The organism is Sphingopyxis sp. JAI108 (assembly GCF_013410105.1).
Lineage (GTDB): Bacteria > Pseudomonadota > Alphaproteobacteria > Sphingomonadales > Sphingomonadaceae > Sphingopyxis > Sphingopyxis chilensis.
The window spans coordinates 676,533-899,979 of the sequence record NZ_JACCCJ010000001.1; the positions used below are offsets into that span (position 1 = coordinate 676,533).

The following is a 223,447-nucleotide window of genomic DNA, read 5'->3' on the forward strand; positions in this document are numbered from 1 at the left end:
TCGCGCGCGGCGGCCGACCGCAGGCAAAGGGCCAGCCCGAATGGCCCGCCTATTCCGACGACGCCGGCTTCCTGCATATCGCCGAGGCGCCGAAGGCCGGGCACCGGCTGCTCCCCGGCACCGCGGCGCTCCACGAAGCGGTGATGTGCCGTCGCCGCGCGGCGGGCGATACGCCGTGGAACTGGAATATCGGCGTCATTTCGCCGCCGTTGCCGCCGAAAGCCGCGGGGTGCCAATGATCGACGGTTCGATGCAGTCCTATGCCCTGACGCTCGACAAATTCCTCTCCCACGCCGCCAAATGGCACCCCGACGCTGAAACCGTGTCGGCCGGGGCGGACGGAAAGGTCGCGCGCATCGGCTATGCCGCGCTTTACGAGCGCGCGCGTGCGGTGTCGGGGGCGCTCCATGCGATGGGCGTGCGCGCGGGGCACCGCGTCGCGACGCTCGCGTGGAATACGCAGGGGCATCTCGAAAGCTGGTACGGGATCATCGGGATGGGCGCGGTGTGTCACACGCTGAACCCGCGGCTGACCGCGGCGCAGATCGGCGCGATGCTGGTGCAGTCCGAAGCGGGCATCCTGCTCGTCAGCGCCGACCTGCTGCCGCTTGCCGAAGCGGCGACGCGCAACGTCGGGACCGTGCGGCAGATCTTGCTGCTCGACGCCGCCGATACCGACGCGGGCGGAGGGGAAGGCCGCATCGCGGTGGGCGCGCTTGATGCCGTGCTCGCTGCGGCGTCGGCCGATGTCGCATGGGGTGCCTTCGACGAGAACAGCCCCTCGGGGCTTTGCTTCACCTCGGGCACCACCGGCGCGCCAAAGGGTGTCACCTATACGCATCGCGGTTGCTACCTCCACACGATGCGCCAGTTGCAGGCCGACGTGATGGGCGTGCGCGCGCGCGACGCGGTGCTCGCGGTGGTGCCGATGTTCCACGCCAATGCCTGGGGGCTGCCCTTTTCTGTGCCCGCCGTCGGCGGCAAGCTCGTGCTGCCCGGACGCCACAGCGACGGCGCGCATCTGGCGGCGCTGATCCGTGGCGAGGGCGTGACCGCCGGCGTCGGTGTGCCGACCGTGTGGCTGGGGCTGGTCGAGCATCTCGAGCGCGAGGGCGGCAAGGTGCCGACGCTCGAGCGCATCCTCGTCGGCGGCGCGCCGATGCCGCCGGCGCTGATGGAGCGGATCGAGCGGCGGCTGGGCGCCGAGGTGCAGACGAGTTGGGGCATGACCGAATTGTCGCCGCTCGGCACCGCCGCGGTCCCCGGCGATCCGGACCGCACCGCCGGCGTGTCGGGAAAGCCCGCGATCGGCGTCGACCTGCTGCTGACCAACGCCGAGGGACGCGCGCTCGCCGAGCAGCGCGGCGCCGAGGGGCATTTGCGCGTCCGCGGGCCGAGCGTCGTCGAACGCTATTTCGGGCAGGATGCGCCCGCGACCGACGCCGATGGCTGGTTCGACACCGGCGATCTCGCGCGGCTCGACCGCGCCGGCAATCTGACGATCACCGGGCGGTCGAAGGATCTGATCAAGTCGGGCGGCGAGTGGATCAACCCCGCCGAGATCGAGGCGCTGGTCGGCGCGCTGCCGCAGGTGAGCCTCGCCGCGGTGATCGGCCGCAGCGATCCCAAATGGGGCGAGCGGCCGATCCTGCTGGTCGAAACCAACGACGCGTCGGTCAGCGACGACGACCTGCTCGCGCCGCTGCGCGAACGCGTGGCGTCTTGGTGGATCCCCGACGCGATCGTGCGGCTCGACGCGATGCCGCTCGCGCCGACGGGCAAGATCGACAAAATGCAATTGCGGGCCGATTACGGACAGGTGTAGGCCCGTTGGGCCACGGCGGCGCGACGAGTGCGGATGATGTGCGGAAGGACAAGGATTTGGCGTCGAAGGCAAAGAGTGCGGTGAAGCGCCCGTCGAAGGCGGAACAGCGCGCCGAAATGATGGAGCAGATCCTCGACACCGCCGAACTCCTGTTTTCGAAACATGGTTTTCACGGCGTGACGTTGAAGGATGTCGCGAAGCAGGTCGGGGTCCACCACACGCTGCTCAACTATTATTTCGACGACAAGCGGACGCTGTTCGACGCGGTGTTCGCGCGGCGCGCGGTGGTGACGATCGACAAAAGGATGCAGGCGCTCGACGATTATGACCGCGCGGCGGGCGGCAAGCCGACGGTTGAGGGCGCGCTCCATGCCTTCCTCGACACCGACCTCGACCTCTACATCCAGGGCGGCGAGGGCTGGAAGAATTATGGCGCCTTCGGCGCGCAGGCGTCGAACAGCCCCGAGGGCGCCGAGTTCATGGACAAATATTTCGACCCCGTCGTGCTCCGCCTGATCGAGATACTGAAAAAGGCGCTGCCCGACGCGGCCGAGGAAGATATTTTCTGGGGCTATCATTTCGTCACCGGCGCGCTGATGCTGACGCTCGCGCGCACCGGGCGCATCGACAAATTGTCGCACGGCCTTTGCCACTCGGACGATTATGAAGCGGTCAAGGCGCGCATGGCGCGCTTCATGGCCGCGGGTTTCCGCGAAATCTGCGACCAGCGCAAGCAGGACAGGGGCTAGACGACCTGGCGACGACGACGCGCATCCCGCCGTCCGCGCGACAATAATATTCACTCACAAGTGAGTTATGATAAGACAAGAGGAAATGGAATGACGAACGAGCTGAAGGACAGGGTGGCGATCGTGACCGGCGCGGGCGGCGGACTCGGCCGGTCGCATGCGCTGATGCTCGCGCGGCACGGCGCGCGCGTTATGGTCAATGATCGCGACGGCGATGCCGCCGCGCGCGTCGCCGCAGAGATTGCCGGGGCCGGCGGCGTCGCGATGGCCGCCGTCGCCTCGGTGACCGACGAAGCCGAGGTCGCGGCGATGGTTGCCACGGCGACCGAGGCGTGGGGCGGGATCGACATTTTGATCAACAACGCCGGCATCCTGCGCGACAAAAGCTTCGCGAAGATGGATCTCGCCGATTTCCGGCTGGTGGTCGACGTCCACCTGATGGGCGCCGCGATCTGTTCGAAGGCGGTGTGGGACCAGATGCGCGAACGTCGTTTCGGTCGCATCGTGATGACGACCTCCTCGTCGGGGCTCTACGGCAATTTCGGGCAGGCCAATTATGGCGCGGCGAAGATGGCGCTCGTCGGGCTGATGCAGACGCTCGGCATCGAGGGCGATAAATATAATGTCCGCGTCAACTGCCTCGCGCCGACCGCGGCGACGGCAATGACCGATGGCGTGCTCGCGGCGGACGCGCTCGCGCGTCTGGCGCCCGAGGCGGTGAGCCCCGGGCTGCTTGCGCTGGTCGGCGACGATGCGCCGACGCGCGCGATCCTGTGCGCCGGCGCCGGGCATTTCGCGGCGGCGCATGTGACGCTGACCGGCGGTATCTATGTGGGGCAGGGCGACGGCGCGGCCGAGCGCGTCGCCGCCGAGTGGGACCGCGTCGCCGACCGCTGCGGCGAGATCGTCCCCGCCTATGGCTTCACGCAGGCCGAACGCGAGCTGGCGAGCGCAGGTTTCGACGCGCCGGCGGTTGCCGCTGCGCACGGATAATCCCCGGCGGCGCACGCGGACGGGCCGATAAGCCCGCCGCGGCTGCCGGGATAAATGGGAGAGGAAATATGGCTACCGACGCGGAAGCCTTGCCCGCCGGCGAGGACAAGAAACAGAATGAAGCACTCGTCATCACCGCCTCTTCGTTGGGGACGGTGTTCGAATGGTATGATTTCTACCTCTATGGCCTGCTCGCCACCGCGCTGTCGCACCATTTCTTTGCGGGGGTGAACGAGACGACGGGCTTCATCCTCGCGCTTATGGCCTTTGCCGCGGGTTTTGCGGTGCGGCCGTTCGGGGCGCTGGTGTTCGGGCGTGTCGGTGACATCGTCGGGCGGAAGAACACTTTCCTCGTCACCATGGCGATCATGGGGCTGTCGACCTTTGCGGTCGGCTTCCTGCCCGGTTACGACACGATCGGGATCGCCGCGCCAATCATCCTGATGATCCTGCGCTTGCTCCAGGGGCTCGCGATCGGCGGCGAATATGGCGGCGCTGCCGTCTATATCGCCGAACATGCCCCGCCCGGAAAGCGCGGCTTCCATACCAGCTTCATCCAGACCACCGCGATGCTCGGGCTCATCCTCGCCTCGTCCTTCGTCGTCGGCTTGCGCACCTTCATGGATGCCGAGACCTTCAACGCGTGGGGTTGGCGCCTGCCCTTCATCTTCTCGATCCTGCTGCTGGGGGTGACATTGTGGATCCGGCTGCAGCTCGAGGAAAGTCCCGTGTTCCGGCGGATGAAGGCGGCGGGTGCGACCTCGAAGGCGCCGCTCAAGGAAGCTTTCGGCGAATGGCGGAATTTGAAGATCGTGCTGATCGCCCTGTTCGGCGCGGTCGCGGGGCAGGCGGTGATCGGCTTCGCCGCGCATCTCTATCCGCTCTTCTATCTCGAACGCGTCGCCAAGGTCGACGGCGCGACCGCCAATTTCCTCGTCGCCACCGCGCTCCTGCTCATCATCCCCTGCTTCGTCTTCTTCGGCTGGCTGAGCGACAGGATCGGCCGCAAACCGATCATGATGACCGCCTGCGTCGTCGCGATCTTCGTCTATTTCCCGGCGTACAAGGCGCTCGTCGCGGCGGCGAACCCGGCGATGGCGACGGCGGTCGAACGGTCGCCGGTGCAGGTCGTCGCGCACGGCGGCGAATGCTCGTTCCAGTTCGATCCGATCGGGAAAAACACGTTCGACCGGACGAGCTGCGACATCGCCAAATCCTACCTCGCCAAGAACGGCGTCAATTACGCCAATGTCGAGGCGCCGGCGGGGACGGTCGCCTCCGTGCGTATCGGCGATCGGACGGTCGCGGTGCCCGATCCGGCGGGGCTGGGCGATGCGGAGCGCGCCGCGGCGGTCGCCGCCTTCGGCGCCGCGGCAAAGGCGGGGCTCGACGCGGCGGGCTATCCCGACAAGGCCGACCCGGCAGCGGTGAACAAGCTCAAGGTCATCGGCATCCTCTGCCTCTTCGGGGTGCTCGCGACGATGGTTTACGGCCCGCTCGCGGCGCTGCTCGTCGAATTGTTCCCGGCGCGGATCCGATACAGCTCGCTGTCGCTGCCCTATCATATCGGCAATGGCTGGATCGGCGGCTTCATGCCGACGATCGGCTTCGCGATGGTCGCGGCGACGGGCAATATCTATCAGGGGCTGTGGTATGCGGTGGTGATCGCCGCGATCACCGCGGTTGTCGGCATCCTGTTCCTGCCCGAAACCTACAAGCGCGATATCGAAGCCTGACGGAAGGATCAGACGGCGGCGACAAGCAAGCGCCGGAACGCCGCCGTCGTCGCCGCCACCGCGGCGGCATCGACGCAGCGCGCGTCGTCGTCGGCCACATGATGAAAGCGGTGGACGCCGAAGATGCCGGCAACCGACGGATAGCCCGCGGCGATGATCGCGGTGAGCTCGCCGGCCGACAGTTTTTCGCTGGAATAAGGCGATTCGAGCCCCGCCAGCCCGGCGAACAATCGCCGGGCGGCGGGCAACAGCGGCGGGCTGACGACGAGGTAACGCTGCGAATCACTGCCCGCGAGCGGGGCGAGTCCGAACAATCCCTCGTGCCAGTCGCGCGCGGCGAGATTGGCGCCGAGGTGGAGCCAGAAATGCGTCTCGGCGGGCTTGGGCGCCGCGGCCTTCAGCGCCTCTTCGGCGCCCAGATTTTCATATTCATGGCCGCTGTTGCACAGGAAGGCGAGATCATGATCGGGCAGCAGCGCCGGCGCGGCGCGCGCGAAATCGAGCCAGGCGGCGATGCCGCCGCCGCGTTCGCCCGCGCAGCCGAACCAGCCCGACCGCGGGGTCGACACCACGATCCAGCGCCCCTTGCCGCGGTCGAGCCGGCCGATCACGTTGAACGCCGCCCGGCGCCCGCCGTGGCCTGCCAACGCCACCCGCGCCGGCTGGTGCCGCATCGCGGCGTCCAGGAAAGGCGCCGCCCCGGCGGGCGCGAGCAGGCCGACCGGTCCCGCGAACATCGGCGCGCGGCCATCGGCGTTGAGCGCGATGACCTGCCCGGTGGGTCCGTTGGTCACGATCACCGCCGCCTTCGCGCCGCCCGCGAAGGCGGCATCGACCGGCGCGCGCACCGGTTTGGCGAGTGTCGACGACCAGCGGCCATAGGCCAGGTCGATCAGCGCGATCGCGCCCGCGAGAGGCGCGTCGGTCATGCCATGCGCGTCGACGCGGACGAGCGGCCCTGTCACGCCGTTGCCCGGCGTCGGCGTGACGATCGGCTGCGGGTGGAGCGGTGCGCGTGCATCGCCCGCGACGATCTCGCACCGCTCCCCCTCGAACCAGGGGACGCTGATCGGCGGCTTTTCGACCGTGAAGCCTGCGCGCTCGAGCTCGGTCGCGAGCCAATGACCACAGGCGGTGTCGCCCGCGCCCCCCGACTGCTTGTTGCCGAAGCCGATATAGGTCGCAAGATCGGCGGCGATCGCGTCCGGCGCGGCCGCCGCATCGGCGTTCGCTGCGGTCGCGAGCGGAAGCACCGCTGCGCCCGCCAGAAAGCCCCGCCGCGTGGGTTCCGTCATCTTGCCCTCCCCATCCGTTCGTTCGCGCACTCTCGGCGCTTGATATTCACTCGCGTGTGAGCGTAAGTCGAGCGCAGGACGATGGCAAGCATCGCCAAAGGGAGAGATGGTGATGACGGGCATCGCGGCACTTCGCCGGCTATTCGCCCTGGCTCTTTGTCTGGTCGCCGTTGCGGCGGGCGGTCCATTATTGGCCGCCGATCCGCCGGCCGCGACGATCTCCGAAGGCCGCGTCGCGGGCGCTCGGGAGGACGGGCTGCGCGTCTTTCGCGGCATCCCCTATGCGGCGCCCCCGGTCGGCGAACGCCGCTGGCGCCCACCCGCGCCTCCCGCGAAGTGGACGGGGGTGCGCGACGCGCGCGCCTTCGGCGCCGACTGCGTCCAGCCCGCCTTTCCCGCCGCGAGCGTGTATTTCGAGCCGCCGCGGCCAATGAGCGAGGATTGCCTGACGCTCAACATCTGGGCGCCCGAACGCGCCGGTCGCGCGCCGGTGATCGTCTGGATCCACGGCGGCGCGCTGCAATATGGATCGAGCGCCAGCCCGATGTACGATGGCGCCGGATTTGCGAGGCGCGGCATCGTCTTCGTGTCGATCAACTATCGGCTGGGCGTCCTTGGCTGGCTTGCGCATCCGGCGCTCAGCGGCGAATCGGCCGAAGGCGTATCGGGCAATTACGGCCTGCTCGACCAGATCGCGGCGCTGGAATGGGTGCGACGCAATATCGGTGCGTTCGGCGGCGATCCCGCGAACGTCACCGTCATGGGAGAGTCGGCAGGCGCGCTCAGCGCAACCTATCTGCTCGCCAGCCCGCGCGCGAAGGGCCTGTTCGCGAAAGCGATCGTCCAGAGCACCAATATGCGCGCGGTGCCGCATCTCCGCGACCCCGCCTTCGGCATGAACTCCGCCGAGGCGACGGGAACCGCGCTGGCGCAAAGCTTGGGCGCCTCCGACCTTGCGGCGCTACGCCGCGTCGATGCGAAGGCGCTCGTCGCCGCCGGGATGCGCGCGCGCTTCATCGCGCAGCCCGTGATCGACGGAGCGGTCGTGCCCGGCCAGCTCGTCGATATTTTCGACCGCGGCGAACAGGCAAAAGTCCCGGTTCTCGCGGGGTTCAACAGCGGCGAAGTCCGCACCCAACGCGCGCTGGTCCCTCCGGCGCCCGCCGATGCGGCGGCTTATCAGGCCGAAATCGTGCAGCGCTACGGCGACCTCGCGCCCGCCTTCCTGCGGATCTATCCCGCGTCGGACCTGGAGGAGAGTCTGCTCGCGGCGACGCGCGACGCCGTCTATGGCTGGGCGACCGAGCGGCTTGTGCGGCAACAGGCGCGCGCCGGGCAGCCCGCCTATCTCTACCTTTTCGATCATTGCTATTCCGCCGCGCGCGCCCGCGGCCTCTGCGCTTTCCACGCGAGCGAACTGCCCTTTGCTTTCGGGATTGCGGGGCGCCCGCTTGGCGGCATGCCCAACTGGCCGATGCCGGCGGGCGAAGCCGATCGCGCGCTGGCGCGGCAAATGATCGATTATTGGGCGTCCTTCGCCGCGCGCGGCACCCCTTCGTCGGAGGGCGCGCCGGCGTGGCTGGCCTATGGTGATGCGGAAAATTTCATGGTGTTCGGCGCCGGGCCGGTGGCGAGGCGGGGCCTGTTTCCTGGCATGTTCGAATTTCAGGAGGAGGTCATGCAGCGCCGGCGCGAGGCGGGCGAGCAATGGTTCACCAATATGAGCCCCCTCCGACACCAAAGACTCGTGGATTAGCGCCTGGAGCTATGCTTTAGTTCGGGGCGATGGCCGACCGGAAACCCCGCTACAAGACATATGATAGCCCGGCAGGCGGCTGGGGCGCGGCGGCGGCGACCGCAAAGGTGCTGCTCGAACAAAGTGTCGTCACCAAGGGATCGCGCGCGCTGCTGTCGATGAACCAGCCGGGCGGGTTCAAATGCCCGAGCTGCGCCTTTCCCGACGCCAGCTGCACCAAGAAGCTCGAGTTCTGCGAAAATGGCGCGAAGGCGCTGGCGCACGAGGCGACGAAATTCCGCGTCACGCGCGAATTTTTTGCGCAGCACAGCGTGACCGACCTGATGGCGCAGTCGGACTATTGGCTGGAGATGCAGGGCCGCCTGACCGAGCCGATGCGCTACGACGCCGCGACCGACCATTATGTGCCGGTCAGCTGGGACGATGCCTTCGCGCTGATCGGCAAGCACCTCCGCGCGCTGGAAAGCCCGCATCAGGCCGAATTCTACACCTCGGGGCGCACCGCGAACGAGACGGCGTTCCTCTATTCGATCTTCGTGCGCGAATTCGGCACGAACAATTTCCCCGACTGTTCAAACATGTGCCACGAACCGACGAGCCGCGGGCTGCCGCATTCGATCGGGGTCGGCAAGGGCACGGTGATCCTCGAGGATTTCGACCATGCGGAGGCGATTTTCCTGATCGGCCACAATGCGGGGACCAACGCGCCGCGGATGATGACGCCGCTGGTCGAGGCGCGAAAGCGCGGCGTCCCGATCGTCGCGGTCAACCCGATGCCCGAACGCGCGCTCGTCCGCTTCACCGAGCCGCAGGATATCGTTCAGATGGCGACCTTCGGGTCGACCGAGATCAGCAGCGAATTCGTCCATATCAGGATCGGCGGCGACCTCGCGCTGCTCAAGGGTATGATGAAGGTGATGTTCGAGCGCGAGGCGGCGGGCGAGAGCGTGCTCGACCATGATTTCATCGCCGCGCATACTTCGGGCTTCGCGGCGCTGAAGGCCGATGTCGAGGCGCAGGAATGGCCGGCGCTGGTCGCCGCGGCGGGGATCGACGAGGCGCAGATCCGCCGCTGCGCCGAAATCTACATCCGCTCGAACGCGACCCTCATCTGCTACGGCATGGGCATCACCCAGCACCAGCGGGGGTCCGAACTCGTCCAGCAGATCGCGAACCTGCTGCTTCTCAAGGGCAATTACGGCAAGCCCGGCGCGGGCATCTCGCCGATCCGCGGCCATTCGAACGTGCAGGGCGACCGCACCGTCGGCATCGACGAGAAACCGACGCAGGCCTATCTCGATCGGGTGCGCGACGTTTTCGGCTTTGAACCGCCGCGCGAAGACGGTCATCACACCGTCGAGTCGGTCGAGGCGATGCTGGCGGGCACCGCCAAGGTCTTCATCGGCCTCGGCGGCAATTTCATCCGCGCGGTGCCCGACACCGACCGCTCCTATGATGCGATGCGCAAACTCGACCTTACCGTCGGGATCGCGACCAAGCTCAACCGCGGGCATCTGGTGCACGGCAAGGACGCGCTGATCCTGCCCGTCGTCGCGCGCTCCGAACGCATCGAGACGGTGAAGGGCGAGCAGTTCGTGACGATCGAGGATTCGATGTCGAACGTCACCGCCTCGCGCGGCGTGCTCGAACCCGCGAGCGAGCATCTGCTGCCCGAAACCGAGATCGTCTGCCGCATGGCGATGGCGACGCTGCCCGACAGCAAGACCGGCTGGGCCAGCTATATCGACGATTACAGCCTGATCCGCGACAAGATCGCTGCCGTCTATCCCGCGCTCTACGAGGGGTTTTCGGAGCGTCTCAAGGCGCCGATGGGCTTCCACCTCGACATCCCGCCGCGCCGCCGGGTGTGGGCGACGCCGAACGGCAAGGCCAATTTCCTCGTGCTGCCGGGGCTTGCGGTCAACGCGCCGGTCGACGATCCCGACATGCTGCGCCTTGCCACCGTCCGCTCGCACGACCAGTTCAACACGACGATCTACAGCTACAACGACCGCTATCGCGGCGTGTATAACGACCGCATGGTCCTGTTCATGAACGCCGACGATATTGCGGCGCACGGGCTGGAGGCGGGCGCGAAGGTCGCGCTCGAAACCATCGGCGTCGACGGCATCGCGCGCCGCGTCGAGGGGCTGACGATCCTCGACTATCCGATGTCGCGCGGCTCGGTCGCGGGCTATTATCCCGAACTCAACCCGCTGCTCCCCCTCGGCCATTATGACAAGACGAGCGGCTGTCCCGCGGCGAAGTCGATCCCGGTGCGCGTCGTCGCCGCATGACGGCCGCCGTCGGCCACCGCATTGCCCCGGCGCGCTTCCTGATCTTTGCCGCCGCGCTGGTCGTCGTCGGCGGCGGGGCATCGGCGCTCGGCGGCGATTCGCGCGCGGCGCTGTTGATCGGCTTCGATGTCGCCGCCTTCATCTTCCTCTGCTCGCTCGCGCCGCTTCTCAAGGCCGACCCCGAACAGATGCGCTGCACCGCCGAACAGAATGATGCCAACCGCGCGGGCCTGCTCGCGATCACCGTGCTGCTCTCGCTTGTCATATTGTTCGCGGTCGGGACGCTGATCGCCAGCCCCGGTGCGCTCGACCGCGCGGATATCGTGCTGATCGTCGCGACGCTCGCGCTTGCGTGGCTGTTCGCGAACATGGTGTTCACGCTCCATTATGCGCATCTCTATTATCTGCAGAAGGACGGCCGCGACCAGCGCGGCGTCGAGGTGCCGGGGGCCAGGGAGCCCGGTTACTGGGACTTTCTCTATTTCGCCTTCACGCTCGGCATGACCTTCCAGACCTCGGACGTTACGATATCGGGCGCGCATATGCGCCGCGTCGTGCTCGGCCACTGCATGGCGGCGTTCGTCTTCAACATGGGAATATTGGCGTTCACCGTGAACGCGATCGGCGGGTCATGACGCCGCGAGCCGGTCGAGATCGGCGGTGCTGTTGACGTTCGGCGGCACGAAATCGCTCTGCACCGCCCGCGCCCCGATCCGCCGCGCATAGGCCCGGACCGCAAGGTCGCCTTCATTCTCCAGCATCGCCTTGAGGTCGCTGAGCGCCGCGACGGGCCACAGTCCGATCACCGGCTGCGTGTCGAGAAAGGCCGGCGCGGGTTCGAGCAGCGCGCGCAGGTCGCCGGGCAGCTTCACGCAATCGACCGGCGCGGTCAGCACCCGGTCGAAACCCGCGCCCGCCGCATGGATCAGCGCCCCCGCCATCCCGCCAAGCGGCCCCATGTCGACGCGCGGCCAATCGGCGATCTCGCCCCGGCCGACGATGATCATCGCATCGCAATGCGGGGCCAGCGCCGCCAACGCATGGTCGAGCAAGCTCCGCCCATCGAGCATCGCCAGCGCCTTGTCCGACCCGAAGCGGCTCGACCGCCCGCCGGCGAGCACCGCGCCGAGCGTCTTCACGCGATCATTCCGTGCGGATCGCTCACGATCAGCGCCGAGTCCGTCCGCGCCAGCGCGACGAGCGTCAGCCCCGCCTTCACGGCGCGTTCGGCCGCAAGGCTGGTAGGCGCCGATATGGTGACGAGCATCGGACAGCCCGCGCGGACGGTCTTTTCGACCAGTTCGTAACTGCACCGCGCCGAGAGCAGGATGAAGCCGGTCGCCGCATCGATGCTCGCCCGCGCCAAGGCGCCGACCAGCTTGTCCAGAGCGTTGTGCCGTCCGACATCCTCGCGCGCGCACAAAATGTCGCCGCCGGGCGAGCAAAAGGCCGCGGCATGGACTGCGCCGGTCGCGCGCCCGAGCGGTTGATGATCGCGCAGCGCCGCGAGCGCCGCTGCAATGGCGTTGCGATCGGTCGCGATCCGCGCGGCCACGGGGGGGAGCGGGCGCAGCACCTCCTCGATATTCTCGATCCCGCAGAGGCCGCAGCTGCTCTCGCTCACCCGCTTGCGCGCGCGTTCGAGCGCGATGTCGCTCCGATTGGGCGGCAGCCAGATGCGCAGCGCCCAGCCGCCCTCAATCGGGTGCGCGTCGATGCGCTTTATCTGATCGGCCGTCTCGACGAGGCCTTCGCCGAGCGCGAAGCCGACGGCATAATCTTCAAGGTCGGCGGGCGTCGCCATCATCACCGCATAACCGATGCCGCCGACCTCGACCGACACCGGCGCCTCGACGGCGGTGCTGCGCGTCAGGATCGTGTCGCCGGGTTCGGCAAGGCCGAGGCGGCGGACGGGAAGCTCGATCATCTCGTTAGTCATCGCGGCACGATAGCCCATCGGCATCGGCTTGTCTCAACCCGGCGGCTTCCGTCTGCTTTGGGTGGGAGGCGGACGTTCCCTTATCCGTCATCCCGGACTTCGCCGGGATGACGAGTTTGTTGATGGCAGCTTCCGGTCGGATTGCGGTCTTTGGCGTCAAATCTGCAGCTAACGGCCGATATGGGGCGCGCAGCGGAAGTTCCTACTTGCGCGCATCCAGCGAAAGCGGACCCTAGCGGGCTGGCTTAGGGTCCTTTAGGTTGACCGAATGGCCTTTAGTTATCGTGTCTCGCTGCAAGTCAGACATCCCTACGCTGATCCACAGCGTATCATAAAGGGAATAGGGTTGCCGTTTGTTCGTTCCTGGGCAGCAGGGGAGCGGCGTGCGACACCAAATGGCAAATTGCTGCCGGGGGCTTACACAGAAAGCTACTGCGCGTTCGATATCGGCAAGGGCGATGATGGCGAGCTTGCTGATTTTCTACGCCAGACCCTGAAACGGATTGCACCGTCGGCTGCATTCATTGCCGAACTTCGCCAGACTGGCGGGACACTCAATTTCTTCATCACATGGACGCCGGGTGAAAGGGGAGAGGTTTTCGACGTGACCTTGCTCACGGACATGGCCCGCCTCGGTATCGCTCTCGGTATTGAACCACTAGCTTTCATCTAGTCCGCTTGCGGTCGCTTCCCCGTTGCTCGCAACCTCCGCAATCGGTCGCTAGCTGCCGTCTCCGATTTTCGTCATCCCCGCGAAAGCGGGGACCCAGAGCGTCCGTTGGCTGGCCCATCGCCGGGTTCCCGCTTTCGCGGGAATGACAAAGGGAGAGAAAGCGGCTGCTCCCCGCCTCACCCACCCCGGCCCAGCCGTTCGGCGAGGAAATCGACAAACACGCGCACCCGCGCCGGGGTGTTTGCGCCGCCGGCGAACACCGCGTGGATCGCCTCGACATCGCCCGGATTATAATCCTCCAATATCGGCACGAGCGCGCCGCTCGCGATCTCTTCGGCGATGCTGAACGCGCCGACGCGCGCGATGCCGACCCCCGCAGCGGCAAGCTGCCCCAGCGTCTCGCCATTGTTCGCTTCGATATTTCCCTGAACTGCCAGCGCATATTCGCGGTCGCCGTCGCGGAACGGCCAGGTCGGCTCGGCGCGGCGGAAATTGAAGTTCAGGCAATTATGGCCGTGCAGATCCTCGGGCACGCGCGGCGTGCCGTGCGCGGCAAGATAAGCGGGGGAGGCGATGATGACACGGCGGCTCTCGCCCAGCTTGCGCGCGGTGAGCAGGCTGTCGGCGAGCGGGCCGAAACGGATCGCGACATCGGCCTGTCCCGCGGCCAGGTCGACGAGCCGGTCGGCGAGGCTGATGTCGACAAGGATGTGCGGATAAAGGCGCACAAACTCGCCGAGCAAGGGCACGATGGTCATCCGCCCGTGCGCCTGCGCGGCGCTGACGCGCAGGCGGCCGCGCGGCGCGCCCTGATCGGCGATCGCCTGCTCGGCGTCGCCCAGGTCGGCGAGGATGCGCCGCGCGGCGCGCAGATAGGCCTCGCCCTCGGCGGTCAGCGCGAGCGCGCGCGTCGAGCGCAACAACAGGCGCACCCCCAGCCGCCCCTCGATCCGGTCGATCGTGCGGCTGACCGCCGATGGCGTGAGGCCAAGGCAGCGGCCGGCGGCGGAAAAACTGCCCTCTGCAACCGTTGCGGCAAAGACTTCCATCGATCGCGCGCGATCGCCCCCATTTTCTATCTTTGCGTTCATTTCAAAAATCCTTCGCCTGTATCGGCGCTACTCCGTGCGAGGTGCCGAGTCCATCTATGCATTCTATACGCAAGCGAAAGGGCTGGATCATGGAATATCGTCAATTGGGATCATCGGGGCTGCGCGTTCCCGCGCTGAGCTTCGGAACCGGGACGTTCGGAGGCCAGGGGCCGCTGTTCAGCGCGTGGGGCACCAGCGACGCCGCCGAGGCGCGGCGGCTGATCGACGTCAGCCTCGACGCCGGGGTCACGCTGTTCGACACCGCCGACGTCTATTCGAACGGCGCGTCCGAAGCGATTTTGGGCGAGGCGATCAAGGGACGCCGCGACGCGGTGCTGATCTCGACCAAGACCGGGCTGCCGATGGGCGACGGGCCGCAAGACTGGGGCGCCTCGCGCAGCCGGTTGATCCGCGCGGTCGAGGATGCGCTTCGGCGGCTCGGCACCGACCATATCGACCTGCTGCAACTCCACGCCTTCGACGCATCGACCCCGGTCGACGAATTGATGGACACGCTCGGCGCGCTGATCGCCGCGGGCAAGCTGCGCTACGCCGGCGTCTCCAACTATCCGGGCTGGCAACTGATGAAGGCGCAGGCCACCGCCGACCGGCTCGGCAAACCGCGCTTCGTCGCGCATCAGGTCTATTATTCGCTGATCGGCCGCGCCTATGAAGCCGACCTGATGCCGCTCGCCGCCGATCAGGGTGTCGGCGCGATGGTGTGGAGCCCGCTCGGCTGGGGTCGCCTCACCGGCAAGATCGGGCGGGGCCGTCCGGTCCCCGCGGGCAGCCGCCTGCACGAAACCGAACAGTTTGCGCCGCCCGTTGAGGAAGAACTGCTCTATCGCGTGATCGATGCGCTCGAAGCCGTCGCGGCCGAAACCGGCAAGACGGTGCCGCAGGTCGCGATCAACTGGTTGCTCCAGCGCCCCACCGTGTCGTCGGTGATTATCGGCGCGCGCAACGAGGAGCAGCTGCGGCAGAATCTCGGTGCGGTCGGTTGGGCGCTCACCGCGGAGCAAGTGGCCGCGCTCGACGCCGCGAGCGACGTCCTGCCGCCCTATCCGCACACGCCCTACCGGCAGCAGGCGGGGTTCGCGCGGCTGAACCCGCCGCTCGTCTAACAGGAACCTCTCCCATGAAAATCAACTTCCCGCTGCTGGCCCTCGCGACCGGCGCCTTCGGCATCGGCATCACCGAATTCGCCCCGATGGGCCTGCTGCCCGACATGGCCGAGGGGCTGGGGGTGTCGATCCCCGCCGCCGGACTGCTCGTTTCTGCTTATGCGCTCGGCGTGATGCTCGGCGCCCCGCTGATGACGCTCACCACCGCGCGGATGAACCGGCGGACCTTGCTCATCGGCCTGATGGCGATCTTCACGCTCGGCAATTTCCTCTCCGCCATCGCGGGCGATTACACGACGCTGATGGTCGCGCGCGTCATTACCTCGCTCAACCATGGCGCCTTCTTCGGCGTCGGCTCGGTCGTCGCCGCCAGCCTCGTCGCGCCCGAAAAGCGCGCGAGCGCGGTCGCGGCGATGTTCATGGGGCTGACGCTCGCCAATGTCATCGGCGTGCCGCTCGCGCCGTGGGTCGGCGAAACCTTCGGCTGGCGCACCGCGTTCGGCGCGATCGCGATCTGGGGCCTCATCACCATGGCCGCGCTGCGTTTCGCGCTGCCCGACATCCCGCGCGCCGAGGGCGGCAACATGCTCGCCGAACTCGGTGTGCTGAAGCGCCGCGAAGTGCTCGTCGCGCTCGCGCTCACCGCGATCGGTTCGGCGGCGATGTTCACCGTGTTCACCTATATCGCGCCGATCCTGACCGAAGCGACGGGGGCAGGGACCTTGTTCGTGACCGCGATGCTGGTGATCTACGGCCTCGGCCTCACCGCCGGCAACTGGCTCGGCGGGGTGTTTGCCGACCGCTCGATCGACCGCACGCTGATCGTCTCGCTCGCCGGGCTGGCGGCGATGCTGATCCTGTTTGCTATCACGATGTACTCGCCGCTTGCGGCGGCGGTCACGATCTTCCTGTGGGGCGTCGCGACCTTCGCCATCGTCCCGCCGCTCCAGATGCGGGTTATGGAGGCGGCGTCGGATGCGCCCAACCTCGCCTCGGCGGTCAATATCGGGGCGTTCAACCTCGGCAATGCGATCGGGGCCGCGGTCGGCGGCGGGGTGATCGGCCTCGGCCTCGGTTTCCCGGCGGTATCGATTGCGGGCGCGGTGATGGCGGTGGCCGGACTCGCGATCGTGCTCGCATCGCGCACGCAAAAATCTGTAGCACTCGCCGGGGCCTGACGATTGCCATTCCGGCGGCGGGGTCTATGCAATCGGCGGCATGGAAACGCCGATTCTCGCTGTCCTCCTTGGCAAGTCGCAGCCCTTCCGCGGCGATGAACCGAGCGCCATCGGCAAGCTGCCGGTGGCGCATCGGGTTGCCGTCGGCCCCATGGGGCTTGCCGGCGACGAGCAGGCCGACCGGACGGTGCATGGCGGCATCGACAAGGCGATCCACCATTATCCCGCCGACCATTATGACTGGTGGCGCGGGTATCTGGGCGATGCGTCCTTGCTCGATGCGCCGGGTGCGTTCGGGGAAAATATCTCCACATCCGGCCTCGACGAGCAGAATGTCTTCCTCGGCGACCGCTTCCGCCTCGGCAGCGCGCTCGTCGAAGTGACGCAGGCGCGCCAGCCGTGCTGGAAGCTCGATCACCGTTTCGGGGCGAAGGGGGTGATGGCGCAGGTGGTCAAGACGCGGCGGACGGGCTGGTATTACCGCGTGCTCGAATCGGGGCAGGTGCGCGCGGGCGACACGCTCGACCTCGTCGAGCGACCCTGGCCCGACTGGCCGCTGTCCTCGCTGTTTGGCCTGTTGGTCGGCGGCGAGGCGAAGGACCGCCCAGCCGACCTCCGCGCCTTGCGCGACGTGCCGGTGCTCGCCGAAACCTGGAAGGTGCGGCGCGCCAAGCTCGCTGAGCAGTTCGGCACCGATTAGGCGGTCATCGCAAAGCGCTTCGGCGGCAGCCCGACGTGGCGGGTGAAGGCGGTGCTGAAGGCGCTCGCCGACCCATAGCCGACTTGGCTTGCAATCTCCTCGATCTTGCCCGCGCGGCGGCGCAGCAAATCCCTGGCGATGCTCATGCGCCAGCCTTGCAGATATTCCATCGGCGGCACACCGAGGGTTCGCGCGAAGCGCTCGAAAAAGGCCGAACGCGACAGCGCCGCTTCCTTCGCGAGCGCGGCGACCGTCCATGCCCGCGCCGGTGCGCCGTGGATCTGCCGGATGGCCGCCGCGAGTCGCGGATCGCTCAAGCCCCGCAGCAGTCCCGGCGGGGCGTTGTCTCCCTCGACCGAGCGCAGCGCTTCGACGATCAGCACCTCGACCAGCCGCGACAGGATCAGGTCGCATCCGGGCCGCTCCTCGCCCGCTTCTTCGCGCACCAGCCGTACGAGTGTTGCGAGCCGCTCGGCGCCGCGCAGGTGAATGAGCGCGGGAAGCTGCGACACGAGCAGCCCGGCGTCGGGCGATTCGAAAACGAAATAGCCGCCAAGCATCCGCACGTCGGCGTCGCCCTCCTGCCGCCCGTGGCGGACCTCTCCTGCAAGACCCGCTGTGGCATGGGGATCAACGACGACGGGTTCGGCGGGTTCGAAGCCCGACATGGTGAAGCCGGGGGTTGCGGGCAGGAAGATGAAATCGCCCGCCTCGATCGTTACCGCCTCCGCACCATCGACGGCCAGCCGGCAGCGTCCGTCGATCACCGTGCAAAACCCCGGATGACCGAAATCGCCATAGCGCACCGCCCAGTCGCCCGCGCCGCTGATCGCCTTGGCAAAAACGGTGCGCGGGCGGAGTAGCCCGATTAGGTCGGAAAGCGGATCGGACATATGGACTATCGCTAATTAAATGTGGATTTCTAATTATAGATGGTCCGTCGTCTGTCGTCTAGTTTCCTTTCATCGAACTAAGAAAGGAAAACCTATGAAGACGATCCTCATTACCGGCTGCTCCTCCGGCTATGGCCTCGAAACCGCGCGTCATTTCCATGCACTGGGCTGGAACGTCGTCGCGACGATGCGCCGGCCGAAGCCAGATCTGTTCGCATCGTCGGATCGCCTGCGCGTCCTCGCGCTCGACGTCACCGACCCGGACAGCATCGCGCTCGCGCTCGATCGGGCCGGCCCGATCGACGCGCTCGTCAACAATGCCGGTATTGGCCTCTTCGGCGCGCTCGAACATTCGCCACCGCAGAAGATCCGCGACGTCTATGCCACCAACACGCTCGGTACCATCGCGATGACGCAGGCGGTGATCCCGCAGATGCGCGAACGCGGATCGGGCGTCATCGTCAACATCACCTCGTCGGCGACGCTCGCCTCCTTCCCGCTCGCCGCCGCTTACACGGGAAGCAAGGCCGCGATCCAGGGCTTCACCGGATCGCTCGCGCACGAACTGGCGCCGCTTGGCATCGCGGTAAAGCTGGTCGAGCCGGGCTATGGCCCGACGACCGCCTTCGCGCAGAATACCGAAATCCGCCTCGAAGACGTGCTGCCCGAACCTTATGGCAGCTATGCCGCACCGATCCTTGCCGGCATGGCCGAACCCGCGCTGTTCACCACCGAGGCCGATGTCGCCGAGGCGGTGTGGCAGGTGGTGCACGACCAGAGCGGGTGTCCCCATTTTCCCGCGGGTGCCGACGCGCTCGCGCTGGTCGCATGAGAGGGGTCAGCCCGTCACGCGCTCTTCGAAATATCCGGAGTCAGCCATCCGGGCGTCGGCGACGAGGCGCTCGGCATGTTCGGCAAGGCGCGCGACCTCGCCGGGCGTGAAATGCAGCCCCAGCTTGCTCCGCCGCCAGAGGATGTCGTCGGTCGTTCGCGCCCATTCGCGCGTCACCATCCAGCGGATCTCGGCTACGCTCAGCCCATGCGCAATCTCGCCGCCGAGGTCGTCCCAGTCCGCCGCTCCCGCCAGCCACTCGCGCGCGTCGGTGCCATAGGCCTTGGCGATGCGGTCGACCGTTGCAGTGGAAAGGAAGGGATAAGCGAGCTTGTAATCCGCCTTCAGCGCGCCGGCGCCGTTCGTCGGGAAATTGCCGCCGGGTAGCGGCGCCTTCGCTGTCCAGCGCTTGCGCGAAAGCGCCGTGACATGATCGACCAGGTCGTCGACAACCTCCTCGGCGACATGGCGATAGCTGGTGATCTTGCCGCCATAGATGGTGAGCAAGGGTGCACCTTCCGCCATGTCGAGGTCGATCCGATAACCGCGGGTCGCGGCTTCGGGGCGCCCCGAGCCGTCCTCGATCAGCGGCCGGACACCCGAATAGGTCCACACGACATCGGCGGGGGTGACGGGGATGCGGAAATAGAGGCTCGCCCCTTCGCAAAGATAGGCGATTTCATCGGCGCTCGCCTGCGCCTCGCTCGCCGGTCCGTCATGGTCCTGGTCGGTGGTGCCGATCAGCGTGAAGTCGCGCTCGTAAGGGATGGCGAAGAAGATGCGTCCGTCGGGCAGCTGGAAAAAATAGGCATAGTCATGCTCGAACAGCTTGCGCACGACGATATGCGACCCCCGCACGAGCCGCATCTGGTGATCGGGCTCGGCATCGGCGCGTTTGAGCAGGTCGAGCACCGCGGGCCCCGCAGCGTTGACGACGCTGCGTCCGGTAAAACGATATTGATGGCCCTGGTCATCGCGTGCGTCGACGATCCACAGCCCGTCCTCGCAGCGGAGCATTTCCACGCGCGTCCGGGTGCGCACCCGTGCGCCGTGGTCGACGGCATCGCGCGCGTTGAGCGTGACGAGCCGCGCATCGTCGACCCAGCCGTCCGAATATTCGAAGCCCTTCACATATTGCGGCTGGAGCGGCCCGCCTGCGGCATGGCGGCGCAAATCGACTGACCGCGTCGCGGGCAGTTTCTTGCGCCCGCCGATATGGTCATACAGAAACAGGCCGAGCCGCAGCAGCCAGCGCGGGCGCAGCCCGTCGCGATAGGGCAGGACGAAGCGCAGCGGATGGATGATGTGCGGCGCGATGCCCCACAGAAGCTCGCGTTCCTTCAGCGCCTCGCGCACCAGGCCGAATTCATAATGTTCGAGATAGCGCAGCCCGCCGTGGATCAGCTTGGTCGATTTCGATGAGGTGCCTTGCGCGAGATCGCCTGCCTCCAGCAGCAGCACCCGCCCGCCGCGCCCCGCGGCATCGCGCGCGACACCCGCGCCATTGACGCCGCCGCCAACGACGATGACATCATAGGGTGAGGCGCTGTCGGGCATGGGGCCGGGTCTTAGAATCGTTCAGCCGGGATTGCCATATGCCTGAGCGCCCCTGCGAAGGCAGGGACCCATCACCCGTGGCATCGTCCTTTCCAGAGCAGTCCTTTCGTGTCGCAACGGCCGGTGATGGGCCCCTACCTTCGCAGGGGCACGGCTGCCGCACGAACGCATGCGTAGCGGCTTACGTATGCGCGTTGCATTCGGGGGGCGCATCCTCCAATTCTGCACATGTTATCCAAGGGGACGAATGTGAGCGTGAAAGTCGAAACATTGGTGCTGTTCGGCGCGACGGGCGACCTCGCGCAGCGCATGCTCTTTCCCTCGCTCTATAACCTCCACCTCGACGGGCTGCTCGCCGACGCGCTGACGATCGTCGGGTCGGGGCGGTCGAAGATGGACCGCGCGGCGTTTCAGGGACAGGTTCGCGAGGCGCTTGTCGAACATCTGCCCGCCGACCGCATCGACGATGGCGGGGTCGAAAGCTTCCTCGGCCGTATCGACTATTGCGCGATCGATGCCGGGGCGGGAACCGGCTATGACGAGCTCGCGGCATTGCTCGGCGACCGCATGACGCGCCCGATCGGCGTCTATCTCTCGACCCCGCCGTCGATGTTCGGCCCGATCGCGCAGGGCCTCAAGGCCGCGAACATTGCCTGCGCCGAATGCCGCATCGCGATGGAAAAGCCGATCGGGCACGATCTGGCCTCGTCGCGCGACGTGAATGCCGAGGTCGGTGACGCCTTCGCCGAGGATCGCGTCTTCCGCATCGACCATTATCTCGGCAAGGAAACCGTCCAGAACCTGCTTGCGCTGCGCTTTGCCAATATGCTGTTCGAGCCACTGTGGAACGCGCAGGCGATCGACCATGTCCAGATCACCGTCGCCGAAACCGTCGGGCTCGAAGGCCGCGTTTCCTATTATGACGGGGTCGGCGCGCTGAAGGACATGGTGCAGAACCATATGCTCCAGCTGCTCGCGATCATCGCGATGGAGCCGCCGTCGAGCGTCTCGTCGACCGCGGTGCGCGACGAAAAGGTCAAGCTGCTGCGATCCTTGCGCAAGCTGACCGCCGCCGATGTGAAGGCGCACAGTGTCAAGGGGCAGTATAACAGCGGCGCGGTCAATGGCGGTGCGGTCGCGGGTTATGCCGACGAACTCGGCAACCCGTCGAACACCGAAACCTTTGTCGCAATCAAGGCCTATATCGACAATTGGCGCTGGAAGGGCGTGCCCTTTTACCTCCGCACCGGCAAGCGCATGCCGCAGCGCAAGTCGGAGGTGCTGATCCAGTTCAAGCCGGTGCCGCACAATATCTTCGCGCGCGTCGGCGCGGGCAAGCTCGATGCGAACAGCATGATCATCAACCTGCAGCCCGAAGAGAATATCCGGGTCAAGGTGATGGCGAAACAGCCCGGCCTCGACCGCGACGGTGTGAAGCTGAAAGAGGTGACGATGGACGTCTCGCTTTCGCACAGCTTTGCGGGCGAGCGGCGGCGCATCGCTTACGAGCGCCTGCTGCTTGATTTCATCGAGGGCGATCAGACCTTGTTCGTGCGCCGCGACGAGGTGGAGGCGCAGTGGCAATGGATCGATTCGATCCGCGATGCTTGGGCCGCGGTGGATATGGCGCCGCAGAATTACACCGCCGGAAGCTGGGGTCCGTCGAGCGCAATCGCGCTGATCGAACGCGACGGGGCGAGCTGGCATGATTGAGCGCACCCCAAACTTTCTCCCCTTGGCGAAGAAGGACACGAAGCCTTGTCGCGCAGCGACTAGGCGCAGTTGGATTAGGGTCTCTACCGCTACCTTCGCACGCCACGTCCAATGCCCTCACCCAGCTTCGACTAGGCAGCAAGCTGCCAAGTCTGCGCATCCCTCTCCCCCAAGGGGAGAGGGTTTTGGAATGCACCATGACTGATATCCACCCCACCATCGCCGCGGTCACCGACCGCATCATCGCGCGCAGCAAGCCCCGCCGCGCCGCTTATCTCGACCTGATGGACCGCCAGCGCGAGGCCGGCACCAATCGCGGCAATCTGTCGTGCGGCAACCTCGCGCATGGCTTCGCCGCGTCGGGCGAGGACAAGCCCGCGATCCGCTCGGGCGCCGAAATGAATATCGGCATCGTCACCAGCTATAACGACATGCTCTCGGCGCATCAGCCGTACGGCCGCTATCCCGAACAGATCAAAGTCTTCGCGCGCGAAGTCGGCGCGACCGCACAGGTCGCGGGCGGGGTTCCGGCGATGTGCGACGGGGTGACGCAGGGGCAGGCGGGCATGGACCTGTCGCTGTTCAGCCGCGACAATATCGCGCAGGGCACCGCGATTGCGCTCAGCCATGCGATGTTCGAGAGCGCGCTGCTGCTCGGCATCTGCGACAAGATCGTCCCCGGGTTGCTCATCGGCGCGCTGCGTTTCGGCCATCTGCCGCAAATCCTGATTCCCGCCGGACCGATGCCCTCGGGCCTCGCGAACAAGGAAAAGCAGCGCGTCCGCCAGCTCTATGCCGAGGGCAAGGCCACCCGCGACGAACTGCTCGAGGCCGAGGCGGCGAGTTACCATGGCGCGGGCACCTGCACCTTCTATGGCACCGCGAACTCCAACCAGATGATGATGGAGCTGATGGGGCTGCACATCCCTGGCAGCGCCTTCACCAACCCCGGCACCAAGCTGCGCCAGTTACTGACGCGCGCCGCGACGCATCGGATCGCCGAGATCGGCTGGGACGGTGACGATTACCGCCCGCTGGCGCGCTGCATTGACGAAAAGGCGATCGTCAACGCCGCGATCGGCCTGCTCGCGACCGGCGGGTCGACCAATCATGCGATCCACCTGCCCGCGATCGCGCGCGCCGCGGGGATCATCATCGACTGGCAGGATTTCGACGAGCTCAGCCACGCGGTGCCGCTGCTCGCGCGTGTCTATCCCAACGGCGCGGGCGACGTGAACAACTTCCATGCGGCGGGCGGCATCGGCTATGTCGTGCGCGAGCTGCTTGGCGCGGGATTGCTCCACGGCGACGTGCTGACCGTCGGCGGCACGATGGCCGATTATGCGGCCGAGCCCGTGCTGGTGAACGACGAACTCCACTGGCAGGCGGCACCCGCGACAAGCCGCGACGACAATATGCTGCGCCCGGTTGCGGCGCCTTTCTCGGCCGATGGCGGGATGCGCCTGCTCGCGGGCAATCTCGGCCGCGCGATCATCAAGACGAGCGCGGTCGCCGAGGATCGCTGGACGATCGAGGCGCCGTGCCGGATCTTCGACGACCAGAATCAGGTGCTCACCGCGTTCAAGGCGGGCGAGCTGGAGCGCGACGTCGTCGTCGTCGTCCGCTTCCAGGGGCCGCGCGCCAACGGCATGCCCGAACTGCACAAGCTGACCCCGGCCCTCGGGGTGTTGCAGGACAAGGGCTATCGCGTCGCCCTGCTCACCGACGGGCGAATGTCGGGCGCGAGCGGCAAGGTGCCCGCGGTGATCCATCTCTCGCCCGAAGCCTTGCCCGGCACCGACGGGGTGAGTGGTCCGCTCGCCTATCTTCAGGACGGCGACATCGTGCGCGTGTGTGCGGTGAACGGCGAAGTCGTGGCGCTCGTCGACGAGGCCGAATGGGCCTCGCGCGCACCCGCTGCCGCGCCGCCCCCGGCGGTCGGCGTGGGGCGCGAGCTGTTCGCGCTGTTCCGCCACCACGCCGACGAGGCGGAGAAGGGCGGATCGGCGGTATTGGCGGCGATGGAGACCGTCATTTGATTTGCCGGCAGTTTAAGACGCAACAATAAGATCCCGGCCTTCGCTGGGATGACGATGAAAGAGAGATAGAATGTCCGACAGCGGTATCGAACAGATCATGCGTTTGGCGCCCGTCATCCCGGTGATCGTCATCGACCGCGCCGAAGATGCGGTGCCGATGGCGGAGGCGCTTGTCGCCGGCGGGCTCAAGGTGCTCGAAGTGACGATGCGCACCCCCGCGGCGCTCGACGCGATCAGGGCGATGAAGGCTGTGTCCGGCGCGGTCGTCGGCGCGGGCACGGTGCTCAACCCGCGGATGCTGAAGGACGCGCTCGATGCGGGCTCCGAATTCATCGTCTCGCCCGGCCTCACCGACAGCCTTGGCGAGGCCGCGGTGGCGAGCGGCATTCCTTTCCTGCCCGGCGTCGCCAATGCGTCGAATATCATGGCGGGGCTCGACCTTGGCCTCGACAGCTTCAAATTCTTCCCCGCGGCGACGAGCGGCGGCATCCCGGCGCTGAAGGCGCTCGCCGGCCCGTTCGGCGGGATCAACTTCTGCCCGACCGGCGGGATCAGCGCCGCGACCGCGCCCGAGTGGCTCGCGCTGGATCCCGTGCGCTGCGTGGGCGGCAGCTGGGTCGTACCGGCGGGGCCACTCGATCCCGCCCGGATAGAGGAACTCGCGCGCGAGGCCTCCGCGCTTTCGCGCCATTGATTAACCCCATCTTACCTGTCATCGTGCAGGGATAAGGCGGCAAACAAGCCGTTGGTGGGGAGATGCGCGTGCCGAGGCCGCAGCCGCATTTGGAAGAAGTTCTGGCGTCCGAACCCGGATCGCATATCGCCGCGCTCTTCGATTTCGACGGGACGATCATCTCGGGCTACTCTGCGACCGCGATGCTGCGCGAGAAATTCCAGCGCCGCGAAATGTCGGTCGAGGAAATCGCCGAGACCGCGCAGGTCATCGCGCAGCACAGCCTTGGCACGATCGGCTTTTCGGGGCTGATGTCGGGCGCCGCCAAATTCATGAAGGGCGTCGACGAGCAAAGCTTCATCGAGTTCGGCGAGGAGCTCTACAAAAAGCATATCGCGCGCAAAATCTATCCCGAAACGCGCGCGATCATCGAGGCGCACCAGGCGAAGGGTCACCGCGTTGCGATCATCTCGTCGGCGACGATCTACCAGATCGAACCCACCGCGCGCGACCTGGGCATCACCGACATCAAATGCTCGGCCTATGAGATCGAGGATGGCGTCTTCACCGGCGACATCATCCGCCCGCTCTGCTTCGGCGAGGGTAAGGTGCTCGCTGCCGAGGAGCTCGCCGAGGAATATGGCCTCGATCTCGACCAGAGCTTTTTCTATTCGGACAGCGACGACGATATCGAATTGCTCGAACGCGTCGGCAAACCGCGCCCGCTCAACCCGAACCTCAAGCTGAAGGCCATCGCCGACGAACGGAACTGGCCTGTCCAGCGCTTCGGCAGCCGCGGCACGCCGAGCTGGGTCGATTACACGCGCACCATCTATGCGACCGGATCGCTCGTCGGCGCCTTCGCTGCCGGCCTTCCGATCTGGGCGCTCACCCGCTCGCAGCGCGAGGCGGCGAATTTCTCGATCGGCCTGTTCGGCGATTTCGCGACCGCGATCACCGGCGTCGAGCTGGAGGTCGAGGACGAAAAGAATCTCTGGTCGTCGCGGCCGTGCATCTTCATTTTCAACCATCAGAGCAAGGCGGACGTGATGATCCTCGCCAAGCTCATCCGCCGCGACATGGGCGGGGTGGGCAAGAAGGAAATCAAGGACATCCCCATCCTCGGCAAGCTGATGGAATGGGGCGGCACCGTCTTCGTCGACCGCGCCGACGGCAAGAGCGCGATCAAGGCGATGGAACCGCTCGTCGATGCGATCCGCGTTGAAGGCAAGTCGATCTGCATCTCGCCCGAGGGCACGCGCAGCCTCACGCCCAAACTCGAACCGTTCAAAAAGGGCGCGTTCCACCTCGCGATGCAGGCCGGCGTCCCCATTGTGCCGATTGTCATTCATAACGCCACCGACGTCGCGCCGAAGAATGAGTTCGTGATGCGCCCCGCGACGGTGCGCGTCACCGTGCTGCCGCCGGTCGATACCTCGAAATGGAGCCCACGGACAATCAACACGCATGTTCGCGACGTCCGCAATATGTTCCTCCGCACGCTGGGCCAGCCCGAGGAGAGTGTCGCCGAATCCGTGGTGAAGGAGCCGGCGCCCGAGGCTGCTCCGCCTAAGGCCAAGGTCGAAAAGGCAAAGAAGACGGCCGAAAAGAAGCCTTCAGCCAAGAAGAAAGCTCCGGCAAAGAAAGCGGCCGCGCTAAAGCGGAGGACGGCCTAGGCCATGTTTCACCCCGTCATTGCGAGCGGAGCGAAGCAATCCACAGCGGTTTACGCCACTCTGGATTGCCGCGTCGCTTCGCTCCTCGCAATGACGGGGAGAGCATAAGGCGGTGGCCGACGGAACGCCCCGCACCCCGATCGTGACGGAGGACGCGGCCGACCGGCTCTATATCATCGATGCGCGGGGCGGGGTGGAGCGAAGGCTGCTGCTCGACTGGATCCATGCAACTTCAGGCGACAATGAGCCGCAATGGGCCAGCCTTGCGATCGAAGACGACGATCATGCGCTGCCGCTCGACATGCTGCGCGCGCGGCTCGACGGATCGCCGTCGCGGCAGGTCGTGCCGCTGCGCGTCGCGTGGCGCATTCCGGGATTCGACCGCGACCGCGCGCTCAAATTCCGCCACATCCTGTTCGGAGACCCGCGTCATCCCGGCCCGCTCCGCTCGCGGCTGATCCTGCTCCGCGACCGCCGCCGCGCGCAGATACTGGTCGGCGAGGCGGCAACGCTCGAGGCGCTGCGCGACCGTTTCTGTAAGCAGACTGGCGGCGGCGACGGCGAGGGGGCCGACAGCCCCGAATTCGCAGGCTTTGTCGCGCGGCAGGCGGGGCTCGCGCTCGACGTCGCCGAACGCGGCATCCGGGGAACAAGATATAAGGTGCCGCGCTTCGTCGCCGATGGCCTGCGCACCAGTCCCAAATTCCGCGCTGCGTTGGTCGAACTGGCCGAGACGACGGGCCGCCCCGTTGCCGAGCTCTTTCGCGAGGCGCGGCCGCTCATGAAAGAGGTCATCGCGCGGCCGTCGGCGCTCTTCCTCGATCTGCGCGCGCGGCTCGACCGCATGATGTTCGGCGGCTACGCGCCCGAGATGGAGGTCGATGCCGCCGAACTCGCAAGGCTCCGCTCGATCCTGCGCGAGCATCCGACCGCGATCCTCTTCACCCACAAAACCTATATCGACGGCGCGACCCCCAGTCGCCTGACCTATGAAAACGACATGCCGATGCTGCACAGCTTCGGCGGCGCCAATCTCGATTTCGCGGTGATGGGCGAATTCTTCCGCCGCTCGGGGATGATCTTCATCCGGCGGAGTTTTCAGGACCAGCCCGTCTACAAGCTCGTGCTGCGCCATTATATCGCCTGGCTGCTCGCCAAGCGTTTCCCGCTGAGCTGGGCGTTCGAGGGGACACGCTCGCGCCTCGGCAAGCTGATGCCGCCCAAATATGGCCTGATGAAATATGTCCTCGACGCCGCGCACGCGACGGGGACGCGCGATGTCCATTTCGTGCCTTTCGTCACCAGCTTCGACCTGATCCGCGACGTCGAGGAATATACCGCCGAACAGACGGGGCGCAGCAAGAAGCCCGAATCGCTGTCGTGGTTCATCGGATATATGAAGAGCCTGAAGGCGCCGTCGGGCCGCATCCGGCTCGACATCGGCGAACCCGTCGTGATCGAGGCGGCGCCGGCCCCCGACGACAGGCGCGCGCTCGAACAGATCGCCTTCGCGGTCGCGGTCGAGGCGAACCGCGTCACGCCGCTCACGGTGACGTCGGTGATGTGCCTGATCCTGCTCGGCATGGCGCCGCGCGGCGCGACGTCGGCCGAATTGCTCGGCGCGATCGGCGCGGTGACCGACTGGGCGCGGGCGCGCGGCATCCGGCTCAGCAACGAACTGGAAAGCGGCGACGACAAGGCTCTTTCGGCGACGGTCGACACGCTCGTCGAGAGCGGCCTGCTGACCCGCTACGAGGCGGGCAGCGAGAATGTCTATTCGATCGACCCCGCCAAGCATCCGATGGCGAGCTATTACCGCAACATCATCGCGCATCATTTCCTCGACCGCGCGATGATCGAACTCGCGCTGTTCGAACTGCGCGATGCCGACAGCGGCGACGCGACCGCCGCTTTCTGGACGAAGATCGATCGCCTGCGCGACCTGTTCAAATTCGAATTCTTCTACCCGCCGCGGGGCGAGCATCTTGCGGCGATCGAGGCCGAGCTCGAACGCATCGATCCGGTGTGGGACCGCCGCCTCGCCAGCGGCGATCGCGGCATCGCGCAGCTCCTTCGCCGTTGCCAGCCCGTCGTCGGTCACGCGATCCTGCTGCCCTTTGCCGAGGCCTATTCGGTCGTCGCCGAACAGCTTGCGCGTGCGCGGCCCGGCGATGTCGTCGATGAGAAGGCGCTGCTCGATGCGGCTCTCACCGAAGGCAGGCAGGCCTATTTGCTGCGCCGGATCAGCAGCGAGGCGGCGATCGGCAAATTGCTGTTTGCCAACGGCCTGTCGCTGATGCGCCACATGGGGCTCGCCGAGGAGGCGACCCCCGTCAATCTCGTCGCGCGCCGCGCACTGCTGATGGAACTGCGCGGCCTGGCCAACGTCATGGAAACGATGCGGCTGTCGACGGTGGCGCTCGCGGACCGCTTGCCGGGGGTGGGGGAATGACGGCGCCCCCACACGCTTCGCTCCCAATGACGATATGAATGGAGCAGGGAAAGGAACCAAACATGCTCAAACAGCTCAGCGCGCAGGACGCCCAGTTCCTTTACACCCAGACCGCGAACAATCTGACGCACATCATGGGGGTTTATATCTACGACCCCTCGACCGCACCGGGCGGCTTCGTGCGCTTCAAGGACATCATCGCCCACGTCGAAAGCCGCGTCGACACCTCGCCGCTGTTCAAGCGCCGCCTCCACCGCCTGCCGTTCGACATGGACCATCCCTATTGGGTCGAGGACGAGCATTTCGACATCGAGGCGCATATGAGCCACGCGCGGTTGCCCGAGCCCGGCGACTGGCGGCAATTCTGCATCGCCGTCGCGCGCTGGTTTTCGAAGCCGATGGATATGAATCGGCCGCTGTGGGACATTTATATCATCGAGGGGCTCGATCGGATTCCGGGTATCCCGAAGGGCAGCTTCGCGATGCTCCACCGCGTCCATCATGCCGCGGTGGACGGCGCGTCGGGCGCGCACGCCTTCATCGCGATGAGCGACATCGACGCGCACGGTACACCCGCGATTGCCGAACCGCCGCCGGTCGAGGAATTGGGCAAGGCGCCATCGAGCGCCGAAACCCTCTCGCGCGCCTGGTCGGCGTCGCTCCAGTCGCCGGTCAAGTTCATGAACGCGCTGATGAAGATGTCGCCGGCGATCGTCGCCTCGGCGCGCAAGTCGATCGCCGAGGGCGGCATGACCGCCGGCGTTCCCGAAACGCGCTTCAATGTGCCGGTCGGCCCGCACAAGATGTTCGAAGCGACCACGGTGGCGCTCGCCGATGTCGCGGAGATCCGCAAGAAGGTGCCCGGCGCGACGGTCAATGATGTGGTGCTCACCACCGTCGGCGGCGCGCTTCGCAAATATCTCGCGAAACACAAGGAGCTGCCCAAGGAAAGTCTCGTTGCGGTCGCGCCGGTCAATCTGCGCGGCAAGGGCGGCAAGGCCAGTACGCCCGGCAATCAGGTGTCGGCGATGAGCGTGCCGATCCGCACCGACATCGCCGATCCGCTCGAACGGCTCGCCGCGGTGCGCGACTATACGGTCGAGGCGAAGGAAGCGAAGGCGGGGGTCAGCGCGCGGATCATGACCGACCTGTCGCAGCATATTCCGGGCGCGACGATGGCGGCGGTCGCACGGCTTGTCACCAGCGAGCGCTTCGCGGTGCGCGGCACCAACCTTTTCATCTCGAACGTCCCCGGCGCGCAGGTGCCGCTTTATCTCGCGGGTGCGCAGCTTGTGCAGCAGCATGGCATGGCGCCGCTCGCGAACAATATGGGGCTGTTCGTAGCGACCCCCAGCTACAATGGCCGGATCGCTTTCTCGCTCATCTCCGAACGCGCGGTGATGCCCGACATCGCCTTTTTCCGCGAATGTATCGACGAAAGTTTCGCCGACCTGATGGCGGCGGCGCCTAAGCCCGAGAAGCCCAAAGCCGCTACGGCAACGCCGCAACCAGCCGCGAAGCCCAAGCCGAAACCGAAAGCGGCGACGAAACCTGCGACGAAGAGCAGGGTGAAACCGGTTGCTAAACCGAACGGAACCCGCAAGAATCCGAAAAAATAGACCATGCTCTCGCAGGATTACCGAATGCTTTTCACCCCGACGCTCAGCGCCGACCGCGATCTTGTGACCGCGCCCGATTATGCCGCCTGGTCCAAAGCGGCCCGCGACCATGACAGGAAATCGGGGCTGCAAGCGTGGCGCGACGCCGACGAGAGCAAGCATTTCGATTACAAGGCGATCCGCGCCCGCCTCGAAAAGCTCCGCAAGCTGTCGGCGGCGGGGGACGTCAAGGGGCTGCTCTTCGTCCTCAACGAAGGCATCCACGGCAATATCGACGGCATGGGGCACGAGCGCCTCTATCAAAAGGCGCGCTTCGGCACGAAGAAACTGGTCGAGGATTATGTCGCCGAGGTCGTCGACTCATTGGGCAAGATCGCCGCCGCGCGCAGCATCGGCCGCGAGGAAAAGCGCGACTTCTTCCGCCGCGCGCAGCATTGCTACGGCCGTTCGGCGCTGCTGCTCTCGGGTTCGGGCAGTTTCCTCTTCTTCCATATCGGCGTCGTGAAGGCGCTCTGGGAAGAGGGCGTGCTGCCCGCCATCATGTCGGGCGCGAGCGGCGGGTCGATCGTCGCCGCGGTCGTCTGCACGCGCAAGAACGCCGATATCGGCACCTTCCTCGAAAGCCGTCGCCTCGCCAACCCTGGCCGCAATCCGGATCAAAAGCGGCTCGCGCCCGACGAGGTGCGCGACCGCCTCGCCGACCTGATCCCCGATCTCACCTTTCAGGAAGCCTATGAGATCAGCGGCCGCCACCTCAACGTCTCGGTCGCGCCCGCCGAGAAGCATCAGAACGGTCGCCTGCTCAACGCGATTACCGCGCCCAATGTGCTGATCCGCGAGGCCGTGCTCGCGTCGTGCGCGGTGCCCGGCGTCTTCCCGCCCGTGATGCTGATGGCGCGCGACGACAATGGCGCGCGCATCCCCTATCAGCCCGACCGGCGCTGGGTCGACGGGTCGGTGACGCACGACATCCCGACCAAGCGCCTCGAACGCCTTTACGGCGTCAACCATCATATCGTCAGCCAGGCGAACCCGATCGCGCTGCCCTTCGCGACCGACACGCGCAAACAGATGGCGCCGATCGAGGCCATTCAACATGCGTCGATGACGACCTTCAAGGCGTGGCTCAACGCCAATATGGTGATCTTCCAGAAGCCGCTCGAGCTGATCCCGCCGCTCAACAGCATCGCCAATATGGCGCGTTCGGTGATCAACCAGGAATATACCGGCGACATCAACATCATCCGTCCGCCCAAATTCTGGTCGCCCGCGAAGATTCTCTCGGATCTCGGGCAGGACGACATCGACGAGCTGATCGACACCGGCATGCGCACCGCCTGGCCCAAGGTCGAGATGGTCCGCACCCAGACCGCGATCAGCCGCGCGCTCGAAGCGATCCTCGCCAGGATCGACAAGGCGGGCGACGACGGTCCCGGACACCGCAGCGCCGCGCTCAAAAAGGCGGTGCGGTGAGCGCCGACAACGAACCGCTGACGCTGCCGCCGTGGCAGGGCGGCGACGGATCGAACCTCAATGTCACGCGCTGGCTGCCGCAGGGCGACCCGAAGGCGGTGGTGCTGCTCGCACACGGCTATGCCGAACATGCCGGGCGCTATGGCTATGTCGCGGCGCGGCTGACCGCTGCGGGCTATGCCGTTTACGCAATCGACCATTGGGGGCATGGCAAGTCGAGCGGAACGATGGGGTTCGTCCCCGCCTTTTCATTCTATATCGACGGAATGGCGGCGCTGATCGCGCGGGTGCGCGAGGCGTGGCCGGGCAAGCCGCGGCTGCTGCTCGGACACAGCATGGGCGGACTGATCGCGGCCTTGCTGCTGCTCGCGCATCAGCGCGACTTCGCCGCCGCGGCGCTGTCGGGGCCGGCGATCCTGACCGCGAAACCGCCATCAAGACTGACCGTCTGGATCAGCCGTTTCCTCTCGCGATATTTCCCGCGTGCCGGGGTCATGGCGCTCGATCCCACCGGGGTCAGCCGCGACCCGGCGGTGGTTGCCGCCTATCTCGCCGACCCCTTCGTCCATAGCGGCAAGATGAGCGCGCGGCTCGCGGCGGAGATGTTCGACGCGATGGCGACGGCGCGCGACCGGGCGCGGGAGATCGGCCTGCCGCTGCTGCTCCAGCACGGCGCCGAGGACCGGCTTACCGCGCCCGAAGGATCGCGCTTCCTGTTCGATCATGTCGCCTCGGCCGACAAGCGGCTCGAAATCTATCCCGGCCTGTTCCACGAAATCTACAACGAGCCCGAACGCGATGCGGTGCTGGGCGACCTGATCGACTGGTTCGACGCGCATGTGAAGGAACAGGGTGCAGCATGAAAATCCTCCTTGTCCTGATTTTCGCGCCGCTCATTTCGCTCGCTCTGCTCTATTTCCTCTTCCCCGAACAGCTAGTGCAATTGATGCGCTGGCTGATGCGCCGCCGTGCGCGGGTTGTGCGCAGGACGGTGGTCGTCGACGGCCGAAAATGGCCCTATCTGGAGGGCGGCGACCCGTCGAAGCCGACGCTCGTGATGGTCCACGGCTTCGGCGCCGACAAGGATCACTGGACTTTCTACGCGCCCTGGTTGACGCGCGACTATCACCTGATCGCGCCCGACCTGCCGGGGTTCGGCGAGAATGACCGCGACGGCGAGTTGCCCTTCGACGTGAGCAGCCAGGCGGCACGGCTCAAGGCGTTTCTGGGTGCGCTCGGCATCGACCGACCGCACCTCGGCGGCAACAGCATGGGCGGCTGGATCGCGCTGCGCTTTGCGATCGATTATCCCGACGCGCTGCGCACGCTGACGCTCATGAACAATGCCGGCATCCTCGGCGCGAATGAAAGCGAGCTGCAAAGGCTCGCGGCCGACCGCGACTATAATCCGCTGGTGCTCGCCAATCTTGAGGACGCTGACCGGCTGATCGCCTTCGTCGTGCACAAGCCGACGCGCGTTCCCGCGCGGCTCAAGCCCGTGATCTATGCCGATGCGCTGCGGCATCGCGACCTGCTCGACAAGATTTTCTGGGTCATCGCCGACGAGATGGAGGAAAAGCCGCTCAACGACGAACTCGGCCAGGTGACGGTGTCGACGCTGATTATCTGGGGCCGCCACGACAAGCTGATCGACGTCAGCTGCGTCGCGGTGCTCGAAAACGGTATCGCGAACAGCCGCAGCCATATCTTCGAACATGTCGCGCACGTGCCGATGATGGAGGACCCGAAAGCCACGGCAGAAATCCAGCGCGCGTTCCTGGCGGAGCATCCCTGAGGATTCGCCAGCCCGGACTTGATCCGGCATCCATGACGCCGATGCGGTGGTGGATCTCGTATCAAGCGTGTCCTGAGCCTGTCGAAGGGTCCGGGCTGACGATGGATGGCTTGCCAACCCCCCAATCCCGCGTCACTCTCCCGCAAAACAGGGGAGAGATATATGCGCCTCAAAGTGGGCCTGCTCGGCGGGGGGAGCTGGGGCACGACGGTCGCGGCGCTGGTGTCGCGCAACGCGCCGATCACGCTGTGGGCGCGCGACGCCGGGACCGTCGGCGACATCAATACGCATAACGAGAACCGCAAATATCTGCCCGGCATCAAGCTGCCGCCCGCGCTCCGCGCGACCCATGATATGGCCGACGTCGTCGCGGGCGCCGATGTTCTCGTCATGGGGGTCCCTTCGCACAGCTTTCGCTCGGTGCTCGAAGAGGCGCGGGGCCACATTCGCCCGTGGGTCCCGGTCATCAGCCTGACCAAGGGGCTTGAGCTCGCCTCGGGCAAACGCATGACCGAATTGATCGAGGAAGTGCTGCCGGGCCATCCCGTCGGGGTCCTCACCGGCCCGAACCTCGCGCGCGAGATCATGACGGGGCAAGCGGCGGCGAGCGTCCTGTCGATGGAGGACGAGATCGTCGTCCGCGCGCTCCAGCCCGTTTTCCACTCGGGGCTTTTCCGCGTTTATACCAACACCGACCTCCTGGGCTGCGAACTCGGCGGGGTGCTCAAGAATATCATCGCGATCGCGGTCGGCATGGGCGACGGGCTGGGCGCCGGCGACAACACTCGCGCCGGGCTGATGACGCGCGGGCTCGCCGAGATCACGCGGCTCGGGGTGGCGATGGGCGGACGGCCAGAAACTTTCGCAGGGTTGACCGGGATGGGCGACCTCATCGCGACGTGCACCAGCCCCTTGTCGCGCAACCGCCATGTCGGGGTCGAGCTGGGCAAGGGGCGCCCGATCGATCAGGTCATCGCGGGGATGAACATGGTCGCCGAAGGCGTGAAGAGCGCACCGACGGTGATGGCGCTCGCCGACAAATATCGTCTCGACATGCCGATTGCGCGCGACGTGTTCGATGTGACGCAGGGCCGGCGCAGCGCGATGGAGGTGTTCCGCGGCCTCCTCAAATCCAGCGTCGGCGACGAGGCGCATCCCGGCTGAAATCCGTCTGTTTGGGCGATTTTCACCACGAAACGTGCCGAATCATCGTCGAATTGGGAATAAAAGGCGCCGCTCCTTCGTTTCTTCTCCTGTCCAACAGGATCCAGAAGGAGACGAAAAATGAAAAAATGGACGACGCTGGCGATGCTTGCTGCTCTCCCCGCCACGGCCGCGGTAGCCGCCGTTCCCTATCATTCCATGCCCCCGGGCTTCGAAGCCCCGCGCATCCGCACCGCCCCGATCGCGGGCGTCGTGAACCAATATTGGTATAATTACAAAGCCGACATCCTTGAGGCCGAGAAGGAATTGAGAAGCGACCTTCATCGCGCGACCGACCGCGAAGACCGCTGGGACGCGTGGGATGAATGGACGGTCGAAGTCGTCGATGCCGACAAGGATTATGTGAAGGAAATGCGCGAGAAGGGCTATCGCAGCGGCCGCGTGACGGTCGGCGGTTAAGCCAAAACCTTTTCCCGAGCCCTGCTCGGGTCGCAGGGAAGGGCGGGTGTCATGGGGCACCCGCCCTTCTTTTATCGTCCAGAAATTTGCTGGCGGGTCAGACGCCACCCTCGGCCAGCAGCGTGGTGGCTTCCTTGCCCTGCCAGTCGATCGCGCCGACGACGCGCCACAATTCGCGCCCTTCGGCGTCATAGAAGATGCTTGTCGGCAGCGCGCTGTTCGCGGCATCCAGCAGGCCGTTCTCGGGATCGAGATAGGGCTGCAGCGCCTTCAGCCCCGCCTTCTGGAACCAGGGGTCGACCACCGCGGCGCCCTGCAGGTCCTGCGCGACCGCGATAACCGTCATCTTGCCGCCGCTCTTCGCCGCGAGCGCGTCGAGCGTCGGCATCTCGGCGACGCACGGCGCGCACCATGTCGCCCACAGATTGACGAGCAGGGGACGCCCACGAAACGCCGCCAGCGTCACCGCCGCGTCGTCGGGGCCGCGAAACGCCGCTGCGGGCGCCGCCGCGCCCTTGTGGCTGCGGTCGACTATATATTCGAATGCGCCGACGCCCTTCGCTTGGCCTGCCGAAACATTTGCTTGGCCTTGCCCCGCTTGCTCACCGCCGGGCTTTTCCCTATCGCAGCCCGCGATTGATCCGGCCAGCAACAGGCCAAGGATCGCAAGCGATGGGTTCGGGACGCGACGGATGGCGAATACTCCTGACAGCAACAGCATGTGGGGCGGCCGCTTCGGTGGCGGACCCGCTGCGATCATGCAAGAGATTAACGCATCGATTCCCGTCGACAAGCGCCTGTGGGAAGAAGATATCGCCGCCAGCCGCGCGCACGCCGCGATGCTGGGCGCGACCGGAATCATCGCCGCGGAGGACGCGGTCGTCATCGATCGCGGGCTGGCGCAAATCGTCGAGGAATTCGCGCGTGACGGCGTTCCGGTCGACCTCGCGCTCGAAGATATCCACATGACGGTAGAGGCACGGCTGAAGGAACTGGTCGGCGAGCCCGCCGGCCGTCTCCACACCGCGCGCTCGCGCAACGACCAGGTCGCGACCGACTTCCGCCTGTGGACCCGCACCGCATGCGAGCGCATCGACGCCGGGCTGGCGGCGATCCAGTCGGCGCTCCTCGCGCGCGCCGACGAGCATGCCGACAGCATCATGCCGGGTTTCACGCATTTGCAGGTCGCACAGCCGGTCACCCTCGGCCATCACCTGCTCGCCTATGTCGAGATGTTCGCCCGCGACCGGTCGCGCTTCGCCGATGCGCGCCGCCGCCTCAACGAATCGCCGCTCGGCGCCGCTGCACTCGCGGGGACCAGCTTCCCGCTCGATCGCGATGCGACGGCGTCGGCGCTCGGCTTCGACCGCCCGATGGCGAACAGCATCGATGCGGTCTCCGACCGGGACTTTGCGCTGGAATTCTGTGCGTCGGCGTCGATCGCCGCGATCCACCTGTCGCGCCTCGCCGAGGAAGTGGTGATCTGGGCGAGCCAGCCCTTCGGCTTCATCAGCCTGCCCGACGCCTGGTCGACCGGCAGCTCGATCATGCCGCAAAAGCGCAACCCCGACGCCGCCGAACTGGTGCGCGGGCGCGCGGGGATGCTGCTCGGCGCATTCCAGCGGCTGGCGGTGATCGTGAAGGGGCTGCCGCTCACCTATTCCAAGGATCTGCAGGACGACAAGGAGACGGTGTTCGGCGCTTTCGACGCACTCGCGCTGTCGCTCGCCGCGATGACGGGAATGGTCGAAACGCTGACTTTCCGGACCGACCGGATGCGCGCGCTCGCCGCGTCGGGCTATTCGACCGCGACCGATCTTGCCGACTGGCTGGTGCGCGAAAATGGCTTGCCGTTCCGCGAGGCGCATCATGTCGTCGGCGCCTGTGTGAAGCGCGCCGAGGAACTCGACGTCGAGCTGTCGGCGCTGCCCGCGGCCGACGCCGCCGCGATCCACGCGGCGGTCACGCCCGACGTGCTTGCCGCGCTCACGGTCGAAGCTTCGGTCGCCAGTCGCGTGAGCTATGGCGGCACGGCGCCCGAACGGGTAAGGCAGGCCGTCGCCACGGCTCGCGCGGCGCTCGAAGGGACGAATTGATGGCGAAGCACCACCTCGTCATGGCAACATTCGCTGCAACCGCGCTGCTCGGCGCGTGCGGCAGCAAGGAAGATCTGAAGCCCGTGGCGGGCCAGCCCGCCCCGGTCATTCCCGTCGGCGCGACCCGCGCCCCGACCACGGAGGAGCTTACGACGCCTGACGCGCAGGCCCGGCCCGCGCGCAGCGACGAACTTCTCAAACGATCCGAACAACGCGAAACCGACGATTTCGACTTGCCGCCTCCGGGCTGACTTTCGAATTTTCGGGCCGCTTCCCTTTTCCGTTCGTGCTGAGCTTGTCGAAGCACTGTCCTTCCTGGACCCCGGAAAAAGGAAGAACGGCCCTTCGACAAGCTCAGGGCGAGCGGTCTTTGAAGATTAGGATCTGATGCATGGACCATTTTGAACTTCGTGACGGCGTGATGCACGCCGAAGACATTCCGTTGCCGCGTATCGCCGAGGAAATCGGCACCCCCGTCTATGTCTATTCGCGCGCGACGCTCGAACGCCATGCGCGGGTGTTTCGCGACGCGCTGAAGGATATTCCGCGCAAGCACATCGCCTTCGCGATCAAGTGCAATCCCAATCTCGGCGTGCTGCGCGTCCTTGCGCGGCAGGGCTATGGCGCCGACGTCGTCTCGGGCGGTGAACTCGAACGCGCGCTCGCCGCGGGCATGGCCCCCGAGGACATCGTCTTTTCGGGCGTCGGCAAGACGCGCGCCGAGCTGGCGCAGGGGCTCGACCGCGGCATCGGCCAGTTCAACATCGAGCATGAGCCCGAGAGCGTCGCGCTCGCCGAAATCGCCGCGCGCAAGGACATGACGGCGCCCGCGGTGCTGCGCGTCAATCCCGATGTCGATGCGGGCACCCACGCGAAGATCTCGACCGGCAAGGCCGAAAACAAGTTCGGCGTCGGCATCGACGCCGCGCCCGAAATCTTCGGCCGCCTGTCGGCGCTGCCGGGGCTCAACCTGCGCGGCATCGCGGTTCATATCGGCAGCCAGCTTACCAGCCTCGCTCCGTTCGAGGCGGCGTTCAAGCGCGTCGGCCAACTCGTCGCCGACCTCCGCGCCGCCGGACACAGCATCACCCATGTCGACCTGGGCGGCGGGCTCGGCGTGCCGTATCGGGCGGGTGACAATATCCTTCCGCCGTCGCCGGCCGATTATGGCGCGATGGTCGCGCGGGTCACGCGCGACTGGGACGTCACGCTGATGTTCGAGCCCGGCCGGGTTATCGCGGGTAATTCGGGGATTTTGCTGACCGAGGTGTTGTGGGTCAAGCCCGGCGCAATCCACCCCTTTGTGATCGTCGACGCCGCGATGAACGATCTCGCGCGGCCTGCGCTTTATGATGCCTGGCACGATTTCGCCGCGGTGAAGCCGTCGGGCGAGACGATGACCGCCTCGATCGTCGGCCCGGTCTGCGAAACCGGCGACACTTTTGCGCGCGACCGGCTGGTCGACAAGGTCGAGTCGGGCGACCTCGCGGTCTTCCGCAGTGCGGGGGCCTATGGCGCGACGATGGCGTCGACGTACAATAGCCGCAGCCTCGTTCCCGAGGTGCTCGTCGACGGCGACCGCTATGTCGTCGTCGCCGACCGCATCGCCGCCGGCACGATCATGGCCGCCGAACGCGTGCCCGACTGGATCGACTGACGATGGAGCAGCTTCCCATCTTCCTGAACGTCGCCGGCCGCACGGTCGTGCTGGTCGGGAAGGGGGAGGCTGCCGATGCGAAGGCGCGGCTGATCAGCCGCGCCGGCGGGCGGATCGTTCCCGAGTGGGAGAGCGGCGCGACGATCGCGTTCGTCGCGCTCGACGACGAAGCCGAAGCGCGCGCTGCCGCCGAAGGGCTGCGCGCGCGCGGACTGCTCGTCAACGTCGTCGATCGCCCCGATCTTTGCGATTTCACCACCCCCGCGATCGTCGACCGCGCGCCAGTGACGATCGCGATCGGCACCGGCGGTGCATCGGCGGGGCTCGCGAAAGCGATCCGGCAACGCATCGAAGCCTTGCTGCCCGCGCGGCTCGGCGCGCTCGCCTCGGTGCTACAGGCCGCGCGGCTCCCGATGAAGGCGCGCTGGCCCGACGCCGCCGATCGTCGCCGCGCGATCGACGCCGCGCTCGCGGCTGGCGGCGCGCTCGATCCGCTCGGCACCGATGCGGCCGACCGAGTCGACATCTGGCTTGCGGGGATGCTGCCCGACCGGCCCTCGCGCGTCGAGGTGATCGTGCTGGCCAGCGCCAGCCCCGACGACCTCACCCTTCGCGCCGCGCGCCTGCTTGGCGAGGCCGATCATGTCTTTCACGCCGCGGCGGTTCCCCCGGCCATCCTCGACCGCGCCCGTGCCGATGCCGCGCATCACATCGCGGCCGCGCCGCCCGTCGATCCGCCCCCCGGACTGACGCTCTGGATCGATATGCCGATGATCCCGTCCGGCGGGTAGGGCTGAGGCCGACGCGGTTCCCGACCTATTCGACGCCCAGCTCGATCGCCCGATCCACCCCGATCGCGTCCAGAAATGCGCTGTCATGGCTGACCACGAGCAGCGCGCCATCATAGGCGGCAAGGCCTGTTTCGACGGCGTTGAGCGATTCGACGTCGAGATGGTTGCCGGGCTCGTCGAGGATCAGCAGTTGCGGCGGCTGCGGCGCGCCGAGGACGCAGGCGAGGCCGGCGCGGAGCATCTGGCCACCGCTGAGCGTGCCGGCGATGCGGTCGGCGGCGTCGGCGCGAAAACGGAAGCGCGCGAGCGCGGCGCGACACTGGTTGTTCGTCGTCCCGGGATTGCGCGCGAGAAAATTGTCCGCGATCGAGCGCGCGGGGTCGAGCAAGGTGACCCGCTGGTCGAACAGCGCGAACGGCACGCCGACGCGCACCGTCCCCGACCAGGGCACGAGCGTCCCGGCGATGAGCGCGAGCAGCGTCGATTTTCCCGAGCCGTTGGGGCCGGTGATCGCGACGCGCTCGGGGCCGGCAAGAGTGAGCGACAGATCCTTGATGACCGGCCGGTTCGGGACGTAGCCGGCGCTCACGCGGTCGAGTTCGAGAACCGTGCGCGATGCGGGCAGGCCGGTCGAAGGCAGGCCGACCGACAGCGGATCGACGACCTCGATCTTGCCGCGCGCGGCTTCGCGCGCCTGCTCCGCGTCGGTGCGCTGGCGTTCGGCGAGGCGCCGGTTGGCGCCGACGCTTTCCTCGGCGCGGCGCTTGAGCGTCCCGAGCAGGATCGCGGGCTCGTCACCGCGCGCTGCCTTGCGGCGGCCGCCGGCGTCGCGGCGCGCCTGCCGCTCGGCAGTGACCTGCGCCTGACGCCGCACACGGCCGAGTTCCTTTTCGGCGTCCGCGAGTTCGACCTCGATCGCCGCCTGCTCGATGTCCTTGCGCGCACGATAGGCGCTCCAGCCGCCGCCATAGCGTGTGGCGCCGAGCGGGGTGAGTTCGACGATCGCGTCCATTTCCTCGAGCAGTTCGCGGTCGTGGCTGACCACGATCGCGCCGCCGCGCCAGCCGGCGAGAAGATCGCGCACCGCCCGGCGTCCTTCGCGGTCGAGATTGTTCGTCGGCTCATCGAGCAGAAGGAAGTCGGGCGCGGCGAACATCGCGCCGGCGAGCGCGGCGCGGGTGCGCTGGCCTCCCGAAAGCGCCGCGAGCGGGGTGTCGGCGGGAAGCGGCAGGCCGACGGCGGCGAGTGCCGCGTCGATTCGCGCTTCGAGCGTCCAGTCGGCATCGCCGATCTCCTCGACGCTGGCCTCGCCCGCTTCGGCCCTGCGCAGCAAGGCGAGGGCGCCGCGCGCGCCGAACAGGTCGGCAATGCTTTCGCCCGCCGCGACCTGCACCGTTTGGCGCAGCATCGCGATGCCGCCATTCGCCGATATGCTGCCCGTCGTGGGCGAAAGCTCGCCGGTCAGCAGGCGCAACAGTGTCGATTTGCCGACGCCGTTGCGCCCGACGAGGCCGGTGCGTTCGCGCTGGAAATGGAGATCGAGGCCCGAAAGGACGGCGCGGCCGTCAGGCGTGGACCAGCCGAGGTTGGCGAGAGTGATCGATGGAGAGAGGGGAGACATGGACATGGACTTTCCTGGCGGCAAGGCGGGGCGGCGTTGCGGTCAGATTGTTGTCCATGGCGAAAGTCTCCGTTGATTGAACGGCCAATGTAGGACGGCGGGCGCTCCGGTGCAAATTTTTGACGTCCGGCCATTCGCGACGGCGTTGAGGCGATGGATTTGGTGTCGAGTCCGGAATGACGAAGTTGGGATAGGCGATCGTCCGCTCACCACCTCAAAATCGACGATTACACCGGCCCCGGCGCGCGGGCGCGGATGAAGTTTTCGAGGGCCACGAACAACATCTCGCGGGCGTCGCTGCCGAGCATCTCGGCGGTCAGCCAGTCGAAATGGACGCGGTCGCGGCGCGCGGCGGCGCCGACGATCGCGGCGAGTAGCGCTTCGTCGAAGCTGATGCGCGGGCAGCAGGGCGGGGCGACCGCGAAGGGTTCGGGCCAGACATGGCCGATTGCCTCGACCACCAGGCGGTAGCGCCGCGCCGCGAGGATATTGCCCCAGCGGCGTTCGAGCTCGGGCATCGGGTCGCGCTCGCCCCGGCGGCAGAGGATGCAGTAGCGCAGCGCCAGGACGGCCTGCGCGGCTTCGACCGACAAATCGCGCACGAGCGGCTGTTCGGATAATTGGCGGATCAGCTCGCTGCTTTGCATGAGGTTCGTTTCTCCCGTCCCATGCAGTTCCCCCGTCCGCTTTGCCTCGTCGGGAAAAAGATGCCGGCCGCTTATGACGCAGCTTGAAGTTGCAGCGGCCGGCAGGAGGGGACTGCTCTACCTTGCTATTGAGAATTAGTCGCAAATACAAGCAAAAAAAGAGGCGCCCGAAAGCGCCCCTGAAAACTGCGGTTTATCCTGTTATGCCATCCCACCGAAGGCCGGAATCTCAACCCGCGATCATGTCGCGAGGTCAAAATCCCGCTGCGAAGGGATGACAGATTCGGTTCAATCGTCGCCGGCGGGCTTCGACTGAAGCTGGATGTAATTTTCGATGCCCATGCGCTCGATCATCTCGAACTGCTTTTCGAGCTCGTCGACATGATGTTCCTCGCTTTCGAGGATGTCGGCGAACAGGTCGCGGCTGACATAGTCGCGCACGCTTTCGCAATGGGCGATCGCGTCCTTGAGCAGCGGGATCGCTTCTTCCTCGACCGCGAGATCGGCCTTCAGGATTTCCTCGACCGTTTCGCCGACGCGCAGGCGGCCGAGCAGCTGGAAATTGGGGAGGCCGCCAAGAAAGAGGATGCGATCGGCGAGCTTGTCGGCGTGCTTCATCTCGTCGATCGACTCTTCGCGCTCGAACGCGGCGAGGCGCGCGACGCCCCAATTGTCGAGCATGCGATAGTGCAGCCAGTATTGGTTGATCGCGGTCAGCTCGTTCTTGAGCGCCTCGTTGAGGAAATCGATGACTTTTTCGTCGCCCTTCATGGTGTCTGTCCTGTCATTTCGTCTTGGGAATGGAGTGGGCGCATTATAGGCGTCCCGGCCCCATCAGGCCAAGGTCAAAAATGGCGGAAAACCAAGAAAAATCAGGCGGTCGCGGCGGCGTCGCTGATGATATTGCGAGCGAATGACAGGCACTGTCCGCACTTGGGTTTGCGACCCAATTGCGCATAGGCCGCCTTGGCGCACCGCAATTGGCCGCTCCGCGCGACATCGCGCAGCTGGCTTTCCCTTATTGCGTTGCAGACACAAACGACCATGTGCGAATCCTTCTCAACAAGTTTGATTTAGGGATAGTGCGAGAGATTCGCAACAGGAAAGATGCGAGTGGTTCGCAGTCCGAACAGGCCTGTTTTTCGCGCGCGCGGCGCTTGCCCGTCGCGCCCGCTCCCCCTTGCCCCCGAAGTGATTCGCGGGCATAGGCGCGCCCATCTTCCCGCCCTTCCAGCAAAAGGTCCCTCCCCATGAAAGTGAATGTCTATGTGACGCTCAAGCCGGGGGTGCTCGACCCGCAGGGCAAGGCGATCCATCATGCGCTCGAAGGGCTGGGCTTTGGCGGCGTCGCCGACGTGCGCGCGGGGCGCTTCATCGAACTCGACGTCGCCGACGGCACGAGCGACGCCGATCTCGACGCGATGTGCGCCAAGCTGCTCGCCAACACGGTGATCGAAAACTACCGCATCGAACGCCCGTAAGAAGGAACGCCATCATGAAGACCGCCGTCATCGTCTTTCCGGGTTCCAACTGCGATCGCGACATGGCGGTCGCGCTGGAGCAGGTGACCGGCGCCAAGCCCGCAATGGTGTGGCACCGCGAGAGCGACCTGCCCGAGGGTGTCGACTTCATCGCGCTGCCCGGCGGCTTCTCCTATGGCGATTACCTGCGTTCGGGGGCGATGGCGGCGCGCTCGCCGATCCTGCGCGCGGTCTCCGACGCCGCGGCGCGCGGCGTGCCGGTGCTCGGCGTGTGCAACGGTTTCCAGGTGCTGACCGAGGCGCAACTGCTGCCCGGCGCGCTGATGCGCAACGCGGGGCTCAACTTCGTGTGCCGCACCGTGGCGCTGACCGTCGAGAACAGCCAATCGCTGTTCACCGCGGGCTATCAGGCGGGTGAGACGATCGACATTCCCGTTGCGCACCATGACGGCAATTATTTCGCCGATGACGAAACGCTCAAGCGGGTCGAGGGCGAGGGGCGCATCGCGTTCCGCTATGCCGACGCGGTTAACGGATCGGCGCGCAACATCGCGGGGGTGCTCAATGGAGCGGGCAATGTGCTCGGCATGATGCCGCACCCCGAACGCGCGATCGACCGCGCGCACGGCGGCACCGACGGGCTACGCCTGTTCGAGGCGGCGCTCGGCGTTATCGCCTAGTCCGGCCGTGCCGGGCCGCGGCTGCAGCCAGCGTCCGACGATCAGCAGGACCGTCGGCCAGAACATCGTGTTCCAGATATCGTGCCAGTGCGCGGCGTCGGGCTGGATCGTGGAATTGCTATGTTCGGCGGTCAGGTCGAGCCATTCGCCGCCGCAGGCCATCGCCAGCACGGCAAGCCACGCCGCGATCCAGCCGCCGCGACCGCGCCAAGCGAGCCGCACCGCGAGAAATAGCGTCATGCCGAAATAGATGTGCAGCGCATCCTTATCGAGACCGGTCGCCTCGATAACCGACAGCTTTCGCGCCTCGAAGAGCGAGGCGATTTCGATCAGGGTCATGCGGGATCAGACTTTGGCGCCAAAGGGGTTGAAGTCGGTGCCTTCGTCGAACACGTCGACACCTTCGCGCCGTTTCAACGCGCCGACGACGACATAGGTTACGGGCGTCAGCGCGGCTTCCCACAAAGTCTTGATCAGCCATTGCGAGAGCACGACCTGATAAAGCTGTTCGGGCGGCCAACCGGCCAGGCCGTAAAAGGCGAGCGGATAGAAAATGAGGCTGTCGAGACCCTGGCCGACCACCGTCGAGCCGATCGTTCGCATCCAGAGGAAGCGCCCGCGCGTCCACAATTTCATCCGCGCAAGGACATAGCTGTTGGCGAACTCGCCCGCCCAGAAGGCGATCATCGAGGCGAGGACGATGCGCCAGCTGTTGCCGAAGACGAACTCGTAGCTTGCCTGCCCGGGCCAGCCGTCGGCGGGCGGCAGCGCGACGACGACCCACGCCATGAACGCCATGAAGGCCAGCGCTGCGAAGCCCGTCCAGATCACCCGGCGCGCGCGGGCGTAGCCATAGACCTCGGTCAGCACGTCGCCGATGATGTAGCTGATCGGGAAAAAGAGGACACCCGCGCCGAACGCCCATTCGCTCCCGTCCGGCAGGACGACATAGCTCGGCTTCGATGCCCCGATGATGTTCGACAGCAGCAGGATGGCGACGAACGCCGCCATCACGAGGTCATAATAGCGGAAATGCCGCACCGTGGCGGCATTGACGGCGGCGGGCGGGACAGACTCGGTCATCGCGTCGTTGCTTAACCCGCTTTGCGGCGGGCGCAAACCGCGCTATTCGCCGCGACGCACAGCCGTGCCGCGCGCCCGTAGCTCAGCTGGATAGAGCACCCGCCTTCTAAGCGGGTGGTCGCAGGTTCGAATCCTGCCGGGCGCGCCATTCCCATGCCGGGCTTCAAGTCCGAAGGCGGTAGCCCACCGCAAGTTCGTTGATGATCAGCCTGGGTTGTGAAGGGTCGGCTTCCAGCTTTTGGCGTAAACCGCGTATCGCGATCCGAAGATATTCGACGCGATCGGTTTGGGCCGGCCCCCAAACCGATTTCAACAGCTGCGAATGGCTCAGCACGCGGTCCGGACGACGTGCAAGCTCGGCAAGGACGGCATATTCCTTGGGTGTCAGATGGATTTCCGCCCCATCGCGCAGAACCCGGCGGTACTCGAGATCGATGCGCACGGATCCGGCGTCGATGATAGCCGACGCTTCGTCTGCGGTCCCGGTGCGCTGGTGACGCAGCGCGGTTCGAATGCGCGCGAGCAGCTCTTCGGTATCGAAGGGCTTGGTGACGTAATCGTCGGCGCCGAGGTCGAGCGCTGCGACCTTTTCCGCGCTGTCTTCGCGTGCCGAAACCACGATCAGCGTCGCGGCGGAGCGAAGCCGCATCGGTTCGATCAGTTCGAGCCCGTCGCGATCGGGCAAGCCCAGGTCGAGCAGCACGACGTCGGGGTGTTCGATGTCGAGCAGCGCGAGTGCCTGCCGCGCATCGGCCGCCTCGACCGCTTCGTGGCCGGCGCGCTGCAGTGTCGCCTTCAGCAGGCGGCGGATATGCGCATCGTCCTCGACGATCAGGATTTTGGCGGCCGGTGACACGCCAGCGTCTTACGGCTGCCGAAGCCCGCCGTCGAGCGCGCGATTGAGCAGCAGGACGTTGACGCGCGGTTCGCCGAGGACGCCGAGCAGCGGTTTCTCGATCGCCTGTTCGACGCGGTCGCGGACGGCCGCTTCGGGCACCCCGCGCGCCGCGGCGACCCGGCCGACCTGCGAAAAAGCCGCCTCGGGGCTGATGTGGGGGTCCAGCCCCGAGGCGGAGGTCGTCACCAGGTCGGGCGGGACAGGGCGGCCCGGTGCCGTTTGGGAAAGGGTGGCGACGTCGGCGGCGACGCGGTCGGCGAGCGCCTGGCTGGCGGGACCGAGGTTCGAGCCCGACGAGGCGCTGGCGTCATAGCCGTCGGCGCCGGCTGCCGAGGGACGGCCGTGGAAATAGGCGGCGCTCGCGAATTTCTGGCCGATCAGTTCCGAGCCGACGACGCGGCCCTCGTCGCGGATGAGGCTGCCGTTCGCCTGCGCCGGGAACAGCGCCTGACCGACGCCGGTGAGCGCGAGCGGATAGGCGATGCCGAGCAGCAGCGCGAAGAGCAGGGTCAGCACCAGCGCGGGGCGGACGGCGGATTTGAGGTCGGAAAGCATGGGCTTGTCCTTAAGCGAGGTGGAGGGAGGAGACGGCGAGGTCGATCAGCTTGATGCCCACGAAGGGCGCGACGAGCCCGCCGAGGCCATAGACCGACAGGTTGCGCGCGAGCAGCGGTCCCGCGGGCATCGGCCTGTAGCGCACGCCCTTGAGCGCGAGCGGGACGAGGCAGGGGATGATCAGCGCGTTGAAGATGATCGCCGACAGTACCGCGCTTTCGGGCGTCGCGAGCCCCATGACGTTGAGCACGCCGAGCCCGGGATAGAGGACGACGAAGATCGCCGGGATGATCGCGAAATATTTGGCGACGTCGTTGGCGACCGAAAAAGTGGTAAGCGCGCCGCGCGTCATCAGGAGCTGCTTGCCGAGCCCGACAACCTCGATCAGTTTCGTCGGGTCGCTGTCGAGGTCGACCATATTGCCCGCCTCGCGCGCCGCCTGCGTCCCCGTGTTCATCGCCACGCCGACATCGGCCTGCGCGAGCGCAGGCGCGTCGTTGGTGCCGTCGCCGCACATCGCGACGAGGCGGCCTTCACCCTGTTCGCGGCGGATCAGGGCGAGCTTGTCCTCGGGAGTCGCTTCGGCGAGAAAATCATCGACCCCGGCCTCGGCGGCGATCGCGGCGGCGGTGAGCGGGTTGTCGCCGGTGATCATCACCGTGCGGATGCCCATCTTGCGAAGCTCGCCGAACCGTTCGCGCACCCCGGCCTTGACGATGTCCTTGAGGTGGATGGCGCCGAGCAGCCGGCCGCCGCGGATCACCGCGAGCGGGGTGCCCCCGGCGCGCGCGATCTCGTCGGTGATGCGGCGTAGTTCCTGCACCGCGGGCGCGCTTTCGTCCTGCGGATGCGCCTTCAGCACCGAATCGACCGCGCCCTTGTGGATCGTCACGCCGGCGACGGTGACGCCCGACAGCCGCGTCTGCGCCGTGAACGGGATGACGTCCGACCCGGCGGGGAGCGCCGCGACGCGGATCGCATAGCGTTCGCGCGCGAGAGCCACGATCGAGCGCCCCTCGGGGGTTTCGTCGGCGAGGCTCGCGAGCAGCGCCGCTTCGGCGAGCGCGTCGATCTCGATGCCCGAGAGCGCGCGGAATTCGCTCGCCTGGCGGTCGCCGATGGTGATCGTGCCGGTCTTGTCGAGCAGCAGCACATCGACGTCGCCCGCCGCCTCGACCGCGCGGCCCGACTTGGCGAGCACGTTGAAGCGCACGAGCCGGTCCATGCCCGCGATGCCGATCGCCGACAGCAGCGCCGCGATGGTGGTCGGGATCAGCGTGATGAGCAATGCGGCGAGCAAAGCGATGGGGATCGCGCCGCCCGCATAGGAAGCGAAGGCGGGGATGGTCGATACGGCGATGAGGAAGATGATCGTCAGCCCGACGAGAAGGATGGTGAGTGCGATCTCGTTCGGGGTCTTGCGGCGTTCGGCGCCCTCGACGAGCGCGATCATGCGATCGAGGAAGCCCTGGCCGGGTTCAGCGGTGACGCGCACCTTGATGCGGTCCGAAATGACGCGCGTGCCCGCGGTCACCGCCGATCGGTCGCCGCCCGCCTCGCGGATCACCGGCGCGCTTTCGCCGGTGATCGCGGCCTCGTTGACCGAGGCTACCCCCTCGATCACCTCGCCGTCGGCGGGGATCAGGTCGCCGGTTTCGACGAGGACGATCTCGTCCTTTTCGATCTGGCTGGCGGGGACGATCTCGTAAGTGTCGCCGACGCCGAGCATCAGCTTGGCCTTGAGTTCGGCCTTGGTGGCGCGCAGCGACGCTGCCTGCGCCCGCCCGCGCCCTTCGGCCAGCGCCTCGGCGAAGGTGCCGAAGAGCACCGTGAGCCAGAGCCACAGGACGAGCTGGACCTGGAACCCCGTCGACAGGCCGGGCTCGCCGAGGAGGAGGAGCAGGGTGAGCAACGCCGCGACGGTCGCGGTGACGAACATCACCGGATTGCGCGCGAGGTCGCGGGGTTTGAGCTTCTTCACCGCGTCGCGCATCGCGGGGACGAGGAGCGCGGCGCTGAACATCGAGGTTGGTGCGGTCATGATCGTGATCCGTCAGAAGAGCTGGCCGCCGGTCACCGCGAGATGATCGGCGATCGGGCCAAGCGCGAGGCTGGGAAGGAAGGTGAGGCCGCCGAGGATCAGGATGATCCCGACGAGCAGGCCGATCCACAGGCCCCCGGTGGTGGGGAACGAGCCGCTCGACGCCGGGACATGGCGCTTGGCGGCGAGGCTGCCGGCGATGGCGAGCGCGGGAACGATCACGAAGAAGCGCCCGAGCCACATCGCGATACCGAGCAGGCCGTTGTAGAAGGGGGTGCCCGCGCTCAGCCCCGCGAAGGCCGAGCCATTGTTGCCGGCGGCCGAACTGAATCCGTAGAGGATTTCCGAAAAGCCGTGCGGGCCCTTGTTGAGCGGCCCCGCCAGACCGGCGGGCATCACGCTGGCCAGGGCAGTGAAGCCGAGGATGACGAGCGGCAGCACCGCGATCGCGAGCACCGCGAGCTTGACCTCGCGCGCCTCGATCTTCTTGCCGACATATTCGGGGGTCCGCCCGACCATGAGGCCCGCGACGAACACCGCGAGGATCGCGAAGAGCAGGAAGCCATAGATGCCCGCGCCGACCCCGCCGACGACGACCTCGCCAAGCTGGATGTTGAACAGCGGGACGAGCCCGCCCAGAGCGGTGAAGCTGTCATGCATCGCGTTGACCGCGCCGCACGAGGCGGCGGTGGTGACCGTGGCGAACAGCGCCGAGGCGGCGATGCCGAAGCGCACCTCCTTGCCCTCCATATTGCCGCCGAGGGCGCCGAGCTGGTGGAGGACAGGATTGCCCGCGGCTTCCTGCCAATAGGCGACCGAGACGCCGGCGACGAACAATATGCCCATCGCGGCGAGGATCGCCCAGCCTTGGCGCGTGTCCCCGACGGCCTTGCCGAAGCACCAGGTCAGCCCGACGCCGATCGAAAAGATCGACAGCATCTGGACGAAATTGGTGAGCGCGGTGGGGTTCTCGAACGGATGCGCGCTGTTGGCGTTGAAGAAGCCGCCGCCGTTGGTGCCGAGCATCTTGATCGCTTCCTGGCTCGCGACGGGGCCGAGCGCGATCGTCTGCCGGACCCCTTCGAGCGTCGTCGCATCGACCGACCCGGCGAGCGTCTGCGGAACGCCGCTGGCGATGAGGAAGATCGCATAGACGATGCAGATGGGGAGCAGGAGATAAAGAGTGACGCGCGTCGTATCGGCCCAGAAATTGCCGATCGTCTTCGTCTCGCGCCGCGCAAAACCGCGGAACAGCGCGAAGGCGATCGCGATGCCGGTCGCCGCGGAGAGGAAATTCTGGATGGTGAGGCCCAGCATTTGCGACAGGTTCGACAGCGCCGCCTCGCCCGAATACCATTGCCAGTTGGTGTTGGTGGTAAAGCTGACCGCGGTGTTGAACGCGCCGTCGGCGGCGATTGCGCCATATTCCTGCGGATTGCCTGGGAGCACGCCCTGGAGGCGGAGCACCGCATAGGTGAAGAGCAGCAGCGCGAGGTTGAAGAGCAGCATGTGGAGCGCGTAGCGCCGCCAGCCCTGTTCCTCCTCGGGGTCGATCCCCGCGAGGCGATAGAAGCCGCGCTCGACTGGACCGAGCAGGCGGTGGAGCGGCGTCGAGCGCCCTTCATAGAGCGCGAACAGCCATTGCCCCATCGGCTTGGCGAGCGCGGCGGTGAGGGTGACGAAGAGCAGGATCAGTGCCCAGCCGGAATAGGTCATGGCGTTTCTCCCGTCAGAACCGCTCGGGGCGCAGCAGCGCGACGAGCAGATAGGCGAGCAGGGCGGCGGCGGTGAGGCCGGCGAGGAGCATCGGCGTGGTCATCGGCGTCACGCCCGCTCGCACAGGCGTGCATAGCCGAGCGTCAGCGCGAACAGCGCGCCGAGCAGGGCAAGCCACAAAAGGTCGGACATAGGAGTCTCCGGCGAAATCCCGCCAAGGTTGCGGGCTGGTTGGGATGTGGCGCCGGCTACGCCCCTTCGCCGTAAAGTTTCGCGGGCGAATTTTCCGGTTCGCATAAAGTTTCCATAAAGTCGGAGGCTATGGCGTGGCGCGGCGTCGCACGCTCGGCTAAGCAGCGGCGATGCCGCCCGCCGCCCCGCCCACCGACAAAAGACCGTCGCCCGACGCGCTGCTGCGTCAGGCGAAGCTGGAGGAACGCGGCCGGCTCAAGATTTTCCTCGGCGCCGCGCCCGGCGTCGGCAAAACCTATGCAATGCTCACCGAAGGCGCTGCGCTCGCGCGCGAGGGCGCCGACGTCGTCGTCGCCGTCGTCGAAACGCACGGCCGCGCCGAAACCGAAGCCTTGCTGGACGGCATGGAGGTGCTCCCGCGGCGCGAGATCGACTATCGCGGCCACCGCCTCGGCGAAATGGATCTCGACGCGGTGCTGCGCCGCAGGCCCGCGCTCGCGCTCGTCGACGAATATGCGCACAGCAATGTCGAGGGCGGCCGCCACCCCAAGCGCTGGCAGGATATCGACGAACTGCTCGCCGCCGGCATCGACGTCTATACGACGCTCAACATCCAGCATGTCGAAAGCCTCAACGACGTGGTCGCCAGCTTCACGCGCGTTCGCGTGCGTGAAACGGTGCCCGACAGCGTGTTCGAGGGCGCCGAGATCAAGATCGTCGACCTGCCGCCCGACGAACTCATCGAGCGGCTGAAGGACGGCAAGGTTTATGTGCCGCAGGAGGCGAGCCGTGCGCTCGGCCACTTCTTCTCGAAGCCAAACCTGTCGGCGCTGCGCGAAATGGCGCTGCGCCGCGCCGCGCTGAGCGTCGATCGACAGATGCTGCACGACCTCGACGCGACGGGGCTTGCCGGCACCTATGCCGCGGGCGAGCGCATCCTCGTCGCGATCAGCGAACAGCCGGGCGCCGACGCGCTGGTCCGCACCGCCAAGCGGCTCGCCGACGGGCTCAATGCCCCGTGGACGGTCGTCCATATCGAAACCCCGCGCAGCGAGACATTCGGCGACGAGGCGCGGCGTCGTATCGCCGCCTCGCTCGCGCTCGCCGCGACCCTCGGTGCGACGATCGCAACCGTGCCGTCCGAAAACGTCATCGCCGGGCTCCGCGGGCAGATCGAGGCGCTGCGCGCGACGCAGCTCGTCATCGGTCGCTCGCAGCGCAGCTGGTGGTTCGAACTGCGCCACGGGTCGGTGGTCGAGGCGCTGATCCGCGAGGCGAGCGGGCTGGCGGTGCATGTCATCCCGTCGCCCGAAGCCGCAACCGCCCGCCACGGCCGCGAAGGATGGGCGCGCGGGTGGGGGCGGCCGGGGCATTATGCCGCCGCGCTGCTGCTGATCGCCGCAACGACTGGGGCTGCAAAGCTCAGCGAGCGCTGGATCGGGACCGGAGCGGTCGACCTGCTCTATCTGGTTCCGGTCATCATCGCGGCAACGCTCTATGGGCTCCGCCCCGCGCTGTTCGCCAGCATCGTCGCGGCGCTGGCGTTCAACTTCTTCTTCCTCGAGCCGCGCCATACCTTCACCATCGCCGACCCGCAGAGCGTGCTCACGATGCTGCTCCTCACCGGGGTCGCGGCGGTGACCAGCAATCTTGCCGGGCGCCTTAGGACGCGGGCGCGGATCGGCGTGCGCAGCGCGCAGGAAAACGCGTCGCTCGCGGCCTTCGCGCAGATTCTCGCGCGCGCCTCCGACCGCGAAACCACCGCCGCGGTCACTTGCGACGAAGTCTCACGCCTGCTTGGCGTGCGCAGCGTCCTCCTCGCCGATCGGGATGGCCTGCTCCGCCCGCTCGTGGCGCGGCCGGCCGATGCGGCCATGTCGCCCGTCGATCAGGCGGCGGCCGAATGGGCGTGGACAAGCGGCGAGCCCGCGGGGCGCGGTACTAGCACGCTCGTCGCGTCCGACTGGCAGTTCCATCCCCTGAAAACCGGGCTCGGGGTGCTCGCCGTGCTCGGCGTCGCGAGCGAGGACGGCGGCGATCCCGTTTCGCCGGGCCAGGCGGCGCTGCTGTCGACGCTGGTCGGCCAAGCCGCGCTAGCGCACGAAAGGCTGCATCTCGAGGACGAAATGCGCAGCCTCTCGGTCCTCGAAGAACGCGACCGATTGCGTGCCGCGCTGCTCTCGTCGATCGGCCACGACCTCCGAACGCCGCTAACGGGCGTCACCGCGGCGATCGAGGCGCTGGCGGGCGAGCATCCCGATGCCGCCGCGCTCCCCGTCGCGCGGGCCGAAGTGTCGCGCCTGCGCCGCTTTCTCGACAATCTTGTCGAACTGGTGCGGCTTGACGCGGGGGGCGTCCGTCTCGACCTGACCCCGGTCGACCTGACCGACGTCGTCGCGGCGGTGGTCCACGACCTCAAAGACCCGCTGCGCGGGCATCATATCGACTTCCAGGTTCCCGCCGGCCTGCCGCTGGTCCGTGTCGACGAACGGCTGCTCCATCATATCCTTCTCAACCTCCTCGCCAACGCGATCCAGCATGGCGGAAATGACGGGCCCATCGGCATCATCGGACGCCGAACCCCCGATGCCGTCACCTTGACGATCCGTGATCGGGGGCCGGGGCTGGAGCCGGGAACGGAACGGTCGATTTTCGACACCTTCGCGCAGGGCAAGGGCGGCGACCGACACGGCGGCAGCGGTCTGGGGCTCGCGATCGCAAAGGGATTTGCAGACGCGTTGAACGTCGGCATCGCCGCGGCCAATCATCCCGAAGGCGGCGGTGCCTTCACCCTCACTTTTCCCAATGAATTGATCGCTGCCGCGACCGACTCATCCTGAGCGTTCCTCCTTCGGTCTGCTCCTGGCCAGGGGCTGCGACCCGCAACCGGCCAGACGTCGCGGGCGGGTCGCCGGGAACGGCTTTGCAACCGATGTCGGAAAATGCCACCTCGTTCGTCTGAAGGAAGAGAAGGTAATTCGGGAGCGCCATGTCGAGCCTCGCTGATATGTTGGCAAAAGCCCGGCGGGCGGTGATGCGGCGTGGCGTTCCCGCAGAGGACGCGGATGAACTGGTGCACGACGCTTTCGTCAAGGTCGAGCAATATGAACAAGCCCATAGGGCGGAATCGAAGGAGGCCCTGCTGGTGACGGCGGCGGTGAATCTTTCGATCGATCGCGCGCGCAAAAAGCGCCGGTCGCCCTTTGCCGAGCACGACAATATCGAGTCGATCGCCGACGGCACACCCGACCCGCAGCAGATTGTCGAGGAGCGCGCGCGTCTGGCGCATGCCGCCCGCGGCCTCGATCAACTGCCCGAACGAACGCGGCGTATCTTGCTGAAACGCCGGCTTGAGAACCTGCCCTTCGCCGAAATCGCCCGGTCGGAAGATATGTCCGTCGCGGCGGTCGAAAAGCAGGTCGCGCGTGCAACACTGCAGCTCATGAAGTGGATGGAGCAATGGTGAGCCGGCCGGGCCCATCCGAGCGGACGGCGGCCGAAGCGGCGGCCTGGCTCGCGCGTCTCGAATCGACCGGTCGGACGGAGGCCACCGAGGCGGGGCTGCGCGCCTGGCTCGATGCCGATGCCAGCCATCGCGGAGCGTTCGAGAAGGCGATGGACCTTTGGGCGATCCTGCCCGGCGCCGCTGCGCTGCGCGACGGCCGCGACATTGGCGCCGAGCCGCTGCCCGATAATCGCGGCATGACGCGCGGGCGCGCCCGATCGCTGGCGCTCGCCCTGTCTTTCCTCATCGTGGCACTGGTGTCGGGATGGTGGTTCACGGGGCAGCCGACCGGATATGCGACGGCTGTCGGTGAGCAAAAGGTGGCGACGCTGGAGGACGGCACGCGGATTGCGCTCAACACCGATACGCACCTGAGCGTCCGCTATGAGGAGCGGGCGCGCAATGTGGTCATGGAAGACGGCGAGGCGATGTTCGAGGTCGCGCGCAATCCGGCGCGGCCCTTCGTCGTCAAGGCGGGGAACAAGAGCGTCACCGCCATCGGCACGAGCTTCATCGTAAGGAAGACGGGAAATGCCGTCACCGTGACGCTGATTTCCGGAAAGGTCAGGGTCGACACCTATTCCTCTCCGGTCGGCGCCCGCCCCGTTCAATCGACGCTGCTGGCGCCCGGCGAACGCTTCGCAGCCGCGGTCGACGCCGCCGCGATGGTGACGCCGGTATCGTCCGAGGCGGCGACGGCGTGGCGGCGCGGGCAGGTGATGTTCAACGACACGCCGCTGTCGGCGGCGGTCGCCGAGCTTAACCGCTATGGCGGACCGCAGGTCGACATCGCCGATCCCCGGCTTGGCGCGCTGACGGTGTCGGGGGTCTTCGCAACCAACGATACGGCGGAGTTTGCCGATGCGGTGGCCGCGCTCCATGGCCTCAACGTCGATCGCGATGCGGGCCGCATCAGCCTTGAACGCCAAGGGGCTGCCCCTCGCGAATGAACGTTTCGCTTAAATCGATGAAATCCGTAACAATATTTCGCTCGGCGGATCGCGCAAAAATTTTATTTCATCGCGATGTCGGTTTTGCGGCAATCGCGCGTCTGCTTGGATGAGGCGGGTCGCAAGCAACACCCCGCCCATCAGGGGGCCATTGATGATTTCGAAAGCCACGCTCGCGGCTTGCGCCGCTACGATTGCCATCGTCTCCAATACCGCCGCGGCCCAGACGCAGGCCGAATATGATCTCGACCTGTCGGAACAGCCGCTCGCGCGTTCGCTTCGCGATGTCGCGTCGAAAACCGGAACCAATATCGTTTTCGTGAGCTCGGTGGTGCGCGGCAAGACGGCGCCGTCGCTCCGCGGCCGCTTCACCGCCGGCGGCGCCTATCGCGCGCTGCTTCAGGGGTCGGGGCTGGTCCTCCGGGAAACCGCGGGCGGCTCCTATGTCGTGACCCGCCCGTCGGGCGGCGCGCCTTCCACTCCCTCCGATCGCCCGGCGGCCGAAGGCGCGGGTTCGATATCGGGCCGCGTTGCCCAATCCGACGGCAATCGCAATATTTCCGGCGCGCTCGTGCGGGTCGAGGAAACGGGTCAGGTCGCGACCGCCGACGACCTCGGCAACTTTCGTTTCGCGCGCGTACCCACGGGCACCTACACGCTCACCGTGTCCTTCCTCGGCTTCATCGAGCAATCGACGCGGGTCGAGGTCGTCCGGGGCGAGCAGACCAACGCCGAATTCTGGATGGACGAGGGGAGCAACGCGGCGGGCGAGATCGTCGTCTATGGCTCGCGCAGCGCGCGCGCCAACGCGCTAAACCTCCAGCGCACGGCCGAGAATAGTTCCGACGTCGTATCGGTCGACGATCTCGGCAATTTCACCGGTACGACGATTTCGGAAGCGCTACGCCGCGTGCCGGGCGTCTCTTTCCAGCGCGACGGGCTGACCGGTGACGGCACCAATATCATGATCCGCGGGCTCGACCCCGACATGAATGCGGTCAAGCTCAACGGCCTGAATCTGCCGGTCGGCAACGGTGTCGGCCGGTCGCCCGACCTGTCGAACCTGCTCGCCGATTCGGTCAGCAAGATCACGATCAGCAAGAGCCTGCTGCCGAGCCAGGACAGTGCGGGCACCGGGGGGCTGGTCGAGATCGAGACGCTGTCGCCACTCAACCGGCCGCGGCGTTATGCCAACCTGCTGATCGAAGGCGGCAAGAGCGGCAAGGGTTTCAGCGACGATGTGCTGGTGTCGGGAACGATCGCCGGCAAGTTCGGCGCCGAGGAGAATTTCGGGCTCAGCGCGTCGGTGCAGTATCGCAAGTCGAGCAATCGTTCGATCAGCTATGGCCATAATCTGCGTTATGGCGAGTTCCTGCCGCCCAACGCCGACGGCAATCCGACGCTCGAACAATATGACGCGGTCGATCCGCTTGCCACCTTTCCGTTCCTGCCCGATGCGACGCGCGCCTTTCCGCTCAGCCTCGGCACCAGCTTCAACCATGTCGAGACCGAAAATGTCGCCGCGACGCTGTCGGCGGAATGGAAGGTCGGCGACCACAGCAACCTGAAATTCGACTATCAGCACAGCGAGGCGCGCCGCACGACGGTCCAGCTCAACGAAAGCTTTGGCGTCGACCTCGATTATGTCGCGACGCCGACCAGCGGCAATCGCACCGCGCTGATGGTCGATCTGACGCCCGGCAACGAGACGCTCGAGCATACGCAAAATTATGTTTACGACCGTAATGCCCGCAACATCACCGACACCTACAGCCTTGGCGGCAGCACCAAGACGGGGCGGTTCGAATTCGAATATCTGCTGGGTTATGCGCGTGGCAGCGAGCGCCATCCGTCGAATTTCGGGCTACAGCTTCGTATGCCCGCGGCCGATGCGCGCGCCGAATATTTTCTGGCCCAGGCGACCGACCCGACACTCGGCTATATCGTGACGCCTTTCGGCCCACGCGGCGGCAAGGGGCTGCAACTTCCGCTGTTGACCGAGGCGGGATGGGATTTCGTCAACGATACCTCCAATTTCACGATCGATGCGGCGAGCGGCCAGATCGACGTCACGCGCGGCAAGAATGATCGCTACACCGCCGAATATAGCGCGAAATTCAACGCCGGTTGGGGGCCGCTGACCTATGTCGAGGCGGGCGTCCAGTTCGAGCGCGTCGAATTTCAGAGCCGCCTCGCGCGCTCGCAATTCGGCGGCAATGTTCCGATCAGCGCGCTGCCGCTGACGCTCGTTCCCAACGATCTGTCGCGCATCGGCGTCACCGGCTCGCGCTTCGTCGTGATCAGCGAGGAATCGCTCACAGATTTCGTCGACAATGTGAACGACTATGTCGGCGGTGCCGGCGGGCTGCAGCTCACACCGATCGTGTTGCCCGACGATATCAACCGCGAACGCACGCTCGAACAGAATCTCGCCGGCTATGTCCAGTCGCGCCTCGACATCGGCAAGCTGGAAATCATTGGCGGGGTGCGCTTCAACCGCACGCGGCTCGAAGCCGATAATCTGATTTTCCCGACCTATATCGGGCCGATCGATCCGTCGAACGGCGGCGGGTTCGGCGTCGATCTCAAATTCCAGAACGACTTCACCCGCCTCGCGAGCCAGAAGGCGACGGCCACCGACTGGCTGCCGCGCATCCTGTTCAATTATCGCCAAAGCGACAATCTGATCTTTCGCGGCGGTTATTTCCTGTCGGTCGCGCGGCCGCAGATCGGCCAGCTTTCTGCGCAGACGCGGATCAGCTTCATCAACATCCCGATTCCGGGGCCGGAGGGGTTGAAGCCGATCCTGACGATCAACACCGGCAACCCCGACCTCAAGCCCGCGACAACGCACAATTTCGACCTCAGCGTCGAATATTATGACCAGGACATCGGGGTGCTGAAGCTGTCGGGATTCTACAAGCGGATCAAGAATCTGCTGCAAGCCAATGCGACGAACGGGCCTGCGCAGCTCGCCGCAGTGCCGCTGCCCGACCATATCTATTTCCAGGGTGCGCCCTATTTCGATCCGGCGAACCCGGATGATTATTTCATCACCGGATCGACGCCGTCGAACAGCGACAAGATGGCGACGATCTGGGGGATCGAGGCGCAGGCCGAGCGGCGCTTCAACTTCCTGCCCGGCGCGCTGGCGGGGCTCGGCATCTATGCCAATTATACCTTCACCAAGAGCAAGCGCTGGCAGATCTACAATTGGCCTTATGCCGACGCGGGCGAGGAGGTCTATGAATTCTCGGGCATTCCGTTCAACAACCAGCCCAAGCATTCGGGAACGGTCGCGCTGACCTATAACAAATATGGGATCGACGCGACGCTGGCTTATGGTTTCCAGTCGCGCACGCTCGACAATTTCTATCCGCGCGGCCTGTCGGTCTATCGCGAAGGCGTCCGCACGCTCGACTTCCGCTTCGAATATTGGATGCAGCCGAGCTTCGGCAAGCTGCGCCTCTATGTCGAGGGCGAGGATCTGCTGAAGGGCACGAGCAGCCCCGATCTGCTCGGCTCGGTCGGCGGCGTCGGCGACACGCCGCGTTTCTACAGCGGCGCGACCTATCTCGGCGGCCGCCGCGTCAAGGCAGGCGTCGCCGTCACTTTCTGACGCGCATTTCCCCTTCCGGTCGGCGGCTCTCCTCTCGGATCAGCCGGCCGGATTTCTATCAAAGATGTGACAGGAGCTTCTCCTCATGATCCGTACCAGCCTTCTGCTGTCGGCCGCGGCCACCGCGTTTTCGCTCGTCCAGCCGGCGCATGCCGACGAAGTGCTGCCCTTTGAGCAGTTCACCCTGTCCAACGGGCTGCGCGTCGTCGTCCATGAGGATCGCAGCACGCCGAAGGTCGCGGTTGCCGTCTGGTATCATGTCGGTTCGGCGAACGAACCGGCGGGCAAGTCGGGCTTTGCGCACCTGTACGAGCATCTGATGTTCAACGGGTCCGAACATCGCGACGACGAATGGTTCCCGCCGCTGCAGGAAATCGGCGCTTCGGCCGTCAACGGCGCGACCTCGTTCGACCAGACCTATTATTATGAGGTGGTGCCGACCGGCGGGCTCGAGCGCGCGCTGTGGATGGAATCGGACCGCATGGGCCATCTGCTCGGCGCGATCACGCAGGCCAAGCTCGACGAGCAGCGCGGTGTCGTCCAGAACGAGAAAAGGCAGCGCGAAAGCCAGCCCTATTCGGGGATGGACGATATCACCGCACGGGCGCTGTTCCCGGTGGGGCATCCCTATCATCATCCGATCATCGGTTCGATGGAAGACCTGGGTGCCGCGTCGCTGACCGACGTGAAGGACTGGTTCGGCCAATATTATGGCGCCGCCAATGCGGTGCTGTCGCTGTCGGGCGATGTGAATGCGCAGCAGGCGAAGGCGCTCGCCGAGAAATATTTCGGAAGCGTGGCCGCCGGTCCGCCGGTCAGCCGCACGGCCGCCTGGGTGCCGAGCCTGTCCGAAGACAAGCGCGACACGATGCTCGACAATGTGCCGCAGGCGGCGGTGTCGTGGAGCTGGGCGGTTCCCGGACGCGGCACGCCGCAATCCTCGACGCTGCGCGCCGCCGCCAGCGCGCTCGGCAGCGGCAAGACGTCGCGGCTTTACAAGGCGCTGGTCCTCGACCAGCCGCTCGCGACATCGGTGTCGGTCAATTACCAGCCGATGGCGGTCGCCGGCATCTTCTCGGTCGATGCGCGACTGAAGCCCGGCGTCGAACCGAAGGATGCCGAGGCCGCGATCCAGCGAACGATCGACAGCTTCCTTGCGACCGGCCCGACCGCGGATGAGTTGAAGCGCGCGAAGGTGACCAATTACGGCAACAATATCCGCGCGCTCGAATCGGTTTATGTCCGCGCGATGGCGCTCGCCGACGGGCTGATCTTTGCGAACAATCCGGCCGAATATGCCGAGGATAATAAACGTTTCGACGCCGTCACCACCCCCGCCGTGCTCGCCGATGCCAAGGATTGGCTGACCCGCGGCGCACACAAGCTGACGGTGCTTCCCTATGCGGCACACGGGGTGATCGCCGACGGCGCCGACCGCAGCAAGCTGCCGGACCTCGCCGCCTCGCCCGGCCTGACCTTGCCCGTTGCGCAGGAGGCGCGGCTTTCGAATGGCATTCGCGTCGTCTTTTCGCCGCGCCGGAACGTGCCGACGGTCGACATGGCGATCGTGTTCGATGCGGGGACGGCGGCCGACGCGCCCGAAAAAAAAGGTCTCGGAGGCTTCGCACTGCAGATGATGGGCGATGGCCCGGTCGGGCTGACCGCGCAGGCGTTCGAAGAGAAGCAGGCGTCGCTGGGCGCGCGCCTCTTTGCGAGCGCGGGCAGCGACACGACGAGCTTCATGCTCTCATCGCTCAGCCGCGAACTACCCGCGACGATCGCGCTGTGGGCGAGCTATATCCGCACGCCGGGCTTCCGCGCCGACGATCTGGAGCGCGACCGCGCGCTCAGCCTGTCGGGCATTTCGCAGTCGCTCGCCGAACCGACCGCGATCGCGCAGCGCACCTTTACCAATCTGCTCTATGGCGCGGCGCATCCCTATGGCGCGCAGCTTGCGGGGCGGGCGGACACGCTGAAGTCCTTCACCCGCGCCGATGTTGCAGGCTGGCACGCGAGCTGGGTGCGCCCCGACAATGCCGTGATCTACGCTAGCGGCGACACGACGCTCGAGGCGCTGACCGCGCTGCTCGAGAAGCGCTTCGGCAGCTGGTCGTCTCCGGCGGAGGCCAAGGGCAGCAAGACCGTGCCGACGATTTCCTTTGCCACGGCGAGCCGGGTGGTGCTGATCGACAAGCCCGGCGCGATCCAGTCGGTGATCCGCGTCGGCCAGTTGTTGCCCGACGGCCTCGATCCGCGAAACTTCGGCTATGATGCCGCGAACGGCGTGCTCGGCGGCAGCTTCACCGCGCGACTCAACATGAACCTGCGCGAGGCGAAGGGCTGGACCTATGGCGCGAGCAGTTTTATCAACGAGCAGCGCGGGCCGCAGAATTTCGGCGTGGCGACGAGCGTGCAGACCGACAGGACGTCGGAGGCGCTGGCCGAGATCGACAAGGAAATCCGCGCGATCCGCCAGGAGCGGCCCGCAACGCAGGCCGAGCTCGACATGATGGTGAAGGGCAATGTGCTGGCGCTGCCCGGCCAGTTCGAAACGAACCAGGCGTTCGTGAACTACCTCCAATATGTGTCGCTCTTTGACAAACCCTATGACTATCTTGCGACGCTTCCCGCCAGATACGGCGCACTGACGCCTGCGGCGATCACCAGGGCCGCGGACGAGATGCTGCGCCCCGACGCGATGAGCTGGGTGATCGTCGGCGATTTGTCGAAGATCGAGGCGAAGATACGCGCCCTCGCTCTCGGCACGGTCGAGGTGTGGGACGCGGAAGGGCGAAAATTGCGTTAGCCTTCGACCCGCGGTTCAGCGTTCCGCTGCCGTTTCCTCCGTTCGGGGAGCGCCGGCTGACCGCGACGCCGTGGGGGCGACCTCCGGGGGAACGAAGGTCCAGATGACGTCCTCGGCGTCGACATGGGGACGGCGTTCGGTCGAGAAAATGAGAAGCTCCCCCGAAGCTTTCGCAACGGCGAGGCTGTCGCCGCCGTTGGCCTTCATCCGCGCGACAAATTCATCATAGGTGAATTTCTCCGTGATGCGGGTGCGTCCGAAGGTCCAGCCGGCCTGCAGGCGATCAAGCAGCTCCTCGATCGGCGTACCGGCGAGGGTGAAGGCGCGGCCGCGGCGCAGACCCTTGAGCCGCGACTGGCCGCCGGTCCGGCTGACGCGCTCGGGCCCGATCTCCGGCGCAAGCTCGCTGCATACGAGCGCGTTGTAGCTGTCGCTGCCGGTCGCGGCGATCAGCTGCCTGAACTGGGCAAGCTCGATTTCGTCGTCGTGCGCCTCGTCGAGAATGTTGCCGTGATAGACCGGGATTTCGGCGCGGCGGGCACGACGGAGCGCGAGCTTGTCCTCGTCCGCGATCAGTACCTGACGACCCTGGGACTTCACGAATTGGGCGAAGGCGATCGTCCAGCTGTTCGCGCCGACGAGCAGGACCCCGTCGCCCTTGCCGCGATCGAGGCCGAGCAGACGCGCGAGTGCCCCCGCGGTGAAGCCGTGCGCGAAAATGGTGACGATGACGACACCGAAGCCTAATGGGACGAGCGCCTCGGCACCCGGCACGCCATAGTCGGTCAGCCGCAACGCGAAGAGGCCCGTCACGGCCACCGCCACGATACCGCGCGGCGCGACCCACGCCACGAAGAGCCGCTCGCGGAACGGTATCCGCGTGAAAAGCAGCGCGGTCATGATGGTGAGCGGCCGCACGACGAAGAGGAGCAGGAGCAGGAAGAGCAGGAAACGCAGCTGGAAATTCTGCACGACCTGCCAGTCGAGCGTCGCCGACAGGATGATGAACACGCCCGAAACCAGGAGGATCGTGAGGTCTTCCTTGAAGCGCCGCAGCATGTGACTGGAATAGGTTTCGCGGTTCGCCATCACGACGCCCATGACAGTCACCGTGATAAGTCCCGTCTCGTGCATGATGATGTCGGACAGAACGAAGACCGCGATCACCGAGGTCAGGAGGATCGGGGCTTTCAGATATTCGGGAATCCAGCCGCGAAGATAGGCGGTGGTGAGGGCAAAGCCCGCCGCGACACCGATCAGGATGGCGAGCAGGCTCGCGGCGACGACGTCGATGACGATGTTGCTCGCGGTGGCCCCGCCGCCGTGGGTCATATAGCTGAAGACGCCGACGGCGATCAGCGCCCCGATCGGATCGTTCACGATCGCTTCCCATTTGAGCATATGCTTGACGCGCGGCGGCACGTTCAGCGATCGCAGCAGCGGCGCGATGACCGTCGGCCCCGTCACGACCATCACGCCGCCGAACAGGGCGGCGAGTTCGAGCGGGAGGCCCGCGCCATAATAAGCGGCGGCGGTGCCGAGCGCCCACCCCAGCGGCACGCCGATGAACACGAGCATGAGGACCGCGGTGCCCGCCTGGCGAAGTTCGCGGAATTTGAGACTGAGCCCGCCCTCGAAAAGGATCACGGCGACCGCGAGCTTGATGATCGGTTCGCGCAGGGCGCCGAAGTCCCGCTCGGGATCGATGAGACCGAGCATCGGGCCGGCGACGATGCCGGCGATCAGCATCAGTGCGATCGCGGGCCGGCCGGTGCGCCAGGCGATCCACTGCGCGCTTAAGCCAATCACGCCGATGAGGGCGATTTTTACGAGCAGCGAGTCGATTGCGAACATATCGGGGACATTATGCGGAGCGCCTTTCAAAGTTCCCGCGATAGGCAAATCCGTCTCGTCGGTCGCCCCGCGATCGCGCAGCCAGGAAAGCCCGGTGCGCCATGAACTCGCTCAACGCCTCCGACCTGCCGCGGGCTCCTGACGCTAGCGCCGGACGGTGTCGCAGTCGATCCCATCCTGTCTCGGCGCCGTCGATCATCTTTCGGCTCGCGACAATATTTTGCCTCTATTGCGTCGCAATTGCAATTAGTTTAGGGGCTGCTCGTTGTTGCAGGGATAGTGGGGGCACCATGTTTCGTTCGTATCGTCTGGTCTTCAAATTCGCGCTGCTCGCCGCCAGCGCCCTTTCGGTTCCGGCCTTTGCCCAGGAAGCGGCTTTGGAGCAGAAGAAGGGTGAGGCGAGCGGCCGCAAGGACGACATGATCGTCGTCTATGGCAGCGGCATCGACCGCAATAGGGCGGCCACAGGCCTCGACCTGACCCCGCGCGAGACGCCGCAGTCGATCACGATCATCACGCGCGAACAGATCGACGACCAGGCGGCATCGACGGTGGCCGACGTGCTGGAATATACCACCGGCCTTTCGGTGAAGCGGGTCGATCGCGGGCGCAACCTGCTTTCGGCGCGCGGTTTCGACATCACCGCCTTCCAGCTCGACGGCCTGCCGTTCGCGACGGGCAATGTCGGGCTCGAGGAAACCAGCACCGCCATCTATGACCGGGTCGAGGTCATCCGCGGCGCGACCGGCCTGCTGCAGGGCGCGGGCGAGCCTTCGGCGTCGATCAATATGGTTCGCAAGCGCGCCGACGCGCGCGAACTGACCGGCGAGGTGAATCTCGAAGCGGGTTCGTGGAACCATTTTTCGGGGATGATCGACATCGGCGCGCCGCTGACCGTCGACGGCTCGGTGCGCGCCCGCCTTGTAGCCGAAGTCTATTCGCAGGATGCTTTCGTCGACCTCGAAAGCAGCAAAGGCTTCACCCTCTATGGCACGATCGCCGCCGACCTCGGCCCCGACACCCGGCTGAGCGCCGGGGCGAGCTATCAAAGGGACGAGCGCGACGGGGTGATGTGGGCGCAGCTGCCCTATTGGTATGCCGACGGCTCGCGGCCCGACTGGGCGCGCTCGCGGACGACCGGCGCCGACTGGAACGCATGGGACACCACCGAAAAGGCGGCGTTCGTTTCGATCGAGCAGGATCTGGGCGGTAGCTGGCAATTGCGCGGCGATGTCTCCTATTTCGAGCAGACCGAGGATTCGAAGCTGATCTGGCTGTGGGGCAATCCCGACCGCGCGACGGGGCTGGACATGGAGGTGTGGCCCTATTGGTATCTCTCCAAGCCGAAGCAGTGGAGCGCCAACCTGCAGGCCAAGGGCGATTACCAGCTCTTCGGGCGGCGGCATGAGCTGGTGTTCGGCGCAATGTACAGCCGCCAGAAGGGCGGCTGGACCAACCGCGATCCGGATCCCGCGAGCGTCGCGCCGGTCGGCGACTTCAATGCGTGGGATGGCAGTTATCCGGAACCCATATGGGGCGAACGCTATCGCATGAGCGGTTTCGGTACGACCGAGCAGACCGCGGTCTATGGCGCGACGCGCTTCCAGATCCTCGACCGGCTCAAGCTGATCGCCGGCGGGCGCCTGAGTTCGTGGACGCGCGACGAGGAGGAAGCGCTTTACACGCCTGCACCCTATCGGATCGAGCACAAGAATATATTCACCCCCTATGCGGGGCTGGTCCTCGACTTCAACGACGTCCTCTCCGCCTATGCGAGCTATACGAGCATCTTCAATCCGCAGACCGCGCGCGATCGCACCGGACGCTATCTCGCCCCGCTCGAAGGCGACAATTACGAAGCGGGGCTGAAGGCCGACCTGATGGGCGGGCGGCTGCGCGCATCGGCCGCGGTCTTCCGCATCGAGCAGAGTAATTTCGCGGTTCCCGACATCGACCCCGAAACGGGCGATCCCTATTTCGTGCCCGGCACCACCGACATCGCCTCGCGTCCGGCGCAGGGCGTCGTGTCGAAGGGATACGAGCTCGAAATGCAGGGCGAGCCGTTTCGGGGCTGGGACATCAGCGCCGGGTGGAGCCATTTCAAGGCGAAGGATCCCGACGGCATCAATGTGCAGGCGCACCAGCCGCGGCGCGTGTTCCGCATGGCAACGAAATATGAATTCGGCGGCGCGCTGGGCGGCTTCAGCCTCGGGGGCTCGCTCCGTTGGGAAAGCCGGCCGCCGCAGACGGCCGAAAATCCCGCAACGGGCGTGATCGAACCGGTCGGGCAAAAAGCCTATGCACTGGTGAACCTGATGGGCGCCTATGACGTGACCGAGGCGCTGTCGCTCCAGGTCAATGTCAACAATGTCTTCGACAAGGCCTATTACAACACCAATAGCTGGTTCGGGGGCTTCATCTATGGCGAACCGCGCAACGTGCGCGTGACGCTGCGCTACGGGTTCTGATCGCGGAACGCGCGATACTCTGGGCCGATGCCGCCGCCGGCGCGGGGCGCGGAGTCGATCCCGCGCCGGTGCGCCTAGCCTCTCCCGTGCTTACGGATGGTTGCGATATCGTCCGCGCAAAATGTCGCGCTGTCGCGCTCGTTCGCGCCTGAACCGGGCGATGAGATAGACTGCGGTGCCGACCATCAGGAAGATGATGGCGTAAGCGGCAAGGGTTCGGGGTTCGATGATGGTTACTCCAGCCTGAAAATGGCGAGACCCCACCCTGATACGCCGGCGGTCGAATAAGGTTCCGCCGCGAATTGCAAAATTGGCATTCTGTCGCCTGATCCAGATAAAAACCATATGGGTTAAAATACCTTGACATCGTAACGCTGATATGGCACAAGTGTCGCGATTATGTAGTTTACAAACCCAACCGATTGCGCTAGATAATGCTCATCAACGGAGCATATCACCATGTCGGTTCTTTCTTCCCCCTACTTCCACGACGAAGCCAAGGCTTTCGAGCATCTGGAAAGCATCGTTTGGGCTGACGGCGTCGTCTGCCCGCATTGCGGTGTGGTGGGCGGTCGGGTCTATGACCTGTCGGGCGTTCGCGGCAAGCCGACCCTGAAAACGCCGGAAGGCGCGCTCCGTCACGGCCTGAAAAAGTGTGGCGAGTGCCGCAAGCAGTTCACCGTCAAGGTTGGCACCGTGTTCGAGCATGCCCGTATGCCGCTTCACAAGATGCTGCAGGCCGTCCACCTGATCGCGTCGAGCAAGAAGGGCATTTCGGCCCACCAGCTTGGCCGCATCCTTGAGGTGCAGTATAAGACGGCTTGGTTCCTCGCCCACCGTATCCGCGAAGCCATGCGTTCGGGCGACCTTGCCGCGCCGTTCGGTTCGGGCGGCGGCGCTGTGGAGGTCGATGAAACCTATTTCGGCACCAAGGAAGGCCGTCGCGGCGCCAAGGCTGGCACGGCTCACAAGTTCGGCGTTATCGCCCTTGTGGACCGCGAGAGCGGCACCATGCGCTCGTTCACGTTCGACAAGTTCCGCGCCGATGAGGTCCACCCCATCGTTCTCAACAACATTGCCCGCGAAGCCCGTTTGATGACGGACGAAGCGAAGATGTATAAGAAGATCGGCCGCGAGTTTGCCGAGCATGGCACGACGCTGCACGGCGCGCGCCAGTATGTCGATTACAAGGATCGCACGATCCACACCAACACCGTCGAAGGCGCGTTCTCGATTTTCAAGCGGGGTATGAAGGGCGTCTATCAGCATTGTGGCGAACAGCATCTGCACCGCTACCTCGCCGAATTTGAGTTCCGGTATAACACCCGTCAGGCGAACGGCATTGATGATCGCGGACGGGCCGTCGCTGCCGTGCGGGGCATCGTTGGCAAGCGCCTGACCTATACAGCAGCTAACTAGCTGTAAGCCGCGAAAAACCTAGATAAATTAACCGATTCACAATGGCATTGGGCCATGCTACCCTTTCGTCGGAGTTGGGTTAATGGCAAGCGAACGCGTCACTGTTCAGGTCGAATCGAACCTCGGTGAGGATGGCCCCCTCTCCGTTGCCGATACCTTGCACCAGTTTCTCGACGCCTTCGAATTTCTGGCAGCTGCTGTAGAGCAGGAAGAGGGTGGCGGCACCATCCGGTGGCGGCTGGTGTCGATGTCCAAGAATAGCCCGGCGACTGCCACAGCAGAGGCATATTCGACCGATCCCACGGTAGCCGTTGCACCCATCCTGTTTCAGGGGAAGCGCCGCTTCTATTCTGGCGTCGCCGACTTGGACAAGGGTATCGTTGCCCCTTGGATCGAGAGCCATTTCAACGTCGCGAAAGATTTGCTCCGCCGAAACCTCAATGGAGTGGGACGCACGGTTTTTGATCTGGATGGTGAGCTACCTCAAACTGTGGTTGTCGAGCGGGTGGCGCGTCAATGGCTCAAGTCGATTGAGCGCTTCGAGAGCGACAAAGAAGCGGAAGTTGTGGACCGCACTCATTCGGAATTTGGCAGCATTGATGCCAATGTCGCCCAAGCGGCGACGTACAAGGGCAGTCCGGCGCTTTACGTGAGAGAGCGCCTTACCGGCAAAACGATTCCCGCTGTATTGACGGAGCAAGCGGCTAAGGAAGCTGGCAAGTCTCATAGCTGGGCCGATGCCTGGGACGGTAAACGGGTCCGGGTTCAGGGCGAGATATTTTATAATGCGCAGGGCGAAATTTGCCGCGTTCGCGCGACCAAGGTTACGGATGTAGTTTCGCCAGAAGTCGATCTGCCCGCCCTGCGCTCCATGAACATAACCAACGGGAAGTCTCCGCAAGACCACCTCAACGATCTGTGGGGCTACGATGGCTGAAAAAAAACGGGTCTATTGGGATGCCTGCGCATGGCTAGGCCTGCTCAACGGCGAAACTGAAAAGATGCAAGCTCTCCAGCATGTATGGGAAAGCGCGCGCCTCGGGCATGTCGAAATTTGGACAAGCGCCTTTTGCATCGCCGAGGTCTATAAGGTGAAGTGCGATGGCCAATGGGCGAACGGCGCAGCCGACAGCGACGCGCGCATTGACGGCTTATTCGACGCCGATTTCGTCAAGGTCGTTCAGGTCGATATCGAAATTGCGCGATTGGCACGATCCTTACTGCGCTCTCACGATAAGATGAAAAAGCCGAGCGACGGGATACACTTGGCGACAGCCGTTCATTGGAACCTCGACCAATTGCACACCTACGACGGGAACGATCTCCTTGGCTTGATCGGCGTGAAGCGAGCTGACGGCGGGGAACTAGACATTTGCCGGCCGAACAAGCTGGACGGCGATAATCTGTTCACTGTCGCTGACGAGAGCCAGCATGACCCAGCCTGACAAATCCCAACTCGACAAGTTCAAACAGGCCGCGCGCGACCTCGAAACCGACGACGACCCCAAGCGCTTCGACGAGCGCCTAGGGAAGCTGGTGAAGCATAAGCCGGTGGAGAAACCGAAATGAGTGCGGAGTTTTGGGCCATCATTGGCGTGGGGACGATCATTTTTTTCACGCTCTTGAAAACAAACGATCACCTTGCAGAGACTAACCGCCGCCTGCAAACTTTCTGGGAGCACTTGCTAGACCAGCGGCGATAACAAAAGTGGTGGAGGTATCATGATACCTGTGGTATCTAGATGCCTGTCATGCAGATTAGCCCCGGCCCAGATCGCTTTTCCTTAAACTTGGGTCCAGACGGCGTTTATCGCGTCGATGGGCGGGTTATCCCAAGTGCTGACCACCCCTCCTACCGCATCAATGACGACGAGCTTGTCGTTGGAATCCATTGCAGCGTGAACGAGAGCAAAAGCTGCGCCGGGATCGTGGGGCGTGTTCACGTAAAAAAGTGAATATTGAAACTGGTGCCATTTGCCGAGGTCTTTGATAGCGTCGCGAACGGCGTCATAGTTTTGACCGGGCGCATCTAGATCATAAGCAATAAATAGATTGTAGGTCACTGTGTCCCTCCCGACTCGAAGCGGGAAGGCTAGGACTAAACCAGCACCACGATAAGTCTTTCCTACATAATCCCGGCCTGTCACACCGACCGGATGAACCACGAACCAGATTGGAAAGAGCGAGCGGAAGCGGCTAATTACTGGCTGCTTACCGCTGTTGTCGCTGGCGCATTCGTTGCGGGGCTGATTTCCGCCATCCCGTATCTGCGGGGCGGGTGAGTGGGTTTGCAAACTACATAAACGCCACAAGTGTCACATCATGAAGAATTGCGATTCGGGCCGGCGCCCTTCCGTTTTCGGGAGAGCGTTCCGGCCCGAATCTTTTCGGGAGGCGAGTGATGGGACAGGCCGGAAAGACGGCGGGCGGCACCGGCGATGCACGGCCTGGCCGGCGGCAGCAGGATCTATTCCTGGAAGCCCTCGCCGAATCGTCGAACGTTGCCGCCTCGGCCCGCACAGCGGGGGTTTCCGCGAACGCGATGTACCGCGAGCGCCGGCGCAACAGCGCCTTCGCGGCGCGCTGGCATGAAGCGTTGTGCGAAGGCTTTGCCCGGCTTGAGGCCGAATTATTGTCCGAGGCGCTGATCGCGCCCACGGGCAATGTGAAGGATGCGACGCTGAAGTCGCGCGCGCAGAAATACCGGCTCGGGCTTTCGTTGCTCGCGGCACACCGGGCGGCGGTGCGCGGGGCGAAACTTCCGGGTACGAACGGCGCACCGAGGGGCAGCGCCAAAGCCAGATTGATCGCCAAGCTGGAAGCGATGCGCGCCCGGATGGCGGCGGAAGGCGATGGCGAGGATGGTCGGGTTTGAAGGGGCTTTCCGAACTGCTGAGGTTGGCGCCTGAAGAGTTCGCGGCGTGGGCGCGCAGGGTAAACGACACATCGGCCGAAAGGCTGCTCGGCGACTGGAGCTGGTGGCGGCGCGCCGACCAATGCCCGCCGCAAGGCGACTGGCACGTCTGGATGCTGCTCGCGGGACGCGGCTTCGGCAAGACGCGCGCGGGGGCCGAATGGGTGCGCGGTTATGCCGAAGCCCATCCCGGCGCGCGGATCGCGCTCGTCGCGGCGTCGTTGCACGAGGCGCGGCAGGTGATGGTCGAGGGGGAGAGCGGCTTGCTGTCCATTGCGCCCGATGATGTGCGACCCGAGTATGAAAGCAGCCTCCGCCGGCTGAGTTGGGCAAACGGCGCGGTGGCGACGCTTTATTCAGCAGCGGAGCCCGAGAGTCTGCGCGGCCCCGAACATTCGGCGGCCTGGTGCGACGAAATCGCCAAATGGCCGCAGGGCGAAGCGGCGTGGGACAATCTGATGCTGACGATGCGGATCGGCGACAACCCGCGTGTGGTTGCGACGACGACGCCGCGCGGGGTGCCGCTGGTAAGGCGGTTGATGAAGGAAAAGGGTGTCGAAACGACCGGCGGGAGCACAGGGGACAATTGCCTCAACCTGTCGCCGCAATGGCTGGCGACGATGGACGCGATCTATGGCGGGACGCGGCTGGGGCGGCAGGAACTGCGTGGCGAGTTGCTCGAGGATGTCGAGGGCGCGCTGTGGACGCGGGCGCTGGTCGAGCGGTGCCGCGTCGAGGCGGCGAGCGTCGGCAAGCCGATGCGCGTCGTGATCGGTGTCGACCCGCCGGCGACGGCAAACGGCGATGCGTGCGGGATCGTGGTCGCGGCGCAGTTGCGCGACGAGCGGCTGGCGGTGGTCGAGGACGCGAGCGTCGAAAATCCGCCGCCGCATGTCTGGGCGCAGGCGGTCGCGGCGGCGGCGGCGCGCTGGGGCGCCGACCGCGTCGTGGCCGAGAGCAATATGGGGGGCGAGATGGTCGAGGGCACGCTGCGCCAGGCCGATGTCGCGCTGCCCGTCGTGCCGGTGCATGCGAGCATCGGCAAGGCGCGGCGCGCGGAGCCGGTGGCGCTGGCCTATGAGCGTGGCGATGTGGTGCATGCGGGGGTATTCGAGAGCCTTGAGGACCAGCTTTGCGGATTGCAGGTTGGCGGCGGCTATGCGGGGCCGGGGCGGTCGCCGGATCGGGCGGATGCTTGCGTCTGGGCGCTGGCGGCGTTGCAGGAGGGGCTGCGGAAGGGGCGAGGGCCGGGGGTGCGGCGGGTTTGAACCAAGACGAGCCGGATAGGACCGCCTGATCCTCCCTATGGCGAAGCCATGGGGAGGTGGCAGGGAGGATCGAAAGACAGCCACGACAGCCCTCATTTTGCGATTGCAGGAGATGATCATGAACTGGTTTGGCCGCAAGGCCGCGCAGCATGCTGCGCGGCCCGCTTTGTCGCGTGTGTATGAGACGTGGTCGGCGCCCGCGCCGCTCAGCTGGGAGGTGCAGGTCCGCGAGGGCTATTTGTCCAATGCGATCGTGCAGCGGGCGGTGCGGCTCGTTGCCGAGGCGGCGGGCAGTGCGCCGATCGTCGCGAGCGATCCGGCGCTGGCGTCGCTGGTGGCGGCGTCGTCGGGCGGGCAGGGACTGGTCGAGACTTTGGCAGCGCAGCTGCTGCTGCACGGCAATGGATATGTGCAGATATTGGCAGATGGCGCGGGGGCGCCGGCGGAGCTGTTTGCGCTGCGGCCCGAGCGGGTGACGGTCGAGGCGGACGCGCGCGGATGGCCGGTCGCCTATCGGTATAAAGCGGGCGGGAGCGCGGTGGTGCTGCCCGCCGAAGATGGCGCGGGACGCATCGCGGTCGTGCATGTGAAGGCGCTGCATCCGCTCGACGATCATTATGGCGCAGGGTGTCTGGGCGCCGCGTCTGGCGCGATCGCATCGCACAACGCCGCCGCGAAGTGGAATTCGGCTTTGCTCGACAATGCGGCGCGGCCTTCGGGGGCGCTGGTGCACGATCCGGGCGACAAGTTCATGCCGCTGTCGGCGGAACAGGTCGACCGGCTGCGCGAGGAGCTGGCCGAGAGCTTTGCGGGCGGTGCGAATGCGGGGCGGCCGTTGCTACTCGAAGGCGGGCTCAAGTGGCAGGCGCTATCATTGTCGCCGGCGGAGATGGATTTCCTCGCGCTCAAGGATTCGAGTGCGCGCGAGATCGCGATGGCGTTCGGGGTGCCGCCGATGCTGCTCGGGCTGCCGGGCGATGCGACCTACGCCAATTATCGCGAGGCAAATCGCGCGCTGTGGCGGCTGACGGTGCTGCCTTTGTGCGCGAAGATTTTGGGGGCGGTGGCACAGGGGCTGGCCGGGTGGTTCGATGGCGCCGAGCTGCGCGTCGATCTGGATAAGGTGCCGGCGCTGGCCGAGGACCGGATGGCGCTGTGGCGCGAGGTGTCGGCGGCGGACTGGCTGACGGCGGAGGAGAAGAAGGCGCTGTTGGGATTGGGGTAGGTTTCGCCGGCAGCGGGCCACCCCCACCCAGCTTCGCCTGGGCAGCGAGCTGCCAAGGCTGCGCAACCCTCCCCCATCCAAGGGGGAGGGATTTTCATGAGGATTTCGACATGGACGAGGACGAGGCGCTGGCGCGGTTGATCGCGCTGGCGGGAACGAGTGCGGCCGGAGCGCCCGATGCCGCGCTGCTGCGCGCGGTCGTGGAGGAAGCGAGCGAGTTGGGCGCGCGGCGGGCGCTGGCGCGGCTCGGGCTCGCGGATGAGGCGGCGCGCGACGATGTGAGCGATCTGCGCCAGCTGCTCGGCGCGTGGCGCGATGCGAAGAAGAGCGTGTGGGCGGCGGTCGTCGATTGGGCGGTGCGTTGCGTGCTGGCGCTGGTGGTCGTCGGGCTGGCGGTGAAGCTGGGGCTGCCGGGGCTGTTGAAGTGAGCGCTGGCGCGAGGGCACGGGCCGCCACCCCTGGCCGCTCCCCTGAACGGGAGGGCGGAGTCCGGTTCGCGGGCTATGCTTCGGTGTTCGACCGGGTCGATCGAGGGGGCGATGTCGTGCGGGCGGGGGCGTTTGCGGCGAGCCTGAGGGCAGGACGCGCCGTGCCCTTGCTTTGGCAGCATCGGCCGGGGGCGAGCATCGGCACGATCGAGACATTGGGCGAGGACAAGCGCGGGCTGCGCGTCGTGGCGCGGGTAACGCATCCAACTGCGGCGGCGCTGGTCGCGCGCGGGGCGTTGACGGGATTGTCTTTCGGATACCGGGTGACGGCGTCGCGCGGGAAGGAACCGCGCGAATTGCTGGGGCTCGACCTGGCCGAGGTGAGCCTGGTGGCGATGCCGATGCAGCCTTTGGCGCGGGTGATTGCGGTGGATTTGGTGAAGGAGTGACAAGCATGGACAATATGGAAGTGAAGGCGGATGCGCTCGACGGAGCGTTCGATGCGGTGCTGGCGGCGGAGGCGGTCGATGAACTGAAGGCGTCGGTGGCGGCGCTGAAGGCACAGGTCGATGCGCAGACGGTGGCGGCGGCGCGGCTGCCGCTCGACGGGGCGAAGGCGGCCGATCCGGCGCTGGGTGCCTTTGTCGAGCGGTATCTGCGGCGCGGGATCGATGCCGGGGTCGAGATGAAGAGCCTGTCGGGGGCCAGCGGCGGCGAGGGCGGCTATGCGGTGCCGCGCGAGATTGACGGGACGATCGCCGCGACGCTGAAGTCGCTGTCGCCGATCCGCAGCATCGCGACCGTCGTGCAGACGGGGACGAGCGGATACCGCAAGCTGGTCGCGACGGGATCGATGGGCACGGGCTGGGTCGGCGAGACGGCGGCGCGTCCCGAAACCGCGACGCGCAGCTTTGCCGAGATCGCGCCGCCGTCGGGCGAGCTTTACGCCAATCCGGCGGCGAGCCAGGCGATGCTCGACGATGCGATGTTCAACGTCGAGGACTGGCTCGCCGAACAGCTGGGGCGCGAGTTCGCGGTGGCGGAGGGCAGCGCCTTCGTGAACGGCAATGGCACGAACCGGCCGAAAGGGTTCCTGACCTATTCGACGACGAACGAGTTCGACAGCGTGCGCGCCTTCGGGACGCTGCAACACCTCGCGACGGGGGCTGCGGGCGCTTTCCCGGCGTCGAACCCGCAGGACAAGCTGGTCGAGCTGGTCCACTCGCTGAAGGCACCGTACCGGCAGGGCGCGTGCTGGGTGATGAATTCGGACACGCTGAGCCGCATCCGCAAGTTCAAGACGAGCGACGGCGCCTTCATCTGGCAGCCGGGAATGGTCGAGGGGCAGGCGGCGACCTTGCTCGGCTATCCGGTGGTCGAGGCCGAGGACATGCCCGATGTGGGTGCGAACAGCCTGTCGATCGCCTTCGGCAATTTCCGCGCGGGCTACCTGATCGCCGACCGCGGCGAGACGCGTATCCTGCGCGATCCGTTCAGCAACAAGCCCTTCGTGCATTTCTATGCAACCAAAAGGGTAGGCGGAGCGATCATCGATTCGCAGGCCATCAAGCTGATGAAATTCGCTGCCAGCTAACGCGCTGGTGCGCGAGGGCGCCCGGCCCGTCCAACCCTTTCGGGGCGGAGCCGGGCGCCAAATGCCGACCACCCTTCCGCCCGGTCCGGCCTTCGCCTCGGACTGAATGAAATGGCGGCCCGCATTTTCTCCCATTGAAAAATTCGTTCCTGAAAGGATGGCCCTGCCATGCCGACCCCATTTTTCGCCGACCTGGTGCGCGAACTTGCGCAAGAGGGCGGGACCGGGCCGCTGACGCCGACCGGCGCGGTGCCCGGTCATCGCCGCTTTGCCGACGCCGTGCCGCCCGGCGTTTCGTTTGACTATGCCGTCGCGGGGATCGCCCGCCCCGAACAATGGGAGGTCGGGACCGGCCGAATCGGCGCTGACGGCCGCCTGCTTCGCGACGTGGTGGCCGCATCGTCGAACGATGGCGCGGCGGTGGATTTCACGGCCGGGCTGAAAACGATCGCGCTGACCGTCGGCGCGGGCTGGTTCGCGGCCGCCGACACGCGCGCGGCGACGCTGGCAGCAGACATGGCGGCGTTCGATGGCGAGCTGGCCGGGCTGGCGGATGCGCTCGACGCGAAGCAGCCGCTGTCGACGACGCATGGAAGCGTGGTCGCGGGCGAAGCGACGGACGCGGTGACGGTTCGCCGCGGCGCCGGATGGATCAACATCCCGCTGTCGGCACTCGCGTTTCGCGGCCCCGACGGCCGCTATATGCTGAACGGTCCGCTGGGTGCCGCGGCCGGCGGCGCGATCGAGATACAGCGCCCGACCGATGGCGACGTGCTCGACATCGGCAAGGATGGCGGCCAGCGGCTGCGCGTCTTTGCCGATGGCGGCGCGATCGGTCTGTTCAACGTCGCGGGAGCCGGGGCGGGCCGCGACGGGCTTCGCATGCTCGACGGCGCGGTGGCCTTCGACATTGCGGCGAGCGAGGTCGCACGGCTCGACGCGAGCGGGCTGAAGCTGAATAGCGGACAGATGGCAGCGCCCGATGGCACTTCGGCCGCGCCGACCTATAGTTTCGCGGCCGCGCCGAATATGGGGATGCGAGCGTCGGGGGCCAATCTGGGGCTTGTAACGAGCGGAGCGATCCGGTTGCTCGTCAACGCATCGGGCGGTACCGCGCCCGGCACTGACAATGCTCAAACACTCGGCACGTCCGGCTTGCGCTGGTCGGTCGTCTATGCCGCGACCGGCACGATCAACACCTCCGACACGCGCGAAAAAACTTGGCGCGGCACGGCGACCGAGGCTGAATTGCGCGCGGCGCGGCGCATCATCGGCGAACTCGGCTTTTTCCAGTGGAATGCCGCCATCGCCGTGAAGGGCGAAGCGGGCGCGCGGCTGCATTTTGGCGCGCGCGCGCAGGCGGTGTGGGCGATCATGGCCGACGAAGGGCTGATCGAGCCGATCGCCGACGGCGCGGCGCCGAGCAGCCGCTATGCCTTTCTGTGTCATGACCAATGGGACGAGGCAGCGGCGGGCGAGGGCGGATCCGCCGGCGACCGCTTCGGCTTACGCACCGACCAGCTGGCGATGTTCCTCATCGCGGCGCAGGACGCGCGCCTTGCGGCGCTGGAGACCATGGCATGACGGACGGATCGGCATTGGCCGCGCGCGCGATCGGCGATGTCGCGCGGCGCGATCTGCCAAGCGAATGGGCCGGACCCGAACCGGCGGCGCCGCAGACGGTCCTGCCGCGGGTGCGCGAAGCGGCGCGGCGCGTGACCTTGCGCAAGCCCTGACGGGAAGGGGGAGATGATGACGATGATGGTGAAGGATCCGGGCACGCGGATCGACTTCGAGTTCGATTGGTCGGCGGCGTATCCGGCGGGCCAGGCGGTCGTTGCCAGCGACTGGTCGGTGATGCCGGTGGAGGAGGGCGGCGTGACCGTAGCCGGCGGCGCACACGATCTGATGGAGGTCACCGTCACGCTGGCGGGCGGGATCGCGGGGCGCGTCTATCGCGTCACCAATCGCGTGACGATGAGCGACGGACAGATCGATGAGCGGTCGATGACCGTGCGGGTGGAGGAGCGATGATGGTGGAAAGCCTGTCGCCGGGCGAGACCCCGGTTAGCCTGAACGAGGCGCGCGGCTGGCTGCGGCTGGGCACGACGATCGACGACGCCGTGATCGCAGGACTGGTGCGCGCGGCGACCAATATCTGCGAGGCGTTCATAGGCCAGTGGCTGATGGTGCGCATGGGGGAGGAGGTGGGGCCGCTGCCGGCGGACCGCATCCTGCTCGGCGCGCGGCCCGTCGTCGCGGTCGACAGCGTGATATTGCTCTCGCCGGACGGCAGCGAACAGCCGCTGGGCGAGCAGGCGTATCGCGTGACGATCGCTCGCGACGGCAGCGCGTGCGTCGCCGTGGCCGATTCGGCCGACGCGGTGGGTGCGCGCATTATCTATCGCGCCGGCATGGCCGAGGGCGCCAACGGCGTTCCCGAGGCGATCCGCCAGGGCATCATCCGGATGACGCAGCATTTGCACGACGCGCGCGACGGCGCGGGCGCGGCCCCGCCGGCAGCGATCGCCGCACTATGGCAGCCGTGGCGGCGGGTGACGCTGGGAAGCGTGCGATGAGCGGCGCCGAGCAGGCGGTGCGCGCGAAGGCGATCGCTCTGCTGGCGGGCGATGCTGAACTCGCGGGGCTGGTGCACGGCGTGTTCGATGGCGTCCCGCCGCGGGCGAGCGCGCCTTATGTCTCGGTAGGCGGGGCCGAAGGCCGCGACTGGGGTACCAAGGACCGGGCGGGGCGGGAAGTGCAATTGGCGTTGGTGCTGAACGGCGTCGGCGAGAGCGCCGACCGCGGCGCCGTCGCGCGGATCGAGGCGACTGCCGCAGCGTTGCGCGGTGCGGCGGGCGACTGGACGGTCGTGGGCGCGCGGGTCGTGCGGACGCGCTTCACCTTTGCGCGCGACGGCGGCTGGCGCCATGAAACGACGGTGCGATGCCGTTGTCTGGCGGAATAGGGGGTGGCCAATCGGGCTTTGCGAAGGCGGTGATCGCCGCTTTCGCGAGCGGCGTTTTCGCTACTCGCCGGGCATCGTGTTGGTCGACTTATAGTCCTTGAACTTTTCGGTGAAATTGGCGTGATAATCCTCGATCTGCAGGTCGGCGTCCTCGGCCGCGACCGCTTCGGAATCGCCACCCGATCGGCCGAGCGCGATTACCGCCTTGCGGAACGCCTCGCGTTCGGTCCCGCAGTTCGATTTTACCTGCATTTCATATTGGACGTCTTCGACCTTGGCCTCGAGCGCCTTCTTCATGTCGTCGCGCAAGCATTTGGTGAAGGCAACGCGCGTCGTGTCCACCATCGCCGAGGGCGACTGCGCCATGACGGCCAAAAGCAATGTCGTGATCAGCATCCTGCGACTCCCCATTCCGCATGATTATATTTTGAGGAGGTTAGACGATGGCTATCGAAAATGGGAGCGATTTTCTGCTCAAGGTCGGCGACGGCGAAGCGCCGCCGACGTACCGCACCGTGGCGGGGCTTCGTACGACCCAATTGTCGGTGAACGGCGAGGCGGTGAACGTGACGACGAAGGATTCGGGCGGGTGGCGCGAGCTGCTGTCGGGCGCGGGAGTGCGATCGGTCTCGGTGAGTGCGGCGGGAATTTTTACGGGTTCGGACGCCGAGGTGCGGCTGCGTGGTCATGCTTTGTCCGGGACCATCGACGATTATGAGCTGAGCTTCGAAAGCGGCGAGCGGATGCGCGGGCGTTTCCTCGTCACGCGGCTCGACTATGCCGGCGATTATAATGGCGAGCGCAACTACACGCTGAACCTTGAGTCGAGCGGCGCGGTGGTGAGCCTGTGAGCAGGGCCAACATGCTCCGCGGCGAGGCGGAGCTGACGGTCGGCGGGCGGCGGCTGATTTTGCGGCCGAGCTTTGCGGCGCTGGTCGCCGCCGAGGCCGAGTTGGGGCCGATCTTCGGCCTGGTCGAACGCGCTGCCGACGGGCGGCTGGGGCTGGGCGAGCTTGCCGGCCTGTTCTGGCACTGTGTCAGGGAACGACCCGAGACGTTGACGCGCGAAGAGATCGGCGAGGCGGTGGTCGCGCAGGGACTGGCGGCCGTGACCCCGGCGCTGCGCGCGCTGCTGGGGCAGATATTGCAAGGGCGATGATGTGGCGGAGGATCGGCTTGGGCCCGCGGCGATCGCGCTCGCGGGGGTGATGGCGCGCGTCGCGGGGTGGCGGCCCGACGAATTCTGGGCGGCGACGCCGGCCGATGTTCGCGCGGTGCTGGCCGGGTGGCTCGATAGTGCGGCGGAGCCCTGTTTCGACGGGTCGGCGCTGGCGGCGATGATGGAGAGATTTCCCGATGGATGAGATCGACGAAATGGTCGTCGCGGTGCGCGCCGATACCGGGGCGTTCCGGCGCGACATAGCAGCGCTGCGCGCCGAGCTTGGCGGGCCGCTGGTTGTCGAAGCCGATCGGACGGGGCGCGCGATCGAGCGGGCACTGTCGCGCGCGATCGTCAGCGGCAAGATGGGGTTCGAGGATCTGAAGCGGCTCGCGCTTTCGGTCATGGCCGATATTGCGCGGGCGGCGATTTCGAATGGCGTCGGTGCGGCGGGCGGTGGATCGGGCGGCGAGGGATTGCTGTCGCTCGGCACCTCGATCGCGATGGCGCTGTTCGGCGCACCGGGTCGCGCGACCGGCGGGCCGGTGAGTGCGGGGCGCGCCTATCGCGTCGGCGAGCGTGGCCCCGAACTGTTCGTTCCGACGACGAGCGGGCGGATCGAGGCGGCGGGCGGCAGCGTACGAAATATCGCGATCACGGTGAATGTGCGGGGTGAGCCGGGCAGCGAACCACAGCGGTTGGCACAGACGGGGCGGCAGCTGGCGCGCGCGGTACGGCGCGCGGTGGCGGCGGGCGAAGACTGATGGGTTGGGCGTTGGTGGCGACCGCCGAGCCGCATCACAGGAAAGGCTGGCTCAAGCGGTTCGATCCGCGCTTCTGGACGATCGATTTCGCGCGGCCGATGATGGCGAGCGTGACGAGCGACGTCCCGGGCGCGCTGCGCGTCGAGGCGGTCTTTTATCAAAAGCAGGATCTGGCGGGGCTCATATGGGAGAGTGAAGATCGCTGGGATCACCCGCTGCTCGCTTATGAGACGAAGCGCGATTTCCGGAATACGCAGCTGAGCTTCCGCTGGCGGTCGGGCGGCGTGAAGGCGCTCGACGCACTGCACGGGCCGACGCTGACGATCGAGGGGCGCGATGCCGCAGGGGAAGCGCGTGCCTGGTATGTGCGGCTGTGGAATTATGCGGTGGGAACGGCGGAGGATGCCGTCGTCACGCTCGATTTCAACGCGCTCGACGGCGGGTTCCTGCTTCCGGACGAGGCCGATCCGGTGTGGGCGGGCGACATCGACCGGATGTTCATTTCGCTGGTTCCGCCGGGCTATGACGGCGACGACGCTGTGCTTCCGGCGCCCGTGCAGGGCTGGGCGGAGATGAGCGACATCGCCTGCTGGGGTTCGGGATCGGTGCTTGCGATCGGCGATGTCGTGATGCCCGAACTGGACCCGGCTAAAGGGGGGCTGGGCATCGCGAACGGCTATGACGACAGCTACCATCTGTCCCCGGCGCGGCTGGTGCGGCAGGTCGTGCAACTCGGCTATCGCGGCGACGTCGTCCACTATGTCGGGATGAGCCATTATATGCGGCTTGCGCCGGATGGTGCCGTATTTCGTGCCACTTTGGCGGGTGGCGCACTCAATGCGCCGTGCGCGGCCTGGCACGCGGGGTTCGCTGCGGCGTGCGAGGCGGCGGGGCTCGGCGTGATCTGGTCGCTCTCCTATGAGCTTTTCGACGCCTATTGCCCGGAGGAGTGGAAGCAGCGCGCGAGCGACGGGTCCCCCGCGCTGACCGGTTGGGAGCCGCCATCGACGCTGTTGTCGCCCGTGCATGTCGAGGCGATGGGATATTTGCAGGCGGTCGCGCGTGCGTTCGTCGCTGTCGGTGCGGCGGCGGGGCTCGCGCTGAAATTCCAGGTCGGCGAGCCGTGGTGGTGGATTGCCGGCGAGGGGCGGATCTGTGCCTATGATGCGGCGACGACGGCTGCGCTCGGGAGCGCGAGCGTGCCGATCGCCGACTTGCGGGAGGCGCTGGACGCGCCGCAGTTGGCGATGCTCGACGCGCTGGGGGCGCTGCTCGCCGCATCGACCGCGGCGTTGGTCGCGGCGGCGCGCGACGAGGCGGGGGCGGCAGGGCTGGTGAGCCATTTGCTCGTCTATCTGCCAACGGTGCTCGACCCGGCGGCGCCCGAAGTGCGGCGCGCCAATGTGCCGCCGGGATGGGCGGCGCCGGCGTTCGATGTGCTGCAGCTCGAAGATTATGACTGGGTAACCGGGGGACGCGGGGCGGAGACGGCGCGCGCCCGGGCGGCGACGGCGGTGCGGCTGGGCTATCCCATAGGGGAACAGCATTATTTTTCCGGGTTCGTGTTGCTGCCCGAGGATCGTGCACAGTGGGCGCTGATTGCCGAGGCTGCCGCTGCGGCGCGGCGCGCGGGCGTGGCTCGAGCCTTTGTCTGGGCGCTGCCGCAGGTCGCGCGCGACGGTTTCGTGACCTTTGACGGGGAGGATGAGGTGCAGGCTTTCGATGCGGTGGATTTTCCGATCGCGATCGGGCGCGAGGCGGTGGTCGCGACCGAATTTTCGACCCAGATCGTGAGCTCGCCGTCGGGGCATGAGCAGCGCGCGAGTGAATGGGCCGAACCGCGGATGCGCTATGATGCGGGGCCGGGAATCCGGTCAGAGGCCAATGTGCGCTTGCTGGGCGATTTCTTTCGCGCACGGCGCGGGGCGGCGCGCGCGTTTCGTTTTCGCGACCCCTTCGATGGCAGTTCGGCGGCCGATAACGGCCTGCCGGGACCGGACGACCAGTTCCTCGGGGTTGGCGACGGGGACCGTCGGCAGTTCGCGTTGGTGAAGCGTTATGGCGCGGGCGACGCCGAGCAGGTCCGCCCGATCCGGCTGCCGGTCGAGGGAAGCGTGCGCGTCTCGGTCGACGGAATCGAGACGGCGGCGTTCCTGACGACGGACGATGGCGAGATATTGCTCGACGCTGCGCCGGGGGCGGGGATTGCGGTGCGCGCAGGTTTTTTGTTCGACGTGCCGGTGCGTTTTGCCGAGGACCGGCTGGAGGCAAGTCGCGCGACCTTCCTCGCCGGCGAGCTGGCGAGCGTGCCGCTGGTCGAGGTGCGGGCACCCCAAGGGAGCTCGACATGACGCTGATGGCGGCGCCCGACTGGCTGCGCGAAGAAGTGGTGACGCTCGCATGGTGCTGGCGGCTGGCGCGACGCGACGGGGTCGCGATCGGATTCACGTCGCACGACCGCGACCTGATGGTCGGCGGGTTGGCATATCGCGCGGCGCCGGGGATGAAGCCCTCGGCGATCGAGACGAGCGACAGCCTCGATGCCGCGACGATGGACCTGGAGGGCGCGATCGCGAGCGATGCGATTGCCGCGCGCGACCTGGAGGCCGGGCGCTGGGACGGGGCGGAGCTGGAGTTGTTCGTGACCGACTGGACCGCGCCGGATGCGGCGCCCGTGACGGTCGCGCGCGGATCGCTGGGCTCGGTCGAACAGCGTGGGTCGGCCTTTGCCGCCGAGCTGCAGGGCGTGACGCGGCTGCTCGACCGGCCCGTATGCCCGGCGACCTCGCCCTCGTGCCGCGCGATGCTGGGGGATCGCGCGTGCCGGATCGATCTGGCGCCGCGCACGCATGTCCGCCGCGTCGTGGCCGTCGAAGGGCGCGCCGTGACGCTCGACGCAGCGGTCGGCGGCATGGCGTTCGGCAACCTGTCGTGGATCGAGGGCGCCAATTGCGGATTGGAAAGTCCGGTGATCGATGTCGACGGAGCGAGCCTCCATCTCGCCGAGGCGCCGGCGTTCGAGCCGCCGGGTCCGGTGCGCGTACGGCTGGTCGAGGGATGCGACAAGCAGCTTGCGACCTGCCGCGACCGTTTTGCCAATGCGATCAATTTCCGCGGCGAGGCGCACCTGCCGGGCAATGACCTTCTGACCCGCTATCCAGGTGGTTGATTGCGCGGAGGCCGCCGTTCGCGCGGCGTGCGCGATGGTGGGCGTCCGTTTCCGTCCGCAGGGAACAGATCCGGCAACGGGGCTGGATTGTGTCGGGCTGGTGTGGGCGGCCTATGCGGCGGCTGGTCGGCGGCTGGCGCGGCCGGCGGATTATCCGCTGCGCGGCTGGACACTGGAGAAGGTCGAGGCCGCGTTTGCGGCCGCGGGCTTTATCCGCGTCAGCGATCCGATGCGCATCGGCGATGTTCTGCTGATCGTCTATCCGGCGCGGCAATATCATCTCGGTCTGATCGGACCCGAGGCATTCATCCATGCTCATGCAGGGCTGCGCCGGGTGGTCGCGACGCCGCTCGACACGAGCCTGCAAGGTGCCGCGCGATGGCGGCTTTCATAAGAGGGGACGGCAATGGCGACCTTGGTGTTGACGGTGGTAGGCGGGATCGTCGGAGGCCCGGTCGGCGCTGCGATCGGCGCGGCGGTCGGGCAGCAAGTCGATGCGGAGATTTTCAAACCCAAGGGACGCGAGGGGCCGCGGCTCGCCGATCTGAAGGTTCAGGCATCGACCTATGGCCAGCAGATCCCGCAATTGTTCGGGACGATGCGCGTCGCGGGCAGCGTCATCTGGGCGACCGACCTGATCGAGCGGCGGGCCAAGCGGGGGGGGCGGCAAGGGCCGGCCGTCAACGACCGAATATAGCTATGCCGTGTCGCTGGCGATCGCGCTTTCGTCGCGCCCCGTCCGTGCGATCGGGCGCATCTGGGCCGACGGCAACCTGCTGCGCGGGACGAGCGGCACCTTCCAGGAGCGCTGCACTTTCCGCTGGTATGACGGGAGCGAGGATCAGGCGGCCGATCCGCTGATCGCATCCGCGCTGGGCATCGGGTCGGCGAGTGCCTTTCGGGGCCTGTCCTATGTGGTTTTTGAAGAACTCGAACTGGGCGCGTTCGGCAATCGGATTCCCTCACTTACCTTCGAGGTCGAAGCCGATGCGGGGAGCATCGATGCCGGACTGATCGGCGACAAGCTGCTCGCCGACGCGGGGCGCTGTCAGGGCGCATGGCCCTATTCGGGCTATGCGGCATCGGGCGACCGTGCGCGCGATGCGCTGGCGCCGCTGTTCGATGCCGACGGCGTGCTGTTGGCGAGCGGACCTGGCGGTTGGCGCTTGGCGCCGGCGTCGAGCGCGGGCGATCCGCTGGCGCTGAGCGATTTTTGCGAGCTGCGGCGGGGCGATGCTCCGAGCGATCGGGCCGAACGGCGGCGAGCGCCTTTGTCGTCGCTGCCGGGAACGATCCGCCTGCGCCACTATGAGCCGGGGCGCGATTTTCAGCTCGGCCAGCAGGCAAGCCAGGTTGCAGGCGGTGGTGTGCGCGAAGAGCGGATCGACCTGCCGGCGGTCTTGCCGGCAACGTCGGCGCGGGCGCTGGCGCAGCGTCTTGCCTCTCGCGCCGCGGACGAGCGCGAGACGTCGATCTGGCACGCCGACCTGGCCGCGCTGGCGCTGACCGTCGGGCAGGTCGTGACCGATGCCGATGGGAGACGCTGGCGCCTGGCGGGACGGACCGTTCGCGGCAGCGAAATCTTGCTTGAACTGCGACGCTACCAGCCGCTGCCCGCGACCGAACTGCCCGCGGCGCCCGGGGTTCCGGTCGGCGCTCCCGACTGGCCCGACGCGGTCGGCATGGTCTGCCTGTTCGATTTGCCCAATCTGGGGAGTCCGGCAGCCTCCGCACCGCGAATATTGATCGCCGGAGCGGGCAGCAACGACGGCTGGCGCGGCGCCGATTGCTGGTTCGTCTCGCCAGCCGGTGCCGAGCCGGTCCCGGTGGGAACCGTGCGTCCGGCGGTGGCGCTCGGCCTGCTCGCCGAGCCGCTGGCAGCGGGAAGCGACTGTCTGTTCGACCTTTCTGACACGATCGTAGTCGAACTGGCCAATCCTTCGATGACGCTCGAATCGATCGACGATGCCGCGCTGCTCGGCGGCGCGAACCGCGCGATGGTGGGCAGGGAATTGCTGCAATTCGGCGAAGCCGAGATTGTGGGGCCGCGGAAATGGCGTCTGTCGCGCCTGCTTCGCGGGCGGGTCGGGACCGCGAGCGAGATGATTCATCCGGCGGGCGAGCCGTTCGTGCTGCTCGACGATCCAGCGTTGCTGACGCTGCCCGACGACCTGGCCGTGATGGCGGGCGCAGGCGGATCGACGCTGCAATGGGCGCCACGAAACGGCACCGCGCTGACCGAGATCGGCATCGCGGCCGCCGAACAATCGTTGCGACCACTTTCGCCCGTGCACGGACAGATCCGCCCGGACGGTGCGGGCGGCGTGACGATCGGATGGACAAGACGAAGCCGCCTCGACGCCGGCTGGCGCGACCATGTCGACCAGCCGCTTGGCGAAACCCGCGAAATGTGGCGCGTTTCGCTGGTACCGCCGGTTCCGGGCGTCGGGCCATGGGAGCCGGAGTTACCGACCCTGAATATCGGCGCCAGCGAGATCGCCGGGCTGGAGCCGGGGCATAAGATAGAAATCCGCCAAACGGGTGATTTTTCGCAGTCGCCGCCGCTTTCCCTGGCTTTGACATAAGGATGGATCATGACCGACACGCCAACCACGTCGCGCTTTGCATTACCGCTACTTGCCGTCGCGCAGGCCCAGAAGGAGGTGACGCACAATGAAGCGCTGACCCTGCTCGACGCGCTCGTCCACGCTGCGATCGAGGCGGGACCGCTGGCGGAGCCGCCTTCCAGCTCCGCGCCGGGCCAATGCTGGATCGTCGGCTCCGCGCCGACCGGCGCCTGGGCCGGACATGGCGATGCAATTGCAGTACAAACGTCGGGCGGCTGGCGATTTGCGGTACCCCGCGAAGGGACCCATGTCATGCGCCTGGCCGATGGAGCGCGGCTTCGCTTCGAGGGTGGGACGTGGGTCGAGCCGTCGACGATCGCCCCGCCTGCAGGAGGGGCTGTGATCGATTCCGAAGCGCGCGGCGCGATTGCGGCGCTGATCGCGCAACTCGCCGCGCAGGGTATTCTGATTTCAGGCTGAATTTCTGTGCGTTGACAAAAAAAGTGCGACTTTTTGGCAACAGATTGACGATTTGTTCACTTGCACGGAACCAAAGCGGCGAGTAGGACGTCTGCCGAGACGTATATCTCAAATTGAAAGGGGAATTACTATGAGGAAGCTTGCCGTCGCTGTGGCGTTGGCCTCCACCACCCTGGCGTCGCCGGTTCTGGCGCGCGACAACTCTTGGTACGTTGGTGTTGGTGCCGGCGCAATGCTCGTCGAGGACCTGGACCTCGATATCGGCACCTTCAACAACGCCGGTACGCTCGATCATCGTGCTGGCTACGATGTCGAAGGCACCGTCGGTTACGATTTCGGCGGTTTCCGCGCGGAAGTCGAAGTCGGTTTCCGTGAAGCCGACATCAAGTCCGGCCGCTTCACGACCCCGGGCATTCCCAGCCTGCCGGGTGGTGCGGGTAGCTTCACCGGTTCGACCGCCCTGAATGGCGATTCGAACGCGCTGAGCTTCATGGTCAACGGCCTGCTCGACTTCGGCGACGACGACGGCCTTCAGGGCTTTGTCGGCGGTGGTGCCGGTGTCGCACGCGTTTCGGTCGAACCCGTTTTCGCGGGTCCGTTCCTCGACGATTCGGACACGGGCTTTGCGTGGCAGGCGATTGCGGGCGTTCGCGCTCCGCTCAGCGACAACATCGACGTTGGCCTGAAGTATCGTTTCTTCAACGCCGACAATCTCGATCTGGTCGACCAGGCCGGTCGCGACGTTTCGACGCGCTTCCGTTCGCACTCGATCCTCGGGACGCTGACGTTCAACTTCGGTGGCGCTCCGGAACCGGTCGAACCGGCTCCCCCGCCGCCGCCCCCGCCGCCTCCGCCGCCCCCGCCGCCTCCGCCGCCGCCGCCGGTCGTGGAATGCGCACCTGGGCCGTACATCGTGTATTTCGACTGGGATCAGTCGAACATCACGCCGGAAGCGGCTTCGACGCTCGACAACGCGATCAGCGCCTACAACCGTGGTTGCACGGGCACGCAGGTCATGCTCGCAGGTCACGCAGACCGTTCGGGCTCGGCGACGTACAACGTTGGCCTGTCGAATCGCCGCAACGACGCGGTTCGCAGCTACCTGACCGCTCGTGGCATCTCGGATGGCTCGATCAGCGCGCAGGGCTTCGGCGAAACCCGCCCGGCCGTTGCGACCGCCGACGGCGTCCGCAACGACCAGAACCGTCGCGTGGAAATCACTTACGGTCCGAACTCGGGCATGTAAGACCGGTTTCCATCCCCGACGGGGACTGGAAGACAAAGAGGGGCGGTACCGAAAGGTGCCGCCCTTTCTTTGTGCGCGATTTGTGCGGACGCAGTCGTCCGGTGCCTTTTCCCCGAATCTTCTTGTCTGATCTTCATTATGATATACCATTACGCTATGGGCGCGAGATGATCTCGCGTTCCTGATACGGGGGCGGGGCGTCCGTTGATTGCGGCGCTCATTCCCCAAGCGGGAGAGAGACAATGCGCAAACGTCGTAGCATGTTTCATCGCAGCATTTTTCGCGCCGATCCCAATGGCGATCCCGACATCAACACCACGCCGCTGATCGACGTGATGTTGGTGATGCTGGTGATGTTCATCATCACCATTCCGCCGCCGACGCACAGCGTCGATGTGACGCTTCCGATCGGCGAGGTCCGCGGAAAGATACTCGACCAAAATCGCGTGACGATCGATACGAGCGACGTGATCCGCTGGAACGACGAAGCAATCGACCTCGCCGAGTTGGGTGTCCTCGTTAAGCAGGCGTCAGAGCGCGTCGAGCCGGCGGCGATCCTGCTCGAGCCCGATGCGCGGGCGCGTTATCTTCGTGTCGACGAGGCGATCGGCGCGATCCGGCGCAATGGCGGCTCCAAGCTCGCCTTTCCGGGCATCCAGAATTACGCCGGACTGATATGAGGTCCGGCGGCCCCGTCGCCGCTCAGGCGGGTGCCGTTCCTGGGCGGAGATGGCGCATCATATAGGCGACATAATCGGCCTTGCCGAGCGGGACGCCCATATGGCGCAACACGGCATAGGCGGCGACGCGGTGGAAGTAGAATTGCGGCTGTGCCCAGTCGCGGACATAGTCTGCGGCGCTGAGGTCGAAGATCATGCCGTTCGGTAAGTCAAAGCTGACCGCCCGCTCCATGTCGTCGCCGAGCGCGGCGCAATCGACGTCTTCAAGGACGGCCAGCGTGGCGGCGATCTGCTCCTGCATTCCGGCGAAGTCGGTCGCATCCTCGGGAAGCTCCGGGATCGCGATGCCCCCGAGCCGGCTTAGGGGCTGCAATGCCTGGAGGCATGTGAAGCGGACCTGCGAGGCGAGCGGGAACATGTCGGGGGCTAGCCGCGCGACCGCGAACTGGAGCTCGCCGATGCCATTATCCGCGCCCCATGCGCTTGCTTTCGCCAACTCGCCCGACAGAGCCTTCAGGGCATTTTGGTAGGCCGGTACGGTCAAGTCGTAGAGCATCGTCATTTTCCTTCAGCTTTGTCAGGCCGCGGCGAGATTGTCCTGGAACTGGAGTCGCGCGAGGCGGGCATAGAGGCCGTCGGCGACGACGAGCTCGTCGTGGCGACCCTCTTCGACGATGCGTCCGTCGTCCATCACGATGATGCGATCGGCGGCGCGCACGGTCGCAAGGCGGTGTGCGATCACGATCGTCGTTCGGTCTGTCATCAACGTTTCGAGGGCATCCTGCACGAGCTTTTCGGATTCAGCGTCGAGCGCGGAGGTTGCTTCGTCGAGCAGTAGCAGCGGTGCGCAGCGCAGGAGTGCGCGCGCGATCGCGACGCGCTGGCGCTGGCCGCCCGAGAGGCGCGCGCCGCCTTCGCCCATGAAGGTGTCGAGGCCCTGCGGCAATTTACGGAGAAATTCTTCGGCATTGGCGGCGCGCGCAGCGTCCCAAAGCTGCTCGTCGCTCGCCTCCCAATTGCCGTAGCGCAGATTGTCGCGCGCCGAGGCCGCAAAAATCACCGTTTCCTGTGGCACCATCGCGATACGCGCGCGGATGTCGGCGGGATCGGCTTCGGTGAGCGGCACGCCGTCGAGCAGGATCTGCCCCGCCTGCGGATCGTAGAAGCGCTCGGCGAGCTGGAATAGCGTCGACTTGCCGGCGCCCGAGGGGCCGACGATGGCGACCGTCTCGCGCGGGCGGATCGCGAGGCTGAAATCATGGAGGGCCGGGGCGTCGGGACGCGTCGGGTAGTGAAATTCGACCTTTGCGAATTCGAGCGTGCCGCTCGGCGGCGAGGGGAAAGGCTGCGGGTGCGTGGGCGGAGCGATCGTCGCTTCGGCGTTCAGCAACTCGCTGAGCCGCTCGGCGGCGCCCGCGGCGCGGAGCAGATCGCCATAGACTTCGGTGAGCGCTCCGAACGCTCCCGCGACAAGCCCGCCGGTAAGGACGAAGGCGGCGATCGTGCCGCCGGTGATCGTGCCCTGCGCGACGCCTTCGGCGCCGTACCAGAGCAGGGTGGTGATCGCGCCGAACAGGAGGCCGATCACCGTGGCGGTGATGATCGCGCGCAGACGAATGCGTCGCTTCGCGGTCGCGAAATTGGCCTCGACAGCCGCGGCGAAGCGGTCGGCTTCGCGCGCTTCCTGGCCGAACGCCTGGACTATTTTCATCGCGCTCATCTGCTCGGCCGTGGTCGCGCCGATATCGGCGACGCGGTCCTGGCTGGTCCTCGAGACATTCTGAAGCCGCCGGCCGAGCAGCACGATCGGGAGGATGATGACCGGGATGCCGAGGAGGATGCCGGCAGTGAGCTTTGGCGACAGGCTGAAGAGATAGATGATGCCGCCGATTCCCATCACCATGTTGCGCAGCGCGACGGAAACGGTGGTGCCGACCACCTGTTCGATAATCGCGGTATCCGATGTCATGCGCGAAGCGATTTCTGAAGGGCGGTTTTCCTCGAAGAAGCCGGGTGCGAGGCGGAGCAGGTTGCGTTGCACCGCCTGACGGATGTCAGCGACGGTGCGCTCGCCGAGCCAGCTGACGAAATAGAATCGCAGTGCGGTGGCCAAAGCGAGCGCGACGACGATCGCGTAAAAGAGCCTGAAATGCGGCGCGACATCGCCGCCGCCGGCGATGAAGCCGCTGTCGATCATTGCCTTGAATTGATACGGAATCGCCAGCGTGGCGAGTGCAGCGATCCCGAGCGCGATCGCGGCGACGATCAATTGCAGCGGATAGCGGCTGGCGTGATGCCACACCATCCGGAGGCTGCCGAGCTTGCGGCGAGGTTCGGCGGAAGCTTTCGCGGCGGAAAGATCGGGTTGGCTGGCCATTGCACTGCCCCTAGCAGCGGCGCGGACGGTGCTCAACGACGCAGAATGGCGCTTTTGCTTCAAAGGGTATGAAGAATCGCGAAAATGATGCGTTGCACAACGGCAGTGATTGCCTAGACTGCGAAGCGTCAGGGCGCCGCAAGAGCGCCCATATGGACGCAAGGAATGTTGATCGATGCTGTACCACGCCTTTGACCTACATAAAAACTGGCTCGCGGGCGCAAGCGCGCTTGCGACCGCTGGCGCGCAGGTGATGCAGCATCCGGCGAATCCGCTCGGCTATTTCAGCGGTAGCCCGATGTTCGCCTCGGCGCTCGAAGTCTTCGCGCATGCGGCCGCGCCGCGTGGCAAGCCGGGGTTCGAGCTTTACGACACGATGGTCGATGGCGAGACGGTGCGTGTGACCGAGGCCATCGAGGCGCGCAAGCCTTTCGGGCAGCTCAAGCATTTCAAGCATAAGGGCGCGCAAGACGCACCCAAGCTGTTGATCGTTGCGCCGATGTCGGGCCACTATGCAACATTGCTCCGCGGGACCGTCGAGCGGATGCTGCCCGGGCACGACGTGTGGATCACCGACTGGCGCGATGCGCGGAATGTGCCGCTAGAGGCCGGGAAGTTCGATCTCGACGATTATATCGACTATCTGATTGCCTGGCTCGAGCATATCGGGCCGGGCGCGCATGTGCTGGCCGTGTGCCAGCCCTCGGTGCCGAGTCTCGCCGCCGCGGCGATCATGGCGGCAAACAAGCATAAATGCCGACCGAAGACGCTGACGATGATGGGTGGGCCGATCGATACGCGCAAGGCACCGACCGCGGTCAACGAACATGCGACCACCCGGCCCTATGCGTGGTTCCAGGAAAATGTGATCGCGACGGTGCCGGCCTATTATCCGGGCGCCGGCCGCCGCGTCTATCCGGGCTTCCTGCAACTGGCCGGATTCATGTCGATGAACCTCGGCAATCACATGATGAGCCATTGGGAGATGTTCAGGCACCTGGTCGACGGCGACGGGGAGAGCGCGGACAAGACCAAGGAATTTTACGACGAATATCGCGCAGTGTGCGACATGAGCGCCGAATTTTACCTGCAGACCGTCGACGTCGTGTTCCAGCGTCACCTGCTGCCCAAGGGCGAAATGACGCATCGCGGCCAGCCGGTCGACGTCGGCGCGATCGAGGATATCGCGATTCTCGCGATCGAGGGCGAGCGCGACGATATTTCAGGAATCGGCCAGACGAAGGCGGCGCTGACGATCGCCAGAGCCTTGCCTGCGGACAAGAAAAAATATCTGATGGCGAAAGGCGTCGGCCACTACGGCATCTTCAACGGTCGCAAATGGCGCGAGGAGATCGCGCCAGTGGTCGAGAAGTGGATACGCAGCAACGGCGCCTAGTGCCACGGCGAGGTCCGAACGCTCCAGTAAACGATATAGAGAAGCCCCGCCCACAGCAGCAGTATGAAGGCCATCCCGACCCGGCTCGACGGGCGTTCGCTTGCGGTTTCGGCGGCGGCGTGGAGTTCGGTCCATAGCGGCGCCGGGATCGACCGCCGGACTACGAGCAGGCCGAGCGGGACGATGACAAGGTCGTCGATCCAGCCAAGCACCGGAATGAAGTCGGGGATCAGGTCGATCGGCGACAGCGCATAGGCGGCGACCGCGACCGCGAGGATGCGCGCGAACCATGGCACGCGCGGATCGCGCGCGGCGAGCCACGCGGCGTGGGCCTCGACCGCAAGGCGGTGGCCGAAGTCGCCGATGCGTTCGGAAAGGGATTTGCCGGTCATAGTGATCTACACTAGCCTTCCTGCATGGCTATCCAACTGAAAAGCGCGCGTGTCGAACGCTGGCCGGTCGCAGGCGAGTTCGTCATCAGTCGCGGCGCCAAGACGCATATCGATGTCGTCGTCGCCGAAATCGAGGGACAAGGCGCGATCGGGCGCGGCGAGGGTACGCCTGTCTATTATCTCGGCGAGGATGCGGCGCGGTGCCGCGACCAGATACTGCTCGCCGCGCCGCATATCGGGGAGATGGACACCGCCGAGGCGCGCGCCGCTGTGCAGGAGTTGATGGCGCCGGGCGCGGCGCGCAACGCCCTCGATTGCGCGCTATGGGATCTCGAAGCACGCCAACGTGGCCTCCGGCTCTGGCAGGTTGTCGGCTGCGACGGCGCCCCGACATCGCGGGTCACAGCCTATACGGTCTCGCTCGGTACGCCCGGCGCGATGGCGGAGCAGGCGGCTACCGCGGCGGCTGACGGATACCGCCTGCTGAAGATCAAGCTAACCGGCGAGGATGATCGCTTGCGCGTCGCCGGGGTCCGCAAGGGCGCGCCCGATGCGCGGCTGATCGTCGATGCCAATGAAAGTTGGGGTGAGATCGACATATTGAGCGAGGCCGAGGCGCTCGCCGACATGGGGGTCGAGATGATCGAGCAGCCGGTGCCGGTGGGCGCCGACGCGCTGCTCGATCCCATCTATGCGCCGATCCCCTTTATCGCCGACGAAAGCTGCCAGACGGCGGCCGATGTCGCGCGCATCGGCCCCTTTTACGACGGGGTGAATATCAAGCTCGACAAGGCGGGCGGGCTTACCGAGGCGCTCAAGATCGCCGACGCCGCCGACGCGGCGGGGCTGTCGATCATGATAGGCTGCATGCTCTCGACCAGCCTTGCCATCGCGCCCGCCTTCATATTGGCTCAGCGCGCGCGCTGGGTCGATCTCGACGGTCCCGCATTATTGGCGCGCGACCGCGAGGACGGTTTCGAATTTCGCGAGGGGCGGATCGGGATCTAGAGCGCCACTTCGGCATGTTTGCCGAGGTCGCCCTCCTTCATCGTCAGGCCCGTCGCCAGCTTGAACATGCCCTTGATGCCAGGATCGGCGGTCCAGATCTCGGCATCATCCAGGTCGAAACGCAACAAGACAAGCTTCGGATCGTCCTTGCCGCCCGGATACCAGGCGGCGATGCCGTTATTCCATAGCTTGTCGAGCACGGCGCGGTCGCTTTCATGCACCAGCGTGCCGGAAATGCAGGCAAAGAGGTCGTGGCCCTTCGACGCGAATTGCGCCATTGCGGGTCCGCCAGCCGCCAACCGGTTATCCGTCGCGGTGAAGAACCAGAAGGCGCCGTTCGCATCCTTGTCGAGCTGCGCGTTCATCGGGATATGATGTTCGCGCTCGCCGGTCGCGCCCAGCATGACATAGGGGCTGTCGGCAAGCGCCTTCCAGAACTGCTTTTTGATGTCGTCGCTCATCGGAGACTCCTTTGATTGCGGTGATGATCCACCAACGCACCAGCCCCTCGCATGTTGCCCGGTTCAGCCCAGCCTTGGCTCCGCATAGCTGACGACTTCATATTCGATGCCGTCGGGATCGAAAAAATAGAAGCGGCGGCCGGGTTCGTAAGCGCCGTGGTTGAATGGTGTGAGTCCGACCGCCTTCACGCGCATCTCGATCGTGTCGAGATCGTCGACCTGCACACCGACATGGTTGAGCGGCTCGCCCTTCGGATAGCGTGTATCGGCGTGCTCGCCCTCGGGACCGGTGTAAAGAGCGATATAGGCGGCATCGCTGCCGAGGTGGATCGTCCGGCCACCATCGCGTGCAGGGCCGCGCCAGCGTTCGTGCCAGCCGAAGATCGCCGAGAGGATTCCGGCAGTGCGGTCAGGATCGCTGACGGTGAGATTCACATGTTCGATGAAAGGGTGCGTCACGTGCAGGCTCCTGATTCGGGTTGACGCGACACTTTATAGAAGCTCAAGTGAGGTTTAGATCAAGCTCAAAGACGAAGGAGTCCCGATGCACCGGACCGACCTGATCGCGATCGGCGAACTGGCCGCCCGCACCGGTGTCGCGGTGTCGGCGATCCGGTTTTACGAAGCGAAGGGGCTGATCGAGGCGTTGCGTACCGCCGGCGGGCAGCGTCGCTTCCTGCGTGCCGATATCCGTCGCGTTTCCTTTATCTTGATCGCACAGCAGATGGGGCTGAGCCTTGAGGAGATCGGCGATGAACTGGCGCAGCTGCCTGCGGGGCGGACTCCCAATGGCGCCGACTGGACGCGGATCAGCACCGGTCTGCGCGCGCGGATCGACGCGCAGCTCGCGGCGCTCACGCGCACCCGCGAACTGCTCGACCAGTGCATCGGCTGCGGTTGCCTGTCGCTCAAGAAATGCGGGCTCTACAACCGCGAGGACAAGGCGGCGCAACGCGGAGCAGGGCCGCGGTACCTGATCGGCGACAGGGCAGGCGAGATTGCCGAGATCGGTTGACGGGCATCGGCTTTGGGGTGGTGAGCTGACCCTTATGCACCTCGGCGAAAGCCGGGGCCCAGTGCGGAAATATGCCGGGTTAGCGTCATCTTTCTGGACCCCGGCTTTCGCCGGGGCACAGATCTCTATCGGCAACCTCCGGTCGAAACCAGCCGCTCAGGCCGCGCTTAGCGTCTCGATCTCGGGGGCTCCCGCGAGGCAAGGGCCGAGGCGCGCGCCGATCGAGCGGAAATGGTCCGACGCGCGATGCGCGTCGAGCGCCGCCTGATTGTCATAGCATTCGAGGACCTTGTAGATGCCGGTTTCGCCCGTCCGGAACAGGCGGTAATAGCTGTTGCCCGTTTCGTTCGCGTTCACCGCAGCGGCGAGTTCGGCAAACACACCCTCGAACTCGTCTTCCTTGCCCGACTGCACGCGCAGCGTGGCGATCACACCGATGGCACTCATGTCATTCTCCCTGTTCAGGCCTTCAGATCGGGGTCGACGTCCCAGCCGTCCTCGACCTGGATGCCGAAGCTGTTCAATATCATCGAGACTTGCGTGTACTGGCCGACGGTCATCACGAGGTCCATGCGACCCTTGTCGCCGAGCGGCGCGAGCGCGGCCCATGTGGCGTCGGTCACGAAATGGTCGGTGGCCAGCTCGTCGGTCGCGCGGAGCATGGCGCGGTCGAGGTCGCTCCAGCCCTCCGCATCGGGACCGGCCTTGATGCGCGCGATATCGTCTTCGGAGAGGCCACAGTCGAGCCCGATGCGCTTGTGCTGCGTCCACTCATAACCCGAGCGGCAGTTGTAACCCGTGCGCAGGATGACGAGTTCGCGGTCGCGCGGGCTCAGCGCGTTGCGTCGCGACAGGATATAATTGCCCCAGCCGAGGAAGGCGGTCAGCGCCTTGGGCGCATGAGCAAGGGTGCGGAAGATGTTGAGGATCTTGCCGCCCCCGACCTTGCCCCCATCGGAAGCAAGGAAGGGTTCGAGCGCGGCGCGCTGGTCGGCATCGAGCCGGCCCAAATCGACCGGCTCGATACGCGGAGCACTCAGGCGCAAATCAGAAGACCTCGAACAGGCCCGCTGCGCCCTGGCCGCCGCCGATGCACATGGTGACGACGGCATATTTGACGCCGCGGCGCTTGCCTTCGATCAGCGCGTGGCCGACGCAGCGCGCGCCGGTCATGCCGAAGGGGTGGCCGATCGAGATCGAGCCGCCGTTGACGTTGAGCAATTCGTTCGGGATGCCGAGCTTGTCGCGGCAGTAGAGAACCTGCACCGCAAAGGCCTCGTTGAGTTCCCACAGGCCGATGTCGTCCATCTTGAGCTCGAAGCGTTCGAGCAGCTTGGGGATCGCAAAGACGGGACCGATGCCCATTTCGTCGGGTTCGGTGCCCGCGACTGCCATGCCGACATAACGGCCAAGCGGTTGGAGGCCCTTCTTCTCGGCGACCTTGGCTTCCATCACGACGCATGCCGACGCGCCGTCGGCGAGCTGGCTGGCGTTGCCCGCGGTGATCGTGTGGCCTTCGCCCATTACCGGCTTCAGGCTGGCGAGCCCTTCGAGCGTCGTGTCGGGACGGTTGCATTCGTCCTTGTCGGCGACGACCTCCTTGAAGCTGACTTCCTTGGTTTCCTTGTCCATCACCGCCATCGTCGCCTTGCAGGCCACGATCTCGTCGTCATATTTGCCCGCTGCCTGCGCGGCGGCGGTGCGCTGCTGCGACTGGAGCGAATATTCGTCCTGAACTTCGCGGCTGATGTTATAGCGCTTCGCGACGACCTCGGCAGTGCCGATCATCGGCATATAGGTGTCCTTGTGCATCGCGATCAGCTCGGCGTCGGTCTCGATGAACACCTTGCCGCTGCCGCTGACCTTCGAGATCGACTCGATGCCGCCGGCGACCGCGATGTCCTGGCGGTCGACGATGATCTGCTTCGCGGCGGTCGCGATCGTCATCAGGCCCGACGAGCATTGGCGGTCGATCGACATGCCGGGGACGGTGACGGGCAGGCCGGAGCGCAGCGCGATCAGGCGCGCGACGTTCATCGTTTGCGAGCCCTGCTGCATCGCGGCGCCGAAGACGACGTCGTCAATTTCGCCGCCTTCGATGCCGGCGCGCTCGACCGCGGCGCGGACCGCATGGGCGCCCAGCGTCGGGGCCAGCGTGTTGTTGAACGAGCCGCGTGCCGCCTTGGTCAGCGGGGTGCGGGCGGTGGAAACGATGACGGCGTCACGCATGATAGGGGTCCTTCTTTCTGATTCCGGTTATCTTAACGGGGGAGGGCGGCCAGAAATACCTGTGCTTTAAACGAAAAACTGGCTGATCCATTCGGTGATCAACGCGGGCTTTTCCTCGCCTTCGATCTCGATCGTCACTTCGTTGGTCTGTTGCCACTGGCCGGGGCGCTTTTCTTCGAGTTCGAGGAGCTTCACATGGCTGCGCACGCGCTTGCCCGAGCGGACAGGGGCGAGGAACCGGACCTTGTTGCCGCCATAGTTCACGCCCATCTTGACGCCTTCGATCTTTGGCCCGTCGGTGCGAGCCCCCAGCATCGGGATCAGCGACAGCGTCAGGAAGCCGTGCGCGATCGTGCCGCCGAAGGGCGTGAGCTTCGCCTTTTCCTCGTCGATATGGATGAACTGGTGGTCGCCCGTCGCGTCGGCGAACTTGTCGATCATATCCTGGTCGACGAGCACCCATTCGGACGTGCCGAGATGCTCACCAACCCTGGCTTGCAGATCCTGCGGTGTGATGGAGGCCATTTGATCATCCCCTCAATTGCTGGTTCGGGGCGCGTTCTAGGCCTCTCTTGCGGCGTTGCACAAGGGCCAAGCCCCGCAGCCGCGTCGCCGTAGCGTCAGCTCTTGGCAGGCTTGGGCGTCTTCATCGTGACGCTTTCGGCATAGGGAAGAATCATCGTCCCGTCGGGCGCCGCGGTAAAGGTCGTCTGCGTGGGATAGGCAAATTCGTAACCGGCGCCCGCCATCGCCTCGAACAGACGGATCGCGACATCGGTGCGCGCCGCGGTCACGACGTCATAATCGTCGCTGAAAACGTCAAAGAGCAGCTCGAAATCGAGGCTCGATGGGCCGAACGAGACAAAGCTCGAACGGATGAACTCCTGCCCTGCCGCCTTGACCTGTTCCTCGAGCAGCGCGGGCAGCTCGCGCAGCATCGCTGGGGTTGTCTGATAGATGACCCCGATCATGAAGGTAACGCGGCGGCGGTGGAGATGCGCGAAATTGGTGATCTCCTTGGCCAGAAGATTGGTGTTCGAAACGACGAGCAACTCGCCGTTGACCGAGCGGAGGCGGGTGCTCTTGAGCCCGATGCGTTCGACCGTCGCCGTGCTCATATCGTATTTGATGGTTTCGCCGACGCGGAAGGGCCGATCGAATATGATCGAGAGCGAGGCGAAGAGATCGGAAAATATGCCCTGCGCCGCGAGGCCGATCGCGATGCCGCCGATTCCGAGACCGGCGATCAGGCCGGTGACGTTGACTCCCATATTGTCGAGGATCACGATCGCCGCGATCGCGAACAGCGCGACGCTGATCAGCAGGCGGATGATGCCCATCGCATTGCTGAGCGTTTCGTTATGCCCTTCGGCTGCACGGCGCTGGATCAGCCCGAGCACGATCTCGCGCGCCCAGATCGCGACCTGCAGCACCACGGCCACGGTGAAGGCGAAATGGATCATTTGCATGATCACCGCCGGCGGCTGCGCATAACCCGCGACAAGGCGAATTGCGATGATTGCGAGCACAAGTGATTTGGTCTTGTGGATCACACGCCCGGCGATGTGGGTCAGCGTCATCTCGCCTTCGGCCGACTGTGCATGCTTCAGCGCGAAGCGGCGCAGCATCGACAGGACGAAGAAAATGAGGAGGCCGGCGCCGATTGCGATGCCGATCTGCAGCCAGTGGCTGTTCACCCACGCGATGCTCATGTCCCAAGAGCGCTGCAGGTCTTCGATCGGGTTGGTTGCCGGGGTTCTTGCGGGCGCGGCTTTCGGGGCGGCGGATGTCGCGGTGGCAAGCAAGGGAAAATTCACGTCAGGCCCTCTTGAATCGGATCAGGCGGATTGGAGCAGCACCGCGGCCGCGGGCGCCTGCTCCAGATAGGCTAAAAAGCCGCGTTCGTAACGCGAAAGATAGCGTGTTGCGCGCGGCAGGTTGCCGATGGTTGCGGCAAAATCGTCGCGATCCTGCGCCGCCGCGATCATCGCCGGGTGGACATAGGCTTTGCGCGCGATGGCTGGCGTGTTGCCGAGCCGGTCGGCGACATGTTCGAGCATCGCCTTCAGCGTCGGCGGTTCGGGCGCGTCGTAAAGGAAGGCGAAAGCCTCGACGCTGGCCGACCAGGTGCGGAAATGCTTGGCGCTGAATTCGTCGCCCATCGCCTCGCGGATATAGGCGTTCACATCGTCCGACCCGACCGCACAGAGGCCGTCCGGATCCTCATACTGGAAAAGCTTCTGTCCGGGCAGGTCCTGTAGCCGGCGAACGAGGGTCGAAAGGCTGCGGTCGCTGATCGTCACGTCACGTTTCGCGCCACCCTTGGCGACATATTGCAGGCGCAGCGTCCGGCCCGACGCCTTTGCATGGCGCTGGCGCAGCGTCGTTGCGCCAAAGCTCTTGTTCGCGGCGACATATTGCTCGTTTCCGATGCGCAGCGCGGCGAGATCGAGCAGCCGCACCACCGCCGCTACCACGCGTTCCGAACAGAGCGTCCGGCGGGCAAGATCGTCGGCGAGGCGTGCGCGGAGGAGCGGCAGCGCGTGCCCAAAAGCGGCGCAGCGATCATATTTGTCGGCATCGCGCGCCATTCGGAATTCGGGATGGTAACGATATTGCTTGCGTCCGCGCGCGTCGTAGCCGGTCGCGAGGATATGGCCGTTCGGCGCGGGACAGAACCACGCATCCTCATAGGCGGGGGGTAGCGCGATCGCGTTAAGGCGCTCGATTTCCTCGCGGTCGCGGATGATCTTTCCCTTGGCGTCGCGGTATCGCCAGCCGACGCCCGAACGCTCGCGGCTGATGCCGGGCAGGCTGTCGTCGACATGGACAAGGCGCGAGGCGGACATGGCGCAATAGCGCCCCGGTCCGCCAATTGGTTCCGGGATCAGCCGGGGTTGATCACCGGATGCCGGGCCGGAACCTGCGCCGGGCGCGCGGTCAGCGGGCGCCACCCCGCTTCCTGTTCGCGCCGGCGGACATAGGTCGTGAGCCCCATTTCGAGCGCGAGCATCATGTAGATAAAGGGCTGGAAAGCGATTCCGACGAACAGCGACCCGACCATATAAGTGATATGGCCGTGCTGGAGCGCGGTCGCGAGCGGCGCGATCCATTGTTCCTCGGCGCGCCGCGTCTTGAGATAGCGGCGACGGAGCTGCTCCATCCTGAGCAGCCCGACCGCATGGAGCAACAGCCACAGCGCGAGCCCCGGATAGCCCTGCTCGCCGAGCATCTCGAAATAGCTCGAATGATAGGCGCGTGAATGTTCCTCATAGACCGTGGGTTCGGCATTTTGCGGCGCGTCGGGATCATAGGCGCTCGCCGCCTTTTCGACGCGGACGCGGTTCTGGATATAGGCTTCGAAACCACCGCCGAACGGATTTTCCTTCGCATATTCCCATGTCCACGCCCACACCGCGACGCGCGTCGAGGCCGACTGGTCGGATTTATGGTCGCGGATCGTTTCCATCCGCTCGGTAAAGCTTTGCGGCAGGAAGGGGATGGTCGCGAGGGCCAGCAGCCCCGCGCCCGCCATGTAGAGGAAACGGTGCTTCACCGCGCGCAGCGACATGATCGCGAGGATGACGAGGCAAACGAGACCGGTGCGCGCCTGCGTGCCGATGGGGAGCAGCGCGCAGGCGAAGACGAGCGCGAAGCAGAAGAGCGAGACGCGCCAATCGGGAGGAAAGATCGTGCCATGCTTGCGATACCAGAGGATCAGCGGGATGATCGAAATGCCCACCGCCGACATGATCGAGCCTTCGTAAAGGCCGTAATTTTCGTTGAGCAGCAGTTGCAGCGAGCCATAACCGCCGCCGCCCGCCGCGGTCTTGATCCCGCCGGCGATCGCGATCGCCGCTGCCGACAGCAGCATGATCAGGACCAGCGATTCGATCCGCAGCTTGGTCCTGAGCGTGAGTGGCAGGAAAATCGCCCAGACGAGCGCTTTCCACACCCAGCTCCATTTGTCGGCGGCCTCGACCGGGAAGTCGGCCTGGATCGTTGTCATCCAGCAATAGAGGAGCAAAGCGACCAGCAGGAATTGGCGCCCCGACCATCGCGTGTCCTTCTTGTCGTCGACCGCGAGCCAGCCGACGATCGCCAGCCCGAAGACGATCAGCGAGATCGGGATCGAGTTGATGAGGAAATAGCTGAGGCGTTGCGGCGCGACGATGTCGATGTAGCAAAAGCACAGCACAAACAGGAACGGCTTGCGAAAGCCGACCCCGATGAAAGCGAAAAGAAAGGCGACAAAGGCGATGTCACGCATCGGTGCGCGCTTCCTCGGCGGCACGTTCGGCGTCGCGGCGCTGTTGCCACAGCATGCGCGGGCTCACCTCGCGGTCGAGATCGTCACGATAGAGCAGGCGCCATAACGCGATCGCCATCAGGACGTGCGTCAGGCCAATGGAAAAATTGTCGACCATATAAGATGTTGCCTAGGCTATTGGGGTTGACGCCGCGTTAAGCCTTGTCTGCCAAAGGCCCTGCACGATGACCCGAATATTGCACGTCCTCGATCATAGCTTGCCCGCGCACAGCGGCTACACCTTTCGCACCCGCGCGCTGATGAAGGCGCAAGCCTTGAAGGGTTGGCAGGTGGCGGGGGTCACCGGCGTGCGCCATCCCGAGCCCGGCCCCGACGTCGAGACGGTCGACGGACTGACCTTTTACCGCACATCGCCGATCGCGCCGGCGCGGTCGCCGCTTCGCGAATGGCGCGAAATCCGGGCGCTGGCGAAGCGCGTCGAGGCGCTGGCGAAGGAATGGAAGCCCGACGTTCTCCACGCCCATTCACCTGTGCTCGATGGCTTGGCGGCGCTGCGCGTAGGCAAGGCGCTCGGCATCCCGGTCATCTATGAAATCCGCGCCTTCTGGGAGGATGCAGCGGTCGGAAATGGCACGGGGCGCGAGGGCAGCTTGCGTTACCGGATGACCAAGAAGCTTGAAACACACGCGGTCAAATCGGCGGACGCCGTAGCGGTGATCTGTGAAGGTCTGCGCGGCGACCTGATCGCGCGCGGGATCGATCCCGCCAAAATCACCGTATCGCCCAACGGTGTCGATCTCGACCTGTTCGGAGATCCGCCGCCGCGCGACGATAGGCTGGCGGACAATCTTGGCCTAGCCGCCGGCGATGTCGTGATCGGCTATATCGGCAGCTTCTATGATTATGAGGGAATCGACGACCTGATCACCGCGATGCCCGCGCTGGTCGCCAGGCAGCCCAGGGCGCGGCTCCTGCTCGTCGGGGGCGGGCCGAAGGAATCGGCGCTGAGGGCCCAGGCCGCGGCATCGCCCGCTGCGGCGCAGATACATTTCGTCGGCCGCGTTCCGCACACGCAGGTCGAGCTTTATTATTCCTTGATCGATATTCTCGCCTATCCGCGCAAGAAGATGCGGCTGACCGATCTTGTCACGCCCCTGAAGCCACTTGAGGCGATGGCGCAGGGCAAGCTCGTCGCCGCATCGGACGTCGGGGGTCACCGCGAGCTGATCGAGCACGGTGCGACGGGGACGCTTTTCGCGCCCGACGACCCGGTCGCGATTGCCGACGCGCTCGCCGGCTTGCTGGAAAGTCGGGCGATGTGGCCCGAACGCCGGCGAACCGCACGTATTTTTGTCGAAAGTCATCGTAACTGGTCGTCAAACATTTTACGTTACGAGCCCGTTTACCAGCGATTGCTGCGTGGCGCCTGAGGCGGCCGTTCGGTGCAACGACAGGATGGCCCCGCGGGCCGATGGATTTGGAACGATATGGAAGAAACCAGCGAGAACCGGACGAGGGCCATTGCGACCGCGTTGCTGCGCGCGCTGCAGCCTGCGATCCCCGCGGTGATCGGCGCGGCGGCGCTGACTTTCCTGTTCGCGGCGCTGATGCCTTTTTCGTGGGTCGCGGCGATCAGCTGGAATCTCTACCTCGACCGCCTCTCGGATCTGTTCGTCCCGCCGATCGGCAATGGCGGACGGCTCGCGCTCGCGCTCGGCATGTCGGCGGTCGCCGCCGCGATCGCCGGGCTCGTCGCACTGCTGATCGCTCGGCCCGAGGCCGCCGGCCTGACGTCGCTGCGCAACCCTTTCCGGCGCGCTGTCGAACAGGCGGACGATGACGAGCCCGTCCTGACGCGCCGCCGCGTAGACCTGCATCCCGACGATCCCCCGCGGCCGCCGATCCGCGCGGGTCGCGATCTGCCGGCGGGCGGGCTGGGCGCGGTGGGGACGGGGAGCGTTTACGAACCCGCCGAATTCGATTCCTGGCTTGGCGGAGCAGCGGTCGAGGTCGACGACGAAACCGAGCTTATGCTCGCCGATCTTGCGCCCGAAGACGATCTCGGTGCCGATGCGCCCTGGCTGCAGCCCGCCGAGATGACGTCACCGCCGCCGCCGCTCGACCCTGCCGACAAATCGCTCGGCGCCATGGTTGCCCGCCTCGAAGCCGGACTGGCGCGCCGCCGCCAAGACGCGGTCGCAAAGGCAGCGATCCCGGCGACGACAGGCGTTGCGACCGAGGACGATCCGGAGGTAGACTTCGCGCTCGAAGCTGCACTCTCCACCCTGCAGCGCATGACGCGCCAGTCGGTCGGCTAGTCTTCGACCGTCAATATCTCGACCCGCAACGTCTGCGGATCGGTTCCGCATTCCACCGCCACATCGGCAACGATATGCCCGGGCAGCTTCCATTCGGCCGCACCGAGCTGTTCCTGTAGCGCGCGTCGCGTCGCCTCGACGTCTCCAGCCGCCAGCGCGCAGGGAAAAATGTGGCGCGCCCCGACAAAGCTCGCGCTCGCCCAGGGGCGGAAGGTCGACGCTCGGGGAGTGAGGCCGCGCGGCAATGCGTGCGTCAGCAGGTGACGGAGCCGTCGATGCGGACAGCCGGGCCGCGGCGGGAGGGCGGGGGACCAGCGCATCATTCCTCAACTCCTGCTTCGACACGCCAGAATTCGCGGGTTCTGCGGTCGCCCAATGGTACGCTATCCCCGATGCGGCGAGCGGCGTGCCATTTGTTCATGAAATGTTCCGCACGGCATATTATCTCGCGTCCGGGCTCGCGACCGCCGCGCAGGTCACTGACGAAGCGCGGATCGCGCACTGCGGCGCGGCCGAACACGCTTGGCGGCATCGCTGATTCCTTCAGAAAAGCCTCGATCCGTTGCAACAGGCTGCGCTCCATCTGTTCCTCCCGATTGCGCTTCAAAAACCGGGCGACTCACCCGATAGGATATTTCCTATTTGATGCTCGATTTCCTACTTGTCTAGGAAAAATCCTCTTGCTAGATACGAAATAGGAAGGACCAGCCCCCAGCGACCCATGGCCGACTATATTCAGGATCCGCGCGCCGCGCTCGACCGCCTCTTGATCGAAAAGGGCATCGATTATGCGCGCCTGTCGCAGGTGATCGGACGCAATCCCGCCTATATCCAGCAATATATCAAGCGCGGCTCGCCGCGGCGATTGGCGGAACAGGACCGTGCGCGCATTGCCGCCTATCTGGGCGTGTCCGAAGCGGTGCTCGGCGGACCGGCGCTGCGCGTCGCGACGCCAGCGCGCGTGCGCGGACCGGGGATGATCCTTGTGCCCAAGCTTGCGATCGGTGCTTCCGCCGGGGCAGGCGCGAGCGTCGACGGCGAGCCGGTCGAGGGCGAAGTCGCGTTCGACCCTAAATGGTTGCGCGACCTGGGGGCCGACCCGCGCACGCTCAGCATCATTCGCGTCGAGGGCGATTCGATGGCGCCGACGCTGGGTGACGGCGATGATATACTGGTCGATGGGGGTGACGCCGCGGCGCGGCTGCGCGACGGCATCTATGTGTTGCGCATGGATGATGTGCTGATGGTGAAGCGCGTCGCGCGCGCGCCGGGGCAGGGGAGGATTTCGGTGATCAGCGACAATCCCCACTATCGCAGTTGGGACGACCTGCCGATGTCCGCGATCCGGTTGGTCGGCCGGGTCGTGTGGACGGGACGGCGGGTGCGGTAAAGCGGCTAGCGCGGCGCCGCCATCTCGGCTTCGATCTCATGCTCAAGCACCTCGGCGCGCTGGCATTGCTCCGCATTGCCGTCGCGGCATTTCTCGGCCGCCTTGTCGCGCTGGCGCGACAGCTTGCCGACGCGCTCCTCGCTCTTGCGCATCTCGCGGCCCCGGTTGCGGTCGGCCTCGTCCTGGCTGGTCGTCGACCAGTCGGCAACCTGGCCGACGGCCTTGACCGGCGCGGTCACCACCGTTTTCACAGCGCTGACGCAGCCGGCGAGCAGGGGGGCGGCCATTGCCGCAACGATCACAGCGCGCATGTCATTCTCCTCGCCGGCCAAGGGCCCGACCCTGGCGTCCCATCGCATAATCGCCGCGATCTGAACAGAATATTGCGACAGGGCGACGACGCGACCAGATCATGTGTCACATCACTGAAATAAATAGTTAAATTGGTGTTTACCCTCTGGCTCTAGTCGAGGCGCGGCACCGCGTCGCAACTTGAAGAGGATCGAATGAACGCCATCGGACATGCGTTTACGCCAGCGTCGGGTCATGCGTCCGCAATCGGCGCGGATGCACATATGTCCGAGGTTATCGACCTGTTCCGCGGCAATCCGCAATTGCGCGCGCTCGCGGTGGTCGACGGGGAGAGGCGCCCCATCGGCATCATTCGCGAACAGCGTGTGCGCGAGCTGCTTTTCTGTCCTTTCTGGTTTTCGCTTATGCAGAACCCGACGATCGGCGGGTCGATCGCTTCGATGATCGAACCCTGCGCGATCGCGGATGTGGCGCGGTCGACAACCGACCTTTTGCGGATCGTCGCGCAGTCCGCGGGGCAGCAGGAGCTGATCCTCGTCGAGGCGGGCCGGTTCGTCGAGACCCTCGACAGCGCGCAGCTCGCCAAGCTCGCGATGCTGCGCGAGGTCGAACTGGCGCAGGAGCGCGCCGCGCGTGCGACGCATATCGACGACGTCGGGCGGCAATTCCGGCAGGATATCGCTGCGCTCACCGTCACCCTCTCCGAAACCGCGACAAGGGTCGAGGCGGTCGCGGGCACCCTGTCCGATCGTGCCCAGCAGACGGGCCGCGATGCCGTGACCGTGGCCGGTGCGACGGCGCAGACGCTCGCCGGCCTGCAGGACCTCGGCGATCGCGGCCATGCACTCGCCGCGACGATGACGCGGATCGTCGAGGACGGATCACGCGCGCGCGCCGTTCGCGGCGACGCGCATATCAAGATCAAGCAGGCGAGCGAACGGGCGGCTGCGTTGAAGGCGGCCAGCCAGTCGATCGAACAGATGCTCGCGCTGATCATCGACATGGCGAGCCGCACCAACATGCTCGCGCTCAACGCCGGGATCGAGGCTGCGCGGGCGGGCGAGGCCGGTCGCGGTTTCGCCGTCGTCGCATCGGAAGTGAAGACGCTGGCCAGCCAGACGCGCACAGCCGCGGGCGACATCGCCCAATATGTCGATCGGATCCGAGACATCGTGGGACAGGTCGCCGCGGGCTTCGACGAGGTCGAAAGGGCGATCGACGCGAACAATGGCTTTTCCGACGCGATCGACCGCGCGGTCGACGGCCAGAGCGCGACGACGCTGACGATCGCGAGCTATGTCGAGCAAGCCGTGTTTGCGGGGCGAGAGATCGATGCGCGGGTGCGCGAGATCGGCCACGGCGCCATCGCGGTCGGGGACGGCGCGCAAACGCTAGGCCGATTGTCGGCCGGGCTGACCGAGGCCGCGCAGTCGCTGCACCAGCGTGCGCAGCGCTTCGTCGAAGCCGTCGCCGCGGCCTGATTCCTTCCGCTCGGACAAGGGCTTGCCCGATCCTGCAACACTGATAGGATGACGCCGCGCCGGAGGCGTCTGAGGCCGCCGGCGGGGAGGAGGGTCATCATGACGAATATCCAAAAGGGTTTGGCCGAATTTATCGGCACGTTCTGGCTTGTGCTCGGCGGTTGCGGCAGCGCGGTCCTGGCCGCCGCCTTTCCCGATGTCGGCATCGGGTTGCTCGGCGTCTCGCTTGCTTTCGGGTTGACGGTCGTGACGATGGCCTATGCGATCGGCCATATTTCGGGCTGCCACCTCAACCCCGCTGTCACCGTCGGCTTGTGGGCTGGCGGGCGGTTCGAGGCGCGCGACATTCCGCTCTATGTCATTGCGCAGGTGCTTGGCGCGATCGTCGCGGCGTTCCTGCTCTTTTACATCGCGAGCGGCAATCCCGCCTATGACCTCGCGACGAACGGCCTTGCCGCCAACGGGTTCGGCGAAGGGTCGCCCGGCGGCTATGATATCTGGTCGGCGCTGATCATCGAGATACTGCTGACCGCTTTCTTCGTCTGGATCATCATGGGATCGACCGACGGCCGCGCACCGGCCGGTTTTGCGCCGCTGGCGATCGGCCTCGCGCTGGCCCTGATCCACCTCATCTCGATCCCCGTGACCAATACCTCGGTCAACCCGGCGCGCAGCACGGGGCCGGCGCTTGTCGTCGGCGGCCTCGCGTTCCAGCAATTGTGGCTGTTCTGGCTCGCGCCGCTGATCGGCGGCGCTGTTGGCGGGCTGCTTTACAAGACGCTCGGCGCCGACACCTTCCCGAAGCCGAATATCGAGGGCGAATAAACGGTTTTCCGGCGGGGGTGTGCTGCCTCCGCCGGCTTATTTCAGCAGGTCGATAGCAAAGGCGCGGACCTCGTCCGCCAGATCGGCACGCCCGAGGGCAACCGCGAGATTCGCCTGGATATAGCCGGCCTTCGATCCGCAGTCGTAGCGCGCGCCGTCGAAGGTGACGGCGTGAAAGGGCTGGCTGCCGATCATCGTCGCCATCGCGTCGGTAAGCTGGATTTCGCCCCCCGCGCCCTTTTCCTGGCGTTCGAGCACGCGCATCACCTCGGGTTGCAGGATGTAGCGGCCCGAAATGATCAGGTTCGACGGTGCCGCGTCGACCGCAGGTTTTTCGACGAGGCCGGTCACCTCGGTCAGCGCCCCGTCGCGCGCGCCGGGCGCGATCACGCCATAGGACGATACCTGTTCGCGCGGCACTTCGAGCACGGAGATCATGTTGCCGCCGACGCGGGCATAGGCATCGACCATCTGCTTCATGCAGCCGGGCGACCCGTGCATGAATTCGTCGGGCAGGAAGATCGCGAAAGGCTCGTCGCCGACGATGTCGCGCGCGCACCATATGGCGTGGCCCAAACCCAACGGTTCCTGCTGCCGGACGTAGGCGCAGGCGCCGGGGCCGAGGCGTGTCGGTTCGAGCACCGACAAATCCTTGCCACGCTCCGACATCGTCTTTTCCAGTTCGAAGGCGACGTCGAAATGATCCTCGATCGCGCTCTTGCCGCGGCCGGTGACGAAGATCATCTGCTCGATCCCCGCCTCGCGCGCCTCGTCGACCGCATATTGGATCAGCGGCCGATCGACGACGGGCAGCATCTCCTTCGGGATCGCCTTGGTCGCGGGCAGGAAGCGCGTGCCGAGGCCGGCGACGGGAAAGACGGCTTTGCGGATCGGTTTCATGAAGGAAGGCGTAGCGGCGAACGCCGGTCAAGAAAAGGGCGGGTGAAGGCGTGCGTGCCGCTTTATTGCGGCGTAACGATCACGACGACGCGCCGGTTGTCCTGCCGTCCTTCGGGCGTCGCGTTGCTCGACAGGGGCAGGGTTTCGCCGCGACCGACGACCTGATCGGCGGTAAGCCGCATTCCGCCCGCCTGCATCGGCGTCGCGACCGCCTCTGCGCGCGCCTGCGACAGCCAGAGATTATAAGCCGAGGTTCCGGTTGAATCGGTGTGGCCTTCGACCCGCGCGGTCGTTATCCCGACCGATACGAGCTTGGCCGCGATATCGGCGATCCGCGTTTGCTGGTCGGCCGGCACGCTGCTCTCGTTCGACGGGAAAAGGAGCCTTTCTGGCATGCTCAGTTGCCAGCCGAGGCCGGTGTCGACGAATCCCTCCGACTGGAGCGTCGCGATCTGCGCCGCGCTGAAGTCGCTCGGCGAGGGTGCGCTCTGGCATGCCGCGAGCAACGCCGCCAGAACGGCGATCGCGAAGAGGCGGATTTTGTGGGGGAAGGCGTGAGTCACGGCGTCTCTCCGTTGGTCATCGTGAACGGTTGGCCAATTTGTCAGCATACATGGCGGCGTCGGCGGCGGTGAGCAACGCCGTCGCGTTGCTGCCGCTGTCAGGGAAAACCGCGACGCCGACACTGACCGATGCCCGATAGGTTTGTCCGTCGGGCAACGCGATCGGTTGGGATACACAGGCCCGGATCCGGTTGGCGAGCTCACCAGCGACCGCATCTGCGTCGAAGGGATCGATGATGACGACGAATTCGTCGCCGCCGATGCGGGCGGCGAAATCGTCCTTGCGCAGCGTTTCCTTGATACAGGCCGAGAGCGCGACGAGCACGGCGTCTCCCGCAGCATGGCCGAAATTGTCATTGGCCGCCTTGAAATTGTCGGCGTCGATGAACAGCAGCGCAAAGCGGCTGCCGCGCGCCGTCGCGGCCTCGATGCGCTGCGCGAGCTGTTCGTCGAAGGCGGCGCGGTTGGGCATTGCGGTCAGCGGGTCGTGCGACGCCCGGTGGGCGAGCATCGCGCGTTCGCTTTCCATATGGCCTTGCCAGCCCTGCAATTCGTCGAGCAGCGCGTTGATGTCGCCGCCCAGCCGGTCGAGTTCGGCGATGCCGAGCGGCTGGACGCGCTTGTCGAAGCGGCGGTGCAGCCGCACGTCGTGCGCGACGGTCGCGATTTCATTGAGCGGCTTGACGAGCTCATATTCGAACCGCCGCGCCAGGAATATCGTGCCGAAAGCGGTGATGAGCAGGCAGGTCAGCCCGGCGAGCAGTCCAAGCCGGACATAGTCGATCAGCGTCGAACTGTCGCCCCATACCTCGATCGTCCCGATCGCCGATCCGTTGCGCTCGACCGTCACCGCGAAGGGACGGGGGAAAAATATGCGGGTAAGCGTCGGTGCCGGGTCGGCGGTGGGCGATGTCCATTCGGTCACCGGCCGGCCGACATCGTTGAGCACCCGCAGCCGCGCGATGCCGGGAATGCGTGTGAGCGGTTCGAGGCCTTCGCGCGCGGCGACCGGATCGTTGAATACCAGCGCCGGTTCGACGCCATAGGCGCCAAGCTGCGCGGCCAGCTCCATGTTGCGGTCGGCATAGCCGCGCAGCGCCGTCACGCCCGCGAGCAGGATCGTCAGCCCAGACAGCGCGACGGCGAACAAAGTGATGCCGAAATGAAAACGCGACAGCAGCTTTTGCAGCGTCGTGCGCGCACCGATCCGTTCGACGGGGCGAGGCGGCGATCCCCCCATCACGCGCCTCCCTGGCCGGAGCCGATGCGCAGCACCCGCGGATCGACGCGTAGCGGGCCGCGGCCGATCGCGTCGAGATTGACGGAGAAGCTGAGGCTCGTGGCGTGGCTGTTGAGGCAGAACATCGCGCCATAAATACACGCCGCGTCATCGTCGGTGATCGTCAGGACCGGACGGCCGCGCACCCATGCGATCAATTGCCGCCGGTCGGCGACCGGCATTCGGCCGAGGAACAATATGTCGCAATCGGCAGTGACGCGGGCGGCGGACGTCAGGCGAACCGATATCGAACCCCGGCCCGGCGTCTCCGGCGCCATACGGGGCGCGAGGCGCGGAGTGCCGACGACGCACATCAGGCGATTGGCGGCAGGCGATCCTTCGGGCCAGCGAGCATAGCTCGCGATGCCGCCGATCATCCGGTTGACCGCCTGCGTCATTCCGCCGGCGCTTTCCTCGACAATCGACTGGCTTGCCGCCTGCACCGACATCTGTGGTGTCGTTACAAACGCGCCGATCAGAAACAGTGATGCCAGCACCTGGCCGTGCCCCCCAACTGTGTTTCAGGGCCACCCTGCCCCAGCGAAGGGGCGTCCGCTAGTCAAAACAATTGGAAAGTCAACGAAAAGTGACGTCATGCGGCCATATTGCAACAGCGGCCGCAGACCTCGCCGCTCTTCTATGCGCTACGCAAACGGTCACTGAATCCCTTGCGCAACTTGGCCAGTTTCGGCGGGATGACCGCCATGCAATAGGGATTGCGCTGGCCTTCGCCTTCCCAATAGGCCTGATGATAATCCTCCGCCGGATACCATTCGGACGCGCTTTCGACCGTCGTGACGATCGGCGCGGGCCAGTCGGCGCCGGCGCGCGCGATCCCGTCGCGCGCCGCGTCGGCCTGCGCGGCATTGAGCGGAAAGATCGCGCTGCGATACTGGGTGCCGATGTCGTTGCCCTGGCGATTGAGTGTCGTCGGATCGTGCGTTGCGAAATGAACGTCGAGCAGATCGTCATAGGAAATGACCGACGGGTCGAAGGTAATGCGGATCGCCTCGGCATGGCCGGTGTCGCCGCCGCACACCTGCTTGTAGGTGGGGCTCGCGACATGGCCTCCGATATAGCCGCTCTCGACCCCTTCGACGCCTTCGAGCGACTGGAACACCGCTTCGGTGCACCAGAAGCAGCCTCCGGCGAAAATGGCGGTTTCACGGGTCATGGCATCGATCCTTGTCGGGGAGAAGGGAATGCCCCCAAATAGGATGCGCCGCATCTTATTCCAAGGGCGGCGGCGCGTCGACCAACGGCGGGTGCAGCGGCCGGCCGAGCATTCTCGTCGCGGCGATGGTGGCGGCTTCGGCTTCGAGCGCGGCGACGCGGTCGCGCCAGGAGGGGTGGGTGCTCGCCTGGAACATGGGCCGCCCTTTGCGCTGGCCGAACCGCGACCAGAAGCGCGCCGCCGCCGCGGGATCATAGCCGGCCCCGGCGAGCAGCCAGACCGACAACCGGTCGGCCTCGATCTCGGTCTGCTTGAACATGCGCGCGTTACGGCCGAATTGCTTCGCAAGCCCACGGTTGACACCTGCCGCGTCGAGCCGCGCGCGGTGGCGCAGGATATTGTGGGCCAGCTCGTGCGCGATAGCCGCCGCGAGTTCCTCATCGTCGGGCGAAAAGTCGACAAGGCCCTGATTGACGAGCACCATGCGTCCGTCGGCGACAGCCCCCGGCTTCTCGTTCGCCTCGACACGAAAGTCGCTCACGCAACCGGGCTTGGGCATGACGTCCATAGTGCGTCCAGCGCCGGTATGGAGCGCAAGCGCAGCGTCAGTGGGCAGCGCCGCGAGAGTGGTTTCGATCGCGGTGATCCGCGCGAAGGGATGATCGCTCTCGCCATCGGGGACGGGCGCTTCGCCGATCCCGGTGACCGACGTGCCGACCGCGACCCCCGCCGATGCGGCCGGCGAGGCGGGCGTCACCGCGGCGATGAAGGCATGGGTTTGGTCGTCGGCGCCATAGGCGTCCAGTGCCTCGGTGCGCCGGTCCGCGTTGTAAAGGCGCGGGTCGCCCCAGATCCAGCCGAACTGCGGCTGGCGTACCGGGCACCAAGCGGCGTTTTCGGTCGTCAGGCGAAATCCGATCGCCGCCACGCGCGTCTCCGCCGCCGCCAGCGCGGAATAGGGCGAGGGTTCGGCCGACGCCGCCGTCGATGGCGCGGCTATCGACAGCATAAGGACGGCAAGGATTGGCGGGGCATGGCGCGGCATCGGCATCCCCTATCAAGCCGTGCCTGTCGCGACCATGAATTTCCCCGAAGGGCCGGGTTCCCGCCCTCTTGCCTATCGTCCTGCAAGCGCCGATAGGGCGGGCGATGACCCACGTTTCGACCTTGCCCGCGCCGAATGTGCGCGCATCCCGCCCCGCCGCCCTCGCGCGCTGGCTTTGGGCGGTGGCCCTGCTCGTGATCATCGTGGTTGGGGTCGGCGGCATCACCCGCCTGACCGAATCCGGCCTGTCGATCACCGAATGGCGGCCGGTTTCAGGCGTCATTCCGCCGCTGACCGAAGCCGGGTGGATCGAGGAGTTCGAGAAATACAAGCGGATTCCCGAATATCAGGCGATCAACCTCGGCATGACGATCGACGGTTTCAAGGCGATCTTTTTCTGGGAGTGGCTGCACCGCATTCTCGGGCGGCTCGTCGGGATGGCGCTCGTCGTCCCGCTGATCTGGTATGCATGGCGCCGCGCCATTCCGGCGGGCTATGGCTGGCGCCTGTTCGCGCTCGCGGCGCTCGTCGGGCTGCAGGGCGCGATCGGATGGTGGATGGTGGCCTCGGGCCTCGAATATCGCACCGACGTCAGCCATTTCCGCCTCGCGACGCACTTGCTGACGGCATTGTTCCTGCTTGCCGGACTCGTCTGGACGGCGCGCGATCTCGGCGTGCTGGCACGCGATCCCGCCGGCAGGCCGGCGCGGCTGACCGGTCCGGCGGTGGCCGTGATCGCAATTCTCTTGGTCCAGTTGCTGCTCGGCGCGTGGGTCGCGGGGCTCAATGCCGGCTATGTCGCCAGCACCTGGCCGCTGATGAACGATCATTTCGTGCCCGAAGGCATCGACTGGACCGGGGGGGCGTGGCTCGCGCTGACCAACGATCCCTTCCTCATTCATTTCCTCCATCGCTGGTGGTCGTGGGCCGCGGCGCTGGCGTTGCTGCTCCTCGCACGGACCTTGTCGCGGCGCGGCGCGGCGCGTGAAGCCCGGTTGCTCGTCGCGGTCGTCGCGGCGCAGATGCTGCTCGGCATCTGGACCGTCGTGTCCGGGGTTTCGATGTGGGTTGCCGTGCTGCACCAGATCGTCGGCGCGATCCTCGTCGCGGCCGCGGCAGCGTCGCTCCACCGGCTGGGCCGCGGCGGCGCGTGATGCCCGCGGGCGTTCTCGGTGCCTTGTTGCTGCTGACGGCGATGCCGCAAGCGGAGACCGTTTCGAGCGACGCCACGGCCGCCACGGCCGCGCAGGTCCGCTTCGCGCCCCCGGTTGGCGTGCCGATGCGCTATCGCGTGACGACGCGCCGTGTCGGCCGGGACGGAACGCTGATCGATTTCGCGCTCGTATATGCGCTGCAATGGCAGCGGACCGGGCGGGGCTATCGGCTCGACGCGGTGCTGGAACGGATCGATTCGGGCGCGCAAGCCGACGTGACCCGTATGCTGACGATGATGCTCGATCCGCTGGTCGGTGAAGACATCTCCTATCTGGTCCCGTCCGACGGCAGCCGGATCGACCTTGTCGATCCCGATCAATTGTGGGCGCGGGTGACGACGCGGGTGGAGAAGGCGGGTGCCGAAGCGGGGCAGCCCGAAGCCAGGCAGCTGGCGCGACTGATTGCCGCGCTCCCCGCCGCCGAGCGTGACCGGTTGGCCACCGCCGACCTCCGTGCGCTGATCGCGCCCGCGAACGATGCCATTCCCGCGGCATCGGCCCCTCCCGATGTCGACATATCGGTACGCGACGATGGCGCGCGGCGCACGATCGCCAAGGTCGAGCGGGATTCGGCTCCGGTCGGAGGAAAGTCCCAGCCGCTCGAAATCGACAATCTGTGGACGGTCGACACCGACACGGGCCTGGTCGTGCGCGAACGCCGCCAGAGCTGGATCGTCGATGCCGACGGCAATGACCGCAGGCTGGTCGAGGAGCGCGTGCGCGCGCTCGAACCGGCTCCATAAAATAATAAGGTATCATATTACCCGTCAGCAAAGCCGCGCGATACTTGACTTTCCGCGCGTCTGGCGCCATTGGCCCGCTCCGAAGCGCCGCTAAGTTCCCATGGGACAGGCGGCGCGATTTGTTTCGGGGCGCTCATGCTCCGGTCCATATCTGTCAAGGAGCGTGCCATGAAGGCGCTGACCAAGACGACCGTTTCGGCGAACGCCGCCACGGTCGAAAAGAAATGGGTGCTGATCGACGCCGAGGGTCTCGTTGTGGGCCGCGTTGCTTCGATCATCGCCAATATCCTGCGCGGCAAGCACAAGCCGTCGTTCACCCCGCACGTCGATTGCGGTGACAATGTCATCGTGATCAATGCGGAGAAGGTGGCGTTCACCGGCAAGAAGCTGCAGGACAAGCGTTACTACAAGCACACCGGCTATGCCGGCGGCATCAAGGAAACCAGCCCCGCGAAGATCCTCGAAGGCCGTTTTCCCGAGCGCGTGCTCGAAAAGGCTGTCGAACGCATGATCCCGCGCGGTCCGCTCGGACGTCAGCAGATGCGCAACCTGCGCATCTTCGCCGGCGCCGAACATCCGCATGAAGGGCAGAACCCCGAGGTGATCGACGTCGCTTCGATGAACCGCAAGAACAAGGTGGGTGCATAATGGCTGACGAACAGACCATGACCGATCTCAAGGATCTCGGCGGCGCCGTCGAAGGCACCGTCGCTCCCGCAGCTCCGGCTGCGCCGCTCCGCGAAAAGATCGTCGACAAGCAAGGCCGCGCCTATGCGACCGGCCGCCGCAAGGATGCCGTCGCCCGCGTGTGGGTCAAGCCCGGCACCGGCAAGATCACGATCAACGGCCGCGACCAGGAAGTCTATTTTGCGCGTCCGACGCTGCGCCTCGTCATCAACCAGCCGTTCGGCCTGACCGAGCGCGTCGGCCAGTATGACGTGATCGCAACCGTCAAGGGCGGCGGCCTGTCGGGCCAGGCGGGCGCCGTGCTGCACGGCATCGCGCAGGCGCTGACCCGCTTCGAACCGGCGCTTCGCGGCCCGGTCAAGGCGGCTGGCTTCCTGACCCGCGACAGCCGCGCGGTCGAGCGTAAGAAGTACGGCAAGGCGAAGGCCCGCCGCAGCTTCCAGTTCTCGAAGCGCTAAGAGCTTTTTCCACCGACGGGTGGAGAAGAGGAGGGCGGTCCGGCAACGGGCCGCCCTTTTTCGTCAGAGCAGGTCGAGACTTCCCAGGGCCAGCGCCTGCCGCGCGGGACGCTCGGCCATCAGCGCGAACATCTCGTCGCCGCGTACCGTGCGTTCGACGCTCATCGAAGCGAAGACCGCCATGAAATAGCCGCTGAGCGCGCCCACGCGATAGTCGTCCCACAGCGCGGCGACGTCGGGTTCGAGGCTGCGGGCGCGGAGCGCGGCGACCCAATGATCGAAAGCCGGCCGGTCGGCGGCGGCGCGTTCGAACGGATCGGCGATGCTGGTTCCGACCAGATAGGCGAGATCTGTCGCACCGCTACCGCGTCCCAGCGTCTGCCAGTCGACAAGCCAGCAGCGATCGCCGCCGGGCGCAAAGAGGATGTTGTCGATCCGGAGGTCGCCGTGGATGATCGTTCGTGCCGCGGCCTGCCGGGAAAGATAGGCGTCGAGCCGTTCGACGATACGGGCGCCGAGGTCGAGTATCGCGGGTTCGAGGCGGTCCGCGTATCGCTCCCGGAACCCCGTGTAAAGCTGCGGAAACAGCGCGCGAACCAGATCGCCATTGTCGCGCATCAGCCAAATCAGGGTGTCGAGCCGCGGATCGTTCCACAGCAAGGCATGCAAGCCGGCGGCGGCTTCGATGCAGGGAAGGAGACCCGCAAGGCCCAGCCCCGCCAGCTGGTCGCCTTGCCGCGCGGGCGAAAGATCGGCGAGGATGAGGATGAAGTCGACTTCGTCGCCGGCGATTTCGGCATGGTAACAATGCGGCGCGGCCACGCCGCTTCCCGCCGCTAGTTCGCGGTACCAGCTGACTTCCTTGACATAGGTGCCGGTCAGTTTGGCGATGTTGCGGCTGGCTTCGTCATGGCTCGGGCATTTGGCGATGACGCTTGCGGGCGCGGCTACGTCATCCTCCCATTCGAGCGCAAGGCGATAGCTGTCGCACATCTGGCCGGTGCCGACCTTTGCGGCGGAGAAGGCCTTGAGCCTGCCCGACTGTCCGAGGACGCCGCCGAGCCATGCCACCGTCATCGCGTCGGGCGCGGTCGGAAAGCTCAAGGGGCGGGATCCATGATGCCGGCGAGCCTCGTCGGTTCGTGGGGGCCAACGAACAATTGTTCGAGCACGCCGATGCCGCGACGGACGCTGCCGCCGTCGGCCAGCTCGGCGCTGACCAGCGCCTGGATATGCATCGCGAGCGGATTGCCCCAGGCGCGATCGGCGTCGGTCAGGCTGTCGTTCGCGACCGCCGGCTCGGCGCCATGGTCGAGGCCATGCCCCCAGGTCGGATGCGTGTAACCGAGACCGCTCATTGCAAAGACCGGACCCGTGGGGGTCAAGGAAAGCGATCGATCGCCGGCGAGTTTCACGGCCATTTTGGCGATCCGCCGCGAAGCGGGCCGCCATTCAACGTCAAAGCTCGCGTCGTCGAAATGCTGCTCGGTTCCGCCATCCCCCATAATCACGGCGCGGCGATTCCACGGATTGCCGGCGCCGTCGTCGTTGCTGTGAAAGAAAAGCGAATCGCTTTCGAAATTGCAGGGCGTCCAGAGCCAGAAGAATTGGCTGAAATTGCCCTCGGGTGGTGGCTGCGGTTCGCTTGCGCCGACGGGGCGGATACCCCAGCTGCGATCGCGCGTTCCGGCCCAGTCGCGCCTTGCATCGATACGCTGTCCGTCCACCGACAGCCAGCCGGACCAACGCCCGTTCTGCGTCATGCGCGTATAGTCCATGAAAAGGCGTGTGCCGTTGCGGCGGATAAAACGCGGCTCTTCGATGGGAAAATGACGACCATCGAAGCGCAGTTCGCCCGCAAGCGGCCCGTCGTTGGGCGCGATACGCAGCGTGACGGCTTCGAGCGGCATGTCGATGGAGAGCGTGATCGGCCCCACCGAGAGATCGAGCCGCTCGCCGCCCGACCGGCGGCTGGCGCGCAGATTATACTGCACTCCGCCTGCAAGGACGCAAAAGCTTGCGTCGACGATTCCGAGCTGCGGGTAAAAGCCCATCGCGGCCGCGAAAAAGATCGATCCGTCGGGACTGTAGCCATTGAAGAAATAGCGGTCGTAAAAGTTGCGATCCGTTCCGGCGAACGCAACCGGTTCGCTTGTCTGGTGCAACGGATAATCGTCGCCTTTTGTCAGCATCATCCTCATCCCGTTTTTTGTTGCAACCTAACGGGATGGGGCGCGTCGTCAATGGACTGGCGGATCGACGGGTGGCACAGCCCCGACCGGCGCGACCGGCTCGCCCGGTTCGCGAGGCGGCAAGGCATCGGGCGGCACGTCCGCGATCTGCATGTCCGGTGTCGGGACATGCTCGAGATTGCGTACGCTTACGTCGATCGCCGCGCCATCGACGGTCAGATCGTTGAAACTCGGCGGGGTCGAACGGATGCGCTGCGACAGTGTCCCCGCACCGATCATGCGGATCGAGCCGGCCGCTGTCTCCTTAACAAGATCGAAGGCGTCGTGGACGTGTCCCGAAAGCACTGCCGCCACGCCGCGCTTCGCCAGGGCCGCCAGTGCGCGCTCGCCGCCACGGGTCAGGGCGCGTCCTTTCGTTCCGGCCTCGACCAGCGGATGGTGCGCGGTCACCAAAATGGCCGTTCCGTGCGGCAGGGCATCGATCGCCGCCAGCGTTTTTTCCAGTGCCGCGGCGGTAACCCACCCTTTCGACCAGTCGAGCCGCCATTGCGCGCGCGCGGTCGTTTTCAGTGGCACCACGGCGACTCCGGGCAGGTCGATTTCGCGTTCGACAAGCCGCTCGATCCCCCGAATGCGGCGATAGGGAAAGAAAAAGCGTTCGACGGGGTTGAAGTAGGGGAGGTCGTGATTGCCGACCTCGACCGTCACGGGCGCGCCGAGCGCGCCGATCCAGTCGCATGCCGCCGCGAATTCGCGGCTGCGCGCGCGCATCGTGAGGTCGCCGGTGATCAGCACCGCATCGGGCCCCTCGCGCCGCACGCAATCGGTGAACCAGGCGAGCGCCGCCCGATCCTCGAGCCCGAAATGCAGGTCGCTGATATGGAAGAGCCGCGTCATGCCGGGGGACGCGTTACGATGAAGGCGACCGGCGCGGGGTCGATGGTGAAGGTGACCCGTGCGCCTCCCTCTGCCGATTCGCCGTCCATCAACAGGCCGAGCGATTCGGCTGACACCACCGTCGCGCTGGGCCGGGTGGCAAGCTCTTCGCTCGGACCGTCGCGAAAATCGCCGCCGATCCACGCGATCGCATGGCGGAGCAGGAGCGTCGGGCTGTCGGCGAGCAAGCCGTCGATCACAATGCCCTCGGCCGAAGGCGTCATGCTGATCGCCTGAAAGGCGCGGTCGTCGCCTGCGAGATGCACGGCTTCTCCCCCCATGCTCTGTTCGAAGGCTTCGGGAATGAGCGCGGCGGCGCCCCCGATGTCGCGCTGGCGCATTTGCTCGCGTACTTCGGCCCAGATCGTCGTTGGCCCCGCGATCATGTTCACCATCGCGCGGCCCGCAGGACAGTGGACCGTTGGCGGACATTCGCGCCTGCCACGCCCCGCAAGCGCGTCGGCCAGAATGTCCTCGAGCGGCCGGTCGTCGTGGAGCCGCTTCGACAGCAGGTTGAGCGTGCCGCCCGGGAGCACGAGCAGCGCGCCGTCCCAGCCGGCGAGCGCGGCAACGGCAGCATTGATCGTGCCGTCGCCGGTCCAGATAATCGCGGTATCGATGCCTTTGGATTCGAGCCAGGCGCGCGTCGGAAGCGCGTCGTCGGGCAGGCAGAAGTTGGCGGCGAGCGGCGATCCGGCGTCGCGACAAAGCGCCGCGATCTGCTCGACACGCGCTTCGTCGTAGCTTCCGCTCTGGTTGTTGCAGATCAGCGCGGGGCGGGTGGGGCGATAGGTCATGGGCTCGATACGCATGACATAGGGAAAGGTAACCGATGTTGCACGCTTGTTACGGACGCAGGCGCGCTGTAGGGCGCGGAACTCATGACGGGGCGCGAAGCCAAGGGACGACGGTTGATCAAAATCCTATTCGTGTTGCTGCTCCTCGTGCTGCTGTTCGGCGGCGGCGCCAAACTGGTCGTTTCCGGTGGCGCGAAATCGCTCAACATGGCCGACCGATTGCTCGGGCAGGGAGACGGTGCGCGGCTGCTGCTCGCCGACCAACCCTATGGCCGCGGGCCGCGCCAGTCGTTCGACATCTGGGCACCCGATAACCTCGAAGAGGGTGACCGGCTGCCGGTCATCGTATTCTTCTATGGCGGTGGCTGGGACGGCGGCGAGCGGGGCAGTTACGGCTTTGCCGGGCGCGCGCTGGCGCGGCAGGGCTTCGTCGTCGTGATTCCCGATTATCGGCTGGCGCCCAAGGCGCATTGGCCCGACTTCATCGAGGACAGTGCGGCCGCGGTCGCATGGACACACGAGCATATCGCCAAGCTCGGCGGTGATCCCGACCGGATTGCGTTGATGGGGCATTCGGCAGGCGCCTATAATGCGGCGATGCTCGCGCTCGATCCGCAATGGCTGCGGGCGGCGAAGAGCGATCCGTCGGTCATCCGCGGGGTCGCGGGTCTTGCCGGTCCCTATGACTTCCTGCCGCTTGAGAAGGGTGGCCGCGCCGAAAAGGCGATGGGCAAGGTACGACCGATCGAGCGGACCCAGCCGATCCAGTTCGCGCGCGGCGACGCGCCGCCCTTGTGGCTCGCGACCGGCGACGAGGATGAGGTGGTGCGGCCGCGCAACAGTCAGAATCTTGCCGCGGCGATCGAGAAGGCGGGTGGCTCGGCGACTTTACGCATCTATCCCGGCATGGGGCATACCGGCATCGTGATGGCGCTCGCCGCGCCGTTTCGCGGCAAGGGGCCGGTGCTAGACGAGGCTACCGACTTTCTGCGCGGGGTGACCGGCCGCCGTGTTGCGCCCGCGGAGGTCATGCCATGACCGCCGGCATCGCCGCGATTGTGCTTTCGGGAAGCCGACCCGGCCCCGATCCGTTACTGACGGGCAGCGGCGTATCGACCAAGGCATTGCTGCCGATCGCGGGACAGCCGATGCTCGTCCATGTCGTGAAGGCGCTGCGCGCCTCGCCGCTCGTCGGCTCGATCACGATCCTTGCGCAGAACAGCGCCGAGCTCGCCGCCGAGCCGGGGCTCACGGGCCTCCCCGACCTGCATTTCGCAGATTCGGAGCAGGGGATCAGCAGCTCGCTCGCCGCTGCGCTGCCGCCGGGCGACGACCCGTTGCTCGTGACGACGGCGGATAATGTGCTGCTCACGCCGACGATGATCGCCGAGTTCCTGGGCGCCGCCGAGGATAGCGATGTCGCGGTGGCAATGGTCGAGCGCGATGTCCTGCTTTCACGCTATCCCCGGTCCAAACGCACCTGGCTGAAATTCCGTGGCGGCTGGTGGTCGGGCGCGAACATGTTCCGTCTGCGCGGACGCAGCGTGCTGCCTTTGCTCGATTTTTGGGGGCGCATCGAACGCGACCGCAAGAAGGGACTGAAGATCATTGCCGCCTTCGGTCCGTGGTTGCTCATCGGTGCGCTGCTCCGCCTCTTCACGATCCAGCAGGGCGTCGCGCGCGCCGGACTGCGGTTCGGGCTTCGCGCCAGGGTCGTGCCGATGTCCGAGCCCGAGGCGTGTATCGATGCCGACAAGCCCATCGACATCGAACTGATCGAAGCGATATTTGCCGCGCGGCGGCAACCGTCTATAGGGCAGCCGCTATGACCATCGACAAAGCCATCATCCTGTCGGCCGGGCAGGGCTCGCGCCTGCTGCCGCTGACCCGCGACATTCCCAAATGCCTGATCGAGTTCAACGGCCGCAGCCTGATCAGCTGGCAGGTCGCGGCGCTCGTCGCGAACGGGATCAAGGATATCGTCGTCGTCACGGGCTTTCGCACCGAGCGCGTCGAGGATCATGCGCTCCAGCTCTATCGCGATACCGGCGCGCGCATCCGCACCCTGTTCAATCCCTTCTTTCAGGTCGCCGACAATCTGGGCACCTGCTGGATTGCGCGCGAGGAGATGGACCGCGATTTCATCATCCTCAATGGCGACACGATCGTTTCGGACGAGATCGTCGCGAAACTGATCGAAGGCGCGAACGAGCCGATCAACGTGACCGTCGACGTCAAGGCCGACTATGACGATGACGACATGAAGGTAAACCGCGACACCGAGGGCCGCCTGCATCATATCGGCAAGCGGCTGCTGCCCCCCGACACCAACGCCGAATCGATCGGCATGCTCGCCTTCGTCGGCGATGGCCCGTCGATCTTTCGCAACCAGGTCGACCAGATGATGCGTACCCCCGACGGGGTGGAGCGCTGGTACCTGCGCGCCATCGACATCATCGCCAAGGGCAACCGCGTCGGCACCGTTTCGATCGAAGGGCTCGAATGGCAGGAAGTCGACTTCCCGCAGGATGTCGAAGCCGCCGACGCGCTTACCGCGAAATGGGCCGCCGAGGGCCGCTACGCAAAATAGGGTTTGAGCCAGCCGGCGAGCTTAGCGACCTGCGCGTCGTCGAGCTTTACCGCCTGGCCCAGATCGGGCTGTCCCGGCCAGCCCGTGTCGGGCACCGTCAGGCCTGCACCCGAGCGTTCGCCCTCATAGCGGGGCAGGACGTGGAAATGGACGTGCGGGTCGACCATCATCAGCATCAGATAGTTGATCTTCGCAAAGCCGACGGCCTGTGTCAGCGCGGCCTCGATCGCGACGGTCGCGATCTTGAGTTCGGCATGCGCTTCGGCGGGTAGGTCGCCGAACGCCGTTGCATCCGACTTTGCCGCGAGCACGAGCGCGCCGAGCGTCGGCTGCGCGGGGCGCAGCAGCACCACCCAATGATCATATTCGGCGATCAGCGTCGCCGGATGGCCGAATTTCGCGATCGTTTCGTTCATGCTTCTTCCATCCAGCTGATGATCGGGCGGCCCGACCGCTTCACCGCATAGGCCTGCACCAGCCGCACCGCATGGACGACCAGCGAGATGACCGTCCACCAGGCGAGCGCGATCAGCCCGAGATCAGGGCGTCCGGCGAGGGTCGCAAAGAAGAGGATCGCGATATTCGGGTTTCGCCGCGCGGTGATCAGGCGAAACTGGCTGTCGAACTTTTGCCAGACATGGATATCCATGCCGAAGTCCTTGATGAACAAGCCCTCGATCACGCGCTGGAGGATATAGCCCGCGACGACAGCGACCATGACCAGCAGGAAGGTCTGGTTCGAGAGCGCGAGGCCCCAGGTGCCCAGCCCGACGCCCCAGAAATACCACCAGAAGGGCGGGTGGACCAGGTCGACGCCATGGTCGGCGACATTGCCCCATTTCGACGAGGTGATCGTGCAGCGCGCGAGTTTTCCGTCGACGGTGTCGAGCACCATGAAGATGAAACCCGCGAGCATCCCCTCCCAATATTGGCCGTAGGCGAAGAGATAGGTCGCATAGACGCAGAGCGCCGCGCCGATCGCGGTCACCATGTTGGGCGTCATGCCGATGCTCGCGGCGCCGCGCGTCAGCCACAGCGCCAGTTCGGGCCAAAGATATTTCGTCAATGCGTCGGTCACGCCCTTATAGGCGCCGAAATAGCTCTTTCGCTCGATCTCGCGCCGCGTCTCGGGCGTCAGCCGCTGGATGAAGGGGCAGTCGAGCTTGCGCAACTGGCGATTATAGATTTGCGGATTGTCGCGGTAGTCGATGATCGTGAGCTGGCCGCGATGCTGGATGATATCGTCGGGCGTGATGCCGCCCGTCAGGTGCGCCATGACCAGATCGCCGCCGTCCATCACGACGGTGCCGGGCAGCGTCACAATATGCCGCAGCCATACGGGGTCGAAAACAAAGTCGAGATTGACAAAGAGCTGTGCGCCCGAAGGAGGCGTGCTTTCCGGCAGACCTTCAGCCCGCGCCAGCCGCCGTAGCCGCTCGGCATTGGTCATGCCCCAAAGCAGCGTTGGATTGTCGCCGATCGGCGTCAGGGCGGGCAGGGACTGGGCGTTGGTCATCCGCCGCTCTTATCCTGCCCGGCGTCCAATGCAAGAAAGCGGAGGATCGCTTCGGCCCCGCGCTCGGCCGCGCCCGCCGGATCTCCCCCGATCGACTCCGCCAGCCGCTCGCGCTGGGCGTCGGCGTATCGCGCATGATGATCGGACGCCGATGCGAGCGCGGCGGGCAATCGATCGAGATCGTCGATGACGTCGCCGAGCGTCCAGAACAGATAATCGGGATCGCCAGCCCAATCGACCCCGTGGGCATTGAGGAAGATGCACGGGCGCGGCGTCGCGAGGAATTCGTAAACCTGGCTGCTCACGTCGCCGAGATATATGTCGGCGCCGCTCGTATAGCTCATGTCGAACAGGCGGTCAGATGCGAGGTCGATCATAATCTTGCCCGGCACGGCCAACCGTTCGATCTCGCCGCGATCGGCATCGCTCGCCTCCGCAAACAGGCGAACATGGGGCGCCACGACCAGATTATACCGTTCCTGCGCGGTGAACCAGGCGATGATGCTGGGCCCGAACCGGTCCCAGGATGACAGTTCGCGCTTGAAATGCGGCGCGTAAAGTACCGTCGGCCGGTCATTGGCGAACAGCGGTTCGCGCGACTGTTGCAGCCGCAGCATCAGGTCGAGTTTCACATATCCGGTCACCGCATAGTGGCCGGGGCGAATGGTGGCGGCCTCGAGCATCCGCTGTTCGCTCTTTTCGCCCGCGACCAATGCGAAATCGAAATGCCGGTCGCGTGCGTCGAAGGTAATGGCACGGTCGCCGGCCCCGTGCGGGGTGAAGATCAGCCGTGTCTTGCCGGACAGGAAATGCCGGATCGTTGTCGTCGTCCGTTCGGGGGCGACGATCGCGTCGAACCCGCGCAGGAAACGCAGCGCGCCGAACAGGATCGGCAGTCGCGGATTGCGGAACAGCCCCATGTCGCGCAGCCAGCGGGCAAGACCCGTCTGGCCGAGCACGGTGATATGCGGCGCAAAGCCGGGGTAAGCGAGTGCGACCTGTTCGACCACTCTCAGATGGTCGGTGCTCGCGACGGCGACGTCAACGGATTGTCCCCGCGCGGCCATTTCGGCGGCGAGGGGCAGCGCGTGGAACACATGATGCGGCTCGCCGATGAAGAGGAACAGGATGCGCATCAGACGGCCCCCGCCGCCTCGGCTCGTTCGAAATCGGTCGCCCGCCAGCCGTGCTTCGCGGCCAACCGGATGATTCTTTCACCGCGTCCGACAAGCCAGGCCTCGCTGGCCAATGCAAAGGTCGGTGCGTCGCTGACATGGTCCGAATAGGCTCGGATATGCGCACTCGCATCAGCGCCATTGGCAGCGAGCCATTCGCCAACCCGACGTGCCTTTTCCGCGCCATAACAATTGGGCCCGTCGAGCAAAGGCAGCCAGTTTCCGGCGGCGTCGCGATGGTGGCGCGAGGCAACGATGGCGTCGAAGCCCAGTGCATCGGCGATCGCGTCGGCATAGAATTCGGGAGCTGCCGTCGCCATCAGCAACCGGTATCCCTCGGCCCGATCGCGCGCGATGCAGGCGGCGGCGCCCGGCGGGACGTCGCGGGGAACGCGCCACGCGGCGAAGGCTGCGGCCAGTGCCTCGGCGCGGGACGGCGAGAGGCTGGCACCCAGCATCAAGCGAATCGCCGCGGGCTTGAACCGGTCGCGCCCGTAAAGACGCAGCGCATGGCCGATCATCAGCGCGGCGAGCGCCGGTAACAGCAGTAATCGCCACGGCGCCCCGCGCCACGCCGACCACAGCAGGAACAGGGTGAAGGTCGGCGTGCGCAGCACGGTGCGGTCGAGATCGTAAATCGCGACACGGATAGGGGAAGGCGTTTCGGTCATGCGTCTTCTTGGTCAAACAGCCGGAGCTTGCGACCGGTCTTGCCCAACGACATGCGATCCGCGAGCGGCAAGGCAAAGCGCAGCGCGAGCCATATCGACGCGGCGGCGATCAGCCCGAGCAGCGGCAGCGAAAGCGCGTCGGGCAAAAGGTCGGCGGCCATGGCCGCGGTGCCTGCGACGAGGGTGATTGCCACGCCGCGCAGCGCCACCGCCGGAAATTGCGCGTCGAAAGGGTGCAGTTTCTCGGTAATCGCGAGCTGTATCGTGGGGATAGCGCCCATCACCACAAGGCCGAGGGCCGTAGCCAGCGTCACGCCCGTCAACGGATCGAGATGACCCACGATCAACCAGCCGGAACCGATCGCGACACCGACGCCAAAGACGCTGGCGGTAAGCTGGTGACGAAAGGCGGCGACGACTTGCAACACCGGCGCCGAAATGCCGAGCACCGCTTCGGCGGCGCGCGCGAATAGCAGGATGACCAGCGCCGCTTGCGCCGCCTGTGCCCCATGGCCGAACAGGCCGAGCAGCGACGCGCTGCCCGCCGCGAGCACCGCGGCGAGGGGCAGCGCGATGGCCAGGATCAGCCGCGTCGCATAGGCATAGATGACAGCGACTTGGCGCCGATCCTCGCGTTCGGCGCTCGCCGCGAGTGGCGCCATGACATAGGAGAAGGCGATGCGGACGAGTTGGACGACGCTCGACAGCTTGCGCGCGATCGTGAACAGGCCCGCCGCCGCGGCGCCGGCCGCGCCGGGGAGCAGCATGTTGAGGATCAACGCCGGCGCGTCGCCGAACAGCCGCGTGATGATGTTGGACGGCAGGATTGAGAGCCCGGCCCAGAAGGTGTTGCGCGCCGTTTCGCCCGCCCACGGACCACGCCACAGGTCGACGAAGCTGTAGTGGCGCGCGAGCAGGCGGATGCTGAGCGCGGCGGTGATCGCAAGCGAGCAGAGGTGCGCGATGAACAGCCCCTTGAGGCCTAGACCGCCCGCGAAGAACAATCCGGCAAAGACCAGACGCATCACCTGTTCCCAGACGATGCGCAGGCGGATTTCGGCGCCGAAAACCATGCGCGCGCGCAGCGCCGAGGTGGCAATCTCGACAAAGGCCCACAGCGGCAGCGCCCATATGAAGATGCGGATCGCGGGTGTGACAAGGTCGCGGTCCTTCGCCGCGACGTTGAGCAGCGGCCCGAGGTCGGCGGCGAAGACGGAGACCAGCGCCGCGACGAGAATGCACGGTCCGACGCCAAAGACCATCGCCGTGCGCAGCGCCGCGGCGGCGTCGGCGCCGCTTGCCGATTGCGGGACGGTGCGCTGCATCGCGCTCGTCATGCCGAGATCGAAGATATTTTCGAGCAGGTTCACCGCCGCCCACAGCACCGCATAGAGGCCGTAGCCCGCTAAACCGAACATCAGGACATAGAGCGGCTGTGCGACGATTTCGACCACCGCGCCCAGTCGCGCCAGCACGGTCGTGCCGAGCCCGCGCGCGACGCTGCGGCTGGTAACGGCGGGTTGGACGACGTCTTCGCTCATCGTTGCCGCACCTAGCGGCTCGTCCGGCGCGCCGCCAGCGGCTTTCGCGCGTTCACCCCCTTGTCGAGGCCGCCATTCGGGTCTAGGCAGCGCGCAATTGCATAGGGAAGACCGCGATATGGCCCAATTTGTCCTGCCCAAGAACAGCCGCCCGCAAAAGACGGGCAAGGTCCACAAGGCCGAGGGTGCGACCGCCGTCAAGAAATTCAAGGTCTATCGTTACGACCCCGACAAGGGTCAGAACCCGCATTTCGACACGTTCGAGATCGACACCGAAAAATGCGGCCCGATGGTGCTCGACGCGCTCATCAAGATGAAGAGCGAGCAGGATTCGACGCTGACTTTCCGCCGTTCGTGCCGGGAAGGCATTTGCGGCAGCTGTTCGATGAACATGAACGGCAAGAACGGCCTCGCCTGCACCACCGCGATCGAGGATCTGAAGGGCGACATCACGATCACGCCGCTGCCCGCGATGGACGTGATCAAGGACCTCGTCCCCGACTTCACCCATTTTTATGCGCAATATGCGTCGATCGAACCCTGGCTCAAGACCAAGACGACGACGCCGAGCGGCAAGGAACGGCTGCAATCGCCCCAGGAACGCGAAAAGCTCGACGGACTCTACGAGTGCATCTTGTGCGCCTGCTGCTCGACCAGCTGCCCGAGCTATTGGTGGAACAGCGACAAGTTCCTTGGCCCCGCGATCCTGCTTCAGGCCTATCGCTGGCTCGCAGACAGCCGCGACGAGATGACGGGCGAGCGGCTCGACGAGCTCGAAGACCCCTTCCGCCTCTATCGCTGCCACACGATCATGAACTGCGCCAATGCGTGCCCGAAGGGCCTCAGCCCCGCGCGCGCGATCGCCGAAATCAAGAAGCTGGAAGCCGAGCGGCACGTCTGATGGGGAGGTGGCTGCCGGCGCTGCTCGCGCTGGCATGCGCCGGTTGTGCCGCCAATCCCGAGGTCGAATATGCGGCGATGCCGCGCACCTATGCGCATGGCATCGGCGGGGCGACTTTCCTGATCGGCGGTGGCTTCGATCCCGGCCGCTCGCCCGACGGCAACAGCCTGATCCTCTATGGGCCCGAGGGCGCTTTCGTGATCGACAGCGGGCGCCACGACGCGCATCTCATGGCGATCAAGCAGGGGCTAAGCGGGATCGGCATGACGCCCGTCGCGATCGTCAACACGCACTGGCATCTCGATCATGTCAGCGGCAATCCGGCGCTGAAGGCCGCGTTTCCGGATATCAAGGTCTATGGCACATCGGCGATCGATGGGGCGCTGACCGGCTTCCTAGCGAAGAGCGCCGAATCGTCGCGCAAGGCGCTGGCCGAGGGAGCTATTCCGGCAAGCGCGATTGCGGAAGTCGAGAGCGATCTCGCGACCATCGCGCGCGGAGCGGAACTGCGGCCTGACATCGTCGTCGACGAATCGCGCGACATGTCGATCGCGGGCCGGCCGCTGTCGCTGCGCGTCGCGCGCCATGCCGTCACGGAGCGCGACCTCTGGATCTACGATGCGGCACAGAAGCGTGCGATCGTCGGCGATCTGGTGACGGTTCCCGCCCCCTTTCTCGATACCGCCTGCCCGGAGGGCTGGTTGAAGGCACTGGACGAGGTCGCGGCATCGGGCGCCGAGCAAATTGTTCCGGGTCACGGGCCGATCATGCCGATGGCCGATTTTAACCAGTGGCACGCGGCGTTCGACGAATTTATCGCTTGCGCCAAGGGGGCCGGCGCGCTTGTGACCTGCTCGGCTGGCTGGCTCGCGGGCGCCGAAAAATGGATCGGCAGCGACACCGTGCGCGCGAAGGCGATGGCCGACTATTATGGCGAACTTGTTCGCTCGGGAAAACTGGACGGATATTGCAGGGTATGAACGACGGGATAGAGGAGCCGAAGCGCCGCGAATATTTCAGCGCCGAGGAACTGGACGGCGGCTGGATCAGCTGGGATCTCAAGGATCCGACGCGGTTCAACAGCTTCATCGAACCGCTGACGGTGCGCGTCGAAGCGCCGACCGAGGATGGCCGCCCGCGCGCAAGGGTGCGGATGCTTCCCGAACGCAAGCACAGCAACCTGGGAGATAATGTCCATGGCGCGGTGACGCTCGCGCTCGTCGATATTGCGCTGTTCGCCGCGTCGCACCAGTTCGGTTCGCTCAATGCGGGGCATTCGGTGACGCTCGATCTGTCGACGCAATTCGTCGGCGCGGGGCGGGTGGGGGAACCGCTCGATGCCGTGGTCGAACTGGTGCGCGAGACCGGCCGGCTGATCTTCCTGCGCGGGCTGGTCGTACAGGGTGACGGCGACAGCCATATCGTGCTGAGCTTCGCTGGAACGATCCGCAAGGCGAACTCGAAGTGACCACCGTCCTTGCGGCCTATGACGCGCTCGTCGCGGCGGGCGAGCTTCGTCCCGATCCCGAGCAACGTGCCGCCGCCGAGCGGCTGAACCGGCTGCAGGCCGAACTCGAGGCCGCGCCGCGCCGCGGCAGCCTGCTGTGGCGGCTTGCAGGGCGCAAGCCAGAGGCGCTGACCGGCGTCTATCTGTGGGGCGCGGTCGGGCGCGGCAAGTCGATGCTGATGGACCTGTTCTACGACCAGCTCGCCATCCAGCGGAAGCGACGCGTCCATTTCCACGCCTTCATGCTCGACGTCCATGCGCGGATGCGCGAGGTCAGAAAGAGCGAGAGCGGCGACCCGATCCCGCTCGTTGCCGAGGCGCTCGCCGAAAATACGCGCTGCCTCGCCTTCGACGAGATGGTCGTGAACAACAGCGCGGACGCGATGATCCTTTCGCGCCTGTTCACCGCGTTGATCGAACATGGCGTGACCATGGTGGCGACGTCGAACCGTCCGCCCCAGGATCTTTACAAGGACGGGCTCAACCGCGAGCATTTCCTGCCCTTCATCGCGCTCGTCGAGGAGCGGCTCGACGTGATGGGGCTGAACGGGCCGACCGATTACCGCCGCGACCGGCTGGGCGACGGCGCGCGCTGGTTCGTTCCCGCCGATGAAGCCGCGAGTGCCGCGCTGTCGGCCGCCTTCTTCCGCCTCACCGACTATCCGCCCGAGGACCGGGCGCATGTTCCGAGCCTCGATCTTGACGTCGGCGGCGGGCGGATATTGCATGTGCCCAAGGCGCTGAAAGGCGTCGCGGTCTCTTCGTTCAAGCGATTGTGCGGCGAGGCGCGGGGCGCCGCCGACTATCTCGCCGTGGCGCGGCATTTCCACGCCGTGATCATCGTGGGGATCCCGCGCATGGGGCCGGAAAACCGCAACGAGGCGGCGCGTTTTGTGACGCTGATTGATGCGCTTTACGAATATAAGGTGAAACTGCTCGCCAGCGCCGCGGCGATGCCCGACCAGCTCTATGTCGCGGGCGACGGGGCGTTCGAATTCGAGCGAACCGCGAGCCGCCTCGCCGAAATGCAGTCGGACGCCTATCTCGCCCTAGGCCATGGCCAACAGGATGCCGCCGGCGATCTTCCCCCAGCGTGACGTGTTGGCGGCGACATAGGCGAGGCTGCGGACATAGCGCATTTCGTGCGCGAAATGCCCCGCCGCCTGCTCGGCGGTGCGGCGGAGCGTCCGGAACGGTCGCGGTTCGGGCACCCTGATCGGCCCCGGCCGCGCCGGCGGCTGGGGCAGGTTGGCGAAGCCGCCGTTGGTCACACGGCGGTCGGCGGCGACCGCCCGGCACAGCGCCTCCATGCGCGTGATCGCCAGCCGGTTGGGGACCGCGCGATCGCGGCTGAGCAACTCGAAGCTGTGGCTGAAGGCCGAGAACTGGATCGCGCCGCTCGTGGCCGCATGATCGAGCGCGTCGCGCATTTCTTCTTCGGACATCGCGCACAGCTGCGCCGGGCGAAAACTGTCGATGCCATCCATCAGGCCGCTGACCGGCACCTCGCAGACACCGTGATGCAGGCGCATCCCGATGTTGTGGCGGTCGAGCGCGATATCACAGCCCTGGCCGACATGGGCCCCGTTGAAGCTGCTGTCGAAAAGGAAGCCGAGCGCGTCCAGCGCGCGCAGCGTATCGTCGTTGGCGCCGAAATTGCCGGCGCGAAAAGCGACCGGGTCGGGCGCGCCGGCGCGCACCAGCATGTCGGCCGCCAGCCCGATCAGCTTTTTCTGCGCCGCGAACGGGAAGTCGCCGATGTTTCGCCCCGTCAGCCGCCCGACCGGGCTGAATCGCGCGAAGGCGAGCCATTCGGTGTGGAGGTGCAATTGCACTTCGTGACCGCGCGCGACGATCGGGGCGACGATGTCGCGGACGATCGACGGGCCGTGGACGAGCGCGGGCATCGGATCGACGAAGAACACGCCCTTGAGCCCATATCCTTCCAGCATGTCCATCTGGAAATGGATGCCGAAATCGCCGTCGCGGCAGCGGCCGAGGATCGAGCTTTCGAAATTGGCGCGCGCGTCACGACCCCGTTGATAGAGGCCGGCCGACAATTCGGTGTCGAAGCTGATGATCGCGCGTGTCACGACAGGCGCGTAACAAAGCGGGAATAAGGGAGGGTTAATCGCCCTCGTGGCGATACCTTATTCGGACAGCGCATTTTTGTTCCATTCTGCCGCGAACCCGTTGCGTCGCGACAATATCACGCGCCAGCCTGACCTCGAAACCATATTTCGGATCTCTTATCGTTATTGCGAACTATTTGCAAAAAAAGGCGGTTTTTCGACCTTTTCGCTGTTGTTTCCTTAAGGGAATCGGCGTAGGGGCGTCGCCAGTCTTGGGACCGGATCGGAGCTTTAGCCCGTGCTCCCGCCGGTCTGTGAACCAATTGCCGGGCTTGCCAGGAAGGGAGTGCCGCGCGCCATGGGACGCAAGAAGATCGCATTGATCGGAGCCGGGAATATCGGCGGGACGCTGGCGCTGCTCGCCGCGCAGAAGGAACTGGGCGACGTCGTCCTGTTCGACGTGGTCGAAGGCGTGCCGCAGGGCAAGGCGCTCGACCTGTCGCAGGTCGGCCCGATCGCGGGCTTCGACGCGAAGATCACCGGCACGAACGACTATGCCGACATCGCCGGCGCCGACGTCATCATCGTCACCGCCGGTGTCGCCCGCAAGCCGGGGATGAGCCGCGACGACCTGCTCGGCATCAACCTGAAAGTCATGAAAGCCGTCGGCGAGGGCATCAAGGCGAACGCTCCCGACGCCTTTGTCATCTGCATCACCAACCCGCTCGACGCGATGGTTTGGGCGCTGCGCGAATTCTCGGGCCTGCCGCACAACAAGGTCGTCGGCATGGCCGGCGTGCTCGATTCGGCACGCTTCAGCCACTTCATCGCCGACGAATTCGCCGTGTCGGTGAAGGATGTGAACACCTTCGTGCTCGGCGGCCATGGCGACACGATGGTTCCCGTCGTTCGCTATTCGACGGTCAACGGCATCCCCGTTCCCGACCTCGTCAAGATGGGCCTGTCGTCGCAGGACAAGATCGAGGCGATCGTCAAGCGCACGCGCGGCGGCGGCGGCGAGATCGTCGCGCTGCTCGGCACCGGCTCGGCCTTCTATGCGCCCGCAGCCTCGGGCATCGCGATGGCCGAAGCCTATCTGGGTGACCAGAAGCGCATCTTGCCCTGTGCAGCTTACGTTGACGGCCAGTATGCCCTCGACGGCCTCTATGTCGGGGTGCCGGTGATGATCGGTGCGGGCGGGGTCGAGAAGATCGTCGAGATCGAACTCGACGATGCCGACAAGGCGGGCCTTCAGGTGTCGGTGGATGCGGTCAAGGAACTGCTCGACGCGTGCAAGGCGCTGGATCCCAGCCTCGCCTGATATCCGTGCCCCTGCGAACGCAGGGGCCCATCACCTGCGCCCCAAAAGATCGGGCGGCGGGTGGCCGAGAGATTTGGAGATGGGCCCCTGCGTTCGCAGGGGCACGAGAAACGGAACGAAATTTATGAGCATTCTCATCGACAAGAATACCAAGGTCATCACGCAAGGGATGACGGGTGCCACCGGCACTTTCCACACCGAACAGGCGCTAGCCTATGGCACGCAGATGGTCGGCGGCGTGACGCCGGGCAAGGGCGGCACGACGCACATCGGCCTGCCGATGTTCAACACCGTCGACGAAGCGAAGCATGCGACCGGCGCGACCGCGTCGGTCATCTATGTGCCGCCGCCGTTTGCCGCCGACTCGATCCTCGAGGCGATCGACGCCGAGATCGAGCTGATCGTCTGCATCACCGAGGGCATTCCGGTGCTCGACATGGTCAAGGTGAAGCGCGCGCTGTCGGGTTCGAAGTCGCGCCTGATCGGCCCGAACTGCCCCGGCGTGCTGACCCCCGAAGAATGCAAGATCGGCATCATGCCCGGCAACATCTTCAAAAAGGGCAGCGTCGGCGTCGTCTCGCGCTCGGGCACGCTCACCTATGAAGCGGTGTTCCAGACCACGAACGTCGGCCTTGGCCAGACCACCGCGGTCGGCATCGGCGGCGACCCCGTCAACGGCACCAACTTCATCGACGTGCTCGAACTCTTCCTTGCCGACGAGGCGACCAAATCGATCATCATGATCGGCGAAATCGGCGGCGACGCCGAGGAGCAGGCGGCGCAGTTCCTGATCGACGAAGCGAAGCGCGGCCGCAAAAAGCCGATGGCTGGCTTCATCGCGGGCCGAACGGCGCCTCCGGGGCGCCGCATGGGCCACGCCGGGGCGATCGTGTCGGGCGGCAAGGGCGACGCCGAAAGCAAGATCGCGGCCATGGAAGCCGCAGGCATCAAGGTGTCGGCGAGCCCGTCTGAACTCGGCACGACGCTCGCCGAAGTGCTCAAGGAATGCGTCTGAGCAGGCGGCCCGCCGGCGCCCTTTGCCGGCGGGCCTCCGCTCCCCATATGAAAATACCTACCCCTTCCTCCCCGTGGAAAAGCAGATGAACCTCGAACGACAAAGCTTCGATATCGACGAGCCGCAGGCCGGCCCGAGCTGGGCGCCCAAGAACTGGCCCGTCATCGACAGCGACGACCTGACCGCCGCGCTCGACCCGCAGCAGATGCAGGTCGCGGTGAAGGCTGCGGCTACGAAGGGGGGCGCCGCGCTGTCGAGCGCCGAGGTCGAGCGCGCCGCCGATGATTCGATCCGCGCGATGATGCTGATCCGCACCTATCGCGTGCGCGGTCACCTTGCCGCCAACCTCGACCCGCTCGGCCTGATCCAGCGCGAGCTGCCTGCCGACCTGACGCCCGAATATCACGGCTTCGTCGGCGCCGATCTCGACCGCCCGGTCTGGCTGGGTGGCACGCTGGGCCTCGAACGCGCGACGGTGCGCGAGATTGTCAGCATACTTCAGGCCAATTATTGCGGCCATGTCGGCCTTGAATATATGCACATTTCCGACGTCGAGGAGCGGCGTTTCCTGCAGGACCGGATGGAGGGCGCCGACAAGAGCGTCGAATTCACCAAGGAAGGCAAGCAGGCGATCCTGAAAAAGGTGATCGAGGCCGAGGAGTGGGAGAAATTCCTCGCGCGTAAATATGTCGGCACCAAACGCTTCGGGCTGGACGGCGGCGAGGCGATGATTCCCGCGATGGAATCGATCATCAAATATGGCGGCCAATATGGCGTGAAGGAAATCGTTTACGGGATGGCGCATCGCGGGCGGCTCAACATGCTCGCGAACGTCATGGCGAAGCCCTATCAGGTGATTTTCCACGAATTCGCCGGCGGCAGCGCGAACCCCGACGACATCGGCGGTTCGGGCGACGTCAAATATCACCTCGGCACCTCGACCGACCGCGAATTCGACGGGATTTCGGTGCATATGTCGCTGGTTCCCAACCCCTCGCACCTCGAAGCGGTCGACCCGGTCGTGCTCGGAAAGGTTCGCGCGCAGCAGGTCGTTCGCGACGACCTGCAAAAGCATGAACAGGTACTGCCGGTGCTGATCCACGGCGACGCGGCCTTTGCTGGGCAGGGGATCGTCTGGGAATGCCTCGGCTTCTCGGGCATCCGCGGTTACAATACCGGCGGCTGCATCCACTTCATCGTGAACAACCAGATCGGCTTCACGACCAGCCCGCAGTTCGCACGCTCGTCGCCGTATCCATCGGACGTCGCCAAGGGCGTCCAGGCGCCGATCCTGCATGTCAACGGCGACGATCCCGAGGCCGTGACCTTTGCGTGCAAGATCGCGATCGATTTCCGCCAGCAGTTCAAGCGCGACGTCGTGATCGACATGTGGTGCTATCGCCGCTTCGGCCACAATGAAGGTGACGAGCCCTCGTTCACCCAGCCGCTGATGTACGAACGCATCCGCAAGCATCCGCCGGTGTCGCAGCTTTGCGCGGCGATGCTGCAGGACGAGGGCGTGATCGAAGCGGGCTGGGCCGACGCGCATCGCGCCGAATTCACCGCGCGGCTGGAAGGCGATTTCGAAGCGGCGAAGACTTACAAGCCGAACAAGGCCGACTGGTTCGCGGGCCGCTGGTCGGGGCTTTATGCACCGACCGATCCCGAAAATGCGCGCCGCAACATCGCGACGGGCGTTTCGGAAAAGCTGTTCGATTCGATCGGCCGCACGCTGACGACGATTCCCGCCGACGTCGAGGCCCACAAGACGCTCCGCCGCGTGATCGACGCGCGCGGCGCGATGTTCGCCGACAAAAAGGACGGCGAAATGTTCGACTGGGCGACCGCAGAAAGTCTCGCCTTCGGCACCTTGCTGAGCGAAGGCTATCAGGTGCGCCTGTCGGGCCAGGATTCGGGCCGCGGTACCTTCAGCCAGCGCCACGCGGTCTGGGTCGATCAGAAAACCGAGGCGAAATATATCCCGCTGACGACAGTGCCACATGGCCGGTTCGAGGTGCTCGACAGCCCGCTCTCCGAATATGGCGTGCTCGGCTTCGAATATGGCTATGCGATGGCCGATCCGAAGAGCCTGGTGCTCTGGGAAGCGCAGTTCGGCGATTTCGCCAACGGCGCGCAGATCATGATCGACCAGTTCATCGCCGCGGGCGAGGCCAAGTGGTTGCGCGCCAACGGCCTCGTGATGTTGTTGCCGCACGGCTATGAAGGACAGGGTCCGGAGCATAGCTCGGCGCGCCTCGAACGCTTCCTGCAACTGTGCGCCGGCGACAATATCCAGGTGTGCAATATTTCGACTCCGTCGAACTATTTCCACGTCCTGCGCCGCCAGATGCTTCGCTCGTTCCGCAAGCCGCTCATCATCATGACGCCCAAGTCGCTGCTCCGCCACAAATTGGCGGTCTCGCAACGCAGCGACTTCATCGGCGACGCGCATTTCCGTCGCATCATGTCGGATCGCGCGCCACCCGCCGACCAGGACATCAAGCGCGTCGTCCTCTGTTCGGGCAAGGTCGGTTACGACCTGATGGAGGCGCGCGACGCCGCTGGGCTCACCGATACGACGGTGATCCGCATCGAACAGCTCTATCCCTTCCCGGGGGAGGCGCTCGCGATTCGACTGAAGCGGATGCCGAAGCTCGAGGATGTCGTCTGGGCGCAGGAGGAGCCGCGCAACAACGGCGCCTGGTTCTTCGTCAACGAGTTGATCGAGGAATCGCTGATCGAAGCAGGCAAGAAGGGCATGCGTCCGCGCTACGCCGGTCGTGCCGCGGCAGCTTCACCCGCCACCGGCCTGATGAGCCGCCACCAGACCGAACAGTCGGCGCTCGTCGCCGACGCGCTGGGTCTGTCGGTCCGTGCCGAAATCCGCCGTACCAAGAAAAAAGCCTGATCCCCTAAGGAACTGCACCTATGAGCACCGAAGTCAAAGTCCCCACGCTGGGCGAAAGCGTTACCGAAGCGACGATCGGCGAATGGCTGAAGAAGCCCGGCGAAGCGGTTGCGCTCGACGAACCCATCGCGAGCCTCGAGACCGACAAGGTCGCGGTCGAAGTGCCGTCGCCGGTCGCCGGCGTGATGGGCCAGCAACTCGCCGCTGTGGGCGACACGGTCAATGTCGGCGCGACGATCGCGACGGTCGAGGCGGGCGGTGCGGCCGCCGCGCCGGCGCCTGCCGCTGCTGCTCCCGCGCCGGCTGCGAAAGCCGAAGCCGCGGCGCCGGCACCTGCCGCGACCGCTGCCCCGGCCAGCGACGGCGTCGATACCGTGACGACCATGTCACCCGCGGTGCGTCGCCTCGTGCTCGAACATGGCGTTGACCCGACCAAGATCCAGGGCACCGGCAAGGATGGCCGCCTGACCAAGGAAGATGTGCTGGCCGCCGCCAGCGCGGCGCCCGCCGCCGCTCCGGCGCCCGCCGCCGCGCCCGCACCGGCAGCCAGCGGCGCGCCGGGCCGTCAGGAAGAGCGCGTCAAGATGACGCGCCTGCGCCAGACGATCGCCAAGCGGCTCAAGTCGGCGCAGGACACGGCGGCTATGCTGACGACCTTCAACGACGTCGATATGTCGGCGGTGATCGAGGCGCGGGGCCGATACAAGGACCTGTTCGAAAAGAAGCATGGCGTGCGCCTCGGCTTCATGGGCTTCTTCACCAAGGCGGCGTGCCTTGCCCTGAAGGACATTCCGGCGGTCAACGGCCGGATCGAGGGCGAGGAGATCGTCTATAATAATTACATGGACATCTCGGTCGCGGTTAGCGGCCCGAGCGGCCTCGTCGTCCCCGTCATCCGCAATGCCGAGACGCTGTCGTTCGCCGATATCGAAAAGACGATCGGCGATTTCGGCAAGCGGGCGAAGGAAGGCACGCTGACGATGGACGACATGACCGGCGGTACCTTCACCATCTCGAACGGTGGGGTCTTCGGCTCGCTGATGTCGACCCCGATCATCAACCCGCCCCAGTCGGCGGTGCTCGGGCTCCACCGCATCGAGGATCGTGCCGTGGTCGTGAACGGCGAAGTCGTCGTCCGCCCGATGATGTATCTCGCGCTCAGCTATGATCACCGCCTGATCGACGGCCGTGAAGCGGTGACCTTCCTCAAGACGATCAAGGAAGCGATCGAGGATCCGACCCGCCTCCTGATCGATCTCTAAAGATTTCTCCCCGTCCCCCGAGGGGTAAAGGAACGACAAATGGCTGATTATGACTACGACGTCCTTGTTATCGGTGCTGGCCCCGGCGGCTATGTCGCGGCGATCCGCGCAGCGCAGCTGGGCCTGAAGACCGCGTGCGCCGAAGGGCGCGAGACGCTTGGCGGCACCTGTCTCAACGTCGGCTGTATCCCGTCGAAGGCGATGCTGCATGCGTCCGAATATTTCGAAGCGGCGGCGGGCGGCTCGATGGCGAAGATGGGTATCAAGGTGAAGCCCGAACTCGACCTGCCGACGATGCACGGCCAGCGTATCGATGCCGTGAAGGGCCTGACCGGCGGCATCGAATTCCTGTTCAAGAAGAACAAGGTCGACTGGCTGAAGGGCTATGCCCAGTTCACGTCGAAAGACAGTGTCGAAGTCGCGGGCAAGGCCTATCGCGCCAAGAATATCATCATCGCGACCGGATCGTCGGTGACCCCGCTGCCCGGCGTTGCGGTCGATAATGACAAGCAGATCATCGTCGATTCGACCGGCGCGCTCGAACTCGCGAAGGTTCCGGGCCACATGGTCGTCATCGGCGGCGGCGTGATCGGGCTCGAACTCGGCAGCGTGTGGCGCCGCCTCGGTGCGAAAGTGACCTGCGTCGAGTTCCTCGACCAGATCCTGCCCGGCATGGACGGCGACGTCCGCAAGGAAGCGAACAAGATCTTCAAGAAGCAGGGTATCGAGTTCAAACTCAAGACCAAGGTGACGAAGGCTGAAGTGAAAGGCAAGAAGGCGGTCCTGACGCTCGAACCCGCAGCCGGCGGCGGTGCCGAAACGCTCGAAGCCGATGTCGTGCTGGTGTCGATCGGCCGCCGTCCGAACACCGACGGCCTTGGCCTCGACAAGGCGGGCCTTGCGGTCAACCAGCGTGGCCAGATCGAAACCGACCATGATTTTGCGACGCAGGTTCCGGGCATCTGGGCGATCGGCGACGTCATCCCCGGCCCGATGCTCGCGCACAAGGCCGAGGATGAAGGCATCGCCTGCGCCGAGAATATCGCGGGGCTGACCGGCATCGTGAACCACGACGTCATCCCGTCGGTCGTCTACACCTGGCCCGAGATCGCCGGCGTCGGTCTGACCGAAGAACAGGCGAAGGAAAAGGGCGAGGTCAAGGTTGGCAAATTCCCGATGCTCGCCAACAGCCGCGCCAAGACCAATCATGAGCCCGACGGTTTCGTGAAGGTCATCGCCGATGCCAAGACCGATCGCGTGCTCGGCGTGTGGTGCATCGCGAGCGTTGCCGGCACGATGATCGCGCAGGCGGCGCAGGCGATGGAATTCGGCGCGACGTCGGAAGACATCGCCTATACCTGCCACGCGCATCCGACGCACAGTGAAGCGATCAAGGAAGCCGCGATGGCCGTGACGGGCAAGCCGATCCACGTCTGACGAAGCCAAATGCGGGAGAGTATCATGGCGACGCACGGGCTCTGGGCAGCGGCTTCGCTGGCACTCTCCCTCGCGGCAACCGGCGCGCAGGCCACACCCGACCTGAACGCGGCCCAAGCTCAGCTAGCGGCGCTGCTCGACAAGAACTACCCGACGCTCGAGGCGATCTACAAGGATCTGCACCAGCACCCCGAGCTCGGGATGCAGGAGGTTCGCACTGCGGGCATCCTCGCGCAGCATCTGCGCAAGGCTGGCTTCACCGTGACCGAGAAGGTCGGCGGGACTGGAGTCGTCGGCGTGCTCAGGAATGGCGAGGGGCCGACGATCCTCGTGCGCGCCGACATGGACGCGCTGCCGATGGAGGAAAAGACCGGGCTCGCCTGGGCGAGCAAGGCGCGCGCGACCTATGAAGGCAAGGATGTGCCGGTAATGCACGCGTGCGGCCACGACACACATGTCGCCTATCTGGTCGGTGTCGCACGGGCGCTCAGCGCGATGCGCGACAGCTGGTCGGGTACCGTGGTTCTCATCGGCCAGCCCGCCGAAGAACCGCTCATCGGCGCGCGGGCGATGCTCGACGACGGCCTCTTCGAGCGATTTCCAAAACCCGATTTCGGTTTCGCGGCGCATGTTACCAACCTTCCGGCGGGCGTCGTCGCGATCAAGGCGGGAGCCTCCTCGTCGGCATCGGACAGCTATTCGATCACTTTTCACGGGCGCGGCGGACACGGATCGATGCCCGCTGCAACGATCGACCCAATCCCTATCGCGGCGCGCTTCGTCACCGATACGCAGGTGGTGATCAGCCGCGAGAAGGATCCGGCCGCCTTCGGCGTTCTGACCATCGGGGCGATCAACGCCGGCAGCGCACCGAACATCATCCCCGACAGCGCCGAGGTGAAGGTCAATCTGCGCTCGCAATCGCCCGAAGTGCGCAAGCTGCTGCGCGACGGGGCCGCGCGCGTCGCGAAATCCGCAGCCGCGATGGGCGGCGCGCCCGAGCCGACGATCCGCTATCTAAGCGGAACCGGCGTGATGACGAACGACGAGGCGATGGCCAATGCGGCGGTAACCGTCCTGACGCCGGTTTTCGGCAAGGGCCTGGCTTTCGCGCCGGCAAGTGCGACGCCGATGTCGGGAAGCGAGGATTTTTCGGAGTTCGTGGACGCGGGTGTCCCGTCGCTTTTCTTCGGAATAGGGGGTTATGACCCCGCCATGCTCGCCGAGCTCAAGGCAAAGGGCGAACCCGCACCGACCAATCATTCGCCGTTCTTCGCGCCGAAGGCCGAACCGGCGATCCGCAACGCCGTGACCGCGATCGTCCTTTCGATCGTTGGTGGCGTACGGCCAGCCGCGAAATAGGCTCGCGTCTTGTTCGAGTTCGACAACGCGCTGATCGTCCGCCTGCTCGACCTGATCGGGATCGGCGTTTTCGCGCTGTCGGGCGCGCTGATGGCGGTGCGCTTGCGCCAGACCCTCGTGACCGCCGCCTTCTTTGCGCTCGTCACGGGCGTTGGTGGCGGCAGTGTGCGCGACCTGTTGATCGGCGCGCCGGTCTTCTGGGTGCAGGACGGCGCGATTGCGGCGGTGTGTATTGCGATCGCACTGATCGTCTGGCTTACCCCCGAACGTTGGTGGCAGGGGCAATTGCTCGAATGGGCCGATGCGGTCGGACTTGCTGCCTATGCCGTGTTCGGCACGGCGAAGGCGCTGGCGTGGGGCGTGCCCCCGGTCCCGGCACTGATGATGGGGGTCATTACCGGCTGCGTTGGGGGCACGATCCGCGATATCCTTGCCGGCGTGCCATCGATCATCATGCGCCCGGAGGTCTATGTGACCGCGGCCGCGCTCGCTTCGGGACTGTTTCTGCTGCTGCAATCGCTGGGTACGGGAACGCCGGTCGCGGCCGTTGCGGGCGCGGTCGCAGGCTTCATCCTGCGCGGTGCGGCGATCCACTGGTCACTCGCGCTACCGACCTATCGCGGGCAATAGGCTTGCCAAATCGCGAAACTGTGGCAGTTTCGCCTTATGAACAGTGATGTCAGCACCATCGCCCGCCGGGTGAGGGGCCAGGCGGACGCCCTGCCCGAGCTGTTCGGTCGCTTCGATTTTGACAAGGCGCCCGAACGCTGGGCGCCCGAGGCCGATGCAGTCAGCGAGCTGAGCCGCGTCCGCAGCATCGACCGTGCGTCCTATCTGGAGGATCCCGACCTGCTAGGGCGCATCCGCGAATATACGATGCTCGGCGACCGGACGGGCGACGCCTATGCGGCGCTGATGCCGCGTTACGGCTTCCAGCGCACCGTCGCGATGCTCGTCGATGCGTGTGACAAGGGCATCGATGCGGTCGAAGACGCACCGCCCGAACTCGCCGCGCTGATCCACGAGATGGAGCAGAAGCCCGAGTGGCTCGACATGCAGTTGGTCGAGGAAGGAGCCGCCTATGAACGCAACGCCACCGCGCACCTGTCACCCTTCCTGATCCGCGGCGCCTTCATCGCGACCTTCCTCAACAAATATTCGGCGCTGCCGATGGCGCTGACCGGCACGCTCGGCCAGGCGACTGCGGCACGGCGGGTCAAGGAAACCGCGACTTTCTTCGCCACGACGGCTCTGCCCGGCGCGCTCGATCGCTTTGGACCGGGGTTCAAGGCTGCGGCGATGGTGCGGCTGATGCACTCGATGGTGCGCGTCAACGTGCTGTCGCGCCCCGGCATGTGGGACGCCGAAACCTATGGCATGCCGATCCCGCAGCTCGATCAGATGCCGGCGGGGCTGATCCCCGTCTATTTCCTGTCGCAGGAGGTGCTGGCGAAGGGGCGCACCAGCTTCACGCGGCTCGAACGGGCGCGCGTCGAGCTGGCGCGCTATCGCTGCTACCTGCTGGGGCTGCCCGAGGATCTGCTTGCAGACACGCCGCAGGAAATCGTCCGCATCTGGCGCACGCGCAGCGCGACGCTCCGCTACGAATATGACGACGTGGTCTGCGGGGGCTTGCTCCGCGCGACGATGGACGCCGAACTGTCGAAGGACATGTCGCCGAAGGGGCAGGTCAAACGCCGCCTCGAATATTCGGTCAGCCGCGTCTTCTTCGTGAAGGCGTTCCTCGCCGGGGACGAGGGCCGTGCGGCAAGCGTCGGGGTGCCGGTGCGGCGCCGCGATCATCTCATCTATGGCGCGACGATGCTCGGCATCGCGGGGCGCATGGCGGCGTACCGTGTCGCCTCACGCATGCCGTTCATCCGCCACCTCGCCGATCGCCGCCTCGTGCATCGGATCGAGCGCCAGCTGGCCGAATATGGTCGCGCCGAATTCACATCCGACGCCGCGCATTACAAGCCTGCGACGGCGAGCTAACTTTCGAACCAAAGGATTTTCATGCAGACAGAGCAGGCGGCCGTTAACGGCATCAGCATCACTTATGAGGACAAGGGCCCGAAGGGCGCGCCGGTCATCCTGCTGGTCATGGGGCTCGGCGGCCAATTGACGCTCTGGCCCGACGAATTCGTCGATGCGCTGAACGAACGCGGTTTCCGCACCATCCGCTATGACAATCGCGACGTCGGTCTGTCGACGCGGTTCGAGGCGGCGGGCATTCCCAATGTGAAGTGGATGATCGTCAAATCGGTGATCGGGCTGCCGGTGCGCCCTGCCTATACGCTTGCCGACATGGCCGCCGACGGCGTCGGCCTGCTCGACCACCTTGGCATCGACCGTGCGCATGTCGTGGGCGTGTCGATGGGCGGGATGATCTCGCAGCATATCGCCGCGCGCTATCCGGAGCGCGTGTTGTCGCTGACTTCGGTGATGTCGACGACGGGCAACCGCCGCCTGCCGCGCGCGCAGAAGGAAGCGATGCAGGTGCTCGCCAACCGTCCGATGAATGGCGACAAGGAGGCGCTGATCGCATACTCGGTCAATGCCGCGCGCGTGATCGGCAGCCCCGGCTATCCGTCGGCGGAAGACCGGCTGCAGCGCCGCGTGCGGGCCGATTTCGAACGTGGCTGGTATCCGCCGGGCGTCGCGCGGCAAATGGCGGCGATCGTCGCCGATGGCGACCGGCGTGCGATGCTGAAGGATATCAAGGCGCCGACACTGGTGATCCATGGCGAGGACGATCCGCTGGTGCCGCTGCCTGGCGGGCGCGACACGGCGGAGAATATCAAGGGCGCGCGGCTGCTGACGATCCCCGGTATGGGGCACGACCTGCCGCTCGCGCTGGTCGATACGCTGGCCGATGCGATTGCCGAGCACGTCAAGGCGGTCGCGGAGGCGGCCTGATCGCTCCCCTCCCATTTATGGGAGGGGTCGGGGGAGGGTATGTCGATCACGCGCGGGTCGGGTTCGAAACAGGCCCTCCCCTGACCCCTCCCGCAAGCGGGAGGGGAATATCCTTATTTCAGCAGCAGCGCCAGCGCCCCGAAGAAGCCCTTCGCCTCCGCCTTGCCCGGCCGCGGAACGGCGGGCAGATATGCCCGGCAATCGAGGCACGAGGCCTGTACCGACCCCGCCTGCGTCAGCATCGTGAGGTCCTGCACCAGCCGCCGTTCGGTGAGCTGGCGGTTCATCGCGGCGATGCCGAACCAGCCGCGCGGAAGCGCCGCAGTTTCTTCCTCGGCGCCCGACCAACTCGCGAGCATCTTCGAAAATTCGCTCGGCTCGTCCTCGAAATATTTGGCATGAAAATCGCCGTCGACCTTGGCGAGCTTCGCCGCAGCGGCCAGCGCATCGGGCAGGCCGCCGAACTGGTCGACAAGGCCGATCTGGCGCGCGGTGCCGCCCGCCCAGACGCGCCCTTCGGCGATGGGCAGGATTTTCTCGAGCGGCTGCTTGCGGCTCTTCGCGACAAGGCCGGTGAAGCGGGCATAAATGTCTTCGACGCTCGCCTGCGCGAGTGCGTTGAACTCGTCGTTCACGCCGCCGAAGACGTCGGGCTGGCCCGACAGCGGCGTCGTTGCGATCCCGTCGGCATTGACCCCGATCTTCGCGAGCGCCTGGTCGAAGCTGGGCAAGATGCCGAACACGCCGATCGATCCGGTGATCGTCTCGGGCTCGGCAAAGATGCGGTCGGCGGGGGTCGAAACCCAATAGCCGCCCGACGCCGCGACATTCGCCATCGAGACGACGATCGGCAGCTTCTTGGCCTTCGCGGCGAGCAGCGCCTGGCGGATTTCTTCGGATGCGAGAACCGACCCGCCGGGTGAATCGACGCGCAGGACAATCGCCTTGATGCTGCTGTCGGCGGCGGCATCGAGAATGTGCTGCGCGACGGTTTCGCCGCCGGCGACGCCGCTCGGCGCTTCGCCATCGACAATCTCGCCAACGACGGGGACGACCGCGATCGCGCTGCCCTTCTGCTCGGGCGGGTTGGCGGCGACCCAGTTTTCGAGCGGGATCGCATTATATTCCCACGGCTTGCTGTCGTCGGCAACGCCGCTGATCTCGGCGACGCGGCGGTCGAACGCCATGCGGCTGCCGAGCTTGTCGATGAGGCCGGCATCGAACGAGGCTTTCGACAAGTCGTTGCCCGCGGCCTTCACCGCGCCGGCGGTGTCGGCGATATAGGCGTCGATCTTCGCCGCCGGGCGCGCCTTTTTGACGTCGCTCAGCCAGTTTTCCCAGAGCACCCCGGCATAGGCAAGGTCTGCTTCCTTGGCTTCGGGCGACTGGTCGGTGCGGAGGAAAGGCTCGACCGCGCTCTTGAAGGTTCCGACGCGGTAGATATGCGCGGTGACGCCGAGCCGGTCCATCAACCCCTTGTAATAGAGGCGCGATCCGCCCGGTCCGGCGATCGCGACGCCGCCGATGCTGTCGGCCCAGATTTCGCTCGCGTGCGACGCAATCTGGTAGCTGTCGGTGGTGTAGGCGGTGGCAAAGGCGAGCACGGGCTTTTTCTTCGCGCGCACCTTGTCGACCGCGGCGCCGATTTCGGCGAGCGACACCTGACCGCCGCCGAGGAAACGGTCGAGGTCGAGCACGACCGAGGTCACGCGCTTGTCATCGGCGGCGACCTCCAACGCATGGACGACGTCGCGGACGCGGATTTCCTTGAGCCCCGCGCCGCCCGACAGCGCGGAAAGCGGGTCGACTTCCGACGGTTGTTCGCTGACGATGCCGTCGAGTTCGACCAGCAATGCGCCTTCGCTGACCGGCAGGCCGGCGTTCGGGCGTCCGGCGAGCAGGCCGAACAAGGCGACGAAGAAGAGCAGCAGGAAGATCAGCGCAAGCGCATCCTTGATCCCGACGAGCAGGTTCCAGACCTTGCGTGGGAAGCTGGTCGTCGACTTGGGCTTGTCCTCGCCCGGAAGCGGGCGGCGGACGGGGATGGCCCAGGGGCCGGCGGGATCGTTGGGAGCGCTCGTGGTGCTGTCGGTCATGCCCGCAAACCTAGGGATGCGCCTCGCCCTTGGCAATGCACGCTTCGACGGGCGAACGGCGCAGCCATACCGGCGACATCAGAGCCAGCCTTCGCGGCGGTACCAGCGCACCGTTTCGGCAAGCGCGTCGTCGGTGCCCAGCTGGGGCCGCCAGAGGTCGGCGGGCGGGCACGCGCCCTCGGTCGCGACCCAGTCGGGATGCGCGATATAGCGCGCGCGGTCAGGGGTCAGCTTGGCGCGGCTGCGACGCACCAGCGTGTCGAGCCGGCCGCCGGCCTTGAGCAGCAAGGCCGGGGTCGCGAGCGTCGAGAGGCGCTGGCGTCCGACGGCGCGCGCGACGGCGCGGGCGAAGCCGCGGTGCGACCAGCCGGTCGGTTTGCCGTCGTCGGGCTCGTAAATCTGACCGATGCTCGCGCCGCGATCGGCGGCGAGCGTCACGAGCAGCCGCGCGAGTTCGTCGACATAGATCGCCGACATGCGCCCGCTGGGCACCAGCGCGATGCCGCGCCGCGCCATGCGGAACAGGTCGAGCATCTCGGTATCGCCGGGCCCGAAGACCGCGGGCGGGCGCACGATCGTCCAGTCGAGCCCGCTATCCTTCACGGCAGCCTCGGCGCGCTCCTTCGACCAGCCGTAGTTGGAGAGGCCGGGTTCGCGCGCCGCAAGCGAGGAGACATGGACGAAGCGCGTTACCCCGGCACCGCGGGCGGCATCGACGACATTGGCGGTGGCGGTCGCATTGCCCGCCTCGAAGGCGGCGCGGGTGGGTACGTTGACCACGCCAGCGATGTGCATGACGGCATCGGCGCCCGCCGCCATTTCGGCGAGGCTGTCGGACTGGTCGAGCGCACCCTCGATCCACGTCACGCCGCCCTGTTCGGGCTGCGGCCGGCGGGTGAGGGCGCGGACATGCCAACCCGCCGCGACGGCGTCGCGCATCGTCGCCCCGCCGACGAAGCCGGTCGCGCCGGTCATCGCGAGGACGGGTTTCACAGCAAGACCATATGGTCGCGGTGGACCATCGCACTGCGCGGCGCATAGCCGAGCGCCGCCTCTTGCGCATCGCGGCCGAGGCCGGCGATGTTGGCGGCGTCGGCGCCCGGATATTCGGAGAGGCCGCGCGCGATGACGCGTCCGTCGGGACCGGCGATGTCGAGGATGTCGCCGCGCGCGAAGCTGCCGCTGACCGCGGTCACACCCGCGGCGAGCAGGCTCGCGCCGCCTTGCAGCGCCTTGGCGGCGCCCGCGTCGATCTCGATCCGGCCCTTCGCGGTCAAGCCGCCCGCGAGCCACGCCTTGCGCGCGCTCGCGCCTTTTTCGGCGGCGAACAATGTGTGCCGCGCTTCGGTCGACAGCGGCCGGTCGATCCGGCCCGATGCGATCGCGAGATGCGCGCCCGCGGCGTTGGCGATGCGCGCCGCCGCGATTTTCGACACCATCCCGCCCGATCCCATGCCCGAGGCGGAGCCGGTATCGGCCATCGCCTCGATGGCCGAGTCGATGCGTTCGATGCGCGCAATATGGACCGCGCCGTCCTGCGCCGGATTGCGGTCATAGAGGCCGTCGATATCGGAGAGCAGGATCACCCCGCCCGCCGCCGCCGCCTGCGCGACGCGCGCGGCGAGGCGGTCGTTGTCGCCGAAGCGGATTTCCTCGGTCGCGACGCTGTCATTCTCGTTGATGATCGGGACGACGCCGAGGCTGAGCAGCCGGTCGAGCGTCGCGGCGGCGTTGAGATAGCGGCGGCGATGCTCGAGGTCGTCCAGCGTCACGAGCATCTGCGCCGCGGTCAGCCCTTCGGCGCCGAGCACTTCGGCCCAGACCTGGCTCAGCGCGATCTGCCCGGTCGCGGCGGCCGCCTGTGCATCCTCCAGCGTTCCGCGCCCGCCCTTGGCGAGCCCCAGCCGCCGCGCGCCGAGGGCGATCGCGCCCGACGATACCACGGCGATTTGCTGGCCCGCGCGCGTCCGCTCGCCGATGTCGGCGGCGATCCCGGCAAGCCAGTCGCGCCGCACCGCGCCCGCCGGATCGACGAGCAGCGCCGATCCGATCTTGACGATCAGCCGGGGGCAGGCGGCGGGCGGAAACAGGCTCATGGCGCCGCCGATAGCGCGATGCGTGTGCGCCGCCAATGCGAATGTCCCCGGGGGCGGCTTTCGCGCAATTTTATTCCGAAGTTGTCAATGTTCACGTTCCCCTTCGGTATAATGATACCCGTCGGAAACCGGGCGAGGGGGCGGAGGTGGGGTGCTGCTGAGCGTAGAGCGTGCATGGCGGGGCGGAGGTTATGCGCCCGCGATAATGTAGGACAGCGATTTTTCTGATGGCGTTTTTGGGGTGGAAAGCCGACCTACTCGGAGGGAGCTTCGTTCCCGATAAAACCTATATCAAAGCCTCCGACCGAAGCCGAAGCCATCAAGCATGCTATCGCCTCGTCGTCCTCGGCTCTTGGTGGCAGAGGAATTTTCCGGAGCCATTCGGGACTGATAGTGCGCGGGCCGTATTCTGATTTCAGAGCTCCCTTGGCAGCGGGGCCACAAATCGCCTCTAGCTCTTTGGAAAATGCCGCATCATCCGTTTCGGCGGCTCGAAGCTTTGATACCTTGTCAAGAAGCCCTCGCTTAGACAGCCAAGCAGTGGCCTCCTCTCGATAAGCTGCTGAATATTTGGCCGCTCTTATCTCATCAAATCCCTTCTGAAGTTCAGGCGGCAGCTCGACATCGTGGTAACCGGCGGCCCTTTCGATACATTGGAGTTCCGCCTCTGATGCGTCGCGAACGGTTAGGACATAGGACTGCAAAAGATCTTCATAACGGATGTCGACCCCTCCTGCGCCACATCCCTTGATTTGCTGGGCTGCGGTCTCGGGGCTGACCAATTCCGGGCGTTCCGGTGTGTCGGAAGCCGACGACAAACCCAGAATGATGATCGGAAGTATTGTTACGAAGAAGCTCATAACTGGGAACATCGCATGGACGATTGATGTCCGCAATCGGTCGGATAGCTGCCAATCCAGCCGCGCCCCAAAAAATGAAGTCCGCCGGCAAGCCGGCGGACTTCAAGAGAGCAAGATGGCCTTGGTTCCACCTTCCTCGGGTCGCAGGCCATTCATGACCGATTCGCACGCTTGTTTCGCTACCCACCTGGGTAGGGAGCGGATTTTTTTCATTTTGTCGCATTGCGCTTGCCATTGCGGTTCGGCTCCCGTCAAATGCCGGGGCTGCGTATCTTCTGTGGGGAGAAGTGCATGCAGGGCGAACAGCGACCGGCCTTTCCGACCGACCATAATGCGCCGGCCGAATGGGAGGTGCTCAACGCGCTGATCGGCGAAATCTATGATTCCGTCCTTCATCCCGAAAGCTGGAACGAAACCCTCGCCCGCATCACCGGCACGCTCTGTCCGTTGAGTTGGGAGGCGGCGTTCATCCTCTGGGAAAGCAGCAATCCGCCGAGCGCGCGCTTTGTCGCGGCGAGCGGCCTCGCCGCCGGGGTGCAGGAAATCTATTCGGCGGTTTACGCCGGCAATCATCCCTGGTCGCGCAAGCTGATGCGCTATGGCAATGGCAGCGTTGTCGACAGTTTCGATATCATGACGCGCGCGGAGTTCGCCGAAACCGAATTCTTCCGCAATTTCCTGCAACCATGGGGCATCGACCGGCTGGTCGCGGTGCTGCTCGACCGGCGCGGGGGCGAGCGGCTCGGGCTGATGCTCCCGGGCCCGGGCGACCGCGACGTCGAACGGTTGAAACGCGGCCTGCGCGTGCTGGCGCCGCATATGCAGCGCGCGATGCGGATCAGCGACCGGATCGCGACGCTCGACCTTGCCGCGGGCGCCGCGCGGGCGGCGGCCGACGCTGCGCCCTTCGCGATCTTCAGCCTCGACGACCAGCTCAACGTCCTTGCCGCCAACGCCCCCGCCGCGCGCTACGAACGCGCGGGCTTCATCCGGACCGCGCAGGATCGCTTCGCCTTCACCCATCCGCCCGGCCAGAAGCGGCTGCTCGACCTCGTCAAAAGCCCCGATCCCGCCGGCCTTGCCTTCCAGACCGTCGCGCCATCGGGCAAGGAATGCCCCGTACTCGTCGCGCGCGTCACGCGGCAATCGGCGCAGCAGCTTGGCGGCGTCCGCCTTGGCGCCTCGTTGATCGTCACGCTCGGCAGTTCGCCGGGTGAAACCCCGGTGGTCGAGATCGACCGCGTTGCGCAATGGTTCGGCCTGACCCCGGCCGAAGCGCGCCTCGCCGTCGCGCTGGCCGCGGGCGACACGCTGCAGGACTATGCCGCGCTGCGGGCCGTCAGCCTCAACGCGGTGCGTTTCCTTTTGAAGGGGATTTTCCGCAAGACCGGCGCGAACAGCCAGGCGCAACTCGTGGCGCTGCTCGCAAGGCTGCCGGCGCCGGGCGAAGCATGATTTCCTCCGGCGCGGGGGCTCAGCGGCCGCCGCCGAAAGTATAGCTGAGCGCGACTCCCGCCGACGGCTGGCCGCGCGATCCGAGTTCGCGCGTCACCGGCGAGTCGGCGGCATCGCCTACGAGCCGGTCGTAACGGCCGTACACCGCGAAGCCCCAATTGCGGCCGAGCATGCGGTGATAGCCGGCGGTGACGCCGACCGACTGGAGCCCGCCGTCCGGGTCATAGGCGGGAAGCCCGGAGGCGACCGCTGCCTCGGGAGTCACGCCGAAATAGGCGCGGGTGTATCTGGAGTCGCCGAAGGTGACGCGCGGGCCGATCGAAAAGAGCCAGTCATCGCCTTCGCGCGCGATATAATCGGCGCTGACTTCGCCGACCCAGCCCTTGTGACCGCTCAACCCCTTGCGCCCTTCGGCGCGAATGCGGAGCGACGGCGTGAGCGCGACCTGCGCGAAGCCCCCGGCCTCGATCGAGAAACCGACCTTGGGCAGGTCGGCGCCGATGTCGGACGCCTTGCGCTTGCCGATGAAGCCCAGGGCGGGGCCGAAAGCGAAATTGCCCGTATGGACGAGCGGCTGGCCGAAGCTTTCGTCGGGCGCTTCGAACTCGAATTCGCTGTCGCGCGTGCGCGAGACGTCGATATAGGGGCCGACGCTGAACTTGTCCGCGCCCGGCCACGACGGCGAGAGCTGGGGGCCGAGGATGATGCGCGTACGCTTTTCGCTGCCTTCGTCCTCCTGCGCCTGCGCCGGAATGGTGGCGAGCGGAGCGGCGAAGACGGCCAGGAGAAGCAGGTTGCGGCGAAACGGCATACGGAACTCCTTGTTGTTCCGCATGAAATCCCCCGCGGCGGGCTTGGTTCCTAAAGCGGCGACCAGTCGCTCGCTTCTTCGCTCTCGTCCTCGCCGGGTTCGGGGTGGCCGATCGCTTCGAGCAGTTTGTCGAGCACTTCAGGCACGCCCGCGCCGCTCGCGCCCGACAGCGCCATCACCGGATGGCCGCTTTCGGCCTCGAGTTCGGCCGAAAGCGCCGCGATCAACTCGTCGTCGAGCGTGTCGGTCTTGTTGAGCGCGACGATCACCCGCTTGTCGATCAGGTCGGCGCCATAGGCTTCGAGCTCGTCGCGCACGATGCGGTAGCTGGTCGCGACATCCTCGTCATTCGCATCGACGAGGTGGAGCAGCACGCGGCATCGTTCGATATGGCCGAGGAAGCGGTCGCCGACCCCGGCGCCGTCGGCGGCGCCCTCGATCAGCCCCGGAATGTCGGCGACGACGAACTCGTGCCCCTTGTGGCTGACGACGCCGAGCTGGGGGCGCAGCGTGGTGAAGGCATAGGCGCCGACCTTGGCCTGCGCGTTGCTCACCGCGTTGATGAAGGTCGACTTGCCCGCGTTCGGCAGGCCGACGAGCCCCGCGTCGGCGAGCAGCTTGAGGCGCAGCCAAACCCACATTTCCTCGCCCGGCCAGCCCGGTCCGTGCTGTCGCGGGGCGCGATTGGTCGAGCTCTTGTAGCTCGCATTGCCGCGCCCGCCGTCGCCGCCGCGCAGGAAGACGAGCCGCTCGCCTTCCTTGGTCAAGTCGGCGAGCAGGCTGCGTTCCTCGTCGTCGTCGAGGATCTGCGTGCCGATGGGGACCTGGATGACGAGGTCGGGGCCGCCCGCGCCGGTGCGGTCGCGCCCGGCGCCGGGGGTCCCGCGCTTTGCCTTGAAATGCTGGGTGTAGCGAAAGTCGATCAGCGTGTTGAGGCCCGCGACCGCCTCGAAGACGATGTCGCCGCCCTTGCCGCCGTTGCCGCCGTCGGGGCCGCCATATTCGATATATTTCTCGCGCCGGAACGACACGGCGCCGGGGCCGCCGTCGCCGGACTTGATGAAGATCTTGGCTTGGTCGAGGAAGTGCATGGCGGGGCCTTCAGGGGCGAGGAATCGAAACTAAACCTCTAAACCCGCTCGTGTCGAGCGAAGTCGAGACACCCCGCAGCACGGCGTCAAGCCGAGAGGCATCTCGACTTCGCTCGATGCGAACGGAGACAGGGGATGCGCGCCCTTAGCGCCAGCGTAACAAAATTACCAGCCTTTAGGCTTGCGGCTTGCCGCCATGTTCGGCCCAGAATTTGGCGATGCGGCCGTTGATCAGTTCGGTCGCGAGCACGCGCGAGGTGTCGCGCGGCAGGCCCAGCGCCTCGGCCATCGGGCCGCCGAGCTGCGCGTCGCCCAATGCCATCAGGACCAGCGCGAGCGTGTCTTCGTGCATCAGGCGCTTTTCGTCGGCATCGGGCGCCATGCCGTCGATCAGGCGGTGGATGGCTTCGACGATCGGGTCGAGCGCGTCGTCATTGCCGGTTGCCGCCATCCAGGTCGCGAGCGCGCCCGCGCCGCCGCTGTTGAAGGCGTCGAAGGCGAGGTCGACGATCTCGCGCACATTCCGTTCGCCGGGTGGCGATTCGGCCATTTTCCTGCCGATCGTCGCGCAGACGGTTTCGGCCTGATAGGCGGCGAGCGCCTTTTGCAGCCCCGCGGCGCTCCCGAAATGGTGGAGCAAATTGGCGTGGGTGCGGTCGATCCGCGCCGCGACGGCCTTCAGCGTCACCGCCGCCGGCCCCATTTCGATCAATATATGGCGTGCAGCCTCGAGCGCCGCCGAACGGCTTTCCTCGGGACTCAAGCGCTTCTTCACTATTGACATATATGTAAGTAAACCCTATTTCCTGGCCCCGACAACCCTTTTCGACGGTATGAGCCATATGTCCAGCCTTTCCCAGTCGCCGACCCCCGCCGATCTGTCGATCACGCCGCGCGACATGCGCTTTGGCCGCGACAATGCGCAGGGCCGCTGGTGGCTGAACGGCGACCCGATCGCCTCGGCGTTTCACACGGCGCTGTCGGTGACCTTCCCGCGCGGCGAGGCGATGTTCATCGAGGCGGTGAAGGCGCACCGCGACGGCGTGCCCGACAGACTGGCGCGCGAAATCCGCGCCTTTACCCAGCAGGAAGTGATCCACAGCCGCGAGCATGTCGTATTCAACAAGAAGGCGGCGGAGGCGGGCTACGACCTCTCCGAACTGGAAGCCGACGTCAACCAGGTGCTCGACCTGATCAAGACGCGGCCGCAGATCGTCAACCTGATGGCGACGATCGCGCTCGAACATTATACCGCGATGATGGCGGCGGTAATGCTGAAGGACGCAAAGATGTACGAGGGGGCCGAGCCCGAATGGGCGGCCTTGTGGAAATGGCACGCTATCGAGGAAATCGAGCATAAGGGCGTGGCTTACGACACCTGGCTCCACGCGACGAAGGACTGGAGCCGCTTCAAGCGCTGGCGCGCCAAGTCGCTGATGATGCTGCTCGTCACCACACGCTTCTGGCCCAAGCGCGTGAAGGGGATGAAGGCGCTGCTCAAACAGGACGGCCTTACCGGCTGGCGCGTCACGGCGCGCATCTGGTGGTATCTGCTCGGCACGCCGGGCGTGCTGCGCAAGAGCTTCTTCCCCTGGCTTTCCTATTTCATGCCGGGCTTCCACCCCTGGAACCATGACGACCGCGCGCTGATCCGGAAATATGAAAGCGACTATGCCGACGCGATCATGCCGGCGCATTCGTCGAAACCCGAATTGGCTGCGGCGGCAGCCTGACCCGCGAAGGCGGGCACCCGGAGCGGTTTCTCTCTCCCCCTCCGCAGGCCCGCCTTCGCGGCGACAATCGCCGATCGCGGCTGGACGCGGCGATGCTCCTCCCATATCGCTCAGGGCGTGGGGAGGGGACCATGCGACCACATTTGACCGCCGCCGAAGTCACGCAGATCGAACTGCAGCTTGCCGGACTTTCTTCGCTGCTCGAATTCGGCTGCGGCGAAAGCACGCTGGTGGCGGCGCGGCAGGTGCGGCGGATCGTCAGCGTCGACAGCGATGCCGCGCGACTTCGCAAGGTCCAGGGCGAGGTCGCGCGCGAGGCGGTCGAGTTCACCCCCGCCCATATCGACATCGGGCCGGTGGGCGAGGGCGGCTATCCCGCCGACGAAAGCCGGCTGCGCGACTGGCCGCGCTATCACACGCATATCTGGCGCGGCATGGGCGGCAGCCCCGATGCGGTGACGGTCGCGGGGCGTTTCCGTGTCGCGTGCCTGTTGCAGGCGATCATCCATTGCAAACCCGACTGCGTCTTCCTGTTCCACGACTTCAACGAGAAGCCGCATTATCATGCGGTGCTGCGCCATGTGGACGTGCTGGCTCGCGTCGGCAGGCTGGGCGTCCTGCGCACCAAGCGGCAGGTCGACGGCACGGCGGTTCTGCACGACCTGTTCGACCATTTTCTGAACCCCGATTGACCGCTCCGCCGCGCTTCGGCACATCGGGGCGATGTTCACAGCACCCCCCGTCATCGAAACCGACCGCCTGCGCCTGCGTTCCGGGCGCCTTGCCGACAAGGACGTCCATATCGCGATGTGGGCCGACGAGCGCGTCACGCGCTTCATCGGCGGCGAACCGCGCAGCGCAGACGTCAGCTGGGGCAAGTTCCTGAGTTCGGCGGGGCTGTGGCCGGTGATGGGTTTCGGTTACTGGGTGTTCGCCGACCGGGCGAGCGACGCGCTGATCGGCATGGGAGGGCTCAGCTATTTCTGCCGCGGGATTCCCGAGCTCGAAGGGCGGCCGGAGGCGGGCTGGGCGTTTGACGCCGACCATTGGGGCGCGGGCTATGCGACCGAGGCGATGACTGCGGCGCTCGGCTGGGCCGACGCGAATCTCGATGCCAAGGACGTGCGCTGTATCATCGACCCCGGCAACGAGGCATCGGAACGCGTGGCGGGGAAACTCGGCTTCCGGCGCATCGGGGAAAGCGACGCGCTGGGGCATGTCGTGGCGATTTATTCGCGGCCGAGGGGTGGCTGATCCGTCATTGCGAGGAGCCGAAGGCGACGCGGCAATCTCCCGCTATAGATCTTGCGCAAGGTCGATAGCTGGAGATTGCTTCGCTCCGCCCGCAATGACGAGGACCGAAGTGCGGTTAGGCCACCTCGACCACCAGCACTCCGCCGTCGGCGCTGACGACACGGACCTTCGTGCCTTCGGCGGCGTCGGGGCCGCGCACCGGCCATTCGCCGTCGCCGACCCTCGCGCGGCCGCGGCCATCCTCGATCGCCATGGTCAAGGTCAGCACCTCGCCGACCAGCCGGCCGCCGCGCTGGTTGAGATGCGGGTCGGTCGTGGTGATCGGATTGGCTTTCAGCCAGCGGCGCCCGCCATAGAGCGCGACGAAGGCCAGGATGGCGAAGATGCCGAGCTGGAAGGGAACGCTGAGCGGCACGATCCACGCGATGACGCCGGTAACGATCGCGGCGGCGCCGATCCAGATGAGGAAAAAGCCCGGCGCGACGATCTCGGCCGCCGCGAGCAGCACGCCGAGCGACAGCCACGCCCAATGCGGTTCCATGTTGGTGAGCCAATCGGGCATGTCAGGCGCCCGCCTTGCGCTCGAACGCATCCTTGGCGAGTTCGCCGATGCCGCCCAAGGTTCCGATCAGCTGCGTTGCTTCGACCGGGAAGAGGATCGTCTTGCTGTTCGGGCTGGTCGCGAACTGGCCGACCGCCTCGACATATTTCTGCGCGATGAAATAATTGATCGCCTGCGCATTGCCGCCGGCGATCGCGTCGGACACCATCTGCGTCGCCTTGGCTTCGGCCTCGGCCTCGCGCTCGCGCGCCTCGGCGTCGCGGAAGGCGGCTTCGCGGCGGCCCTCGGCCTGCAGGATCTGGCCCTGCTTCTCGCCCTCGGCGCGCAGGATTTCCGAGGCCCGCATGCCTTCGGCCTCAAGGATGTTGGCGCGCTTTTCGCGCTCGGCCTTCATCTGCCGCGCCATCGCGTTCGAAATGTCGGCGGGGGGGCGGATGTCCTTGATCTCGACGCGCGTGATCTTGACCCCCCACGGCGTCGTCGCATCGTCGACGACATGAAGCAGGCGCGTATTGATCTCGTCGCGCTTCGACAGCGTTTCGTCGAGATCCATCGAGCCCATCACGGTCCTGAGGTTCGTCGTCGTCAGGTTCATGATGGAAAGATAGAGGTCGCTGACCTCATAGGCCGCCTTGGCGGCGTCGAGCACCTGGAAGAAGACGACGCCGTCGACCGCGACCATCGCATTGTCCTTGGTGATGATCTCCTGCCCCGGAATGTCGAGCACCTGTTCCATCACATTCACCTTGCGCCCGACGCGGTCGAAGATCGGCATGATGAAGTTGAGGCCCGGCTGCGCGGTATGCGTGTAGCGGCCGAAACGTTCGATCGTATAGGCATATCCCTGCCGCACCGGCGTCAGCGCCCAGATCAGGAACACCAGCGCCAGAACCACGAGTGCGAGCGCGAATTCCATCGATCATCCCCTTCCCACATATTGCATCGCTGCAAGCCCGCTTCCTTATTGCGGGAATGGCCGGGTTGCGCCACAGAAAAGCGCATGACCTCAAGTGACTGTTCGGCCGGCTATCCGCCCCGCTCCCTGCTCTATGTTCCGGGATCGAACGCGCGTGCGCTCGAAAAGGCGGGCGGGCTTGCCGCCGACATGCTGATCATCGACCTGGAGGACGCGGTGCCCGAGGGGCGCAAGGCGGAGGCGCGCGCGGCGATGCGCGCGGCGGTGACGACGGGCTTTCCGGGCAAGCGCGTCGCAGTGCGGATCAACGGCACGGGCAGCGAGCATCAGGCGGCGGACATCGTTGCGGTCGCAACGCTGCCGATCGATGCCGTCGTGCTGCCCAAGGTCGATTCCATCGCCGACCTCGAACCCGCGCGCGGGCTGGCGCTGCCGCTTTTTGCGATGATCGAGACGCCGGTCGCCGTCTATGCCGCGCGCGATATCGCCGCCGATCCGGCGGTGTCGGGATTGATCGCGGGACTCAACGACCTCGCCCACGAGCTCAAACTTCCCGACGGCATGGACCGCGGCGCGATGAGCCATGCGATCCAGGCGATCGTGCTCGCGGCGCGGGCGGGCGGGGTCTGGGCCTTCGACGGCGTTTATAACGCGATCGACGATGGCGCGGGTTTCGCAGCCGAGGCGGCCGAGGGGCGACGGCTGGGCTTCGACGGCAAAACGCTGATCCACCCGTCGCAGGTCGAGCCGTGCAATGCCGCCTTCGCGCCGTCGGAGCGCGAGATCGCGGCGGCCGAGGCGCTCGTCGCGGCGGCGACCGGCGGCGCGCAGCGGCACGAGGGGCGGATGATCGAGGACATGCACGTCGCGGCGGCGCGCGCGTTGCTGGCGCGGGCGGGGCGGTGACTCTTTCCTCCCGCTTGCGGGAGGGGAGCCTGCCGTTCGTCGTTCGACGAACCGCCTTGCCTGCTTGCGGCGGAAATGTCATGCCGCGCGCCCATGAAAGCTGCTCCTTTCCGCGCCGCCATTGCGGCCGTCGCCCTTCTTTCCTTCACGCCGAGCGTTTCGGCGGCGCCCGCGAAGGCCGATGCCCCGGTCACCGAGGCCGAGCTTGCCGCGCACATCAAGGTGCTGGCGGACGACGCGTTCGAGGGCCGCGCGCCGGGTAGCGAGGGTGAGGATCGCACAATCGCCTATGTCGTCGGCGAATGGGCGAAGGCCGGGCTCGAAGCCGTTCCGGGCAGCGCGACGCCGTGGCTCCAGCCGGTGCCCTTCCTCGAGACGCAGGCGCTTGGCGGATCGGCGAAGTTCAAGGTAAGCGGCCGCGATTTCGCGCTGGGCGACGACGGGATCGTCCTGAACGGCCGCGATGCGTCGGTCGCGCTCGCGGGCGTACCTGCGCTCTTCGTCGGTTATGGCATCGACGGCGCCGGCAAGGTCAATGCCGACGTCAAGGGCAAGCTCGCGATCATGTTGTTCGACAACGCGCCCTTTGGCGACGACCTGCCGCGCTATCGCGAGCGGCGGCAGATGCTTGCCGACGCGGGCGCGAGCGCGGTGCTCGTGATTTCGACGGGTGCGGTGCCGTGGCCGGCGCTGCGCGAAAGTCTCGGCAGCAAATATGTGCGCCTCGCGAGCGCGAAGGCGGGCGCGCCGGTCAGCGGTTTCCTGTCGCCCGAAGCCGGCGATGCGCTGCTCAAGGCGGCGGGGCAGGATGGCGCGGCGCTGCGCGAGGCCGCCAAGTCGCCCGATTACAAGGGCGCCGCGCTGCCGGTGACGGCGGACTTTACCACGCAATCGGCGGTCCGCCCCTTTGCCAGTCACAATATCATCGCCAAGCTGCCCGGCGCGAAGCCCGACGGCAAGGCGGTGCTGTTCCTCGGCCATTGGGACCATCTCGGCATCTGCGCGCCCGAGGGCGAGGCCGACCGCATCTGCAACGGCGCGGTCGACAATGCGAGCGGGATCGCGGTGCTGATCGAGATCGCGAAGCGGCTCGGCAAGGGCGCGCGCCCCGACCGCGACATTTATTTCATGGCGACGACCGCGGAGGAAAAGGGCCTGCTCGGCGCGCATTATTTCGCCGACCATCCGGTGGTGCCGCTGTCCGACATCACCGTCGCGCTCAACGTCGATACGATCGCGATTTCGCCGCGCGGCACGCCCGTCGCGACGATCGGGCGCGGCAAGCCCGCTTATGACGCGGTGGTGCGGGAGGCGGCGACGAAGCTCGGCCGCACGCTCGACGAGGATGGCGAGGCCGATGCCTTCATCCAGCGGCAGGACGGGTGGGCGCTGGGTGCCAAGGGCGTGACATCGTTGATGGTCGGCGGCAGCTTTTCGGACATGAAGCTGCTCGAAGCCTTTCTGAGCAGCGATTATCACGGTCCGGCGGACAATTTCTCGGACAAGATCCCGCTCGGCGGCGCGGCGGAGGATGCGGATTTGCACGTCGCGCTGGGGCGGGCGTTTGCCGATACCAAGCGGTGGCCGGGTAGGTAATTCTCTAGATCGTCATTGCGAGCGAAGCGAAGCAATCTAGGGCCGTTTACGCCACTCTGGATTGCTTCGCTTCGCTCGCAATGACGAGAATGGCGTTACGCCGCCTGCTTCGCCCGGTCCGCCATTTCCTGATTGAGCATCTCGGCGAGCAGGAAGGCCAGCTCGAGGCTCTGCCCAGCATTCAGGCGCGGGTCGCAGTGTGTGTGATAGCGATCGGCAAGGTCCATCTGCGTCACGTCCATCGCGCCGCCGGTGCATTCGGTGACATTCTGGCCGGTCATCTCGATATGGATGCCGCCGCCATGCGTGCCCTCGGCGCGGTGGACGGCGAAGAAGCCGCGCACTTCGGCGAGGATGCGCTCGAACGGGCGCGTTTTATAGCCGTTGGGCGTCTTGATGACATTACCGTGCATCGGGTCGCACGACCAGACGACGGGGTGGCCAGATTCCTTCACCGCGCGCACCAGCCCCGGCAGCTGCGCCTCGATCTTGTCATGGCCGTAGCGCGTGATCAGCGTCATGCGGCCCGCGACATGGTTCGGATTGAGCGTGTCGAGCAGGCGCAGCAGCACGTCGGGCTCGAGGCTGGGGCCGCATTTCATGCCGACCGGATTGCCGATCCCGCGGAGATATTCGATATGCGCCGAGCCTTCGAAGCGGGTGCGGTCGCCGACCCACAAGAAATGGCCCGAGGTGTCGTACCAGCCGCCGGTCAGGCTGTCCTGCCGGGTCAGCGCCTGCTCATAAGGAAGCAGCAGCGCCTCGTGGCTGGTGTAGAAGCTGGTGCCCTTGATCTGCGGGACTGTTTCGGGGGTCACCCCGCACGCTTCCATGAAGGCGAGCGCTTCGGAAATGCGGCCTGCGGTTTCCTGATATTTCTTCGCCCACGGGCTGCGGTCCATGAAGTCGTGCGTCCAGGCATTGACCTGCTGCAGGTTCGCATAGCCGCCGTTCGCGAAGGCGCGGAGCAGGTTGAGCGTCGCCGCCGACTGGTTGTATGCCTTGACCATGCGCTGCGGGTCGGGCTCGCGGCCCGCGGGGTCGAAGGCGATGTCGTTGATGTTGTCGCCGCGATAGCTGGGCAGCGACACGCCATCGATCTCTTCCATGTCGGCCGAGCGCGGCTTGGCGAACTGGCCCGCCATGCGGCCGAGCTTCACCACGGGCATCTTCGACGCGAAGGTCAGCACGACCGCCATCTGGAGAAGGACGCGGAAGGTGTCGCGGATATTGTTCGGATGGAATTCGGCAAAGCTTTCGGCGCAGTCGCCGCCCTGGAGCAGGAAGGCCTTGCCCTCCGCGACGCGGCCGAGTTCGCTCGTCAGCTCGCGCGCCTCGCCCGCGAAGACCAGCGGGGGATAATTGCTGAGTTCGCGTTCGGCCGCCGCGAGCGCATCGGCGTCGCGGTAGGTGGGCAGCTGGCGGGCCTCGTGCGAACGCCAGCTATGCGGTTGCCAATTTTTCGTCATCTGCCTGTCTTCTCGCGTTCGAATCGAGCGCCACATGGCGCTTATGCCGCGCGGAAGCAATGTTTCCCGCGCGAGCGAAGCGGAAAATTAGCATTATCGTGACATTTGCGCACCTATGCTTTTCTTCAGGGCCAGGAACTGATAGTTTATTGCGAAGCTTGGTGTGGGGATGGGCGCGCGCGGCCAAGGTTGTTAGCTATCGGTTACGTTAAACACCCAGTGACCCGGCTGCGGGTCGGGATGCGAGCGATTGGCTGTGGCGAATTTCGATTCCGCGTGGTTCCTTTACGGGGCGCTGCTGCTCCTTTTGGCGACGAGCTTTGTCGTGCGCATCGACTATGCGCGCATCGGCCTCGCCGCCGCGGCGCTTGTCGCGCTGCCGCTGACCCTCTTTCGCGGGTCGGACCTCGGTTACAGCCTGCTCGTGCTTGCGATACTGGTGGTCAATATCGGCATATTGACGCGCCTCTGGCTGCGCGGGACGAAAGTCAGCTTTTCGGCCGAGGAAGAGGCGCTGCGCCGCGAGCATTTTGCGGGGCTGAGCGCGGCGGCGGCGCGCGACCTGATCGACGAGGGTCACTGGATTTCGGCGAAACGCGGCGAAGTGCTGATCCGCGAAAACCAGGCGGCGCCGAGCCTCTTCTACCTCGCCGAGGGGCAGGCGGCGATCCTGCGCGACGGGGTCGAGATCGGGAAATTGTCCGACGGCGCGCTGATCGGCGAAGCGACGGTGCTCGACGGCGCCCAGGCGACGGGAACGGTGCTTCTCGGCAGCAACGCCCGCCTCTGGTTCGTTCCCGCCGCCGCGCTGCGCGCCTATCTCGCCGCCAATCCGGGCATCGCGGGCGCGCTCCATGAGGGCTTTGCGCGCGCGCTTCGTGGCAAGCTCGCCAGCGCGAACACGCGCATCGCCGAGCGGTGAGCAATTTTCCCGGCGCGCACGCGTGCAGCCTCGAATCTGCAACCGCTGCCTGCTAACCCTCGGGACATGACGATGATTCTCTATGGCATTTCGAATTGCGACACGGTGAAGAAGGCGCGGCGCTGGCTCGACGAGCAGGGCGTCGCCTATCGCTTCCACGACGTCCGCAAGGACGGGCTCGACGCGGTGCGACTGCAGGGCTGGATCGACGCGCTTGGCTGGGAAAAGCTGCTCAACAAGGCAGGGACGACCTTTCGCAAGCTGCCCGAGGCGCAGAAGGAGGGGCTCGATGCCGCATCGGCGAAGGCGCTAATGCTCGATCAGCCCGCCATGATCCGGCGCCCGGTCGTCGAAGCCGGCGGCGATGTGAGCGTGGGCTTTTCGGCCGCAGACTGGCAGGCGCGGTTTGCGGCATGATCCGGCCGGTCATCGCCGCGGCGGCGCTGATGCTGTCCGCAGGCTGCACGGCTGACGACGTGATCGCGCAGCCCACCCTCGACGGACAGCCGCCGATCGTCATCGCGCATCGCGGCGCGTCGGGCGAGCGGCCCGAACACACGCTGGCGGGTTATCGGCTCGCGATCGAACAGGGTGCCGATTTCATCGAGCCCGACCTGGTGCTGACCAGGGACGGCGTCCTCGTCGCGCGGCACGAGAATGAGATTTCGGAAACCACCGACGTCGCCGACCATCCCGAGTTCGCGAACCGCAAAGCGGAGAAGACGATCGACGGGCAGACGGTCGAGGGCTGGTTCACCGAGGATTTCACGCTGGCCGAGTTGAAGACGCTTCGCGCGCGCGAGCGGCTGCCGCGGCTCCGCAGCACCGATTATGACGGTCGGTTCGAAATTCCGACCTTCGAGGAAATCCTGACCTTGCTCGCCGAGATGAACAGCGAGCGGGACAAGCCCGTGGGCGTCTATCCCGAGACCAAGCACCCGAGCTATTTCGTCTCGATCGGCCTGCCGCACGAGGCGCCGCTGCTCGCGATGCTGGACCGCTTCGGCTATCGCGGCCGCACCGCGCCGGTGTTCATACAGAGCTTCGAAGTCGGCAACCTGATGGACCTGCGCGCGAAGAGTGACCTGCCGCTGATCCAGTTGATGGACGCCGGGGGCGGGCCCGCCGACCGGCCCGGCACCAGCTATGCCGCGATGGCGTCGCCTTCGGGGCTGAAGATGATCGCCGGATATGCCAACGGCATCGGCCCGAACAAGGCGATGGTGATCCCGCGCGGAACGCTCGGCCGGCTCGGCAAGCCGACCGCGCTGGTGCGCGACGCGCACGCCGCGGGGCTGAAGGTGCATCCCTGGACGTTTCGGCGCGAAAACTACTTCCTCCCGCTCGGCGACAAGGCCAGTATCAACCCTGCGGGTCATGGCGACCTGGCGGACGAGATCGACGCCTATCTTGCCGCCGGGATCGACGGCCTGTTCAGCGACAACCCGCGCGAGGCGGTGCCCGCGGTTGCAAAAGGAGTTTCGCGATGACCGAACGCGCGCTGGGCCAGAGCGGCCTGTCGATCCGCCCCTTCGTGCTCGGCGGCAATGTCTTTGGCATGACGGCGGACAAGGCCGCCAGCTTCGCCGTTCTCGACCGCTTCGTCGAACATGGCGGCGGAATGATCGACACCGCCGACGTCTATTCGGCGTGGGTACCGGGGCACAAGGGTGGCGAGTCCGAAACCATGATGGGTGCGTGGCTCAGGGAAAGCGGAGCGCGCGACAAGGTCCTGATCGCCACCAAAGTCGGCATGATGCCCGGCGGCCTCGAGCCCGATCGCATCCGCGACGCGGTGCAGGGGTCGCTCGACCGGCTCGGCACCGATGTCATCGACCTCTATTTCGCGCATAAGGACGATCCCGACCTGCCGCTCGATGAAGTGCTCGGCGCCTTTGCCGAGCTGGTCGACGCGGGGATCGTGCGCGCGATCGGCGCGTCCAACTATTCCGCCGAGCGGCTGGCCGAGGCGCTGCGCGTCGCGGACGAAAAGGGCCTGCCGCGCTTCACCGCGATGCAGCCCGAACTCAACCTGCTCGACCGGGCCCAATATGAAGGCCCGTTGCAGCAGCTCTGCATCGATGAAGGGCTGGGCGTCGTCACCTATTTCAGCCTCGCCTCGGGCTATCTGTCGGGGAAGTATCGCAGTGCCGCCGACCTTGGCAAAAGCCCGCGCGGTGCGCGGGTCAAACCCTATCTGGAAGGAAAGGGCCCCGCGGTGCTCGCGGCGATGGAGCGGATCGCGGCCGAAACCGGCGCGACGCTGTCGCAGATCGCGCTCGCCTGGGTCGCGGCGCAGCCCGGCATCACCGCGCCGATCGCGAGCGCGACGACGGTCGGGCAGCTCGACGAGCTGATGGGCAGCCTCGATCTCGATCTGAGCGACGCGCAGCTCGCGGCGTTGAGCGAAGCCTGAAGCCCGGACCGGCGCCACCGGGGGGAGGCGCCGGACCGGGCCCGCGCGGCCGCGCTGTCTCAATCCCCGTCGTCAATCCACTGAAAGACCGTGTCGAGCGGCTTGCCGAAGACGTGGGCGATACGGAAGGCCACCTCGAGCGACGGCGAATATTTGCCCTGCTCGATCGCCGCGATCGTCTGACGCGTCACCCCGACCCGCTCGCCCAGATCGCCCTGTGTCATCTCGTCGGCCAGGAAGCGCAGCGTGCGGATATCGTTGGTGAAGGGAAGCGCCACCGGTCAGTGCCCCCGGCGATAATAATAGAGCTGCGCGCCAACGCGGACCAGTTCGGCCAGCACGACGGTCGCGATCAACATGTTGAGATAGACGCCCGGCGTGAAGCGATAGAATATCGCGATCATATTCGCCCAGCAGCCGAGCACCAGCGGATAATAAGCGAGATGGGTGCCGAGGAGGTGGATGCCGCGTTCGCGCTCGTCTTCCTTGACGTACGCCTCGTTGGGCGCGCGGATGGCAAAGAAGGCGGCCGTTGCCGCCATCACGGCGATGATGATGACCGTCACCGGCACCAGCATCCCCGCCACCGCGCCGACGCCCGCCGGGGTGTCGATCTTGTGCCAGGGATAGGCGACGAAATACCAGCCAAAGGCGACGAAGATGCCGATGAAGGCCGCCCAGTGGGTTTTTTCGCGAAAGGACATGTCCGACGTCTCCGATGTTCGTTCAATTAGACGAGATGTTAATTAAAACTAACATTGAGTCAAGGATAATTTACATCGCCTGCCTTCGCGCTTTCGCCGCCGCGGATTAGCCGCTAAACCGCCGCGCCATGTCCACGCTCCCTAAAACGCTCACCTTCGACACATCGACCAGCCGCGCCAATCCGACGCCGCAACCGATGAAGCGCCTCACGGTGCCGCGCATCCGCCAGCGCAAGGGCGGCGAGCCGCTGGTCATGCTGACCGCCTACACCGTCCGCATGGCGCAGCTGCTCGACCCGCATTGCGACATGTTGCTCGTCGGCGATTCGCTCGCGCAGGTAATTTACGGTCTGCCGCACACCGTCGGGGTGACGATGGAGATGATGGCGCTGCACGGCGCGGCGGTGGTTCGCGGCAGCTATCATGCCGCAGTGATCGTCGACATGCCGTTCGGCAGCTATGAGGGCAGCCCGCAGCAGGCGTTCGACAATGCCGCGCGCCTGCTCAAGGAAACCGGCGCGGCGGCGGTGAAGGTCGAGGGCGGCAAGGTGCTCGCCCCGACGATCGAATTCCTGACCCAGCGCGGCATTCCGGTGATGGGTCATGTCGGGCTGACGCCGCAGGCGGTCAACATCCTCGGCGGCTATGGCGTGCGCGGCAAGAGCGAGGAAGAGGCGCGCTCGATCGTCGAGGATGCGGTCGCGGTCGCGCAGGCCGGCGCCTTTTCGATCGTCATCGAAGGCGTGCTCGAATCGATCGCGATCGAGATCACGAACAAGGTCGATTGCCCGACGATCGGCATCGGCGCATCGGCGCAGTGCGACGGCCAGGTCCTCGTCACCGACGACATGCTCGGCATGTTCGACCGCGTGCCCAAGTTCGTGAAGCGCTATCAGGACATGGCCGGCGTCGTCAGCGGCGCGGTCAAGGACTATGCCGACGAAGTCAGGTCCCGTTCATTCCCGACCGAGGATCAGATCTACGCAGGTTGATGGCGCGGCGGCGACCCAAAGTGAAACGCTTGGCCTTTCCCTGTGCCGTCGCTAAGGAAGCGGGCCGGCCCAGCGCCGCTATTGAGTTTATGGAGGTTTGATTGGCCCTGAGCCCGACGAATGACGCCGCGCTGTTGCAGGAAGTCGACGAAGCCGTCCGCAAGGACCGGCTCGACACGATCATGCAGCGTTACGGCCGGTGGATCATCGGCGGCGTCCTTGCCGCGCTGCTGGCATTCGGCGGCTATCTCTTCTGGAGCCACCGGCAGGATGCCGCGCGCGGCGAACAGGCCGAGGAACTGATCGCGGCATTCGAAAAGCTTGGCACCAACCAGCCGCGCGCCGCGACCGCCGAACTGCAGAAGATCGCGGCGGAAGGCGACCCAGCCTATCGCGCGGTCGCGCAGATGCAGGAAGCGAATATCAAGGCGCAGGCCGGCGACCTGAAGGCCGCCGCCGCCTTGATGGCAAAGGTCGCCGCGGACACCAAGCTCGACCAGGCGCTGCGCGACCTTGCGCTGATCCGCCAGACGGCGTTCGAATATGACACGCTGAAGCCCGAGACGGTGATCGCGCGGATGAAGCCGATGATCGATGCCAAGGATCCGGCGTCGAGCTGGTTCGCGAGCGCCGCCGAACTGTCGGCCACGGCGCATTATCAGCTGGGCCAGTTCGACCAGGCCGGCGCGCTTTATGGCCGCATCGCCAAATTGCCCGACGTGACGCGGTCGCTGCAATCGCGTTCGGTGCAGATGGCGGGCATGCTCGGCGTCGACGCGGTTACGGACAGGGCGGCGGAAAGTGCCGCCGCCGAAAAGAAAGGCGATGCTGCGCCGAAGGCAGCGGCAGCCGCGAAGACTGAGGAAGCCAATTAATATGCGGAACACGCGTTACGGATTCTATGCGGCGCTGCTGGCGCTGCCGCTTGCTGCATGCGGGGTGTTCAAGGGCGACGGCGGGCCGAAGACGCCGACGATCGGCGATCGCGTGTCGATCCTGTCGAACGACAGCAGCATCAAGGTCGATCCCGCGACCGCCGCAATCGCGGTCGTCCTGCCCGAACCGGCGGTCAATGCGGCCTGGGCCCAGTCGGGCGGCAACGCGTCGAAATCGATGGGCCATCCGGCGCTCGGTGCGACGCGCGCGAAGCTGTGGGAAGCGAGCATCGCCGGCAGCACCAAGAAGCAGCGCCTCGCCTCGTCGCCGGTGATCGCCGACAACCGGCTGTTCACGGTCGATACCGATGCGGTCGTCTCGGCCTTTGCCGCCGACACCGGTGCGAAGCTGTGGAGCGCGGCGATCGGCAGCACCGGCAAGGATTTCAGGGATTCGCTGTTCGGCGGCGGCGCCGCGGTCGATGGCAATGTGGTCTATGCGACGAGCGGCGTCGGCGACGTCGCCGCGCTGAACGCTGCCGACGGCTCGGTGATCTGGAAGGTGAAGCCCGCCGGCCCGCTGCGCGGCGCGCCGACGGTCGCGTTCGGCGGCGTCTATGTGATCAGCCAGGATAACCAGATTTACGCGCTCAATGCCGCCAATGGCGCGGTGCAATGGCAGGCAACGGCATCGACCGAGGCCGGCAGCGTGTTCGGCGCGGCATCGCCGGCCGCCGGACAGGGCACGATCGTTGCCGGCTTCTCGTCGGGCGAGGTGCAGGCCTATCGCTACGAGAATGGCCGCGACCTGTGGGAAGACGCGCTCGCGCGCACGTCGATGGCGCTGTCGGTTTCGACGCTCACCGATGTCGACGCCGACCCGGTGGTCGACCGCGGCCATGTCTTCGCGCTCGGCCAGGGCGGCCGCATGGCAAGCTATGAACTCGTCACCGGCCAGCGCAGCTGGGAAATCTCGATCGCGGGCATTTCGACGCCCTATGTGGTCGGCGAATGGGTCTATGCGATGACCGACGACGGCAAGCTGCTGTGCGTCGCGCGCGCGAACGGCAAGGTGCGCTGGCTCCAGCAGCTGGCGCGGTTCCGCGTCGAAACCGAAAAGAAGAAGAAGGACCCGATCCGCTGGACGGGGCCGATCCTGGCCGGCGGCCGGCTGATCGCGGTCAACAGCGAGGGGACGCTGGCGGAATTTTCGCCGACCGACGGGTCGCTGCTGGCATCGACCGAATTCAAGTCGCCGCTGTCGCAGTCGCCGGTGGTCGCGAACAATATCTTGTACGTGCTCGCGGACGACGGGACGATCACGGCCTGGCGCTGACGGAAACATCGCGCGGTCATTTGTCCCGTGTCCCCGAGCGAAGACGAGGCAGCGACCGTTCTCGCTCCGCTCGAACGAGCCCTCGCCTTCGCTCGGGAACACGGCCGTATTTATCGCTTTATGCTTTGAAATGAGGACTCTGTAATGTCGCGACACGCGACGATCGCCATTGTCGGTCGACCCAATGTGGGCAAATCGACGCTGTTCAACCGGCTGGTCGGCAAGCGCCTTGCGCTCGTTGACGACCAGCCGGGCGTGACGCGCGACCGCCGCGAAGGCGACGGCGAACTGCTCGGCCTGAAATTCACGATCGTCGATACCGCGGGTTTCGAGGATTATGACGCGGCGACCTTGCCCGGCCGGATGCGCGTCCAGACCGAAAAGGCGGTGCGCGAGGCCGACGCCGCGCTGTTCATGATCGACGGCCGCGCCGGGGTAACCCCGCTCGACCAGGAAATCGCGCGCTGGCTGCGCAGCGAGGACACGCCGATCATCCTCCTCGTCAACAAGGCCGAAGGGAAACAGGGCGAAAACGGCCTGATGGAGAGCTATTCGCTCGGCTTCGACAATCCGGTGGCGCTCAGCGCCGAACATGGCGAAGGTGTCGTCGACCTGTTCGATGCGCTTCGCCCGATCGTCGAGGGTTTCGACGCCGCCGAGGCCGAAGCCCGGCTGCCTCCCGTCCTTCTTGGGGAAGATGGGGGCGAAGAGGATGAAGACGCGCCGCTCGGCCCGATGAAGCTCGCGATCGTCGGGCGCCCCAATGCGGGCAAGTCGACGCTGATCAACCGCATGATCGGCGAAGACCGGCTGATCACGGGACCCGAAGCCGGGATCACGCGCGATTCGATCCGCGTCGACTGGCAATGGGAAAAGGACGGCGAGGTCCACGAGATCCAGCTGTTCGACACCGCCGGCATGCGCAAGCGCGCCAAGGTGATCGACAAGCTGGAGAAATTGTCGGTTGCCGATGCGCTTCACGCGGTCGATTTCGCCGAGGTCGTCGTGCTGCTGCTCGATGCGACCAAGGGGCTGGAGGCGCAGGATCTGCGCATCGCCGACAGGGTGCTTCAGGAAGGACGCGCGCTGATCGTCGCGCTCAACAAATGGGACGTCGCCGAGGATCCGTCGGCGCTGTTCAACGGCGTGCGGGCGGCGCTCGACGACGGGCTGAGCCAGGTCAAGGGCGTGCCCGTGCTCAGCATTTCGGGCGCGACGGGCAAGGGTATCGACACGCTGGTCCGCGCCGCGTTCGAACAGCGCGAGATCTGGACCAATCGCGTGTCGACCGCGCGGCTCAACCGCTGGTTCGAGGGTGCCGTCACGGCGAACCCGCCGCCGGCGCCCGGCGGCAAGCGCATCAAGCTGCGCTATATCACGCAGGCGCGTACGCGGCCGCCGACCTTCGTCGTGTTCGGGTCGCGGACCGATGCGCTGCCGGGAAGCTATGAACGCTATCTGGTCAACGGGATGCGCAAGGAGCTGGGGTTCCAGGGCGTTCCGGTGCGGCTCAATTTCCGCAATTCGCGCAATCCGTATGACGAGTGACGGATCGGCGCTGGTCGTCGATGCGCGCGGGATGCGCTGTCCCTGGCCTGCGCTGCGCCTCGCCCGCGCGATGCGCGATGCGCGCGAAGTGCTGCTGATCGCCGACGATCCGCAGGCCGGCCGTGAGGTAGCGGCGCTTGCCGACGAACATGGCTGGCGGGTCGAGGATGCGACGCCGGCCACCGCGGGGCGCTGGCGCGTACGCCGCGACTGACCCGAAACGGGGCGGCTTTGGCCGCACGCTAGCCGTCAGCGTAACGTCTTTTTTACCCAAGTTGGGCATGGAACGGCCGGGACCACGGCCGAATATGAACACCAAGGGACGAAAGCATTGGACGAAATTCTGGTCGATTGGGATGAGTTTCGCGCGACGCGCACCGAATTGGGTGCCGCATTCGTACGGATTCTCGGCTATTTTCGCGAAGACGGGACCAAGTCGGTCGCCGCGATCGAAGAGGCGATGCGTGCGCGCGACGCGCGCGGTCTCGTGATGCCCGCCCACACGCTGAAGAGCGAAGCGCGCCAGTTCGGCGGAGAGAAACTCGGCGCGCTGGCCGAGGATATCGAGATGTTCGCGCGCCACTGCGTCGAAAGCCAGACCAGTCCCGAGGAGTATCTGCCGCGCGTGGTCACGCTGCGTCCGCTGTTCGAGGAAACGCTGGCCGCGCTCGAGCGCGAAGCCAATCCACTCGTCCAGCGCCGCCCTTCGGGTTTCGGTCGCGCGGCGAGTTACTGAGCGGCTGCGGCCTTCTTCATCGGCTGAACCCGCCAGCGCGACAGGCTGCGCCACAGCCATTCGAGCGGCCCATAATGATAGCGTTCGAGCCAGGGTTTCGACCATAGCAACATCGCGGCCCACATGCCGAAGCAGAAAAGGTAGAGCGGCAGGCGGCCGACGCTGCCAAACAGGCCGAGCCCATAGCCATAGAAAATCGTCGTCATCACGATCGAGGTCGCGAGATAGTTGGTGAAGGCCATGCGCCCCGCCGCGGCGAGGCGCGAGCGCACGGCGTCGCTCGCCCTGGTCTTGATGAGCAGCATGATCAGCGCCGCCCAACCGACGGTCATCAGCGTATCGAACGGGATCGACAGCACGATCGTCGAGCCGAAGATCGCCACGGCGTCATAGCCCGCCTCCATCTGATAGACGGCAAGCCCCGCCAGCGGCGGCGCCGCGACCAGAAAACAGATGATGGCCCATTTGCGATAGCGCGCGGCGTCCCATTCGCCGGTCAGCATGCGCGATTTGAACAGCGCCATGCCGACCAGCATCAGCCCCATTGTTTCCCACAGGAACAGGCTGAGGAAAAAGAGCGGGTCGCCGGCCATGTCTCCGGTCCGATGCGCGACGATGCCGGAATAGCTGCCGAGGTACAGCGCCATTTCCTTTGCATAGGCCGGCGTCGAGGGGCCCATGTCGGCGTTCATCTGGGCCAGCGCCTCCTTCATGCTTGCCGCGACCTCGGGCGGCAGCGTGCCGGCCTGTGCCATCGCGAGCGACGTCCACAGGCTGCCGGGCAGACCGATGCCGATCAGGAAGAAGGGGATCGACCAGAGCAGGAGCGCCTTGACCGACAGGTTGCGGAACAGGAAGAGCAGCAGCCCGCACATCGCATAAAGGAAGAGGATGTCGCCGAACCAGATCAGGTAGAAATGGACGAGGCCGAAGATCGCGAGCCAGAACATACGCGAATAATGCGCGCCCGCGGCGCTGCGCCCCGCCGCAGCGGCGCTGTCGATGACGAGCAACGTGCTCGCCCCGAACAGCATCGAAAACATGCCGCGCATCTTGGAATCGACAAATATGAAGTTGAAGAACCAGGTCGCGATGTCGGCGGCGCCCGGCGGCCCGCCCGCAGCGGGATTCGCATAAGCGGGGAAGGGCAGGGCGAAGGCAACGATGTTCATCGCCAATATGCCCATCACCGCGACGCCGCGAATGGCATCGAGGCTTTCATAACGCGTCGCCGTCGCCGGACTGTCCATGCCGCATTCCCCTTCGGCCGAGCGCGCAGGGGTATCGTGCGCGGCGAGGAGCGTCGAGCGGATTCTTGCGCGCGTCGGGAGCGGTGTTAACGCACTATTGACATCTGTGTCAGTAATGTTATTTCGACAGCATTATCTGATTCGAGCGAGAGCCGCCATGATCCCCACCATCTTCTCCCACCCCGACCGCCAGCCGCAGAAGTTCCGCCCCTTCAAGGCGCTTCAGCACTTCCGCAAGCTGATCGCGGACAAGGAGGATACCGAGCAGGTGTTCCACATCTTCGAGAATCTGCCGCGCAAAGGCTTCATGGCCGACGCCCGCGCCTTCGTCGAAAGCGAAAAGGGCCGGCGGCTGATGGCGAGCGAGCCCTATCTGCCCGACCTGCTCGACGATCATGCGTGGATCGACCAGCTGCCCGAAGGCAGCGTCGGCCACGCCTATGTCACCTTCATGCGCCGCGAAGGCCTGTCGGCGGCGGGCCTCGTCGCCGAAGCCGACAAGATGGGCCGCCCCAAGTTCGACGACCAGGTGCAATGGTATTCGAACCGCCTGCGCGACACGCACGACCTGTTCCACATCCTGACCGGCTATGGCCGCGACGCGCTGGGCGAACAGTGCGTGCTCGGCTTTACCTATGGCCAGACGGGCAATTACGGCAATTTCTTCATCGCCTATGCCGGCGGTTATGAAGTGAAGCGCGGCGTGAAGGCCGACGCCCCGGTGTTCGGCGCGATCCGTCAGGGCCAGCGTAACGGCAAGGCGGCCAAGGCGATCATCGAGCAGGATATCCGCGCGCTGCTCGCCGAACCGCTCGAAGCCGCGCGTGCGCGGCTGGGGATCGGCAAGCCGACGCTCTATGAAGAAGCGCACCGCGCGTATCGGAGCCGCGGGATCGATCCGTATAACTTCCTCGCGGCAAAGGCCGCGATGGCGTGATCCAGATCCTCCCCATCGCGAAGCGTTGGGGAGGGGGACCGCCGCGAAGCGGTGGTGGAGGGGTTCTAGCTCTCGGTACAGAGCCTGACGATGCTGTCTGCGACAGCGGCTGGGTCGGCGAGTACGTCCTTCGCGGCGATCCGAAGCACCCGTATTCCTTGCGATTCGAGCCACTGATATCTCGCCTCATCGCGTTCCGCTCTGTCCCCCATATCATGGGCGAGGCCATCGATCTCGATCGCCAGCTTCAATTCGAACACATAGAAATCGAGCACATATCGGCCGATCGGATGCTGGCGCCGGAATTTGACATAGCCCGGCTGTTTTCTCAGGATTTGCCACAACAGCACTTCGGGTAGCGACATCTTGCGGCGGAGCCGTCGGGCATTTTTATAGGCGTTGTTGCTTGGCGGCACGCTTGACCCCTCCACCACGCCCTTCGGGCGCGGTCCCCCTCCCCATCGCTTCGCGAAGGGGAGGATCTATCTTAGCTTCGCAATCAGCGCCTGTGCCGCTGCGGGGTTGCGGACTTTCGCGCCGGATATGAAGAAGATATAGACGTCGCGATCGCCCTCTGCCCAGTCCTTGGCGCGCTTGGCCCAAGCGTCGAGCGCCTTTGCGTCATATCCCGTTGCGATGTCTTCCTGGCTGCGCTGCAATCGCGCATAGGTGAAGTCGGCGGTCTGTTCGTCGATGCACGGAAATTCGTCGCTGTCGGCGAAGACGACCGCCATGTTGCGCTCGCGCAGCATGTCGATGAACGCCGGGTCGCGGAAGCTTTCGTGCCGTACCTCGATCGCATGGCGCAACGGCAGGCCGTCCTGCGCATCGGGCAGCAGGTCGAGGAAGCCTGCGAAATCGTCAGGCACGAATTTCTTCGTAGCCATGAACTGCCAGTGGATCGGTCCGAGCCGGTCGCCGAGCCGCGTGATGCCCTGCGTCAGGAATTTCTCGATCGATGCCGCGCCTTCGGCCAGCACCTTGCGGTTCGTCGTGAAGCGTGACGCCTTGACGCTGAACTGGAAGCCGTCCGGAACCGACGCGGCCCAATTGGCGAAGGTTTCGGGCTTCTGGCTGCCATAATAGGTGCCGTTGATCTCGATCCCGCTCAGATACTGGCCGGCATATTCGAGCTCGCGCTTTTGCGCGAGGCCAGCGGGGTAGAAGGGGCCGCGCCACGGTTCGTAGGTCCAGCCGCCGACTCCGACATAGATGCTCATATGCGCGTCACCTCCGTGCCAAAACACTTCGCCATTGCGAGCGTAGCGAAGCAATCCAGGGCGTGACAAGCCGCTCTGGATTGCTTCGCTACGCTCGCAATGACGGATGGTTAGGCAAGCGCCGCGTCGGCGCCCATCAGGTTCGGGAAGAAGCCCTCATGCGCCTCGCGAAGTTCCGCCAGCGTCACCTGATGGTCGCTGCCCTCGAGTTCGAAGACGATGCGGTCCTTGATCGTGCGGCCCACCGGATCGACCGGCACGTCGGCGCGGCCCGCGGCGTCGAGGAAGTCGGCGAGGCAGGTGTCGCAGACGGTGACGAGATAGAGGCCCTGATCTTCGCCGAAGAAGCTCTCGGCAATACCGAACGGCTGTTCTTCGCTGACGAGCACGCCGATGTTCGACTTCAATGCCATTTCGGCGAGCGTCACCGCCATGCCGCCGTCGGACACATCGTGGCAGGCGGTGATCCAGCCGGCGTTGATCGCGCCGCGGATGAAGTCGCCGGTGCGCTTTTCGCAGCGGAGGTTCACTTCGGGGGGCGGGCCTTCCTCGCGTCCGTGGATTTCGCGCAGCCACACCGACTGGCCCAAATGCCCGGCGCGTTCGCCGACCGCGAGCACGATGTCGCCGGTGCGCTTGAAGCCGATGCCGACCGCCTTGTTCAGGTCCTCGATCACGCCGACGCCGCCGATGGCGGGAGTCGGCAGGATTGCGCTGCCGCCGCCGGTCGCCTTGCTCTCGTTATAGAGGCTGACGTTGCCCGAGACGATCGGATAGTCGAGCGCGATACACGCCTGCGCCATGCCGTCGAGACAGCCGGTGATCTGCCCCATGATCTCCGGGCGCTGCGGGTTGGCGAAATTGAGGCAGTTGGTGATCGCGAGCGGCGTCGCGCCGACCGCGCTGATGTTGCGCCAGGTTTCGGCGACCGCCTGCTTGCCGCCCTCGACAGGGTCGGCGTAGCAATAGCGCGGGGTGCAGTCGGTCGACATCGCGAGCGCGCGGTTGGTGCCGTGGATGCGGACGAGCGCGGCGTCGCCGCCGGTCTGCACCGTGTCGGCGCCGACCTGGCTGTCATATTGTTCCCAGATCCAGCGGCGCGATGCGATGTCGGGGGTGCCCATCAGCGTCTTGAGGTCGGCGGCGACGTCGGTCGTTTCGGGGACGTTGGCCAGCGGCGCCTGCTTCGGGGTCGCGACGTGCGGGCGGTCATAAAGCGGCGCGTCGTCGGCGAGCGGGGCGAGCGGGATGTCGCAGACGATCTCGCCATGATGCTCCAGCACCATGCGGCCGGTGTCGGTGACGGTGCCGATGACCGCAAAGTCGAGTTCCCATTTGTGGAAGATCGCGGCGGCGAAATCCTCGCGGCCGGGCTTCAGCACCATCAGCATGCGTTCCTGCGATTCGGACAGCATCATTTCATAGGCGGTCATGCCGGTTTCGCGCTGCGGCACATCGTCCATCTTGAGGTGGAGCCCGACGCCGCCCTTCGACGCCATTTCGACCGACGAGGAAGTGAGGCCCGCGGCACCCATATCCTGAATCGCGACGATCGCGTCCGACGCCATCAGTTCGAGGCACGCCTCGATCAGCAATTTTTCGGTGAAGGGGTCGCCGACCTGCACCGTCGGGCGCTTTTCCTCGGCATCCTCGCCGAAGTCCGCGCTCGCCATCGTCGCGCCATGGATGCCGTCGCGGCCGGTTTTCGAGCCGACATAGACGATCGGATTGCCGACGCCCGATGCGGCCGAATAGAAGATCTTGTCCTGTTCGGCGACGCCGACGGTCATCGCGTTGACGAGGATGTTGCCGTCATAGGCCTTGTGGAAATTGACCTCGCCGCCGACCGTGGGGACGCCGACGCAATTGCCATAGCCGCCGATGCCGTGGACGACGCCCGAGATGAGGTGCTTCATCTTCGGATGGTCGGGGCGGCCGAAGCGCAGCGCGTTGAGGTTCGCCACCGGGCGCGCACCCATGGTGAAGACGTCGCGCAGGATGCCGCCGACGCCGGTCGCCGCGCCCTGATAGGGTTCGATGTACGACGGGTGGTTGTGGCTCTCCATCTTGAAGATCGCGGCGAGTTTCTTGCCCCCTTCGCCTTCGCCGATGTCGATCACGCCGGCGTTCTCGCCGGGGCCGCAGATCACCCAAGGCGCCTCGGTCGGCAGTTTCTTGAGGTGGAGGCGCGAGCTTTTATAGCTGCAATGCTCGGACCACATGACTGAGAAGATGCCGAGTTCGACAAGGTTCGGTTCGCGCCCGAGCGCGTGCAGGACGTGCTCATATTCTTCCGGAGACAGGCCGTGTTCGGCGACGATCTCGGGGGTGATGACGGAGGCGGGCGCGGTTGCGGTCTGAGTCATGGCGCGCCTTTAGCCGTGCGCGCGTAAAACGAACAGACCCCATGATGCGAAAACATCATGGGGTCTGCGGTCGGAGCTGGATTTTAGCGCGAGGCGAGGGTGGTCGGCTCGACATTGAGCGGTTCGACGTCGCGGAGCGTGAAGCTGACCTGCTGCGAGCCGACGGTGCCGCGGACGCGGTGGCTGCCGACGCGGAGCGTGAACGGCTTGCCGGTGCGTTCCTCGACGCCGTTGATCACGCGGGTGTCGCCCACCTTGGTGACGGTATAGCTGTAGGTCGAGCCTTCATGTTCGAAACGCTTGACCGGTTCGTCCTTGGCGAGCGCGGCGGTCGGCGCCAGCGCGAGCAAGCCAAGGGCAGGGAGAATATAGTTTTTCATGGTGCAAGTCCTTGTCGGTTGAACAAAACTTGCCTTCGAGCCCCTCTCTTCTTGTGCGGTGCAACATGGCTGGCGACGCGCGCGCCAGCAATTGCAAAAAACCGAAGCGTGATTGCGCGAAGCGAACGGGTCAGCCGCCGCGCGGCATCCAGGCGAGCACAATCCGCGCCGCCGCGCCTGCTGCAAAGCCCGTGGCGAGCGTGCCCCAGGCGATGTCGAGCAAGGTGACCTTGATCGACCAGATCTTCATCGTCGCATGATTGGTGAGGTCATAGGTCATATAGCAAAAGAAGCCGAACAGGGCGCCCCAAAGCGCCGCGACCTGCCACTTGCCCGCCGTGAGCGCGGGCGCCACCGCGAATATCTGGATGCCGAGAATATAGAGGGCGTAGAAGATGAGCGCGGGGGCCGGGCGCCATCCGTCCATCAACAGCGCGCCGATTTCCGGGCGGTAGATTTTCACGACCATCATCCGGAGCCAGAACGCATCGAGGATGCCGAAAATGATCGCGGTGGCGGCGTAGCTTGCGGCGAATTGCAGCGTCATGGCATTGCTCCGGCTATTCGAGGACGCCTGTTCGCGCCCGCCCATGCCGCGGTTCCCGCGAGCAGCGCATAGGCGAAAAGCATCGTTGCGGGGACCGCGAGCGAATAGGCGGGCTCTTTCGGGCCGAACCAGTCGATCGCCTGTACGAGGACGAGCAGCCCGGCGAGGAGCCAGAGCCGGCGGTTGCCGCCCGGCGCCTCGGTAAGGCGGGCATAATAGAGGAGGGCGCCGCCGATCAGCAGCCCTTCCAGCGGCATCGCGATCATCGGGTGATTCCAGAGGCCGAACCCCAGCTTCGGCGGCGTACCATAGAGCGTCAGGTCGGGAATATGGACGGGAAGGTCGATGAACCAGTGCGAGACCACGACAAGCGCGGCGCCGATCGCCGCCGCTTTGCGTTTCGTTGCCAACCAGACGATGACGCCGAACAGTATCGCCCAGACCAGCGTGCCGAGCAGGCTGTGCGTATAGGGCATATGATGAAGGTCCATCGGGTTCATCGCGGTGATGCCGGGGACGATGCGCATCGCCTCGATCCCCGGGACGAGCAGCACGGCGAAGCCGATGTCGACGAGCTGGGCGGCGACGAACAGCGTCCCGAGCCCCGCCGCCTTGGGGCGGGCCGCGACGACCAGCGCCGGGGCGAAATGGCCGATGAACATGGCGCGACGCTATAGGGCAAAAACACCACGTCAAGCTTGACCACGAGGGGGCGAAGGGGCCAAAGCAGGGCGCATGACGGATACCCCCGAACCCGCTGCCGCTCCCGACATCGCCTCGCTGTCGTTCGAAGCCGCGATGGGCGAGCTTGAAACGATCGTGCGGCGGCTCGAAAGCGGCGACGTCAGCCTCGAGGAATCGGTGATGCTTTACGAGCGCGGCCATGCGCTACGCGGCCATTGCGAAGCGCGGCTCGCCGCGGCGCAGGCGCGGATCGAACAGGTCAGCCTGGGCGCAGACGGTCGTCCCGCGGGAACCACTCCCTTCGGCGAAGGCTGATCGGCGATGGCGCTTGCCGACGACCAGCTTTCGCGGGAGACGCAATTGCTGCTTTCGACCCAGGCCGAGGTCGTGGCGGGGATCGACCGGCTGTTCGACCAGTTGCTGGCGGTGCCCGCCGATCCGCGCGGGCCCCTCTATGAAGCGATGCGCCACGCCGCGATCGCCGGCGGGAAACGGCTGCGTCCGATGCTCGTCCGTGCCGCGGGCGACCTGTTCCACGTCGATCGCGCGCTGACCCTGCGCGTCGGCGCGGCGGTCGAGGCGATGCACGTCTATTCGCTGATCCACGACGATTTGCCGTGCATGGACGATGACGATATGCGCCGCGGCAAGCCGACGGTGCACAAGGCGTTCGACGAGGCGACCGCGGTGCTCGCGGGCGATTCGCTCCATGCCCTCGCCTTCGAATGGCTGTGCGACCCGGCGACCAGCGCCGACCCCTTCGTGCGCGGCGAGCTGTGCTGCGAACTTGCGCGCGCCGCGGGGCCGGCGGGCATGGCGGGCGGGCAGATGATGGATCTCGCCGCCGAAACATCGGATTTCGACCTGCCGACGGTGACCCGGCTCCAGCAACTCAAGACCGGCGCGCTGATCGCCTTTTCGGTCGAGGCGGGTGCGATACTGGCGCGCATCCCGCCCGAGGGGCGGCGCCCCTTGCGCGGCTATGCGCGCGACATCGGGCTGGCCTTCCAGATCGCCGACGACATCATGGATGTCGAAGGCGACGAGGCGCTGGCGGGCAAGGCACTGCACAAGGACGCCGCCGCGGGCAAGGCGACGTTCGTGACGCTGATGGGGCTGGAGCGCGCGCGCGAACAGGCGACGCTGCTCGTCGAACAAGGGATCCAGCATCTTGCCGGCTTTGGCGAAGAGGCGGCGCTTTTGCGCGCGATCGCGCGCTATGTCGTGGAAAGGGACCGTTGATGCGGGTGGGGGTTTATCCGGGCACGTTCGATCCGATCACGCTCGGCCATATGGACATCATCCGTCGCGGCGCGAAGCTGGTCGACCGGCTGGTCATCGGGGTGACGACGAACATCACCAAATCGCCGATGTTCGACGACGACGAACGGATCGCGATGGTGAAGGCCGAAGTCGCGTCGATCGAGGGCGATATCCGCGTCGTCGGGTTCAACTCGCTGTTGATGGACTTTGCGGAGCGCGAGGGCGCGACCGTCATCGTTCGCGGGCTGCGCGCGGTCGCCGACTTCGAATATGAATATCAGATGGCGGGGATGAACCAGCAATTGAACGACCGCATCGAGACGGTGTTCCTGATGGCCGACGTCGGGTTGCAGCCGATCGCGTCGCGGCTGGTCAAGGAAATCGCGATCTTTGGCGGCGACATCCGGAAATTCGTGACGCCCGCGGTGCGCGAGGCGGTGGTCGGCCGCATCGCCGAGCGGGGGCTGCTTCAGGGCGAGCGTTGACACCGATCATTGAGCGTTCAGCTTTTTCCCGCTAGGGCGCGCCAGTCGGGGCGCAAATCCTGTTTAGTTATCAGAGGCCGATCCAGCATGAAATCTTCCTTCCGCCCCTTGGTTTTGACGGCGATGGCGTTCGGTCTCGCGACGGTCGCCGTCGCGCAGGAGGTGCCGTCCGCACCCTCGCCGAACCCCGAAAGCAGCCAGCCGGTGCCGCCGGCGGACACGCCGGCACCGGTGGAAACGCCCGCTCCAGCGGCGGAGGCGACCGACGCGACGCCCGCGGCAGAGACGCCCGCGGTGCCGGCGATGCCGGCCGACCAATATATGGGCGTCCCCGAATATATGCTCAACCTTGACCTCTCGACAGGCGGGCGGGTGGTGATCCAGCTCTATCCCAATGTCGCGCCGAACCATGTCGAGCGCGTCAAGCAACTGGCGCGCGCGGGATTTTACGACGGGATCAAGTTCCATCGCGTCATCGACGGCTTCATGGCGCAGACGGGCGATCCGACCGCGACGGGGCAGGGCGGGTCGCAGCTTCCCGACCTCAAGGCCGAATTCAACCCCACCCCGCACCTGCGCGGCACCCTGTCGATGGCGCGCGCGCAGAGCGAGGACAGCGCGAACAGCCAGTTCTTCATCATGCTCCAGCCGCGCTTCTCGCTCGACCGACGCTACACCGCCTTCGGCCGCGTCGTGTCGGGGATGCAATATATCGACGCGATCCATAAGGGCGAGCCGCCCGAAGTGATGTCGCGCATGGTCCAGGTGTCGGTCGCCGCCGACAACAAGCCGGTGCCGCCGGCATCGATGTTGACCGAGACCGTGCCCGCGCCGGCCGTGGTGCCCACCGTAACGGCCGACGAGCTCAACGCGCCCATCGCGCAATAATCGCGGGAAGGCGCGCGAACCCTCATGCGCGTCGACGCCTTCGATTTCGATCTTCCCAATGAACGCATCGCGCTGCGTCCCGCGCGGCCGCGCGACGCGGCGCGGATGCTGGTGGTCGAGGGTGGCGAGATGGCCGATGCCGGCGTCGCCGACCTGCCCCAATGGCTTCGCCCTGGCGATTGCCTCGTCTTCAACGATACGCGCGTCATCCCGGCGCAGCTCGAGGGACGCCGAGGCGTTCGACGTGATGGCGCGCAGAGCGCGCCGGGGGCAAAAATCGGCGCCACGCTCCACAAGCGTATCGACCTCCGCCGCTGGCAGGCGTTCGTGCGCAACGGCAAGCGGCTGCGCGTCGGCGAGACGGTCGATTTCGGCGCAGGCGTCGAGGCGGTCGCCGAGGAGCGGCTGGCCGACGGCAGTTTCATTCTCGCCTTCGCCGGCGACGAGCCCGTCGAACTGCTGCTCGAACGCGCGGGCACGATGCCGCTGCCCCCCTATATCGCGGGCAAGCGCGCGACCGATGCCGATGACCGCAGCGACTATCAGACGATGTTCGCGCGCGAGGACGGCGCGGTCGCGGCGCCGACCGCGGCGCTGCACTTTACGCCCGCGCTGCTGGATGCGCTGACGGCGGCGGGAGTCGCGACCGAGACGCTGACGCTCCACGTCGGCGCGGGCACCTTCCTGCCGGTGAAGGCCGACGACACCAAAGACCATGTCATGCACGCCGAATGGGGACGGATCGAACCCGACACGGCCGCGCGGCTCAACGCCGTGCGCGCGGCTGGCGGCCGGGTGATCGCGGTCGGGACAACGAGCCTGCGCCTGCTCGAAAGCGCGGCGAACGACGACGGCACGATCGCGCCTTTCGCGGGCGATACCGCCATCTTCATCACGCCGGGTTATCGCTTCAAGGCGATCGACGGCCTGATGACCAACTTCCACCTGCCGCGATCGACCTTGTTCATGCTGGTCAGCGCGCTGATGGGATTGGAGACGATGCAGGCGGCCTATGCCCACGCGATCAAAGGCGGCTATCGCTTCTACAGCTATGGCGATGCGAGCCTGTTGCTACCGGGCCCATAGACGGCCTCCATCCCTTTTCGCTGTCGCAAGTCGGCAGCTTGCGCTGCGCCGAGGCATGTTTGCGGGTTGCCGGCGGCCATCGCGACCAAATGATAAGTTAATTGCATAGTTCAACGCCGCGATGGCGAAAATTCCCTCCTGATCGCGCTCCTCGGCAATCGGCGCGGTCCTGCGTGCGATGTGTGGGAGCGAGTCGGACCGCGAATGGCGCGCACCGCTCATCCGGGCGCGCCCGCTTTCAATAAACATATGTTATAAAATATGTTTTTTCTCGACGCCGTGCGTGCTCAGGAGGGCCAATAACTGGCTTTCCGACTGTTCGATTTCGATACAGTTCGGTCAAAAGCGCGGTTCCGCGAGATCGAGGGGTGGTGGCGCGGCGTTCGTCTCCCGCGAGGCGACCTGGAGATGCCCCGGTGAAACCGTAGGGCACTAAGCTTTTATAATCGCGCTATTTTGCCCGATATTCTCACCGCTTCCGCTAAGAATATAAACTTTAAACTTGTTTCATACGGTCGAGGTTCGGGCTGGCTGTTCCGGAAATCCGGAGCATCTTTAATGTTTTAACCAATCATAAACGGTTGCGCTGCCGCGCAGCTAGTTTAATTAGTTGTTAACCGCAGGGGACGAGTCGCAGGCTGAAGAGCCTTCTCGGCGGTTGGGGGAGCGAGCAGGGCGCCGTCGCCGGCGCCTTTCGCTTCTGATGACATGACCAGTCTGAATGAGGGGAATTACCATGAAGAAGCTTTTTGCCGTGGCCGCACTGTCGGCCATGCTTTCGACGCCTGCTTTCGCTGCGGACTCGGATTCGGAATCGTTCGACATCAATGCGAATGTTGCTGAAACCTGCACGATGGAAGGCATCAGCGATATCGAACTCGGTACGCTGTCGATCAACACCAACGCCGGCAGCAATGCGCTGTTCCTGAATGGCGCGTCGGCCGACAACGCCGGCGAATTCTGGCTGAGCTGCAACGAAAGCAACCGCATGTCGATCGTTCCGACGCTCGGCAAGCTGAAGAACCAGACCCGTACCCTGCAGCCGGGCGATGACGCCGGCTTCAAGGACACGATCAACTATTCGGTCGCTGCCCTGAACTATCGCAACGGCTTCCTGCAGCCGTCGTTCAACAGCATCCTCGGCCCGCTGCTCCAGAACCAGAGCCGCGGCGCGATCCATCGCAAGATCGACATGGGTGCTGCGGTGACGTTCCTCGGCAACCTCGATGCCCGTCCGCTGGCCGGCACCTACAAGGACACCGTGACGGTTACCGTCACGACGATCTGATCCTGATCGCAGGGGAAGGGCTCCGCCCTTCCCCTGTTTCTTTGCGGATCGCGATGTTCGGGATCCGACCGCCTGGAGAATTACCCCATGAACAAGCTTCTGATCGCTTCGCTCGGCGCCATGCTCGTCGCGACGCCCGCTTTCGCTGCCGATTCGGACAGCGAATCGTTCGACATCAACGGCAACGTCGCCGAAACCTGCACGATGGAAGGAATCAGCGACATCGACCTCGGTACGCTGTCGATCGACACGACCGCAGGCTCGGGCGCGCTGCTCATCAATGACACGTCGGCCGACGAAACCAGCCCGTTCTGGGTCAGCTGCAACGAGAGCAACCGCATGCTGATCGACGCCGACCTCGGCGTGCTGAAGAACCAGACGCGCACCGTGCAGGCGGGCGACGATGCCGGCTTCAAGGACACGATCAACTATTCGGTCCGTGCGCTGAACTATTTTAACGGCGGCGCTGGCCCGGAGCATAATTCGGCCAACGGTTCGACCGGCCAAAACACGATCCGCGGCGCGATCCATCGCCAGGTCGAACTGCGCGCGCGCGTTCGTGCCAACGAAAACACCGATGCCCGTCCGCTGGCGGGCGAATATCAGGACACCGTCACGGTCACCGTGACGACGATCTGACGGGATTCGTTAAGCAGATGCGGAAGGGGGAGCTTAAGGCTCCCCCTTTCAGTCTGTAGCGATTGTTTCTGCAAGCGACCCGGGGGGGATTGGCCTTGTTCCGCAAATCTTTGATGCTGGCGCTCGCCGCCGCAACCTTGGCCGTGAGCGTCAGCCCCGCCGAGGCCGCCCGGGTGACGCCGATGACGGTCGAAATGACCCCGGCGGGTCGCGGTTCGACCGCGCGCATCGAGGTCACGAACTCCGAAGACCGCACGCTGCCGGTCGAGCTGCGGATGTTCCGCGGCGACGTGAACGAGGCGGGCGAATTGACGCTCACCCCGGCCGACGAGAAATTCGTCGTCTTTCCGCCGCAGGTTGTGATCGGGCCGAACGCGCAGCAGGTTTTCCGTATCCAGTATCTGCCGAGCGAACCACTCGCCAAATCCGAAATCTATTATGCCGCGGTCAGCCAGATCCCGGTCGAACTCGATTCGACGGTTTCGCGGATCCAGGTCGTGATGCGCTTCAACGTGCTCGTCAACGTCGTGCCCGAAGGCACCAAGCCCGAGCCCGTCGTCACCTCGGCCAAGGCGCTCGTCCGCGAAACGGTGGTCCCGCCCGACGAGCGGCTGCCGGTCGAGGAACAGAAGCCGAAGACCGTCACCGAACGCGGGATCGAGGTGCGCATCGAAAATCGCGGCACGCGTTACTTCGCAGCCGGGCGCACCGGGTGGACGATCAACGCGACGCGCGAGGACGGCACGCCCTTTTCCGAATCGCGCACGCCGAGCCGGATGAGCGATGCGGTCGGCTTTGGCCTGGTGCCGCCCGGTGGGGCGCGCATCTTCTTCGTTCCGGTCGACGAACCGCTGCGCGAGGAGGGCGTCAGCGTCACGCTCGAGGACTAGTCGGGGGCGACGCGGGGCAGGTTCAGGGGGGCTTCAATTGATACGCTATTGTTCACGCATCACATTGGCGTTGGTGGCGCTTCAGTCGCCCTATGCCTATGCTGCGATGCAGGATCAGGGGCCGCCTCCGCCTCCCGCAGCCGCGGCGCAGCGCTGGACGCAGCTGCAGCTGCCGCTCGTTCGCAACGGGCAGCTGAGCGGCGATATCTTCGCCGAAGTGACCTCCGACGGCCGGATACGCTTCGAGCGCGCGTCGCTGCTCGAACGACTCGCGCCTTATCTCACGCCCTCCGGAGCCGAAACGCTGAGCGCATCGTTCACCGGATCGGCCTTTCTGACCCCCGAAGAGCTGGAAGCCGCGGGGATCATCCTCCGATATAACCCGTCGCTGCTCGAAGTCGCGGTCGAACGGATCGACGCCAATCTCGCTGCGGTGCAGACGCTGGGCCCGGTGATTACCGAGAGCCGTGTGCCGGTGACGCAGCAGCCCGAGGATTTCAGCGCCTATCTGAACGTCGTCGGCGATTTTCGCCTCGAAGATTTCGAGACGTTCGAGGATCCGGGCGTCCTGGTATTCGGCGCCGCGCGCTTCAAGGGCGTCGTGGTCGAATTCGACGGCGGATATGACAAGGCGATCACGGGCGGGCAGGGCGGTTTCTATCGCCGCTCGGCGCGCGCGGTCTATGACGAGATCGACAAGCTGCGCCGCTGGAGCGCGGGCGACCTGCAATTGTCGGGTATTCCCGTGATGTCGGGCGCGCTGCTCGGCGGCGTCGCCGTCGAAAAGGGCCGGCGGGTGTTTTCGGGCATCGGTCCCGTCGCGCAATTGGGCAGCCAGCAGATATTGCTCGATCGCGACGCGACGGTCGAAGTGATCATCGACGGCCAGCAGGTCCAGACCTTGCAACTGGCGGCGGGCCCCTATGACCTGTCGCAACTGACCTCCCAATATGGCGGCCGCAACGCGCAGTTGTTCGTCACCGATGTGACTGGCCGGCGGCAGCTCGCCTCGTTCGATCCCTTTTTCGATCCGGTCGACCTGGGATCGGGCGAAGAGGAATATAGCGCGGGCATCGGCTTTGTCGCGAAGGCGTTCGAAGCCTCACCCAAATATGGCGGTTTGCCAGCCTTTTCGGGCTATTATCGCCGCGGCATGAGCAACCGCCTGTTGCTCGGCGGCGCGCTGCAATTGTCGGAGGACATCCAGGTCGCGGGTGCCGAAGTCGTCGTGTCACCGCGGAATATTCCGGGCCGCATCGAATTTTCCGGTGCCATCAGCACGGGCGATGATTTCGGCTATTCGCTGCGCGGCGCGTACAGCCTTCAGGTCGGCAGGGGGACGCAGGGGCGGCAATTGTCGGTCAGCGCCGATTATCGCAGCGACCGCTTTCAGACTCTGACCGACGCGATCGCCGGCGACCGGTTCGAAACGCTGAACGTGACCGCAAATTATTCACAAAGCCTCAGCGAACGGACCACGCTGGTCACGGGTGCGAACTGGTTTCACCGGCCGGGGTTCAACAGCACCCATAGCGTCTATGCCGACGTCATCCATCGCACGCAAAGGTTCCGCATCACGGCGGGCGTCGAATATGGCAAGGGGCTGAACGAGAACCGCTTCGGCGTCCGGCTGGGCATCACGGTGCCGCTGGGCGGCCGCACGCGCGCCGAGGCCAATTACAACAGCCGCCGCGAAACCGCGCGCGCCTTTGTGACGCGCAGCTATGAGGATCGGGTCGGATCCTTCGGTTACGACCTCGGCGTCCGCCGGTCGCGGAACGACGCCTCGATCGATGCGATCGCCAATTATGTCGGCAATCGTTTCTATGCGCGCGGCTCGGTGACGACGGGTGGTTCCGGCTTTGGCGACATCGACGAGCGCCAGCAGGCGCGCCTCCAGCTCGGCTCGTCGATCGCCATCGCCGGCGGCGACGTGGCGATCGGGCGCCCGATCAACGACAGTTTCGTTATCGCCAAACCGCACGAAACCGCGGAACCGGGCCAGGTCGTGCTCGGCCGGTCGATCCAGGACAAGCGGTTCGACGCGCTCAGCGGAACGCTCGGCCCCGCGCTGGGTTCGCGCCTGCAATCCTATACGAGGCAGAATGTGACCTATGATCTGATCAACGGCCCTGCCGGCTACGACATCGGCAGCGGTATCGACACCGTCGAGCCCCCGTATCGCAGCGGCTATAATATCACCGTGGGCAGCGACGCCAATGTGACCGCCTATGGCGTGCTCAGCATCGACGGGACGCCGGCGTCGCTGGTCGCGGGGTCGATTTCGTCGACCGACGATGAGGATTTTGCGAGCCAGCCTTTCTTTACCAATTCGGTGGGCCGATTTGCTATCATGGGCTTGCGGCCGGGCAAGACCTATCAGGTGCGGTTGACCGAGCCCGCGGGCAGCTATGTGATCGAGGTACCAGCCGACTCGCAGCCGCTGTACCAGCTTGGCGACATCGCGATCACGTCGGCGGCGGCGAAATGACAGGAGTGGGATGGATGCGCGCATATATGGGAACGCCGGTCGCGCTGGCGCTGGCGAGTTTTGCCACCGCCGCGCACGCGGAGTGCGTGCCGAGCTTCGTCGCGGGTGGCAATTCGGTGGCGCTCACGCCCGCGGGCAGCTTCGAGGATGGCCAGTTGAACGAGCGCTTCCTCGTCCGATTGCGCAACGACGGCGACACGATATGCGAGCTGCGGCTTGCAGTGGGCCGCGATATCGCCGCGTCGGATCCGAGTTTCCCGAAGTTCGAACTGTTCGGGCCGAATGGCGCCGTCGCGATCGGCGATGCGGACGGGGCACGATCGAGCGCCCGGTCGGCGGTCGACATCGTCATCCCGACGGGGGGTGAGACGTCGATCCCTTATGATGTTCGCATGAAGCTGGGCTGGGGCTTTGAATCGGGAAGCTATGGCCAAGCGCTCGAATTCTTCCTGCTTCCGCGAAGCGGGCAGGCCGAGCTCGGCGTCCAGCGTACCCAGCTCAGCCTCAACATCCCGGCGGTGGCGCGTATCCGTTTCGCCGGCGCGGGCAACGCGCGCGGATCGGCGAGCGTCGAGATGGGGACCTTGTCGCCGAACGCGCCGTCGACGTCGCCGCCCTTTGCCATCCGCGTGCTCAGCACCGCTGGATATCAGATGGATCTACAGTCGGAGAATCTGGGCGCGCTGCGCCGGATCGACGGGCCCGAGGTCATTCCTTATCGCATGACGGTGTCGGGGCGCGCGATGAATCTGCGGAGCGGCGGCGATCGCATCCAGGTGGCGCGTCACACCGGCTCGACGGGCAATGTCCATCCGGTCTCGGTCGTCGTCGACCCGGATCCGACATTCCATGCGGGCAATTATCGCGACCGGATCACAGTCACCGTCACGCCGATGTAAGGGTTGCCGCCGCGGCGGCGCGTCAGATCGTGGTGATCGTCAGGTTGATCGCCAGCGGCGTCGAAAGGCCGCTATACTGGACGCTGATCGGCCGCAGACCATATTTGGCGCCGGTGCGGTTGGCGACCTGGCTCCAGCCATCCTCGCGAAGATAGGTCAATTCGCCGGCATAGTTGAACGCGACCGCCTCATTCTGTTCGAGCGGGCGGTGCGACGCGACGACCTGAAAGCCCTCCTGCGTGTTGCAGCTTTCGAAGACCGTGCCGCTGGCGAAGCCGTTGCCCTGCGACGTCAGCACCGTCGAGGCGTTGATCTCGCAATATTCGGGAACGGTGACGCGCACGTCGAACGACGCCTTGCCCGCTTCGGCGGCCATGGCGCCGCTGCTGGTGAAGGCGACCGAAACACATGCGATCGCGCTGTAAAGCCGAACCTTCTTCATCGTCTTTCACCCTCTTCTGCTGAGAGTGCCCTACGCGATGCGAGTTAAGGAATGTTTGATGGCTTGCCGGAAAATGGCTTCAATTTCCGCCAGTTTTTTCGCTCTAGATCTCGATGGTGAACCTGATCTTGTCGGGATCGACGCCCGCCGCCTTGGCGATTTGCGCCTTGGCCTTGGCGACCAGCTCGTTCAGATTTTCTGCCTCGTCGAACCCTAGAAGTTCGGAAATTTCGACCCCGAGCGCCTCCGACAGGGCCTCGATCCGGCCGGCCTTGGGGCGCGCCTTGTCGAGCTCCCACGCCGAGATCGACGGTTCGCTGACTCCCAGCCGGACCGCGAGCTGTCCCTGGGTCAATTCCTTCGCCGTGCGCAGCCGTTGCAGGCGGACGCCGAAGCTTTCCGTGGTGGCGGCGGGCAGGTCTTCAGGGGGATGGGCATCCGGCCCCACCACGCTCCGCAGCTGCGCGGCGCTGAGCGTCGCGGACGAGATCGGCATTTCGAACTGGCACCCGGCAAGGCGGCCGCTCGTCCAGATGACCTTGGTCGCCGTCTTGCCGCTGTGCGGCAGGTTGACCTCGATCACCTCGCCGATTTCCAGCGCCGCGGCGCTTTCGACAAGCATGCCGGTCGCCGAAATATTGTGGACCAGCGCCTCGATCTCGGCGCCCGTCGCCTTCGATCCGTGCAGCGGCAGCCGCAGCTGCCGCCGCGACGCGCGGCCCTTGCCCGCCGTTCGCGGAACTTCGTTCAGATATACAGTCATTGCCATGCGCGCACCCATCGCGAGGCCCATATTAACATTTGGCTTCTTGGGAAGGTTAATGAGGCAGGATGAGTGAAAGTCACGAGGGTGGCGATGCGCCCGCGCGGAGTGATCCCGCTCCCGATGTTTCGTATTGGAGCAAGTCCTTGGATATTTACACTATCGCAATCTGTTGCCGCGCATAGCGGCCGGACAAGTGGCGGGATCAGATAAAGAGTTTGTTGGATGGATGTGCCATCGCGGATGGAATCCGGCGACCGGGGACAGGAAGATATCGACGAAGCCCATCGCGGCTTTTTCGGGATGCTCGGCTCCCGCATCGGCAAACAGCGCGGCGATGCCGCGGCGAACCTGCACACCCATGACGCGCTGCTGCTGCTCCGGAACTACGAGGAAAGCGGTCAGGGTTGGTTCTGGTCGACCGACGCGAAGGGACGCCTGACCTATATTACCGATTCGGTGGCGCGGTTGATGGGCCGGACGACCGGCGAACTGCTCGGCACCGCCTTCACCGAGCTGTTCCTGCCCGTCGACAGCCAGGGCGAGCGTCAGCGCACCTTGCCCTTCCTGCTGACCAAGCAGTCGAAATTTCACGAGCTGCCGCTGCGCAGCGCGTTCGAGGGTGACGACCGCTGGTGGGCGATTTCAGGTCGGCCGCAGTTCGACGGTTCGGGCAAATTCACCGGTTACCGGGGGAATGGCACCGATATCACCGAGCAACGCCGCTCGGCCGAGGACGCGTCGCGGCTGGCGCTCTATGATTCGCTCACCGGGCTCGCCAACCGCTTCAACATTTCGAAAAAGCTCGACGCGACGCTCGCCGCGTTCGCGCAGCAGCAACGCTCGTGCGCGATCATGCTGCTCGACCTCGACCGGTTCAAGCAGGTCAACGACACGCTCGGCCATCCGGCGGGCGATGCCTTGCTGAAACAGGTTGCCGAACGGCTGCTCAAGATCGTCGGCGACCGCGAAATGGTCAGCCGCCTCGGCGGCGACGAATTTCAGATCATCCTGCCCGATATCGAGGATCGCGGCAAATTGGGCGACATGGCGACCGACATTATCGCCAGCCTGTCGCAGCCCTATTCGGTCGAGGGCAGCCGCTGCATCATCGGGGCGTCGGTCGGCGTCGCCATCGCCCCCTTCGACGGCGAGAGCAGCGACGACCTTGTCCGCAACGCCGATCTGGCGCTCTATGCGGCAAAGGGCAACGGTCGCGGCCGCTTCAGCTTTTATTCGAGCGATTTGCACCAGGCGGCCGAACACCGCCGGATGCTTGAAGAGGATCTGCGCGACGCGTTGTCGCGCGGTGAAATCACGCTTTGCTATCAACCGGTCGTCAATTCCAAATCGAACATGGTGACGGGCGTGGAGGCGCTGATCCGCTGGACCCACCGCGAGCGCGGTGTGATTTCGCCGGCAGTGTTCATCCCGATCGCCGAAGAAGCCAATCTGATCTGGAAGCTCGGCCAATGGGTGCTTCGCAAGGCGTGCGAGGACGCCGCGGGCTGGCCGGGCGACATGCGTGTCGCGGTCAACGTCTCGCCGATCCAGTTCGCCAACCCTGACCTGCCGAAGGTCGTCGCGCAGGCGCTCGACGTGACGGGCCTCGCCCCCGACCGGCTGGAACTGGAAATCACCGAAAGCGTGTTCCTGGGCGACACGGCCGAAACGAACCAGATGTTCAAGGCGCTGAAGGACCTCGGGGTTCGCCTGGCGCTCGACGATTTCGGCACCGGCTATTCGTCGCTCGGCTATCTGCAATCGGCGCCGTTCGACAAGATCAAGATCGACCAGAGCTTCGTTCGCGACGCGACGATACCGGGGTCGCGCAACGCCGCGATCATCGCCGCGATCGTCGCGCTCGCCGAGGCGCTGGAGATGGAAACGACCGCCGAGGGCATCGAATCGCTCGACCAGCTCGAGCTGATCCGCAAGCTCAACGTCAGCCACGTCCAGGGCTATATCTACAGCAAGCCGGTGCCGCAGGCCGACCTGATCGAACATGCCGAGAGGGGATCGTGGACGATCAAGCCCACGGGGCCGGCGCGCCAGCGCAACGACCGTTTTTCGATGTTCCGCAAGGTCGGCGCGATCCACGACAATCATCGCTATAACGTCGTCATCCGCAACCTGTCGACGACGGGCGCCTTTATCGAGGGGATCCTGGACGTGCCCGTGGGCACGCGCTTCGTGATCGATTTCGGGGAAGGGCAGCTCGTCACCGCGACGGTCCGCCGCTCGGCGAAGCACCAGCAGGGCGTCGAATTCGAACAGACGATGGTCAGCGACGGCAATGGCGGGCTGTGCACGCGCCACCGCGTCTCCCCCTATCTGATCGCGGCGGCGGCGCAGCAGACGAGCGCGCTCGCGCTGCCGACCTTCACGACGACGAACGACTGGAAAGAGGCGTGACGCCGGAACCCGCCTCGCGCTGACCCGTTCTGTCTCCGAACCGCCAACCGACGGAGACCGACATGACCGAAACCAAAATCTTCGCGCGCCTGAAGGCCGACCACGACCGCCACCGCGAGCTTCTCGACCGGATCGACGCGACGCACGGAGACAGCGACGACCGCCGCACGCTGTTCGAAAGCTTTCGCGTCGAGGTGACCGCGCATGCGGCGTCCGAGGAAATGTCGCTCTATGCGACGATGCTCGCCGACCCCGACCTGCGCGATGAAGCGCAGCATAGCGTCGCCGAGCACAAGGAAATCGAGGATTTCCTGACCGAATTATACGAGATGGACTTTTCGTCGACCGGCTGGCTGACGCGCTTCCGCACGATGAAGGACCGCTATCTCCACCATATCGACGAGGAGGAGGAAGAGATGTTCCCCGCCGCCGAAAAGGAGCTTTCGGATGCGCGCAAGAAGGAACTGATCAAGATCTTCGAAAAGGAAAAGCCGAAGGAAAAGGCCAAGGCGGCCGAAGAAGAGCCGTCGAGCGAAGAGGCGCGCGACTAGCCGCGGCGCTCGACTTTTGGCGCGGCGCTCGCCATAGGCGCGCGCCATGACCGACAGATTCGCTTTCCGGGTCGCCGCGACCGATGGCGCCGCGCGCACCGGCGTCATCGCCATGCGGCGCGGCGAGATTCGCACGCCGGCCTTCATGCCCGTCGGCACCGCTGCGACGGTGAAGGCGATGCGCCCCGCAGAGGTTCGCGCGACCGGCGCCGACATCATCCTTGGCAACACCTATCACCTGATGCTGCGCCCCACCGCCGAACGCATGGCGCGGCTGGGCGGGCTTCACAAATTCATGGGCTGGGACCGGCCGATCCTGACCGACAGCGGCGGCTATCAGGTGATGAGCCTGTCCGCGCTGACCAAGCAGAGCGAGGAGGGGGTCGCATTCAAGAGCCACCTCGACGGCTCGCGCCACATGCTCACCCCCGAACGCTCGATGGAGATCCAGCGCCTGCTCGGCAGCGATATCGTGATGGCGTTCGACGAATGCCCTCCGAACGGCGTCGATGCCAAGCGCGCCGAGGCGAGCATGGAACGCTCGATGCGCTGGGCCGCGCGCAGCCGCGCCGGCTTCGATGCGGGCGAGGAACATACGGCGCGCTCGGCCTTGTTCGGCATCCAGCAGGGGTCGCTCGACGAGAAATTGCGTGCGCGCTCGGCAGCGGCGCTGACCGATATCGGCTTCGACGGCTATGCGATCGGCGGGCTCGCGGTCGGCGAGGGGCAGGAGGCGATGTTCGGCGTGCTCGACTATGCGCCCGCGCAGCTTCCCGCCGATCGCCCCCGCTACCTGATGGGCGTGGGCAAGCCCGACGACCTGGTCGGCGCCGTCGCGCGCGGGGTCGATATGTTCGATTGCGTGTTGCCGACGCGATCGGGACGCAACGGGCAGGCGTTCACCTGGGATGGCCCGATCAATATCCGCAATGCCAAATTCGCCGAGGATCAGGCGCCGCTCGATTCAGGCTGTGGGTGCCCCGTGTGCGCGACATGGTCGCGCGCCTACCTGCATCACCTCGTCCGCTCGGGCGAGATGCTCGGCGCGATGCTGATGACGCAGCATAATCTGCATTTCTATCAGGATCTGATGCAGCGAATGCGCGACGCGATCGCCGCGGGCAGCTTCTCGTCGTTCCAGAGCGATTTCGACGCGCGCTATAAGCGCTGACTCAGTCGAGTTTGCTCAGCAGGTCCAGCAAGGATTGGGGAATCGTCTCGTCCACCGTCGATTCATAGGCGCGGCGCAGGGCGCCGTTGACGTCCTGTCCCTTGGCCGGGGGTTTTTTATCCGCGTGCTTACCGGAGGCCTCGCTGCGTGGCGAACCGGCTTTAGACGACATTATCGAGGCATCCGCTGAACATAGGGCCTTTTGCTAACCGCGCATACACCAAAGAGCAATGGCGCGTTTGTTCCTTCGCCATGAAACTATTTTAAGGCTAAATCGTTCCCAAAGGTTGAAATATATCGGATGGTGGCGGGGAGGCATGGGGGCTTGTCCCTTTTCCGGACGCGTCCACCCCGGTTTTTTAGGGCTATCAGGAGGTAAAATATGTCATTGGGTCAGTCGGTTGCGCCGCACCTTCCCTATCTGCGGCGTTATGGCCGGTCCGTTTCCGGAAGCCAGCAGAACGGCGATGCGCTGGTCGCCCGGCTGCTCGAAACGCTGGTGGCCGACCCCGGGGCGATCGATACCGGCGCCGACCTGCGCATCCAGCTGTACCGGATGGTACACGACAATTTCGGATTGATGGCCGAACAGGCGGCGGCGAACGACAGCGACACGCTGACCGATATCGCGATTGCCGACGCGCGGCTCCGCCGCATTCCCTCGCTGGCGCGGCAGGCGTTGCTGCTCACTGCGGTCGAAGGTTTCAGTGCCGAGGACACGGGGCGCATCATTGGCCGCGATGCCGAGGCGGTGCGCTCGCTGATCGCCGACGCGACCGACGAGATCGACCGCCAGACGCGCGCGCGCATCCTGATCATCGAGGACGAGCCGATCATCGCGATGGACATCGAAATGATTGTCCGCGACCTCGGCCATGACGTCGTCGCCGTCGCGACGACGCACCGCGAGGCGGTCGACGAGGCGCAGAAGCACCAGCCCGGCCTCGTGCTCGCCGACATCCAGCTCGCGGACAACAGCTCGGGGATCGAGGCGGTGCAGGAAATCCTCACCGACCTTAAAGTGCCGGTCATCTTCATCACCGCCTTTCCCGAACGGCTGCTCACCGGCGACCGCCCCGAGCCGGCCTTCCTGCTCACCAAGCCGTATCAGCCCGCGACGCTGCGCGCGGCGATCTCGCAAGTGCTGTTCTTCGACGAAAGCACGATTCCGGCCTAATCTATCCGTTCGTCATTGACGGGGTGGGGGTTGCCACCTTCATGGGCGCGGGTGATAGGCGGGGCCATGACGATCATGGACGTTTCCAGCCGCCAGTCGGCGCTCGACCGGCTTACAGCCCATGCGCCGTTCCTAGCGCGGCTCGCCGAGCTTAATCCCGACGATGTGACGTGCTATTTGAGCGAGGGCACCGACGCCGCCCTCGCGGCCGTTGCGCCGCCGCCGGTCGACGACGATATCATGCGCACACTGCGCCGGTGGCGCGGCCGGACGGCGCTGCTGCTCGCGCTCGGCGACCTGTCGGGCGAGCATGATGTCAGGACGACGACGCGGCTCTTGTCGGATTTCGCCGATGCGGCGTGCGATGCCGCGCTCGCCGCCGCCTTTGCCGAGCGCGTGCCGGGTGAGGCGCCGCGCGGCCTTTCGGTGATCGCGCTCGGGAAGCTCGGGAGCCACGAACTCAACTATTCGTCGGACATCGACCCGATCCTGATCTTCGATCCCGAAACGCTGCCGCGGCGCTCGCGCGACGACCCGGACGAGGCGGCGGTGCGGATCGCGCGGCGGATGGTCGAAATCCTGTCGGCGCGCACCGCCGACGGGCATGTGCTGCGCGTCGACCTCAGGCTTCGTCCGCATCCGGAGGTGACGCCGATCGTGCTCCCCGAAAGCGCCGCGATCTCCTATTATGAATCCGAAGCGCTCGCATGGGAGCAGGCGGCGTTCATCCGCAGCCGCGCGTCGGCGGGCGACCGCGCGCTCGGCGAGAATTTCCTTGCGGCGATCCAGCCCTTCATATGGCGCCGCAGCCTCGATTTTCGCCAGCTCAAGGAAATCGGCGCGATGAGCGACCGGATCCGTGACCATTTCGCACAGGGGCAGGCGTTCGGACCGGGTTTCGATTTGAAGCGCGGGCGCGGCGGCATCCGCGAGATCGAATTTTTCGCGCAGGTCCACCAGCTCATCTACGGCGGCCGCGATCCGTCGCTGCGCGTGCCGGCGACCGTCGATGCGCTCGCCGCGCTAGCCGCGGCCGGACGGGTCGAACCCCAAGTCGCGGCGCGCCTGTCGGGCCATTATGCCACGCTCCGCCGCATCGAGCATCGGCTCCAGATGATCGAGGACCAGCAGACGCACAGCCTGCCGACGCAGGCCGCCGCACTCGACTGCGTCGCGCGGCTCGACGGCGAGGCTGACGGCGCGGCGCTGCTCGCGGCGCTCGATCCCGTCGTCGCCGACGTCGGCAGCTGTTACGACCGGCTCGTCGCCGAACGCGCGACGACGACGGGTCTTCCCCGCGACGAGGGCGGCCTTGCGGCGGAACTCGCGGCGGCGGGGTTCGACCCGCCCGATGCGGCGCTGCGCACGATCGCAGAATGGCGCGGTGGCAAACAGCGCGCGCTGCGTAGTCCCGCGGCGCAGGGTGCGCTCGAAACGGTGCTCCCCGAATTGGTCAAAGCGCTCGGCGCAGCGCCCGACCCCGACGCCACGCTGCTGCGCTTCGACAAGCTCGTCGGCGGTCTGCCCAGCGCGATCAATTTTTTCCACCTGCTCGCGGCGCAGCCCGAACTTGCGAAGATCGCGACGCGCACCCTGTCGCTCGCGCCGACGTTGGCCGAGGCGCTGGGTGCGCGCGTCGAACTGATCGAGGGACTGATCGACAAGCGCGCGTTCGAGGCGCCGGCGACGAAGGCCGAGCTGCTCGCCGAATGGGCGCCGGGGCTGGCCGGCCTCGACTATGAGCGGCTGCTCGACCGTGCGCGCGACCGCGTCGGCGAGCGGCGTTTCGCTTATGGGGTGCAACTGATCGCGGGGGCGAACGACCCGCTTACGATCGCGGGCGGCTATTCCGAACTCGCCGAAGCCGCGCTGCAGGTGCTCGCCGATGCGACGGTCGCCGAATTCGTCGCCGCGCATGGCCGCATCGACGGCAGCGAGCTTGTCGTGCTCGCGCTCGGCCGGCTCGGCGGCAGGGCGCTGACGCATGCGTCGGACCTCGACCTCATCTATCTGTTCACCGGCGATCATCTGGCCGAATCGGACGGGCCGCGTCCCCTGGGGGCTACAACCTATTACAACCGCCTCGCGCAGCGCGTGACCGCGGCGATGTCGGTGCCGACCGCGGCGGGCAAGCTTTACGACGTGGATACGCGTCTCCGGCCGCAGGGGGCACAGGGCCCGCTCGTCGTGACGGTCGACAGTTTCGAGCGCTACCAGCGCGAAGAGGCGTGGACGTGGGAGCATATGGCGCTGCTTCGCGCGCGGCCGGTCTATGGTTCCAACGAAGCGCGCGCGGAGGTCGAGCGCATCATCGCCGAGCTGCTGGCGATCCCCCGCGATCCGGCGAAACTGGCCGCCGATGCCGCTGAAATGCGCGACAAGATCGCCGCGCACAAGCCCGCGAAAGGCGCGCTCGATATCAAGAGCGGGCCGGGCGGGCTCGTCGATCTCGAATTCGCGATGCAGGTGACGCAGCTCGCGAGCGGGCGGTGCCACGATCCGAATATCGCGGCGGCGCTGGCGTGCCTGAAGGCGGCGGGCCTGGCGCCGGCCGAAGTCTGCGACGCGCACCGCCTGCTCGCGCGCATGCTCGTCATGCTGCGCCTCACCGCCCCCGACGGGGAACCCGCGACCGTCGCGGCACGGGGGCTCGTCGCGGCAGCGTGTGGCGAGCCGGGCTGGCCGCAGCTGCTTGCCGCGCACGACATGGCGCGGCAGGAGATCGCGAACTGGTGGGCGTTGATTCGCCCGGCGCAACAGGAGAGCAAGACATGACCCTCGCAATCGGAGATGCCATTCCCGCCGTGAAACTTCTCGACGCTGACGGCGCGGCGATCGATCTTGCGGCGATGAAGGGGGCGCCGCTTGTCGTGTATTTCTATCCCAAGGCCGATACGCCCGGCTGCACGACCGAGGCGCAGGATTTCACTCGCCTCGCGCCCGAATTCGCGCATCTGGGCGCGCAGGTTCTGGCGGTATCGCGCGACGCGCCGGCAAAGCTCTGCAAGTTCCGCGACAAATATGGCCTGACCGTCCGGCTCGCCTCCGACGAGGATGGCGCGGTGTGCGAGGCGTTCGGTACTTGGACCCAAAAGCAGAATTACGGCCGCACCTATATGGGTATCGAACGTTCGACCTTCCTGTTTGGGCCTGACGGCAAGCTCGCGAAAGAGTGGCGCAAGGTGCGCGTGAAAGGGCATGCCGACGCCGTGCTGGAGGCCGCCAAGGCGCTCTGATGCCGAGCCTGGGCGAAGCCGCGCGCGTGGTCTTGCTGACGCCGGACCCGCACGACAAACGCCGCGCGGCGCGCCGCTTGGCGCGGGCGTGGCGGCGCGGCGAGATCGAACATCGCTGCGATACGCCGATGCCCGAGCGGCCGGATTGGCCCGCCGAACCCGAACTGCTCGCACCGAACCAGATGCCCAAGCGCGGCAAGGGCGGGTCCGAACGCGGCCGCATCGCGCTGCTCCATGCGCTCGCGCACATCGAATTCGTCGCGATCGACCTCGCGGTCGATCTGGTCGGCCGCTTTGGCGGCGAATTCCCGCGCGCGTTCGTCGACGACTGGATCGGGGTTGCCGCCGACGAGGCGATGCATTTCGCGTTGCTCGACCGCCGCCTTCGCCAGCTTGGCAGTCACTATGGCGCGCTTCCGGCGCACGCGGGGCTGTGGGAAGCCGCGCAGGTTACCGCCGACGATGCGCTTGCGCGCCTCGCGATCGTGCCGATGGTACTCGAAGCGCGCGGCCTCGACGTCACGCCCGCGACGGTCGAGCGCTTCCGCAGCGCGGGCGATGCGGTTTCCGCAAAGATTTTATTGCGTATTTACAACGATGAAATCCGGCATGTGAGCGCCGGCACACTCTGGTTCCGGCAAAAGTGCGATGAAATGGGATTCAACGCCGTCGAAACGTGGCACGCCCTAGTAAAATCGCGCTTTCGCGGCGGTTTGAAACCGCCGTTCAACGACTCGGCGCGCCGACGTGCCGGTTTAACGCAAGAATTCTACGCCGTTATTGCTTCGTAAGGATTGGAACAGCACACAGGCTTCCGCGGGGGATGAGCAATCATCCAAACCAAGAAACACCGGCGCCAAGGCCTTTTTCCGGGCTTTGGCGACATGGCAAACGCGGGGTCGTTGTTTTGATTAACACTCTTCTGGCGCAGAAGTTGCACCAAGTCGCAATATTTTGCGCCGCAGCATGTTTTGTAGCGGCCACCCCGGCCGTCCACGCCGCCGAAACCAGCGCCGACGCTGGCATTGTCGCTCCCGACGAACCCGATGACGACAGCTTCGACGCTGGCGTGCCGTCGGCCAGCGAGGACAGCGAAGCCCGCGCGATCTTTCAGGCGTGGAAACGCCTCGACACCGGCCTGACCGCCTCGATCGGTGTCGCGATCCCGTCGCGCCGCCCGATCGAGCAGATGTCGCTCTCGTCGTCCTACGGCATGCGCGTCCATCCGGTCACCGGCAAGGTCGCGCGCCACAACGGCATCGATATTCCGGCGCCGCGCGGCACCCCGATCTATGCGACCGCCGACGGCATCGTCGGTCGCGCGCAGCGCCTTGGCGGTTATGGCAATTATGTCGAAGTCGAACATGGCAATGCGATCCAGACGCGCTACGGCCATATGTCGTCTTACATCGTGCGCCCCGGGCAGCAGGTGAAGAAGGGCGACATCCTCGGCTATGTCGGTTCGACCGGCCGTTCGACCGGCAACCACCTCCATTATGAAGTCCGTATCGAAGGCGCGCCGGTCAATCCGATGCCGTTCGTTCGCTCGGACCAGATGGCGATCGCCGCGATCACGGGCAAGAATGTCGCCATGGGCGGTCCCGAATAAGAGCTTTTACAGGGTCGGAGAGGAGGGGCGCCAGGCGGGGTAACCGTCGCGGCGCCCTTTTCATTTGCGCACGACCCCTTATCTAGCGGTCATGGCCACACAGCTTTCCGATATCACCCTCTCGTCCGCCGCCGCGGCCCGCGTCCGCTGGATCGCCGACCGCAAGGGCGAAAGCGAGGCCGCGCTACGCCTTGCGGTCGATGGCGGCGGCTGCTCGGGCTTCACCTATCGCTTCGGTCTTGCCGAAAGCATCGACGCCGATGACATCGTCACCGAAACCGATGGCGTGAAACTCGTCGTCGATCCGGTCAGCATCGACCTGGTGCGCGGCTGCATCGTCGATTTCGTCGATTCGCTCGGCGGTTCGTCGTTCAAGGTCGAAAATCCCAACGCGGCCTCGGGCTGCGGCTGCGGCTCTAGCTTCTCGATCTGACGCCTTTCTAAGCTGCCAGCTTGCTGGCATAGGTGCGGCCATGAAAATCGCGACCTTCAATATCAACGGGATCAAGGCCCGCTTGCCGCGTCTTGTCGAATGGCTCGAGGAAACGCAGCCCGATATCGCCTGCCTGCAGGAATTGAAATCGAGCGACGAGACGATGCCGACCAAGGAGATCGAGGCGGCGGGCTATGGCTTCCTCTATCACGGGCAAAAGGGGTTCAACGGCGTCGCGATCCTGGCGAAGGGGACGCAGCCCGTCGAAACGCAGCGCGGGCTCGCGGGCGAGGATGAGGACGAGCAGTCGCGCTATCTGGAGGCCGACGTTCACGGCCTGCGCGTCGCGTCGATCTACCTCCCCAACGGCAATCCGCAGCCGGGACCGAAATTCGATTACAAGCTGCGCTGGATGGCGCGGCTGCGCGAGCGCGCGAAATTCCTCCTCGCGAGCGAAATCCCGACGATCCTGGCCGGCGATTACAACGTCATCCCGCACGACGACGATGTGTGGGACCCGCGCGCGATGTCGACCGACGCGCTGATGCAGCCCGATTCGCGCGACGCATGGTTCCGCCTGCTCGGCGACGGCTGGACCGACGCAATCCGCAGCCGCCATCCGGCGGGCGGCATCTGGACCTTCTGGGACTATCAGGCGGGCGGCTGGCAGCGCGACCATGGTTTCCGCATCGACCATCTGCTGCTCAGCCCCGCGCTCGCCGACCGGCTGGTCGATGCGGGCGTCGACAAGGATCATCGCGGGCGCGAGAAGGCGAGCGACCACGCGCCGACGTGGGCGGTGCTGGCGTAAAGCGCATCGCAATGGCGTTGGGCCTTGGGGTCAGGCGTCAGGATACAGCGTCGTCATCACGCGTTTCGGGTCGAGCGCATAATGATGCGCGACCGTACTCGCGATCACGCTTTCGAGGTTGCGCGTGGGCTTGAGGTCGCGCCCCTCATAGCGCGCCGCGGCGCCAAGCCCCGGCCAGTCGGCCGACACCTTGCCGCCCATCGCCAGACCGCCGCCGAGCAGCATCGCGGTTGATGCGGTGCCATGGTCGGTGCCGCCGGTGCCATTGACCTCGACCGTGCGGCCAAATTCGGTGGCGACGATGACCAGCGTGTCGTTCCACGCCGGGCCGAGCCCCGTCTGCAGCGCGCCGATCAACTGGTCGAGCCCGCGCAATTGCGCCGCGAGGCGGTTCCGCTGGCCGCTGTGCGTGTCCCAGCCGCCGGTTTCGACCATCATCACGCGCGCGCCATCGGCGGGCAGCATCAGCGACGACGCGAGCTTGCCGAGTTCGGCGCCGTTGCGGCCGTTGTTGCCGCCAATGTCGCTCGCCAGTTCCTGCGTCTTGACCGCGCTGTCCCACAGCGGGTGGAGGAGGGGATCGTCGGCATACATCGCGGTCAACCGCGCGATCAGGTCGGCGTCGGCTTGCGGCAGGCGGCTCGGCGCATAGGTGCCCACCTGCACCGATCCGCGCAGTGCGAGCGGCACCGCGGGGGCGATTGCGATCGCGTCGCGCTCGGCCGCGGGGAGCAGCGTCAGCAGCCGCCCGACCCAGCCGTCGTCGCGGCCATAGGGGCGCGATCCGCCGCCTTCGAGCATATTCTGTCCGTCGAAATGCGACCGGTCGCGATAGGCCGTGGCGACGGCATGCGCGAAATGGGCCTGCTTGCCGGTATAGAGGCCCGCCGTCTGGGCGAGGGCCGGGTGGAGCGTGAACATCGCGTCGAGCTTCGCGCCGCCCGCGGTTTCGTCCGCCATCGCGCGGCGCGCGGCGGCGAAGGCGGGATCGCCCGTCGGCGCGACGGTGGCGAGCCCGTCGGCGGCGCCGCGCTGGATGACGAAGACGAGGCGTTTGGGCGTGCCCGCCGCAGCATAGGCGAAACCGGGCAGCGCGCCCGCGGCGGCGACCGTGATCCCCGACAGGATGATCGAGCGGCGTGAAAGGATCATCGTCTATCTCCGCAAGAAGGCGGGGCTGGCGAACAGCATCGCGAGCCCCTGGCCGGGGCTGTCGGCGCGCGCGATGGCCTGGCTCGTTTCAGGGGTGAGCGCGTCGGCAAGGACGAGTGGGGCGAGCTGGCGCGCGTCGGCGCGGTCGCCGATCCGGCCCGCGATGCGGCTGGCGAGTTCGACGCGCTGCATGAGCGCCGCCGATCCCGCCCAGGTGGCGACCATATCGTCATAGCCCTTGGGCGAACCGGGGCGCCACACCGGCTGGCCGAGCTGGGCGAACATCGCGGCGATATTCTGTCGCTCACCGAGCCCGGGCGTTTTCAGCGCGCGCAGCATCGACACCGTCCAGTCCCATGGCGATTTGAACATCGTCGGCGCCGCCGTCCATGGTTCGGGCGAGGCGATAAGCGTGCGATAGAGTGAAGGCAGGTCGCCGCCGGTGCGTTCGAAATCCTGAGCCAGCCGGTCGACGAGCGGCGCGGGCGGTTCGTCGGACGTGAAATGCCGCGCGAGCTTGGTCGCGACGTGGCGCGCGGTCGCGGGGTGGACGGCAAGGTCGCGCAGCACGGCCTCGGCCTGGCGCCCGCCCGGCTGGTCGTAACGCTTGCCGAGGATGGTCAGCGCCCCGGGTTGGTGGAGCCGATCGACGAAGACGGTCTCGCCCGGCCGTGTGTCGGCGGGCATCAGCCTTTGTCCCGCACCGCGTCCGATCCCGGCGACAGTCAGGCCGGTGAGCGCCTTGGCGAAATTCGTCACATCGGCCTGCGTATAGCCGGCGCGCACGCCGAGCGTGTGCAACTCCATGATCTCGCGCGCCAGATTTTCGTTGAGCCCCGGCGCCTGCCTCTTGCCACGATTGCGTACGCGGGCCGCAAACGGACTGTCGGGGCCGAAGCTTTGCGCCTGATCGAGAAAGAGCAGCATCGCGGGGTGGTGGACCGCAGCGCTCAAGAGGTCAGAAAATTTGCCCATGACATGCGGGCGGATCGCGTCATTCTCGTAATTGCCGGCGAAGCCGACGACGGTCTGCTTGTCCGCCGAGATCGCGAAATGATTGGACCAGAAATGAACGAGGCGTTCGGCGAAGGGCGTCGGCGTCGCGACGGCGGCAGCGAGGCGCGCGCTCGCAGCCTCGCCATAGTGGCGGCGAAAACCGGCGCGCGACATGCGGCGCATCGTCTCGACCGCATTGCCGTCGTCGTCGCGCATTTCCGCATTCTTCGCTTCGCGGCGCATCGCCTGCCGCTCGTCGCGATATTCGGCATAGGCGGTCGCGATCGCCTCGCGCCCCGCGAGGTCGGCGATGGCTGCGGGGGCGGGGTCGTAATCGCCGATCTGGCGGATCAGCCAGTCTTTCGGATCGCCCACCGCCGGATCGTCGAAGCGGCGGCCAAGCCCGAAGCGATTTGCGGCAAGATACTGGACTGCCATGACAAAGCCTTTCCGTGCTCCCAACGCACGATGGCTGTCATTTGTCGCAAAGCTGTCCCAGCGGTCAGAGCATTTTGTCGTAAATCTGATACACCCGGTTGACCTTGGCCTCGATTGCTTCGGCGACCGCGTTCATGCCCTGATTGTCGTCGAGCACCCAGCCGATATCGCCGCGCTTGGTGCCATAATCGCGCACCGCGTCGCGGCGGATATATTCGATCATCATGAAGGCGAGCGTGCTCGCCATGCGGCTGTTCTGCAGCTTCTTCGCGACGCCCATCAACGGCACGCGCAGGATATGGCTCTGCGGCCTCCGCAGCCACCACAGCAGCCGCGCCCAATTGAAGGGAAGCAGCGAGCCGTCCATGTCGATCAGCAGCTGATTGATGTTGGGCAGCACGATCATGAACGCGACCGGCTCGCCGTCGACTTCGGCGACGCGGATCAGATCCTCGAAGACGATATCCTTCAGCTTCTTGCCGACATAGGCGATTTCGCTGTCGGTCAGCGGGACAAAGCCCCAATTGTCCGACCATGCATCGTTGAGCAGCCCCATGATCAGTGTCGCCTCGGCATCGAAGCGGCGCTTGTTGACCTTGCGGATGCGGATGCGGGCGTTCTTCTCGCCCGCCGCGACGATGCGGTTGACGATCGGGGGAAATCCGTCGTCGATCGCGACGTCGTAATTCAGCAACTGCTTGACCGGCCGATAGCCTGCGCCCTCGACCCAGCCGCGATAGAGCGGGCTATTGTGCCCCATCATCACCGTCGGCCGGTTGTCGAAACCCTCGATCAGCAGGCCGGGTTCGTCCCAGATCGAAATCGACAGCGGGCCGAGCGAGCGGTGCATGCCCTGCGTGCGGAGCCAATCCTCGGCCGCGGCGAGCAATGCCTGTGCGCTCGCCTCATCCTCAGCCTCGAGCAGCCCCCAATTGCCCGTGCCCGGCCCCATGCCCTGTTCGGCGGGCTGGGCGAGCGCGAGTTCGTCGATATGCGCCGAGATGCGCCCGATCGTGCGCCCGTCCCGCCGCGCGAGGAAAAACTGCGCCTTGCCATGTTCGAACCACGGATTCTTGCCGGGGGTGAGCAGGCCGTAGACCTCGCTCTTCAGGGGCGGGACCCACGCCGGATCGCCGCGGTTGAGCCGGAAAGCGAGCTCGACAAACTCGCGCAGGTCGTCCTTGTCCTTGACCGGATGAATGGTGATCGGGCCTTGGTTGTGCGCACTCATACTGGTTTCCTGAAAAGCCAACCCTATATTTGTGGCGACGCATTAGGGCATAGAAATGGCGCTGGCGACCCGCATTCGGCCATTTTGCTGCCACGAAATCATGGTGAAGATCCGCCTATGTTAGCGATGAACACTCTTGTCGACCGGCTGTCGACGCCCGCGGCGGCGCCGGTTCCCCCGTCGGCGGATGCCGATAAGTTGCCGAAGTCCGCGATCGCGGACGATATGGCGATGATCCGCGCGGCTTCGGAGCTGACGCGCGATCTCGTGCAGCCGAGCGCGCGCATTTATTGGACCGATTTCCTCGCCTCGACTTTCGTCGGCTATGCCGGCATCGCGGCGGCGATCCTTGCGCCCTCGACCGCGTGGATGCTGGTCGCCGCGGTAATTGCGGTCGTCGCGCTCTACCGCGCGGGGAGCTTCATTCACGAGCTGACGCATATCCGGAAGAACGCGCTGCCGGGTTTCCGCCTCGCCTGGAACATCCTCGTCGGCGTGCCGCTGCTGATCCCGTCGTTCATGTATGAGGGCATTCACAGCCTGCACCACAACCGCACCAAATATGGCACGGTCGAGGACCCGGAATATCTGCCGCTCGCGCTGATGAAGCCGTGGACGGTGCCGTTGTTCGTTGTCGCAGCGGCATTTGCGCCGCTCGCGCTCGTCTTCCGCTATGCGGTGCTGACCCCGCTGTCGTTCCTGATCCCGCCGCTGCGCCGGATCGTCGTCGAACGCTATTCGGGGATGATCATCAACCCGCTGTTCCGCCGCAAGCCGCCGGAGGGCGAGTTCCGCCGCCAGTGGGCGTGGCAGGAAGGCGGCGCCTGGGCGTGGTCGAGCCTGCTGATCGCAGCCGGCGTGTTCGGCTGGGTGCCGCTGCGCGCGCTGGTCATCTTCGGCGCGATCGCCGCCGCGACGCTGGTGCTCAACCAGATCCGCACCCTCGTCGCGCACCTCTGGGAAAATGACGGTGCGGTGCTGACCGTCACGGGCCAGTTCCTCGACAGCGTCAACGTCCCGCCGCCGGGCCTGCTGCCCGAATTGTGGGCGCCGGTGGGGCTGCGCTATCATGCGCTGCATCACCTGCTGCCGGGCGTTCCCTATCATTCGCTCGCCGAAGCGCACCGCCGCCTGAAGGACGCGCTGCCGTCGGACTCGCAATATCATGGTGCGAATTACGACAGCCTGCCGAAGCTGGTGATGAACTTGGTTGCCGGGTCGGCGCGGGGCGCCGCCTAACAGTTCGTCATTGCGAGCGTAGCGATGCAATCCAGGGCGGTTTACGCTTACACTGGATTGCCGCGTTGCCTTCGGCTCCTCGCAATGACGGTCCCGATTATTCCTCGGTCCGTATCAAGATCATCTCGCCGATCAGCGCAAACAATATGAACGGCCCCCACGCCGCAAGAAAGGGCGAATAGGCGCCGAGATCGCCCATCGCGAGCGCGAAATTGTCGGCGACGAAATAAGCGAAACCAAGCCCCATGCCGATGATCGCGCGCACGAACAGCTTGCCCGATCGCGCGAGGCCGAACGCCGCGACGGCGCCCAGCAGCGGCATCAATATCGCAGACAGCGGCCCCGAAATCTTGTGCCAGAGCACGCCCTTGAGCGCGCCGACGGGACGCCCCGCGGCCTCGAGGTCGGCGATCGCCGAGCGGAGCTGGAGGAAGGGCAACTCGTCGCCGTCGACCTGCGCGAGCGTGAACTGGTCGGGGCGCACATTTTTCGCCGCGATGATCGTGCCCAGGGGTTCGAGCGTGCCCGACCGGCGCATGAAGCGCCGCGCGTTCGTCAGTTCCCAGCCGCCGCCCGCAACCGCGCGCGCGCTGTCGGCCGAGAGCATCGACGACAGCACGCCGCCGGTGCGCTCGTAAATCGTGACATAGCCGAGGACGATCGTCGGGCCGCTGGTATCGACCGTCGTCGCGTTGATCAGGTCGTCGCCGTCGCGAACCCAGATATTGGTGCGTATGCCGCTGTCCTTGGGGACCTTTTTATATTCGACCTTCTGCCACGCGCTGAGCGCCGCGGTCGAGCGCGTCACGATGCGTTCGTTGAAAGCGAAGCTGATCCCCGCGACGAGCAATGCGGCGAGGAACAGCGGCGCGAGCACCTGATGCGCCGACATGCCCGCCGCCTTCATCGCGATGACCTCGCTGTTCTGGTTGAGCGTCACCATCGTCAATATCGTGCCGAGCAGCACGGAAAAGGGCAGGAAGGTCTCGATGATCTGCGGCAGCCGCATCCCGACATAGCGCCACACGTCCGCATCGCTGTTGCCCGCGACGCCGAGGATCTTGCCGCTTTCGCCGAGCAGGTCGAGCGTCTGGAGAATCAGCACCAGCGCGAAAAGGATCGAGAAGGAGCGGACGAGGAAGAGGCGGCCGACATAGAGCGCCATCGTGCGCGACGGGAAAAAATGAAGCTGGTGCATCAGGCTTGCCGTATCTTGTCGCGCTGGAACATGCTGAGCAGGCCGCGGATCTTCTGCGCCGCCTTGGCGGCGACGCGTTCGAGCGCGCCGATCGGCTGCCCGCCGGGAACGTGCGCGATCGTATAATACATCCAGACCGCCAGCGCCGCGAAGAGCAGATAGGGAACCCAGAGCGCGATCAGCGGATCGATCGTCCCGCGCGCGCCCAGATCCTCGGCATATTGGTTGATCTTGTGCTGGGTGACGAGCAGCACGATCGACAGGAAGACCCCGAGCGACGATGTCGATCGTTTCGGCGGTATCGCGAGCGCGACGGCGATCAGCGGGATGAGGAACATCGACATCACCTCGACGATGCGGAAGTGGAAATTCGCCCGCGATTCGAGGCGCGTCTGTTCGGGCTGGCTGCTGTCCTTGCCCGCAACGAACAGCTCGGGAATCGTCATTTCACGGTCGGCGCCGCCGCGCAGGCGGAACGCCTCGATCTTGGGCAGCGGGATCGGCAGGTCGTGATTGTCGAAGGTCAGGACACGCGGCACCGAAAATTTGGGCGATTCATGGATCAGGACGCCTTGCGACAGGCGCAGGATGATCGTGTTCGGATCGTCGGTCGCCAGGAACTGACCGCGCGCCGCGGTCGCCGACACGCGCTGCCCGTCGCGTTGCTCGCCGCGCACGAAGATGCCGCGCAAGGCCCGCCCGTCATTATAGCTTTCCTCGATGCGCAGCGTCATGCGGTCGCCCAATTTGGTGAATTCGCCGACCTTGATCGATGCGCCGAGCGCGCCCGAGCGCAATTCGAACTGCAGCCCTTCATAGGCATAGCGCGCAACCGGCTGGATGAAGCCGACGATCGCGAGGTTCAGCGCCGCGAGCGCGATCGCATAGGCGAAGGGGATGCGCATTAACCGCCCGAAACTCATCCCCACGCCCTTGAGCACGTCGAGCTCGCTCGACGTCGCAAGCCTTCGGAAAGCAAGGAGAATCCCGAGCATCAGCCCGATCGGGATGCCGAGCGAAAGATATTCGGGGATGAGGTTGGCGAGCATACGCCACACGACGCTGACGGGGCCGCCCTCGGTCGCGACGAAGTCGAAGAGGCGGAGCATCTTTTCGAGCACGAGCAGCATCGCCGACAGGACGAGCGTGCCGAGCATCGGGAAGAAAATGAGCCGCGCGATATAGCGGTCGATGGCAGGCAGCTTATTCAATCTTTCGTCGCCCCATCACCATGATTTGGCCGCAGTTGTTTCCGATATGCCGATTCAAGGGCGACAGGGACCCATGTCAGCGCGCGCTCTCGCGCTCGCTGGGATGGCTATAGCCTCTGGAGGTTTTGAGGTCATGTCGAAATTTGTATCCGCACTGCTTGGCGTTTCCGTGCTGGCTTTCGCCGCATCGGCGCAGGCGGAAGGCCGGGTCATCTCGAACGATCTGTCGCAGTGCAAGAGCGGCCCGTCGACGCTGGTCCAGATCAGCGGCGTCAAGGCGTCGACCGGCAAGATTCGCGTGCAAAGCTATCGCGGCACGTCGGCTGACTGGCTGGAGAAGGGCCGCTGGCTCGCCCGTATCGAAGTGCCGGCACGCGCCGGTTCGATGACCGTCTGCGTGCCGCTGCCCGAAGCGGGCGTGTACGGCATCGCGGTGCGTCACGACGTCAACGGCAACGGCAAGACCGACATCTCCCGCGATGGCGGCGGGATGTCGAACAATCCGAGCATCAACATCTTCAACCTCGGCAAGCCGAGCTACAAGAAGACGGCCTTTTCGGTCGGGGATGCGCCCAAGAAGATCTCGATCACGATGAAATATATGTAACGGATATGGCCAGCGTCGCGCTCCTTTCGAATCCACGTTCGACGGGCAACCGTGCCCTGTTGCCGCAGGTTCGCGAATATTGCGCGTCGCATCCCGACATCTTCCATTACGAAGTCGAGGACGTCGACCAGATCGGCGAAGCGATCCGCACGATGGCGATGGTCAGTCCGCGCATCGTCGTCATCAACGGCGGCGACGGCACGGTGCAGGCGGCGCTGACCGAACTTTACTCGGGCGGCCATTTCGGCGGTTCGCCGCCGCCGGTCGCGGTGCTTCCGAACGGCAAGACCAATCTGATCGCGCTCGACCTCGGGGCGGAGGGCGATCCGATCAAGGCGTTGCAGCGCGTCGTCGACCTGGTCGAGAGCGGCCGGCTCGAAGACCATGTGATCGAACGCCAGCTGATCTCGCTCGACAGCGGCGATGAATCGCGCCCCGTGCTCGGCATGTTCCTCGGCGGCGCCTATCTCGCCGACGTGATGCTCTATTGCCGCAATCGCATCTATCCGCTCGGCCTGCCCAACGGGATCTCGCATTTCCTCGCGGCGATGCTCGCGCTGTTCGCGATCATCTTCGGTATCGGCGGCGGGCGGCTGCCGCCCAAGCCCGAGCCGATGACGGTGTCGTTGGTCCGCCAAGGCGAGTTCAAGGGCAAATTCTCGCTTCTGATCGTCACGACGCTCGAGAAACTGCTGCTCAGCATCCGCACCAGCGAAGCCTATGGCACGAACGGCAATATGAAGCTGCTCGCGACCGACAGCAATGTCGGGGCGCTGTTCCGGATGCTCGGCGCGACCTGGCGCGGGACGCTGGGGCAAAAGCAGCTCGAGGGCGTGCATTTCCAGCAGGGTGACGAAATCCGTATCGAAGGCGAACGCTCGAACGTCATCCTCGACGGCGAAATCTTCCAGGCCAAGAACGGCATGCCGATCATCCTGACCTCGACGCAGCCGGTTCCCTTCCTGCGCCTCGCCGCCTGAGCCTTTCATGTCCACCCTGTCCGAACTCGTCCGCGAAGAACTCGGGGGACCCGTCGAACCGCGCGTCGCCGCGATGGCGGCGGCGCTCGCCGCCCAATATCCGGGCAGCGCGCGCGCGGTGCTCTTTTATGGCAGTTGCCTGCGCGAAAGCGAGCTAGACGGGCTGATGCTCGATTTCTATCTGATCGTTTCCGACTATGGCGACGCCTATCCGAAACGCTGGATGGCCGCGGCGAACCGGCTGATTCCGCCCAATGTCTTTCCGTTTCAGCACGGCGGGCTGATCGCGAAATATGCGGTGCTGAGCGAAGCCGATTTCGACCGGCTGAACGGACCCGAGACGCGCAACGTGTCGGTGTGGGCGCGTTTCGCCCAGCCGTCGCGGCTCGCCTGGGCAGTCGACGATACCGCGCGCGACCGCGCCGTCGCGGCGGTATCGCGCGCCGCGCCGACCTTGCTCGCGGCGGCGGGCCGGGTCGATGGCGAAGCGTCGCTCGACTGGTGGCGCCGCGCCTTTTCCTTGACCTATTCGGTCGAGCTGCGCGCCGAACGCTCCGGCCGCGCGCAGTCGGTCGTCGATGCCGATGCTGCCCGTTACGAACGATTCGGTGCACCCGCGATCGTGGCGATCCCGAAGAGCGCGCGCGCCGGAGGATGGGCGCGCCGGCGGCTCGAAGGCAAGCTGCTCAGCGTCGCCCGGCTCGCCAAGGCGAGCCTGACCTATGCCGGGGGGATCGATTATCTGGCGTGGAAGATCAATCGCCACGCCGGGACCAAGATCGAAATCAAGCCGTGGCAGCGCCGCTGGCCGCTCGTCGCGGCGCTGACGCTTGTGCCGCGTCTGATCCGGGGCGGCGCGATCCGCTGAGGAGTCAGCGACCCGAAAGGCTCAACTCGCCAGCCGCTGACCGTCGGGCCGATGCTCGCCGCTCCGCCGGATTGCCTGGTCGAGCGCGCTGAGCGTGAAGGGTTTGCGCAGCACGTCATGGTCGCCGAAGGCGGCGTCCTCGCTGGCATCGCCCGCATAGCCGGTCACGAACAGCACCGACAGTTCGGGCCAGCGCTGTTTCAATCGCGCGACCATTTCGGGGCCGGTGAGTTCGGGCATCAGCACGTCGGAGAGGATCAGGTCGAAACCGCCGCGGCCTTCGGCCAGCCGTCCTTCGACCAGGGCCTCGGCCTCCATTGGATTGCCACACGCGACCGCGGTATGGCCGAGCTCGCTGACCGCATCGACCGTCGCGGCCAGGACGCGCGCGTCGTCCTCGACCACCAGAATGCTGAGTGCGTCGGCGGGCGTCGCGGGCGCGGCGGCATCGCCCGGGGCCGTGTCGTCCACGGTGTCGGCCAACGGTTTTGCGATGGGCAGCAGCATGGCGACGCTCGTGCCTTCGCCCTCGGTCGACGAAATCTGCACCTCGCCGCCCGACTGGCGGCAGAAGGCGAAGACCTGGCTCATGCCGAGCCCGGTGCCCTGGCCCGCAGGCTTGGTGGTGTAAAAGGGATCGAAGACGCGCTCGAGAACTTCGGGCGACATGCCGCAGCCGGTGTCGATCACCTGCACCGCGAGCGCCGCCGCCATGCCTTCGCGGTCGCCCTGCGTGCGGATCGTGAGCGATCCATGGCCGTTCATCGCGTCGCGCGCATTGACCGCCAGATTGAGCAGGGCGTTTTCGAATTGTTGCCGGTCGATCCAGCAGGCGCGGCCTTCGGCCTGAAGATCGAGCGTCAACGCGATCCGGTCGCCGATCGTGCGCTCGATCAATTGCGCAAAGCTTGCGATGCATTCGTCGATCGGGGTCATTTCGGGCCGCGCGGGCTCCGACCGGGCGAAGGTCAGCAGGCGCCGCGTCAGGTCGGCGGCGCGATTGGCGCCGTCGAGCGCGTTGGCGAGGTGGCGCTGCGCCTTTTCGGGCGTATCGGGAAGCCAGCGCTGCGCAAGCTCCAGGCCGCCGACGACGACCGCCAACATATTGTTGAAATCATGCGCGATGCCGCCGGTCAGCTGGCCGACGGCCTCCATTTTCTGTGCCTGACGCAGCTGCGCCTCCGCGGCTTCGCGGTCGGTCATTTCGCTGCGCAGCGCCGCGTTCGCATGGGCGAGCTCGGCGGTGCGCTCCTCGACCGCCGCTTCAAGCTGCGCGGCGCGATCGCTTTCGACCAGCTGCTCGCGCCGCGCGAGGCGCCGTTCCGTCTCCGCGCGAATCAACGAGAATGTCGCGCCGATCGCGATGACCGCCGCAGCCGCGCCGAGCAGCGAAAAGAGCAGGATCGCCTGGTTGAGGCTGGCGCGATCGGCGGCCGCCAACCGGTTGCGGTCGCTGAGCAGGGCGCGCTCGTTGGCGATGATTTCGGAAAGCAGCTTGTCGATCCGGCCCAGCCCCTCGCCCTTGCCGGCCGCGTAAAATTTGGAAATGGCGGCGACGGTCTGGTTGTAATTGGCGCTCAGTGCGGCATCGCCGAGTTGCTCGCCGCGGCTGTCCATCTCGCGCGTCAGTTGTTCGACCAGCGCCATCTGTTTCGGATTGTCGCGCACGTTGCGCTGCAGCCGCGCCATGAACTGGCGCGCGCGGCCCCACTGATATTCATAGATGCGCCCGTCCTCTTTCTGCAGCCCGACCGCGAAGCGGCCGAGCGCCGCTTCGGCGCGCGCGATAGCGGCATCGACCGATCGGGTCTGCGAAATGACTTCCATGCTCTGCGTTTGCCAGCCGAGCGAGCGGTCGTAATTGTCGTTGGCGCGGGCGAGCAGAAGGACGAGCGCTCCGACCACACCGGTCAGGATCGCGCCGAGGACGATCGTCGACCAGAAGCGAATACGCTCCCGCCGGCCGTCATTTTCGCTTTCGATATCCCGCTCGAACACGCGCATCTCTTACCGGACAAGCGGTGCGTCGCAAAGCACCGAAGGCCGCGCGGGTTCAATTCGCCCCGAAAAGGAATCCGCTGGTCGCCGCGCCGGCTCGCTTCAGCCGATAATGCCGACGCGCTTGCCCGCGCGCTCGAAGCGGCCAAGGATCTCGCCGACCTGCTCGCTCGAATGTTCGGCGCACAGCGAACAGCGCAGCAATGTCATGCCGGCGGGGGTCGCCGGCGGGCGCGCGAGGTTCACATACAGCCCCTCTTCGAGCAGCGCTTCCCACATCATCGCGCCCTTTTCGAGGTCGGGCATGATGACCGCGATGATCGCCGACTGCGGTTCTTCGGTGCCGAGCGTGAAGCCCAGGTCCCTGAGGCCCTTGTGCAGCGTCTTCGAATTTTCCCACAGATGCGCGCGCTTGTTCGATCCGTGCATCAGCTTGCGAATGCTCGTCGCCGCGGTCGCAACGACGCTGGGGGGCAGCGAGGCGGTGAAGACGTAGGGGCGGCAGACGAGCCGCATGATCTCGAACTTCGGATGGTTCGACACGCAGAAGCCGCCGACGGTGCCGACGCTCTTCGAAAAGGTGCCGATGATGAAGTCGACGTCGTCGATCACGCCCTGCGCCTCGGCAACGCCGCGGCCATGTTCGCCGATGAAGCCCATCGAGTGCGCCTCGTCGACCAGTACCATCGCGCCATTTTCCTTGGCCACACGGACCATTTCCTTCAGCGGCGCGATATCGCCGAGCATCGAATAGACGCCCTCGAGCACGACAAGCTTGCCGGCTTCTGCGGGCAGGCGCTTCAGCCGCTTTTCGAGGGCCTCGATATCATTGTGGCGGAAGGCGACGATTTCGGCGTCGCCCATCTTGCACCCGTCATAGATCGAGGCATGGCTGTCGATGTCGAGGATGACATAGTCGCCTTTGCCCGCGATCGTCGAAATGATGCCGAGGTTCGCCTGATAGCCGGTCGAAAACACCATGGCATGATCCATGGCGTAAAACTCTTTCAGCGCCTCTTCGCACTCCTTGTGGCCCTGATAGGTGCCGTTGAGGACGCGGCTGCCGGTAGTGCCGCTGCCGAACTTGTCGAGCGCGTCCTTGCCCGCGGCGATGACATCCTCGTCGAAGGTCATGCCCATATAATTATAGGTGCCGAGCAGGATCGTCTCGCGCCCGTTGCAGATCGCGACGGTCGGCGAGACCACCTTTTCCATCACGAGGCTGAAGGGGTCGGTGACGCCCGTCGCGAGCAATGCCTCGCGCTGCTGGATCAGCGGGTCGAATTTGGAGAAGAGGTCGGTCATTCGGGTTCTTCCGTGCGCCCCGGCGAAAGCCGGGGTCCAGATAGGTTGCGCTACGCCGCGATAGACCCCGGCTTTCGCCGGGGAACACGCCCGGTCAGGCCTTCAGCTTCTCGACCGCGGCGACCAGCTGGCCGACATTTTCGATCTCGGCCTGCATGTTCATGCTGATGATGATGTCAAACGTGTCCTCGACTTCGGCAACGAAATCCATCACGGTCAGGCTGTCCCATTCGAGGTCGCCGGCAAAGGTGGTCGCGTCGGTCAGTTCGACGCCCTTCTTGTTGAACGGTTCGATCAGGCCGAAAATCTGGTCGGTGAGGGCGGTGCTCATTTTATGCGTCCCATACAGGAATAAGAATGCGCGCGGGCATGCCGCGATGATGTGCGATTGGCAAGCGAATGCGGCGGGAACAGGGCAGCATCTTGCCGAGAAACGCGCGGCGTGCCATCGCTGTGGCGGGTCGAAGACGAGGGACAGGCCGATGCCAGACGATCCGAAGCCAGCACCGGGCGCGGCCTTTCCGCCCAACGCCGTGCATCTGGTGCGCACGACGCAGCAGATCACGATGCAATTGTCGCAGATGGCCGACCAGAAGGCATCGATCCTGATGGGCGCGACATTTGTCGTTTTCACGCTCGCCATCGGGCAGGCGCGCGCCGGGGCGGGCGCGCTCGCGATGCCGCTGACCATCCTCGCGACCTTTTCCTTCCTGTCGGCGCTGCTCGCCGTTTCGGCGGTGCTGCCGCGCGTGGGAAAAGCGCCGCCGGTCGTCTACAAGGACGGCAAGGACCATAGCAACATCCTCTTCTTCGGCCGCTTTTCGCAGATGGATGAGGATGACTATATCGCGGCGGTGAAGTCGCGGCTGCGCAGCGAGGAAGACATTTACGAGACGATGCTGCGCGATACCTATCAGAACGGCATTGTCCTCGCGCGGCGCAAATATCGCTATCTCGCCTATGCCTACCGGCTGTTCGTCGCGGGGTTGACGTTGACCTTTGTCGCCTTCGGGGTCGAGATGGCGACGATGTGGGGTGGGTGAACATAGAGATCATCGCTGTTGCCTTTCTGCCACCCCGACCGAATAAATGATCCGCTAAAAATCATCCGGTATTGAACGCCTATATCCCTGCGCCTATCCGGGCCGGCTATGCTTCAGCAAGCCACCCCTTTGGCCGCGGATCGTTCGCGGGGCTTTCGCGCCGAATTTCGCGCGACGCTGGCGCTCGCCTGGCCGCTCGTCCTCACCAATCTGACCATGTCGCTCATCGGTGCCACCGACGTACTGATGGTCGGCTGGCTGGGGCCGACCGAGCTGGCGGCTGCCTCGCTCGGGTTCAACCTGTCGATGCTGCTCGCCATTTTCGGCATGGGGCTGGTGGCCGGCGCGTCGCCGCTGATGGCGAGCGAGATCGGGCGCCGGGCGCATTCGGTGCGCGATATCCGCCGGACCTTTCGCCAGACGCTTTGGCTCGTGGCGCTGCTGTCGGTGCCGATGCTGCTGATCCTCTGGAACACCGGCGCCATATTGCTGCTGCTGGGGCAGAATGCCACACTCTCCGCGCTCGCGCAGGAATATGTCCGCATCTACATGTGGTCGATCCCGCTGTTCCTCGCAACGCTGGCGTTCCGCAACTTTCTCGCTGCGCTCGAACGGCCGATGTGGTCGCTCGTCGTCGGGGTTGTCGGCGTGCTCGGCAATATCGTCTTCAACTATGCCCTGATCTTCGGCAAGTTCGGCATGCCGGCGCTCGGCATCGTCGGCGCCGGGGTCGGCAGCGTGCTCACGAATATGGTCATGCTCGCGCTGATGATCGCGGTCGTGTATCGAGAGCGGCGTTTTCGCCGCTATCACCTGCTCGGCCGTTGGTGGCGCAGCGACTGGCCGCGCTTTGCCGAAATGACACGTATCGGCACGCCGATCGCGATCAGCCACGCCTTCGAGGCCGGGGTCTTCTCTGCGGCTGTCATGCTGATGGGCTGGATTTCGACGGCGGCGGTCGCGGCGCATGCAGTCGCGCTGCAACTGGCATCGCTGACCTTCATGGTCCCTATGGGATTGGCGCAGGCGGCAACGGTCCGCGTCGGCATCGGCTATGGCCGCGGCGACGCAGCGCATGTCCGCCGCGCCGGCTGGACCAGCTTTATCATGGGCACCGGGTTCATGGCGGCGATGGCGCTGATCATGCTCGCGATCCCCGGCACGCTTGCCGGCCTGTTCATCGATCGAGCCAATCCCGCCAATGCCGAGGTCGCCGAACTGGCCGTCAGCTTCCTGATCATCGCGGCGCTGTTCCAGGTCGCCGACGGGGCGCAGGTCGTCGCGCAGGGCATGTTGCGCGGTTTGCACGACACTTTCGTCCCGATGCTGTTCGCGCTGTTCGGTTACTGGGTGATCGGCATCGGTGTGGGCGCCTGGCTGGCGTTCGAGCGTGACTGGGGCGGGGTCGGAATCTGGACCGGGCTCGCCACCGGGCTCAGCATCGTCGCGGTGCTGATGCTGTCGCGCTGGATGCAGCGCGAACGGTTGCGGCTGTTGCCGGCAACGGCGGTCCGCTGAACAATATGGGCCGCTGCATCGCGGACCGGACGCGCTTGCCCTTGAAGCCCGGATTTCGCGTCCCATCTGAAAGCGACAACGCGGCATCGATTTTTTTCCCGCCGCTGCCTTGACCCTGCCATATGCCCCGCCCATATGCCGGCTGTTAGCACTCGCGCCCTGTGAGTGCTAAGCGACATCCATTGCAATTCTGGAGGGATATCCATGCAATTTCGTCCGCTGCACGACCGCGTGCTCGTCCGCCGTATCGAAGCCGAAGAAAAGACGGCCGGCGGCATCATCATTCCCGACACCGCCAAGGAAAAGCCGCAGGAAGGCGAAGTCGTCTCGGTCGGCACCGGTACCCGCGCCGATGACGGCAAGGTCACCCCGCTCGACGTGAAGGCCGGCGACCGCATCCTGTTCGGCAAATGGTCGGGCACCGAGGTCAAGGTCGACGGCGAAGAGCTGCTGATCATGAAGGAATCGGACATCCTCGGCGTTCTCGCCTGAGCGATTTCATCGAATCGAAAGTGAAGTTGCGCAGTTTTCTGCGCCTTTGAAAGGAACAAGCACATGGCTGCTAAAGACGTCAAATTCTCGCGCGACGCGCGCGAACGCATCCTGAAGGGTGTCGACACCCTCGCCGACGCGGTGAAGGTGACCCTCGGTCCCAAGGGCCGCAATGTCGTGATCGACAAGAGCTTCGGCGCGCCCCGCATCACCAAGGACGGCGTCACCGTCGCCAAGGAAATCGAACTCAAGGACAAGTTCGAAAACATGGGCGCCCAGATGCTGCGCGAAGTCGCATCGAAGGCGAACGACAAGGCCGGCGACGGCACCACCACCGCGACCGTGCTCGCTCAGGCGATCGTCCGCGAAGGCATGAAGTCGGTTGCCGCCGGCATGAACCCGATGGACCTGAAGCGCGGCATCGACCTCGCGGTCACCAAGGTCGTCGAAACGATCAAGGCGCAGTCGAAGCCCGTTTCGGGCACCGCTGAAATCGCCCAGGTCGGCATCATTTCGGCCAATGGCGACAAGGAAGTCGGCGAAAAGATCGCCGAAGCGATGGACAAGGTCGGCAAGGAAGGCGTGATCACCGTCGAGGAAGCCAAGGGCCTCGATTTCGAACTCGATGTCGTCGAAGGCATGCAGTTCGACCGTGGCTACCTGAGCCCCTATTTCATCACCAACCCCGAAAAGATGCTCGTCGAGCTTTCGGACCCCTACATCCTGATCTTCGAAAAGAAGCTGTCGAACCTCCAGTCGATGCTTCCGATCCTCGAAGCCGTGGTGCAGTCGGGCCGTCCGCTGCTCATCATCGCCGAGGACATCGAAGGCGAAGCGCTCGCCACGCTGGTGGTCAACCGCCTGCGCGGCGGCCTCAAGGTCGCGGCCGTCAAGGCGCCCGGCTTCGGCGATCGCCGCAAGGCGATGCTGCAGGACATCGCGATCCTGACCAAGGGCGAAATGATCAGCGAAGACCTGGGCATCAAGCTCGAGTCGGTCACGCTGAACATGCTCGGCCAGGCCAAGCGCGTCACGATCGACAAGGACAACACCACCATCGTCGATGGTGCTGGCGACCATGATGCGATCAAGGGCCGTGTCGAACAGATCCGTGCGCAGATCGAAACGACGACCAGCGATTACGACAAGGAAAAGCTGCAGGAACGCCTGGCGAAGCTCGCCGGCGGCGTTGCGGTTATCAAGGTCGGCGGCGCTTCGGAAGTCGAAGTGAAGGAACGCAAGGATCGCGTCGACGACGCCCTCCACGCGACCCGCGCTGCGGTTGAAGAAGGCATCGTCCCCGGCGGCGGTACCGCGCTTCTGTACGCGACGAAGGCTCTCGACGGCATGTCGGGCGTCAACGAAGACCAGACCCGCGGCATCGACATCATCCGTCGCGCGCTGCAGGCTCCGGTTCGCCAGATCGCCGAGAACGCGGGCTTCGACGGCGGCGTCGTCGCGGGCAAGCTGTTCGACCAGAACGACAGCAACTTCGGCTTCAACGCCTCGACCGACGTCTATGAAGACCTGGTCAAGGCCGGTGTCATCGACCCGACCAAGGTCGTCCGCACCGCGCTTCAGGACGCTGCCTCGGTTGCGGGTCTGCTGATCACCACCGAAGCCGGCATCGCCGAAACGCCCGACGACAAGCCTGCCATGCCCATGGGCGGCGGCGGCATGGGCGGCATGGGCGGCATGGACTTCTAAAGTCCAAACCGTTCGGCACTCAGCCAATGAAAAGAGGGCCGGGGGAGAAATCCTCCGGCCCTTTTTTATGGTCCACGTGCCCCTGCGAAGGCAGGGGCCTATCTCCTGCCGCCGCATTCCCGAGCTATCGATTGCTGAGGGCGACTGGGTCGGCGATGGGCCCCTGCCTTCGCAGGGGCACGGCCGTTCCCTAATTGCCTGTTCAGGCTATGCGGCATAGCTAGGGCGGCGATGATGTTCGTCCTCGCCTTCGCGCTGCTCGCCGAGCCCGCACCGCCTCCGATCGAGCGCTGCGGATACCGCATCGTCGAAACCTTCCCGCACGATGCGACCAGCTTCACCCAGGGCCTCTTCTGGGACGAGGGGCATCTTTATGAAGCCACCGGCCACTATGGCCGGTCGCGCGTCGCCCGGCTCGACCTCGAGACAGGCAAGGCGTTGGCGCAGTCAAAGCTGCCCGCCGACCAGTTCGGAGAGGGGATCACCCGCTGGGGCGACCAGATAATTGGCGTCACCTGGCAGGGCGGCGTCGGCAACCGCTGGTCGATCAAGGATTTGAAGCTCCTCGAAACCTTCCAATATGAGGGCGAGGGCTGGGGCGTGACGATGGTCGAAGGCAGCCTGGTGCTGAGCGACGGGACGCCCGAACTGCGTTTCTTCGATCCGGCAACGATGGCGGAACAGCGGCGCGTGACCGTCCGTTTCGCCGGTCGGCCGATCGCGATGCTCAACGAGCTCGAAACGATCGACGGTCAGGTGTGGGCGAACGTCTGGATGACCGATTTCATCGTCCGCATCGATCCTGCGACCGGCAATGTCGTGTCGCTGATCGACCTGTCGACGCTCAAGGCCGACGCGGGGGTCAGCGGCACCGACAGCGTGCTCAACGGCATCGCGTGGGACGCGGAGGGGAAGCGGCTGTTCGTTACCGGAAAATATTGGCCGACGCTCTACGAAATCGCGCTCGCCGACTGCCGCTAGGCGCCGAGCGCCGCCTCCATTCGCGCCGCGGCGGCGTCATAGACATGCTCTTTCAATCCCGCGGTGATAGCCTTCGCCGCTCGGTCGGGGTGGCCGCCGGGGAAGGGCGGGGCGGGGTCATATTCGATGGCAAGCTGGATCGCCTGTGCGACCGTGTCGCCCTTGAGCCGGGCGATCAGCGTCAGCGCGAAGTCGAGCCCCGAGGTCACGCCGCCGCTGGTCACAATATTTCCGTCCTCGACGACGCGGGCGTTTTCATGGCTTGCCCCGACGAGCGGCAGCAAATGCGCATAGGCCCAATGCGTCGTCGCGCGCTTGCCCGCGAGCAACCCGGCGCGGCCGAGCAGGAAGGCGCCGGTACACACGCTCGTCACCCACGCGGCGCCCGCCGCCTGCTGCGCGATGAAATCGATCGTCGCCCGGTCGTTCAACGCATCGGCAACGCCGTGCCCGCCGGGAATGCAGAGGATGTCGGCTTGCGGCGCGCTCGCGAAGTCATGCGTCGGCAGGATAGCGAAGCCGCTGTCGGTCGCTATCGGGTCTAGGCGCGCCGCCGCGCCCGCGAGCACCGCGCCGGGCATTCGGCACAGCGCCTGCGCGGGCGCGGTGAAGTCGAGTTGTGTGATGCCCGGAAAGAGCAGGAAGACGATGGCGGTCGTCGTGCCGGACGCTGTATTGGTCATGGGATGGTCCTTCGCTGGCGTGGATCACCCAGGCGCGCGGCTCGCATCGGCCCCGTTTCCCGATGGAATTCCATCTTCAGCGCCAGTCGCGGGACGGCATCATCCTAATCCCCGCGGGGCGGCGAGGGAAGGCTATTCGGCGGTTTCTTTTGTTGCGGCCGATGGGTCGGCCGCGGGTGCGGCGCTGTCGCGGCTTTCGAGCATCGCGGCAGCATCGTCGAGGGCCTTGGCTTCGCTGACGGTCACGCCGCCGGGGCCGGGTTCATTGTCGGTGCGGCTGCACCCCGTGACCAACAGGGTCAGCAGGGCGGCGGCAGGCAAGGCGTTTCCTATCATATGCTTCCCATGAAAAAGGGCCCCATCGCTTCGGATGGAGCCCTTCTTTAACAGCCCAAGGGCGTGCCGGCGACTTATTGCTTGTCGTTGGCTTCGGCCTTCTTGGTTTCTTCGGCGATCTTGTCGCCAGCCTTGTCGGCAGCGTCGCCGGCGGCGTTCACCGTGCCTTCGACGGCGTTGCCGGCGTCATCGGCGGCGGCGGCGGTCGCATCGGCGGCGTCGTCGGCGGCAGCGGCGGTCGCATCCGCAGCATCGGCTGCGCCTTCGGCCATTGCGTCGCCGGTGGCGGCGGCGTCGTCAGCCATGGAATCGGCGGTTTCGCCGGCGGCGTCCTGCGTCTTTTCCGAGCAGGCGGCGAGGCTGAAGGCCGCGGCGGCCATCGAGGCGATGATGATCTTGCGCATGGGTATTCCTTTCGAATGCAATGACCGGGCGGCCGGCCATTGGCAGAGAGTTAACGGCGGATCAGGAGCTTGGCAACCGCGCTGCGAGATGCTGTCCCAAAAGGAAAGGGGCCGCCGGCAAACCGTCGACCCCTTTCTGTTCCTTCGGCCCGAAGGCCGGAAAGAAGCTTACTTCTTGGCTTCTTCCATCGCGCCCTTGGCGGCGTCGGCGGCTTCCTGGGCAGCGCCGGCAGCTTCGGCCGCCTTGTCGGTGGCGGTGGCTGCGTCGCCGGCAGCGGCGGCATCGCCAGCGGCGTCGGCGGCGGCACCGGCTTCGCCAGCGGCGGCGGCGGTCGCGTCGGCAGCGCCTTCGGCGGCTTCCATCGCGCCGTCAGCAGCGCCTTCGACGGTCGCAGCTGCGTCTTCGGTCGCGGCCGCCGTGTCGTCGGCAGCCTTTTCGGCGCAAGCAGCGAGGCCCATCGAAGCGGCGAGGACGAGCGACAGAGTGATCGATTTCTTCATGTGGGAATACCCCTCTCAAATTTGGACTGATCGACCGGCACAGGAACTGATCGATCCCGAACATTGCCAATCGCGCGCAGAATTACCCACTCGCCAAATCGCGTGCAACCGTCCTTTTGAAGATAGCCGCCGTGTTTCGCCGCAATCCGCCGACGAGAGCAACGCGCGCCGCGGAAATTGCGGCGTGACGCTTGGTTGACCGGATATAAAGAAAGCTTTATATGTATGTCCGTGAGCGAGCTTATCGAAATTTTCCGCGCTCTCGCGGATCCGACGCGATTGCGAGTCGTCGCGCTGCTGCGCGAGATGGAGCTTGCGATCGGCGAACTTGCGATTGTGCTCGACCAGAGCCAGCCGCGTGTGTCGCGCCATGTCCGTATCCTCGTCGAGGCCGGGATCGTCGAGCGGCGGCGCGAGGGAAGCTGGGTTTTCCTGCGCATTGCCGCCGAAGGACCGGTCGCCGAAATTATCGGTCAGGCCGAGAAATGGCCCTTCTCGGCGCGCGAAACGCGCGTCATCGCGCATGATGCGCGGCGGCTGGCGGCGGTGCGCGACGAGCGCGCCGCGGCGGCAGCGCGATATTTTGCCGAACATGCCGCCGAATGGGATGCGATCCGGTCGCGCCATATCGCCGAGAGCGAGGTCGAAGCGGCGATGCTGGCGATGATGCATAATCGCCGGCTGGGGCATTTGCTCGACATCGGCACCGGCACCGGCCGGATGGCGGAGATTTTCGCACCGACCGCGCGCCGGATCACCGCGCTTGATCGCAGCCCCGAAATGTTGCGGATCGCGCGCACGAAGCTGGAACGGCAGCCGGTGCCCGTCGATCTGATGCAGGGCGACTTTCTGGACCTGCCGGTCGCCGATGCCAGCATCGACAGCATCGTCATCCATCAGGCGCTCCATTTCGCGCACGAGCCCGACCGCGTGATCGCCGAGGCGAGCCGCGTGCTGCGCGGCGGCGGCCATCTGCTCGTCGTCGATTTCGCGCCGCATGAGGATGAGGAATTGCGCGCGCTTGCGGCGCACGCGCGTCTCGGATTTTCGGATGCGCAGATCCGCGGATGGTTCGCATCGGCGGGCCTGCTGCTCGAAACCACGCAGACGCTCGAAGGCGGGGAGCTGACCGTAAAGCTGTGGCTCGGCCGCCGTCGCAGCGATGAAGATCAACCCCCCGTCGCCGAGGGCGGGCAAGGCAAAAGGCTGGCGGCATGACGTCGAACCTCAACTCGCTGGCGGAGGCGCGCCGCGCCGCGGCCTCCCCGCTGTTCGCCAATCTCGACGGCGATATCGGCGTCAGCTTCGAATTTTTCCCGCCGAAGACCGAAAAGATGGAAGCGCAGCTGTGGGACACGTTCCGCGCGCTCGAGCCGCTGGCGCCCAGCTTCGTATCGGTGACCTATGGCGCGGGCGGGTCGACGCGCGAGCGCACCCACGCGACCGTCGCGCGCATCGCCGCCGAAAGCGCCGTGCCGCCCGCCGCGCACCTGACCTGCGTCGAGGCGTCGCGCGCCGAGATCGATGAGGTCGCGCGCGCTTATTGGGAGGCGGGCGTGCGGCATATCGTCGCGCTGCGCGGTGACGTCCCCGGCGGTGAGCCCTATCGGCCGCACCCCGACGGCTACGCCAATGCGATCGAACTGGTCGCGGGGCTGAAGGCGATCGCGCCGTTCGACATTTCGGTCGCCGCCTATCCCGAAACGCATCCCGACGCCGATTGCCCGCAGGCCGATCTCGACAATCTGAAGCGAAAGCTCGACGCGGGCGCGACGCGGGCGATCACGCAATTCTTCTTTTCGCCCGACAGCTTTCTGCGTTTTCGCGATGCCGCCGCCGCTGCCGGCATCGACGCGCCGATCATTCCCGGCATCCTTCCCGTGTCGAACGTGTCGCAGACGCGGCGTATGGCCGATATGTGCGGCACCGCGATCCCGGCGTGGATGGTGTCGCTGTTCGAAGGGCTCGACGATCACCCCGCCGCGCGCCAGCTGGTGGCGGCGACGATCGCCGCCGAAATGTGCCGCCGCCTCTACGCGGGCGGCGTGCGCGATTTCCATTTCTATACCCTCAACCGCGCTGAACTCAGCTATGCTATTTGCCATTTGCTTGGATTGCGGCCGGTATCGACCGCAAAGGACCAGGCAGCATGAGCAGCGCACGCGAAGCATTGCAGGCGGCGGCGAAGGAACGCATCCTGCTGACCGATGGCGGCTGGGGCACGCAGATCCAGCTCCGCAAGCTGGCCGAAGCCGACTATGCCGGCTCGCTGGGCCTCGGCCACGACCAGAAGGGCAACAACGACATCCTTGCGCTGACGCGGCCCGACGTCGTGACGGCGATCGGCGAGGCCTATCTGGCGG

At 65.8% G+C, this 223,447-nt stretch carries 228 protein-coding genes, 1 tRNA gene and 1 riboswitch (2 of these 230 only partly in view); of the genes, 141 read left to right on the top strand and 88 right to left on the bottom strand.

Translation table 11 applies throughout. The features are described 5' to 3' along the window. From HDC29_RS03200 to HDC29_RS03220, 5 genes are all read left to right on the top strand, one after another. Positions 1–239, top strand: the final stretch of a protein-coding gene (locus HDC29_RS03200; RefSeq protein ID WP_179494301.1) for a carboxylesterase/lipase family protein. 1,396 nt of this gene lie to the left of the window's left edge; only the last 239 of its 1,635 coding nucleotides appear in the window; its start codon lies off the left edge, out of view; it ends in the stop codon at positions 237–239. Continuing rightward, a complete protein-coding gene (locus HDC29_RS03205; protein WP_373562751.1) occupies positions 176–1,825 on the top strand; it encodes an AMP-binding protein in 1,650 nt (549 codons plus the stop codon). The genes HDC29_RS03200 and HDC29_RS03205 overlap by 64 nt, the downstream gene beginning before the upstream one ends. Before the next feature lie 56 nt (positions 1,826–1,881). Then, positions 1,882–2,574, top strand: a complete 693-nt coding sequence (locus HDC29_RS03210; RefSeq protein ID WP_218844291.1) for a TetR/AcrR family transcriptional regulator — start codon at positions 1,882–1,884, stop codon at positions 2,572–2,574. A gap of 90 nt (positions 2,575–2,664) precedes the next feature. Then, positions 2,665–3,567, top strand: coding sequence for an SDR family NAD(P)-dependent oxidoreductase (locus HDC29_RS03215; RefSeq protein ID WP_179494303.1), 903 nt, complete (start codon positions 2,665–2,667; stop codon positions 3,565–3,567). 68 nt (positions 3,568–3,635) lie between these two features. Then, positions 3,636–5,303: an MFS transporter gene (locus tag HDC29_RS03220; protein ID WP_179494305.1), complete on the top strand. Its 1,668-nt coding sequence runs from the start codon at positions 3,636–3,638 to the stop codon at positions 5,301–5,303. Positions 5,304–5,311: 8 nt separating this feature from the next. On the opposite strand, the gene HDC29_RS03225 is transcribed toward HDC29_RS03220, so the two are convergent. Beyond that, positions 5,312–6,598, bottom strand: a complete 1,287-nt coding sequence (locus HDC29_RS03225; protein WP_179494307.1) for a hypothetical protein — start codon at positions 6,596–6,598, stop codon at positions 5,312–5,314. A 112-nt stretch (positions 6,599–6,710) separates the two neighbouring features. Here HDC29_RS03225 and HDC29_RS03230 point away from each other — a divergent pair, with 112 nt between their 5' ends. From HDC29_RS03230 to HDC29_RS03240, 3 genes are read left to right on the top strand one after another with little or no spacing between them, the layout of a single operon-like run. Beyond that, entirely contained in the window at positions 6,711–8,354 is a 1,644-nt protein-coding gene (locus tag HDC29_RS03230; protein ID WP_179494309.1) for a carboxylesterase/lipase family protein, read from the top strand. Between the two features lie 29 nt (positions 8,355–8,383). Further along, on the top strand, positions 8,384–10,651 hold the full coding sequence (locus HDC29_RS03235; protein WP_179494325.1) for an FdhF/YdeP family oxidoreductase: 2,268 nt from the start codon (positions 8,384–8,386) through the stop codon (positions 10,649–10,651). After that, a complete protein-coding gene (locus HDC29_RS03240; RefSeq protein WP_179494328.1) occupies positions 10,648–11,286 on the top strand; it encodes a DUF1345 domain-containing protein in 639 nt (212 codons plus the stop codon). Before HDC29_RS03235 ends, HDC29_RS03240 begins: the two co-directional genes overlap by 4 nt. Here HDC29_RS03240 and HDC29_RS03245 read toward each other — a convergent pair. Together HDC29_RS03245 and fdhD are read right to left on the bottom strand one after the other, a co-directional pair. Beyond that, positions 11,281–11,790 (bottom strand): NTP transferase domain-containing protein, encoded by a 510-nt coding sequence (locus tag HDC29_RS03245; RefSeq protein ID WP_179494330.1) that lies wholly within the window; start codon positions 11,788–11,790, stop codon positions 11,281–11,283. The two genes, HDC29_RS03240 and HDC29_RS03245, sit on opposite strands and share 6 nt — an antisense overlap. Further along, a complete protein-coding gene (fdhD, locus tag HDC29_RS03250; protein ID WP_257018013.1) occupies positions 11,787–12,608 on the bottom strand; it encodes a formate dehydrogenase accessory sulfurtransferase FdhD in 822 nt (273 codons plus the stop codon). Before fdhD ends, HDC29_RS03245 begins: the two co-directional genes overlap by 4 nt. A gap of 250 nt (positions 12,609–12,858) precedes the next feature. Between fdhD and HDC29_RS03255 the strand changes: the two genes are divergently transcribed. Continuing rightward, positions 12,859–13,263 (top strand): hypothetical protein, encoded by a 405-nt coding sequence (locus tag HDC29_RS03255; protein WP_179494332.1) that lies wholly within the window; start codon positions 12,859–12,861, stop codon positions 13,261–13,263. A 176-nt stretch (positions 13,264–13,439) separates the two neighbouring features. Here the strand turns inward: HDC29_RS03255 and HDC29_RS03260 are convergent, their stop codons facing one another. Then, positions 13,440–14,354, bottom strand: a complete 915-nt coding sequence (locus tag HDC29_RS03260; protein ID WP_179494334.1) for a LysR family transcriptional regulator — start codon at positions 14,352–14,354, stop codon at positions 13,440–13,442. Between the two features lie 89 nt (positions 14,355–14,443). Between HDC29_RS03260 and HDC29_RS03265 the strand changes: the two genes are divergently transcribed. Genes HDC29_RS03265 through HDC29_RS03275 form a run of 3 tightly spaced genes read left to right on the top strand, consistent with a single transcriptional unit; the run spans position 14,444 to position 17,356 of the window. Continuing rightward, positions 14,444–15,478 (top strand): aldo/keto reductase, encoded by a 1,035-nt coding sequence (locus HDC29_RS03265; protein ID WP_179494336.1) that lies wholly within the window; start codon positions 14,444–14,446, stop codon positions 15,476–15,478. Between the two features lie 14 nt (positions 15,479–15,492). Then, positions 15,493–16,656 carry an MFS transporter gene (locus tag HDC29_RS03270; protein WP_179494338.1) on the top strand — a complete coding sequence of 388 codons (1,164 nt, stop codon included), beginning with the start codon at positions 15,493–15,495 and terminating at the stop codon, positions 16,654–16,656. A 40-nt stretch (positions 16,657–16,696) separates the two neighbouring features. Next, the gene (locus tag HDC29_RS03275) at positions 16,697–17,356 is read left to right on the top strand and encodes an MOSC domain-containing protein (RefSeq protein ID WP_179494340.1); all 660 of its coding nucleotides are present in this window, start codon (positions 16,697–16,699) and stop codon (positions 17,354–17,356) included. On the opposite strand, the gene HDC29_RS03280 is transcribed toward HDC29_RS03275, so the two are convergent. After that, the gene (locus HDC29_RS03280) at positions 17,353–18,249 is read right to left on the bottom strand and encodes an AraC family transcriptional regulator (protein WP_179494342.1); all 897 of its coding nucleotides are present in this window, start codon (positions 18,247–18,249) and stop codon (positions 17,353–17,355) included. The genes HDC29_RS03275 and HDC29_RS03280 overlap by 4 nt on opposite strands. 94 nt (positions 18,250–18,343) lie before the next feature. Between HDC29_RS03280 and HDC29_RS03285 the strand changes: the two genes are divergently transcribed. After that, entirely contained in the window at positions 18,344–19,081 is a 738-nt protein-coding gene (locus HDC29_RS03285) for an SDR family oxidoreductase (protein WP_179494344.1), read from the top strand. Positions 19,082–19,087: 6 nt separating this feature from the next. Here HDC29_RS03285 and glpD read toward each other — a convergent pair whose 3' ends face one another. Next, entirely contained in the window at positions 19,088–20,638 is a 1,551-nt protein-coding gene (glpD, locus tag HDC29_RS03290; protein WP_179494346.1) for a glycerol-3-phosphate dehydrogenase, read from the bottom strand. Positions 20,639–20,866: 228 nt separating this feature from the next. Here glpD and zwf point away from each other — a divergent pair, with 228 nt between their 5' ends. The 11 genes from zwf (at position 20,867) to HDC29_RS03345 (ending at position 35,701) form a co-directional block, all read left to right on the top strand. Continuing rightward, positions 20,867–22,351, top strand: coding sequence for a glucose-6-phosphate dehydrogenase (gene zwf, locus HDC29_RS03295; protein ID WP_179494348.1), 1,485 nt, complete (start codon positions 20,867–20,869; stop codon positions 22,349–22,351). 197 nt (positions 22,352–22,548) lie between these two features. Continuing rightward, a complete protein-coding gene (gene edd / locus HDC29_RS03300; protein ID WP_179494350.1) occupies positions 22,549–24,390 on the top strand; it encodes a phosphogluconate dehydratase in 1,842 nt (613 codons plus the stop codon). Positions 24,391–24,460: 70 nt separating this feature from the next. Next, positions 24,461–25,084 carry a bifunctional 4-hydroxy-2-oxoglutarate aldolase/2-dehydro-3-deoxy-phosphogluconate aldolase gene (eda, locus tag HDC29_RS03305; RefSeq protein WP_179494352.1) on the top strand — a complete coding sequence of 208 codons (624 nt, stop codon included), beginning with the start codon at positions 24,461–24,463 and terminating at the stop codon, positions 25,082–25,084. A gap of 62 nt (positions 25,085–25,146) precedes the next feature. Continuing rightward, the gene (locus HDC29_RS03310; protein WP_179494354.1) at positions 25,147–26,739 is read left to right on the top strand and encodes an HAD-IB family hydrolase; all 1,593 of its coding nucleotides are present in this window, start codon (positions 25,147–25,149) and stop codon (positions 26,737–26,739) included. Between the two features lie 112 nt (positions 26,740–26,851). After that, on the top strand, positions 26,852–29,191 hold the full coding sequence (locus HDC29_RS03315) for a glycerol-3-phosphate 1-O-acyltransferase (RefSeq protein WP_179494356.1): 2,340 nt from the start codon (positions 26,852–26,854) through the stop codon (positions 29,189–29,191). Positions 29,192–29,253: 62 nt separating this feature from the next. Further along, on the top strand, positions 29,254–30,810 hold the full coding sequence (locus tag HDC29_RS03320) for a wax ester/triacylglycerol synthase family O-acyltransferase (RefSeq protein WP_179494358.1): 1,557 nt from the start codon (positions 29,254–29,256) through the stop codon (positions 30,808–30,810). Positions 30,811–30,834: 24 nt separating this feature from the next. Beyond that, the gene (locus HDC29_RS03325) at positions 30,835–32,283 is read left to right on the top strand and encodes a DUF3336 domain-containing protein (RefSeq protein ID WP_179494360.1); all 1,449 of its coding nucleotides are present in this window, start codon (positions 30,835–30,837) and stop codon (positions 32,281–32,283) included. Then, on the top strand, positions 32,280–33,146 hold the full coding sequence (locus HDC29_RS03330; protein WP_179494362.1) for an alpha/beta hydrolase: 867 nt from the start codon (positions 32,280–32,282) through the stop codon (positions 33,144–33,146). The genes HDC29_RS03325 and HDC29_RS03330 overlap by 4 nt, the downstream gene beginning before the upstream one ends. Beyond that, positions 33,143–34,078, top strand: coding sequence for an alpha/beta fold hydrolase (locus HDC29_RS03335; protein WP_179494364.1), 936 nt, complete (start codon positions 33,143–33,145; stop codon positions 34,076–34,078). Before HDC29_RS03330 ends, HDC29_RS03335 begins: the two co-directional genes overlap by 4 nt. 162 nt (positions 34,079–34,240) lie before the next feature. After that, positions 34,241–35,242 (top strand): NAD(P)H-dependent glycerol-3-phosphate dehydrogenase, encoded by a 1,002-nt coding sequence (locus HDC29_RS03340; protein ID WP_179494366.1) that lies wholly within the window; start codon positions 34,241–34,243, stop codon positions 35,240–35,242. Between the two features lie 120 nt (positions 35,243–35,362). After that, positions 35,363–35,701, top strand: coding sequence for a hypothetical protein (locus tag HDC29_RS03345; RefSeq protein ID WP_179494368.1), 339 nt, complete (start codon positions 35,363–35,365; stop codon positions 35,699–35,701). A gap of 97 nt (positions 35,702–35,798) precedes the next feature. On the opposite strand, the gene HDC29_RS03350 is transcribed toward HDC29_RS03345, so the two are convergent. Beyond that, a complete protein-coding gene (locus HDC29_RS03350) occupies positions 35,799–36,353 on the bottom strand; it encodes a TlpA disulfide reductase family protein (protein WP_306455557.1) in 555 nt (184 codons plus the stop codon). Between the two features lie 40 nt (positions 36,354–36,393). Here HDC29_RS03350 and argH point away from each other — a divergent pair, with 40 nt between their 5' ends. The 4 genes from argH to HDC29_RS03370 all read left to right on the top strand — a co-directional run bounded on the left by argH (position 36,394) and on the right by HDC29_RS03370 (position 40,245). Next, entirely contained in the window at positions 36,394–37,797 is a 1,404-nt protein-coding gene (gene argH, locus HDC29_RS03355) for an argininosuccinate lyase (protein ID WP_257018014.1), read from the top strand. Further along, positions 37,797–38,048, top strand: coding sequence for a hypothetical protein (locus HDC29_RS03360; RefSeq protein WP_179494372.1), 252 nt, complete (start codon positions 37,797–37,799; stop codon positions 38,046–38,048). Before argH ends, HDC29_RS03360 begins: the two co-directional genes overlap by 1 nt. Positions 38,049–38,188: 140 nt before the next feature. Further along, positions 38,189–39,454, top strand: a complete 1,266-nt coding sequence (lysA, locus tag HDC29_RS03365; protein ID WP_179494374.1) for a diaminopimelate decarboxylase — start codon at positions 38,189–38,191, stop codon at positions 39,452–39,454. A gap of 2 nt (positions 39,455–39,456) precedes the next feature. Next, positions 39,457–40,245: a bifunctional precorrin-2 dehydrogenase/sirohydrochlorin ferrochelatase gene (locus HDC29_RS03370; protein ID WP_179494376.1), complete on the top strand. Its 789-nt coding sequence runs from the start codon at positions 39,457–39,459 to the stop codon at positions 40,243–40,245. A gap of 25 nt (positions 40,246–40,270) precedes the next feature. On the opposite strand, the gene HDC29_RS03375 is transcribed toward HDC29_RS03370, so the two are convergent. The 4 genes from HDC29_RS03375 to HDC29_RS03390 form a co-directional block, all read right to left on the bottom strand. Beyond that, positions 40,271–41,872 (bottom strand): ABC-F family ATP-binding cassette domain-containing protein, encoded by a 1,602-nt coding sequence (locus HDC29_RS03375; RefSeq protein WP_257018015.1) that lies wholly within the window; start codon positions 41,870–41,872, stop codon positions 40,271–40,273. A 221-nt stretch (positions 41,873–42,093) separates the two neighbouring features. Continuing rightward, positions 42,094–42,513 (bottom strand): addiction module antidote protein, encoded by a 420-nt coding sequence (locus HDC29_RS03380; RefSeq protein ID WP_179494378.1) that lies wholly within the window; start codon positions 42,511–42,513, stop codon positions 42,094–42,096. Positions 42,514–42,801: 288 nt separating this feature from the next. Then, the gene (gene bfr / locus HDC29_RS03385) at positions 42,802–43,284 is read right to left on the bottom strand and encodes a bacterioferritin (RefSeq protein WP_037555365.1); all 483 of its coding nucleotides are present in this window, start codon (positions 43,282–43,284) and stop codon (positions 42,802–42,804) included. A 101-nt stretch (positions 43,285–43,385) separates the two neighbouring features. Beyond that, a complete protein-coding gene (locus HDC29_RS03390) occupies positions 43,386–43,559 on the bottom strand; it encodes a bacterioferritin-associated ferredoxin (RefSeq protein WP_081933078.1) in 174 nt (57 codons plus the stop codon). A 204-nt stretch (positions 43,560–43,763) separates the two neighbouring features. Here HDC29_RS03390 and purS point away from each other — a divergent pair, with 204 nt between their 5' ends. Both purS and purQ read left to right on the top strand, forming a co-directional pair. Next, the gene (gene purS, locus HDC29_RS03395) at positions 43,764–43,994 is read left to right on the top strand and encodes a phosphoribosylformylglycinamidine synthase subunit PurS (RefSeq protein ID WP_037513977.1); all 231 of its coding nucleotides are present in this window, start codon (positions 43,764–43,766) and stop codon (positions 43,992–43,994) included. A 14-nt stretch (positions 43,995–44,008) separates the two neighbouring features. After that, the gene (gene purQ, locus HDC29_RS03400) at positions 44,009–44,674 is read left to right on the top strand and encodes a phosphoribosylformylglycinamidine synthase subunit PurQ (protein ID WP_179494380.1); all 666 of its coding nucleotides are present in this window, start codon (positions 44,009–44,011) and stop codon (positions 44,672–44,674) included. Here the strand turns inward: purQ and HDC29_RS03405 are convergent. Further along, positions 44,636–45,013, bottom strand: a complete 378-nt coding sequence (locus HDC29_RS03405) for a hypothetical protein (protein ID WP_179494382.1) — start codon at positions 45,011–45,013, stop codon at positions 44,636–44,638. The two genes, purQ and HDC29_RS03405, sit on opposite strands and share 39 nt — an antisense overlap. A gap of 6 nt (positions 45,014–45,019) precedes the next feature. Beyond that, entirely contained in the window at positions 45,020–45,757 is a 738-nt protein-coding gene (locus tag HDC29_RS03410) for a queuosine precursor transporter (protein ID WP_179494384.1), read from the bottom strand. Between the two features lie 71 nt (positions 45,758–45,828). On the opposite strand from HDC29_RS03410, the gene HDC29_RS03415 reads away from it, so the two are divergent. Next, positions 45,829–45,905 (top strand) — tRNA-Arg (locus tag HDC29_RS03415). Between the two features lie 15 nt (positions 45,906–45,920). On the opposite strand, the gene HDC29_RS03420 is transcribed toward HDC29_RS03415, so the two are convergent. Genes HDC29_RS03420 through kdpF form a run of 5 tightly spaced genes read right to left on the bottom strand, consistent with a single transcriptional unit; the run spans position 45,921 to position 51,070 of the window. Then, positions 45,921–46,613: a response regulator gene (locus tag HDC29_RS03420; protein ID WP_179494386.1), complete on the bottom strand. Its 693-nt coding sequence runs from the start codon at positions 46,611–46,613 to the stop codon at positions 45,921–45,923. A gap of 9 nt (positions 46,614–46,622) precedes the next feature. Then, positions 46,623–47,210: a potassium-transporting ATPase subunit KdpC gene (kdpC, locus tag HDC29_RS03425; protein ID WP_179494388.1), complete on the bottom strand. Its 588-nt coding sequence runs from the start codon at positions 47,208–47,210 to the stop codon at positions 46,623–46,625. 10 nt (positions 47,211–47,220) lie between these two features. Further along, positions 47,221–49,251: a potassium-transporting ATPase subunit KdpB gene (gene kdpB / locus HDC29_RS03430; RefSeq protein WP_179494390.1), complete on the bottom strand. Its 2,031-nt coding sequence runs from the start codon at positions 49,249–49,251 to the stop codon at positions 47,221–47,223. Positions 49,252–49,263: 12 nt separating this feature from the next. Further along, positions 49,264–50,967 (bottom strand): potassium-transporting ATPase subunit KdpA, encoded by a 1,704-nt coding sequence (gene kdpA, locus HDC29_RS03435; protein WP_179494393.1) that lies wholly within the window; start codon positions 50,965–50,967, stop codon positions 49,264–49,266. A gap of 13 nt (positions 50,968–50,980) precedes the next feature. Then, on the bottom strand, positions 50,981–51,070 hold the full coding sequence (gene kdpF, locus HDC29_RS03440; protein WP_179494395.1) for a K(+)-transporting ATPase subunit F: 90 nt from the start codon (positions 51,068–51,070) through the stop codon (positions 50,981–50,983). A 259-nt stretch (positions 51,071–51,329) separates the two neighbouring features. Between kdpF and HDC29_RS03445 the strand changes: the two genes are divergently transcribed. The 5 genes from HDC29_RS03445 to HDC29_RS03465 all read left to right on the top strand — a co-directional run bounded on the left by HDC29_RS03445 (position 51,330) and on the right by HDC29_RS03465 (position 62,039). Further along, positions 51,330–53,999, top strand: a complete 2,670-nt coding sequence (locus HDC29_RS03445) for a sensor histidine kinase KdpD (protein ID WP_179494397.1) — start codon at positions 51,330–51,332, stop codon at positions 53,997–53,999. Between the two features lie 149 nt (positions 54,000–54,148). After that, positions 54,149–54,625, top strand: a complete 477-nt coding sequence (locus HDC29_RS03450; protein ID WP_179494399.1) for an RNA polymerase sigma factor — start codon at positions 54,149–54,151, stop codon at positions 54,623–54,625. Continuing rightward, complete coding sequence (locus tag HDC29_RS03455) at positions 54,619–55,614, top strand: FecR family protein (RefSeq protein ID WP_179494401.1); 996 nt, start codon at positions 54,619–54,621, stop codon at positions 55,612–55,614. The genes HDC29_RS03450 and HDC29_RS03455 overlap by 7 nt, the downstream gene beginning before the upstream one ends. A gap of 154 nt (positions 55,615–55,768) precedes the next feature. After that, complete coding sequence (locus HDC29_RS03460; RefSeq protein ID WP_179494403.1) at positions 55,769–59,233, top strand: TonB-dependent receptor; 3,465 nt, start codon at positions 55,769–55,771, stop codon at positions 59,231–59,233. 85 nt (positions 59,234–59,318) lie between these two features. Beyond that, positions 59,319–62,039, top strand: coding sequence for a pitrilysin family protein (locus HDC29_RS03465; protein WP_179494405.1), 2,721 nt, complete (start codon positions 59,319–59,321; stop codon positions 62,037–62,039). Between the two features lie 15 nt (positions 62,040–62,054). On the opposite strand, the gene HDC29_RS03470 is transcribed toward HDC29_RS03465, so the two are convergent. Then, positions 62,055–63,893: a sodium:proton antiporter gene (locus HDC29_RS03470; RefSeq protein ID WP_179494407.1), complete on the bottom strand. Its 1,839-nt coding sequence runs from the start codon at positions 63,891–63,893 to the stop codon at positions 62,055–62,057. Positions 63,894–64,183: 290 nt separating this feature from the next. On the opposite strand from HDC29_RS03470, the gene HDC29_RS03475 reads away from it, so the two are divergent. Beyond that, the gene (locus HDC29_RS03475) at positions 64,184–66,361 is read left to right on the top strand and encodes a TonB-dependent siderophore receptor (protein ID WP_179494409.1); all 2,178 of its coding nucleotides are present in this window, start codon (positions 64,184–64,186) and stop codon (positions 66,359–66,361) included. 90 nt (positions 66,362–66,451) lie between these two features. On the opposite strand, the gene HDC29_RS03480 is transcribed toward HDC29_RS03475, so the two are convergent. Continuing rightward, complete coding sequence (locus tag HDC29_RS03480) at positions 66,452–66,706, bottom strand: hypothetical protein (protein WP_179494411.1); 255 nt, start codon at positions 66,704–66,706, stop codon at positions 66,452–66,454. 114 nt (positions 66,707–66,820) lie between these two features. Here HDC29_RS03480 and HDC29_RS03485 point away from each other — a divergent pair, with 114 nt between their 5' ends. From HDC29_RS03485 to HDC29_RS03500, 4 genes are all read left to right on the top strand, one after another. Next, positions 66,821–67,780: an IS1595 family transposase gene (locus HDC29_RS03485; protein ID WP_179494413.1), complete on the top strand. Its 960-nt coding sequence runs from the start codon at positions 66,821–66,823 to the stop codon at positions 67,778–67,780. Between the two features lie 82 nt (positions 67,781–67,862). After that, on the top strand, positions 67,863–68,717 hold the full coding sequence (locus HDC29_RS03490) for a hypothetical protein (RefSeq protein ID WP_179494415.1): 855 nt from the start codon (positions 67,863–67,865) through the stop codon (positions 68,715–68,717). Then, on the top strand, positions 68,710–69,225 hold the full coding sequence (locus HDC29_RS03495; protein ID WP_179494417.1) for a PIN domain-containing protein: 516 nt from the start codon (positions 68,710–68,712) through the stop codon (positions 69,223–69,225). Before HDC29_RS03490 ends, HDC29_RS03495 begins: the two co-directional genes overlap by 8 nt. Further along, positions 69,212–69,349: a hypothetical protein gene (locus HDC29_RS03500; protein ID WP_179494419.1), complete on the top strand. Its 138-nt coding sequence runs from the start codon at positions 69,212–69,214 to the stop codon at positions 69,347–69,349. The genes HDC29_RS03495 and HDC29_RS03500 overlap by 14 nt, the downstream gene beginning before the upstream one ends. Positions 69,350–69,564: 215 nt before the next feature. Here HDC29_RS03500 and HDC29_RS03505 read toward each other — a convergent pair whose 3' ends face one another. Continuing rightward, positions 69,565–69,843, bottom strand: coding sequence for a hypothetical protein (locus HDC29_RS03505; protein WP_179494420.1), 279 nt, complete (start codon positions 69,841–69,843; stop codon positions 69,565–69,567). Positions 69,844–70,181: 338 nt separating this feature from the next. Between HDC29_RS03505 and HDC29_RS03510 the strand changes: the two genes are divergently transcribed. The 11 genes from HDC29_RS03510 to HDC29_RS03560 all read left to right on the top strand — a co-directional run bounded on the left by HDC29_RS03510 (position 70,182) and on the right by HDC29_RS03560 (position 78,177). After that, complete coding sequence (locus HDC29_RS03510; protein WP_179494422.1) at positions 70,182–70,655, top strand: hypothetical protein; 474 nt, start codon at positions 70,182–70,184, stop codon at positions 70,653–70,655. Then, positions 70,652–71,962, top strand: a complete 1,311-nt coding sequence (locus HDC29_RS03515) for a terminase large subunit domain-containing protein (protein WP_179494424.1) — start codon at positions 70,652–70,654, stop codon at positions 71,960–71,962. Before HDC29_RS03510 ends, HDC29_RS03515 begins: the two co-directional genes overlap by 4 nt. A gap of 118 nt (positions 71,963–72,080) precedes the next feature. After that, positions 72,081–73,187, top strand: coding sequence for a phage portal protein (locus tag HDC29_RS03520; RefSeq protein WP_179494426.1), 1,107 nt, complete (start codon positions 72,081–72,083; stop codon positions 73,185–73,187). Positions 73,188–73,297: 110 nt separating this feature from the next. Next, complete coding sequence (locus HDC29_RS03525; RefSeq protein WP_179494428.1) at positions 73,298–73,615, top strand: DUF6127 family protein; 318 nt, start codon at positions 73,298–73,300, stop codon at positions 73,613–73,615. After that, positions 73,612–74,064 carry an HK97 family phage prohead protease gene (locus HDC29_RS03530; protein WP_179494430.1) on the top strand — a complete coding sequence of 151 codons (453 nt, stop codon included), beginning with the start codon at positions 73,612–73,614 and terminating at the stop codon, positions 74,062–74,064. Before HDC29_RS03525 ends, HDC29_RS03530 begins: the two co-directional genes overlap by 4 nt. A 5-nt stretch (positions 74,065–74,069) precedes the next feature. Beyond that, entirely contained in the window at positions 74,070–75,209 is a 1,140-nt protein-coding gene (locus tag HDC29_RS03535) for a phage major capsid protein (RefSeq protein WP_179494432.1), read from the top strand. A gap of 168 nt (positions 75,210–75,377) precedes the next feature. Continuing rightward, positions 75,378–76,793, top strand: coding sequence for a tail fiber domain-containing protein (locus HDC29_RS03540; RefSeq protein ID WP_179494434.1), 1,416 nt, complete (start codon positions 75,378–75,380; stop codon positions 76,791–76,793). Next, positions 76,790–76,945, top strand: a complete 156-nt coding sequence (locus HDC29_RS03545; protein ID WP_179494435.1) for a hypothetical protein — start codon at positions 76,790–76,792, stop codon at positions 76,943–76,945. Before HDC29_RS03540 ends, HDC29_RS03545 begins: the two co-directional genes overlap by 4 nt. A 13-nt stretch (positions 76,946–76,958) precedes the next feature. Next, on the top strand, positions 76,959–77,243 hold the full coding sequence (locus HDC29_RS03550) for a hypothetical protein (RefSeq protein ID WP_306455558.1): 285 nt from the start codon (positions 76,959–76,961) through the stop codon (positions 77,241–77,243). Beyond that, on the top strand, positions 77,240–77,788 hold the full coding sequence (locus HDC29_RS03555; protein WP_179494437.1) for a hypothetical protein: 549 nt from the start codon (positions 77,240–77,242) through the stop codon (positions 77,786–77,788). The genes HDC29_RS03550 and HDC29_RS03555 overlap by 4 nt, the downstream gene beginning before the upstream one ends. Continuing rightward, positions 77,785–78,177, top strand: a complete 393-nt coding sequence (locus HDC29_RS03560; RefSeq protein WP_179494439.1) for a DUF3168 domain-containing protein — start codon at positions 77,785–77,787, stop codon at positions 78,175–78,177. Before HDC29_RS03555 ends, HDC29_RS03560 begins: the two co-directional genes overlap by 4 nt. Before the next feature lie 60 nt (positions 78,178–78,237). Here HDC29_RS03560 and HDC29_RS03565 read toward each other — a convergent pair whose 3' ends face one another. Then, positions 78,238–78,573 (bottom strand): hypothetical protein, encoded by a 336-nt coding sequence (locus tag HDC29_RS03565; protein WP_179494441.1) that lies wholly within the window; start codon positions 78,571–78,573, stop codon positions 78,238–78,240. A gap of 47 nt (positions 78,574–78,620) precedes the next feature. Here HDC29_RS03565 and HDC29_RS03570 point away from each other — a divergent pair, with 47 nt between their 5' ends. The 12 genes from HDC29_RS03570 to HDC29_RS03620 all read left to right on the top strand — a co-directional run bounded on the left by HDC29_RS03570 (position 78,621) and on the right by HDC29_RS03620 (position 88,242). Continuing rightward, on the top strand, positions 78,621–79,028 hold the full coding sequence (locus tag HDC29_RS03570; RefSeq protein WP_136175651.1) for a phage major tail protein, TP901-1 family: 408 nt from the start codon (positions 78,621–78,623) through the stop codon (positions 79,026–79,028). Next, positions 79,025–79,336 carry a gene transfer agent family protein gene (locus HDC29_RS03575; RefSeq protein WP_373562752.1) on the top strand — a complete coding sequence of 104 codons (312 nt, stop codon included), beginning with the start codon at positions 79,025–79,027 and terminating at the stop codon, positions 79,334–79,336. The genes HDC29_RS03570 and HDC29_RS03575 overlap by 4 nt, the downstream gene beginning before the upstream one ends. A 1-nt stretch (position 79,337) precedes the next feature. After that, positions 79,338–79,541 (top strand): phage tail assembly chaperone, encoded by a 204-nt coding sequence (locus HDC29_RS03580; protein WP_179494443.1) that lies wholly within the window; start codon positions 79,338–79,340, stop codon positions 79,539–79,541. Then, on the top strand, positions 79,534–80,100 hold the full coding sequence (locus HDC29_RS03585; protein WP_179494445.1) for a tail tape measure protein: 567 nt from the start codon (positions 79,534–79,536) through the stop codon (positions 80,098–80,100). The genes HDC29_RS03580 and HDC29_RS03585 overlap by 8 nt, the downstream gene beginning before the upstream one ends. Then, on the top strand, positions 80,100–82,451 hold the full coding sequence (locus HDC29_RS03590; protein ID WP_179494447.1) for a DUF2460 domain-containing protein: 2,352 nt from the start codon (positions 80,100–80,102) through the stop codon (positions 82,449–82,451). Before HDC29_RS03585 ends, HDC29_RS03590 begins: the two co-directional genes overlap by 1 nt. After that, positions 82,448–83,269, top strand: coding sequence for a DUF2163 domain-containing protein (locus HDC29_RS03595; protein ID WP_179494449.1), 822 nt, complete (start codon positions 82,448–82,450; stop codon positions 83,267–83,269). Before HDC29_RS03590 ends, HDC29_RS03595 begins: the two co-directional genes overlap by 4 nt. A gap of 34 nt (positions 83,270–83,303) precedes the next feature. Beyond that, a complete protein-coding gene (locus HDC29_RS03600) occupies positions 83,304–83,663 on the top strand; it encodes an NlpC/P60 family protein (protein ID WP_179494451.1) in 360 nt (119 codons plus the stop codon). Positions 83,664–83,675: 12 nt separating this feature from the next. Beyond that, positions 83,676–83,966, top strand: a complete 291-nt coding sequence (locus HDC29_RS19145) for a hypothetical protein (RefSeq protein WP_257018017.1) — start codon at positions 83,676–83,678, stop codon at positions 83,964–83,966. Positions 83,967–83,973: 7 nt separating this feature from the next. Beyond that, a complete protein-coding gene (locus HDC29_RS03605) occupies positions 83,974–85,854 on the top strand; it encodes a phage tail protein (protein WP_373562753.1) in 1,881 nt (626 codons plus the stop codon). Between the two features lie 9 nt (positions 85,855–85,863). Beyond that, entirely contained in the window at positions 85,864–86,316 is a 453-nt protein-coding gene (locus tag HDC29_RS03610) for a DUF2793 domain-containing protein (protein ID WP_179494454.1), read from the top strand. 130 nt (positions 86,317–86,446) lie between these two features. Beyond that, the gene (locus tag HDC29_RS03615) at positions 86,447–87,562 is read left to right on the top strand and encodes an OmpA family protein (protein WP_179494456.1); all 1,116 of its coding nucleotides are present in this window, start codon (positions 86,447–86,449) and stop codon (positions 87,560–87,562) included. A 242-nt stretch (positions 87,563–87,804) separates the two neighbouring features. Further along, positions 87,805–88,242: a biopolymer transporter ExbD gene (locus HDC29_RS03620; protein WP_179494459.1), complete on the top strand. Its 438-nt coding sequence runs from the start codon at positions 87,805–87,807 to the stop codon at positions 88,240–88,242. A 22-nt stretch (positions 88,243–88,264) separates the two neighbouring features. On the opposite strand, the gene HDC29_RS03625 is transcribed toward HDC29_RS03620, so the two are convergent. Together HDC29_RS03625 and HDC29_RS03630 are read right to left on the bottom strand one after the other, a co-directional pair. Beyond that, on the bottom strand, positions 88,265–88,798 hold the full coding sequence (locus HDC29_RS03625; protein ID WP_306455559.1) for a DUF1993 domain-containing protein: 534 nt from the start codon (positions 88,796–88,798) through the stop codon (positions 88,265–88,267). A gap of 21 nt (positions 88,799–88,819) precedes the next feature. Next, positions 88,820–90,619: an ABC transporter transmembrane domain-containing protein gene (locus tag HDC29_RS03630; protein WP_179494470.1), complete on the bottom strand. Its 1,800-nt coding sequence runs from the start codon at positions 90,617–90,619 to the stop codon at positions 88,820–88,822. Positions 90,620–90,794: 175 nt separating this feature from the next. Between HDC29_RS03630 and HDC29_RS03635 the strand changes: the two genes are divergently transcribed. Then, on the top strand, positions 90,795–92,015 hold the full coding sequence (locus tag HDC29_RS03635; protein WP_179494472.1) for a polyhydroxyalkanoate depolymerase: 1,221 nt from the start codon (positions 90,795–90,797) through the stop codon (positions 92,013–92,015). On the opposite strand, the gene HDC29_RS03640 is transcribed toward HDC29_RS03635, so the two are convergent. After that, a complete protein-coding gene (locus HDC29_RS03640) occupies positions 92,012–92,407 on the bottom strand; it encodes a YkvA family protein (RefSeq protein ID WP_179494474.1) in 396 nt (131 codons plus the stop codon). The two genes, HDC29_RS03635 and HDC29_RS03640, sit on opposite strands and share 4 nt — an antisense overlap. Before the next feature lie 24 nt (positions 92,408–92,431). Between HDC29_RS03640 and HDC29_RS03645 the strand changes: the two genes are divergently transcribed. Next, positions 92,432–93,415, top strand: a complete 984-nt coding sequence (locus HDC29_RS03645) for a dipeptide epimerase (protein WP_179494476.1) — start codon at positions 92,432–92,434, stop codon at positions 93,413–93,415. On the opposite strand, the gene HDC29_RS03650 is transcribed toward HDC29_RS03645, so the two are convergent. Both HDC29_RS03650 and HDC29_RS03655 read right to left on the bottom strand, forming a co-directional pair. Beyond that, the gene (locus HDC29_RS03650) at positions 93,412–93,876 is read right to left on the bottom strand and encodes a pyridoxamine 5'-phosphate oxidase family protein (protein WP_179494478.1); all 465 of its coding nucleotides are present in this window, start codon (positions 93,874–93,876) and stop codon (positions 93,412–93,414) included. The two genes, HDC29_RS03645 and HDC29_RS03650, sit on opposite strands and share 4 nt — an antisense overlap. A 63-nt stretch (positions 93,877–93,939) precedes the next feature. Then, positions 93,940–94,335, bottom strand: a complete 396-nt coding sequence (locus HDC29_RS03655) for a VOC family protein (protein WP_179494480.1) — start codon at positions 94,333–94,335, stop codon at positions 93,940–93,942. 85 nt (positions 94,336–94,420) lie between these two features. Between HDC29_RS03655 and soxR the strand changes: the two genes are divergently transcribed. Next, complete coding sequence (gene soxR / locus HDC29_RS03660) at positions 94,421–94,891, top strand: redox-sensitive transcriptional activator SoxR (protein ID WP_179494482.1); 471 nt, start codon at positions 94,421–94,423, stop codon at positions 94,889–94,891. 156 nt (positions 94,892–95,047) lie between these two features. Here the strand turns inward: soxR and HDC29_RS03665 are convergent, their stop codons facing one another. From HDC29_RS03665 to HDC29_RS03700, 8 genes are all read right to left on the bottom strand, one after another. Beyond that, positions 95,048–95,338: a putative quinol monooxygenase gene (locus HDC29_RS03665; RefSeq protein ID WP_179494484.1), complete on the bottom strand. Its 291-nt coding sequence runs from the start codon at positions 95,336–95,338 to the stop codon at positions 95,048–95,050. Positions 95,339–95,352: 14 nt separating this feature from the next. Further along, positions 95,353–95,937 (bottom strand): carboxymuconolactone decarboxylase family protein, encoded by a 585-nt coding sequence (locus tag HDC29_RS03670; RefSeq protein WP_179494486.1) that lies wholly within the window; start codon positions 95,935–95,937, stop codon positions 95,353–95,355. A 1-nt stretch (position 95,938) separates the two neighbouring features. Further along, positions 95,939–97,120: an acetyl-CoA C-acyltransferase gene (locus HDC29_RS03675; protein WP_179494488.1), complete on the bottom strand. Its 1,182-nt coding sequence runs from the start codon at positions 97,118–97,120 to the stop codon at positions 95,939–95,941. Positions 97,121–97,186: 66 nt separating this feature from the next. Continuing rightward, the gene (locus tag HDC29_RS03680) at positions 97,187–97,645 is read right to left on the bottom strand and encodes a MaoC family dehydratase (protein ID WP_179494490.1); all 459 of its coding nucleotides are present in this window, start codon (positions 97,643–97,645) and stop codon (positions 97,187–97,189) included. A 95-nt stretch (positions 97,646–97,740) separates the two neighbouring features. After that, positions 97,741–98,832, bottom strand: a complete 1,092-nt coding sequence (locus HDC29_RS03685; protein ID WP_257018191.1) for a mechanosensitive ion channel family protein — start codon at positions 98,830–98,832, stop codon at positions 97,741–97,743. A gap of 126 nt (positions 98,833–98,958) precedes the next feature. Further along, a complete protein-coding gene (locus HDC29_RS03690) occupies positions 98,959–99,969 on the bottom strand; it encodes a DNA topoisomerase IB (RefSeq protein WP_179494494.1) in 1,011 nt (336 codons plus the stop codon). Between the two features lie 38 nt (positions 99,970–100,007). Next, the gene (locus HDC29_RS03695) at positions 100,008–101,390 is read right to left on the bottom strand and encodes a putative O-glycosylation ligase, exosortase A system-associated (RefSeq protein ID WP_179494496.1); all 1,383 of its coding nucleotides are present in this window, start codon (positions 101,388–101,390) and stop codon (positions 100,008–100,010) included. After that, on the bottom strand, positions 101,383–101,547 hold the full coding sequence (locus tag HDC29_RS03700) for a hypothetical protein (RefSeq protein ID WP_179494498.1): 165 nt from the start codon (positions 101,545–101,547) through the stop codon (positions 101,383–101,385). The genes HDC29_RS03695 and HDC29_RS03700 overlap by 8 nt, the downstream gene beginning before the upstream one ends. A 67-nt stretch (positions 101,548–101,614) precedes the next feature. Between HDC29_RS03700 and HDC29_RS03705 the strand changes: the two genes are divergently transcribed. Further along, the gene (locus HDC29_RS03705) at positions 101,615–102,820 is read left to right on the top strand and encodes a TIGR04063 family PEP-CTERM/XrtA system glycosyltransferase (protein WP_179494500.1); all 1,206 of its coding nucleotides are present in this window, start codon (positions 101,615–101,617) and stop codon (positions 102,818–102,820) included. A 57-nt stretch (positions 102,821–102,877) separates the two neighbouring features. Next, positions 102,878–103,708, top strand: coding sequence for a hypothetical protein (locus tag HDC29_RS03710; RefSeq protein WP_179494502.1), 831 nt, complete (start codon positions 102,878–102,880; stop codon positions 103,706–103,708). Here HDC29_RS03710 and HDC29_RS03715 read toward each other — a convergent pair. Together HDC29_RS03715 and HDC29_RS03720 are read right to left on the bottom strand one after the other, a co-directional pair. Beyond that, positions 103,705–104,031 (bottom strand): hypothetical protein, encoded by a 327-nt coding sequence (locus HDC29_RS03715; protein ID WP_257018018.1) that lies wholly within the window; start codon positions 104,029–104,031, stop codon positions 103,705–103,707. The genes HDC29_RS03710 and HDC29_RS03715 overlap by 4 nt on opposite strands. Continuing rightward, on the bottom strand, positions 104,028–104,291 hold the full coding sequence (locus tag HDC29_RS03720) for a hypothetical protein (RefSeq protein ID WP_179493434.1): 264 nt from the start codon (positions 104,289–104,291) through the stop codon (positions 104,028–104,030). The genes HDC29_RS03715 and HDC29_RS03720 overlap by 4 nt, the downstream gene beginning before the upstream one ends. Positions 104,292–104,429: 138 nt before the next feature. Here HDC29_RS03720 and HDC29_RS03725 point away from each other — a divergent pair, with 138 nt between their 5' ends. Next, positions 104,430–105,098, top strand: coding sequence for a helix-turn-helix transcriptional regulator (locus HDC29_RS03725; protein ID WP_179494504.1), 669 nt, complete (start codon positions 104,430–104,432; stop codon positions 105,096–105,098). Positions 105,099–105,103: 5 nt separating this feature from the next. On the opposite strand, the gene HDC29_RS03730 is transcribed toward HDC29_RS03725, so the two are convergent. Beyond that, positions 105,104–105,409 (bottom strand): hypothetical protein, encoded by a 306-nt coding sequence (locus HDC29_RS03730; protein WP_179494506.1) that lies wholly within the window; start codon positions 105,407–105,409, stop codon positions 105,104–105,106. A 195-nt stretch (positions 105,410–105,604) separates the two neighbouring features. Between HDC29_RS03730 and HDC29_RS19385 the strand changes: the two genes are divergently transcribed. Beyond that, positions 105,605–106,891, top strand: coding sequence for a methyl-accepting chemotaxis protein (locus HDC29_RS19385; protein ID WP_373562754.1), 1,287 nt, complete (start codon positions 105,605–105,607; stop codon positions 106,889–106,891). 99 nt (positions 106,892–106,990) lie between these two features. Continuing rightward, complete coding sequence (gene aqpZ, locus HDC29_RS03740) at positions 106,991–107,716, top strand: aquaporin Z (RefSeq protein WP_179494510.1); 726 nt, start codon at positions 106,991–106,993, stop codon at positions 107,714–107,716. Positions 107,717–107,752: 36 nt separating this feature from the next. Here the strand turns inward: aqpZ and galU are convergent, their stop codons facing one another. From galU to HDC29_RS03770, 6 genes are all read right to left on the bottom strand, one after another. Continuing rightward, entirely contained in the window at positions 107,753–108,616 is an 864-nt protein-coding gene (gene galU / locus HDC29_RS03745) for a UTP--glucose-1-phosphate uridylyltransferase GalU (RefSeq protein WP_179494512.1), read from the bottom strand. 62 nt (positions 108,617–108,678) lie between these two features. Further along, positions 108,679–109,179: an OmpA family protein gene (locus HDC29_RS03750; RefSeq protein WP_326913626.1), complete on the bottom strand. Its 501-nt coding sequence runs from the start codon at positions 109,177–109,179 to the stop codon at positions 108,679–108,681. A 16-nt stretch (positions 109,180–109,195) separates the two neighbouring features. Then, the gene (locus tag HDC29_RS03755) at positions 109,196–110,419 is read right to left on the bottom strand and encodes a diguanylate cyclase (RefSeq protein ID WP_179497212.1); all 1,224 of its coding nucleotides are present in this window, start codon (positions 110,417–110,419) and stop codon (positions 109,196–109,198) included. Beyond that, positions 110,419–110,955, bottom strand: a complete 537-nt coding sequence (locus HDC29_RS03760; protein ID WP_179494516.1) for a YfiR family protein — start codon at positions 110,953–110,955, stop codon at positions 110,419–110,421. Before HDC29_RS03760 ends, HDC29_RS03755 begins: the two co-directional genes overlap by 1 nt. 140 nt (positions 110,956–111,095) lie before the next feature. Further along, positions 111,096–111,632, bottom strand: a complete 537-nt coding sequence (msrA, locus tag HDC29_RS03765) for a peptide-methionine (S)-S-oxide reductase MsrA (protein ID WP_179494518.1) — start codon at positions 111,630–111,632, stop codon at positions 111,096–111,098. Positions 111,633–111,687: 55 nt separating this feature from the next. Beyond that, positions 111,688–112,677, bottom strand: a complete 990-nt coding sequence (locus HDC29_RS03770) for a M48 family metallopeptidase (protein WP_179494520.1) — start codon at positions 112,675–112,677, stop codon at positions 111,688–111,690. 104 nt (positions 112,678–112,781) lie between these two features. Between HDC29_RS03770 and HDC29_RS03775 the strand changes: the two genes are divergently transcribed. From HDC29_RS03775 to rpsI, 4 genes are all read left to right on the top strand, one after another. Then, positions 112,782–113,831 (top strand): COX15/CtaA family protein, encoded by a 1,050-nt coding sequence (locus HDC29_RS03775; protein ID WP_179494522.1) that lies wholly within the window; start codon positions 112,782–112,784, stop codon positions 113,829–113,831. Continuing rightward, positions 113,831–114,634 (top strand): hypothetical protein, encoded by an 804-nt coding sequence (locus tag HDC29_RS03780; protein WP_179494524.1) that lies wholly within the window; start codon positions 113,831–113,833, stop codon positions 114,632–114,634. The genes HDC29_RS03775 and HDC29_RS03780 overlap by 1 nt, the downstream gene beginning before the upstream one ends. Before the next feature lie 168 nt (positions 114,635–114,802). Continuing rightward, a complete protein-coding gene (gene rplM / locus HDC29_RS03785; RefSeq protein ID WP_179494526.1) occupies positions 114,803–115,282 on the top strand; it encodes a 50S ribosomal protein L13 in 480 nt (159 codons plus the stop codon). Beyond that, a complete protein-coding gene (gene rpsI, locus HDC29_RS03790; protein ID WP_167921927.1) occupies positions 115,282–115,779 on the top strand; it encodes a 30S ribosomal protein S9 in 498 nt (165 codons plus the stop codon). The genes rplM and rpsI overlap by 1 nt, the downstream gene beginning before the upstream one ends. A 63-nt stretch (positions 115,780–115,842) precedes the next feature. On the opposite strand, the gene HDC29_RS03795 is transcribed toward rpsI, so the two are convergent. From HDC29_RS03795 to HDC29_RS03810, 4 genes are read right to left on the bottom strand one after another with little or no spacing between them, the layout of a single operon-like run. Then, positions 115,843–116,883, bottom strand: a complete 1,041-nt coding sequence (locus tag HDC29_RS03795; RefSeq protein ID WP_179494528.1) for a phosphotransferase family protein — start codon at positions 116,881–116,883, stop codon at positions 115,843–115,845. Beyond that, entirely contained in the window at positions 116,880–117,974 is a 1,095-nt protein-coding gene (locus HDC29_RS03800) for a hypothetical protein (RefSeq protein WP_179494530.1), read from the bottom strand. Before HDC29_RS03800 ends, HDC29_RS03795 begins: the two co-directional genes overlap by 4 nt. Before the next feature lie 45 nt (positions 117,975–118,019). Further along, a complete protein-coding gene (locus HDC29_RS03805) occupies positions 118,020–118,868 on the bottom strand; it encodes a metallophosphoesterase (protein ID WP_179494532.1) in 849 nt (282 codons plus the stop codon). After that, positions 118,865–119,704 carry a diacylglycerol kinase family protein gene (locus tag HDC29_RS03810; protein ID WP_179494534.1) on the bottom strand — a complete coding sequence of 280 codons (840 nt, stop codon included), beginning with the start codon at positions 119,702–119,704 and terminating at the stop codon, positions 118,865–118,867. The genes HDC29_RS03805 and HDC29_RS03810 overlap by 4 nt, the downstream gene beginning before the upstream one ends. A gap of 114 nt (positions 119,705–119,818) precedes the next feature. Here HDC29_RS03810 and HDC29_RS03815 point away from each other — a divergent pair, with 114 nt between their 5' ends. The 3 genes from HDC29_RS03815 to HDC29_RS03825 are packed head-to-tail and all read left to right on the top strand — an operon-like array spanning position 119,819 to position 122,294. Continuing rightward, positions 119,819–120,742 (top strand): alpha/beta hydrolase, encoded by a 924-nt coding sequence (locus HDC29_RS03815; RefSeq protein WP_179494536.1) that lies wholly within the window; start codon positions 119,819–119,821, stop codon positions 120,740–120,742. Further along, positions 120,739–121,533: a nucleotidyltransferase family protein gene (locus HDC29_RS03820; RefSeq protein WP_179494538.1), complete on the top strand. Its 795-nt coding sequence runs from the start codon at positions 120,739–120,741 to the stop codon at positions 121,531–121,533. Before HDC29_RS03815 ends, HDC29_RS03820 begins: the two co-directional genes overlap by 4 nt. Then, positions 121,530–122,294 carry a sugar phosphate nucleotidyltransferase gene (locus HDC29_RS03825; RefSeq protein WP_179494539.1) on the top strand — a complete coding sequence of 255 codons (765 nt, stop codon included), beginning with the start codon at positions 121,530–121,532 and terminating at the stop codon, positions 122,292–122,294. Before HDC29_RS03820 ends, HDC29_RS03825 begins: the two co-directional genes overlap by 4 nt. Here HDC29_RS03825 and HDC29_RS03830 read toward each other — a convergent pair. The 5 genes from HDC29_RS03830 to HDC29_RS03850 are packed head-to-tail and all read right to left on the bottom strand — an operon-like array spanning position 122,282 to position 127,197. Next, complete coding sequence (locus HDC29_RS03830) at positions 122,282–122,710, bottom strand: HIT family protein (protein WP_179494541.1); 429 nt, start codon at positions 122,708–122,710, stop codon at positions 122,282–122,284. The two genes, HDC29_RS03825 and HDC29_RS03830, sit on opposite strands and share 13 nt — an antisense overlap. Beyond that, positions 122,707–123,810 carry a CDP-alcohol phosphatidyltransferase family protein gene (locus HDC29_RS03835; protein WP_179494543.1) on the bottom strand — a complete coding sequence of 368 codons (1,104 nt, stop codon included), beginning with the start codon at positions 123,808–123,810 and terminating at the stop codon, positions 122,707–122,709. The genes HDC29_RS03830 and HDC29_RS03835 overlap by 4 nt, the downstream gene beginning before the upstream one ends. Beyond that, positions 123,807–124,946 carry a hypothetical protein gene (locus tag HDC29_RS03840; protein WP_179494546.1) on the bottom strand — a complete coding sequence of 380 codons (1,140 nt, stop codon included), beginning with the start codon at positions 124,944–124,946 and terminating at the stop codon, positions 123,807–123,809. Before HDC29_RS03840 ends, HDC29_RS03835 begins: the two co-directional genes overlap by 4 nt. Then, positions 124,946–125,656 (bottom strand): HAD-IB family phosphatase, encoded by a 711-nt coding sequence (locus tag HDC29_RS03845; protein ID WP_179494548.1) that lies wholly within the window; start codon positions 125,654–125,656, stop codon positions 124,946–124,948. The genes HDC29_RS03840 and HDC29_RS03845 overlap by 1 nt, the downstream gene beginning before the upstream one ends. After that, positions 125,653–127,197 carry a lipopolysaccharide biosynthesis protein gene (locus tag HDC29_RS03850; protein ID WP_179494550.1) on the bottom strand — a complete coding sequence of 515 codons (1,545 nt, stop codon included), beginning with the start codon at positions 127,195–127,197 and terminating at the stop codon, positions 125,653–125,655. The genes HDC29_RS03845 and HDC29_RS03850 overlap by 4 nt, the downstream gene beginning before the upstream one ends. Positions 127,198–127,315: 118 nt before the next feature. On the opposite strand from HDC29_RS03850, the gene HDC29_RS03855 reads away from it, so the two are divergent. The 4 genes from HDC29_RS03855 to zapE are packed head-to-tail and all read left to right on the top strand — an operon-like array spanning position 127,316 to position 130,702. Continuing rightward, complete coding sequence (locus tag HDC29_RS03855; RefSeq protein WP_179494552.1) at positions 127,316–128,098, top strand: succinate dehydrogenase iron-sulfur subunit; 783 nt, start codon at positions 127,316–127,318, stop codon at positions 128,096–128,098. Next, positions 128,098–129,078 carry an MBL fold metallo-hydrolase gene (locus tag HDC29_RS03860; RefSeq protein WP_179494554.1) on the top strand — a complete coding sequence of 327 codons (981 nt, stop codon included), beginning with the start codon at positions 128,098–128,100 and terminating at the stop codon, positions 129,076–129,078. Before HDC29_RS03855 ends, HDC29_RS03860 begins: the two co-directional genes overlap by 1 nt. Then, positions 129,075–129,566 (top strand): PaaI family thioesterase, encoded by a 492-nt coding sequence (locus tag HDC29_RS03865; RefSeq protein WP_179494555.1) that lies wholly within the window; start codon positions 129,075–129,077, stop codon positions 129,564–129,566. The genes HDC29_RS03860 and HDC29_RS03865 overlap by 4 nt, the downstream gene beginning before the upstream one ends. Continuing rightward, the gene (gene zapE / locus HDC29_RS03870; RefSeq protein WP_179494557.1) at positions 129,563–130,702 is read left to right on the top strand and encodes a cell division protein ZapE; all 1,140 of its coding nucleotides are present in this window, start codon (positions 129,563–129,565) and stop codon (positions 130,700–130,702) included. The genes HDC29_RS03865 and zapE overlap by 4 nt, the downstream gene beginning before the upstream one ends. Here zapE and HDC29_RS03875 read toward each other — a convergent pair. Beyond that, positions 130,655–131,698, bottom strand: coding sequence for a hypothetical protein (locus HDC29_RS03875; RefSeq protein WP_179494559.1), 1,044 nt, complete (start codon positions 131,696–131,698; stop codon positions 130,655–130,657). The two genes, zapE and HDC29_RS03875, sit on opposite strands and share 48 nt — an antisense overlap. A 337-nt stretch (positions 131,699–132,035) precedes the next feature. Between HDC29_RS03875 and mdh the strand changes: the two genes are divergently transcribed. The 9 genes from mdh (at position 132,036) to HDC29_RS03920 (ending at position 143,901) form a co-directional block, all read left to right on the top strand. After that, positions 132,036–132,998, top strand: coding sequence for a malate dehydrogenase (mdh, locus tag HDC29_RS03880; RefSeq protein ID WP_179494561.1), 963 nt, complete (start codon positions 132,036–132,038; stop codon positions 132,996–132,998). A 124-nt stretch (positions 132,999–133,122) separates the two neighbouring features. Further along, entirely contained in the window at positions 133,123–134,013 is an 891-nt protein-coding gene (gene sucD, locus HDC29_RS03885) for a succinate--CoA ligase subunit alpha (RefSeq protein ID WP_179494563.1), read from the top strand. Between the two features lie 85 nt (positions 134,014–134,098). After that, positions 134,099–136,921 carry a 2-oxoglutarate dehydrogenase E1 component gene (locus HDC29_RS03890; RefSeq protein WP_179494565.1) on the top strand — a complete coding sequence of 941 codons (2,823 nt, stop codon included), beginning with the start codon at positions 134,099–134,101 and terminating at the stop codon, positions 136,919–136,921. A gap of 20 nt (positions 136,922–136,941) precedes the next feature. Then, positions 136,942–138,183: a 2-oxoglutarate dehydrogenase complex dihydrolipoyllysine-residue succinyltransferase gene (gene odhB / locus HDC29_RS03895; protein WP_179494567.1), complete on the top strand. Its 1,242-nt coding sequence runs from the start codon at positions 136,942–136,944 to the stop codon at positions 138,181–138,183. A gap of 39 nt (positions 138,184–138,222) precedes the next feature. After that, on the top strand, positions 138,223–139,620 hold the full coding sequence (lpdA, locus tag HDC29_RS03900) for a dihydrolipoyl dehydrogenase (RefSeq protein ID WP_179494570.1): 1,398 nt from the start codon (positions 138,223–138,225) through the stop codon (positions 139,618–139,620). A 24-nt stretch (positions 139,621–139,644) separates the two neighbouring features. Then, a complete protein-coding gene (locus HDC29_RS03905; RefSeq protein ID WP_218844293.1) occupies positions 139,645–140,982 on the top strand; it encodes an amidohydrolase in 1,338 nt (445 codons plus the stop codon). A 9-nt stretch (positions 140,983–140,991) separates the two neighbouring features. Continuing rightward, positions 140,992–141,612 (top strand): trimeric intracellular cation channel family protein, encoded by a 621-nt coding sequence (locus tag HDC29_RS03910; RefSeq protein WP_257018020.1) that lies wholly within the window; start codon positions 140,992–140,994, stop codon positions 141,610–141,612. Positions 141,613–141,648: 36 nt separating this feature from the next. Continuing rightward, on the top strand, positions 141,649–142,977 hold the full coding sequence (locus tag HDC29_RS03915) for an oxygenase MpaB family protein (RefSeq protein WP_179494574.1): 1,329 nt from the start codon (positions 141,649–141,651) through the stop codon (positions 142,975–142,977). Positions 142,978–142,998: 21 nt separating this feature from the next. After that, positions 142,999–143,901: an alpha/beta fold hydrolase gene (locus HDC29_RS03920; protein WP_179494576.1), complete on the top strand. Its 903-nt coding sequence runs from the start codon at positions 142,999–143,001 to the stop codon at positions 143,899–143,901. A 113-nt stretch (positions 143,902–144,014) separates the two neighbouring features. Here the strand turns inward: HDC29_RS03920 and sppA are convergent, their stop codons facing one another. The 4 genes from sppA to HDC29_RS03940 form a co-directional block, all read right to left on the bottom strand. Continuing rightward, a complete protein-coding gene (gene sppA / locus HDC29_RS03925; protein ID WP_179494578.1) occupies positions 144,015–145,997 on the bottom strand; it encodes a signal peptide peptidase SppA in 1,983 nt (660 codons plus the stop codon). A gap of 78 nt (positions 145,998–146,075) precedes the next feature. Continuing rightward, a complete protein-coding gene (locus HDC29_RS03930; protein ID WP_179497216.1) occupies positions 146,076–146,972 on the bottom strand; it encodes an NAD(P)-dependent oxidoreductase in 897 nt (298 codons plus the stop codon). A gap of 14 nt (positions 146,973–146,986) precedes the next feature. Beyond that, positions 146,987–148,093: a glutamate 5-kinase gene (gene proB / locus HDC29_RS03935; RefSeq protein WP_179494580.1), complete on the bottom strand. Its 1,107-nt coding sequence runs from the start codon at positions 148,091–148,093 to the stop codon at positions 146,987–146,989. Between the two features lie 254 nt (positions 148,094–148,347). Next, complete coding sequence (locus tag HDC29_RS03940) at positions 148,348–148,953, bottom strand: hypothetical protein (protein ID WP_179494582.1); 606 nt, start codon at positions 148,951–148,953, stop codon at positions 148,348–148,350. A 291-nt stretch (positions 148,954–149,244) separates the two neighbouring features. Here HDC29_RS03940 and HDC29_RS03945 point away from each other — a divergent pair, with 291 nt between their 5' ends. Beyond that, the gene (locus tag HDC29_RS03945) at positions 149,245–150,408 is read left to right on the top strand and encodes a helix-turn-helix transcriptional regulator (RefSeq protein ID WP_179494584.1); all 1,164 of its coding nucleotides are present in this window, start codon (positions 149,245–149,247) and stop codon (positions 150,406–150,408) included. A 19-nt stretch (positions 150,409–150,427) separates the two neighbouring features. On the opposite strand, the gene HDC29_RS03950 is transcribed toward HDC29_RS03945, so the two are convergent. From HDC29_RS03950 to HDC29_RS03960, 3 genes are all read right to left on the bottom strand, one after another. Next, on the bottom strand, positions 150,428–151,219 hold the full coding sequence (locus tag HDC29_RS03950) for a MipA/OmpV family protein (RefSeq protein ID WP_179494586.1): 792 nt from the start codon (positions 151,217–151,219) through the stop codon (positions 150,428–150,430). Positions 151,220–151,269: 50 nt separating this feature from the next. Beyond that, entirely contained in the window at positions 151,270–152,310 is a 1,041-nt protein-coding gene (obgE, locus tag HDC29_RS03955; protein WP_179494589.1) for a GTPase ObgE, read from the bottom strand. 175 nt (positions 152,311–152,485) lie between these two features. Next, positions 152,486–153,094 carry a TetR/AcrR family transcriptional regulator gene (locus HDC29_RS03960; RefSeq protein ID WP_179494591.1) on the bottom strand — a complete coding sequence of 203 codons (609 nt, stop codon included), beginning with the start codon at positions 153,092–153,094 and terminating at the stop codon, positions 152,486–152,488. 58 nt (positions 153,095–153,152) lie between these two features. Here HDC29_RS03960 and HDC29_RS03965 point away from each other — a divergent pair, with 58 nt between their 5' ends. The 3 genes from HDC29_RS03965 (at position 153,153) to HDC29_RS03975 (ending at position 155,297) form a co-directional block, all read left to right on the top strand. After that, on the top strand, positions 153,153–154,043 hold the full coding sequence (locus tag HDC29_RS03965) for a metal-dependent hydrolase (protein WP_179494593.1): 891 nt from the start codon (positions 153,153–153,155) through the stop codon (positions 154,041–154,043). A 131-nt stretch (positions 154,044–154,174) separates the two neighbouring features. Beyond that, a complete protein-coding gene (locus HDC29_RS03970) occupies positions 154,175–154,735 on the top strand; it encodes a hypothetical protein (RefSeq protein ID WP_257018021.1) in 561 nt (186 codons plus the stop codon). Positions 154,736–154,766: 31 nt separating this feature from the next. Continuing rightward, entirely contained in the window at positions 154,767–155,297 is a 531-nt protein-coding gene (locus tag HDC29_RS03975; protein WP_179494597.1) for a GNAT family N-acetyltransferase, read from the top strand. A gap of 115 nt (positions 155,298–155,412) precedes the next feature. On the opposite strand, the gene HDC29_RS03980 is transcribed toward HDC29_RS03975, so the two are convergent. Both HDC29_RS03980 and HDC29_RS03985 read right to left on the bottom strand, forming a co-directional pair. After that, positions 155,413–155,859: an NfeD family protein gene (locus tag HDC29_RS03980; RefSeq protein WP_179494599.1), complete on the bottom strand. Its 447-nt coding sequence runs from the start codon at positions 155,857–155,859 to the stop codon at positions 155,413–155,415. 1 nt (position 155,860) lies between these two features. Next, positions 155,861–156,775 carry an SPFH domain-containing protein gene (locus tag HDC29_RS03985; RefSeq protein ID WP_179494601.1) on the bottom strand — a complete coding sequence of 305 codons (915 nt, stop codon included), beginning with the start codon at positions 156,773–156,775 and terminating at the stop codon, positions 155,861–155,863. Positions 156,776–156,859: 84 nt separating this feature from the next. Here HDC29_RS03985 and HDC29_RS03990 point away from each other — a divergent pair, with 84 nt between their 5' ends. Both HDC29_RS03990 and HDC29_RS03995 read left to right on the top strand, forming a co-directional pair. Next, positions 156,860–157,681 carry a CoA ester lyase gene (locus tag HDC29_RS03990; protein WP_179494603.1) on the top strand — a complete coding sequence of 274 codons (822 nt, stop codon included), beginning with the start codon at positions 156,860–156,862 and terminating at the stop codon, positions 157,679–157,681. Between the two features lie 93 nt (positions 157,682–157,774). Next, positions 157,775–159,277, top strand: a complete 1,503-nt coding sequence (locus HDC29_RS03995; protein WP_257018022.1) for a M28 family peptidase — start codon at positions 157,775–157,777, stop codon at positions 159,275–159,277. Between the two features lie 95 nt (positions 159,278–159,372). Here HDC29_RS03995 and HDC29_RS04000 read toward each other — a convergent pair whose 3' ends face one another. After that, the gene (locus HDC29_RS04000; protein WP_179494607.1) at positions 159,373–160,746 is read right to left on the bottom strand and encodes a class II 3-deoxy-7-phosphoheptulonate synthase; all 1,374 of its coding nucleotides are present in this window, start codon (positions 160,744–160,746) and stop codon (positions 159,373–159,375) included. A 256-nt stretch (positions 160,747–161,002) separates the two neighbouring features. Between HDC29_RS04000 and HDC29_RS04005 the strand changes: the two genes are divergently transcribed. The 4 genes from HDC29_RS04005 to HDC29_RS04020 all read left to right on the top strand — a co-directional run bounded on the left by HDC29_RS04005 (position 161,003) and on the right by HDC29_RS04020 (position 164,084). Then, the gene (locus HDC29_RS04005) at positions 161,003–161,668 is read left to right on the top strand and encodes a cyclic nucleotide-binding domain-containing protein (protein ID WP_326913598.1); all 666 of its coding nucleotides are present in this window, start codon (positions 161,003–161,005) and stop codon (positions 161,666–161,668) included. Positions 161,669–161,734: 66 nt separating this feature from the next. After that, complete coding sequence (locus tag HDC29_RS04010) at positions 161,735–162,085, top strand: ArsC family reductase (protein WP_179494611.1); 351 nt, start codon at positions 161,735–161,737, stop codon at positions 162,083–162,085. Further along, positions 162,082–163,158: a glycerophosphodiester phosphodiesterase gene (locus HDC29_RS04015; RefSeq protein WP_179494614.1), complete on the top strand. Its 1,077-nt coding sequence runs from the start codon at positions 162,082–162,084 to the stop codon at positions 163,156–163,158. The genes HDC29_RS04010 and HDC29_RS04015 overlap by 4 nt, the downstream gene beginning before the upstream one ends. Then, complete coding sequence (locus HDC29_RS04020) at positions 163,155–164,084, top strand: aldo/keto reductase (RefSeq protein WP_179494616.1); 930 nt, start codon at positions 163,155–163,157, stop codon at positions 164,082–164,084. Before HDC29_RS04015 ends, HDC29_RS04020 begins: the two co-directional genes overlap by 4 nt. 59 nt (positions 164,085–164,143) lie before the next feature. Here the strand turns inward: HDC29_RS04020 and HDC29_RS04025 are convergent, their stop codons facing one another. Continuing rightward, the gene (locus tag HDC29_RS04025) at positions 164,144–164,362 is read right to left on the bottom strand and encodes a helix-turn-helix transcriptional regulator (RefSeq protein ID WP_179494618.1); all 219 of its coding nucleotides are present in this window, start codon (positions 164,360–164,362) and stop codon (positions 164,144–164,146) included. Positions 164,363–164,365: 3 nt separating this feature from the next. After that, the gene (locus HDC29_RS04030; protein WP_179494620.1) at positions 164,366–164,788 is read right to left on the bottom strand and encodes a hypothetical protein; all 423 of its coding nucleotides are present in this window, start codon (positions 164,786–164,788) and stop codon (positions 164,366–164,368) included. A gap of 128 nt (positions 164,789–164,916) precedes the next feature. Between HDC29_RS04030 and panB the strand changes: the two genes are divergently transcribed. The 6 genes from panB (at position 164,917) to HDC29_RS04060 (ending at position 170,275) form a co-directional block, all read left to right on the top strand. Next, the gene (panB, locus tag HDC29_RS04035) at positions 164,917–165,780 is read left to right on the top strand and encodes a 3-methyl-2-oxobutanoate hydroxymethyltransferase (RefSeq protein ID WP_179494622.1); all 864 of its coding nucleotides are present in this window, start codon (positions 164,917–164,919) and stop codon (positions 165,778–165,780) included. Positions 165,781–165,881: 101 nt separating this feature from the next. Continuing rightward, positions 165,882–166,655, top strand: a complete 774-nt coding sequence (locus HDC29_RS04040) for a tetratricopeptide repeat protein (RefSeq protein WP_179494625.1) — start codon at positions 165,882–165,884, stop codon at positions 166,653–166,655. 1 nt (position 166,656) lies between these two features. Continuing rightward, the gene (locus tag HDC29_RS04045) at positions 166,657–167,991 is read left to right on the top strand and encodes a PQQ-binding-like beta-propeller repeat protein (protein WP_179494627.1); all 1,335 of its coding nucleotides are present in this window, start codon (positions 166,657–166,659) and stop codon (positions 167,989–167,991) included. Positions 167,992–168,135: 144 nt separating this feature from the next. Further along, positions 168,136–169,539, top strand: coding sequence for a ribosome biogenesis GTPase Der (gene der, locus HDC29_RS04050; RefSeq protein ID WP_179494629.1), 1,404 nt, complete (start codon positions 168,136–168,138; stop codon positions 169,537–169,539). Beyond that, on the top strand, positions 169,529–169,753 hold the full coding sequence (locus tag HDC29_RS04055) for a sulfurtransferase TusA family protein (RefSeq protein ID WP_179494632.1): 225 nt from the start codon (positions 169,529–169,531) through the stop codon (positions 169,751–169,753). The genes der and HDC29_RS04055 overlap by 11 nt, the downstream gene beginning before the upstream one ends. A gap of 117 nt (positions 169,754–169,870) precedes the next feature. Then, complete coding sequence (locus HDC29_RS04060) at positions 169,871–170,275, top strand: Hpt domain-containing protein (protein WP_179494634.1); 405 nt, start codon at positions 169,871–169,873, stop codon at positions 170,273–170,275. Here the strand turns inward: HDC29_RS04060 and HDC29_RS04065 are convergent. Then, the gene (locus HDC29_RS04065) at positions 170,269–171,525 is read right to left on the bottom strand and encodes a DUF418 domain-containing protein (protein WP_179494636.1); all 1,257 of its coding nucleotides are present in this window, start codon (positions 171,523–171,525) and stop codon (positions 170,269–170,271) included. The genes HDC29_RS04060 and HDC29_RS04065 overlap by 7 nt on opposite strands. Positions 171,526–171,682: 157 nt before the next feature. Here HDC29_RS04065 and HDC29_RS04070 point away from each other — a divergent pair, with 157 nt between their 5' ends. Next, positions 171,683–172,462: a Coq4 family protein gene (locus tag HDC29_RS04070; protein ID WP_179494638.1), complete on the top strand. Its 780-nt coding sequence runs from the start codon at positions 171,683–171,685 to the stop codon at positions 172,460–172,462. A gap of 65 nt (positions 172,463–172,527) precedes the next feature. On the opposite strand, the gene HDC29_RS04075 is transcribed toward HDC29_RS04070, so the two are convergent. The 6 genes from HDC29_RS04075 to HDC29_RS04100 all read right to left on the bottom strand — a co-directional run bounded on the left by HDC29_RS04075 (position 172,528) and on the right by HDC29_RS04100 (position 177,637). Beyond that, the gene (locus HDC29_RS04075; protein ID WP_179494640.1) at positions 172,528–172,827 is read right to left on the bottom strand and encodes an endonuclease domain-containing protein; all 300 of its coding nucleotides are present in this window, start codon (positions 172,825–172,827) and stop codon (positions 172,528–172,530) included. Between the two features lie 117 nt (positions 172,828–172,944). Continuing rightward, positions 172,945–173,682 carry a DUF72 domain-containing protein gene (locus tag HDC29_RS04080; RefSeq protein WP_179494642.1) on the bottom strand — a complete coding sequence of 246 codons (738 nt, stop codon included), beginning with the start codon at positions 173,680–173,682 and terminating at the stop codon, positions 172,945–172,947. 110 nt (positions 173,683–173,792) lie between these two features. Beyond that, complete coding sequence (gene purL / locus HDC29_RS04085; protein ID WP_179494644.1) at positions 173,793–176,048, bottom strand: phosphoribosylformylglycinamidine synthase subunit PurL; 2,256 nt, start codon at positions 176,046–176,048, stop codon at positions 173,793–173,795. Between the two features lie 83 nt (positions 176,049–176,131). Further along, the gene (locus HDC29_RS04090; protein WP_179494646.1) at positions 176,132–176,428 is read right to left on the bottom strand and encodes a hypothetical protein; all 297 of its coding nucleotides are present in this window, start codon (positions 176,426–176,428) and stop codon (positions 176,132–176,134) included. A gap of 130 nt (positions 176,429–176,558) precedes the next feature. Beyond that, complete coding sequence (locus tag HDC29_RS04095) at positions 176,559–176,975, bottom strand: DUF2177 family protein (RefSeq protein WP_179494648.1); 417 nt, start codon at positions 176,973–176,975, stop codon at positions 176,559–176,561. After that, on the bottom strand, positions 176,972–177,637 hold the full coding sequence (locus HDC29_RS04100) for a hypothetical protein (protein WP_179494650.1): 666 nt from the start codon (positions 177,635–177,637) through the stop codon (positions 176,972–176,974). Before HDC29_RS04100 ends, HDC29_RS04095 begins: the two co-directional genes overlap by 4 nt. A gap of 73 nt (positions 177,638–177,710) precedes the next feature. Between HDC29_RS04100 and HDC29_RS04105 the strand changes: the two genes are divergently transcribed. The 10 genes from HDC29_RS04105 to HDC29_RS04150 all read left to right on the top strand — a co-directional run bounded on the left by HDC29_RS04105 (position 177,711) and on the right by HDC29_RS04150 (position 187,588). Further along, positions 177,711–177,974, top strand: a complete 264-nt coding sequence (locus HDC29_RS04105) for an exodeoxyribonuclease VII small subunit (protein WP_179494652.1) — start codon at positions 177,711–177,713, stop codon at positions 177,972–177,974. A gap of 6 nt (positions 177,975–177,980) precedes the next feature. Further along, positions 177,981–178,901, top strand: a complete 921-nt coding sequence (locus HDC29_RS04110) for a polyprenyl synthetase family protein (protein WP_179494654.1) — start codon at positions 177,981–177,983, stop codon at positions 178,899–178,901. Continuing rightward, entirely contained in the window at positions 178,901–179,407 is a 507-nt protein-coding gene (gene coaD, locus HDC29_RS04115; RefSeq protein ID WP_179494656.1) for a pantetheine-phosphate adenylyltransferase, read from the top strand. Before HDC29_RS04110 ends, coaD begins: the two co-directional genes overlap by 1 nt. Positions 179,408–179,494: 87 nt before the next feature. Beyond that, complete coding sequence (locus HDC29_RS04120; protein WP_257018023.1) at positions 179,495–180,295, top strand: peptidylprolyl isomerase; 801 nt, start codon at positions 179,495–179,497, stop codon at positions 180,293–180,295. Positions 180,296–180,319: 24 nt separating this feature from the next. Beyond that, entirely contained in the window at positions 180,320–181,381 is a 1,062-nt protein-coding gene (gene queA, locus HDC29_RS04125; protein ID WP_179494658.1) for a tRNA preQ1(34) S-adenosylmethionine ribosyltransferase-isomerase QueA, read from the top strand. Positions 181,382–182,117: 736 nt separating this feature from the next. Next, positions 182,118–182,669, top strand: coding sequence for a spore coat protein U domain-containing protein (locus tag HDC29_RS04130; protein ID WP_179494660.1), 552 nt, complete (start codon positions 182,118–182,120; stop codon positions 182,667–182,669). 87 nt (positions 182,670–182,756) lie between these two features. Continuing rightward, entirely contained in the window at positions 182,757–183,308 is a 552-nt protein-coding gene (locus HDC29_RS04135; RefSeq protein WP_179494662.1) for a spore coat protein U domain-containing protein, read from the top strand. Positions 183,309–183,403: 95 nt separating this feature from the next. Then, entirely contained in the window at positions 183,404–184,198 is a 795-nt protein-coding gene (locus tag HDC29_RS04140) for a fimbria/pilus periplasmic chaperone (protein WP_179494664.1), read from the top strand. 37 nt (positions 184,199–184,235) lie between these two features. Further along, a complete protein-coding gene (locus tag HDC29_RS04145; protein ID WP_179494666.1) occupies positions 184,236–186,689 on the top strand; it encodes a hypothetical protein in 2,454 nt (817 codons plus the stop codon). A gap of 14 nt (positions 186,690–186,703) precedes the next feature. After that, a complete protein-coding gene (locus HDC29_RS04150; protein ID WP_179494669.1) occupies positions 186,704–187,588 on the top strand; it encodes a hypothetical protein in 885 nt (294 codons plus the stop codon). 22 nt (positions 187,589–187,610) lie between these two features. Here the strand turns inward: HDC29_RS04150 and HDC29_RS04155 are convergent, their stop codons facing one another. Together HDC29_RS04155 and HDC29_RS04160 are read right to left on the bottom strand one after the other, a co-directional pair. Continuing rightward, positions 187,611–188,030, bottom strand: coding sequence for a hypothetical protein (locus HDC29_RS04155; RefSeq protein ID WP_179494671.1), 420 nt, complete (start codon positions 188,028–188,030; stop codon positions 187,611–187,613). Positions 188,031–188,133: 103 nt separating this feature from the next. Further along, entirely contained in the window at positions 188,134–188,799 is a 666-nt protein-coding gene (locus tag HDC29_RS04160; RefSeq protein WP_179494673.1) for a helix-turn-helix domain-containing protein, read from the bottom strand. 219 nt (positions 188,800–189,018) lie between these two features. Between HDC29_RS04160 and HDC29_RS04165 the strand changes: the two genes are divergently transcribed. From HDC29_RS04165 to tgt, 3 genes are all read left to right on the top strand, one after another. Beyond that, a complete protein-coding gene (locus tag HDC29_RS04165) occupies positions 189,019–191,208 on the top strand; it encodes an EAL domain-containing protein (RefSeq protein WP_179494675.1) in 2,190 nt (729 codons plus the stop codon). 62 nt (positions 191,209–191,270) lie between these two features. Next, positions 191,271–191,759 (top strand): hemerythrin domain-containing protein, encoded by a 489-nt coding sequence (locus HDC29_RS04170; RefSeq protein ID WP_179494677.1) that lies wholly within the window; start codon positions 191,271–191,273, stop codon positions 191,757–191,759. 46 nt (positions 191,760–191,805) lie between these two features. Next, positions 191,806–192,930: a tRNA guanosine(34) transglycosylase Tgt gene (tgt, locus tag HDC29_RS04175; RefSeq protein WP_179494679.1), complete on the top strand. Its 1,125-nt coding sequence runs from the start codon at positions 191,806–191,808 to the stop codon at positions 192,928–192,930. Position 192,931: 1 nt separating this feature from the next. On the opposite strand, the gene HDC29_RS04180 is transcribed toward tgt, so the two are convergent. Next, positions 192,932–193,102, bottom strand: coding sequence for a NepR family anti-sigma factor (locus HDC29_RS04180; protein ID WP_179494681.1), 171 nt, complete (start codon positions 193,100–193,102; stop codon positions 192,932–192,934). A 210-nt stretch (positions 193,103–193,312) separates the two neighbouring features. On the opposite strand from HDC29_RS04180, the gene HDC29_RS04185 reads away from it, so the two are divergent. The 7 genes from HDC29_RS04185 (at position 193,313) to xth (ending at position 200,196) form a co-directional block, all read left to right on the top strand. After that, complete coding sequence (locus tag HDC29_RS04185) at positions 193,313–194,107, top strand: response regulator (protein ID WP_179494683.1); 795 nt, start codon at positions 193,313–193,315, stop codon at positions 194,105–194,107. Positions 194,108–194,173: 66 nt separating this feature from the next. Beyond that, positions 194,174–196,882 (top strand): bifunctional [glutamine synthetase] adenylyltransferase/[glutamine synthetase]-adenylyl-L-tyrosine phosphorylase, encoded by a 2,709-nt coding sequence (locus HDC29_RS04190; protein WP_179494685.1) that lies wholly within the window; start codon positions 194,174–194,176, stop codon positions 196,880–196,882. After that, positions 196,879–197,343, top strand: a complete 465-nt coding sequence (locus tag HDC29_RS04195) for a peroxiredoxin (protein ID WP_179494687.1) — start codon at positions 196,879–196,881, stop codon at positions 197,341–197,343. Before HDC29_RS04190 ends, HDC29_RS04195 begins: the two co-directional genes overlap by 4 nt. Next, positions 197,343–198,134 carry a ferritin-like domain-containing protein gene (locus HDC29_RS04200; protein WP_179494689.1) on the top strand — a complete coding sequence of 264 codons (792 nt, stop codon included), beginning with the start codon at positions 197,343–197,345 and terminating at the stop codon, positions 198,132–198,134. Before HDC29_RS04195 ends, HDC29_RS04200 begins: the two co-directional genes overlap by 1 nt. A gap of 143 nt (positions 198,135–198,277) precedes the next feature. Next, positions 198,278–198,952 carry a M23 family metallopeptidase gene (locus HDC29_RS04205; protein WP_257018024.1) on the top strand — a complete coding sequence of 225 codons (675 nt, stop codon included), beginning with the start codon at positions 198,278–198,280 and terminating at the stop codon, positions 198,950–198,952. A gap of 91 nt (positions 198,953–199,043) precedes the next feature. Beyond that, positions 199,044–199,385: an iron-sulfur cluster insertion protein ErpA gene (gene erpA, locus HDC29_RS04210; RefSeq protein WP_179494694.1), complete on the top strand. Its 342-nt coding sequence runs from the start codon at positions 199,044–199,046 to the stop codon at positions 199,383–199,385. A 40-nt stretch (positions 199,386–199,425) separates the two neighbouring features. Then, positions 199,426–200,196 carry an exodeoxyribonuclease III gene (gene xth / locus HDC29_RS04215; RefSeq protein ID WP_179494696.1) on the top strand — a complete coding sequence of 257 codons (771 nt, stop codon included), beginning with the start codon at positions 199,426–199,428 and terminating at the stop codon, positions 200,194–200,196. Between the two features lie 30 nt (positions 200,197–200,226). On the opposite strand, the gene HDC29_RS04220 is transcribed toward xth, so the two are convergent. The 3 genes from HDC29_RS04220 to HDC29_RS04230 all read right to left on the bottom strand — a co-directional run bounded on the left by HDC29_RS04220 (position 200,227) and on the right by HDC29_RS04230 (position 204,013). Beyond that, positions 200,227–201,348 (bottom strand): DUF1501 domain-containing protein, encoded by a 1,122-nt coding sequence (locus tag HDC29_RS04220; RefSeq protein WP_179494698.1) that lies wholly within the window; start codon positions 201,346–201,348, stop codon positions 200,227–200,229. Positions 201,349–201,351: 3 nt separating this feature from the next. Then, a complete protein-coding gene (locus tag HDC29_RS04225) occupies positions 201,352–202,782 on the bottom strand; it encodes a DUF1800 family protein (RefSeq protein ID WP_179494700.1) in 1,431 nt (476 codons plus the stop codon). 64 nt (positions 202,783–202,846) lie between these two features. Continuing rightward, positions 202,847–204,013, bottom strand: coding sequence for an N-acetyltransferase (locus HDC29_RS04230; RefSeq protein WP_179494702.1), 1,167 nt, complete (start codon positions 204,011–204,013; stop codon positions 202,847–202,849). Between the two features lie 126 nt (positions 204,014–204,139). Between HDC29_RS04230 and HDC29_RS04235 the strand changes: the two genes are divergently transcribed. Then, positions 204,140–205,252, top strand: coding sequence for a fatty acid desaturase (locus HDC29_RS04235; protein WP_373562793.1), 1,113 nt, complete (start codon positions 204,140–204,142; stop codon positions 205,250–205,252). A 97-nt stretch (positions 205,253–205,349) separates the two neighbouring features. Here HDC29_RS04235 and lptG read toward each other — a convergent pair whose 3' ends face one another. Both lptG and lptF read right to left on the bottom strand, forming a co-directional pair. Next, positions 205,350–206,450: an LPS export ABC transporter permease LptG gene (gene lptG / locus HDC29_RS04240; RefSeq protein WP_179494707.1), complete on the bottom strand. Its 1,101-nt coding sequence runs from the start codon at positions 206,448–206,450 to the stop codon at positions 205,350–205,352. Next, positions 206,450–207,661: an LPS export ABC transporter permease LptF gene (gene lptF / locus HDC29_RS04245; protein WP_179494709.1), complete on the bottom strand. Its 1,212-nt coding sequence runs from the start codon at positions 207,659–207,661 to the stop codon at positions 206,450–206,452. Before lptF ends, lptG begins: the two co-directional genes overlap by 1 nt. A 133-nt stretch (positions 207,662–207,794) precedes the next feature. Between lptF and HDC29_RS04250 the strand changes: the two genes are divergently transcribed. Genes HDC29_RS04250 through HDC29_RS04260 form a run of 3 tightly spaced genes read left to right on the top strand, consistent with a single transcriptional unit; the run spans position 207,795 to position 210,116 of the window. Next, positions 207,795–208,268, top strand: coding sequence for a DUF2141 domain-containing protein (locus HDC29_RS04250; RefSeq protein WP_179494711.1), 474 nt, complete (start codon positions 207,795–207,797; stop codon positions 208,266–208,268). A 5-nt stretch (positions 208,269–208,273) separates the two neighbouring features. Next, a complete protein-coding gene (locus HDC29_RS04255; RefSeq protein WP_179494713.1) occupies positions 208,274–209,248 on the top strand; it encodes a diacylglycerol kinase family protein in 975 nt (324 codons plus the stop codon). A 7-nt stretch (positions 209,249–209,255) separates the two neighbouring features. Beyond that, complete coding sequence (locus HDC29_RS04260) at positions 209,256–210,116, top strand: hypothetical protein (protein ID WP_179494715.1); 861 nt, start codon at positions 209,256–209,258, stop codon at positions 210,114–210,116. 21 nt (positions 210,117–210,137) lie between these two features. On the opposite strand, the gene HDC29_RS19390 is transcribed toward HDC29_RS04260, so the two are convergent. The 3 genes from HDC29_RS19390 to HDC29_RS04275 all read right to left on the bottom strand — a co-directional run bounded on the left by HDC29_RS19390 (position 210,138) and on the right by HDC29_RS04275 (position 213,750). Beyond that, a complete protein-coding gene (locus HDC29_RS19390; protein ID WP_179494717.1) occupies positions 210,138–212,114 on the bottom strand; it encodes an ATP-binding protein in 1,977 nt (658 codons plus the stop codon). Positions 212,115–212,216: 102 nt separating this feature from the next. After that, a complete protein-coding gene (locus HDC29_RS04270; protein ID WP_179494719.1) occupies positions 212,217–213,419 on the bottom strand; it encodes an aminotransferase class I/II-fold pyridoxal phosphate-dependent enzyme in 1,203 nt (400 codons plus the stop codon). Between the two features lie 94 nt (positions 213,420–213,513). Then, the gene (locus tag HDC29_RS04275; RefSeq protein ID WP_179494721.1) at positions 213,514–213,750 is read right to left on the bottom strand and encodes an acyl carrier protein; all 237 of its coding nucleotides are present in this window, start codon (positions 213,748–213,750) and stop codon (positions 213,514–213,516) included. A 151-nt stretch (positions 213,751–213,901) separates the two neighbouring features. Here HDC29_RS04275 and HDC29_RS04280 point away from each other — a divergent pair, with 151 nt between their 5' ends. The 5 genes from HDC29_RS04280 to HDC29_RS04300 all read left to right on the top strand — a co-directional run bounded on the left by HDC29_RS04280 (position 213,902) and on the right by HDC29_RS04300 (position 219,160). After that, positions 213,902–214,462: a Pycsar system effector family protein gene (locus HDC29_RS04280; protein WP_179494723.1), complete on the top strand. Its 561-nt coding sequence runs from the start codon at positions 213,902–213,904 to the stop codon at positions 214,460–214,462. 129 nt (positions 214,463–214,591) lie between these two features. Continuing rightward, complete coding sequence (locus HDC29_RS04285; protein ID WP_306455560.1) at positions 214,592–215,980, top strand: MATE family efflux transporter; 1,389 nt, start codon at positions 214,592–214,594, stop codon at positions 215,978–215,980. Between the two features lie 204 nt (positions 215,981–216,184). Then, on the top strand, positions 216,185–216,472 hold the full coding sequence (groES, locus tag HDC29_RS04290; protein ID WP_179494727.1) for a co-chaperone GroES: 288 nt from the start codon (positions 216,185–216,187) through the stop codon (positions 216,470–216,472). 63 nt (positions 216,473–216,535) lie between these two features. Further along, positions 216,536–218,179, top strand: coding sequence for a chaperonin GroEL (gene groL, locus HDC29_RS04295; RefSeq protein WP_179494729.1), 1,644 nt, complete (start codon positions 216,536–216,538; stop codon positions 218,177–218,179). A gap of 231 nt (positions 218,180–218,410) precedes the next feature. Further along, positions 218,411–219,160, top strand: a complete 750-nt coding sequence (locus HDC29_RS04300) for a glutaminyl-peptide cyclotransferase (RefSeq protein WP_179494731.1) — start codon at positions 218,411–218,413, stop codon at positions 219,158–219,160. On the opposite strand, the gene HDC29_RS04305 is transcribed toward HDC29_RS04300, so the two are convergent. The 4 genes from HDC29_RS04305 to HDC29_RS04320 form a co-directional block, all read right to left on the bottom strand. Beyond that, positions 219,157–219,843 (bottom strand): DJ-1/PfpI family protein, encoded by a 687-nt coding sequence (locus tag HDC29_RS04305; protein ID WP_179494733.1) that lies wholly within the window; start codon positions 219,841–219,843, stop codon positions 219,157–219,159. The genes HDC29_RS04300 and HDC29_RS04305 overlap by 4 nt on opposite strands. Before the next feature lie 19 nt (positions 219,844–219,862). Continuing rightward, a riboswitch (ZMP/ZTP riboswitch) is annotated at positions 219,863–219,943 on the bottom strand. A 32-nt stretch (positions 219,944–219,975) separates the two neighbouring features. Beyond that, positions 219,976–220,164: a hypothetical protein gene (locus tag HDC29_RS04310; RefSeq protein WP_257018026.1), complete on the bottom strand. Its 189-nt coding sequence runs from the start codon at positions 220,162–220,164 to the stop codon at positions 219,976–219,978. 89 nt (positions 220,165–220,253) lie between these two features. Continuing rightward, entirely contained in the window at positions 220,254–220,583 is a 330-nt protein-coding gene (locus HDC29_RS04315; protein WP_179494737.1) for an entericidin EcnAB, read from the bottom strand. A gap of 168 nt (positions 220,584–220,751) precedes the next feature. Then, a complete protein-coding gene (locus HDC29_RS04320; protein ID WP_179494739.1) occupies positions 220,752–221,084 on the bottom strand; it encodes a hypothetical protein in 333 nt (110 codons plus the stop codon). Positions 221,085–221,315: 231 nt separating this feature from the next. On the opposite strand from HDC29_RS04320, the gene HDC29_RS04325 reads away from it, so the two are divergent. The 3 genes in view from HDC29_RS04325 to HDC29_RS04335 are tightly spaced (each overlapping or abutting the next) and all read left to right on the top strand, a layout consistent with a single transcriptional unit that may run on beyond the window. Further along, on the top strand, positions 221,316–222,302 hold the full coding sequence (locus tag HDC29_RS04325; protein WP_179494741.1) for a metalloregulator ArsR/SmtB family transcription factor: 987 nt from the start codon (positions 221,316–221,318) through the stop codon (positions 222,300–222,302). Beyond that, positions 222,299–223,237, top strand: coding sequence for a methylenetetrahydrofolate reductase (gene metF / locus HDC29_RS04330; protein ID WP_179494750.1), 939 nt, complete (start codon positions 222,299–222,301; stop codon positions 223,235–223,237). The genes HDC29_RS04325 and metF overlap by 4 nt, the downstream gene beginning before the upstream one ends. After that, positions 223,234–223,447, top strand: the 5' end (the start) of a protein-coding gene (locus tag HDC29_RS04335; protein ID WP_179494757.1) for a homocysteine S-methyltransferase family protein. The gene runs 836 nt beyond the window's last position; only the first 214 of its 1,050 coding nucleotides appear in the window; it begins with the start codon at positions 223,234–223,236; the stop codon falls past the right edge of the window. Before metF ends, HDC29_RS04335 begins: the two co-directional genes overlap by 4 nt.

Excerpts from the sequence above, each read along its gene's own strand:
- HDC29_RS03215 (WP_179494303.1), top strand. The coding sequence starts at position 2,665 with ATGACGAACGAGCTGAAGGACAGGGTGGCGATCGTGACCGGCGCGGGC.
- HDC29_RS03220 (WP_179494305.1), top strand. The coding sequence starts at position 3,636 with ATGGCTACCGACGCGGAAGCCTTGCCCGCCGGCGAGGACAAGAAACAG.
- HDC29_RS03225 (WP_179494307.1), bottom strand. The coding sequence starts at position 6,598 with ATGACGGAACCCACGCGGCGGGGCTTTCTGGCGGGCGCAGCGGTGCTT.
- HDC29_RS03230 (WP_179494309.1), top strand. The coding sequence starts at position 6,711 with ATGACGGGCATCGCGGCACTTCGCCGGCTATTCGCCCTGGCTCTTTGT.
- HDC29_RS03235 (WP_179494325.1), top strand. The coding sequence starts at position 8,384 with ATGGCCGACCGGAAACCCCGCTACAAGACATATGATAGCCCGGCAGGC.
- HDC29_RS03240 (WP_179494328.1), top strand. The coding sequence starts at position 10,648 with ATGACGGCCGCCGTCGGCCACCGCATTGCCCCGGCGCGCTTCCTGATC.
- fdhD (WP_257018013.1), bottom strand. The coding sequence starts at position 12,608 with ATGGGCTATCGTGCCGCGATGACTAACGAGATGATCGAGCTTCCCGTC.
- HDC29_RS03255 (WP_179494332.1), top strand. The coding sequence starts at position 12,859 with ATGGCCTTTAGTTATCGTGTCTCGCTGCAAGTCAGACATCCCTACGCT.
- HDC29_RS03260 (WP_179494334.1), bottom strand. The coding sequence starts at position 14,354 with ATGAACGCAAAGATAGAAAATGGGGGCGATCGCGCGCGATCGATGGAA.
- HDC29_RS03265 (WP_179494336.1), top strand. The coding sequence starts at position 14,444 with ATGGAATATCGTCAATTGGGATCATCGGGGCTGCGCGTTCCCGCGCTG.
- HDC29_RS03270 (WP_179494338.1), top strand. The coding sequence starts at position 15,493 with ATGAAAATCAACTTCCCGCTGCTGGCCCTCGCGACCGGCGCCTTCGGC.
- HDC29_RS03275 (WP_179494340.1), top strand. The coding sequence starts at position 16,697 with ATGGAAACGCCGATTCTCGCTGTCCTCCTTGGCAAGTCGCAGCCCTTC.
- HDC29_RS03280 (WP_179494342.1), bottom strand. The coding sequence starts at position 18,249 with ATGTCCGATCCGCTTTCCGACCTAATCGGGCTACTCCGCCCGCGCACC.
- HDC29_RS03285 (WP_179494344.1), top strand. The coding sequence starts at position 18,344 with ATGAAGACGATCCTCATTACCGGCTGCTCCTCCGGCTATGGCCTCGAA.
- glpD (WP_179494346.1), bottom strand. The coding sequence starts at position 20,638 with ATGCCCGACAGCGCCTCACCCTATGATGTCATCGTCGTTGGCGGCGGC.
- zwf (WP_179494348.1), top strand. The coding sequence starts at position 20,867 with ATGTTATCCAAGGGGACGAATGTGAGCGTGAAAGTCGAAACATTGGTG.
- edd (WP_179494350.1), top strand. The coding sequence starts at position 22,549 with ATGACTGATATCCACCCCACCATCGCCGCGGTCACCGACCGCATCATC.
- eda (WP_179494352.1), top strand. The coding sequence starts at position 24,461 with ATGTCCGACAGCGGTATCGAACAGATCATGCGTTTGGCGCCCGTCATC.
- HDC29_RS03310 (WP_179494354.1), top strand. The coding sequence starts at position 25,147 with ATGCGCGTGCCGAGGCCGCAGCCGCATTTGGAAGAAGTTCTGGCGTCC.
- HDC29_RS03320 (WP_179494358.1), top strand. The coding sequence starts at position 29,254 with ATGCTCAAACAGCTCAGCGCGCAGGACGCCCAGTTCCTTTACACCCAG.
- HDC29_RS03325 (WP_179494360.1), top strand. The coding sequence starts at position 30,835 with ATGCTTTTCACCCCGACGCTCAGCGCCGACCGCGATCTTGTGACCGCG.
- HDC29_RS03335 (WP_179494364.1), top strand. The coding sequence starts at position 33,143 with ATGAAAATCCTCCTTGTCCTGATTTTCGCGCCGCTCATTTCGCTCGCT.
- HDC29_RS03340 (WP_179494366.1), top strand. The coding sequence starts at position 34,241 with ATGCGCCTCAAAGTGGGCCTGCTCGGCGGGGGGAGCTGGGGCACGACG.
- HDC29_RS03345 (WP_179494368.1), top strand. The coding sequence starts at position 35,363 with ATGAAAAAATGGACGACGCTGGCGATGCTTGCTGCTCTCCCCGCCACG.
- argH (WP_257018014.1), top strand. The coding sequence starts at position 36,394 with ATGGCGAATACTCCTGACAGCAACAGCATGTGGGGCGGCCGCTTCGGT.
- HDC29_RS03360 (WP_179494372.1), top strand. The coding sequence starts at position 37,797 with ATGGCGAAGCACCACCTCGTCATGGCAACATTCGCTGCAACCGCGCTG.
- lysA (WP_179494374.1), top strand. The coding sequence starts at position 38,189 with ATGGACCATTTTGAACTTCGTGACGGCGTGATGCACGCCGAAGACATT.
- HDC29_RS03370 (WP_179494376.1), top strand. The coding sequence starts at position 39,457 with ATGGAGCAGCTTCCCATCTTCCTGAACGTCGCCGGCCGCACGGTCGTG.
- HDC29_RS03375 (WP_257018015.1), bottom strand. The coding sequence starts at position 41,872 with ATGTCCATGTCTCCCCTCTCTCCATCGATCACTCTCGCCAACCTCGGC.
- HDC29_RS03380 (WP_179494378.1), bottom strand. The coding sequence starts at position 42,513 with ATGCAAAGCAGCGAGCTGATCCGCCAATTATCCGAACAGCCGCTCGTG.
- bfr (WP_037555365.1), bottom strand. The coding sequence starts at position 43,284 with ATGAAGGGCGACGAAAAAGTCATCGATTTCCTCAACGAGGCGCTCAAG.
- HDC29_RS03390 (WP_081933078.1), bottom strand. The coding sequence starts at position 43,559 with ATGGTCGTTTGTGTCTGCAACGCAATAAGGGAAAGCCAGCTGCGCGAT.
- purS (WP_037513977.1), top strand. The coding sequence starts at position 43,764 with ATGAAAGTGAATGTCTATGTGACGCTCAAGCCGGGGGTGCTCGACCCG.
- purQ (WP_179494380.1), top strand. The coding sequence starts at position 44,009 with ATGAAGACCGCCGTCATCGTCTTTCCGGGTTCCAACTGCGATCGCGAC.
- HDC29_RS03405 (WP_179494382.1), bottom strand. The coding sequence starts at position 45,013 with ATGACCCTGATCGAAATCGCCTCGCTCTTCGAGGCGCGAAAGCTGTCG.
- HDC29_RS03410 (WP_179494384.1), bottom strand. The coding sequence starts at position 45,757 with ATGACCGAGTCTGTCCCGCCCGCCGCCGTCAATGCCGCCACGGTGCGG.
- kdpC (WP_179494388.1), bottom strand. The coding sequence starts at position 47,210 with ATGCTTTCCGACCTCAAATCCGCCGTCCGCCCCGCGCTGGTGCTGACC.
- kdpB (WP_179494390.1), bottom strand. The coding sequence starts at position 49,251 with ATGACCGCACCAACCTCGATGTTCAGCGCCGCGCTCCTCGTCCCCGCG.
- kdpA (WP_179494393.1), bottom strand. The coding sequence starts at position 50,967 with ATGACCTATTCCGGCTGGGCACTGATCCTGCTCTTCGTCACCCTCACC.
- kdpF (WP_179494395.1), bottom strand. The coding sequence starts at position 51,070 with ATGACCACGCCGATGCTCCTCGCCGGCCTCACCGCCGCCGCCCTGCTC.
- HDC29_RS03445 (WP_179494397.1), top strand. The coding sequence starts at position 51,330 with ATGCCGCCCGCCGCCCCGCCCACCGACAAAAGACCGTCGCCCGACGCG.
- HDC29_RS03450 (WP_179494399.1), top strand. The coding sequence starts at position 54,149 with ATGTCGAGCCTCGCTGATATGTTGGCAAAAGCCCGGCGGGCGGTGATG.
- HDC29_RS03455 (WP_179494401.1), top strand. The coding sequence starts at position 54,619 with ATGGTGAGCCGGCCGGGCCCATCCGAGCGGACGGCGGCCGAAGCGGCG.
- HDC29_RS03460 (WP_179494403.1), top strand. The coding sequence starts at position 55,769 with ATGATTTCGAAAGCCACGCTCGCGGCTTGCGCCGCTACGATTGCCATC.
- HDC29_RS03465 (WP_179494405.1), top strand. The coding sequence starts at position 59,319 with ATGATCCGTACCAGCCTTCTGCTGTCGGCCGCGGCCACCGCGTTTTCG.
- HDC29_RS03470 (WP_179494407.1), bottom strand. The coding sequence starts at position 63,893 with ATGTTCGCAATCGACTCGCTGCTCGTAAAAATCGCCCTCATCGGCGTG.
- HDC29_RS03475 (WP_179494409.1), top strand. The coding sequence starts at position 64,184 with ATGTTTCGTTCGTATCGTCTGGTCTTCAAATTCGCGCTGCTCGCCGCC.
- HDC29_RS03480 (WP_179494411.1), bottom strand. The coding sequence starts at position 66,706 with ATGGTTTTTATCTGGATCAGGCGACAGAATGCCAATTTTGCAATTCGC.
- HDC29_RS03485 (WP_179494413.1), top strand. The coding sequence starts at position 66,821 with ATGTCGGTTCTTTCTTCCCCCTACTTCCACGACGAAGCCAAGGCTTTC.
- HDC29_RS03490 (WP_179494415.1), top strand. The coding sequence starts at position 67,863 with ATGGCAAGCGAACGCGTCACTGTTCAGGTCGAATCGAACCTCGGTGAG.
- HDC29_RS03495 (WP_179494417.1), top strand. The coding sequence starts at position 68,710 with ATGGCTGAAAAAAAACGGGTCTATTGGGATGCCTGCGCATGGCTAGGC.
- HDC29_RS03500 (WP_179494419.1), top strand. The coding sequence starts at position 69,212 with ATGACCCAGCCTGACAAATCCCAACTCGACAAGTTCAAACAGGCCGCG.
- HDC29_RS03510 (WP_179494422.1), top strand. The coding sequence starts at position 70,182 with ATGGGACAGGCCGGAAAGACGGCGGGCGGCACCGGCGATGCACGGCCT.
- HDC29_RS03520 (WP_179494426.1), top strand. The coding sequence starts at position 72,081 with ATGAACTGGTTTGGCCGCAAGGCCGCGCAGCATGCTGCGCGGCCCGCT.
- HDC29_RS03525 (WP_179494428.1), top strand. The coding sequence starts at position 73,298 with ATGGACGAGGACGAGGCGCTGGCGCGGTTGATCGCGCTGGCGGGAACG.
- HDC29_RS03535 (WP_179494432.1), top strand. The coding sequence starts at position 74,070 with ATGGACAATATGGAAGTGAAGGCGGATGCGCTCGACGGAGCGTTCGAT.
- HDC29_RS03540 (WP_179494434.1), top strand. The coding sequence starts at position 75,378 with ATGCCGACCCCATTTTTCGCCGACCTGGTGCGCGAACTTGCGCAAGAG.
- HDC29_RS03545 (WP_179494435.1), top strand. The coding sequence starts at position 76,790 with ATGACGGACGGATCGGCATTGGCCGCGCGCGCGATCGGCGATGTCGCG.
- HDC29_RS03550 (WP_306455558.1), top strand. The coding sequence starts at position 76,959 with ATGATGACGATGATGGTGAAGGATCCGGGCACGCGGATCGACTTCGAG.
- HDC29_RS03555 (WP_179494437.1), top strand. The coding sequence starts at position 77,240 with ATGATGGTGGAAAGCCTGTCGCCGGGCGAGACCCCGGTTAGCCTGAAC.
- HDC29_RS03560 (WP_179494439.1), top strand. The coding sequence starts at position 77,785 with ATGAGCGGCGCCGAGCAGGCGGTGCGCGCGAAGGCGATCGCTCTGCTG.
- HDC29_RS03565 (WP_179494441.1), bottom strand. The coding sequence starts at position 78,573 with ATGCTGATCACGACATTGCTTTTGGCCGTCATGGCGCAGTCGCCCTCG.
- HDC29_RS03570 (WP_136175651.1), top strand. The coding sequence starts at position 78,621 with ATGGCTATCGAAAATGGGAGCGATTTTCTGCTCAAGGTCGGCGACGGC.
- HDC29_RS03585 (WP_179494445.1), top strand. The coding sequence starts at position 79,534 with ATGGATGAGATCGACGAAATGGTCGTCGCGGTGCGCGCCGATACCGGG.
- HDC29_RS03590 (WP_179494447.1), top strand. The coding sequence starts at position 80,100 with ATGGGTTGGGCGTTGGTGGCGACCGCCGAGCCGCATCACAGGAAAGGC.
- HDC29_RS03595 (WP_179494449.1), top strand. The coding sequence starts at position 82,448 with ATGACGCTGATGGCGGCGCCCGACTGGCTGCGCGAAGAAGTGGTGACG.
- HDC29_RS03600 (WP_179494451.1), top strand. The coding sequence starts at position 83,304 with ATGGTGGGCGTCCGTTTCCGTCCGCAGGGAACAGATCCGGCAACGGGG.
- HDC29_RS19145 (WP_257018017.1), top strand. The coding sequence starts at position 83,676 with ATGGCGACCTTGGTGTTGACGGTGGTAGGCGGGATCGTCGGAGGCCCG.
- HDC29_RS03610 (WP_179494454.1), top strand. The coding sequence starts at position 85,864 with ATGACCGACACGCCAACCACGTCGCGCTTTGCATTACCGCTACTTGCC.
- HDC29_RS03615 (WP_179494456.1), top strand. The coding sequence starts at position 86,447 with ATGAGGAAGCTTGCCGTCGCTGTGGCGTTGGCCTCCACCACCCTGGCG.
- HDC29_RS03620 (WP_179494459.1), top strand. The coding sequence starts at position 87,805 with ATGCGCAAACGTCGTAGCATGTTTCATCGCAGCATTTTTCGCGCCGAT.
- HDC29_RS03625 (WP_306455559.1), bottom strand. The coding sequence starts at position 88,798 with ATGCTCTACGACTTGACCGTACCGGCCTACCAAAATGCCCTGAAGGCT.
- HDC29_RS03630 (WP_179494470.1), bottom strand. The coding sequence starts at position 90,619 with ATGGCCAGCCAACCCGATCTTTCCGCCGCGAAAGCTTCCGCCGAACCT.
- HDC29_RS03635 (WP_179494472.1), top strand. The coding sequence starts at position 90,795 with ATGCTGTACCACGCCTTTGACCTACATAAAAACTGGCTCGCGGGCGCA.
- HDC29_RS03640 (WP_179494474.1), bottom strand. The coding sequence starts at position 92,407 with ATGACCGGCAAATCCCTTTCCGAACGCATCGGCGACTTCGGCCACCGC.
- HDC29_RS03645 (WP_179494476.1), top strand. The coding sequence starts at position 92,432 with ATGGCTATCCAACTGAAAAGCGCGCGTGTCGAACGCTGGCCGGTCGCA.
- HDC29_RS03650 (WP_179494478.1), bottom strand. The coding sequence starts at position 93,876 with ATGAGCGACGACATCAAAAAGCAGTTCTGGAAGGCGCTTGCCGACAGC.
- soxR (WP_179494482.1), top strand. The coding sequence starts at position 94,421 with ATGCACCGGACCGACCTGATCGCGATCGGCGAACTGGCCGCCCGCACC.
- HDC29_RS03665 (WP_179494484.1), bottom strand. The coding sequence starts at position 95,338 with ATGAGTGCCATCGGTGTGATCGCCACGCTGCGCGTGCAGTCGGGCAAG.
- HDC29_RS03675 (WP_179494488.1), bottom strand. The coding sequence starts at position 97,120 with ATGCGTGACGCCGTCATCGTTTCCACCGCCCGCACCCCGCTGACCAAG.
- HDC29_RS03680 (WP_179494490.1), bottom strand. The coding sequence starts at position 97,645 with ATGGCCTCCATCACACCGCAGGATCTGCAAGCCAGGGTTGGTGAGCAT.
- HDC29_RS03685 (WP_257018191.1), bottom strand. The coding sequence starts at position 98,832 with ATGAGCATCGCGTGGGTGAACAGCCACTGGCTGCAGATCGGCATCGCA.
- HDC29_RS03690 (WP_179494494.1), bottom strand. The coding sequence starts at position 99,969 with ATGTCCGCCTCGCGCCTTGTCCATGTCGACGACAGCCTGCCCGGCATC.
- HDC29_RS03695 (WP_179494496.1), bottom strand. The coding sequence starts at position 101,390 with ATGCGTGACATCGCCTTTGTCGCCTTTCTTTTCGCTTTCATCGGGGTC.
- HDC29_RS03700 (WP_179494498.1), bottom strand. The coding sequence starts at position 101,547 with ATGGTCGACAATTTTTCCATTGGCCTGACGCACGTCCTGATGGCGATC.
- HDC29_RS03705 (WP_179494500.1), top strand. The coding sequence starts at position 101,615 with ATGACCCGAATATTGCACGTCCTCGATCATAGCTTGCCCGCGCACAGC.
- HDC29_RS03710 (WP_179494502.1), top strand. The coding sequence starts at position 102,878 with ATGGAAGAAACCAGCGAGAACCGGACGAGGGCCATTGCGACCGCGTTG.
- HDC29_RS03715 (WP_257018018.1), bottom strand. The coding sequence starts at position 104,031 with ATGATGCGCTGGTCCCCCGCCCTCCCGCCGCGGCCCGGCTGTCCGCAT.
- HDC29_RS03720 (WP_179493434.1), bottom strand. The coding sequence starts at position 104,291 with ATGGAGCGCAGCCTGTTGCAACGGATCGAGGCTTTTCTGAAGGAATCA.
- HDC29_RS03725 (WP_179494504.1), top strand. The coding sequence starts at position 104,430 with ATGGCCGACTATATTCAGGATCCGCGCGCCGCGCTCGACCGCCTCTTG.
- HDC29_RS03730 (WP_179494506.1), bottom strand. The coding sequence starts at position 105,409 with ATGCGCGCTGTGATCGTTGCGGCAATGGCCGCCCCCCTGCTCGCCGGC.
- HDC29_RS19385 (WP_373562754.1), top strand. The coding sequence starts at position 105,605 with ATGAACGCCATCGGACATGCGTTTACGCCAGCGTCGGGTCATGCGTCC.
- aqpZ (WP_179494510.1), top strand. The coding sequence starts at position 106,991 with ATGACGAATATCCAAAAGGGTTTGGCCGAATTTATCGGCACGTTCTGG.
- galU (WP_179494512.1), bottom strand. The coding sequence starts at position 108,616 with ATGAAACCGATCCGCAAAGCCGTCTTTCCCGTCGCCGGCCTCGGCACG.
- HDC29_RS03755 (WP_179497212.1), bottom strand. The coding sequence starts at position 110,419 with ATGGGGGGATCGCCGCCTCGCCCCGTCGAACGGATCGGTGCGCGCACG.
- msrA (WP_179494518.1), bottom strand. The coding sequence starts at position 111,632 with ATGACCCGTGAAACCGCCATTTTCGCCGGAGGCTGCTTCTGGTGCACC.
- HDC29_RS03770 (WP_179494520.1), bottom strand. The coding sequence starts at position 112,677 with ATGCCGCGCCATGCCCCGCCAATCCTTGCCGTCCTTATGCTGTCGATA.
- HDC29_RS03775 (WP_179494522.1), top strand. The coding sequence starts at position 112,782 with ATGACCCACGTTTCGACCTTGCCCGCGCCGAATGTGCGCGCATCCCGC.
- HDC29_RS03780 (WP_179494524.1), top strand. The coding sequence starts at position 113,831 with ATGCCCGCGGGCGTTCTCGGTGCCTTGTTGCTGCTGACGGCGATGCCG.
- rplM (WP_179494526.1), top strand. The coding sequence starts at position 114,803 with ATGAAGGCGCTGACCAAGACGACCGTTTCGGCGAACGCCGCCACGGTC.
- rpsI (WP_167921927.1), top strand. The coding sequence starts at position 115,282 with ATGGCTGACGAACAGACCATGACCGATCTCAAGGATCTCGGCGGCGCC.
- HDC29_RS03800 (WP_179494530.1), bottom strand. The coding sequence starts at position 117,974 with ATGATGCTGACAAAAGGCGACGATTATCCGTTGCACCAGACAAGCGAA.
- HDC29_RS03805 (WP_179494532.1), bottom strand. The coding sequence starts at position 118,868 with ATGACGCGGCTCTTCCATATCAGCGACCTGCATTTCGGGCTCGAGGAT.
- HDC29_RS03810 (WP_179494534.1), bottom strand. The coding sequence starts at position 119,704 with ATGACCTATCGCCCCACCCGCCCCGCGCTGATCTGCAACAACCAGAGC.
- HDC29_RS03820 (WP_179494538.1), top strand. The coding sequence starts at position 120,739 with ATGACCGCCGGCATCGCCGCGATTGTGCTTTCGGGAAGCCGACCCGGC.
- HDC29_RS03825 (WP_179494539.1), top strand. The coding sequence starts at position 121,530 with ATGACCATCGACAAAGCCATCATCCTGTCGGCCGGGCAGGGCTCGCGC.
- HDC29_RS03830 (WP_179494541.1), bottom strand. The coding sequence starts at position 122,710 with ATGAACGAAACGATCGCGAAATTCGGCCATCCGGCGACGCTGATCGCC.
- HDC29_RS03835 (WP_179494543.1), bottom strand. The coding sequence starts at position 123,810 with ATGACCAACGCCCAGTCCCTGCCCGCCCTGACGCCGATCGGCGACAAT.
- HDC29_RS03840 (WP_179494546.1), bottom strand. The coding sequence starts at position 124,946 with ATGCGCATCCTGTTCCTCTTCATCGGCGAGCCGCATCATGTGTTCCAC.
- HDC29_RS03845 (WP_179494548.1), bottom strand. The coding sequence starts at position 125,656 with ATGACCGAAACGCCTTCCCCTATCCGTGTCGCGATTTACGATCTCGAC.
- HDC29_RS03850 (WP_179494550.1), bottom strand. The coding sequence starts at position 127,197 with ATGAGCGAAGACGTCGTCCAACCCGCCGTTACCAGCCGCAGCGTCGCG.
- HDC29_RS03855 (WP_179494552.1), top strand. The coding sequence starts at position 127,316 with ATGGCCCAATTTGTCCTGCCCAAGAACAGCCGCCCGCAAAAGACGGGC.
- HDC29_RS03860 (WP_179494554.1), top strand. The coding sequence starts at position 128,098 with ATGGGGAGGTGGCTGCCGGCGCTGCTCGCGCTGGCATGCGCCGGTTGT.
- HDC29_RS03865 (WP_179494555.1), top strand. The coding sequence starts at position 129,075 with ATGAACGACGGGATAGAGGAGCCGAAGCGCCGCGAATATTTCAGCGCC.
- mdh (WP_179494561.1), top strand. The coding sequence starts at position 132,036 with ATGGGACGCAAGAAGATCGCATTGATCGGAGCCGGGAATATCGGCGGG.
- sucD (WP_179494563.1), top strand. The coding sequence starts at position 133,123 with ATGAGCATTCTCATCGACAAGAATACCAAGGTCATCACGCAAGGGATG.
- HDC29_RS03890 (WP_179494565.1), top strand. The coding sequence starts at position 134,099 with ATGAACCTCGAACGACAAAGCTTCGATATCGACGAGCCGCAGGCCGGC.
- odhB (WP_179494567.1), top strand. The coding sequence starts at position 136,942 with ATGAGCACCGAAGTCAAAGTCCCCACGCTGGGCGAAAGCGTTACCGAA.
- lpdA (WP_179494570.1), top strand. The coding sequence starts at position 138,223 with ATGGCTGATTATGACTACGACGTCCTTGTTATCGGTGCTGGCCCCGGC.
- HDC29_RS03905 (WP_218844293.1), top strand. The coding sequence starts at position 139,645 with ATGGCGACGCACGGGCTCTGGGCAGCGGCTTCGCTGGCACTCTCCCTC.
- HDC29_RS03915 (WP_179494574.1), top strand. The coding sequence starts at position 141,649 with ATGAACAGTGATGTCAGCACCATCGCCCGCCGGGTGAGGGGCCAGGCG.
- HDC29_RS03920 (WP_179494576.1), top strand. The coding sequence starts at position 142,999 with ATGCAGACAGAGCAGGCGGCCGTTAACGGCATCAGCATCACTTATGAG.
- sppA (WP_179494578.1), bottom strand. The coding sequence starts at position 145,997 with ATGACCGACAGCACCACGAGCGCTCCCAACGATCCCGCCGGCCCCTGG.
- HDC29_RS03930 (WP_179497216.1), bottom strand. The coding sequence starts at position 146,972 with ATGACCGGCGCGACCGGCTTCGTCGGCGGGGCGACGATGCGCGACGCC.
- proB (WP_179494580.1), bottom strand. The coding sequence starts at position 148,093 with ATGAGCCTGTTTCCGCCCGCCGCCTGCCCCCGGCTGATCGTCAAGATC.
- HDC29_RS03940 (WP_179494582.1), bottom strand. The coding sequence starts at position 148,953 with ATGAGCTTCTTCGTAACAATACTTCCGATCATCATTCTGGGTTTGTCG.
- HDC29_RS03945 (WP_179494584.1), top strand. The coding sequence starts at position 149,245 with ATGCAGGGCGAACAGCGACCGGCCTTTCCGACCGACCATAATGCGCCG.
- HDC29_RS03950 (WP_179494586.1), bottom strand. The coding sequence starts at position 151,219 with ATGCCGTTTCGCCGCAACCTGCTTCTCCTGGCCGTCTTCGCCGCTCCG.
- obgE (WP_179494589.1), bottom strand. The coding sequence starts at position 152,310 with ATGCACTTCCTCGACCAAGCCAAGATCTTCATCAAGTCCGGCGACGGC.
- HDC29_RS03960 (WP_179494591.1), bottom strand. The coding sequence starts at position 153,094 with ATGTCAATAGTGAAGAAGCGCTTGAGTCCCGAGGAAAGCCGTTCGGCG.
- HDC29_RS03965 (WP_179494593.1), top strand. The coding sequence starts at position 153,153 with ATGTCCAGCCTTTCCCAGTCGCCGACCCCCGCCGATCTGTCGATCACG.
- HDC29_RS03970 (WP_257018021.1), top strand. The coding sequence starts at position 154,175 with ATGCGACCACATTTGACCGCCGCCGAAGTCACGCAGATCGAACTGCAG.
- HDC29_RS03975 (WP_179494597.1), top strand. The coding sequence starts at position 154,767 with ATGTTCACAGCACCCCCCGTCATCGAAACCGACCGCCTGCGCCTGCGT.
- HDC29_RS03980 (WP_179494599.1), bottom strand. The coding sequence starts at position 155,859 with ATGCCCGATTGGCTCACCAACATGGAACCGCATTGGGCGTGGCTGTCG.
- HDC29_RS03985 (WP_179494601.1), bottom strand. The coding sequence starts at position 156,775 with ATGGAATTCGCGCTCGCACTCGTGGTTCTGGCGCTGGTGTTCCTGATC.
- HDC29_RS03990 (WP_179494603.1), top strand. The coding sequence starts at position 156,860 with ATGACCTCAAGTGACTGTTCGGCCGGCTATCCGCCCCGCTCCCTGCTC.
- HDC29_RS03995 (WP_257018022.1), top strand. The coding sequence starts at position 157,775 with ATGAAAGCTGCTCCTTTCCGCGCCGCCATTGCGGCCGTCGCCCTTCTT.
- HDC29_RS04000 (WP_179494607.1), bottom strand. The coding sequence starts at position 160,746 with ATGACGAAAAATTGGCAACCGCATAGCTGGCGTTCGCACGAGGCCCGC.
- HDC29_RS04010 (WP_179494611.1), top strand. The coding sequence starts at position 161,735 with ATGACGATGATTCTCTATGGCATTTCGAATTGCGACACGGTGAAGAAG.
- HDC29_RS04015 (WP_179494614.1), top strand. The coding sequence starts at position 162,082 with ATGATCCGGCCGGTCATCGCCGCGGCGGCGCTGATGCTGTCCGCAGGC.
- HDC29_RS04020 (WP_179494616.1), top strand. The coding sequence starts at position 163,155 with ATGACCGAACGCGCGCTGGGCCAGAGCGGCCTGTCGATCCGCCCCTTC.
- HDC29_RS04030 (WP_179494620.1), bottom strand. The coding sequence starts at position 164,788 with ATGTCCTTTCGCGAAAAAACCCACTGGGCGGCCTTCATCGGCATCTTC.
- panB (WP_179494622.1), top strand. The coding sequence starts at position 164,917 with ATGTCCACGCTCCCTAAAACGCTCACCTTCGACACATCGACCAGCCGC.
- HDC29_RS04045 (WP_179494627.1), top strand. The coding sequence starts at position 166,657 with ATGCGGAACACGCGTTACGGATTCTATGCGGCGCTGCTGGCGCTGCCG.
- der (WP_179494629.1), top strand. The coding sequence starts at position 168,136 with ATGTCGCGACACGCGACGATCGCCATTGTCGGTCGACCCAATGTGGGC.
- HDC29_RS04055 (WP_179494632.1), top strand. The coding sequence starts at position 169,529 with ATGACGAGTGACGGATCGGCGCTGGTCGTCGATGCGCGCGGGATGCGC.
- HDC29_RS04065 (WP_179494636.1), bottom strand. The coding sequence starts at position 171,525 with ATGGACAGTCCGGCGACGGCGACGCGTTATGAAAGCCTCGATGCCATT.
- HDC29_RS04070 (WP_179494638.1), top strand. The coding sequence starts at position 171,683 with ATGATCCCCACCATCTTCTCCCACCCCGACCGCCAGCCGCAGAAGTTC.
- HDC29_RS04075 (WP_179494640.1), bottom strand. The coding sequence starts at position 172,827 with ATGTCGCTACCCGAAGTGCTGTTGTGGCAAATCCTGAGAAAACAGCCG.
- HDC29_RS04080 (WP_179494642.1), bottom strand. The coding sequence starts at position 173,682 with ATGAGCATCTATGTCGGAGTCGGCGGCTGGACCTACGAACCGTGGCGC.
- purL (WP_179494644.1), bottom strand. The coding sequence starts at position 176,048 with ATGACTCAGACCGCAACCGCGCCCGCCTCCGTCATCACCCCCGAGATC.
- HDC29_RS04090 (WP_179494646.1), bottom strand. The coding sequence starts at position 176,428 with ATGAAAAACTATATTCTCCCTGCCCTTGGCTTGCTCGCGCTGGCGCCG.
- HDC29_RS04095 (WP_179494648.1), bottom strand. The coding sequence starts at position 176,975 with ATGACGCTGCAATTCGCCGCAAGCTACGCCGCCACCGCGATCATTTTC.
- HDC29_RS04100 (WP_179494650.1), bottom strand. The coding sequence starts at position 177,637 with ATGTTCATCGGCCATTTCGCCCCGGCGCTGGTCGTCGCGGCCCGCCCC.
- HDC29_RS04105 (WP_179494652.1), top strand. The coding sequence starts at position 177,711 with ATGACGGATACCCCCGAACCCGCTGCCGCTCCCGACATCGCCTCGCTG.
- HDC29_RS04110 (WP_179494654.1), top strand. The coding sequence starts at position 177,981 with ATGGCGCTTGCCGACGACCAGCTTTCGCGGGAGACGCAATTGCTGCTT.
- coaD (WP_179494656.1), top strand. The coding sequence starts at position 178,901 with ATGCGGGTGGGGGTTTATCCGGGCACGTTCGATCCGATCACGCTCGGC.
- HDC29_RS04120 (WP_257018023.1), top strand. The coding sequence starts at position 179,495 with ATGAAATCTTCCTTCCGCCCCTTGGTTTTGACGGCGATGGCGTTCGGT.
- queA (WP_179494658.1), top strand. The coding sequence starts at position 180,320 with ATGCGCGTCGACGCCTTCGATTTCGATCTTCCCAATGAACGCATCGCG.
- HDC29_RS04130 (WP_179494660.1), top strand. The coding sequence starts at position 182,118 with ATGAAGAAGCTTTTTGCCGTGGCCGCACTGTCGGCCATGCTTTCGACG.
- HDC29_RS04135 (WP_179494662.1), top strand. The coding sequence starts at position 182,757 with ATGAACAAGCTTCTGATCGCTTCGCTCGGCGCCATGCTCGTCGCGACG.
- HDC29_RS04150 (WP_179494669.1), top strand. The coding sequence starts at position 186,704 with ATGCGCGCATATATGGGAACGCCGGTCGCGCTGGCGCTGGCGAGTTTT.
- HDC29_RS04155 (WP_179494671.1), bottom strand. The coding sequence starts at position 188,030 with ATGAAGAAGGTTCGGCTTTACAGCGCGATCGCATGTGTTTCGGTCGCC.
- HDC29_RS04160 (WP_179494673.1), bottom strand. The coding sequence starts at position 188,799 with ATGGCAATGACTGTATATCTGAACGAAGTTCCGCGAACGGCGGGCAAG.
- HDC29_RS04165 (WP_179494675.1), top strand. The coding sequence starts at position 189,019 with ATGGATGTGCCATCGCGGATGGAATCCGGCGACCGGGGACAGGAAGAT.
- HDC29_RS04170 (WP_179494677.1), top strand. The coding sequence starts at position 191,271 with ATGACCGAAACCAAAATCTTCGCGCGCCTGAAGGCCGACCACGACCGC.
- tgt (WP_179494679.1), top strand. The coding sequence starts at position 191,806 with ATGACCGACAGATTCGCTTTCCGGGTCGCCGCGACCGATGGCGCCGCG.
- HDC29_RS04180 (WP_179494681.1), bottom strand. The coding sequence starts at position 193,102 with ATGTCGTCTAAAGCCGGTTCGCCACGCAGCGAGGCCTCCGGTAAGCAC.
- HDC29_RS04185 (WP_179494683.1), top strand. The coding sequence starts at position 193,313 with ATGTCATTGGGTCAGTCGGTTGCGCCGCACCTTCCCTATCTGCGGCGT.
- HDC29_RS04190 (WP_179494685.1), top strand. The coding sequence starts at position 194,174 with ATGACGATCATGGACGTTTCCAGCCGCCAGTCGGCGCTCGACCGGCTT.
- HDC29_RS04195 (WP_179494687.1), top strand. The coding sequence starts at position 196,879 with ATGACCCTCGCAATCGGAGATGCCATTCCCGCCGTGAAACTTCTCGAC.
- HDC29_RS04200 (WP_179494689.1), top strand. The coding sequence starts at position 197,343 with ATGCCGAGCCTGGGCGAAGCCGCGCGCGTGGTCTTGCTGACGCCGGAC.
- erpA (WP_179494694.1), top strand. The coding sequence starts at position 199,044 with ATGGCCACACAGCTTTCCGATATCACCCTCTCGTCCGCCGCCGCGGCC.
- xth (WP_179494696.1), top strand. The coding sequence starts at position 199,426 with ATGAAAATCGCGACCTTCAATATCAACGGGATCAAGGCCCGCTTGCCG.
- HDC29_RS04220 (WP_179494698.1), bottom strand. The coding sequence starts at position 201,348 with ATGATCCTTTCACGCCGCTCGATCATCCTGTCGGGGATCACGGTCGCC.
- HDC29_RS04225 (WP_179494700.1), bottom strand. The coding sequence starts at position 202,782 with ATGGCAGTCCAGTATCTTGCCGCAAATCGCTTCGGGCTTGGCCGCCGC.
- HDC29_RS04230 (WP_179494702.1), bottom strand. The coding sequence starts at position 204,013 with ATGAGTGCGCACAACCAAGGCCCGATCACCATTCATCCGGTCAAGGAC.
- HDC29_RS04235 (WP_373562793.1), top strand. The coding sequence starts at position 204,140 with ATGAACACTCTTGTCGACCGGCTGTCGACGCCCGCGGCGGCGCCGGTT.
- lptG (WP_179494707.1), bottom strand. The coding sequence starts at position 206,450 with ATGCACCAGCTTCATTTTTTCCCGTCGCGCACGATGGCGCTCTATGTC.
- HDC29_RS04250 (WP_179494711.1), top strand. The coding sequence starts at position 207,795 with ATGTCGAAATTTGTATCCGCACTGCTTGGCGTTTCCGTGCTGGCTTTC.
- HDC29_RS04255 (WP_179494713.1), top strand. The coding sequence starts at position 208,274 with ATGGCCAGCGTCGCGCTCCTTTCGAATCCACGTTCGACGGGCAACCGT.
- HDC29_RS04260 (WP_179494715.1), top strand. The coding sequence starts at position 209,256 with ATGTCCACCCTGTCCGAACTCGTCCGCGAAGAACTCGGGGGACCCGTC.
- HDC29_RS04270 (WP_179494719.1), bottom strand. The coding sequence starts at position 213,419 with ATGACCGACCTCTTCTCCAAATTCGACCCGCTGATCCAGCAGCGCGAG.
- HDC29_RS04275 (WP_179494721.1), bottom strand. The coding sequence starts at position 213,750 with ATGAGCACCGCCCTCACCGACCAGATTTTCGGCCTGATCGAACCGTTC.
- HDC29_RS04280 (WP_179494723.1), top strand. The coding sequence starts at position 213,902 with ATGCCAGACGATCCGAAGCCAGCACCGGGCGCGGCCTTTCCGCCCAAC.
- groES (WP_179494727.1), top strand. The coding sequence starts at position 216,185 with ATGCAATTTCGTCCGCTGCACGACCGCGTGCTCGTCCGCCGTATCGAA.
- groL (WP_179494729.1), top strand. The coding sequence starts at position 216,536 with ATGGCTGCTAAAGACGTCAAATTCTCGCGCGACGCGCGCGAACGCATC.
- HDC29_RS04300 (WP_179494731.1), top strand. The coding sequence starts at position 218,411 with ATGATGTTCGTCCTCGCCTTCGCGCTGCTCGCCGAGCCCGCACCGCCT.
- HDC29_RS04305 (WP_179494733.1), bottom strand. The coding sequence starts at position 219,843 with ATGACCAATACAGCGTCCGGCACGACGACCGCCATCGTCTTCCTGCTC.
- HDC29_RS04315 (WP_179494737.1), bottom strand. The coding sequence starts at position 220,583 with ATGCGCAAGATCATCATCGCCTCGATGGCCGCCGCGGCCTTCAGCCTC.
- HDC29_RS04320 (WP_179494739.1), bottom strand. The coding sequence starts at position 221,084 with ATGAAGAAATCGATCACTCTGTCGCTCGTCCTCGCCGCTTCGATGGGC.
- metF (WP_179494750.1), top strand. The coding sequence starts at position 222,299 with ATGACGTCGAACCTCAACTCGCTGGCGGAGGCGCGCCGCGCCGCGGCC.